The sequence below is a fragment of the Pseudarthrobacter sp. NS4 genome, assembly GCF_024758005.1.
Classification (GTDB): domain Bacteria; phylum Actinomycetota; class Actinomycetes; order Actinomycetales; family Micrococcaceae; genus Arthrobacter.
Map to the genome: position 1 here is coordinate 1769111 of NZ_CP103288.1, position 228889 is coordinate 1997999.

214 protein-coding genes, 7 tRNA genes, 9 pseudogenes and 1 riboswitch (2 of these 231 cut by a window edge) are annotated in these 228889 nt (G+C 64.7%); of the genes and pseudogenes, 111 read left to right on the plus strand and 119 right to left on the minus strand.

The annotated features are described in order from the left end of the window. Positions 1–995: the end of a bifunctional [glutamine synthetase] adenylyltransferase/[glutamine synthetase]-adenylyl-L-tyrosine phosphorylase gene (locus tag NXY83_RS08255; protein ID WP_258805600.1), read on the plus strand. The gene continues 2017 nt to the left of window position 1, outside the view; 995 of the gene's 3012 nt are visible here — the last part of the coding sequence; the start codon falls outside the window, past its left edge; it ends in the stop codon at positions 993–995. Then, positions 985–1539 carry a GNAT family N-acetyltransferase gene (locus NXY83_RS08260; protein WP_258805601.1) on the plus strand — a complete coding sequence of 185 codons (555 nt, stop codon included), beginning with the start codon at positions 985–987 and terminating at the stop codon, positions 1537–1539. The genes NXY83_RS08255 and NXY83_RS08260 overlap by 11 nt, the downstream gene beginning before the upstream one ends. A gap of 328 nt (positions 1540–1867) precedes the next feature. Here NXY83_RS08260 and NXY83_RS08265 read toward each other — a convergent pair whose 3' ends face one another. After that, positions 1868–2347, minus strand: a complete 480-nt coding sequence (locus NXY83_RS08265; RefSeq protein WP_258805602.1) for a hypothetical protein — start codon at positions 2345–2347, stop codon at positions 1868–1870. Positions 2348–2626: 279 nt separating this feature from the next. Continuing rightward, positions 2627–4051 (minus strand): type I glutamate--ammonia ligase, encoded by a 1425-nt coding sequence (gene glnA, locus NXY83_RS08270; RefSeq protein WP_258805603.1) that lies wholly within the window; start codon positions 4049–4051, stop codon positions 2627–2629. A gap of 272 nt (positions 4052–4323) precedes the next feature. On the opposite strand from glnA, the gene NXY83_RS08275 reads away from it, so the two are divergent. Further along, positions 4324–4761 (plus strand): RDD family protein, encoded by a 438-nt coding sequence (locus NXY83_RS08275; RefSeq protein WP_258805605.1) that lies wholly within the window; start codon positions 4324–4326, stop codon positions 4759–4761. A gap of 41 nt (positions 4762–4802) precedes the next feature. Here the strand turns inward: NXY83_RS08275 and NXY83_RS08280 are convergent, their stop codons facing one another. The 4 genes from NXY83_RS08280 to lipB form a co-directional block, all read right to left on the minus strand. Further along, positions 4803–5159, minus strand: coding sequence for a DUF3817 domain-containing protein (locus NXY83_RS08280; RefSeq protein WP_258805606.1), 357 nt, complete (start codon positions 5157–5159; stop codon positions 4803–4805). Between the two features lie 100 nt (positions 5160–5259). Next, complete coding sequence (locus NXY83_RS08285) at positions 5260–6012, minus strand: DUF4191 domain-containing protein (protein ID WP_258805607.1); 753 nt, start codon at positions 6010–6012, stop codon at positions 5260–5262. A 98-nt stretch (positions 6013–6110) separates the two neighbouring features. After that, the gene (gene lipA / locus NXY83_RS08290) at positions 6111–7130 is read right to left on the minus strand and encodes a lipoyl synthase (protein ID WP_258805609.1); all 1020 of its coding nucleotides are present in this window, start codon (positions 7128–7130) and stop codon (positions 6111–6113) included. After that, a complete protein-coding gene (gene lipB / locus NXY83_RS08295; protein WP_258805611.1) occupies positions 7127–7795 on the minus strand; it encodes a lipoyl(octanoyl) transferase LipB in 669 nt (222 codons plus the stop codon). The genes lipA and lipB overlap by 4 nt, the downstream gene beginning before the upstream one ends. A gap of 139 nt (positions 7796–7934) precedes the next feature. Here lipB and NXY83_RS08300 point away from each other — a divergent pair, with 139 nt between their 5' ends. Then, entirely contained in the window at positions 7935–9596 is a 1662-nt protein-coding gene (locus tag NXY83_RS08300) for a serine/threonine-protein kinase (RefSeq protein WP_258805612.1), read from the plus strand. A gap of 59 nt (positions 9597–9655) precedes the next feature. Here the strand turns inward: NXY83_RS08300 and NXY83_RS08305 are convergent, their stop codons facing one another. Continuing rightward, positions 9656–10555, minus strand: coding sequence for a TIGR01777 family oxidoreductase (locus NXY83_RS08305; RefSeq protein WP_258805613.1), 900 nt, complete (start codon positions 10553–10555; stop codon positions 9656–9658). Positions 10556–10627: 72 nt separating this feature from the next. Here NXY83_RS08305 and NXY83_RS08310 point away from each other — a divergent pair, with 72 nt between their 5' ends. Continuing rightward, on the plus strand, positions 10628–14161 hold the full coding sequence (locus tag NXY83_RS08310) for a S41 family peptidase (protein ID WP_258805614.1): 3534 nt from the start codon (positions 10628–10630) through the stop codon (positions 14159–14161). A gap of 96 nt (positions 14162–14257) precedes the next feature. Here NXY83_RS08310 and NXY83_RS08315 read toward each other — a convergent pair whose 3' ends face one another. From NXY83_RS08315 to NXY83_RS08335, 5 genes are all read right to left on the minus strand, one after another. After that, a complete protein-coding gene (locus tag NXY83_RS08315; RefSeq protein WP_258805615.1) occupies positions 14258–14686 on the minus strand; it encodes an OsmC family protein in 429 nt (142 codons plus the stop codon). A 135-nt stretch (positions 14687–14821) separates the two neighbouring features. Continuing rightward, entirely contained in the window at positions 14822–15172 is a 351-nt protein-coding gene (locus NXY83_RS08320; protein ID WP_258805617.1) for a hypothetical protein, read from the minus strand. A 147-nt stretch (positions 15173–15319) separates the two neighbouring features. Next, positions 15320–17068, minus strand: a complete 1749-nt coding sequence (sucB, locus tag NXY83_RS08325; RefSeq protein ID WP_258805619.1) for a 2-oxoglutarate dehydrogenase, E2 component, dihydrolipoamide succinyltransferase — start codon at positions 17066–17068, stop codon at positions 15320–15322. Positions 17069–17182: 114 nt separating this feature from the next. Continuing rightward, positions 17183–18565 (minus strand): dihydrolipoyl dehydrogenase, encoded by a 1383-nt coding sequence (gene lpdA / locus NXY83_RS08330; protein WP_258805620.1) that lies wholly within the window; start codon positions 18563–18565, stop codon positions 17183–17185. 256 nt (positions 18566–18821) lie between these two features. Beyond that, entirely contained in the window at positions 18822–20348 is a 1527-nt protein-coding gene (locus NXY83_RS08335) for a leucyl aminopeptidase (RefSeq protein ID WP_258805621.1), read from the minus strand. Positions 20349–20607: 259 nt separating this feature from the next. Here NXY83_RS08335 and NXY83_RS08340 point away from each other — a divergent pair, with 259 nt between their 5' ends. The 4 genes from NXY83_RS08340 (at position 20608) to NXY83_RS08355 (ending at position 25954) form a co-directional block, all read left to right on the plus strand. Further along, entirely contained in the window at positions 20608–21546 is a 939-nt protein-coding gene (locus NXY83_RS08340) for a proteasome assembly chaperone family protein (protein WP_258805622.1), read from the plus strand. A 63-nt stretch (positions 21547–21609) separates the two neighbouring features. Continuing rightward, on the plus strand, positions 21610–22965 hold the full coding sequence (locus NXY83_RS08345) for an MFS transporter (protein WP_258805623.1): 1356 nt from the start codon (positions 21610–21612) through the stop codon (positions 22963–22965). Positions 22966–23041: 76 nt separating this feature from the next. Then, complete coding sequence (locus tag NXY83_RS08350; protein WP_258805624.1) at positions 23042–24361, plus strand: DUF4192 domain-containing protein; 1320 nt, start codon at positions 23042–23044, stop codon at positions 24359–24361. Positions 24362–24640: 279 nt separating this feature from the next. After that, positions 24641–25954, plus strand: a complete 1314-nt coding sequence (locus NXY83_RS08355; protein ID WP_258805625.1) for an RNA polymerase sigma factor — start codon at positions 24641–24643, stop codon at positions 25952–25954. A 218-nt stretch (positions 25955–26172) separates the two neighbouring features. On the opposite strand, the gene NXY83_RS08360 is transcribed toward NXY83_RS08355, so the two are convergent. Beyond that, positions 26173–26394 carry a DUF7455 domain-containing protein gene (locus NXY83_RS08360; RefSeq protein WP_013600696.1) on the minus strand — a complete coding sequence of 74 codons (222 nt, stop codon included), beginning with the start codon at positions 26392–26394 and terminating at the stop codon, positions 26173–26175. 257 nt (positions 26395–26651) lie between these two features. Between NXY83_RS08360 and NXY83_RS08365 the strand changes: the two genes are divergently transcribed. Then, entirely contained in the window at positions 26652–28760 is a 2109-nt protein-coding gene (locus NXY83_RS08365; protein WP_258805627.1) for a DNA gyrase/topoisomerase IV subunit B, read from the plus strand. Between the two features lie 33 nt (positions 28761–28793). Here NXY83_RS08365 and NXY83_RS08370 read toward each other — a convergent pair whose 3' ends face one another. After that, positions 28794–29786, minus strand: coding sequence for a M56 family metallopeptidase (locus NXY83_RS08370; RefSeq protein WP_258805628.1), 993 nt, complete (start codon positions 29784–29786; stop codon positions 28794–28796). Positions 29787–29792: 6 nt separating this feature from the next. Beyond that, complete coding sequence (locus tag NXY83_RS08375) at positions 29793–30179, minus strand: BlaI/MecI/CopY family transcriptional regulator (protein WP_258805629.1); 387 nt, start codon at positions 30177–30179, stop codon at positions 29793–29795. Between the two features lie 283 nt (positions 30180–30462). On the opposite strand from NXY83_RS08375, the gene NXY83_RS08380 reads away from it, so the two are divergent. The 3 genes from NXY83_RS08380 to cydD are packed head-to-tail and all read left to right on the plus strand — an operon-like array spanning position 30463 to position 36671. Continuing rightward, entirely contained in the window at positions 30463–32067 is a 1605-nt protein-coding gene (locus tag NXY83_RS08380; RefSeq protein ID WP_258805630.1) for a cytochrome ubiquinol oxidase subunit I, read from the plus strand. Between the two features lie 34 nt (positions 32068–32101). Then, on the plus strand, positions 32102–33151 hold the full coding sequence (cydB, locus tag NXY83_RS08385; protein ID WP_258805631.1) for a cytochrome d ubiquinol oxidase subunit II: 1050 nt from the start codon (positions 32102–32104) through the stop codon (positions 33149–33151). Position 33152: 1 nt separating this feature from the next. Then, on the plus strand, positions 33153–36671 hold the full coding sequence (cydD, locus tag NXY83_RS08390; protein ID WP_258805633.1) for a thiol reductant ABC exporter subunit CydD: 3519 nt from the start codon (positions 33153–33155) through the stop codon (positions 36669–36671). Here the strand turns inward: cydD and NXY83_RS08395 are convergent. Next, positions 36668–37186 (minus strand): DinB family protein, encoded by a 519-nt coding sequence (locus NXY83_RS08395; RefSeq protein ID WP_258805634.1) that lies wholly within the window; start codon positions 37184–37186, stop codon positions 36668–36670. The genes cydD and NXY83_RS08395 overlap by 4 nt on opposite strands. A gap of 9 nt (positions 37187–37195) precedes the next feature. Beyond that, entirely contained in the window at positions 37196–39703 is a 2508-nt protein-coding gene (locus tag NXY83_RS08400; RefSeq protein ID WP_258805635.1) for a DNA gyrase/topoisomerase IV subunit A, read from the minus strand. A 76-nt stretch (positions 39704–39779) separates the two neighbouring features. Here NXY83_RS08400 and NXY83_RS08405 point away from each other — a divergent pair, with 76 nt between their 5' ends. From NXY83_RS08405 to NXY83_RS08420, 4 genes are read left to right on the plus strand one after another with little or no spacing between them, the layout of a single operon-like run. Further along, positions 39780–42464 (plus strand): GNAT family N-acetyltransferase, encoded by a 2685-nt coding sequence (locus tag NXY83_RS08405; protein ID WP_258805636.1) that lies wholly within the window; start codon positions 39780–39782, stop codon positions 42462–42464. A gap of 43 nt (positions 42465–42507) precedes the next feature. Then, a complete protein-coding gene (locus NXY83_RS08410) occupies positions 42508–43251 on the plus strand; it encodes a DUF5998 family protein (protein ID WP_258805637.1) in 744 nt (247 codons plus the stop codon). A gap of 1 nt (position 43252) precedes the next feature. Continuing rightward, positions 43253–44485, plus strand: a complete 1233-nt coding sequence (locus NXY83_RS08415) for an alkaline phosphatase family protein (RefSeq protein WP_258805638.1) — start codon at positions 43253–43255, stop codon at positions 44483–44485. Then, positions 44478–45203: a thymidine kinase gene (locus NXY83_RS08420; RefSeq protein WP_258805639.1), complete on the plus strand. Its 726-nt coding sequence runs from the start codon at positions 44478–44480 to the stop codon at positions 45201–45203. The genes NXY83_RS08415 and NXY83_RS08420 overlap by 8 nt, the downstream gene beginning before the upstream one ends. Before the next feature lie 45 nt (positions 45204–45248). Here NXY83_RS08420 and sepH read toward each other — a convergent pair whose 3' ends face one another. Both sepH and NXY83_RS08430 read right to left on the minus strand, forming a co-directional pair. Next, entirely contained in the window at positions 45249–46562 is a 1314-nt protein-coding gene (gene sepH, locus NXY83_RS08425) for a septation protein SepH (RefSeq protein WP_258805640.1), read from the minus strand. A gap of 192 nt (positions 46563–46754) precedes the next feature. Then, positions 46755–47243, minus strand: coding sequence for a DUF3093 domain-containing protein (locus NXY83_RS08430; RefSeq protein ID WP_258805641.1), 489 nt, complete (start codon positions 47241–47243; stop codon positions 46755–46757). A 138-nt stretch (positions 47244–47381) separates the two neighbouring features. On the opposite strand from NXY83_RS08430, the gene dut reads away from it, so the two are divergent. The 4 genes from dut (at position 47382) to NXY83_RS08450 (ending at position 49851) form a co-directional block, all read left to right on the plus strand. Continuing rightward, on the plus strand, positions 47382–47906 hold the full coding sequence (gene dut / locus NXY83_RS08435; RefSeq protein WP_258805642.1) for a dUTP diphosphatase: 525 nt from the start codon (positions 47382–47384) through the stop codon (positions 47904–47906). 106 nt (positions 47907–48012) lie between these two features. Beyond that, positions 48013–48726 carry a DUF3710 domain-containing protein gene (locus NXY83_RS08440; protein WP_258805643.1) on the plus strand — a complete coding sequence of 238 codons (714 nt, stop codon included), beginning with the start codon at positions 48013–48015 and terminating at the stop codon, positions 48724–48726. Further along, positions 48719–49075 (plus strand): hypothetical protein, encoded by a 357-nt coding sequence (locus tag NXY83_RS08445; RefSeq protein ID WP_258805644.1) that lies wholly within the window; start codon positions 48719–48721, stop codon positions 49073–49075. Before NXY83_RS08440 ends, NXY83_RS08445 begins: the two co-directional genes overlap by 8 nt. Beyond that, positions 49072–49851, plus strand: a complete 780-nt coding sequence (locus tag NXY83_RS08450; protein WP_258805645.1) for a DUF3159 domain-containing protein — start codon at positions 49072–49074, stop codon at positions 49849–49851. Before NXY83_RS08445 ends, NXY83_RS08450 begins: the two co-directional genes overlap by 4 nt. Before the next feature lie 4 nt (positions 49852–49855). Here the strand turns inward: NXY83_RS08450 and NXY83_RS08455 are convergent, their stop codons facing one another. Both NXY83_RS08455 and NXY83_RS08460 read right to left on the minus strand, forming a co-directional pair. Next, positions 49856–50614, minus strand: coding sequence for a potassium channel family protein (locus NXY83_RS08455; RefSeq protein WP_258805646.1), 759 nt, complete (start codon positions 50612–50614; stop codon positions 49856–49858). Next, positions 50611–51285, minus strand: a complete 675-nt coding sequence (locus NXY83_RS08460; RefSeq protein ID WP_258805647.1) for a potassium channel family protein — start codon at positions 51283–51285, stop codon at positions 50611–50613. Before NXY83_RS08460 ends, NXY83_RS08455 begins: the two co-directional genes overlap by 4 nt. 119 nt (positions 51286–51404) lie before the next feature. Between NXY83_RS08460 and NXY83_RS08465 the strand changes: the two genes are divergently transcribed. The 11 genes from NXY83_RS08465 (at position 51405) to NXY83_RS08515 (ending at position 66371) form a co-directional block, all read left to right on the plus strand. Next, positions 51405–53381: an APC family permease gene (locus NXY83_RS08465; protein ID WP_258805649.1), complete on the plus strand. Its 1977-nt coding sequence runs from the start codon at positions 51405–51407 to the stop codon at positions 53379–53381. Further along, positions 53378–54760 carry a class I SAM-dependent RNA methyltransferase gene (locus tag NXY83_RS08470; protein WP_258805650.1) on the plus strand — a complete coding sequence of 461 codons (1383 nt, stop codon included), beginning with the start codon at positions 53378–53380 and terminating at the stop codon, positions 54758–54760. Before NXY83_RS08465 ends, NXY83_RS08470 begins: the two co-directional genes overlap by 4 nt. A gap of 163 nt (positions 54761–54923) precedes the next feature. Further along, positions 54924–57749: an aconitate hydratase gene (locus tag NXY83_RS08475; RefSeq protein ID WP_258805651.1), complete on the plus strand. Its 2826-nt coding sequence runs from the start codon at positions 54924–54926 to the stop codon at positions 57747–57749. A gap of 126 nt (positions 57750–57875) precedes the next feature. Beyond that, on the plus strand, positions 57876–59849 hold the full coding sequence (gene dxs / locus NXY83_RS08480; protein WP_258805653.1) for a 1-deoxy-D-xylulose-5-phosphate synthase: 1974 nt from the start codon (positions 57876–57878) through the stop codon (positions 59847–59849). Further along, a complete protein-coding gene (locus NXY83_RS08485) occupies positions 59846–60463 on the plus strand; it encodes a YgaC family protein (RefSeq protein WP_258805654.1) in 618 nt (205 codons plus the stop codon). The genes dxs and NXY83_RS08485 overlap by 4 nt, the downstream gene beginning before the upstream one ends. Beyond that, positions 60460–61020 carry a hypothetical protein gene (locus NXY83_RS08490; protein ID WP_258805655.1) on the plus strand — a complete coding sequence of 187 codons (561 nt, stop codon included), beginning with the start codon at positions 60460–60462 and terminating at the stop codon, positions 61018–61020. Before NXY83_RS08485 ends, NXY83_RS08490 begins: the two co-directional genes overlap by 4 nt. 9 nt (positions 61021–61029) lie before the next feature. Next, positions 61030–62007 (plus strand): aldo/keto reductase, encoded by a 978-nt coding sequence (locus NXY83_RS08495; protein ID WP_258805656.1) that lies wholly within the window; start codon positions 61030–61032, stop codon positions 62005–62007. A 6-nt stretch (positions 62008–62013) separates the two neighbouring features. Further along, the gene (locus NXY83_RS08500; protein WP_258805657.1) at positions 62014–63039 is read left to right on the plus strand and encodes a nucleoside hydrolase; all 1026 of its coding nucleotides are present in this window, start codon (positions 62014–62016) and stop codon (positions 63037–63039) included. 155 nt (positions 63040–63194) lie between these two features. Further along, positions 63195–64040, plus strand: a complete 846-nt coding sequence (locus tag NXY83_RS08505; protein ID WP_258805658.1) for an ECF transporter S component — start codon at positions 63195–63197, stop codon at positions 64038–64040. Positions 64041–64071: 31 nt separating this feature from the next. Further along, entirely contained in the window at positions 64072–64815 is a 744-nt protein-coding gene (locus tag NXY83_RS08510) for an energy-coupling factor transporter transmembrane component T (RefSeq protein WP_258805659.1), read from the plus strand. A gap of 2 nt (positions 64816–64817) precedes the next feature. After that, the gene (locus tag NXY83_RS08515; RefSeq protein WP_258805660.1) at positions 64818–66371 is read left to right on the plus strand and encodes an ABC transporter ATP-binding protein; all 1554 of its coding nucleotides are present in this window, start codon (positions 64818–64820) and stop codon (positions 66369–66371) included. Between the two features lie 12 nt (positions 66372–66383). Here NXY83_RS08515 and NXY83_RS08520 read toward each other — a convergent pair whose 3' ends face one another. From NXY83_RS08520 to NXY83_RS08560, 9 genes are all read right to left on the minus strand, one after another. Further along, positions 66384–68549, minus strand: coding sequence for a 3-hydroxyacyl-CoA dehydrogenase NAD-binding domain-containing protein (locus NXY83_RS08520; RefSeq protein WP_258805662.1), 2166 nt, complete (start codon positions 68547–68549; stop codon positions 66384–66386). Next, on the minus strand, positions 68546–69868 hold the full coding sequence (locus tag NXY83_RS08525) for a thiolase family protein (RefSeq protein ID WP_258805663.1): 1323 nt from the start codon (positions 69866–69868) through the stop codon (positions 68546–68548). Before NXY83_RS08525 ends, NXY83_RS08520 begins: the two co-directional genes overlap by 4 nt. 158 nt (positions 69869–70026) lie before the next feature. Then, a complete protein-coding gene (locus NXY83_RS08530; protein WP_258805664.1) occupies positions 70027–71364 on the minus strand; it encodes an HRDC domain-containing protein in 1338 nt (445 codons plus the stop codon). 66 nt (positions 71365–71430) lie between these two features. Then, positions 71431–72081, minus strand: a complete 651-nt coding sequence (locus NXY83_RS08535; protein ID WP_258805665.1) for a DUF3000 domain-containing protein — start codon at positions 72079–72081, stop codon at positions 71431–71433. Positions 72082–72139: 58 nt separating this feature from the next. Beyond that, positions 72140–73237: a threonine aldolase family protein gene (locus NXY83_RS08540; protein WP_258805666.1), complete on the minus strand. Its 1098-nt coding sequence runs from the start codon at positions 73235–73237 to the stop codon at positions 72140–72142. A 61-nt stretch (positions 73238–73298) separates the two neighbouring features. After that, positions 73299–74048: an SDR family oxidoreductase gene (locus tag NXY83_RS08545; protein WP_258805667.1), complete on the minus strand. Its 750-nt coding sequence runs from the start codon at positions 74046–74048 to the stop codon at positions 73299–73301. Next, positions 74045–75412: a DUF6421 family protein gene (locus NXY83_RS08550; RefSeq protein WP_258805668.1), complete on the minus strand. Its 1368-nt coding sequence runs from the start codon at positions 75410–75412 to the stop codon at positions 74045–74047. The genes NXY83_RS08545 and NXY83_RS08550 overlap by 4 nt, the downstream gene beginning before the upstream one ends. 145 nt (positions 75413–75557) lie before the next feature. Continuing rightward, on the minus strand, positions 75558–76076 hold the full coding sequence (msrB, locus tag NXY83_RS08555; protein WP_258805669.1) for a peptide-methionine (R)-S-oxide reductase MsrB: 519 nt from the start codon (positions 76074–76076) through the stop codon (positions 75558–75560). A gap of 14 nt (positions 76077–76090) precedes the next feature. Beyond that, on the minus strand, positions 76091–76582 hold the full coding sequence (locus NXY83_RS08560; RefSeq protein WP_258805670.1) for a hypothetical protein: 492 nt from the start codon (positions 76580–76582) through the stop codon (positions 76091–76093). Between the two features lie 113 nt (positions 76583–76695). Between NXY83_RS08560 and NXY83_RS08565 the strand changes: the two genes are divergently transcribed. Continuing rightward, positions 76696–77979: an alpha/beta hydrolase family protein gene (locus tag NXY83_RS08565; protein ID WP_258805671.1), complete on the plus strand. Its 1284-nt coding sequence runs from the start codon at positions 76696–76698 to the stop codon at positions 77977–77979. On the opposite strand, the gene NXY83_RS08570 is transcribed toward NXY83_RS08565, so the two are convergent. From NXY83_RS08570 to NXY83_RS08585, 4 genes are read right to left on the minus strand one after another with little or no spacing between them, the layout of a single operon-like run. After that, positions 77976–78725 (minus strand): phosphotransferase, encoded by a 750-nt coding sequence (locus tag NXY83_RS08570; RefSeq protein WP_258805672.1) that lies wholly within the window; start codon positions 78723–78725, stop codon positions 77976–77978. The two genes, NXY83_RS08565 and NXY83_RS08570, sit on opposite strands and share 4 nt — an antisense overlap. Then, positions 78718–79248: a Cys-tRNA(Pro) deacylase gene (gene ybaK / locus NXY83_RS08575; protein WP_258805673.1), complete on the minus strand. Its 531-nt coding sequence runs from the start codon at positions 79246–79248 to the stop codon at positions 78718–78720. Before ybaK ends, NXY83_RS08570 begins: the two co-directional genes overlap by 8 nt. Before the next feature lie 19 nt (positions 79249–79267). Next, positions 79268–79729 (minus strand): SufE family protein, encoded by a 462-nt coding sequence (locus NXY83_RS08580; RefSeq protein ID WP_258805674.1) that lies wholly within the window; start codon positions 79727–79729, stop codon positions 79268–79270. Between the two features lie 29 nt (positions 79730–79758). Further along, positions 79759–80682 carry a sulfurtransferase gene (locus NXY83_RS08585; protein WP_258805675.1) on the minus strand — a complete coding sequence of 308 codons (924 nt, stop codon included), beginning with the start codon at positions 80680–80682 and terminating at the stop codon, positions 79759–79761. Between the two features lie 215 nt (positions 80683–80897). Here NXY83_RS08585 and zapE point away from each other — a divergent pair, with 215 nt between their 5' ends. Further along, entirely contained in the window at positions 80898–81935 is a 1038-nt protein-coding gene (gene zapE / locus NXY83_RS08590) for a cell division protein ZapE (protein WP_258805676.1), read from the plus strand. Here zapE and NXY83_RS08595 read toward each other — a convergent pair. The 7 genes from NXY83_RS08595 to NXY83_RS08625 all read right to left on the minus strand — a co-directional run bounded on the left by NXY83_RS08595 (position 81932) and on the right by NXY83_RS08625 (position 84363). Beyond that, positions 81932–83176 (minus strand): benzoate/H(+) symporter BenE family transporter, encoded by a 1245-nt coding sequence (locus NXY83_RS08595; RefSeq protein ID WP_258805677.1) that lies wholly within the window; start codon positions 83174–83176, stop codon positions 81932–81934. The two genes, zapE and NXY83_RS08595, sit on opposite strands and share 4 nt — an antisense overlap. A 153-nt stretch (positions 83177–83329) precedes the next feature. Continuing rightward, the gene (locus tag NXY83_RS08600; protein WP_258805678.1) at positions 83330–83593 is read right to left on the minus strand and encodes an antitoxin; all 264 of its coding nucleotides are present in this window, start codon (positions 83591–83593) and stop codon (positions 83330–83332) included. Positions 83594–83818: 225 nt separating this feature from the next. After that, a tRNA-Val gene (locus NXY83_RS08605) sits at positions 83819–83890 on the minus strand. 42 nt (positions 83891–83932) lie between these two features. Next, positions 83933–84005, minus strand: a tRNA-Gly gene (locus NXY83_RS08610). A gap of 56 nt (positions 84006–84061) precedes the next feature. Then, positions 84062–84133: transfer RNA gene (locus NXY83_RS08615), tRNA-Val, on the minus strand. Between the two features lie 40 nt (positions 84134–84173). Further along, positions 84174–84244, minus strand: a tRNA-Cys gene (locus NXY83_RS08620). 46 nt (positions 84245–84290) lie between these two features. Continuing rightward, a tRNA-Gly gene (locus NXY83_RS08625) sits at positions 84291–84363 on the minus strand. Positions 84364–84667: 304 nt separating this feature from the next. On the opposite strand from NXY83_RS08625, the gene NXY83_RS08630 reads away from it, so the two are divergent. The 14 genes from NXY83_RS08630 (at position 84668) to hisF (ending at position 96021) form a co-directional block, all read left to right on the plus strand. Beyond that, positions 84668–84739 (plus strand) — tRNA-Val (locus NXY83_RS08630). A gap of 106 nt (positions 84740–84845) precedes the next feature. Beyond that, on the plus strand, positions 84846–85706 hold the full coding sequence (locus NXY83_RS08635) for a cytochrome (RefSeq protein ID WP_258805679.1): 861 nt from the start codon (positions 84846–84848) through the stop codon (positions 85704–85706). Between the two features lie 64 nt (positions 85707–85770). After that, entirely contained in the window at positions 85771–86373 is a 603-nt protein-coding gene (gene def, locus NXY83_RS08640; protein ID WP_258805680.1) for a peptide deformylase, read from the plus strand. Then, positions 86370–87290, plus strand: coding sequence for a methionyl-tRNA formyltransferase (gene fmt, locus NXY83_RS08645; RefSeq protein WP_258805681.1), 921 nt, complete (start codon positions 86370–86372; stop codon positions 87288–87290). Before def ends, fmt begins: the two co-directional genes overlap by 4 nt. After that, a complete protein-coding gene (locus NXY83_RS08650; protein ID WP_258805682.1) occupies positions 87287–88891 on the plus strand; it encodes an RsmB/NOP family class I SAM-dependent RNA methyltransferase in 1605 nt (534 codons plus the stop codon). Before fmt ends, NXY83_RS08650 begins: the two co-directional genes overlap by 4 nt. A 95-nt stretch (positions 88892–88986) precedes the next feature. Continuing rightward, on the plus strand, positions 88987–89664 hold the full coding sequence (gene rpe / locus NXY83_RS08655; protein ID WP_258805683.1) for a ribulose-phosphate 3-epimerase: 678 nt from the start codon (positions 88987–88989) through the stop codon (positions 89662–89664). A gap of 39 nt (positions 89665–89703) precedes the next feature. Then, positions 89704–89853: riboswitch (FMN riboswitch) on the plus strand. A gap of 314 nt (positions 89854–90167) precedes the next feature. Then, entirely contained in the window at positions 90168–91253 is a 1086-nt protein-coding gene (ribD, locus tag NXY83_RS08660) for a bifunctional diaminohydroxyphosphoribosylaminopyrimidine deaminase/5-amino-6-(5-phosphoribosylamino)uracil reductase RibD (RefSeq protein ID WP_258806113.1), read from the plus strand. Continuing rightward, positions 91253–91894: a riboflavin synthase gene (locus NXY83_RS08665; RefSeq protein ID WP_258805684.1), complete on the plus strand. Its 642-nt coding sequence runs from the start codon at positions 91253–91255 to the stop codon at positions 91892–91894. Before ribD ends, NXY83_RS08665 begins: the two co-directional genes overlap by 1 nt. Next, the gene (gene ribB, locus NXY83_RS08670; RefSeq protein ID WP_258805686.1) at positions 91891–92643 is read left to right on the plus strand and encodes a 3,4-dihydroxy-2-butanone-4-phosphate synthase; all 753 of its coding nucleotides are present in this window, start codon (positions 91891–91893) and stop codon (positions 92641–92643) included. Before NXY83_RS08665 ends, ribB begins: the two co-directional genes overlap by 4 nt. Continuing rightward, a complete protein-coding gene (ribA, locus tag NXY83_RS08675) occupies positions 92640–93371 on the plus strand; it encodes a GTP cyclohydrolase II (protein ID WP_258805687.1) in 732 nt (243 codons plus the stop codon). Before ribB ends, ribA begins: the two co-directional genes overlap by 4 nt. Before the next feature lie 17 nt (positions 93372–93388). Continuing rightward, positions 93389–93874, plus strand: coding sequence for a 6,7-dimethyl-8-ribityllumazine synthase (gene ribH, locus NXY83_RS08680; RefSeq protein ID WP_079597073.1), 486 nt, complete (start codon positions 93389–93391; stop codon positions 93872–93874). Positions 93875–93969: 95 nt separating this feature from the next. Further along, positions 93970–94233, plus strand: coding sequence for a phosphoribosyl-ATP diphosphatase (locus NXY83_RS08685; RefSeq protein WP_258805688.1), 264 nt, complete (start codon positions 93970–93972; stop codon positions 94231–94233). Between the two features lie 88 nt (positions 94234–94321). Beyond that, the gene (gene hisG / locus NXY83_RS08690; protein ID WP_258805689.1) at positions 94322–95182 is read left to right on the plus strand and encodes an ATP phosphoribosyltransferase; all 861 of its coding nucleotides are present in this window, start codon (positions 94322–94324) and stop codon (positions 95180–95182) included. A gap of 62 nt (positions 95183–95244) precedes the next feature. Next, the gene (gene hisF / locus NXY83_RS08695) at positions 95245–96021 is read left to right on the plus strand and encodes an imidazole glycerol phosphate synthase subunit HisF (RefSeq protein ID WP_258805691.1); all 777 of its coding nucleotides are present in this window, start codon (positions 95245–95247) and stop codon (positions 96019–96021) included. A gap of 50 nt (positions 96022–96071) precedes the next feature. Here the strand turns inward: hisF and NXY83_RS08700 are convergent, their stop codons facing one another. Further along, positions 96072–96716, minus strand: a complete 645-nt coding sequence (locus tag NXY83_RS08700; protein ID WP_258805692.1) for a TIGR03085 family metal-binding protein — start codon at positions 96714–96716, stop codon at positions 96072–96074. 112 nt (positions 96717–96828) lie between these two features. Here NXY83_RS08700 and hisI point away from each other — a divergent pair, with 112 nt between their 5' ends. From hisI to pyk, 11 genes are all read left to right on the plus strand, one after another. Further along, positions 96829–97272, plus strand: a complete 444-nt coding sequence (gene hisI, locus NXY83_RS08705; protein WP_258805693.1) for a phosphoribosyl-AMP cyclohydrolase — start codon at positions 96829–96831, stop codon at positions 97270–97272. A 118-nt stretch (positions 97273–97390) separates the two neighbouring features. Beyond that, positions 97391–98953 (plus strand): anthranilate synthase component I, encoded by a 1563-nt coding sequence (locus NXY83_RS08710; RefSeq protein ID WP_258805694.1) that lies wholly within the window; start codon positions 97391–97393, stop codon positions 98951–98953. Then, positions 98953–99591, plus strand: coding sequence for a Trp biosynthesis-associated membrane protein (locus tag NXY83_RS08715; protein WP_258805695.1), 639 nt, complete (start codon positions 98953–98955; stop codon positions 99589–99591). The genes NXY83_RS08710 and NXY83_RS08715 overlap by 1 nt, the downstream gene beginning before the upstream one ends. Positions 99592–99696: 105 nt before the next feature. Continuing rightward, complete coding sequence (locus tag NXY83_RS08720; RefSeq protein WP_258805696.1) at positions 99697–99984, plus strand: HGxxPAAW family protein; 288 nt, start codon at positions 99697–99699, stop codon at positions 99982–99984. After that, complete coding sequence (gene trpC / locus NXY83_RS08725) at positions 99984–100805, plus strand: indole-3-glycerol phosphate synthase TrpC (RefSeq protein ID WP_258805697.1); 822 nt, start codon at positions 99984–99986, stop codon at positions 100803–100805. Before NXY83_RS08720 ends, trpC begins: the two co-directional genes overlap by 1 nt. 123 nt (positions 100806–100928) lie before the next feature. Continuing rightward, entirely contained in the window at positions 100929–102248 is a 1320-nt protein-coding gene (trpB, locus tag NXY83_RS08730; RefSeq protein ID WP_258805698.1) for a tryptophan synthase subunit beta, read from the plus strand. Between the two features lie 11 nt (positions 102249–102259). Continuing rightward, on the plus strand, positions 102260–103054 hold the full coding sequence (gene trpA / locus NXY83_RS08735) for a tryptophan synthase subunit alpha (RefSeq protein WP_258806114.1): 795 nt from the start codon (positions 102260–102262) through the stop codon (positions 103052–103054). Positions 103055–103057: 3 nt separating this feature from the next. Further along, complete coding sequence (lgt, locus tag NXY83_RS08740; RefSeq protein ID WP_258805699.1) at positions 103058–104212, plus strand: prolipoprotein diacylglyceryl transferase; 1155 nt, start codon at positions 103058–103060, stop codon at positions 104210–104212. A gap of 262 nt (positions 104213–104474) precedes the next feature. Beyond that, positions 104475–109088: a glutamate synthase large subunit gene (gene gltB, locus NXY83_RS08745; RefSeq protein WP_258805700.1), complete on the plus strand. Its 4614-nt coding sequence runs from the start codon at positions 104475–104477 to the stop codon at positions 109086–109088. Next, entirely contained in the window at positions 109081–110538 is a 1458-nt protein-coding gene (locus tag NXY83_RS08750; protein ID WP_258805701.1) for a glutamate synthase subunit beta, read from the plus strand. The genes gltB and NXY83_RS08750 overlap by 8 nt, the downstream gene beginning before the upstream one ends. Before the next feature lie 70 nt (positions 110539–110608). Next, complete coding sequence (pyk, locus tag NXY83_RS08755) at positions 110609–112099, plus strand: pyruvate kinase (protein WP_258805702.1); 1491 nt, start codon at positions 110609–110611, stop codon at positions 112097–112099. 63 nt (positions 112100–112162) lie between these two features. Here pyk and NXY83_RS08760 read toward each other — a convergent pair whose 3' ends face one another. Next, positions 112163–112768 (minus strand): ANTAR domain-containing response regulator, encoded by a 606-nt coding sequence (locus NXY83_RS08760; protein ID WP_009358190.1) that lies wholly within the window; start codon positions 112766–112768, stop codon positions 112163–112165. 203 nt (positions 112769–112971) lie between these two features. On the opposite strand from NXY83_RS08760, the gene NXY83_RS08765 reads away from it, so the two are divergent. Next, positions 112972–113053, plus strand: a tRNA-Leu gene (locus tag NXY83_RS08765). A gap of 409 nt (positions 113054–113462) precedes the next feature. On the opposite strand, the gene NXY83_RS08770 is transcribed toward NXY83_RS08765, so the two are convergent. Beyond that, entirely contained in the window at positions 113463–113849 is a 387-nt protein-coding gene (locus NXY83_RS08770; protein WP_258805703.1) for a VOC family protein, read from the minus strand. 487 nt (positions 113850–114336) lie between these two features. On the opposite strand from NXY83_RS08770, the pseudogene NXY83_RS21030 reads away from it, so the two are divergent. From NXY83_RS21030 to NXY83_RS08790, 5 genes and pseudogenes are all read left to right on the plus strand, one after another. After that, positions 114337–114486: pseudogene (locus NXY83_RS21030) on the plus strand (carbohydrate kinase); the annotation flags it as partial. 9 nt (positions 114487–114495) lie between these two features. After that, on the plus strand, positions 114496–115026 hold the full coding sequence (locus NXY83_RS08775) for a YbhB/YbcL family Raf kinase inhibitor-like protein (protein WP_258805704.1): 531 nt from the start codon (positions 114496–114498) through the stop codon (positions 115024–115026). Between the two features lie 42 nt (positions 115027–115068). After that, positions 115069–115337, plus strand: a pseudogene (locus NXY83_RS08780) (transposase); the annotation flags it as partial. A 60-nt stretch (positions 115338–115397) separates the two neighbouring features. Continuing rightward, the gene (locus NXY83_RS08785) at positions 115398–115604 is read left to right on the plus strand and encodes a ribbon-helix-helix protein, CopG family (RefSeq protein WP_231938419.1); all 207 of its coding nucleotides are present in this window, start codon (positions 115398–115400) and stop codon (positions 115602–115604) included. Next, the gene (locus NXY83_RS08790; RefSeq protein WP_258805706.1) at positions 115601–115969 is read left to right on the plus strand and encodes a type II toxin-antitoxin system death-on-curing family toxin; all 369 of its coding nucleotides are present in this window, start codon (positions 115601–115603) and stop codon (positions 115967–115969) included. The genes NXY83_RS08785 and NXY83_RS08790 overlap by 4 nt, the downstream gene beginning before the upstream one ends. 474 nt (positions 115970–116443) lie before the next feature. On the opposite strand, the gene NXY83_RS08795 is transcribed toward NXY83_RS08790, so the two are convergent. Together NXY83_RS08795 and NXY83_RS08800 are read right to left on the minus strand one after the other, a co-directional pair. Continuing rightward, complete coding sequence (locus NXY83_RS08795; protein ID WP_258805707.1) at positions 116444–117592, minus strand: hypothetical protein; 1149 nt, start codon at positions 117590–117592, stop codon at positions 116444–116446. A 1136-nt stretch (positions 117593–118728) separates the two neighbouring features. Next, complete coding sequence (locus tag NXY83_RS08800) at positions 118729–119421, minus strand: hypothetical protein (RefSeq protein WP_258805708.1); 693 nt, start codon at positions 119419–119421, stop codon at positions 118729–118731. A 236-nt stretch (positions 119422–119657) separates the two neighbouring features. Here NXY83_RS08800 and NXY83_RS08805 point away from each other — a divergent pair, with 236 nt between their 5' ends. Next, positions 119658–120248: a recombinase family protein gene (locus tag NXY83_RS08805; RefSeq protein WP_425327181.1), complete on the plus strand. Its 591-nt coding sequence runs from the start codon at positions 119658–119660 to the stop codon at positions 120246–120248. Between the two features lie 707 nt (positions 120249–120955). Here NXY83_RS08805 and NXY83_RS08810 read toward each other — a convergent pair. Together NXY83_RS08810 and NXY83_RS08815 are read right to left on the minus strand one after the other, a co-directional pair. Then, positions 120956–121195: a hypothetical protein gene (locus NXY83_RS08810; RefSeq protein ID WP_258805711.1), complete on the minus strand. Its 240-nt coding sequence runs from the start codon at positions 121193–121195 to the stop codon at positions 120956–120958. Positions 121196–121243: 48 nt separating this feature from the next. Further along, positions 121244–121459 (minus strand): YegP family protein, encoded by a 216-nt coding sequence (locus NXY83_RS08815; RefSeq protein ID WP_258805712.1) that lies wholly within the window; start codon positions 121457–121459, stop codon positions 121244–121246. Between the two features lie 891 nt (positions 121460–122350). Here NXY83_RS08815 and NXY83_RS08820 point away from each other — a divergent pair. After that, positions 122351–122557: a hypothetical protein gene (locus NXY83_RS08820; protein WP_258805714.1), complete on the plus strand. Its 207-nt coding sequence runs from the start codon at positions 122351–122353 to the stop codon at positions 122555–122557. Between the two features lie 327 nt (positions 122558–122884). Here the strand turns inward: NXY83_RS08820 and NXY83_RS08825 are convergent, their stop codons facing one another. Then, the gene (locus NXY83_RS08825) at positions 122885–123328 is read right to left on the minus strand and encodes a sigma-70 family RNA polymerase sigma factor (RefSeq protein ID WP_258805715.1); all 444 of its coding nucleotides are present in this window, start codon (positions 123326–123328) and stop codon (positions 122885–122887) included. 373 nt (positions 123329–123701) lie between these two features. On the opposite strand from NXY83_RS08825, the gene NXY83_RS08830 reads away from it, so the two are divergent. Beyond that, positions 123702–124970, plus strand: a complete 1269-nt coding sequence (locus NXY83_RS08830) for an IS110 family transposase (RefSeq protein WP_258802807.1) — start codon at positions 123702–123704, stop codon at positions 124968–124970. A 373-nt stretch (positions 124971–125343) separates the two neighbouring features. Here NXY83_RS08830 and NXY83_RS08835 read toward each other — a convergent pair whose 3' ends face one another. From NXY83_RS08835 to NXY83_RS08850, 5 genes and pseudogenes are all read right to left on the minus strand, one after another. Further along, on the minus strand, positions 125344–125613 hold the full coding sequence (locus NXY83_RS08835; protein ID WP_309484129.1) for a hypothetical protein: 270 nt from the start codon (positions 125611–125613) through the stop codon (positions 125344–125346). A 193-nt stretch (positions 125614–125806) separates the two neighbouring features. Then, the gene (locus NXY83_RS08840) at positions 125807–126358 is read right to left on the minus strand and encodes a TetR/AcrR family transcriptional regulator (RefSeq protein WP_258805716.1); all 552 of its coding nucleotides are present in this window, start codon (positions 126356–126358) and stop codon (positions 125807–125809) included. 271 nt (positions 126359–126629) lie between these two features. Next, positions 126630–126720, minus strand: a pseudogene (locus NXY83_RS21035) (helix-turn-helix domain-containing protein); the annotation flags it as partial. Positions 126721–126796: 76 nt separating this feature from the next. Then, positions 126797–127177 (minus strand): Hpt domain-containing protein, encoded by a 381-nt coding sequence (locus NXY83_RS08845; protein WP_309484130.1) that lies wholly within the window; start codon positions 127175–127177, stop codon positions 126797–126799. A gap of 314 nt (positions 127178–127491) precedes the next feature. After that, entirely contained in the window at positions 127492–127986 is a 495-nt protein-coding gene (locus tag NXY83_RS08850) for a hypothetical protein (protein WP_258805718.1), read from the minus strand. Between the two features lie 430 nt (positions 127987–128416). Between NXY83_RS08850 and NXY83_RS08855 the strand changes: the two genes are divergently transcribed. The 3 genes from NXY83_RS08855 to NXY83_RS08865 all read left to right on the plus strand — a co-directional run bounded on the left by NXY83_RS08855 (position 128417) and on the right by NXY83_RS08865 (position 129875). Next, a complete protein-coding gene (locus tag NXY83_RS08855; protein ID WP_258805719.1) occupies positions 128417–128707 on the plus strand; it encodes a ferritin-like domain-containing protein in 291 nt (96 codons plus the stop codon). Positions 128708–128760: 53 nt separating this feature from the next. After that, complete coding sequence (locus NXY83_RS08860; protein WP_258805720.1) at positions 128761–129342, plus strand: ferritin-like domain-containing protein; 582 nt, start codon at positions 128761–128763, stop codon at positions 129340–129342. A 263-nt stretch (positions 129343–129605) separates the two neighbouring features. Beyond that, entirely contained in the window at positions 129606–129875 is a 270-nt protein-coding gene (locus NXY83_RS08865) for a hypothetical protein (protein WP_258805721.1), read from the plus strand. Between the two features lie 95 nt (positions 129876–129970). Here NXY83_RS08865 and NXY83_RS08870 read toward each other — a convergent pair whose 3' ends face one another. Beyond that, positions 129971–130513 carry a hypothetical protein gene (locus tag NXY83_RS08870; protein WP_258805722.1) on the minus strand — a complete coding sequence of 181 codons (543 nt, stop codon included), beginning with the start codon at positions 130511–130513 and terminating at the stop codon, positions 129971–129973. A 560-nt stretch (positions 130514–131073) separates the two neighbouring features. On the opposite strand from NXY83_RS08870, the gene NXY83_RS08875 reads away from it, so the two are divergent. Then, entirely contained in the window at positions 131074–131658 is a 585-nt protein-coding gene (locus tag NXY83_RS08875) for a sigma-70 family RNA polymerase sigma factor (protein WP_258805723.1), read from the plus strand. Between the two features lie 29 nt (positions 131659–131687). Here the strand turns inward: NXY83_RS08875 and NXY83_RS08880 are convergent, their stop codons facing one another. From NXY83_RS08880 to NXY83_RS08905, 6 genes are all read right to left on the minus strand, one after another. Next, complete coding sequence (locus tag NXY83_RS08880; protein ID WP_258805724.1) at positions 131688–132131, minus strand: cupredoxin domain-containing protein; 444 nt, start codon at positions 132129–132131, stop codon at positions 131688–131690. A gap of 56 nt (positions 132132–132187) precedes the next feature. Continuing rightward, positions 132188–132826 (minus strand): hypothetical protein, encoded by a 639-nt coding sequence (locus NXY83_RS08885; protein WP_258805725.1) that lies wholly within the window; start codon positions 132824–132826, stop codon positions 132188–132190. 49 nt (positions 132827–132875) lie between these two features. Beyond that, positions 132876–133556 carry a class F sortase gene (locus NXY83_RS08890; RefSeq protein WP_258805726.1) on the minus strand — a complete coding sequence of 227 codons (681 nt, stop codon included), beginning with the start codon at positions 133554–133556 and terminating at the stop codon, positions 132876–132878. 24 nt (positions 133557–133580) lie between these two features. Next, positions 133581–134348 carry a CHRD domain-containing protein gene (locus NXY83_RS08895; RefSeq protein ID WP_258805727.1) on the minus strand — a complete coding sequence of 256 codons (768 nt, stop codon included), beginning with the start codon at positions 134346–134348 and terminating at the stop codon, positions 133581–133583. Positions 134349–134527: 179 nt separating this feature from the next. After that, on the minus strand, positions 134528–134989 hold the full coding sequence (locus tag NXY83_RS08900; RefSeq protein WP_258805728.1) for a hypothetical protein: 462 nt from the start codon (positions 134987–134989) through the stop codon (positions 134528–134530). A gap of 11 nt (positions 134990–135000) precedes the next feature. Then, entirely contained in the window at positions 135001–135393 is a 393-nt protein-coding gene (locus tag NXY83_RS08905; RefSeq protein ID WP_258805729.1) for a cupredoxin domain-containing protein, read from the minus strand. Between the two features lie 548 nt (positions 135394–135941). Between NXY83_RS08905 and NXY83_RS08910 the strand changes: the two genes are divergently transcribed. Beyond that, positions 135942–136235: a DM13 domain-containing protein gene (locus NXY83_RS08910; RefSeq protein ID WP_258805730.1), complete on the plus strand. Its 294-nt coding sequence runs from the start codon at positions 135942–135944 to the stop codon at positions 136233–136235. A gap of 197 nt (positions 136236–136432) precedes the next feature. Here NXY83_RS08910 and NXY83_RS08915 read toward each other — a convergent pair whose 3' ends face one another. Together NXY83_RS08915 and NXY83_RS08920 are read right to left on the minus strand one after the other, a co-directional pair. Next, entirely contained in the window at positions 136433–137041 is a 609-nt protein-coding gene (locus NXY83_RS08915) for a flavodoxin family protein (protein WP_258805731.1), read from the minus strand. Between the two features lie 329 nt (positions 137042–137370). Further along, positions 137371–137793 (minus strand): DUF4383 domain-containing protein, encoded by a 423-nt coding sequence (locus tag NXY83_RS08920; protein WP_258805732.1) that lies wholly within the window; start codon positions 137791–137793, stop codon positions 137371–137373. A 308-nt stretch (positions 137794–138101) separates the two neighbouring features. Between NXY83_RS08920 and NXY83_RS08925 the strand changes: the two genes are divergently transcribed. Then, positions 138102–139424 carry an ISL3 family transposase gene (locus NXY83_RS08925; protein ID WP_425327182.1) on the plus strand — a complete coding sequence of 441 codons (1323 nt, stop codon included), beginning with the start codon at positions 138102–138104 and terminating at the stop codon, positions 139422–139424. Positions 139425–140121: 697 nt separating this feature from the next. On the opposite strand, the gene NXY83_RS08930 is transcribed toward NXY83_RS08925, so the two are convergent. Continuing rightward, entirely contained in the window at positions 140122–141315 is a 1194-nt protein-coding gene (locus NXY83_RS08930) for a type III polyketide synthase (RefSeq protein WP_258805734.1), read from the minus strand. A 1157-nt stretch (positions 141316–142472) separates the two neighbouring features. Between NXY83_RS08930 and NXY83_RS08935 the strand changes: the two genes are divergently transcribed. Together NXY83_RS08935 and NXY83_RS08940 are read left to right on the plus strand one after the other, a co-directional pair. Next, positions 142473–142805, plus strand: a complete 333-nt coding sequence (locus tag NXY83_RS08935) for an NIPSNAP family protein (RefSeq protein WP_258805735.1) — start codon at positions 142473–142475, stop codon at positions 142803–142805. A gap of 183 nt (positions 142806–142988) precedes the next feature. Further along, positions 142989–143510 (plus strand): hypothetical protein, encoded by a 522-nt coding sequence (locus NXY83_RS08940; RefSeq protein ID WP_258805736.1) that lies wholly within the window; start codon positions 142989–142991, stop codon positions 143508–143510. Between the two features lie 114 nt (positions 143511–143624). Here the strand turns inward: NXY83_RS08940 and NXY83_RS08945 are convergent, their stop codons facing one another. Both NXY83_RS08945 and NXY83_RS08950 read right to left on the minus strand, forming a co-directional pair. Next, positions 143625–143804: a CsbD family protein gene (locus NXY83_RS08945; RefSeq protein WP_258805737.1), complete on the minus strand. Its 180-nt coding sequence runs from the start codon at positions 143802–143804 to the stop codon at positions 143625–143627. A gap of 426 nt (positions 143805–144230) precedes the next feature. Then, positions 144231–144440: a hypothetical protein gene (locus NXY83_RS08950; protein WP_258805738.1), complete on the minus strand. Its 210-nt coding sequence runs from the start codon at positions 144438–144440 to the stop codon at positions 144231–144233. 251 nt (positions 144441–144691) lie between these two features. Between NXY83_RS08950 and NXY83_RS08955 the strand changes: the two genes are divergently transcribed. Continuing rightward, complete coding sequence (locus NXY83_RS08955) at positions 144692–144859, plus strand: hypothetical protein (protein WP_258805739.1); 168 nt, start codon at positions 144692–144694, stop codon at positions 144857–144859. Positions 144860–144908: 49 nt separating this feature from the next. Continuing rightward, positions 144909–145451, plus strand: a complete 543-nt coding sequence (locus tag NXY83_RS21170; protein ID WP_425327184.1) for a GAF domain-containing protein — start codon at positions 144909–144911, stop codon at positions 145449–145451. A 26-nt stretch (positions 145452–145477) separates the two neighbouring features. Here NXY83_RS21170 and NXY83_RS08970 read toward each other — a convergent pair whose 3' ends face one another. Further along, positions 145478–145885 (minus strand): nuclear transport factor 2 family protein, encoded by a 408-nt coding sequence (locus NXY83_RS08970; protein WP_258805740.1) that lies wholly within the window; start codon positions 145883–145885, stop codon positions 145478–145480. Positions 145886–146140: 255 nt separating this feature from the next. Between NXY83_RS08970 and NXY83_RS08975 the strand changes: the two genes are divergently transcribed. Next, positions 146141–146590, plus strand: a complete 450-nt coding sequence (locus NXY83_RS08975; protein ID WP_309484131.1) for a MarR family winged helix-turn-helix transcriptional regulator — start codon at positions 146141–146143, stop codon at positions 146588–146590. Between the two features lie 67 nt (positions 146591–146657). Here the strand turns inward: NXY83_RS08975 and NXY83_RS08980 are convergent, their stop codons facing one another. The 5 genes from NXY83_RS08980 to NXY83_RS09000 form a co-directional block, all read right to left on the minus strand. Continuing rightward, positions 146658–146984, minus strand: a complete 327-nt coding sequence (locus tag NXY83_RS08980) for a hypothetical protein (protein ID WP_258805741.1) — start codon at positions 146982–146984, stop codon at positions 146658–146660. Positions 146985–147171: 187 nt separating this feature from the next. Then, on the minus strand, positions 147172–147924 hold the full coding sequence (locus NXY83_RS08985; RefSeq protein WP_258805742.1) for a hypothetical protein: 753 nt from the start codon (positions 147922–147924) through the stop codon (positions 147172–147174). Positions 147925–147975: 51 nt separating this feature from the next. Further along, on the minus strand, positions 147976–148413 hold the full coding sequence (locus NXY83_RS08990) for a hypothetical protein (protein WP_258805743.1): 438 nt from the start codon (positions 148411–148413) through the stop codon (positions 147976–147978). Between the two features lie 450 nt (positions 148414–148863). Continuing rightward, entirely contained in the window at positions 148864–149013 is a 150-nt protein-coding gene (locus NXY83_RS08995) for a hypothetical protein (protein ID WP_258805744.1), read from the minus strand. Between the two features lie 468 nt (positions 149014–149481). Next, positions 149482–149856 carry an STAS/SEC14 domain-containing protein gene (locus NXY83_RS09000; protein WP_258805745.1) on the minus strand — a complete coding sequence of 125 codons (375 nt, stop codon included), beginning with the start codon at positions 149854–149856 and terminating at the stop codon, positions 149482–149484. Between the two features lie 883 nt (positions 149857–150739). On the opposite strand from NXY83_RS09000, the gene NXY83_RS09005 reads away from it, so the two are divergent. After that, positions 150740–151840 (plus strand): IS110 family transposase, encoded by a 1101-nt coding sequence (locus NXY83_RS09005; protein WP_258805746.1) that lies wholly within the window; start codon positions 150740–150742, stop codon positions 151838–151840. Positions 151841–151879: 39 nt separating this feature from the next. On the opposite strand, the gene NXY83_RS09010 is transcribed toward NXY83_RS09005, so the two are convergent. Further along, positions 151880–152545, minus strand: a complete 666-nt coding sequence (locus NXY83_RS09010) for a hypothetical protein (RefSeq protein WP_258805747.1) — start codon at positions 152543–152545, stop codon at positions 151880–151882. Between the two features lie 611 nt (positions 152546–153156). On the opposite strand from NXY83_RS09010, the gene NXY83_RS09015 reads away from it, so the two are divergent. Further along, positions 153157–153612 (plus strand): hypothetical protein, encoded by a 456-nt coding sequence (locus NXY83_RS09015; protein WP_258805748.1) that lies wholly within the window; start codon positions 153157–153159, stop codon positions 153610–153612. A 359-nt stretch (positions 153613–153971) separates the two neighbouring features. Here NXY83_RS09015 and NXY83_RS09020 read toward each other — a convergent pair whose 3' ends face one another. The 4 genes from NXY83_RS09020 to NXY83_RS09035 form a co-directional block, all read right to left on the minus strand. Further along, entirely contained in the window at positions 153972–154310 is a 339-nt protein-coding gene (locus tag NXY83_RS09020; protein ID WP_258805749.1) for a hypothetical protein, read from the minus strand. Between the two features lie 190 nt (positions 154311–154500). Then, a complete protein-coding gene (locus NXY83_RS09025; protein ID WP_258805750.1) occupies positions 154501–154944 on the minus strand; it encodes an SRPBCC family protein in 444 nt (147 codons plus the stop codon). Positions 154945–155577: 633 nt separating this feature from the next. Further along, positions 155578–155877 carry a DUF4193 domain-containing protein gene (locus NXY83_RS09030; protein WP_258805751.1) on the minus strand — a complete coding sequence of 100 codons (300 nt, stop codon included), beginning with the start codon at positions 155875–155877 and terminating at the stop codon, positions 155578–155580. 147 nt (positions 155878–156024) lie between these two features. Then, positions 156025–156519 carry an Hsp20/alpha crystallin family protein gene (locus NXY83_RS09035; RefSeq protein WP_258805752.1) on the minus strand — a complete coding sequence of 165 codons (495 nt, stop codon included), beginning with the start codon at positions 156517–156519 and terminating at the stop codon, positions 156025–156027. Between the two features lie 370 nt (positions 156520–156889). On the opposite strand from NXY83_RS09035, the gene NXY83_RS09040 reads away from it, so the two are divergent. Further along, positions 156890–157084, plus strand: a complete 195-nt coding sequence (locus tag NXY83_RS09040) for a hypothetical protein (protein WP_258805753.1) — start codon at positions 156890–156892, stop codon at positions 157082–157084. Between the two features lie 190 nt (positions 157085–157274). Here the strand turns inward: NXY83_RS09040 and NXY83_RS09045 are convergent, their stop codons facing one another. The 5 genes from NXY83_RS09045 to NXY83_RS09065 form a co-directional block, all read right to left on the minus strand. Next, positions 157275–157781: a hypothetical protein gene (locus tag NXY83_RS09045; RefSeq protein WP_258805754.1), complete on the minus strand. Its 507-nt coding sequence runs from the start codon at positions 157779–157781 to the stop codon at positions 157275–157277. Positions 157782–157819: 38 nt separating this feature from the next. Next, positions 157820–158071, minus strand: a complete 252-nt coding sequence (locus NXY83_RS09050; RefSeq protein WP_258805757.1) for a hypothetical protein — start codon at positions 158069–158071, stop codon at positions 157820–157822. A 113-nt stretch (positions 158072–158184) separates the two neighbouring features. Beyond that, positions 158185–158598: a hypothetical protein gene (locus NXY83_RS09055; RefSeq protein ID WP_258805758.1), complete on the minus strand. Its 414-nt coding sequence runs from the start codon at positions 158596–158598 to the stop codon at positions 158185–158187. Further along, on the minus strand, positions 158591–159175 hold the full coding sequence (locus tag NXY83_RS09060) for an Asp23/Gls24 family envelope stress response protein (protein WP_258805759.1): 585 nt from the start codon (positions 159173–159175) through the stop codon (positions 158591–158593). Before NXY83_RS09060 ends, NXY83_RS09055 begins: the two co-directional genes overlap by 8 nt. Beyond that, positions 159166–159768, minus strand: a complete 603-nt coding sequence (locus tag NXY83_RS09065) for an RNA polymerase sigma factor (protein ID WP_258806127.1) — start codon at positions 159766–159768, stop codon at positions 159166–159168. The genes NXY83_RS09060 and NXY83_RS09065 overlap by 10 nt, the downstream gene beginning before the upstream one ends. Positions 159769–159977: 209 nt before the next feature. Here NXY83_RS09065 and NXY83_RS09070 point away from each other — a divergent pair, with 209 nt between their 5' ends. From NXY83_RS09070 to NXY83_RS09085, 4 genes are all read left to right on the plus strand, one after another. Beyond that, positions 159978–160478, plus strand: a complete 501-nt coding sequence (locus tag NXY83_RS09070) for an Asp23/Gls24 family envelope stress response protein (RefSeq protein WP_397427577.1) — start codon at positions 159978–159980, stop codon at positions 160476–160478. Positions 160479–160712: 234 nt separating this feature from the next. After that, positions 160713–161108 carry an Asp23/Gls24 family envelope stress response protein gene (locus NXY83_RS09075; RefSeq protein ID WP_258805760.1) on the plus strand — a complete coding sequence of 132 codons (396 nt, stop codon included), beginning with the start codon at positions 160713–160715 and terminating at the stop codon, positions 161106–161108. Then, positions 161105–161686: a DUF6286 domain-containing protein gene (locus tag NXY83_RS09080; RefSeq protein WP_258805762.1), complete on the plus strand. Its 582-nt coding sequence runs from the start codon at positions 161105–161107 to the stop codon at positions 161684–161686. Before NXY83_RS09075 ends, NXY83_RS09080 begins: the two co-directional genes overlap by 4 nt. Before the next feature lie 31 nt (positions 161687–161717). Continuing rightward, the gene (locus NXY83_RS09085) at positions 161718–162338 is read left to right on the plus strand and encodes an alkaline shock response membrane anchor protein AmaP (RefSeq protein ID WP_258806413.1); all 621 of its coding nucleotides are present in this window, start codon (positions 161718–161720) and stop codon (positions 162336–162338) included. An 87-nt stretch (positions 162339–162425) separates the two neighbouring features. Here the strand turns inward: NXY83_RS09085 and NXY83_RS21040 are convergent. Next, positions 162426–162536 (minus strand): annotated as a pseudogene (locus tag NXY83_RS21040) (Lsr2 dimerization domain-containing protein); the annotation flags it as partial. Positions 162537–162797: 261 nt separating this feature from the next. Here NXY83_RS21040 and NXY83_RS09095 point away from each other — a divergent pair. After that, entirely contained in the window at positions 162798–163535 is a 738-nt protein-coding gene (locus tag NXY83_RS09095; protein ID WP_258805763.1) for a GAF and ANTAR domain-containing protein, read from the plus strand. 251 nt (positions 163536–163786) lie between these two features. After that, positions 163787–164230, plus strand: a complete 444-nt coding sequence (locus NXY83_RS09100) for a MarR family winged helix-turn-helix transcriptional regulator (protein ID WP_309484132.1) — start codon at positions 163787–163789, stop codon at positions 164228–164230. Positions 164231–164477: 247 nt separating this feature from the next. On the opposite strand, the gene NXY83_RS09105 is transcribed toward NXY83_RS09100, so the two are convergent. Together NXY83_RS09105 and NXY83_RS09110 are read right to left on the minus strand one after the other, a co-directional pair. Continuing rightward, on the minus strand, positions 164478–164681 hold the full coding sequence (locus NXY83_RS09105) for a cold-shock protein (RefSeq protein WP_258805764.1): 204 nt from the start codon (positions 164679–164681) through the stop codon (positions 164478–164480). 345 nt (positions 164682–165026) lie between these two features. Further along, the gene (locus tag NXY83_RS09110; protein ID WP_258805765.1) at positions 165027–165218 is read right to left on the minus strand and encodes a hypothetical protein; all 192 of its coding nucleotides are present in this window, start codon (positions 165216–165218) and stop codon (positions 165027–165029) included. Between the two features lie 315 nt (positions 165219–165533). On the opposite strand from NXY83_RS09110, the gene NXY83_RS09115 reads away from it, so the two are divergent. Then, entirely contained in the window at positions 165534–166016 is a 483-nt protein-coding gene (locus NXY83_RS09115; protein ID WP_258805766.1) for a hypothetical protein, read from the plus strand. A 205-nt stretch (positions 166017–166221) separates the two neighbouring features. Here NXY83_RS09115 and NXY83_RS09120 read toward each other — a convergent pair whose 3' ends face one another. From NXY83_RS09120 to NXY83_RS21055, 6 genes and pseudogenes are all read right to left on the minus strand, one after another. Then, complete coding sequence (locus NXY83_RS09120; protein WP_258805767.1) at positions 166222–167493, minus strand: SLC13 family permease; 1272 nt, start codon at positions 167491–167493, stop codon at positions 166222–166224. Positions 167494–167578: 85 nt separating this feature from the next. Beyond that, a pseudogene (locus tag NXY83_RS21045) lies at positions 167579–168166 on the minus strand (GntR family transcriptional regulator); the annotation flags it as partial. A gap of 1492 nt (positions 168167–169658) precedes the next feature. Continuing rightward, positions 169659–170483 carry an alpha/beta fold hydrolase gene (locus tag NXY83_RS09130; protein WP_258806132.1) on the minus strand — a complete coding sequence of 275 codons (825 nt, stop codon included), beginning with the start codon at positions 170481–170483 and terminating at the stop codon, positions 169659–169661. A 547-nt stretch (positions 170484–171030) separates the two neighbouring features. Continuing rightward, positions 171031–172280: pseudogene (locus NXY83_RS09135) on the minus strand (IS256 family transposase). Positions 172281–172496: 216 nt separating this feature from the next. Then, complete coding sequence (locus NXY83_RS21050; RefSeq protein ID WP_397427578.1) at positions 172497–172997, minus strand: DUF4192 family protein; 501 nt, start codon at positions 172995–172997, stop codon at positions 172497–172499. A 242-nt stretch (positions 172998–173239) separates the two neighbouring features. Next, a pseudogene (locus NXY83_RS21055) lies at positions 173240–173527 on the minus strand (DUF4192 family protein); the annotation flags it as partial. A 439-nt stretch (positions 173528–173966) separates the two neighbouring features. Here NXY83_RS21055 and NXY83_RS09145 point away from each other — a divergent pair. Continuing rightward, the gene (locus NXY83_RS09145; RefSeq protein ID WP_258805769.1) at positions 173967–174716 is read left to right on the plus strand and encodes a lytic transglycosylase domain-containing protein; all 750 of its coding nucleotides are present in this window, start codon (positions 173967–173969) and stop codon (positions 174714–174716) included. 642 nt (positions 174717–175358) lie between these two features. Here the strand turns inward: NXY83_RS09145 and NXY83_RS09150 are convergent. Together NXY83_RS09150 and catA are read right to left on the minus strand one after the other, a co-directional pair. After that, positions 175359–176684: a benzoate/H(+) symporter BenE family transporter gene (locus NXY83_RS09150; RefSeq protein WP_258805770.1), complete on the minus strand. Its 1326-nt coding sequence runs from the start codon at positions 176682–176684 to the stop codon at positions 175359–175361. A 111-nt stretch (positions 176685–176795) separates the two neighbouring features. Continuing rightward, positions 176796–177680, minus strand: a complete 885-nt coding sequence (gene catA, locus NXY83_RS09155; protein ID WP_258805771.1) for a catechol 1,2-dioxygenase — start codon at positions 177678–177680, stop codon at positions 176796–176798. Positions 177681–178005: 325 nt separating this feature from the next. On the opposite strand from catA, the gene benA reads away from it, so the two are divergent. The 5 genes from benA (at position 178006) to NXY83_RS09180 (ending at position 185318) form a co-directional block, all read left to right on the plus strand. After that, positions 178006–179391, plus strand: a complete 1386-nt coding sequence (benA, locus tag NXY83_RS09160) for a benzoate 1,2-dioxygenase large subunit (protein ID WP_258805772.1) — start codon at positions 178006–178008, stop codon at positions 179389–179391. Positions 179392–179426: 35 nt separating this feature from the next. Beyond that, a complete protein-coding gene (gene benB, locus NXY83_RS09165) occupies positions 179427–179963 on the plus strand; it encodes a benzoate 1,2-dioxygenase small subunit (RefSeq protein ID WP_258805773.1) in 537 nt (178 codons plus the stop codon). 70 nt (positions 179964–180033) lie between these two features. Continuing rightward, positions 180034–181605: a benzoate 1,2-dioxygenase electron transfer component BenC gene (gene benC, locus NXY83_RS09170; RefSeq protein ID WP_258805774.1), complete on the plus strand. Its 1572-nt coding sequence runs from the start codon at positions 180034–180036 to the stop codon at positions 181603–181605. Beyond that, on the plus strand, positions 181605–182432 hold the full coding sequence (locus NXY83_RS09175) for a 1,6-dihydroxycyclohexa-2,4-diene-1-carboxylate dehydrogenase (RefSeq protein WP_258805775.1): 828 nt from the start codon (positions 181605–181607) through the stop codon (positions 182430–182432). Before benC ends, NXY83_RS09175 begins: the two co-directional genes overlap by 1 nt. Positions 182433–182486: 54 nt before the next feature. Further along, positions 182487–185318, plus strand: a complete 2832-nt coding sequence (locus NXY83_RS09180) for an AAA family ATPase (RefSeq protein WP_258805776.1) — start codon at positions 182487–182489, stop codon at positions 185316–185318. 29 nt (positions 185319–185347) lie between these two features. Here NXY83_RS09180 and catC read toward each other — a convergent pair whose 3' ends face one another. From catC to NXY83_RS09200, 4 genes are all read right to left on the minus strand, one after another. After that, on the minus strand, positions 185348–185626 hold the full coding sequence (gene catC / locus NXY83_RS09185) for a muconolactone Delta-isomerase (protein ID WP_258805777.1): 279 nt from the start codon (positions 185624–185626) through the stop codon (positions 185348–185350). A gap of 27 nt (positions 185627–185653) precedes the next feature. Then, positions 185654–186757, minus strand: coding sequence for a mandelate racemase/muconate lactonizing enzyme family protein (locus tag NXY83_RS09190; protein ID WP_258805778.1), 1104 nt, complete (start codon positions 186755–186757; stop codon positions 185654–185656). Continuing rightward, positions 186754–187674, minus strand: a complete 921-nt coding sequence (locus NXY83_RS09195; RefSeq protein ID WP_258805779.1) for a LysR substrate-binding domain-containing protein — start codon at positions 187672–187674, stop codon at positions 186754–186756. Before NXY83_RS09195 ends, NXY83_RS09190 begins: the two co-directional genes overlap by 4 nt. A 127-nt stretch (positions 187675–187801) precedes the next feature. Next, a complete protein-coding gene (locus NXY83_RS09200; RefSeq protein ID WP_258805780.1) occupies positions 187802–189187 on the minus strand; it encodes an MFS transporter in 1386 nt (461 codons plus the stop codon). A 223-nt stretch (positions 189188–189410) separates the two neighbouring features. Between NXY83_RS09200 and NXY83_RS09205 the strand changes: the two genes are divergently transcribed. Further along, complete coding sequence (locus NXY83_RS09205; RefSeq protein WP_258805781.1) at positions 189411–190109, plus strand: maleylpyruvate isomerase family mycothiol-dependent enzyme; 699 nt, start codon at positions 189411–189413, stop codon at positions 190107–190109. Between the two features lie 668 nt (positions 190110–190777). Here the strand turns inward: NXY83_RS09205 and NXY83_RS09210 are convergent. The 3 genes and pseudogenes from NXY83_RS09210 to NXY83_RS09220 all read right to left on the minus strand — a co-directional run bounded on the left by NXY83_RS09210 (position 190778) and on the right by NXY83_RS09220 (position 193241). Continuing rightward, positions 190778–191224 carry an SDR family NAD(P)-dependent oxidoreductase gene (locus NXY83_RS09210; RefSeq protein WP_258805782.1) on the minus strand — a complete coding sequence of 149 codons (447 nt, stop codon included), beginning with the start codon at positions 191222–191224 and terminating at the stop codon, positions 190778–190780. A gap of 72 nt (positions 191225–191296) precedes the next feature. Further along, entirely contained in the window at positions 191297–191992 is a 696-nt protein-coding gene (locus NXY83_RS09215) for a DUF1440 domain-containing protein (protein ID WP_258805783.1), read from the minus strand. Between the two features lie 74 nt (positions 191993–192066). Continuing rightward, a pseudogene (locus NXY83_RS09220) lies at positions 192067–193241 on the minus strand (zinc-dependent alcohol dehydrogenase). 157 nt (positions 193242–193398) lie between these two features. On the opposite strand from NXY83_RS09220, the gene NXY83_RS09225 reads away from it, so the two are divergent. Next, positions 193399–193998: a DUF1440 domain-containing protein gene (locus NXY83_RS09225; protein WP_258805784.1), complete on the plus strand. Its 600-nt coding sequence runs from the start codon at positions 193399–193401 to the stop codon at positions 193996–193998. A 157-nt stretch (positions 193999–194155) separates the two neighbouring features. Here NXY83_RS09225 and NXY83_RS09230 read toward each other — a convergent pair whose 3' ends face one another. After that, positions 194156–195112, minus strand: coding sequence for a DUF389 domain-containing protein (locus NXY83_RS09230; RefSeq protein WP_258805785.1), 957 nt, complete (start codon positions 195110–195112; stop codon positions 194156–194158). A 259-nt stretch (positions 195113–195371) separates the two neighbouring features. Between NXY83_RS09230 and NXY83_RS09235 the strand changes: the two genes are divergently transcribed. Together NXY83_RS09235 and NXY83_RS09240 are read left to right on the plus strand one after the other, a co-directional pair. Next, positions 195372–195602 carry a hypothetical protein gene (locus tag NXY83_RS09235; RefSeq protein ID WP_397427580.1) on the plus strand — a complete coding sequence of 77 codons (231 nt, stop codon included), beginning with the start codon at positions 195372–195374 and terminating at the stop codon, positions 195600–195602. An 818-nt stretch (positions 195603–196420) separates the two neighbouring features. Further along, positions 196421–197653 carry a saccharopine dehydrogenase family protein gene (locus NXY83_RS09240; protein ID WP_258805788.1) on the plus strand — a complete coding sequence of 411 codons (1233 nt, stop codon included), beginning with the start codon at positions 196421–196423 and terminating at the stop codon, positions 197651–197653. 462 nt (positions 197654–198115) lie between these two features. Here the strand turns inward: NXY83_RS09240 and NXY83_RS09245 are convergent, their stop codons facing one another. Continuing rightward, positions 198116–198331 (minus strand): helix-turn-helix domain-containing protein, encoded by a 216-nt coding sequence (locus NXY83_RS09245; protein WP_258805789.1) that lies wholly within the window; start codon positions 198329–198331, stop codon positions 198116–198118. A gap of 435 nt (positions 198332–198766) precedes the next feature. After that, positions 198767–198952 (minus strand): annotated as a pseudogene (locus NXY83_RS09250) (helix-turn-helix domain-containing protein); the annotation flags it as partial. A gap of 429 nt (positions 198953–199381) precedes the next feature. On the opposite strand from NXY83_RS09250, the gene NXY83_RS09255 reads away from it, so the two are divergent. From NXY83_RS09255 to NXY83_RS09265, 3 genes are read left to right on the plus strand one after another with little or no spacing between them, the layout of a single operon-like run. Next, entirely contained in the window at positions 199382–199657 is a 276-nt protein-coding gene (locus NXY83_RS09255) for a BatC protein (RefSeq protein WP_258805790.1), read from the plus strand. 3 nt (positions 199658–199660) lie between these two features. Continuing rightward, positions 199661–200866, plus strand: a complete 1206-nt coding sequence (locus tag NXY83_RS09260; RefSeq protein WP_258805791.1) for a cupin domain-containing protein — start codon at positions 199661–199663, stop codon at positions 200864–200866. Beyond that, entirely contained in the window at positions 200856–201782 is a 927-nt protein-coding gene (locus tag NXY83_RS09265) for a sucrase ferredoxin (RefSeq protein WP_309484133.1), read from the plus strand. The genes NXY83_RS09260 and NXY83_RS09265 overlap by 11 nt, the downstream gene beginning before the upstream one ends. Positions 201783–202148: 366 nt before the next feature. On the opposite strand, the gene fdhA is transcribed toward NXY83_RS09265, so the two are convergent. The 3 genes from fdhA to NXY83_RS09280 all read right to left on the minus strand — a co-directional run bounded on the left by fdhA (position 202149) and on the right by NXY83_RS09280 (position 206321). Next, positions 202149–203363, minus strand: coding sequence for a formaldehyde dehydrogenase, glutathione-independent (gene fdhA / locus NXY83_RS09270; protein ID WP_258805792.1), 1215 nt, complete (start codon positions 203361–203363; stop codon positions 202149–202151). Positions 203364–203604: 241 nt separating this feature from the next. Then, the gene (locus NXY83_RS09275) at positions 203605–205020 is read right to left on the minus strand and encodes a ferredoxin reductase (RefSeq protein ID WP_258805793.1); all 1416 of its coding nucleotides are present in this window, start codon (positions 205018–205020) and stop codon (positions 203605–203607) included. After that, positions 205017–206321, minus strand: a complete 1305-nt coding sequence (locus NXY83_RS09280) for an aromatic ring-hydroxylating oxygenase subunit alpha (RefSeq protein ID WP_258805794.1) — start codon at positions 206319–206321, stop codon at positions 205017–205019. Before NXY83_RS09280 ends, NXY83_RS09275 begins: the two co-directional genes overlap by 4 nt. A 159-nt stretch (positions 206322–206480) precedes the next feature. On the opposite strand from NXY83_RS09280, the gene NXY83_RS09285 reads away from it, so the two are divergent. Beyond that, positions 206481–207413: a LysR family transcriptional regulator gene (locus NXY83_RS09285; protein WP_258805795.1), complete on the plus strand. Its 933-nt coding sequence runs from the start codon at positions 206481–206483 to the stop codon at positions 207411–207413. Between the two features lie 446 nt (positions 207414–207859). On the opposite strand, the gene NXY83_RS09290 is transcribed toward NXY83_RS09285, so the two are convergent. From NXY83_RS09290 to NXY83_RS09320, 7 genes are all read right to left on the minus strand, one after another. Then, on the minus strand, positions 207860–209113 hold the full coding sequence (locus NXY83_RS09290) for an AI-2E family transporter (protein ID WP_309484134.1): 1254 nt from the start codon (positions 209111–209113) through the stop codon (positions 207860–207862). 356 nt (positions 209114–209469) lie between these two features. Next, the gene (locus tag NXY83_RS09295) at positions 209470–209700 is read right to left on the minus strand and encodes a hypothetical protein (protein ID WP_258805797.1); all 231 of its coding nucleotides are present in this window, start codon (positions 209698–209700) and stop codon (positions 209470–209472) included. After that, a complete protein-coding gene (locus NXY83_RS09300) occupies positions 209697–210137 on the minus strand; it encodes a DNA/RNA non-specific endonuclease (protein WP_258805798.1) in 441 nt (146 codons plus the stop codon). The genes NXY83_RS09295 and NXY83_RS09300 overlap by 4 nt, the downstream gene beginning before the upstream one ends. Then, positions 210097–210663, minus strand: coding sequence for a hypothetical protein (locus NXY83_RS09305; RefSeq protein WP_258805799.1), 567 nt, complete (start codon positions 210661–210663; stop codon positions 210097–210099). The genes NXY83_RS09300 and NXY83_RS09305 overlap by 41 nt, the downstream gene beginning before the upstream one ends. A 64-nt stretch (positions 210664–210727) precedes the next feature. Further along, on the minus strand, positions 210728–211243 hold the full coding sequence (locus tag NXY83_RS09310) for a hypothetical protein (RefSeq protein WP_258805800.1): 516 nt from the start codon (positions 211241–211243) through the stop codon (positions 210728–210730). A 68-nt stretch (positions 211244–211311) separates the two neighbouring features. Then, the gene (locus tag NXY83_RS09315) at positions 211312–212544 is read right to left on the minus strand and encodes a S8 family peptidase (protein ID WP_258805802.1); all 1233 of its coding nucleotides are present in this window, start codon (positions 212542–212544) and stop codon (positions 211312–211314) included. 217 nt (positions 212545–212761) lie between these two features. After that, the gene (locus tag NXY83_RS09320) at positions 212762–213358 is read right to left on the minus strand and encodes a dihydrofolate reductase family protein (RefSeq protein ID WP_258805803.1); all 597 of its coding nucleotides are present in this window, start codon (positions 213356–213358) and stop codon (positions 212762–212764) included. Between the two features lie 229 nt (positions 213359–213587). On the opposite strand from NXY83_RS09320, the gene NXY83_RS09325 reads away from it, so the two are divergent. Further along, complete coding sequence (locus NXY83_RS09325) at positions 213588–214313, plus strand: AfsR/SARP family transcriptional regulator (protein ID WP_258805804.1); 726 nt, start codon at positions 213588–213590, stop codon at positions 214311–214313. Here NXY83_RS09325 and NXY83_RS09330 read toward each other — a convergent pair. From NXY83_RS09330 to NXY83_RS09340, 3 genes are read right to left on the minus strand one after another with little or no spacing between them, the layout of a single operon-like run. Next, complete coding sequence (locus tag NXY83_RS09330) at positions 214285–215145, minus strand: MBL fold metallo-hydrolase (RefSeq protein ID WP_258805805.1); 861 nt, start codon at positions 215143–215145, stop codon at positions 214285–214287. The genes NXY83_RS09325 and NXY83_RS09330 overlap by 29 nt on opposite strands. A gap of 45 nt (positions 215146–215190) precedes the next feature. Further along, positions 215191–215892, minus strand: a complete 702-nt coding sequence (locus NXY83_RS09335; protein ID WP_258806138.1) for an SCO1664 family protein — start codon at positions 215890–215892, stop codon at positions 215191–215193. 10 nt (positions 215893–215902) lie between these two features. Beyond that, entirely contained in the window at positions 215903–216535 is a 633-nt protein-coding gene (locus NXY83_RS09340; RefSeq protein WP_258805807.1) for an MSMEG_4193 family putative phosphomutase, read from the minus strand. Between the two features lie 194 nt (positions 216536–216729). On the opposite strand from NXY83_RS09340, the gene NXY83_RS09345 reads away from it, so the two are divergent. Both NXY83_RS09345 and NXY83_RS09350 read left to right on the plus strand, forming a co-directional pair. Continuing rightward, a complete protein-coding gene (locus NXY83_RS09345) occupies positions 216730–218118 on the plus strand; it encodes a sigma 54-interacting transcriptional regulator (protein WP_258805810.1) in 1389 nt (462 codons plus the stop codon). 14 nt (positions 218119–218132) lie between these two features. After that, positions 218133–220133, plus strand: coding sequence for a vWA domain-containing protein (locus NXY83_RS09350; protein WP_258805811.1), 2001 nt, complete (start codon positions 218133–218135; stop codon positions 220131–220133). A 42-nt stretch (positions 220134–220175) separates the two neighbouring features. Here NXY83_RS09350 and NXY83_RS09355 read toward each other — a convergent pair whose 3' ends face one another. Then, the gene (locus tag NXY83_RS09355; protein WP_258805812.1) at positions 220176–222359 is read right to left on the minus strand and encodes a glycogen debranching N-terminal domain-containing protein; all 2184 of its coding nucleotides are present in this window, start codon (positions 222357–222359) and stop codon (positions 220176–220178) included. A gap of 269 nt (positions 222360–222628) precedes the next feature. Here NXY83_RS09355 and NXY83_RS09360 point away from each other — a divergent pair, with 269 nt between their 5' ends. Continuing rightward, positions 222629–223567, plus strand: a complete 939-nt coding sequence (locus tag NXY83_RS09360; protein ID WP_258805813.1) for a 5'-3' exonuclease — start codon at positions 222629–222631, stop codon at positions 223565–223567. A gap of 87 nt (positions 223568–223654) precedes the next feature. On the opposite strand, the gene NXY83_RS09365 is transcribed toward NXY83_RS09360, so the two are convergent. Next, complete coding sequence (locus tag NXY83_RS09365; protein WP_258805814.1) at positions 223655–224068, minus strand: CBS domain-containing protein; 414 nt, start codon at positions 224066–224068, stop codon at positions 223655–223657. Positions 224069–224332: 264 nt separating this feature from the next. Between NXY83_RS09365 and NXY83_RS09370 the strand changes: the two genes are divergently transcribed. The 4 genes from NXY83_RS09370 (at position 224333) to NXY83_RS09385 (ending at position 228279) form a co-directional block, all read left to right on the plus strand. Beyond that, positions 224333–224656: a hypothetical protein gene (locus NXY83_RS09370; protein ID WP_258805815.1), complete on the plus strand. Its 324-nt coding sequence runs from the start codon at positions 224333–224335 to the stop codon at positions 224654–224656. Next, positions 224646–225242, plus strand: a complete 597-nt coding sequence (locus NXY83_RS09375; RefSeq protein ID WP_258805816.1) for a hypothetical protein — start codon at positions 224646–224648, stop codon at positions 225240–225242. Before NXY83_RS09370 ends, NXY83_RS09375 begins: the two co-directional genes overlap by 11 nt. Positions 225243–225330: 88 nt before the next feature. Beyond that, positions 225331–227973 (plus strand): ATP-dependent helicase HrpB, encoded by a 2643-nt coding sequence (hrpB, locus tag NXY83_RS09380; RefSeq protein WP_258805817.1) that lies wholly within the window; start codon positions 225331–225333, stop codon positions 227971–227973. A gap of 153 nt (positions 227974–228126) precedes the next feature. After that, positions 228127–228279 carry a hypothetical protein gene (locus NXY83_RS09385; RefSeq protein WP_258805818.1) on the plus strand — a complete coding sequence of 51 codons (153 nt, stop codon included), beginning with the start codon at positions 228127–228129 and terminating at the stop codon, positions 228277–228279. A 35-nt stretch (positions 228280–228314) separates the two neighbouring features. Here the strand turns inward: NXY83_RS09385 and NXY83_RS09390 are convergent, their stop codons facing one another. Then, on the minus strand, positions 228315–228889 hold the 3' portion of the coding sequence (locus tag NXY83_RS09390; protein WP_258805819.1) for an alpha/beta family hydrolase. 103 nt of this gene lie beyond the right edge of the window; only the last 575 of its 678 coding nucleotides appear in the window; the start codon falls outside the window, past its right edge; the stop codon is at positions 228315–228317.

Below are 228889 nucleotides of genomic sequence, written 5' to 3' on the forward strand. Positions count from 1 at the left end.
ACTCTGCCGGGCTGCTGGACCAGGGCCAGGTAGGTGAAGCCCTGGCCGACACCGACCGGGCAGCCGTCCTGGGTGCCCTTCGGGTGGCGGAAGGCATCGTCTCTGGCAACGGACCGTTGAAAACCGCCGTTCTGGTGGTGGCGATGGGACGCCAGGGCGGCCGCGAGATCGGCTATGGATCGGACGCCGACGTGATGTACGTGCACCGCGCCTTCCCTGGCTTCTCCGAGGAGGAGGCGCAGGATCAGGCGTCCCGGATCGTCGCCAAGATCTCCAGCCTGCTGACCCAGCCGCTGAAGCCGGCCATCATGGCGGAGCGGGTTCTCCAGATGGACGCGGACCTGCGGCCGGAGGGCAAGAGCGGTGCCATGGTGCGGTCCCTGGACTCCTTCGCCGAGTACTACCGCCGCTGGTCGCTCATCTGGGAAGCCCAGGCGCTGCTGCGGGCACGCCCGATGGCCGGTAACGACGACCTGGCCCGGGACTTCCTGGAACTCATCGACGCCATCCGCTATCCGGAATCGGTCTCGGACCAGGATGTCCGGGAAATCCGCAGGATCAAGGCGAGGGTGGAATCCGAAAGACTGCCCCGCGGCGCGGATCCGGCCCGGCACCTCAAACTGGGCCGCGGCGGCCTGAGCGACGTCGAGTGGCTGGTCCAGCTGCTCCAGCTTCAGCACGCAGGCAGGCACCCGGAATTGCGGACCACTTCAACGGTGGCGGCGCTGGAAGCTGCAGCCCGGCTGGACCTGCTGTCGCAGGACGATGCCGAACTCCTGGTCCAGGCGTGGCGGCTGGCCAGCCGGATCAGGTCCGCCAACGTCATTTGGAACGGCAAGGCCTCCGACCTCCTGCCGTCTTCCCGGCGCGACCTCGAAGCGGTGGCCCGATGGTGCGGTTACGAACCGGGGAATGCCGCTGCGCTGGAAGAGGATTACCTCCGTGTCAGCCGGCGGGCCCGTGGCGTCTTTGAACGGGTTTTCTATGGCCAGTAATTTGCTGCGCGTTGACGGAAGCGTCTGGCTCATTTCGCTGCAGGATCTTGATGCTGACGGCCGCGCCATCCAGCTGGGCGCGGCAGCAGGGCTTCAGCTTGCGCCGGGACAGGAAAAATTCGTGGGCGACCCCCTGCGGATGGCCCTTGCCGGGCTGGAGGAGGACTCGCGGTTGCCCTACATTATCGAATCCGGCGGCCGGGCGGTGGGCATGCTGACCCTGCAGAGCGGAGCGGCGCGGCTGGCGGGTTGGCCGGATGACCACAGCGCATGGCTGCTGAGGGGCTTCCTGATCGACCGGCGGCAGCAAGGCAGGGGCCTGGGTGCCCGGGCTGCTGCAACGGCCGTGTCCACCGCCCAAAAACTGACCGCCAGGCACCAGACCGGGGAGGCCGGCGTCGTACTGTCCGTCAACGAAGCAAATCCGGCGGGACTGTCCGCCTACCGCCGCGCCGGATTTGTCGACCATGGCCAATACAACGGAGGTTCGGCAGGGCCGCAACGGACCATGTTCCGGGATTTTGCCCATGCCACGATGAGGTAACATCCGCGGGGTGCCATTGCGCTCAATAAGCGTTTGCCAGACTATGTGGGTGGCGGTGTTCTCCAACCTTGTTGGGGGGAAGGCTCGAACAGTCTTCGTCTCGGGGGGCATTTGTCAGGAGGTCCGGCTCCCGGTCTCAGCACGTCTGGAGCCGGGCCTCCACCTTTTAATGCGGGCCGGCAGTGGCGCCGCGGGGCAGCACGAAGGCGGCCACCGGATATCCGGTGGCCGCCTTCGCAGTCTCAGAAGCCGATGAGACTAGACGCCGTAGGAGCGAAGGGACCCGACAATGCGGCCCGACCCCTCCACTGCCCTCCCAAGGTATTTTCTAGGACAGACCTCCAAGCGACTGCCACCAAGCCATGAGCTCATCATCAACCGGTCCCTGCAGTTCGGCCTTGGCCTCAGCCTCCGCCTCGCGGATCGAGTTCTCTGTCGCTTGGTGAACCTCATCCTTGTTGCGTTCGCCGTTTTTGATCCAGCCGGGCATGACCTGTTCCATGTTGTTATCGGCCTGAATAATTTCCGGGTGCTGTTCAGCCCTCTGCAAGTCGCCGTAAACCTGGCGGAGTGCGGCGGGCCGCTCCAGCGCTGATACGCGCTGCCCGGAAATGGCGAGGCCTGAAGGAGTCTTGTAGCCGTGCCGCAGTGCCACCTGTACGACCGAAGCAAGATCATGGGACTCCATGACAGGTTCCCAGTCAAGCCGGTCCAGATTGACGTCGTGCTCATTGAACATCTCAAAGTCTTTTTCACTGAACTGAGGCGTCCAGGTAAGCCGACCATTCGGCTCGATACGATAAAGCATTTTGGCCCCTTCAGCTTGTCCATAAACCGGAGGATACCGGCGAGGTCCACGCTATCGGACGCGGGTCATCAACGAAGGGCAGGCCTTTGGGGTTAGGGAGCAAGCGTGTCGCACGCAGTTTGCCCGTATGTTTGCGGACCGGTCGAGTTCGCGGACTGAGCAGCTGGCCAGAAGTATTCATGCAAAGCAAATGGCCGGCCCCCGGAGGGACCGGCCTTTGCTGTAACTGATTCTTGCGGAGTGTGTGCGGACTATGCCCGCTTTAGCCGCGTGATCTGGCTAGACGCCGTAGTAGAGCTCGAACTCGTAGGGGTTCGGGCGCAGGGACAGCGGGCGGATCTCGTTCTCGTACTTGTACTCGATCCAGGTGTCGATCAGGTCCTGGGTGAACACGCCACCGGCCTGCAGGAACTCGTTGTCCTCACGGAGGGCCTCCAGGGCTTCCTCGAGGGTACCCGGAGCCTTGGGGATGTCCTTGGCTTCCTCGGCGGGGAGTTCGTAGAGGTCCTTGTCAATCGGAGCCGGCGGTTCAATGCGGTTGCGGATGCCGTCGATGCCGGCCATCAGCTGGGCAGCGAACGCCAGGTACGGGTTGGACGAGGGGTCCGGAGCGCGGAACTCGATGCGCTTGGCCTTCGGGTTGGTGCCCGTGATCGGGATACGGATACCGGCGGAGCGGTTGCCCTGGGAGTAGACCATGTTGACCGGGGCTTCGAAGCCCTTGACCAGGCGGCGGTAGGAGTTCACGGTGGGGTTCGTGAACGCCAGCACAGCGGAAGAGTGCTTCAGCAGGCCGCCGATGTACCAGCGGGCGGTGTCGGACAGGCCGGCGTAACCCTTCTCGTCGTAGAACAGCGGCTGGCCGCCGGTCCACAGCGACTGGTGGCAGTGCATGCCCGAGCCGTTGTCACCGAAGACGGGCTTCGGCATGAAGGTCACGGACTTGCCCCAGGCATCGGCGGTGTTCTTGATGACGTACTTGAACTTCTGCAGGTCATCGGCAGCGTGGGTAAGGGTGGTGAACTTGTAGTTGATTTCAGCCTGGCCGGCGGAACCGACTTCGTGGTGGCTGCGCTCTACCTCAAGGCCGGCTTCATCCAGGGCCACGCACATGGCGTCGCGCAGGTCAGCCTGCTTGTCTGTGGGGGAGACCGGGAAGTAACCGCCCTTGACGGGGGTCTTGTAACCGAGGTTTCCGCCCTCTTCCTCGCGGCCGGTGTTCCAGTGGGCTTCTTCAGAATCGATCTTGTAGAAGCTGCCCTGCGGGGAGGACTGGTACTGGACGTTGTCGAACACGAAGAACTCGGCTTCGGGAGCGAAGAACGCGGTGTCTGCGATGCCCGTGGATGCCAGGTAGGCTTCGGCCTTCTCAGCCACGCCGCGCGGGTCGCGGTGGTAGGGGTCACCCGTGCGGGGGTTGACGATGGAGAAGTTCAGCGCGAGGGTCTTCTCCATGCGGAAGGTGTCCAGGAACGCGGTGGTGACGTCCGGGATCAGCTGCATGTCGGATTCGGCAATGCCCTGGAAGCCGCGGATGGAGGAACCGTCGAAGAGTTGGCCGTTGATGAAGAAGTCGGCGTCAACACTCTTGGCGGGGACGTTGAAGTGCTGCTGGACGCCCGGAAGATCGGTGAAGCGGATATCGACGAATTTAATATCTTCGTCCTTGATGAACTTGAGGACTTCGTCCGCAGTCTTGAACATCTATGCTCCTAACGCATATGTAAATATCTGGCGTGCAGCCATCTGATCCAGCGCAATCCGAAGGCAGGGAGAACTCAAGGTTTTCCCTGCTGAAGGTATTGCTTGAAACTGCTAACAGCCTATGGACGCGGCATTTCCCGTCCGTGTCCGCATTGTTTCGGGCAGGTTACAGAATGCCCTGATAAAGCAACGCTATCCGGAGTCCACAGTGTGGTCGACCGGCATCCACGATCCGGGCGCACCGGCGCCGGGCCAGCCGGTAAACTTGGACGGTGGTAGATCGCAAAGACATCGGCTCATGGCTCAGCGGACCGGACACCTCCGGCATTTCGAAATATCCCGGCGAAAGGCTGGGCCTGCCCGAGTCCGGTCCCGGCTCCATAGCGCGGGCAGGACGGCGGATTGCGGCGATCATGATCGACTGGGCCATCGCGCTGCTCATCAGCAACTTTGCCTTCGACGGGAATTCCTGGGCCACCCTGGGCGTCTTTGCCGTCGAACAGATCCTCCTTGTCGGGACCCTTGGCTACAGCATCGGCCACCGCGCGGCAGGCATTTCCGTGGTGAGGCCCGACGGCGGAGCCCCGGGGCCGCTGGCGGCGCTGGTACGGACCGTGCTGCTTTGCCTCGTGGTGCCCGCGGTGATCTTCGATCCCGACCAGCGGGGCCTCCACGACAAGGCGATGAACACGCTGCTCGTCCGGCGATAGAAGGTCCGCTCCGGCGCTGGAGGCTGCCCCTCCTGTACTCGTCAGGCGTGGGTGGACTCCATGGCCGGCATGCCGTTCGCCGGAGCCGGAGCGGTGCTTAGGTACCCGCGCTTGCCCGCCCAGCGTTCGAACAGGATGGTGGCGAACGGGAAAACAGCGGAGGCGCCAGCGAACAGTGCCACCAGGAAAGGCCAGCGCTGCAGCCGCCACAGGGCCAGTGCCGCAATGCCATACCCAATAAACAGTGCGCCGTGAATTGGCCCGGCCACCTGGACGCCGATTTCCGTGGTGCCGGCAATCCACTTGAAGTACATGCCGGCCAGCAGTGCGGCCCAGCTGAAGGCTTCGGCGACGGCGAGGATCCGGAAAGCGCGGATTACTGCGTTCCTGAGGGGCATGGGGATTTCCTGTCCTGTGAGAGGGCGTTGGCCGGAGGTTTGGCGGGCAAAAAAACGCCCCGGCGGTCGGCTGGAAGCCGGTACCGGGGCGCCTTCAGGTCTAGCGTCCGCGGTTGGGACGGGCCTTGTAGGGGTCGATGCCCTTGGGGATTGGCAGCCGGTTTCCGAGCGAAGCGATCCGCTTGGACACGGCGTTGACCTCAAGCTTGGTCAATTCCTTCTTCAGCTTGCCCATCTTCTTGGCGACCTGGCTGAGCGGCACCTGGCCCTCGCCGCGGCCGCTCTCGATGACGTGGACGGTGACGTTGGGCAGGATCCGCGCGAGGCGCTTGCGCTCGGCGTCCAGCAGCGGCTTAACCCGGTGGCTGGGACCTTCACTGACCAGCACGACGCCGGGACGGCCGATGGCACGGAACACGGCATCCTGCGTGCGGGGGTTGACAGCGACGGGCTGCTCTTCGGTGATCCAGCCGCGGCGGAGGGTTCCCAGGGCGGCCCCGGAGGCACCGGGCTGGTTTTCGATCTGGGCGAAGGCTGCACGTTCAGCACGCCGCGAGAGGATCAGCGTGGCGCCCAGTAGGCCGAGCGGGATGCCGATGATCAGGCCGGTGATCCAGTTCTCCAGCCAGAAGCCCACGAGGAAGCTCACAGCCACGACTCCAAGGAAGACCAGCAGCATCAGCCATGGCACCATGGGGTCGTGCCGGCGGGTCATGTTGAAGACTTCGCGGATCTGCTTGAGCCGGCTGGGCTTCTTAACCTTCGCCTCTTTTGGCTTGCGCGAGAAGAGGCCGCGCTTCACTGCGCTTGAGCCCGCCGGAGTGGAGTTGCTGGAGTCAGGGGATTTCGCCATAGTGCCTCAATTCTACGTGACTAAAGCCCAAGGGCCGGACGCCGGAATCTTCCTGTGCCCGGCCCTTGGGCCCTATGTGCGGTCCCAGGGACGGCAGGTTACGAGTGTGCTGCCAGGAGGGTGCTGGCTTCCTGGCGGGTGGTGCCGGAGTCCTGGATGCCGTCGGCGATGTGGGCGAGTTCGGCGGGGATGTCGCGGCCTTTTTTGCGCATTGCGGTGGCCCAGAGCCGGCCGGCGCGGTAGGAGGAGCGGACCAGGGGCCCGGACATGACGCCGAGGAAGCCGATCTCTTCGGCTTCGTGCTGGAGGTCAACGAATTCCTGGGGTTTGACCCAGCGGTCCACGGGCAGGTGCCGTTCGGACGGGCGCAGGTACTGGGTGATGGTGATCAGGTCGCAGCCGGCGGTGTGCAGGTCGCGGAGGGCCTCGGAGATTTCCCCGCGGGTTTCGCCCATGCCCAGGATCAGGTTGGACTTGGTGACCATGCCCAGGTCCCGACCCTGGGTGATGACGTCCAGGGAGCGTTCGTAGCGGAATGCCGGACGGATGCGCTTGAAGATCCTTGGCACGGTCTCGACGTTGTGGGCGAACACCTCCGGCCTGGAGTCGCAGATCGCGGCGATGTGTTCGGATTTGCCGGAGAAGTCCGGGATGAGCAGTTCCACCCCGGTGCCGGGGTTCAGTTCGTGGATCTTGCGGACCGTTTCGGCGTAGAGCCAGACGCCTTCGTCTTCCAGGTCGTCCCGGGCCACGCCGGTGACGGTGGCGTAGCGCAGCTGCATGGCCTGGACCGAGCGGGCCACCTTGGTGGGTTCGAACCTGTCCACGGGGGAGGGTTTGCCGGTGTCGATCTGGCAGAAGTCGCAGCGGCGGGTGCATTCGGAGCCGCCGATCAGGAAGGTGGCTTCCTTGTCTTCCCAGCATTCGAAGATGTTGGGGCAGCCGGCCTCTTCACAGACGGTGTGCAGGCCTTCCTTTTTCACCAGGTTCTTCAGCCCGACGAACTCCGGGCCCATCTGGACCTTGGCTTTGATCCAGTCCGGCTTCCGCTCCACCGGGGTGGCCGCGTTGCGCTGCTCAATCCGCAGCATCTTCCGGCCTTCAGGTGCCAATGTCACAGTAGAGCTCCTTCGGGGCTTAAAACGAGTGCTTCCTGGTGCTTGCGGAATTCTTCCACAATGCGGTCAATGATGTGGGCCGGGCGGATGTCCTGTCCCGTTTCCTGCGACATGGTGGTCACCCCGGCGTCAGTGATGCCGCAGGCGATGATCTGCGCGTAGGGCGCCAGGTCGTTGCTGCAGTTGATGGCGATGCCGTGCATGGTGACGCCGTTGAGGACCCGGATCCCGATGGCGGCGATCTTCCGGTCCGGTCCCTTGGCATCGGCCCTTACCCAGACGCCGGCCCTGCCCTTGATGCGTTCAGCCCTGATGCCGTATCCATCCATGACTGCGATCATGATGGCTTCCAGGCGCTCAACGTAATCCCGGATCCCGGACCGGTTCTTCAGCTTGAGGATGGGGTAGGCAATCAACTGGCCTGGGCCGTGCCAGGTCAGCTTGCCTCCGCGGTCAACCGCCACCACGGGCGTGCCGTCGAATGGCCGCTCGTGGTCTTCGGTGAGTTTGCCGGCTGTGTAGACGGCGGCATGTTCCAGCAGCAGTACAGTGCTGGGAGCCTCGCCGGCGACTACTTTGTCATGGAGTTCGCGCTGGATGTCCCAGGCTTGCTGGTAATCGACGAAGTCGGGGGCAAGACCCAGCTGGGAAAACTCAAGAGTCATGGCATCCAGCTTAGACCCCGCAGCGCCGCGTTCCCGGTTTAGTGTTCAACCTCACCACCGTCCGAAAGACCGGCCTCCCACGCTGCAGCGCCTGTGGATAACTTCTGCACGCCGGAGCGGATTCGGCTAGACATAGTGGATGGATGATGTGCAGGCTCCAGAAGTTCCGGGCTACGTTGTGGGGCGGTTGCTCGGCCATGGCGGCAGCGCTTCGGTTTGGCTGGCTACGGAGCAGCGGACGGGGCGGGACTTTGCCCTGAAGTGCTTTCACCCGGCCCCGGGCGGAGTGCGGGGCAGGGAAGGCCTGTCCGAAGATGAAGTAAAACGGGAAATCCGGATTCTGTCCGTCCTGGACCACCAGCATCTCATCAAAGCCCACGATGCCCTTCGGCTGGAACGGGTCCCGGACGCCGGCACCGCCCTGGTCATGGACTACGCCTCCGGCGGCTCACTTGCCCAACTCCTGGCGGCCCGGGGCAGGCTCAGCGTGGGGGAAACGGTCACCGTGCTGACGCCGATAGCGCAGGCCCTGGCGTACCTGCACGGTAACGGCTTCACCCATTCAGATGTCTCGCCCGGCAACGTGCTGTTCACCGGCCAGGGCAAACCCATGCTCTCCGATGTCGGCATCGCGCGGATGCTGGGTGAACCCGCCCCGGCGGAAAGCACCGGGACCCCTGGTTTCCTGGATCCTGCGCCCGTGGATGCGGTGCGCGCCGGCCTCCAGCCCGAGCGTGACGTCTATTCCGTGGCCGCGCTCGGCTGGTACTGCCTGACGGGGGAGGCGCCTGCCAGGTCCGCGGACCGCCCGCCACTGTCACTTCTCGTCCCGGAGGTGCCACAAGAACTTGCCGCCGCCCTGGAGTCGGGGCTCCACGAGGACCGGCGGCTCCGGCCCACTGCCTCCGCGTTTGCAACCGCCATTTACCGCAGTGCCTCGCCCCGGCCCGTTGACCTCGCAGCCGCCGTCCATCCCACGGTCATTCCGGAACTGCTGACACGAAGGCACGTTCCGCCGTCGTCCTCCCCAAACCGGTTCAGGGAGAAAGCCGACAGCCTGCACAGGCGGCTGGTTACACGCAGTTGGCCAGGCGGGCGGACAACAGCGCACAGGCTGCCGTTTCCGCAGACCGGTGAGCCCCTTCCCCGCGGCGGGAAACATGCGGGCACATTGCCCGGTGCCGCATCTTTCCGCCGAAGAATGCTGCGCATCGGCCTGCCCGCCGTAGCCGTCCTCACCATTGCCGGCGCCTGGCCGCTGGCGGGGGCGGGGCTGGGTGGTTCTTTGTTGCCTCCCGCCGAAAGTCCAGCGGGAGCCGTGGATGTCCCTGCGGGCACTTCGGGGCCAACGGCGCAAAGCCCGGATCCTGCAGGGGATGCCGACCCGGCACTGGCGGCCCGGCAACAGGCCGCGGCCACTGACCCCGCCCGGGCCCTGCCGGGCCTTGCTGCACTGCGGGACTATGCCTTCAGCAGTGGCAACCTGGAGTTGTTGGACGAGGTCAACGCTGATGGTTCCCCCGCCGCGGCAGCAGACAGGCAGACCGGGGACAGGCTTCGAAGCTCGGGGCTTGTCCTGGCCGGGTTCACCAGTTCTTTGTCCGGCGTGACTGCGGAAGATGGTGCAACGGCAGCCCGGGCGGTGGTCCGCGCCATTTCGTCCACCTCGGCGTATGAGGAGAAGGATGCCAGGGGTTCCGTCCTTGCGACAGGTGCCGCCGGCGCCGGCCAGCCCCTTCGACTGGTCCTGGTATCCGTGGACGGCGCATGGCGGATCAGCGAAATCCTGCCGGGACCCTGATCCGCCCCGGCTGCAGCGGGGATAGGCCGGCCTTGGCCGAGCGGCGCCTTCTCCTCTTGCTAGCCCTTGTCTTTCCGGACGACCCACTGTGCGGCCTGCGCCAGCGCAGGATGTTGCCACTGGAAGCCGGCGGCCGACAGTACGGCCGGCTCCATCCGCTGGCTGGACAGCAACAGCTCCTCCGCAAGGTCCCGCATCACGAGCCGCAGCGCAAAGGCGGGAACGCGCAGCACGGCAGGGCGGTGCAGGGCATGTGCCAGTGCCGCCACGATGGCGTTGACGTCGGCGTCCTCGGGCGCGCACAGGTTGACGGGCCCGCTGACCGGGGTTTCCAGCAACAAGAGGAAGGCTGCAGACACGTCCGGCAGGGTGACCCAGGGCCAGAACTGCCTGCCGTTGCCGAACGGCCCGCCTACTCCGAGGCGCAGCAACGGAAGGAGCCTGCCCAGGGCACCGCCGGAACGGCTGAAGACCACCCCGGTCCGTGGCATCACTACGCGTACGCCGGCGGGAGCGGTTAACGCTGCAGCCTCCCACTCAACGCAGATCCGGGACAGGATGCCCGATCCGGGCGGTGCGGATTCGCGTAGAACCGTATTTCCGGCATCACCGTAGTACCCCGAACCGGACTGGCTGATGAAGACTGAAGGTGGGGAATCAAGCTGCCGCATCGCCTCCGTAAGGGCCTGCGTCGACCCCACCCGCGAATTGAACAGCTCGTCAACCCGCTTGCGTGTCCAGGGCCTGTCCCCGATCCCGGCACCGGACAGGTTAACGACGGCGCCAGCCCCGGCCAGTGCCCCGGGATCCAGTTGGCCGGCGGCCGGGTCCCAGCGGACTTCGGCTGCTGAAGCGGGCTCCCGCCGCACCAGGGTGACGACGTCATGTCCGGCGTTGCGGAAGGCTGCAGAGAGGGAGGTGCCGAGGAGCCCTGAGGCTCCTGCCATGACGATGCGCATGCTCCATCTCATCACGGCAACGGGCCGTGACACCTCCCGCAGGGCCGGGGGAGGGTTGACTATGATCGAACGATGACCTCTTCCAGCTACTTCCGTTTCCCGCATCTGCACGGCGATCTGGTCACTTTCGTGGCCGAGGACGACGTATGGATCGCGCCCCTGGGCGGTGGCCGTGCCTGGCGCGTTTCCGCGCTTCAGCTGCCCGCCCGCAACCCCCGTTTTACCCCGGACGGGAAAAAGCTGGTGTGGACGGTGGTGCAGGGAACGGCGCCGGAGGCAGTGTCTGCGGACGTTGACGGCGGCGGCTACCGGCAGCTGACCTACTTTGGGCACAGCACCACCCGGGTGAAGGGGTTCACCGCCGGCGGGTCAGTGGTGGTGACCAGTGCTTTCCGCCAGGCCGAGAGCCGTCACACGTACGCCTACAGCGTCCCGGTGGAGGGCGGCTGGGCCGAGGAGTTGCCGTACGGTCCTGTTGAGTCGGTGGCCTTCGGCCCGGAAGTAGGTGACGAGCGGCCGGTGGTGGTGGGCAGCGTACTGTCCCGCGAGCCGGCCTGGTGGAAGCGGTACCGGGGCGGCACTGCAGGAAAGTTGTGGATCGACGCCGACGGCAACGGGGAGTTCGAGCGCCTGGTGCCGGAACTTGACGGCAACCTCGCCGACCCCATGTGGGTTGACGGCCGCATCGCGTTCCTGTCCGACCATGAGGGCTACGGCAACCTGTATTCGGTGCTTCCCAACGGAAAGGACCTGCGCCGCCACACGGACCATGAGGACTTCTACGTCCGGCACGCCGCCACCGACGGGAAGCGAATCATCTTCGAATCCGCCGGCGAGCTGTGGGTGCTGCACGATCTTGGTTCGGATGCGGTGCGGCTGGAGATCACCCTGGGTTCAGCGTCGCAGTCCAGGCGCCCGGCCCTCCTGGCGACGTCGAAACACCTTGGCGCCGTGGTGCCGGACACCACCGGCGCGGCAAGCGCTGTGGAGGCCCATGGCACCATTCACTGGCTTCGGCACAAGGACGGGCCGTCGCGCATCATCGAGGCCACTCCGGGCGTCCGCGGCCGCCTGCCCAGACCGCTTGGCGACGGACGGATTGCCTACATCGCTGACCAGGACGGCGTGGAGGCACTCCACATCAGGGACATCGTGGCAACCGTGCCCCACACCACGGCGGGCGCCCGCGTGCCCGGAGACGTGACCATCGAAGCGCAGGGGACCGGTGCAACCGCCCCCGCACCCGGTCAGGATGAAGCCACACCATTGCCCCAGCCCGTCCCGGCGGCCGGAGCCGCGGTCCTGGCAGGAGGCAGCGCCTTTGTCCCCGCTCCGGACGATAAGCAGGCCGACGCACAGCAGGCAGACGTTGCCCCCGTGGACAGCACTTCCGGGGCCGAGGCACAGGCAGCCGCGCAGGACGGTTCGGAAGCAACGCGCATCGCCATCCCGGTGCCCTCCCGCGCCAGTTCGCTGGAGGCCAGCCCTGACGGACGCTGGCTGGCCCTGGGCACCTCCTTCGGTGAGGTGTATGTGGCTGACACCCGGACCGGCAGCTTCTCCCTGGTGGCCAGCATTGGCGAGGGCACCATTGCGGACCTGGCGTGGTCACCGGACTCACGGTGGCTGGTGTGGTCGGAGCCCGTCACGTCCTTTGGTTCGCGCAGCCGGCTACGGCTGGCCTCTATGGAGCGATCCGACGCCGCTCCCGTTGACGTTACGGACGGCCGCTTCTGCGACAAATCGCCTGCCTTCACGCCGGATGGCAAGTACCTTGCGTTCCTGTCCAACCGCAGCTTTGATCCGGTGTACGACGGCCATTCCTTTGACCTTTCATTCCCCAGCCCCATCAAGCCGTACCTGGTGGCACTCGCTGCCGGGACGCCGTCGCCATTCGGCCCGGACGTCGCCCCCGACGGGGACGAAACACCGGGTGACGGTGCTGACGAACCCACCTCCGCAGACGCGCCCAGGATACCGGAGGTCCTGGTGGACCCGGAGGGCCTGGCCCACCGCGTCATCAGCGTGCCCGTGCCGCAGGGCAACTACACCTCCCTGGAGGCCACCGACGGGGCGCTGCTGTGGCTCGACTGGGCCCTTGCCGGGGTCACCGGGGACGGCAAGGCCAGCCAGGACGACAAGGATGCCCGCCCCAGCCTGGTGCGGTTCGACCTCGGCCGGCGAAAGAAGTCCACGCTGGTGGACGCGCTGGACAGCTTCCGGCTCTCCGGGGACCGTACCAAGGTGGTGCTGATCTCGGACAAGCAGGTGCAGGCAGTTCCCTCCGATGCCAAGGCCGATGAGGAGTCCGGAAAGCTGGTCAAGGTGGACCTCGGCAGGATCCGCGTCATGATGGATCCCCTCAGTGTGTGGGGCCAGGCATTCGATGAGGCCTGGCGGCTGCAGCGGGACTTCTTCTGGGCCGAAGACATGGCAGGCCAGGACTGGGAATCGATCCACCGGCGCTACCGTCCGCTGGTGGACCGCCTGGGGTCGCACGACGACCTGGTGGACCTCCTCTGGGAGCTGCACGGCGAGCTGGGAACCTCGCACGCCTATGTCCGTCCCGCCGCCGTTACGGAAAACGGCAGCCAGGGGCAGGGCCGGCTCGGCGCAGACCTCGCCCACACCCCCTCCGGCTGGGAAATCACACGGATCCTCGCCGGCGAATCCTCCGACCCGCTGGCCACTTCACCCCTGACCAGGCCGGGTGTGGACGCCAAGGCGGGGGACATCCTGCTCGCGATCGACGGCGTCCCGCTCACCGCGTCCGTTACGCCCGCCATGCAGCTGGTGGGGGCGGCAGGCCGCGCCGTGGAGCTCACGCTTCTCAACGGTGCCGGGCACAGTGATGCCGCCGGCACCCAGCGCCGCGTCGCCGTCGTTCCCGTGAAGGACGAAGAACGCCTGCGGTACCAGGAATGGGTGGCGTCGAACCGGCGGACTGTCCGGGAAGCGTCGGCAGGAACCTTCGGCTACCTCCACATTCCGGACATGATGGCCAACGGGTGGGCTCAGCTGCACCGGGACCTGGATACGGAAACCGCATTGGACGGCCTGATCGTGGACGTCCGGCGGAACCGAGGAGGGCATACGTCCCAGCTCGTGGCCGAACTGATCGGCCGCAAGGTCACCGGCTGGAGCATGCCACGCGGGGAAAAGCCGCGCACGTACCCGCACCACGCGCCGCGCGGACCGGTTATTGTCCTGGCAGACGAATTCGCCGGTTCAGACGGCGACATCATCACCCAGGTGTCCAAGCTGCGGGGGATCGGCCCCGTCATCGGAACCCGAACCTGGGGCGGTGTGGTGGGCATCGACAACAGGTTCGCCCTGGCTGACGGTACCGGTGTGACCCAGCCCCGCTACGCCAACTGGTTCAGCGGGGGCGTGGGCTGGAGCGTCGAAAACTACGGGGTGGACCCTGACATCGAAGTGACATACCCGCCGCACGCCTACGCCGCCGGCCGGGACCCCCAGCTGGAGTACGGCATCGGCGCCCTGAAGGAAATGATCCAGGAACTGCCCACGGACCGGCCACCTGCACGCGAAGGCTACCGGCGGCTCCGCCCGGCGCCGCTGCCTGCACGCCGGCAGGGGAGCTGAAGCCCCCGCTGAGGCTTGAGGCGGCAACGCGAAAGGCCCTGCCTGACCGGAATATTCCGGCCGGGCAGGGCCTTTCGCGTTGTAGCCTGCGTCAGATCAGGACTGCAGCGTGGCGTCCAGGGTGATGTCGATGCTGGCGAGGGCGCCGGAAACAGGGCAGCCCACCTTGGCTTCGCCTGCGATCTTCTGGAATTCGTCCTCGGAAATACCGGGTACCTTGGCGGACATGGTGAGGTGGCTGCCGGTGATACCAGTGCCCGGGACAAACGTCACATCGGCCTTGGTGTTGACTTCCTCCGGCGAGTGGCCCGCTTTGGCGAGTTCGTTGCTGAAGGCCATGGAGAAACACGCGGCATGGGCAGCGGCGATGAGTTCCTCCGGGCTGGTCTTGCCGTCGGCCGCTTCAGTGCGTGCCTTCCACGTGACATCGAAGGTGCCCAGGCCTGAGGTGGCCAGGCTGGTGGTTCCGGAACCTTCCGTCAGGTTGCCGTTCCATACTGCATTTGCTGAACGCGTTGCTGCCATGTTCACTCCTCAGATTTGATGAATACCGGGGCCGGCTGGTGCCCGGACCCGCCGTTTTCCATCCTAGGGACTTAGCCCCGGGCATGCACCAGCTGTCCGCTCCCGGTGGATTATGACCATCGGGAGCGGAGCAGGTCAGTTCCAGATGGTGGCAATGGCGATGTTGAGCAGCGCGAGTCCGCCCACGCCGTGCGCGAGGCCCTTGCTGATGCCCTCGCCCTTTTTGTACTTGCGGCTGCCGATGAATGCCAGCACGCCCACGGCCAGGCCAATGGCGAACTTAATGCCGAGCTTGAAGTAGTTGGCATCCATGTCCAGCGCGGGGATGAGACCCATCAGTGCTACGCCGGTGAGGAGCTGCAGCATGGCGCCGTCAAATTGGCGCGGGTGGATGGTGGGCTTCTTCATCTGGCCGATCCAGATGCCCACGATCATGGCCGCGCCGACGATGTGCAGGAAAACCACGATGTTATAGACGATGTTCATGGGACCAGTGTAACCAGTTGTTCTACGGCTGGTAGTAAGGCTGGGTTTCCGCTGTTGCTGCTCACCGCGCCTTAAACGACGACGGCGGTGCAGGCCATGCGGTGGTCTCCCACCGCTGCCTGCACCGCCGTCGCGCGTTTTAGCCTGCTACAGCCCCAGGTCCGCTTCGAAGGCGCCTTCTTCGAGGCGGACCTTCAGGGTCTGGAGGAAACGGCCGGCGTCTGCGCCGTCCACCAAGCGGTGGTCGTATGTCAGCGACAGGTACATCATGGAGCGGATGGCGATCGAATCGTCACCGTTTTCATCAGCAACCACAACGGCGCGCTTGACGATGGCGCCCGTTCCCAGGATGCCCACCTGGGGCTGGTTGATGATCGGGGTGTCGAACAGTGCGCCCACTGAGCCGATGTTGGTGATGCTGAACGTGCCGCCGGACAGCTCATCCGGGCCGATCTTGCCGTCGCGGGTGCGTCCTGCAACATCAGCAATCTTGCCGGCGAGTCCTGCAAGGTTCAGGTTGCCGGCGTCGTTGATGACCGGAACCAGCAGGCCCTTGTCAGTATCGACGGCGATCGCCAGGTGCTCGGCATTGTGGTAGGTGATCTCCTGCTTGTCCTCGTCGTACGCAGCGTTGAGCTTGGGGTGCTGCTTGAGGGCCTCGGCAACAGCCTTGGCGATGAACGGCAGGAAGGTCAGCTTGACGCCGTTCTGCGCCTGGAACGAGTTCTTGGCACGGGCGCGGAGCTTGGCGACCTTTGTCATATCCACTTCGTGGACCTGCGTCAGCTGCGTGGAGATCTCCAGCGATTCGCGCATGCGGCGGGCGATGACCTGGCGGATGCGCGGGGCCTTCTGGGTGGTGCCGCGCAGTGAGGAAACCGCGGCGTTGGATGCTGCGGGAGCGCCGGATGCTGCCGGTGCGGCCGGAGTTGCCGAAACAGGTGCGGCCTTGGCCTCGGCTGCGGCGATCACGTCCTGCTTACGGATGCGGCCGCCGACGCCGGTGCCGGAGAGGGATGCAATGTCCACGCCGTGCTGGTTGGCCAGCTTGCGGACCAGCGGGGTTACGTAGCCGGATTCGGATCCGCCGTTCGCCGGTGCGGCCTCGGCTGCTGCCGGGGCAGGTGCGGGAGCGGGGGCAGCCTCGGGTGCTGCCTGCTTCGGGGCTTCGGCCTTCGGTGCTTCCTGGGCGGGAGCAGCCTGCGGTGCCTCTGCTTTCGGTGCTTCCGGTGCGGGTGCTTCCTTGGGTGCCTCGGCGGGAGCGGCGGCAGCGCCGGAACCAATAACGGCCAGGACGGAGCCGACCTCTGCGGTCTCGTCCTCGCTGACGCGGATTTCCTGGAGCGTGCCGGCTACGGGTGAGGGAATCTCTGTGTCCACCTTGTCGGTGGATACTTCCAGCAGGGGTTCGTCAACTTCAACGGTGTCGCCCACTGCCTTGAGCCAGCGGGTGACGGTGCCTTCCGTGACGCTCTCGCCCAGGGCGGGGAGCGTAACTTCGTGGCCTTCGCCGCCGCCGGCCGCGGGGGCATCCTGGGCGGGTGCTTCCTGGGCAGGTGCCTCTTCAGCCGGTGCTGCAGGGGCTTCCTGTGCCGGTGCTTCTTCAGCGGGAGCCGCGGCGGGGGCTTCTTCGGCCGGGGCAGCGGAGCCATTGGCGGAGCCGTCACCGATGCGGACCAAGGGGGCGCCCACCTCGGCCGTCTCGTCTTCAGCGACCAGGATTTCCTCAATCACGCCAGCTACAGGAGAGGGGATTTCAGTGTCTACTTTGTCGGTGGAGACTTCGAGCAGCGGCTCGTCCACCTCTACCCGGTCACCTACCTGCTTGAGCCAGCGGGTGACGGTTCCTTCGGTGACGCTCTCACCGAGGGCGGGCAAGTTAACGGATTCAGACATGTCGTCCCCGTTCTCCTTATTGATCTTTAATGCGAATGAATGCTGCCTAATTGTGAGCCTAGTGCACCCGCTCTCTCGCGCCGGGTGCACCAGGCTCGGTGGTGCTGGGGAAAACTAGCCGTGAAGCGGCTTGCCCGCGAGCGCCAGATGGGCTTCGCCCAGGGACTCGTTCTGCGTGGGGTGGGCGTGCAGCAGCTGGGCCACATCCTCCGGGTAGGCCTCCCAGTTCACGATCAGCTGGGCCTCGCCCACCTGCTCGCCCATGCGGGCGCCGATCATGTGGACGCCCACCACGGGGCCGTCCTTCTGGCGGACCAGCTTGACCAGGCCGGACGTGCCCAGGATGGAGCTCTTGCCGTTCCCGGCGAGGTTGTATTCCTGAGTCTGCACCTGGTCCTCGCCGAACTTCTCCTTGGCGGCCTTTTCGGTGTAGCCCACGGTGGCTATTTCGGGTTCCGAGTAGGTGACCTTGGGGATGTTGATGTCCTCGACGATCACCGGCTTCAGGCCGGCGATTTCCTCGGCCACGAAGATGCCCTGCTGGTAGCCGCGGTGCGCCAGCTGCACACCGGGAACGATGTCGCCCACTGCGTAGATGTTGCCGACGCCGGTGTGCAGGCGCTCATTGGTGATCACGAAGCCGCGGTCGATGGTGATGCCGGCTTCCTCGTAGCCCAGGTTGGCAGTGACGGGGCCACGGCCCACGGCGACCAGGAGGAGGTCCGCCTCGAACGTCTTGCCGTCCACCAGGGTGACCTTCACGCCGTCGTTGTTCTGCTCAACGCCCTGGAAGAAGACACCGGTGGAGAACTTGATGCCGCGCTTCTTGAACGCACGCTCGAAGTTCTTGACGATGGTGGCGTCCTCATTGGGAACCAGTGAGGGCAGGCCCTCCACGATGGTGACGTCCACGCCGAACGACTTCCAGACGGATGCGAACTCGACGCCGATCACGCCGCCGCCCAGGATGATGGCGCTCTTGGGGATGTAGTCCATGGTCAGGGCCTGGTCCGAGGTGATGACCTTGCCGCCGATTTCCAGGCCCGGAAGGGAGCGGGAGTAGGACCCCGTGGCCAGGAGGATGTTCTTGCCCTTGTAGGCGGTGCCGTTCACCACGACGGTGTCAGTGCCCTGGAGCTTGCCTTCACCCTCGATGACGGTGATGCCCTTGGACTTGATGAGTCCCTGCAGGCCCTTGTACTTGCCGGCAACAATGCCGTCCTTGTACGCATTGACGGCGTTGATGTCGATGCTGTCCAGGGTGACGTTCACGCCGTACTTGGCGGAGTCACGTGCATGGTCGGCGAGCTCTGCAGAGTGCAGCAGCGCCTTGGTGGGGATACAGCCGTTGTGGAGGCAGGTGCCGCCCAGTTTTGCCTTCTCCACGAGGCCGACGGTAAGGCCAAGCTGTACGGCCCGCAGTGCGGCGGCGTATCCGCCGCTGCCGCCACCGAGTACCAGGATGTCGAATTCTTGCGCAGTTGCCTGATCGGCCACTTAAACGCTCCCTCGCGTGAACGATGACGCGATCCTGCGCATCATCTGGTCTTGGAACTTGCACTGCCGTGATTATGTCAGCAGGGCAACTCTCTTGCATTTGTGACTACCGTGGTTCACCTTAGCGAACCACTTATCCATGCTCCACCTTGGCACAGTGTTTGTGGAGCGCTTTGTGTCGAGTGTCACGCGGCTTTGTGGCGGAGGAATCACCCTTCTGCCACAAAGCCGCGCGGCACCCGGGCCGGGGCAGGCCTCAGGCCGCAGCAGCCAGGATGTCCTCCACATACGCCACCAGGGTGCGGACGGTGCAGCCTGTTCCCTGCTTATGGGTGTAGCCGTAGGGGCTTCCGTTGTTAAAGGACGGCCCGGCGATGTCGATGTGGGCCCAAGGGATCTGCTCGCCGTCCTTGTCCTTGCCGACGAACTCCTGCAGGAAGACAGCGGCAGTCATCATGCCGCCGTGGCGTTCGCCAATGTTGGCCAGGTCCGCCACCTGGGAGTCGAGGCTGGGTCGCAGTTCCTCTGGCAACGGCATGGGCCACACCAGTTCGCCGGCACGGTCGGCCGCGGTTTTCAGGGCAGCCGTGACACTCTCCGAGCCCATGACGCCTGCGGTCCGATTGCCCAGGGCAATCAGCTGCGCGCCGGTGAGAGTTGCGACGTCGATGATGGCGTCCGGGTACTCGCGGCTTGCCGCGACAATGCCGTCGGCCATCACCAGGCGGCCTTCAGCGTCGGTGTTCAGGACCTCAACGGTCTTGCCGCCGAACATGGTGAGGACATCCGCCGGCCGGGATGCAGCGCCCGACGGCATGTTTTCCGCGATGCAGAGCCAGGCGGTGGCCTTGACCGGCAGCCCCAGGCCGGCGAGGGCCAGGACACTGTTAAGGACGACGGCGGCGCCCGCCATGTCGCTCTTCATGTCACCCATGCCAAGGGCCGGCTTGATGGAAATTCCGCCGGTGTCAAAGGTGATTCCTTTACCGACCAGGGCGATCTTCGACGCCGCCTTGGCGGGGGAGTATTCCACCTTGACCAGGCGGGGCTGGCGGGCCGAGCCCTTGCCGACGCCCATGATGCCGCCGAACCCTTCCTTTTCCAGCCGCTTCTCGTCCCAGACAGTCACCTTGACCGGCAGGCCCTTCGCCAGTTCCTTTGCCGCCTCCGCGAACGTTTCGGGGTAGAGGTGGCTGGGCGGCTGGTTAACGAGTGACCGGGTGGCGTTGACGGCCTTGCCGATCAGCGCGGCACGCTTCAGGGCGGCGCCGAGTTCCTTCTGGTCGGCAACTTCGGTGACGATCACGGCGTTGCGGACCGGATCCTTCAGCCCGTCCCGGGAGGACCGGAACTCGGTGAAGGAATAGGCTCCCAGGGCGGCACCTTCGGCCACTGCGGCCACGTCGGCTGCGGACGCCGTCGGAAATGCCAGGGCAACGGTGGCGAGGCCGGCCAACTGGCGGACGGCGGAGCCTGCAGCACGGCGGAGCGATTCACCGGTGAGCGGAGCGCCGGCTGCTACCTTGCCAACGCCGGCAAGGACCAGGATCCCCGCGCCGGTTTCGGGCAGGCCGGGCAGCCGGACGATCTGGTCTGCCGCACCTGTCACGCCGAGTGACTTGAGGGAATCGGTGATGGCTTCTGCGGACTTTGCGGTGAGCGGGTTCTCCAGGAGGAACGGCCCGTCAGTTCCCTGTCCCACGCCGATGACCACTGCGTCGCTGGGGCTCTTCTTCAGGTCGCGGGAGAGGGTACTAAGGTTGATTTCAGTATTCTTGACCACAGGGATGAGTCCTCAATTCTCGAAAGATGGTACGGGCAGGGATGCATGTTCGGCGCTCTGCCATGGATGCCCGGATGCCGCCGTTTGGGGTGCCGTCCGGGGATGTGCAAGCCCGTCTGGCAGGCCAGTTCCGATCGTAGCCCTTCGGCGCCCCGGTGGCAGAATCTTCTGAGACGTGCGCCACAGGCGCCGCCGGAATGTCCCGCTGCCCGCCTGCGTTGTAATTGATGTCCACCCGCACCTACGAAAGGAACATGCCGTGCTTGAACGGATCTCCGGCTCCCTGCTGGACCCTGACGCGCTCTATGCGAGCAACATTGAGCTGTTCCATAGCCCCGAACTCCGCGGGCTGAATCTGGTGATGGGCTTTACCGGGTTCGCCGACGCCGGGCACGTGGTGAAGCAGATCAATGCCGAACTACTGGACTCGCTCGATGCCCAGCCCGTCGCAGTGTTTGATGCGGACCAGCTGATCGATTACCGGTCGCGCCGGCCGCATCTCACCTTCGTCGAGGACCACCTGCAGGATTACCAGGAGCCGCGGCTGGCGCTCTACCGGCTGGTTGACGGCCTGGGTAAACCCTTCCTCCTGCTGGCAGGGTTTGAACCGGACCTCCAGTGGGAGCGGTTCGCCCGCGCCGTGGTGGGCATCGTGGAGAAACTCGACGTCAACCTGGTCGCCTGGATCCACTCCATTCCGATGCCGGTTCCGCACACCCGTCCCGTGGGGGTCACGGTGCACGGCAACAGGCCGGAGCTGATTGAAGGCATTTCGGTGTGGAAGCCCACCGTTGAGGTCCCCGCGGCTGTGGGGCACATCCTGGAACTCCGCCTGGTGGAGGCCGGGCGCAATGTAGCCGGTTATGTCATCCACGTCCCCCACTACCTGGCGGAAGCGGAGTACCCCACCGCCGCCGTCGCCGGCCTGGAATACCTGGGTGCGGCAGCGTCCCTCATGCTGCCCACGGACAGGCTGCGGGAAGCAGGGCGGGAAGTCAGCCGACAGATCGCCGAGCAGGTCGATGCCTCCGAGGATGTGCAGCAGGTGGTGTCCCGCCTGGAGACCCGCTACGACGAAAAGGCTGATGGCATGGTGAGGCGTTCACTCCTGGCCGACGAAAATGACGAGCTTCCCAACGCCGATGTGCTCGGAGCGGCGGTGGAGGCGTACCTCGCCCGGGAGAACCCCACGCAGTAGGCCCTGCAGCAGCCGGCTTGGAGCTGCAGGGGGTGCTCCCGGCGATGCGGGCATAATGAAGACGTGACTGCACCCCGCGCATGGCTGATCTGGACCGTTGGAATCTTCGGGTACCTGGTGGCCGTGTCGCAGCGCACGTCGTTTGGCGTCGTGGGTCTCGAGGCCACGGAGCGGTTCAACGCCAGCGCGTCGGCCATCTCGTTCTTCACGGTCCTGCAGCTCCTGGTGTACGCGGGGCTCCAGATTCCCGTGGGTCTCCTGGTGGACAGGTTCGGCTCGCGCGCCATGATCGCCGGCGGCGCCGTCCTGATGGGGCTGGGACAGCTCCAGCTCGCCTTCGCGGACAGCATCCCCGGCGGAATCCTGGGCCGGGTGCTGGTGGGTGCGGGGGACGCCATGACGTTCATCTCGGTCATCCGCCTGATTCCATTGTGGTTCGCCCCGGGGCGCGTGCCCCTGGTAACCCAGCTGACGGGCATGACCGGCCAGTTGGGCCAGCTGGTCAGCGTCATTCCATTCGCCTTCGTCCTTCACACGGTCGGCTGGACCCCGGCGTTCCTGATGCTGGCCGGGATGTCGGCACTCGCCACTGTCCTGGTGGTAATCCTCCTGAAGGACGTCCCGCCTGGCACCGGGCGGCCGCAGGCCCACCAGGGGCTGAAGGCCACGGGAGTTTCACTGGCCCGCGCCTGGCGCCAGCCGGGAACGCGGCTGGGCATGTGGAGCCACTTCACGATCCAGTTCAGCGGCACGGTGTTCGCCATGACCTGGGGCTACCCCTTCCTGATCTCCGGCCAGGGCTTGGCCGCCGGTACTGTTGCCGGCCTGATGGGGCTGTACGTGGCCGCCGGCATAGCGGTGGGGCCGTTCATCGGGCGTTTTGTCTCGCGGCACCCGCTGCGGCGTTCCACCATGGTCCTGCTGATTGCCGGCGCCACGGCCACGGCGTGGGCCGCCGTCCTGCTGACCCCGGGACCGGCACCACTGTGGCTCCTGGCAGGTTTGGTGGTGGCGCTTGCCATCGGCGGACCTGGTTCCATGATCGGCTTTGATTTCGCCCGGACGTTCAACCCGGCGCACCGGATCGGCACTGCAACCGGCATCGTGAACGTCGGCGGATTCATCGCCGCCCTCATTGCGATCTTCCTGATTGGGCTGGTGCTGGACGTCCTGTACGCCAGCGGATTCTCCAACGGAAACCTCTATGGGCTGGACGCGTTCCGGATAGCCCTGAGCGTCCAGTTCCTGCTGCTCGGCTCGGGGGCTGCCGCCATGCTGGTGTGCCGGCGGAAGGTGCGTCGCCAGATGGCCGCGCAGGGCGTTGTGGTCCCGCCCCTCCGGGCCGCACTGGCGCGGCAACGCCGTGAAAACCTCGCCCGGCGCCGGCAGACCTCGCCCAACGACAGCGACCGCGACTAGTCCTCCACCGGACGTGGATCCGCACATAGCCAAAGTTCCTGCGGACCCGGGGCGCACGACGGCGAATGCTGGATCCATGACAGCTCCAGAGAAACTGATAATTTCCGGACCGGCAGACATCCTCGGGTTCATTCCCCACTCGCTGGGGTATTGGCCGGCCGACAGCCTTGTTGCCATGACACTCCACGGTAAAAGGGCCGGTGCAACGCTTCGGCTGGACCTCCCGGGGCGGGAGGTCCTGGCCGCACCCGGAAAATTCCTGCGGGCCGTCCAGCGCTATCTCCAGGCAGACAAGGACGCCGACGGAACCTTGCTGGCGTTTTTCACCAGCAACGGCGGCGCCACGGCGACGTCCACGTACGACGGTTTGCTGGCCGGTCTGGACTCCATGCTTTCAAGGGCGGGGATGCCGGTCCGGGACGCCTGGTATGTCGGGGATGATTACTGGCGGGATGCCTGGTGCACGGATGTTTCCTGCTGCCCCCTGCCCGGCCGGTCCGTCCAGGAAATCAGGGACAGCGCCCTGAATGCCGAGATGGTGTACCGGGGCAGCAGCGTGGGCCCGGCCCCGGAACGGCAACCCGCCGCTGTCCGGCCTGTTCCAAGCCTCCACCGGGCTGCTGTCCTCGAGGCCCAAGCAGGATGGGCCGGGGAACTGGACCTTCGGTGGGGGAGCAGGGCCCAGCTCCGGGCCGTTCTTGACCTGTGGGAGGCCATCTTGAGCCGGCCGGAGGGGGAGCCATGGCTCCCTGAGGCGGAGCGCGACGGATTTCTGCGCGCATCCCTGATGGTGCCGGCCTGGCGCGACGCGGTCATGGTTATGGCGGTGGCAGGAAAAGCTGCCGCCGAGGCCGGTGCTGACCGGTTTGGAATCCTGGACGACGGGAACCAGCTTGAGCCTGTGTGCCCGCCAACAGAGTGGCCCGATAGCGACTCCAGGCCCGGTGCAGACAGGGACGGCCAGCTGGCAGGGGCAAGGCCGGCGAACAACCGCGCTGTTGATGCCACAGGTGCTGGTGGCGACAATTCCGGACGTACCAGTTCCGGTTACGCCGAAGTGCTGATGGGACTCAACCCCGCGGTGCCGGATTGGGCCCGCCTCGACTCACTGGACCGGCTCCTCGAGCAGCTCGCGGCGTTGGGAGGCCCTGCGGCGGCGGCAGCCCTGACAATCCGCGGCTGGATCGCATGGTGCCGCGGCCGCGGCTCCTACGCGGCCTCGTACCTGGGGGAAGCCCTGGAAACCGAACCGGGATACCGCCTTGCAGAACTCCTGCTGGAGGTGGTGGGCCGGGGAGCCATCTGCGGCTGGGCCGCGCGGAAAGAAGCCGCCTGGCAAAAGTTTGGCCCGGAGACGGCCGCCGCCGCCGGGAAGGAGCCCGGCGGCAGGGCTTAGGCAGCCCGGGGGTCCGATGGAGAAGGCCCATGGCGGTGCGTGAATGACGGGGAGGCCCGATTTGACGAAAACATGAGACAATGGATGCCGAGACCCGGTTGGGTCCGTGTATCGAGTGCTTGTAGTAGTGCCCCTTGGGGAACATTACAGCCGCTCCGGCAGTTGTCTTAACAGACTCTGCCGGCCGTGGTGGCGCTTGGTTTTCATCACGGACTTGACAGGGTCATAGTGGTGTTGCCCGTATGGTGATTCCACAGACCACCGCTAGAAAGGTTTTCTGTGACCCCGTCTTCCACGAAGAAGGACCCCGCCGCCCAGGACGACTTGTCCGCTGAGGAGAAGCAGGCTGCGACCAACGCCAAGCGGGCAGCTACGCGGGCAGCCAACAAGGCTTCTGCCGGTGAGGCTGCAGCGGACGGCAAACGCGAGCCGAAGAAGCGCGGGCCCAAGCCTGGCGCCAAGGCAGCTGCCGAGGCCGCCAACAAGGCGTCCGGTGACGTTGACCCCGACGAAGCAGACGACGTCGAGGAAGAACCCGACGACATCATCCTCGAAGGACCCGACGTGGTCGAGGATCCCGAGGCCGACCCCGCCAAGGCAGTGGCCGGCAGCGGTAAGGGTTTCGTGTACTCCGACGCCGACGACGATGACGCCCCGGTGCAGCAGGTCATGTCTGCCGGTGCTACAGCCGACCCCGTCAAGGACTACCTGAAGCAGATCGGAAAGGTTGCACTGCTCAACGCCGAGCAGGAAGTGGACCTTGCGCTCCGGATCGAAGCCGGGCTGTTCGCCGAGGAAAAGATCAACGCTGACGACGGCTCCATGGATCCGAAGTACAAGCGTGAACTCGAATTCATCATCCACGACGGCAAGCGCGCCAAGAACCACCTGCTGGAGGCCAACCTCCGCCTGGTGGTCTCGCTGGCAAAGCGTTACACCGGCCGCGGCATGCTGTTCCTGGACCTCATCCAGGAAGGCAACCTGGGCCTCATCCGCGCCGTGGAGAAGTTCGACTACACCAAGGGCTTCAAGTTCTCCACGTATGCCACCTGGTGGATCCGCCAGGCGATCACCCGTGCCATGGCTGACCAGGCGCGCACCATCCGTATTCCCGTGCACATGGTGGAGGTCATCAACAAGCTGGCCCGTGTCCAGCGCCAGATGCTCCAGGACCTCGGCCGTGAACCCACGCCCGAAGAGCTGGCGCTGGAACTGGACATGACCCCCGAAAAGGTCGTCGAGGTCCAGAAGTACGGACGTGAGCCCATTTCGCTCCACACACCGCTTGGCGAGGACGGCGACTCCGAATTCGGCGACCTGATCGAGGACTCCGAAGCCGTAGTGCCGGCAGACGCCGTGAGCTTCACGCTCCTGCAGGAGCAACTGCACTCGGTACTGGACACCCTGTCCGAACGCGAGGCCGGCGTAGTGGCCATGCGCTTCGGCCTGACCGACGGACAGCCGAAGACTTTAGACGAAATCGGCAAGGTCTACGGCGTCACGCGTGAGCGTATCCGCCAGATCGAATCCAAGACAATGTCCAAGCTCCGCCACCCCTCGCGGTCGCAGGTTCTGCGGGACTACCTGGACTAAGTCCCGGCGTACCGGCAACGCGGTGTCATCGCCCGCCCAACAACTTTGTTTGGGTGGGGGATGGCACCGCGTTGGCGCGTTAAAGACTCCCTTCCAGGGCGGGGCGCTGGCTGAACCAGGACCGGCGCTAATCAGGCGTTGGACAGTAGCAAGGCGTTAAACAAAGGATGGGACCCCTCCCTGCGGAGGAATCCCATCCCTTAGTGGTCCTGGTGCAACTAGTCGATTTCTACGGCAGCCTTCTCGTGAAGCTTTCCCGTCTCATCGTGCCAGTCGGAGCTCAACGGCTTGAGCGTTGCCTCGACTGCACGCGCATGGTGGCCGCAGAACAGCAGCTCACCGCCGGAGGACTCGAGTACAACCCGGACATATGCCTGAGCTCCGCAACGATCGCACCGGTCGAGTGCATTGAGTGTGCGGTCTGCCACTGCTGTTGTCATGTCGGCCTCCTTAGTAGATCAGTACATCTATATAACCAGCATTCGTAACAAAACCATCGCAAGGATGGGGCAAGTTCGCTGTGCGCGTATCCACAAGGTTGGGTCAAGATTCCCCCACCCGGCCAGGGGAAAGCGCGAGTGGCGCGGTGCACATCTGCCGCCAGGTGTGGCAGGCGGCTGTCCGCGCCGGGGCCGACTACCCTAGAGGAAGGGCCTTGAGCGCCCGCTTTATCCGTCCCTGAAGGAGTTCAACACCAGTGGCACCAAGTTCTGATTACACTGCCCGGCACCTGTCAGTGCTGGAGGGCCTTGAAGCCGTCCGCAAGCGCCCGGGCATGTACATCGGTTCCACCGACTCCCGCGGCCTGATGCACTGCCTCTGGGAAATCATCGACAACTCAGTGGACGAGGCGCTGGCCGGGTTCGGCCACGACATCAAGATCATCCTCCACGCGGACAACTCCGTGGAAATCCACGACGACGGCCGCGGCATCCCCATCGACAAGGAACCGAAGACCGGGCTCACCGGCGTTGAAGTGGTTTTCACCAAGCTTCACGCGGGCGGCAAGTTCGGCGGCGGCTCGTACACCGCATCCGGCGGCCTGCACGGCGTGGGCGCATCGGTGGTCAATGCCCTGTCATCGCGCCTGGACGTGGAGGTTGACCGGGGAGGTAAGACCTACAAGATGTCCTTCCGGCGCGGCGAGCCCGGTCGGTTCCAGGACGCCGGTGCCAGGATCGATCCCGCCGCACCTTTCACCCCGTTTGTGGACGATTCGGTGCTCGACGTCGTGGGAAAGGCCAAGCGGGGGGTCACCGGAACCCGCATCCGCTACTGGGCGGACCGGCAGATCTTCACCCCGGACGCAAAGTTTTCCTATGAAGAGCTCGCGGCCCGTGCCCGGCAGACTTCCTTCCTGGTTCCTGGGCTTAAGCTCACGGTCCGGGACGAGCGCAGGATTGCCGGGACCCCCGGCGAGGCCGGCCCGCACGAAGAGGTTTTCCACCACGACGGCGGCATCTCTGAGTTCGTCGAGTTCCTGGCGGTCGATCCCGCGGTCACCGATGTATGGCGGCTGCATGGCTCGGGAAAGTTTAAGGAGACCGTCCCCGTCCTTGACGAGCGGGGCCACAGCCAGCTTGCCGAAGTTGAACGTGACTGCGAAGTGGACGTGGCACTGCGCTGGGGGATCGGCTACGAAAGTACGGTCCGCAGTTTCGTGAACATCATCTCCACCCCGAAGGGCGGAACGCACCAGTCCGGTTTCGAGCAGGCCCTGGTGAAGACCTTCCGCAAAGCGGTGGAAACCAATGCCCGGAAGCTCAAGGCGGGCAATGACAAGATCGATAAAGACGACATCTTCGCCGGCCTGACGGCAGTCCTGACCGTCCGCCTCGCCGAGCCGCAGTTCGAAGGCCAGACCAAGGAAATCCTGGGCACCTCGGCTGTGCGTGCCATCGTTGCCAGGGTGGTGGAGCGCGAGATCGCGGCAAAGCTCACTTCCTCAAACAAGAACGACAAGGCACAGTCCGCGCTGCTGCTTGAAAAGATCGTCAGCGAGATGAAGTCGCGCATCTCGGCCCGCGTGCACAAGGAAACGCAGCGGCGCAAGAATGCGCTGGAAACCTCGTCGATGCCCACCAAGCTGGCTGACTGCCGCACGGACGACGTCGGCCGTTCCGAACTCTTCATCGTGGAAGGCGACTCGGCGCTGGGAACGGCCAAACTCGCACGCTCCTCGGACTTCCAGGCACTGCTGCCCATCCGCGGCAAGATCCTTAATGTCCAGAAAGCCTCGGTGGGGGACATGCTCTCCAACACCGAATGCGCTGCGCTGATCCAGGTGGTGGGCGCCGGCTCGGGCCGCAGCTTCGACCTTGCCGCCGCACGCTACGGCAAAGTTATCCTCATGACCGACGCCGATGTGGACGGGGCCCACATCCGTACGCTTTTGTTGACGCTGTTCTTCCGCTACATGCGCCCCATGATCGAAGAGGGACGGGTTTTTGCCGCCGTGCCCCCGCTGCACCGGGTGGAAGTGATCAATGCCGGCCAAAAGGCCAACGAGATGATCTACACCTATTCGGAGGCGGAGCTGCACGAGCTGCTGGCGCGGCTGGTCAAGGAAGGCAAGCGGTACAAGGAGCCCATCCAGCGCTACAAGGGCCTGGGGGAGATGGACGCCGAACAGCTGGCTGAGACCACCATGGATCCGCGCCACCGCACCCTGCGCAAGGTGGGCATCGAGAATGCCAAGCAGGCGGAGGAGATCTTTGACCTGCTGATGGGCTCCGACGTGTCCCCGCGCAAGGACTTCATCATCGCGGGTGCCTCCAGCCTGGACCGGGAACGTATCGACGCCTGAGGGCCCGCGCGACGTACGGCTCGGCAGGCGGGTTCAGCCCAGCAGGCCGGGAACCACCAGCAGCGCCGTGGGCAGGGCCAGCAGCAGCACACACCCGGCCAGGACGAGGTTGCGCACGGCGCCCGGAAGCGGGGGCTGCGGCGACAGCAGCCGGCTGACACGTGAAGCGGTGGTGCGGGCCGAGTCTGAGCCGGAGGCACCCGTTCCGGCGTCGAGGCCGGACAGCGCGAGGCTGGAAGCAGCCGGCTGAAGGTCCGCGGCCTCGGCACCCGGCGCCGACCCGCTGGCAACAATGGCGATGGCCTTGATAAGGGTGGCTTTGCTCTCGGTCTTGAGCGCGACGTCGTCGGCCAGCATCTCTATCAGCGAGTTGACGGATTCCTGGGCAAGCCGGGTGGTGGGAAGCCAGGGCAGCGCCTGCCGCCAGGCCGCGAAGGCCCACAGGAGCAGGTGGTGGCGCTGGCTCAGGTGGGCGTTCTCGTGGATCAGGACGGCCCGCAGTTCAGCCGGTTCGAGGGCAGCCATCAGGCCGTCCGACAGAACAGTTACGGAGCGGGCGCCGCCGGGCAGGCAGTATGCGACCGGAGAATCGTGGCTGATGACCAAGGTTGCGGCATCCTGCCCTGAAGGCGATGCCAGCAGGGCAAGCAGCTCGCGGTGGCGCCGCCGCTGCCGTTCAATCTTGTAGTAGGTCAGCAGCAGGGTGAACACGAGGTGGGCTGTGAGCAGCGCGGCTGCCGACAGCGCGAAGATGTGCCAGAACCCCAGCGCCGTGGTGGGAGCATTGAACAGCACCATCCCAGCGAGTGCGCGGAGCCCGGCAATGAGGTTGTCGCCGATCGGTTCCAGTCCGTAGACCAGCATGGCGCCGATCATGGACAGCCCGCCGGCCAGTGCGATGGCCTGCCAGAGGAGCATGGCGGTGAACGGTGAGCGCGCGGGCCACCGGGCGCGCGAAAGGAGGATGGGCACTGGCCACGCCAGGATTACCGCCAGGACCGCCAGCAGGTATGAGGCCCAGAACATGGTTTGTTAGAGATGGCCAAGCAGTTTGCGCAGCGTTTCGGCTTCACCTTCGGAGACGGAGCCAATGAAGCGTGCCAGGACGGCTTCACGGTCCGGCGCGGACCCCAGGACTTCATGCATGAGTTCCGCCGTGTGGTCTTCACGGCTCGACACAGCCTGGTAGCGGTGCGGACGGGTGCCGCGTTCGCGCTCCACCAGTCCCTTCTTCTCCAGCCGGGACAGCACCGTGAGCACGGTGGTGACCGCGAGTTCCTTGCCTTCGTGGCCTGCCGCCCCGCCCTGGCCGGCCGAGGTTTGCGCGAGCCGGTCCCGCAGGGTGTTGGCCGTGGCCGCTTCCTGGCCCGCCCAGAGCAGGTCCATTACTGCCCGTTCAAGTTCACCAAGAGTAGCCATTGCACTTTTCCTTTGTTTCCCCGCACCGCGCGCCGTTTGGCGCCGGTGACTCCACACAGTTATTCAACTACACAATCAAATTTACCCTGAATCCGCCGTACTTTCTACGTTGGGTAGAACTAAGGGTGGCCGCGCCCGCCGATACCTGGTCCGGGGGCCTGCTGATACGCCTTCGAATGGTCCGGAGGTGGGTTTTACACTGCCGACGGCGTTGTTCTACACTTTGTAGAAGTTAGGGTTTCTACAGAACGTAGAAAACCCCCGGCTCACAGTAGGGACCGCCATGGACGCTCTGGAAATCGCACGCTGGCAATTCGGTATCACCACCGTCTACCACTTCATGATGGTGCCGCTGACCATCGGCCTGGGCCTCGTGGTGGCCGTCATCCAGACCGCCTGGCACCGCACGGGCAAGCCTGAATACCTCCGGATGACCAAGTTCTGGGGAAAGCTGTTCCTCATCAACTTCATCATGGGCGTTGCCACCGGCATCGTGCAGGAGTTCCAGTTCGGGATGGCCTGGAGCGAGTACAGCCGCTTCGTCGGAGATGTCTTCGGCGCCCCGCTGGCCCTTGAAGCCCTCCTGGCCTTCTTCGTGGAGTCCACCTTCCTGGGCCTCTGGATTTTCGGCTGGAAGCAGCTGAAGCCCGGCATCCACCTGGCCTGCCTGTGGATTGCCGTCATTGGATCCGTGTTTTCCGCCTACTTCATCATCGTTGCCAACAGCTGGATGCAGCACCCGGTGGGGGTGGAGATGGTGGACGGCAGGCCTGTCATGACCGACGCCTGGGCCGTCTTCACGAACAACACCGCGCTGGTCGCGGTGCCCCACACCCTGTTCGGCGCGCTGGCCGTAGCGGGCGGCTTCCTCCTGGGCATCGCCTGGTACCACCTCTGGAGCAGGCGCCGCGACGGCGTCGACACCCTGGGCGCCGACGGCAAGGTGGTCCCGGGCGAGTCGGCAACCATCCCCGGCCGCGACCGCGCAGACCACACCGTCTGGATCCGGTCCCTGCGGATCGGCGCCGTAGTGGCCATGATCTCCTTCGCCGGCACCGCCCTCACCGGTGACCTGCAGGGCAAACTGATGTTCGAGCAGCAGCCCATGAAGATGGCAGCAGCCGAGGCAGCCTGCCACGACGGCACCGGATTCTCCGTCCTGAGCATCGGCAACCTCGGCTCACAGAACTGCGACGACATCGTGGCCCTGATCGAAGTTCCCGGTATTCTGTCCTACCTGGCGAAGGGTGACTTCACCACCGAGGTCAAGGGTGTGAACACCCTGCTGCCCGAATACCAGGAAAACTACGGGACGCACCTGCCGGACAACCCGATCTACGGCGATCGGGCCGGCCAGGAAATCGACTACCTGCCGGTCATGGAGGTCACTTACTGGGGCTTCCGCATGATGATCGGTTTCGGCGGGTTCGCGGCGCTGGCCGCACTTGTTGCGCTGTGGCTCACCCGGAGCGGCACCGTTCCCCGGTCCCCGTGGCTCATGCGGCTGGCCGTCCTGGGCATCATGGCCCCCTTTGGCGCCAACGCGGCCGGCTGGATCTTCACCGAGATGGGCCGCCAGCCGTTTGTGGTGGCCCCCAACCCGGACCCCAACGGCATTGACCAGGTGTTTATGTTCACGGCAGCAGCCGTCTCTCCGGGGGTCTCGGCCGGGGAACTGCTCGCATCCCTCATTACCCTGACAGCGGTGTACGCCGTCCTGCTGGTGGTCGAGGTGAAGCTCCTGGTCAAATACATCCGCGGCGGCGTTGTCTCCGCCATGCCGGAGCTCGCCCACGTCCCCGCGGATGAAAACGAGGACGCCACTCCCGGACCCGATGGACCGGGCGGCGCCAGGCCGGCGGACGACGTCCTGGCCTTCGCCTACTGATTCCGCCCAACAGAAGAGCAAGAGGAAACGAAGAATGGAACTGCTGCCAACTATCTGGTTCATCGCCATTGCGGTGCTGTGGACCGGGTACCTCTTCCTTGAAGGCTTCGACCTGGGCGTCGGAATGCTGATGAAGATGTTCGCCCGCAACAACACCGAGCGGCGCGTGCTGCTCAACACCATCGGCCCCGTCTGGGACGGCAACGAAGTGTGGCTCCTCACGGCCGCCGGCGCCACCTTCGCTGCCTTTCCGCTCTGGTACGCCTCCTTGTTCTCCGCCCTCTACCTGCCCTTGCTGGTGGTCCTGGTCGCCCTGATCTTCCGCGCGGTGGCCTTCGAGTACCGCGGCAAAGTGGATACCGACCGCTGGCGGGCACGCTGGGACTGGGCCATCGCCCTGGGGTCGTTCTTCGCGGCCTTCGGCGTGGGAGCTGCCCTGGCCCTCACCACCACCGGCCTGCCCCTGAATGCAAACGGCGACCGCGAAGGCGGTCCCCTCGCCTGGTTCAGTGGTTACGCAGTACTGGGCGGGCTGGCCGTGGTTGGCTTCTCGCTGGTCCACGCGTTGGCGTTCCTGGCACTGAAGACCGACGGCGACATCCGGCACCGGGCACGCCGCTGGTTCATCCGGCTGCTCCCTGTCCTGCTCCTGCCCATCGCAGCCTGGGCGCTCAGCATCCAGGTGATGGAGGGAAAGCCGTGGACCTGGGCTGCAGTCCTGCTCGCCGTCGCCGCGGCCGCCCGTGCCTGGGCACTTGCCCGGTCAGGCGCCGAAGGCAAAGCGTTCCTGGCGCTGGGCGCATTCCTGGTGCTCGGCACGGCGTCCATCTTTGGTGCGGTATTCCCCGTGGTGCTGCCGTCCACCCTGGACGGGGCTTTTGACCTCACCATTTCCAACGCTTCATCGTCGGACTACACTCTGGGCCTTATGAGCATTGTCGCAGCGTTCGGCCTGCCCCTGGTGATCGCCTACCAGGCCTGGACCTACTGGGTGTTCCGCCGCCGGGTCAGCGCTGCCTCCATCCCCGAGGCCCACAGCTTCCTGCCCGCAATCGCCGCCAAGGCATTCACCACCAAGGGCTGACGTGCGGCCCACCTTCCCAACCGGCCCGGCCACCCGATCCGCCATCTACTGCCTTGGCCTCCTGGCGGCGCTCAAGGCGTTGTCGCTGGTCCTCATGGGCCAGGCCGTGGCCGCCGTCCTGGCCGGACTGGCCGCGGGGACCCCCGACCCGGCCGGCCAGATCGTAGCCGGGCAGATTGTCCCTGGGCTGGTGGGCGTCGTCCTGCGGTCACTCACCGTGTGGGGACAGGCCGTTGCTGCCCGCCGCGCTGCCCTGGGCATCAAGGAGGAGCTGCGCTCAGGACTGCTGGAACGAGCGCTGCGCAACGGCGCCAGGGGAAGCGGCCCGGCAGACGGCGGCCTCGCCGTGCTGGCCACCCGGGGTCTGGATGCCCTGGACAGCTACTACACACAATTCCTGCCTGCCCTGGTGAACTGCGCCGCCATCCCGCTGCTGCTCGGGGCACGGATCCTTTTCGCCGACTGGGTCAGTGCCGTCGTGATTGTCCTGACCGTGCCATTGGTGCCGCTGTTCATGGTGCTGATCGGCCGGTACACGGAGGACAAGGTGCGCGAGGCGCAGTCCTCGCTCGCCCGGCTCTCCGCCCACATGCTGGAACTCGCCAAGGGCCTGCCGGTCCTGGTGGGCCTCGGCCGTGCCACCGCCCAGCGCAAGGCCCTGGAGGAGATCTCCGAGGAATACCGCTCCCGCACCATGGGCACCCTGCGTACGGCGTTCATGTCGGCGCTGGCGCTGGAACTTATCGCCACCATTTCCGTCGCAGTGGTGGCGGTGTTTATCGGCGTGCGGCTGGTGCACGGTGACATGCCGCTCGAAGCCGGCCTGCTGGCACTCATCCTCGCCCCGGACTGCTACCTGCCCCTGCGCGAGCTGGGGACCGCCCACCATGCCAGCGACGACGGCCGCGTGGCCCTCGCCGAGGTTACCGCGGTGACCGACGCACCCGAGGCCCAGCCGCTCCCGGCCGTCCCGGCGGGCGGGCCGGGTGCCCCCATCACTGTCAGCGGACTCAAGGTCAGCTACAACGGAAGGTCCAGGGCCGCCGTCGGCCCCCTCAGCTTCGAAGCGCCGCAAAGCAGCATCACTGCCCTCGACGGACCCAGCGGCGCGGGAAAGAGCACTGTCCTGGGCGTCCTGGCCGGAACTGTCGGGGACGGCGGCGGGACCGTCATCACGGGCTCCATCCGGGGCCTGGACCGCGGCGCCCTGGCGTGGGTCCCACAGCACCCGGTAATGGTGGCCGAAACCGTGTTGGACGAGGTGGTGCTCTACCTTTCGGCAAATGCCCGCACCGCCCGGGACCGTGCCCGCACGGAAGACACCGCCCGGTCCTGCCTGGCCCGGGCCGCGGCCGGGCACCTGGCCGCCAAGCATCCGGCAGAGCTGAGTCCCGGTGAGCTGCGCCGGGTGGCACTCGCCCGTGGGCTGGCCAGGATCGAGGCGGGGGCCACTGTCCTGCTGCTTGACGAACCCACGGCCCATCTGGACGACGTGTCGGCGATTCTGGTCGAAGACGCCATCCGCCGGCTGCGGGGCCAGGTCACGGTGATCCTGGTGGCGCACGGGGAACGCACCAGGAACCTCGCCGACCAACTTGTGCCGGTGTTGCCGGCTGACCCGGCCATGGACCGGGAACCCGGCGCGGAACCGGCTGCACAACGCGCGGCCCTGCCGGTTTCAGGTGCTCCCGCCGCCGCAGTTTCCGGCAGCGGAGTTACCCGCGCCATCCCAACCGATGGGCCCGCCCCTGCCGCCTCCCGTACCCCCGGATCCGCTGGCGGCAGCGGCACCAAGAACCCCGCCCGGCTCCTGGCATCACTCCTGGCACCGGTGCAGGGAAAGTTCGCCGCCGCAGCCGCCGTCGGAACCCTGGCGGCGGTCTTCGCCGTCGCCCTGTCCGGCCTGTCCGGCTGGCTCATCATCCGTGCCAGCGAACAGCCGCCCATCCTGTACCTGCTCTCGGCCATTGTGGGGGTCCGGTTCTTCGGCATCGGGCGGGCCGTGTTCCGGTATTGGGAACGGCTGCTGCTCCATGACGCCGTGTTCGCTGCCCTCACGCGGCTGCGTGGCCGGCTCTGGGAGACCCTCAGCCGCCGTGCCCTTGCACTCCGGCGCCTGCTCCAGGGCGGCAGCGTGCTGGGCACGGTGATTGACGACGTCGATACCGTCCGCGACCTGCTGCCCCGCGTGGTCCTGCCGCCGGTCACCGCGGCGGCAGTCTCGGTCCTGGCCCTGGTCACCACCGCGCTGCTGGTGCCGCCAGCGCTGCCCGCCGTTATTGCTGCAGGCGCTGCCAGCCTGCTGCTCGCACCGGCGGTTGCACTCTGGGGCGACCGGAAGTCGGCCACCGCGGAGCAGGTGCTCCGTTCGGGCGTCCTGCGGCGGATCTCTGCAGCCCTTGACGCGCGCGCCGAACTCCACGCCAACGGCGTGGCACCCCTCGTGCTCGACGGGCTCCGCGCCGAGGACCGCAACGCCACCCGGGCCTCCCGGCGCTCCGCCTGGGCGGACGGGCTGGGCCACGCAATCACCACCGCCAGCTGCGGCGCCGCGGCACTCGGGGCCGCCTGGCTGGCAGCCCCGGCGGTACTCGACGGCGGGGTTGCTCCGGCGACAGCGGCGGTGGTGGTCCTGCTGCTCCTCGCCCTCGTGGAACCGTACGCAGCCATGACGACGGCGGTACGCCAGTTCCCGGCGCTCCGGACAGTTCTCCAGCGGGTGGGGGAGTCCGGGGCACTGGAAACGGCTGGCCCGGCAGGCGCCGGCAGTGCGGACGGGCTGCAGGCGGTACCCGCCCGCAGCGGCAACCGGCCCGGCGTCGAACTGAAGAACCTGGCAGCGGCCTGGCCTGGCGGCGCCCCCGTGTTTACCGGGCTGGACGCCGTGGCGGAACCGGGACGCTGGCTGGCCGTGACGGGCCCGTCAGGTTCGGGCAAATCGACGCTGCTCTCGGTCCTGCTGGGGTTCCTTCCCGCCGCGGCGGGGCAGGCAAGCGTTACCGGCCAGGCGGCCTGGTGCCCCCAGGAAGCCCACCTCTTCGACTCCACCATCCGCGGCAACCTGCTGCTGGGACGCCCCGCCGGACCGGAAGGCGGGCGGTCAAATGGACGTGGGCGCGGGGAGGCGGACATGGAAGCGGTCATGGCTGCCGTAGGCCTCACCGGACTGATGGCGCGGCTGCCCGACGGGCTGGACACCCGGATCGGCCCTGGTGGAGCGTTCCTGAGCGGCGGAGAGCGCCAGCGCCTCGCCGTTGCCCGCACGCTTATGACAGGGGCGGAGGTGATCCTCCTGGACGAACCAACAGCACATTTGGATGCGGAATCGGCCCGGGCCATGCTGGCGGACCTCCGGGCCGGACTGCGCAACCGCACCCTGGTGCTGGTGACGCACAACCCCGCAGATATCCACCCGGAGGACACCCGGCTGGTTTTGCCGGGCCGTGGCGTCGTGCCGGCCGCTTCCGAAGCGGAAGGCGGCCTGGTGGGGTCACGGGCGGGAACCGTCGGGGAAGCTTAGCCGTCCACGTCGTGAAGGTGATGGACGACGTCGTGCAGGAAGTACTGGGCAAGCGTCAGGACGGTGAATTCGGAGCCGTTGCTGCGGAGCCCTTTGCGGCCCCATTCCGCTTCGCGGACACCTGCAAAGGACTCCGCCGCCTGCTTTCCCTCGGCCGTGAGCTCGGCGCTGACAACAGCGGGGTCGGCGTTGGCGTAGTCCCTGTCGATCGCCGTCTGGTCCTGGTCCCAGTTCTCGAACCGGGCGTCCTCCGAATCGAGCATGAGGTTGAGCCGCTGGTCAAAAAGGCTGAAAACGTCCCGGACATGGCAGGCATACTCCAGTGCAGACCAGGTGTTGTCATTCGGGCGTTCCGCCACATCCGACCGGCGAAGCACCGCCCGCCACCGGGGCAGGATGTTTTCGATGTTCCCGGGCACCGTGGACGGTGTGACTGTGGTGGCATCGAACGAGCATTCCGGGCAGGGACGCGACAGGACCCAGGTCCAGTCCTTCTCATCAGGAACGATAGGCATGGAAGCAGTCTAAGCGGGATCAGGCCAGGCCATCGCAGGACCCACCGCTTCCACGGGCTGGGACAGCGGGACGCCCGAGCCGTCACGCCGGCCGTGCTCCTGCGGCAGGGACCTGGCCACACCGGCAGCGGAGGAGGCCTTGGCCGGGCCATGCCCTGCCCAGGCCAGCAGCAGCGTATCTTCGCCCCGCAGGAACCGGTGTGCCCGAACGCCCGCGGTGGCGCGCCCCTTGGCGGGGTACTCGGAGAATGCGGTGACCTTGGCCGTGCCGGGGGCGGTGCCGGGAAGGGCGCCGACGGTGCCTGCTATGGTCACCACGACGGCGGCCTCGTCCTTGGGCTGCACCGCGCCGAAGAACAGCACACGGTCGCCCGCCGCCAGCTTGATGCCCGCCATGCCACCGGCCGTGCGGCCCTGCGGACGCACGCCGGCCGCTCCGAACTTGAGCAGCTGCGCCTGGCTGGTGAGGAACACGAGTTCCGCGTCATCCGCTCCGGCCGGCGCAACGCCCACCACAAAATCCTTGTCCTTGAGGGCAATGACTTCCCAGTCCTCGCGGTTCAGCGGGTAGTCCGGCTGGACCCGCTTGACCACGCCCTGGGCGGTGCCAATGGCCAGCACCTCATCCAGCGGCACGAATGCCACCAGGGTCTCGCCCTTCAGCAGGGTGATGAAGTCCTTGACGGGAACGCCGCCGGCGAGGTTGGGCAGCCCCGTCATGGGCGGAAGGACGGGCATATCCATCACCTGGAGCCGGAGCATGCGTCCCTGTGAGGTGACGGCGGCGACCTCCCCGCGGGCCGATGTCTTCACCACCGAGGTGAACACATCGTGCTTGCTCCGCGGGCCGGCTTCGGCCAGCGGTTCATGGTTGCTGGTCCGCGCCACCTGGCCGGAGGCAGTCAGGATCGCCCAGCAGGGGTCGTCGGCGATTTCCAGGGCCAGCGGGACCGCCTTGCCCTTCTTTCCGGCCACTGCGGCAAGCTCGGCGGCGATGGTGGGGGATACTGCTTCCGATTCCAGGAGCACGGTCCGGCGCGGGGTGCCATGCTGCTCCGCGATCCCGCCGAGCTCATCGGAGACCAAAGTTCGGAGGCGTTCCTCCGAGCCCAGGATGGCTTCCAGTTCCGCGATCTCGCGGCGCAGCTCATCCTGCTCCTTCTCCAGTTCGATCCGGGAGTATTTGGTGAGCTGGCGCAGGCGCAGCTCCAGGATGTAGTTCGCCTGGATCTCGGAAAGGTCGTAGATGGACATCAGGCGGGCGCGGGCAGCGGCGGCCTCGTCCGACGACCGGATGATCTGGATGACCTCGTCGATGTCCACGATGGCGATGAGGAGGCCCTCCACCAGGTGCAGCCGGTCCTTCTTTTTGCCCAGCCGGAAGGCGGTCCGGCGGCGCACCACGTTGATCCGGTGGTTGACGTAGACGGACAGCAGCTCCACCAGGCCGAGCGTCTGGGGCTGGCCGTCCACCAGGGTGACGTTGTTGATGCCGAAGGAATCCTCCATCGGCGAGTAGCGGTACAGCTGCTGGAGGACGGCGTTGGGGTTGAAGCCGTTCTTGAGCTCGATGACCAGGCGCAGGCCGTGCTTGCGGTCCGTCAGGTCGACGATGTCGCTGATGCCCATCAGCTTCTTGGCGTTGACGGCGTCCTTGATCTTTTCGATCACTTTTTCCGGGCCCACCATGTACGGGAGCTCGGTGACCACCAGGCCGGTGCGGCGGGCGGTGAGCTGCTCGACCTCCACCTTGGCCCGGGTCTTGAAGGAGCCGCGGCCCGTGGCGTAGGCATCCCGGATTCCGTCGAGGCCGACGATGCGCCCTCCGCTGGGCAGGTCCGGGCCCGGGACGAACCGCATGATGTCATCCAGCGTGGCATCGGGGTGCGCGATCAGGTGCCGGGCAGCGGAGATCACCTCCACCAGGTTGTGCGGGGCCATGTTGGTGGCCATGCCGACGGCGATTCCGGTGGCGCCGTTGACCAGGAGGTTGGGGAAGGCGGCGGGCAGGACATCCGGCTGGGTCAGCTGGTTGTCGTAGTTGGGGACGAAGTCCACCACGTCTTCGTCAAGGTGGTCAGTGAGCGTGAGGGCGGCGGCGGCCAGCCTGGCCTCGGTGTACCGCGGAGCCGCGGGGCCGTCGTCGAGCGAGCCGAAGTTGCCGTGCCCGTCAATCAGCGGCAGCCGCAGCGAGAAGTCCTGCGCCATGCGCACCATGGCGTCGTAGATGGCGGTGTCACCGTGGGGGTGCAGCTTGCCCATGACTTCGCCCACCACGCGCGCGCTTTTAACGTGCCCGCGGTCCGGCCGCAGGCCCATGTCGCTCATCATGTAGAGGATGCGGCGCTGCACCGGCTTCAGCCCGTCCCGGGCGTCCGGAAGGGCCCGGGAGTAGATCACGGAATAGGCATACTCCAGGAACGATCCCTCCATTTCGGAGGTGACATCGATATCCACGATGTTCTCCGTGTAGGGGGAAGTGTCCACAACGGGGGCTGAACTCTGGCGGCGGGCCATGGGGTGGGTAGATCCTTCTGGGGGTTACTGTGCAGCTTTCGGGGGTGCTGCCGAAGTTTTTGGCTAGGCTAAGCCTATGGTGGATCAGCCCGGGGACGGCGAATATCCGGAACATTGGGAAGCCGATGTCGTCCTGCGCGACGGCGGAACAGCGCATTTGCGCCCCATTCATCCCTCGGATGCCGATGCCGTCCAGGCCTTCCACATGCGGCAGTCGCAGGATTCAATTTACATGCGGTTCTTCGCCTTCAAAGCCAGGTTGTCCAGCAAGGAGCTCAAACGCTTCACGGAGGTGGACTACAAAGACCGGGTGGCATTCGTCATCACCAGCCGGGGGGAAATCATCGGGATCGGCCGCTATGACCGGCTGGATGATCCGGCCGAGGCTGAGGTTGCCTTCAATATTGCCGATGCCCACCAAGGGAGGGGACTCGGGTCAATCCTGCTCGAACACCTTGCTGCTGCGGCCCACGAAAACGGGATCCGCCGGTTCAGCGCCGAGGTGCTGCCGGAGAACCGCAAGATGCTGATGGTGTTTTCCGACGCCGGCTACGACGTCAAGCGCCATTTCGACGACGGCGTCGTCAGCCTCGAATTCAACATCGACCCCACCGAAAAATCCCGTGCCGTCATGGAGTCCCGCGAGCACCGCGCGGAGGCGAGGAGCGTCCGGGACCTGCTGACGCCGTCGTCCATTGCCGTCATCGGCGCCAGCCGCAAGTGGGGGACCGTTGGCTACCAGCTCCTCGAACACATCGTCGAGGGCGGGTTTCCCGGTCCGGTTTACGCGATCAACCCCGAGGCGCTGGAACTGGCGGGCATGATGTCCTTCGGCAGCCTGTCCGAAGTGCCGGATCCCGTGCAGCTCGCCGTGATCGCGGTTCCCTACGAGGAGGTCACGCCTGTGGTGGCCCAGTGCGCCGCGGCAGGCGTCAAGGGCCTGGTGGTCGCCTCCGCAGGCTTCGCGGACGACGGCGAACGCGGCCTCCTGCGGCAGCGGGACCTGGTGCGGCAGGCCAGGGCAAACGGCATGCGCGTCATCGGTCCTGCCTCCCTGGGCATCGTGAACACGCACCCGGACGTCTCGCTCAACGCGTCGATGGCGCCCACACTGCCCCTGCGGGGAGGCCTGGGCCTGTTCAGCCAGTCGGCAGCCATCGGCGTCTCGCTTTATGCAGCCTCAAGCCGGCGGCGGCTGGGGCTGTCCACGTTCCTCTCCGCCGGGAACAGGGCGGACGTCTCGGGCAATGACATGATGCAGTACTGGGAGGACGACTCCGACACCTCCGCCGTTGGCCTTTACCTGGAGTCGATCGGCAACCCCCGCAAGTTCTCCCGCCTGGCCCGCCGGCTGGCGCGTACCAAACCGGTGATCGTGGCCAAGTCCGACTCCATGGGCCTGCGGCTGCCCCCGGGCCATGCCGTCCGTACCACCCAGGCCCCCGCCGGGGCACTGGACGCCATGCTGCGCCAGTCCGGTGTGATCCGCGTGGAGACCATCGAACAGCTCGTGGATGTGGCGCAGGTTGTTTCCGGCCAGCCCATTCCTGCCGGACCCGGACTGGCCATCTTCAGCAACTCCCGGGCACTGGGCAAAGTCGTGGCCGACAGCGCCGCCGACCAGGGCCTGAACGTCGTGGAGCTGGTGACCGAAGTGGACCTCGACGCCGGACGGTCGGTAGCCCTGCCGGCCTTGCGGTCGGCGTTGCTCAAGACCCTGCAATCAGACACCGTGCATTCCGTCATCGCCGCACTTCTGCCGGCCCGCGGCCTCACCGTGGACAGCATTGCCGAGGTGCTAGCCGAGTGCTCAGCGGCCGCCGGGAAACCCGTCGTGGCCGCGTTCACCGGGATCCTGGATCCTTCGGTCTACGTCGAAGGGATGGTGGGATCCCTGGACGCTGCCGTTCCCTGTTTCTCCAATCCCGGTGCCGCGGTGGCCGCGCTCGCGGCCGTGGTGCGGTACTCGGAGTGGGTGTCCCGAGACCAGGGGCATTTCGTCGAACCTGCCGGCTGCGATCCCCGGCAGGCGCGGGCTGAGCTCGAGGTCCTGCTCCGGGACGTCAGGGGGGAGCAGCTCCGGCAGTTGGAGCCGGCAGCGGCTGCTTCCCTGCTGGGCCACTATGGCATTGCGGTGCTCCCGTCCGTCGGCTTCGACACTCCGGACCAGGCCGTTGAGGCGGCGGATACCCTGGGCTGGCCGGTGGCGCTGAAGACCACCGATCCCGCCCTGCGGCACCGGCTTGACCTCGGCGGAGTCCGCCTGGACATCCAGGATCCGGAGTCACTGCGCCGGAATGTCCTCCAGATGCGCCGGGCACTTTCCGCCTACGGGGATCCGTCGCTGGAGGTGCAGTCCATGGCGCCCGTGGGCCAGGCCTGCACCTTCCGGGCCATAGAAGACCCGCTGCTGGGTCCGGTGATTTCGTTCGGCCTCGCCGGCGACGCCGTCAACCTGCTGGATGACTGGTCCCACCGGGTGCCGCCACTGTCCGCAGCGGATGTGCATGACTTCATCCGCGGTCCCCGGGCCGCCAGGAAACTCTTCGCGTACCAGGGCCTGCCGGCCGTTGACGTGCAGGCCCTCGAGGACCTTGCGGGCCGGTTGGCCTGGATGAAGGACAACCATCCCGAAATTGCCCTGGTGGAATTCAACCCGGTGCTGTGCGGGACGACGGGGGCCACCATCCTGGCTGCTGACGTCCGGATCGGCAACCCCGCCCAGCGCACGGACAGCGCCCGGCGGGCCATGCTGGGTTGAGGCGGTTAGCAAAGTGACCTGCCCATCTGTGAAAATGGGGTATATGAGCTCACAGCCTCCCGCGTCGGCGCCCGAAACGCCCGGCAATGACAACCAGGCAGTCCGCCACCACAGCTCACACAGCCACAGTTCCCAGGGCCAGAGCCTGGACGGCGCCCTGCAGAAGGCCGGTTTCTACCCCCGCCTGGTGGCAGACGTCGTGGACGATGCCCTGGACGGCCGCGAATGCGTTGCCCACCTGGTCCACCTGGAAACCCACTTCGACCGCGCCGAGGTCCGCCGCCACATCACGGTGCTGGTGCTGACCGCGGACATGCTGGTGATCACGCACGTTGACGACCAGCAGCTGGACGAGGCAGGCGAACAGATCGTCGCGCAGATCTCCACCGAATCCGTACCGGTCTCCCAGATCCGTTCGGTGGTGCTCAGCTACATGTACGCCCAGCCGCAGAACTACAAGCCCTCCGATCCGGTGCGCGAACTGACGCTCTCCATCGCCTGGTCCGGCGGCCAGCGGCTGGATATGGGGCCTGCCAGCTGCGGCGACCCCCAGTGCGAAGCGGACCACGGGTACACCGGCACCATCGCCCAGGAGGACATTGTCCTCCGGATCAGCGCTGAAGCGGACGGACTGCAGGCAGTCCAGGACGCCAAACTCTTTGCCCGCGCGCTCCGCGCGGTGAACACCGGCTCCAGCTCCCCGGTTCCGCACGTCCAGTCCCTGCCGCCAAGGCCCCGCGCCGGCGTATTCGGCACCCGCCTGAGCCGCGGCCACCAGCAGCGCTGAGATGCCGGAAGAACGCCACCCCGCCCTCAGCGTCTCCTCTGCTCCAACCGGCCAGGCACCTGACCTGCCCCCTGCACCCGCGTACGGGCGGCGGTCAGTCGCCGAAGTACTCACCAGCGCTGCGGCCAGCCTCGGCGTGGACGGTTTTGCCAACACCCTCGGGCTTCCCGCCGCCTCACGGGTGTGCGTGGTCCTCGCCGATGGCCTGGGCCGGAACCTGCTGAAACAGAAATCGGCGCACACCCCGTTCCTGCGCTCGCTTATCCAGGCCGGGCAGGGTGACGTTCCTGTCTGGCTCGACTCGGCATTCCCTTCCACCACGGCAGCCGCCCTGTCGAGCTTCGGCACCGGCCTGCCGCCTGGCCAGCACGGCATGGTGGGCTACGACGTGCTCGATCCGGAGCAGGACAAGGTAGTCAACCTGCTGGGAAACTGGGATCCCGGCGTCGACCCGGAGCTGTGGCAGCCTTTTCCCACAGTCTTTGAGCGCGCTGCCGGGCAGGTGGACGTCACCACCATCAGCCTGCCCCAGTTCGCCGACTCTCCGATGACCCGGGCTGCCCTCCGCGGCGGCCGGTTCATCTCTGCCACCACAGCCCACGCCCGGACGGCTGCCGCCGCTGAAACCATGGCTGCATCCGGCCCCTCCCTGATGTACTTCTACCTGAACGAACTCGACAAAGCCGGACACCGCTACGGCTGCCAGTCGGAACAATGGGAGCACCAGCTCGAGGAACTCGATGCCACCATGAAGCGGCTCAACGCTTCCCTCCCGGCCGGCACAAGCATCCTGCTCACTGCGGACCACGGCATGCTGGACGTGCCCGAACAGCACCGAGTCGACTTCTCCGCGGACCCCGCCCTGGTGGACGGTGTCCGGCATACCGCCGGCGAGCCCAGAATGGTGCACCTGTACCTGGAAGACACCGCCAACGGGACCAGCCGTGACCGCCTGCTTACAGCGTGGCGTGCGCGGTTCGGCGGCAGGATCTGGGCGTTCACCCGCGAAGAAGCCCTGGCCGCGGGGCTGTTCGGCCAACTCCGTCCCGCCGTCGAAGGCAGGATCGGTGACATCATGATCGCGGCCCGGGACAGCCTTGCCCTCTACGACACACGGCGGAGCCGCCCCACCGCCATGGAGGTGGTAGGCCAGCACGGGTCGCTGACGAAAGCCGAGCGGGAGGTCCCGCTGCTGTATTTCCCGGCCGGCGGCAAGGGCACGCGCCGTGGCTGAGCTCGTGTTTTTCTCCGGCACCATGGACTGCGGCAAATCCACCCTGGCGCTGCAGATGGACCATAACCACAGGGCGAGGGGGCGGGGCGGGGTGCGGTTCAGCCGGAACGACCGCGCCGGCGAATCCCGTATCTCCAGCCGGCTTGGCCTGGAAACTGACGCCGTGGAAGTGGCCGACGGTACCGACTTCTGGGAGGAGGTCATGCGCCGCCGCACCCAGGGGCAGCGTGTGGACTACCTGATCTGCGACGAAGCCCAGTTCTACTCTCCCGAGCAGGTGGAACAGCTCGCAAAAGTGGTTGACGAGATTGACGTGGACGTTTTCGCCTTCGGCATCACGGCCGACTTCCGCACCCGGCTGTTTCCGGGGTCGCAGCGGCTCATCGAGCTGGCGGACCGGGTGCAGGTGCTGCAGGTGGAGGCGCTGTGCTGGTGCGGACGCCGCGCCACGCACAATGCCCGGACGGTCGACGGCGTCATGGTCACCGAGGGTGCGCAGGTGGTGGTGGGCGACGTGGAGATGGCGATGGATACCGTGGCTTCAGCGGGAAGCGGGCATGTTTCCTTGGTGGGCTATGAGACCCTGTGCCGCCGGCATTACATGAGGCGCGTTACTGCGCACGGCGCCAACCTGATGGCGGAACAGGACCAGTTGCTGCCCTTCGAGGTTGATGCCTGCCTGTGGCGCGGCGCCGGCGGAACGGTGACAGGGGAGTAACGCCAGGGCCGGCAACCGTTCAGGAGCGTTGGGAGCTGCCCGCTGTCAGTCGCCGCGGGTGCCGAAGACGATCTCGTCCCAGGACGGGACACTGGAACGCTTGGGCCTTGCAGGCTGCCGCTCCGGAACCTCGGCATCAGGCGCGGGGCCGGCCGGCAGGGCATCCTCGTGCCTCGGGGCGGGGCGGCGCTGATTGCCGCCAAGGAGCTCGTTCAGGCCGGCATTCGCGGAAGGGCTACCGGTTGCTCCCGCGTCCGATCGACGCTGCGGAGACGCCACGATGGTAATTTCCCGCGTCTCGGTGCTCACGCCGTCGTGCAGCCGCAAAGCGTCATCGGCAGGATCCCCGTGCGGCGGGATCAGGCTGAGGCGGGACAGCATGGAGGGGCGGGCATCACGCCGCCGGACAAAGGAGTCCCCCTTGGCCGCGGGCGCCTCGTCAACGTCAACCTGGGGTTCGGGTTCCTGGTCTTCCTCTTCCGCAACAACCTCGGACGGGCGCGGGTGGGCGGCCGGTACGCCGTGGGTCAGCAGCAGGGCCAGGGCGTCGTCGGAATCCTCGTCCACACCCAGCCGCTGTCCCCGCCGCGAGCGGAGCATGTCCAGGAGGCCGTCCGATTCCTTGCCCGCCTGGGCGGATCCTGCCTGGCCGCCAGGAGCGGAGCGGGCAGTGTCGGCGTCAGTCTCAAAATCGAAGGGGCGGTCCGATACTGCCGAGAGGCGGCGGGCGGGAACGGGGCCATCGAGTGGTTCAAGTTCGCTGAGCTGCTGCGCCCAGCGGTTGGCATTCTGCAGGGATTTGCGGGCCGGACTGAAGGTCCACAGCGCCGGCGGCTCCTCGCCGATGCCGGCAGCGCCGTCTATCTTCGGCTCAAAACTTGCCGAAACAGTCCAGGTGCCGTCCTGCCGGCGCCAGGAATCCCACTCCACTGTTGACGGGTCAATGCCGTGAGCGGAAAGCCGGTGCGACACCATGTCGGCCAGGGTGGCAGGGCTGTCGCCGAAGGCCGACCGGTAGGCGTCATGACCCGGGGAAGGGGTGGCAACCTCAACCTTGCGGGCCTGCTGCGCCACGTACTCCCGTTCCGCCAGGACTGGACCCTCGTAGCGTTCAACCTTCGCGAGCGGCAAGCCGGACAGTTCCGCAACGTCGGCTGCTGTGGCCCCGGCGCGGATACGTGCCTGGATATCCCTTGGGGACATGGGAATGGCAGCCCTGTCGGCCTTCGGCTTTGCCGTTGACCTGCTTGCCATCCTCAGCGCTTCATCGATCGGCAGCTGGAACATCTCGCCGCCGGCACCGCTCAACAGGAGATGCGTCCCGTCGTCGTGCACGCCTACAAGCCGTAGATCCTGCATACAAATCCTCCACCCGAGCATTACTATCAATCGAAACTCTGCCACCCGCCGCACCTGTTTTGGCTCAAGGGGCAGGGCGCGCCGCGAATTTCCGCTGGATACCGGCGGTGCGGGAAACGAAGGACTAACAACCGGGACGGCAGGTACTGCTGCGAAGAGTCCTGCAGCCAGGTCCGGGAAGGAAGCCCGCTGCTACCTGCGGGACAGGGCGGCCGTGAGTTGGTCCGGACGCCGGGTGGAGGTCAGCCAGTACGGTGTCCGGTCAGCCGGGTCCGTGATGCCGATCTTCACGACGGGATCGATCCAGCCGCGGATGCAGAGGTACGCCAGGCCGTTGAGCCTGGTTCCGCGTTCCGCCGTAGCTTCCTCGCCGCGGAACTGCTCAACGGTCCCCACGAATTTGCGCTCGATGCTGGCGCGGCCCACCGTCAGAGCGTCTTCGGTCACCAGGATGGTGGGCGTGGACAGGACCAGGAGGACGGCGATGATGATAAACAGCACCGCCGCCGCCGTGTATCCGGCGGCCGCGCTGATGGGAGCGAAGACCAGGATCCCGGCCCCCGAGACACCGGCCGCGATGACCCACATCCAGGCGTTGGGCCAGAGCTTCTCCTTGTAGAGCACGGACCCTCCCGTGGACGGTGAATCGGGAACGGGCGCTGGAGAGCTGGATTCGGGCATGCGCCAAGCTTTCCACCTTTGCCCGGCTATTTCATCTTGGCGCCGCAGGCCCGGGCTGCGCGTCCGCCACCCCCGCCCGGCTGTGCCGGAGGGGGCGTCCTAGGTCTGATGTGGGCGCGCGGGTTAGAGTGAGTGACTGTGACTGATCATCCCGCCACACTCGACACTGTCCCCGGCGAAGTGCGCGCAGGCCTGGCCGCCGGCGCTCCGGCTGCCACCCTCCAGGTCCAGCTGAAGATGCTGGACCCCGGCCTGGAAGCTCCCTCCTACGCCCACCCCGGCGACGCCGGCGCAGACCTTCGCGCCCGGGAGGACGTCATTCTGCAGCCGGGGGAGCGCAGGCTGGTTCCGACCGGTGTGGCCATCGCGCTTCCGGACGGCTTCGTGGCCCTGATCCATCCGCGCTCCGGCCTGGCCACCAAACACGGCCTCACCATCGTTAACGCCCCTGGAACGGTAGACGCCGGTTATCGCGGCGAAATATCAGTAACCCTTTTGAACACCGACAGCAGCCAGGCCATCGAACTGCGGCGCGGCGATAGAATTGCGCAAATGGTCATCCAGCGCGTTGAGCATGCGCAGTTCATTCCCGTCAGCGAATTGAGCGACTCCGTGCGCGGCACGGGAGGGTTCGGGTCCACCGGCGGATTCACTCTTCCCTGAGCCTGATTCCTTTCGCCGGCAGCTGGCTGCCGGCGGGCAGCACAGCACGACGGCGGGGCCCTCCTCGGGCCGGACCGGAACTTTTACAACTAAGGAGACACCCCTCATGGTCTTTGGGCTCGGCAGGAAAGCCAAGAAGGAACAGGCAGCCGAACCGGACGAACCGCTGACGGCCGCAGATCCAGCGGAGGCCGTCGCAGACGGCACCGGACGCCGCGTCAACGGTCCGTTTGATGAATCCGAAATCAGCAGCCGTGACGGCTATGTTGACCTCGGAGCGCTCCTGATTACGCCCAGCGAGGGGCTCCAGCTGCGCCTCGAGGTGGAAGAGGCCACCCAGCGCGTGGTCGCAGTCACCCTTGACCTCAACGGATCCAGCCTCCAGTTGCAGGCGTTCGCAGCGCCCAAGACCGAGGAGCTGTGGGACGAGATCCGCGCCCAGATTGGCCAGTCGGTGGGGTCCCAGGGCGGCCAGGTCGAGGAAGTCGAAGGCACGTTCGGAACCGAGCTCGTGGCCAAGCTCCCCGCCGGCCTCCCCGACGGCAGCCAGGGCTACCGCGTGGCCCGCTTCATCGGCGTCGACGGTCCCCGCTGGTTCCTCCGAGGTGTCCTTGGCGGTGCCGCCGCCTTGGAACGGGAGGCCGCAGAACCGCTTGAAGCCCTGTTCCGGCAGGTAGTGGTGATCCGCGGCGACAGCCCCATGCCGCCCCGCGACCTCCTCCAGCTGCGGCTGCCCAAGGACGCAACCACCACGCCTCCACCGGCTACTCCCAATCTGCAGGAACCAGAGCGTGGGCCCGAAACCACACAGATTGGCTGACACTGTGCCAGGGGAAGGACCGAGGGGCGACGCCCACACCATCCCCCTCAGCCAGCTGCCGCCCAAGGGCCGGGTGCTTTGCCAGGGACGCATCGAATCCGTCACCTACGTTCCGGCCGACCGGACTGCCGCCTTCAGCGCCATCGTTTCCGATTCGGAACCGGGCCGGACCGGCGCCACTCCGGGCCGCCGTGCCAGGCTGCGCGTGGTGTGGCTCGGCCGGCGCCGGGTACCGGGTATCGAGGCAGGTACCGAACTCCGGCTCGAAGGGATGCTGTCCCGGAGCGAGGGCCTCCCCACCATGTTCAACCCCCGCTACGAGATACTTCCCCGTCAGGAGAACGAATGACCGCGCCCCAGCCCGACCCGTCCGCCGGACCGTCCCGCCCGGACGGCGCAGGACGGGAAAAGGAGCCGCGGGGTGCCGAGGAGCCCTCGCCCGTTGCCGGCCTCGCCGCCGGGTACGCTGCCAAGGCAGGACTGCACAGGACGCACGACGGCCGGGTGGACGTCCTGCGGAGCGCCGGCGGCGTCCAAGGCATTGCCGAAAGCATCCTGCCCGGCCTGGTGTTCCTGGTTTCCTTCACCATCAGCCGGGAACTCACAGTGTCCCTGATTGCCGCGCTGGCCGCAGCAGCAGCTTTCACTGTCGTCCGACTCATCCAGCGGCGGCCCCTGACCCAGGCGCTTGCCGGTGTTGTCGGCGTCGGAATTTCCGCCTGGTTGGCCAACACCACAGGGAAGGCCGAGGACTTCTACCTCCCTGGCTTCTTCACCAACGCCGCCTACATCCTCGCGATGGTGGTTTCCATCCTGGTCAAGTGGCCGATTGCCGGCCTGCTGTTCGGTTTCATCCGCAACGAAGGCCTGGACTGGCGCAAGGACCGGGCCAGGCTCAAGGCCTACCGGCTGGGCACGTGGATCATCGTGGCTGTCCTGGCGCTGCGGCTCATCGTGCAGGTTCCCCTGTACCTGATGGGCCCGGAAGGCCTTGCCGCACTGGCCACCACCCGCCTGCTGATGGGCGCACCGCTGTACATCCTGGGCGTCTGGATCGCCTGGCTGGTGACACGGCCGGCGCCGGCGGATGATCTGACCGGGGAGGAACCGGCCGCAAAAGCCTGACCGCTTAGCCGTCGAAGCCGTCGTCCTCGGGCACCTGCTGTTCCACCCGCCCCGCATCTGCCGGCACTTCGCCCGCCGGGCGCACGGCACCCGCAGTTTCCACTGCGTCGGCAGAGAGCAGGGCCCGGAGTTCGTCTTCGGCCGCGATGGTGGTCACGAAGAACAGTTCGTCTCCGCCATCGATGACGTCGTCCCGGCTGGGAGTGATGGGGGCGTGGTCCCGCAGGATCGCCACGAGGGTGGAGTCCTCCGGCCACCGGATTTCCCCCACAGTCCGGCCGATGACGTGCGAGTCGTGGGGAACGGTGAATTCCACGATGGCGGATACTCCGGTCTGGAGGGTCAGGAGCCTGACCAGGTCGCCGATCTCCACGGCTTCCTCCACCAGCGCGGTCATAAGCTGCGGCGTGTTGACGGCAACGTCCACGCCCCAGGAATCGTTGAACATCCAGTCGTTCTTGGGGTTGTTGACGCGGCCAACCGTGCGTCCGACGCCGAATTCTGTCTTGGCCAGCAGGGACACCACCAGGTTGACCTTGTCATCCCCGGTGGCGGACACCACCACGTCCGCTTCTTCCACCTTCGCGCCCTGGAGGGTGCTCAGCTCGCAGGCGTCGCCCACGAGCCAGTGGGCGCCCCGGAGCCCGCTCCGCCCGATCACCTCGGGTTTGAGGTCGATCAGCAGAATCTCGTGCTTGTGGGCCAGAAGTTCCCTGGCGATGGACGATCCGACGCTGCCGGCGCCGACAATAACCACTTTCACTGCAACTCCTTGGCGGGGGCTTTGGCCAGGATCTGGGCGACCTGGGAGCTGCGGTCAACCTGCAGCATGGCATGTACCGTGTCACCGTCCTGGTAGGCGGTTCCGTCATCGGGCAGCAATCCTTCACCGAAGCGGGTGAGGTAGGCCACGCGGACGTCGGCTGCCTTCTCGATGCTGCTGATCCGGTGCCCGATCCAGCCGGCGTCCAGGTCCAGTTCTGCCAGGACCAGGCGTCCGGAGGGCTCACGGAAATCACCCGCAAGGTGCTGCTCCGGAAGGATGCGGCGCAGCACCTGGTCCGCGCTCCAACGGACTGCCGCGACGGTGGGAATGCCCAGGCGCTGGTAGATCTCGGCACGGCCCGGATCATAGATGCGGGCAACGACGTGGGGGACGTGGAACGTTTCGCGCGCCACCCGGGTGGCCAGGATGTTGGAGTTGTCACCGCTGGACACCGCCGCGAACGCATACGCTTCAGCCACGCCGGCCTGCTTAAGCGTGTCGCGGTCGAAGCCGACGCCGGTCACCTTGCGGCCCGTGAACCCCTGGCGGAGCCGGCGGAAAGCGCGGTCGTCCTGGTCAATGATGGCTACCGAATGCCCGGCGTCCTCCAGCGTATGCGCCAGCGTCGCCCCCACCCGGCCACATCCCATGATCACGAAATGCGCCACCGTATCTCCTCTGTATAGCCGTCCAGGTTGTGCAGCTAGAACTCTACCGGCAGCCCCGCGGCTTCCGGCCGTCCAACTGCCGTCATGACATCACCCGGGAATCCGACTAGCTTTGTGGAGTGCTGACAATATTGAACGCCGTCAAACGCGTGCTGGTAGGCAGGCCAGTCCGGAACGACCGCCTGGGCCGTACCCTGCTTCCCAAAAAGATCGCACTGCCGGTTTTCGCGTCCGATGCGCTCTCATCAGTAGCCTACGCGCCCGATGAAATCCTGCTCACCCTCGCGTTGGCCGGCGTCAGCGCGGTGGCGTTCTCGCCCTGGGTGGGGCTGGCCGTCATGGTGGTGCTCCTGACGGTGGTGGCCTCTTACCGGCAGAACGTCCACGCCTACCCGTCGGGCGGCGGGGACTACGAGATCGCCGGCGAAAACCTGGGAAAATACGCCGGCGTCACGGTGGCGTCGGCCCTGCTGGTGGACTACGTCCTGACCGTTGCCGTATCCATGTCGTCCGCCGCGACGTACCTCACCACAGCCGTCCCGGCACTGCACGGACAGCAGGCTCTGATCGCGGCCATCGGCGTCGTAATCCTTGCCCTGGTCAACCTGAGGGGCGTCAAGGAGGCCAGGACTCTGTTCGCCGTCCCCACCTACATCTTTGTGGCCTCGATCCTGGGCATGACGGGGGTGGGCATCTTCCAGGCGGCCACCGGCCAGCTTGGCGAGGCCCCCTCGGCGGACTTCACCATCGTGCCCGCCCCCGGCTTCGACGAGGGGCTGGTGGGCCTGGCCGGCGCGTTCCTCCTCCTCCGGGCCTTCTCCTCCGGCGCCGCGGCGCTCACCGGCATTGAAGCAATCAGCAACGGCGTGCCCAACTTCCGCCCGCCAAAAAGCAAGAACGCGGCCACCACGCTGCTCCTGCTGGGCGTCATCGGCGCTGCGATGCTGGCCGGCATCATGTACCTGGCCAACGCCACCAAAGTGCACATCGTCATGGATCCGGCCACTGAGTTCCTGCTGAACGGCAACACGCTCCCTGAGGGCTACATCCAGACACCTGCCATCAGCCAGATCGCCCACGCCATCTTCGGCCCCGGATCCATTCCGTTCTACCTCGTCGTGGCTGCCACCGGCGTCATCCTGGTGTTTGCCGCCAATACCGCCTTCAACGGTTTCCCTGTCCTTGGCTCCATCCTCGCCCAGGACGGCTACCTGCCCCGCCAGCTGCGGACCCGGGGGGACCGGCTCGCTTTCAGCAACGGCGTCCTGGCCCTCGCGGCAGGCGCACTGGTCCTGATCACAGCCTTCAACGCGGATGTGACCAAGCTCATCCAGCTCTATATCGTGGGCGTCTTCATTTCGTTTACGGCCAGCCAGTTCGGCATGATCCGGCATTGGGGCCGGCAGCTCAAACTCGCCAGGGACAAGACGTTGAGGCGGCGCATCATCAAGTCCCGCACCATCAACAGCATCGGCTTCGGGATGACTGCCGTGGTGCTGGTGATCGTGCTGGTCACCAAGTTCGAGCAGGGTGCCTGGATCGCGTTGCTCGCCATGTTCATCCTTTTCCTGATCATGTGGAGCATCCGGGGGCACTACGACAATGTGGCCAAGGAGCTGGCTGTGGACGAAGATTCGTCACCGCGCGCCCTGCCCACCAGGGTCCACGCCGTCCTGCTTGTCTCCCACGTACGCAAGCCCGTCCTCCGGGCCCTGGCCTACGCCCGGGCGTCCCGGCCCTCCCGGCTGGACGCCATCACCGTGGACATCGACGCCGAGGAGACCGCCCAGACCGTCGCCGACTGGGAAAAGCTCGAGATCCCGGTGCCGCTGACGGTACTGGCAAGCCCGTACAGGGAAACGGTCACCCCCATCATGGATTACATCAAGCAGATGCGGCTTGATTCCCCGCGCGACCTTATCGTGGTCTACATCCCCGAATACGTCGTGGGCAAGTGGTGGGAGCAACTGGTGCACAACCAGACTGCACTGCGCATCAAGACCCGGCTGCACTTCGAACCCGGGGTCATGGTGGCCAGCGTTCCCTGGCAGCTCAAATCATCCGAAGAAGCAAAGAACCTCCAGGACATCCAATGATTGCCAGAACCTCCACCACGCCCAACCAGACGACCGGCACGGGAGGGCATGCCGGTGAAGAAGCCGTCGTCGACGTCGGCCCGGTTGCCCACGGCGGCCACTGCGTTGCCCGGCACGAGGGGCGCGTCATCTTCGTCAGGCACGGCATTCCGGGAGAAAAAGTCCGGGTGCGGCTGACGGACGCGGAGGACAAAGCCAAGTTCTGGCGTGCCGACGTTGTCGAAGTGCTCGAAGCGTCACCGGACCGCGTGGAGCACTTTTGGCGTCCGGCTGATTCCGGCAGGGCGTGGGGCCACGGGCATCCACCCGTCGGTGGGGCGGAATTCGGGCACATTGCCCTCACGCGGCAGCGGAGCCTCAAGTCCGAAGTACTGGCTGAGCAGCTCCGCCGGCTGGCCGGCGTCGAGCACCTTCCGTCCGGCGGGGCGGTGGAGGCAGTGGGGGAAGCGTCCGACGGCGGCGACGGCCTTGGGTGGCGGACGCGGGCAAGCTTTTCGGTCACCCCGGGGGGCAAGCTGGGCATGCACGCCCACCGGTCGGGGCATATCGTTCCGGTGCGGGAGATGCCGCTGGCCACCGGCGCAATCAACGGCCTGCGGCTGTGGGACATCGACCTCCAGGGCATTGAGCGGGTGGAGGTCGCTGCGCCGGGCAACGGCTCACGGCCGCTGGTGCTGCTCGCCCCGGCTCCCGGGACGAAAGCCAAGCGGCTCAGCGCCATCGCGGCCGGGCTGCCGGACGACGTATCTGTTGCCGCCTTCGACCCCACCACCGAGGATGTGCAGCAGGTGCGCGGCCGTACCTGGGTGCAGGAATCGGCGGCCGGCCACGACTACCGGGTGACGGGCGCCGGGTTCTGGCAGATCCACCGCGACGCGCCCGGGACACTTGTGGGGACTGTCACAGAATTTCTGCAGACCGGCGGTTTCCTGCACGCCGGCGCCGTGGTCGCGGACCTGTATGCAGGGGCCGGGCTTTTCACGGCCGTGCTGGCCGATGCGGTGGGGGAGACCGGGTCCGTCCTGTCAGTGGAAGGTGCTCCCGGAACCAGCCGGGACGCGCGCAAGAACCTGCACGGAGCCCCGCAGGTGGAGATTGTCCAGGGCAGGGTAGAGCGGATCCTGCGCCAGAAACCGCGGAATTTCGACGCCCTCATCCTGGATCCGCCCAGGGCCGGCGCCGGCAAGGCCGTAGTTGGCCAACTCATCGCGGCGCAACCCCGCGCCATTGCCTACGTATCCTGCGATCCGGCGTCGTTCGCCCGTGACGTGGGTTACTTCCGCCAGGCCGGCTGGGACCTGGCGGAGCTGAGGGCTTTCGACCTCTACCCCCACACCCATCACCTGGAGACGGTGGCACTGCTGACTCCAGGTCAGTGATGCCACTGATGTTTTCGACTACGATGACCGTAGTAGTCCCACGTCGCGCCCGTATTCACGGCCGGCCGTGTGCAATTTTCGGGCCCGAGCTAATTAGGGCCTCCTAACTAGCAGGCGGTCAACCGCGCGACAAAGATGAAACTGTTGCGAGAGGAGTCCTGCGATGAGCACTGTGGACAGCTTCGGTTCAAAAGGCAAACTTAATGTAGCCGGAACCGAATATGAAATTTTCCGGTTGAACTCCGTTGAAGGTGCAGAAAACCTTCCGTTCAGCCTCAAGGTATTGCTTGAAAACCTGCTGAGGACCGAGGACGGCGCGAACATCACTGCCGATCACGTTCGCGCCTTGGCAGGCTGGGATCCAAATGCCCAGCCCGATACAGAAATCCAGTTCACGCCCGCACGCGTGATCATGCAGGACTTCACCGGCGTTCCCTGCGTGGTTGACCTGGCGACGATGCGTGAAGCCGTCAAGGAACTGGGCGGCGACCCCAAGCGGGTCAATCCGCTGGCGCCGGCCGAGATGGTCATCGACCACTCCGTCCAGATCGATGCATTCGGCAACTCCGGTGCGCTGGAGCGCAACATGGAGATCGAATACCAGCGCAATGGTGAGCGTTACCAGTTCCTGCGCTGGGGCCAGACCGCCTTCGACGACTTCAAAGTGGTTCCCCCGGGAACCGGCATCGTGCACCAGGTCAACATCGAATACCTGGCCCGCACCGTGATGACCCGCGAAGTTGACGGCGCCCTCCGCGCCTACCCGGACACCTGCGTCGGCACCGACTCGCACACCACCATGGTCAACGGCATGGGCGTGCTCGGCTGGGGCGTCGGCGGCATCGAAGCCGAAGCAGCCATGCTCGGCCAGCCCGTCTCCATGCTCATCCCGCGCGTGGTCGGCTTCAAGCTGAGTGGCAACATCCCCGCCGGCGCCACCGCCACCGACGTGGTGCTTACCATCACCGAGCAGCTCCGCAAGCACGGCGTTGTGGGCAAGTTCGTGGAGTTCTACGGTGAAGGCGTGGCCGCTGTGCCGCTGGCCAACCGCGCCACCATCGGCAACATGAGCCCCGAATTCGGCTCCACGGCCGCGATGTTCCCGATCGACGACGTCACCCTGGACTACCTGCGCCTCACCGGGCGTTCGGACCAGAACGTGGCACTCGTGGAGGCCTACGCCAAGGAACAGGGCCTCTGGCACGATCCGTCCCGCGAGATCAAGTTCTCCGAGTACCTGGAACTGGATCTGTCCACGGTTGTTCCGTCCATCGCAGGCCCCAAGCGCCCGCAGGACCGGATCGAGCTGACAGAAGCCAAGGACGAGTTCCGCCACGACCTGAAGAACTACGTCTCCCACGACGCAAACGCCGGCACCCTCGACGAATCGCTTGAAGAGACCTTCCCGGCCTCGGACGCCCCCTCGTTCACCGCCGGGTCAACGCACGTTTCCGACACTGACCGCGAGCCGCCGAAGTACTCGGCCGGCCACGGGGGAGCGGGACGCATTTCGCAGCCGGTTCCGGTCAAGATGGCTGACGGACGCGAGTTCGAGCTGGACCACGGCGCGGTCACCATTGCATCGATCACGTCCTGCACCAACACGTCCAACCCCTCCGTCATGCTGGCCGCCGCCGTCCTGGCGCGCAACGCCGTCGAAAAGGGCCTCACCTCCAAGCCGTGGGTCAAGACCTCCGTCGCCCCCGGCTCGAAGGTTGTCACGGACTACTACGAGAAGTCCGGCCTGACCCCCTACCTGGAGAAGCTGGGCTTCTACATCGTGGGCTACGGCTGCGCCACCTGCATTGGCAACTCCGGTCCGCTGGAAGCTGAAGTTTCCGAAGCCATCCAGGCCAACGACCTCGCCGTTGCTGCTGTCCTCTCGGGCAACCGCAACTTCGAAGGCCGCATCAACCCGGACGTCAAGATGAACTACCTGGCTTCCCCGCCGCTGGTCATCGCCTACGCCCTGGCCGGATCCATGGACTTCGATTTCGAAACCGATGCCCTCGGCAAGGACGAGGCCGGCAACGACGTCTTCCTGAAGGACATCTGGCCGAACCCGGTCGAGGTCCAGCAGGTCATCGACTCCTCGATCGACAAGGAGATGTTCGCCAAGGGTTACGAAGGCGTTTTCGACGGCGACGAGCGCTGGAAGGCACTCGACACCCCCGCCGGTGACACCTTCGCCTGGGATCCGAACTCCACCTACGTCCGGAAGCCCCCGTACTTCGAGGGCATGCAGGCGAAGCCGGAGCCGGTCAAGGACATCACCGATGCCCGCGTACTCCTGAAGCTGGGCGACTCGGTCACCACGGACCACATCTCCCCGGCCGGTTCGTTCAAGTCCGACACCCCCGCCGGCCAGTACCTGCTGGCCAACGGCGTGGAGCGCAAGGACTTCAACTCGTACGGTTCCCGCCGTGGCAACCACGAGGTGATGATCCGCGGAACGTTCGCGAACATCCGCATCAAGAACCAGATCCTGGACGGCGTCGAAGGTGGCTTCACCCGCGACTTCACCCAGGAAGGCGGCCCGCAGGCCTTCGTTTACGATGCCGCGCAGAACTACCAGGCCGCCGGCACCCCGCTGGTGGTCCTGGCCGGCAAGGAATACGGTTCCGGTTCCTCCCGTGACTGGGCCGCCAAGGGCACCGCGCTGCTGGGCGTGAAGGCCGTCATCGCCGAGAGCTACGAGCGTATCCACCGCTCCAACCTCATCGGCATGGGCGTCCTGCCGCTGCAGTTCCCGGCCGGCGAATCGGCTGCGACCCTGGGCCTGTCCGGCACGGAAACGTTCTCCGTTGAGGGCGTCACCGCCCTGAACGAAGGCACCACGCCGAAGACCCTCAAGGTCACCGCAACCGCCGAAGACGGATCCTCGAAGTCCTTCGACGCGGTCCTGCGCATCGACACCCCGGGTGAAGCGGACTACTACCGCAACGGCGGCATCCTGCAGTACGTGCTGCGCCAGATTTCCGTGAACTAGCGGTTCTGCCAGCAGTACCACCCTTCCGAAGCCCCGGCCGGTTACCGACCAGCCGGGGCTTCGGCTTTGCATTTGTGACAAGGCGTTAGAGTTAAACGGCACGTCTACCACCCGAAGGAGGGGTCATTGGGAATCTTGGACACCATCCGGAATCCGCAGGACCTGAACGAGTTAACCGAAGAGCAGCTCACCCAGCTGGCTTCGGAGATCAGGAACTTCCTGATCACCAACGTCTCCCAGACAGGCGGACACCTCGGTCCGAACCTTGGCGTGGTGGAGCTGACGCTCGCCGTACACCGCATCTTCGACTCGCCGCGGGACAGCATTGTCTTTGATACCGGCCACCAGTCGTACGTCCACAAGCTGCTGACGGGCCGCCAGGATTTCAGCACCCTCCGCCAGGAAGGCGGCCTCTCCGGTTACCCGTCCAGGGCGGAGTCCGAGCATGACATCGTGGAAAGCTCGCACGCTTCTTCCTCATTGTCCTGGGCTGACGGCATCTCCCGCGCACGGCAGCTGACGGGCCAGGGCGACCGGCACGTGGTCGCCGTCGTGGGTGACGGCGCACTTACGGGCGGCATGGCCTGGGAAGCCATCAACAACATCGCAGCGGACAAACGGCGCCGCGTCGTTATTGTCGTCAACGACAACGGCAGGTCCTACGCGCCCACCGTGGGCGGTTTTGCCGACTACCTTGCATCCCTGCGCCCCACCATCGACTCCTTCCGTGCAGCCCCGGCGTACGAGGTGGCGCTGGACTGGTGGAAGAAGAAGCTCCAGAATGGCGGCCCCGCAGGCCAGTTCACCTACAAGAGCCTGCATGCCATGAAGAAGGGCATCAAGGACTGGTGGGCTCCCCAGGGCATGTTCGAGGACCTGGGCATGAAGTACATCGGACCGGTGGACGGGCACAACCTCCAGGCCATGGAGCATGCACTCGCCACGGCCAGGAACTACAACGGGCCCGTCATCGTGCACGCCATGACCGAGAAGGGGCACGGCTATGCCCCCGCACGTGCCCACGAGGCCGACCAGTTCCACGCTGTTGGAATCATCGATCCTGAAACGGGCGAACCGACCGGCTCGGCCGGTGCCCAGTCCTGGACCTCCGTCTTCGCGAATGAAATCGCGGCCATCGCCGACGAGCGTGACGACGTCGTAGGCATCACGGGCGCCATGCTGATCCCCGTGGGCCTGCACAAGTTCGCCGCCAGGCACCCGGACAGGGTCATCGACGTCGGCATTGCCGAGCAGCATGCCCTGACCACCGCCGCCGGCATGGCTTTCGGTGGCCTGCACCCGGTGGTGGCCGTCTACGCCACGTTCCTCAACCGCGCCTTCGACCAACTGCTCATGGACGTTGCCCTGCACAAGGCGGGTGTCACCATCGTCCTGGACCGTGCAGGCGTCACCGGCCCCGACGGTGCCAGCCACCACGGGATGTGGGACATGTCCATGGTCCAGATTGTTCCGGGGCTCCACCTGGCCGCACCCCGCGACGCCACCCGGCTGCGCGAGGAGCTCCGCGAGGCCGTCGCCATCAGCGACGCGCCCAGCGTAGTCCGGTTCTCAAAGGGATCCGTCGGCGCCGAGATTGAAGCGCTGGAACGGCTGAGCGACGGCGTTGACGTCCTCTCCCGCCGGCCCTCCGGATCCACCGAAAACGATGTCCTGATCATCAGCGTCGGCGCCATGTCCGAGCTCGCCCTGGACGTCGCCAACAGGCTCGGCGCGCAGGGCATCAGCACCACCGTGGTGGACCCGCGCTGGGTGCTTCCCGTCCGCCAGTCCATCATCGCCCTGGCCTCGCACCACAGGCTGGTCATCTGCATCGAGGACGGCGTCCGGGCCGGTGGCGTCGGCTCGCGCATCCGCCAGGAAATGCGGGCGGCCGGCGTGGACACCGCCCTGAACGAGGTGGGCCTGCCTGTCGAGTTCCTGGACCATGGCACCCGCAACCAGGTCCTGGAACGGGTTGGGCTGACGGCCCAGCAGATCACGCACGACGTCGTCGCGCAGGTTTTGGGGACAAAGGTTCCGTTTGCGCGTCCATTGCCGGGCCAGCAGCACCCCACCACCGGCAGCCTCCCGATCCTGTGAGGGGAGAGGCCGAGCTCAAGTATCCGGGCGTTTTGGGGGAACCTGCAGGGGAGGAGCACCCAGGCGCAACCCGCGTACCTGAAGGCCTTGAGCCCGGGCAGTTGGTGGTAGCGCGCAACCGCAAGTGGAACGGCAAGGCACACTGGGTGGTGCCGGGCCGCTACCTTGGCGAGGACCGGCACGGCTGGTGGATTTTCCAGGGCACCAACGAATTCTGCTCACGGCCCGGCGCAGCTTTCTACACCAGGTCCGACGCCGTGCTCCTGGTACCCCGCGACGGTGACTGGGTCGCCACGTTCTATGACGACGCCCACCCCGGAGGAGTACGGATCTACATCGACCTGGCCGTGGCGCACGAGTGGAACCCGATCCGTCCAAAGGTCACCGAGTTCCACGTCATCGACATGGATCTGGACGTGGTCCGGACGGACACGCGCGGCGTCTTCATCGATGACGAGGACGAATTCGCTGAACACCGGGTGGCCATGGACTACCCGCCAGCGCTGGCGGAGGCCCTTCAGGCTTCTGCCGGCGAGCTCTACCAGGCCGTTAAGGCACAGCAGGCACCATTCGACGGCACAGACGCCGAATGGTTCACAAAGGGACGTAAATGAGCGGAATAGTCAGGGTCTACAAGCGCGACGACGAGGGTACCCTCCACTTCCGGGAGGCCTGGTTTGATGAGGAATACGGCCAGCTCGTGATGAACTTTGGCGTCGTGGGCCACCAGAGCAGGACGGAAGAAACGGACGTTGCCGATTCCGCTGCCGCCGAAGGACTCCTGGACGCCTTCGCGGTGCAGTGCGCCGAGGACGGCTACGCGGAGATCCCCGAGGAGGAGCAGTTCTGGGTGGTGGCCCAGTTCGCCCTGAAAACCAGGGAAGGCACCGAACGCGACCGTTACCTGGAGGAAAAGGCCACTGATGCCCTCATCAGCCACCTCGCCTGGCGCGGACTCGGCACCGTGGAGCGCTCCGAATTCACCGGCTTCAAGCTGAACATCTTCTGCCTCTGCCCGGACGTGAACAAAGCCGTCAACGCCATCAAGGTGTGCGCCCGCGGCGAGGACCTGGACTTTACCAAGCTCAGCATCGGCGCGGCTCCCTTCACCGAGCCGGGCAACTTCAAACTCAAGCACTCCGCAAAGCCCGCCACCAGTTTCAGCCTCTAGGAGCCGTCCGTGACCACGTACCGCCGCGTTGGAAACTCCGGGCTGACCGTCTCCACGGTCGGCCTGGGCTGCAATAACCTGGGCCGCGCCAACACGGCCACGGAGTCCCAGGAAGCCACGAATGGCGTGGTCTCCGCTGCCCTCGACGCCGGGATCACCCTGTTCGATGTCGCAGACAACTACGGCCGCGAGCCAGGGCTCAGCGAGATCATGCTGGGCAAGGCCCTGGGCAACAGGCGCCCCGATGTCGTCCTGGCCACAAAATTCGGGATGGACATGAAGGGTGCCAGCGGCCCGGACTTCGGCGCGCGCGGATCACGGCGGTACATCCTCCGGGCCGTGGAATCCTCGCTGCGGCGGCTGGGCACGGACTGGATCGACCTGTACCAGTTCCACACGCCGGACCCGTTGACACCCATCGATGAGACCCTGGCCGCGCTGGACACTCTCGTCAGCAGCGGCAAGGTCCGCTATATCGGCCACTCCAACCGGGCCGGCTGGCAGATTGCCCAGGCCGAGTATGTTGCGCGGGAAATGGGTACGGCCCGCTTCATCTCCAGCCAGAACCATTACAACCTCCTGGACCGCCGGGCGGAACTCGAGGTGACGCCGGCCGCGGAGGAGTTCGGCCTGGGAGTCCTTCCCTACTTCCCGCTGGCCAACGGGCTGCTGACGGGCAAGTACTCGCCGGGCCATGCCCCTGAAGGATCACGGCTGAGCCATACCCGGAAGAACCTTGTACATGACGCAGACTGGGAGCAGCTGGGGAAGTTCAGTCTGTTCGCCAAGCAGCGCGGCCTGACTGAAACCGAGGTTGCCTTTTCGTGGCTCGCGGCCCAACCGTCAGTGGCCAGCGTCATTGCGGGCGCCACCCGGCCGGAACAGGTCCTGGAAAACGCGGCAGCCGCTGACTGGCTGCCGTCGGACGCGGACCTTGCCGAGCTGGACAGCATCTTTCCCGCTGTACCCAAGGTCGCACTCTTCTAGGCCGTCGTGACCGGATACCTCCTCGACGTTGATACCGGCATCGACGATGCCCTGGCACTGGCCTACCTCGCCGCCCTTCCGGACACGGAGTTCGTCTCGGTCACGGCAACTCCGGGAAACGTCGACGTGGACCAGGTGGCCCGCAACACCCTTGCCCTCCTGGAGTTGTGCGGCCGGCCGGGAGTCGAAGTGGCCATCGGTGCCCGCCAACCGCTGTCCGTACCGCTGCTGACCACCCCTGAAACCCACGGGCCCCAGGGGATAGGCCACGCTGTCCTGCCGGAACCCTCAGGACAGGTATCCGGACGGAACGCAGTGGACCTCTGGATCGAGCACGCACGGTCCAGGCCCGGGGAGCTGACGGCACTGATCACAGCGCCGCTGACCAACTTCGCCCTGGCACTCCGCCAGGAGCCGGACCTGCCTGACCTGCTGGCCAAAGTGGTCATCATGGGCGGCGGTTTCTACCACCAGGGCAACACCACTCCCACCGCGGAATGGAATACACACGTTGACCCGCACGCCGCCAAAGAGGTCTACGCCGCCTACCGCGGCCGGCCCTTCGGGAAGCTGCCCATCGTTTGTTCGCTGGACACCACCGAGCGGATGGAGATGCACCCTGCGCATCTCCGGCAATTGGCAGAAGCGGCGGGGGCGGTGGTCCCCGAACTGGTGCTGCCGGACCAGCCGGAGGGGCAGCGCAGCACCTCGGACAAGGTGCTGGTCAGGCACCTGTCCGACGCCCTGCGGTTCTATTTCGAGTTCCACCGGCTCTATGACCAGGGCTACCTGGCCCATGTCCACGATTTCTTCGCCGCCGGGGTGGCCGCCGGAACCCTGGAATACAGCGCCAGGCCTGCCACTGTGGACGTCGAAACGGAGTCGCCGCTGCTGGCGGGAACCACCGTCGCCGACTTCCGGGGGCTCTGGGGCGTCCCGCCCAACGCCAGGGTGGTGTCGGACAACAACCCTGCGCAGGCCTTCCGCGAACTCGTGTCCACTGTGGGGAGCCTCGCGGCCAGGCTCGGCTGACCGAAACCTTTCGCGGGGCCGCCCCAACAGCAACGGTAGAATGGTCCGCGGCCCCCGGTTGCAGAACCCGGCGGCTGCCGCCGAGGTGACATAGGTGGCGTTCCCGCACGGCCCGGAGTTCCCGGCTTCCCGTGCCCGCACCCTGAAGGAACTTCATGTCATCGCCCTCCCTGACGTTGCCGTCCCCGACGCCCGCTGCTGCCCGCAAACGCCGCCTGCTGGAAATCCTTGGTGCCCTGGCCATCGCCGGGACCTACATCTACCTGGTGCTCAACCAACCTGCCGACATCACCGGGGGGCCCGGCAGCGCCGCGGCCCTGATCGCACTTTCGGGCTTCCTGGCAGGGGCCATCCTGCTCATTGTCGCGGTCCTGCCCACCTTGCCGGCGTCCACCCTTGTGCTGATCCCGGTGGCACTGGTCCTGAACATCGTGCTCGGCCAGTTCGTGGGCAGCACCCTCGTCCCCTTCTACCTTGATGCGATCGGCACCGTCCTGATCGCTGTCCTGGCAGGACCCGCAGCGGGTGCCGCCACCGGAGCGCTGAGCAGCATCGTCTGGTCCTTCTTCAACCCCACCGTGTTGCCTTTCGCCGCCGGCGCCGCACTGATCGGCTGCCTCGCCGGGCTGGCCGCCCGCCACGGCTTCTTCCGCCGCTTCTACCTCGCCCCCGTTGCCGGGTTCGTTACCGGCATCATCGCCGGCGTGGTGTCCGCTCCGGTGGCGGCCTTCGTCTTCGGCGGAACGTCCGGCGTGGCCACGGGTGCGATTGTCAGCGCCTTCCGGTCCATGGGCGACACCCTCCTGGCAGCGATCACCAAGCAGGCGCTTATCTCCGACCCCATGGACAAGGCCATCGTCTTCACCGTGGTGGCCGTCCTGGTCTACGCGCTGCCGCGCCGTGCCCGGCTGCAGTTCCCGTTCCTCCGCAGGCACCGCGTCCTGGCCGGAGAGGCGCCGCAGCAGCAGGAATCAGTGCAGGGCCCTGCAAAGACCTCCTGAAACCACCAAATAAAGGCAGGAAGCCCCAGCCATGCGCTTTCATCCGCTGACCGCCCTTGCCTTCGCGGGCAGTACGGCGGTCGTCACGACGGCGGCGGCCTCCCTGCCCGTGTCCCTCGCCGTGGTCGCGGGTGCCCTCGGACTGTCGGCTGCCGGCGGTACAGCCCGGCGGGTGCTGCCTGCGGCTGCCGTGGTGCTGGCGCCTTTGGGTCTGTCCCTGCTGATCGTGCATGGGCTGACCTTCCCCGAGGGCATGACGGTGCTGGCCCAGTGGGGTCCCGCACGGGTTACGGCCGAAGGACTGGTCTTTGCCCTGGAGCGGGCAGCCCAACTGTCCGCCGTCGTCCTGGCTTTCCTGGTCTTTTCCTTCAGCGTCAGCGTTCCGGACCTGGTGGCAGCCTTGTCTTCGCGCGGCATCCAGGGCAGGTTCAGCTTCGTGCTCGCGTCCACCCTGACCCTGCTTCCGGCCATTACGGGCCGCGTGGAGCGGATCCGGCAGGCCCAGGAGTCCCGTGGGCTGGTGGTACGCCGCGGCCTGCTGCACAGGGCGGCAGCTTTCCGGCTGCAGGCCATCCCATTGGTCCTGTCCCTGGTGGAGGACTCCGGAACCCGGGCCGCAGCGCTGGAAGCCCGTGGTTTCAGCAGCGCCGGACCCCGCACCAGCTACCGCCAGGTTCCGGACTCCGGCTTCCAGCGCCTCCTGCGTCTACTCCTGGCCGTGGGGGCTGCAGCCGCCGTTGCCGCACGGCTGTGGCCGGCCGGGACGGGAGCCTAGGCATGCGGCGTACCGCAGATCCCGTTCTCGCGGCCGGCATCCGGAATTTCAGCTTCCGTGACGGCGATACACCGGTCCTTCACGGGCTGGACATGGCCTTCGCCCCGGGGACGTTGACGGCGATCCTCGGTGCCTCCGGAAGCGGCAAAACGACCCTGGGTAGGCTCCTCGCGGGATGGCTTCCGCCGGGCGGTGCCGGACACCTGACCGGGTTCCTGGAGCTCGCCGGCACGCGCCTCCAGTTCAACGGCAGCGCCGCGGATCCCCGGATCGATCCTGCCCAGTGGGGCCGGCAGGTGGGCTTCGTTCCCCAGGACGCGGCCGCCGTCCTGTCCACGGTACGGGCGACGGTGGCAGAGGAACTGGCCTTCGGCCTGGAAAATGCCGGTGTTGGCCGGGCAGCCATGAAGGCCGCCGTCCATCACACGGCCGGCCTCGTCGGACTCAGCAACCTGCTGGAGCGCGACCCCGCCCGGCTTTCCGGCGGCCAGCTGCGGCGCCTCGCCATCGGCTGCGCCATCATTACCCGCCCGCCCGTGCTCATCATGGACGAGCCCTTCGCCTCCCTCGACGCCGCCGGTGCCTGCGAACTGGGGGACCTGGTGCGTGGCCTGGTGAAGGAGGGCACCGCCGTCGTGATTCTCAGCCAGGTCATTGACGCGCCGCTCCAGGAAGCCGCGAACTGGATTGTCCTGGCGGACGGCGCGGTCAAGGCCAGCGGGACTCCGGCCGGGATAGAGGCCGGGCTACCAGCGGTATTGGCCGGTCTTCGACGCCCACATGGCCGGTCCGTAGCCCGCCCCAACGATGCCCCGGTTGCCCAGTGCGCCGGTCATTCCGCCCCGGCCCTCGAGCTCCGCGGCGTTTCCTTCGGCTACCGGCAAAAGGCACGCGCCGATCGGAAGGCCTTTGGCAGGGCGCGAAGTGGCTCCGGGACCCATAACAGTCACCCAGCGGTGCTGCAGGAGATCCACCTCGCCGTCCGTCCCGGTGAAATCCTCGCCGTCACCGGACCCAACGGGGCAGGGAAATCGACGCTTCTGCGGCACTTCAACGGCCTGCTCAGGCCCGGTACCGGAACCGTCCTGGTGAACGGCAGGGACATCTCAGGAACACCCGTGGGTTCCACGGCAGCACAGGTGGGCCTGCTGTTCCAGCACCCGCGCGACCAGCTCTTCGAGCGTACGGCCCTCCGGGAGGTCCGGTTCGGACTGGACCGGCTGGTCGGCGAAGGTGAGGCGGCGGAACGGGCGGCGGCAGCTCTGGCAGCCGTCGGCCTGGCGGGGTCAGCCCAGGCACACCCTGCGGAGCTGCCCGCATCCCGCCAACGGCTCCTGGCGCTGGCAACGGTGCTGGCCCGCAAACCCTCGGTCCTCGCACTGGACGAACCTACCGTCGCCCTCGACTGCCACGGTCTTGAACTGCTGGACGCGGCAGTCAGGTCCGCCGCGGCAGGAGGCACCGCCGTCGTGCTGGTCACCCATGACCTGGACTACGCACGATCGGCGGCGCACCGCACCGTAATGCTCGACCGCGGCCGGCTGGCGGCGGACTGAACTGCTGTTTGGCTAGGCCCCGGCAGGGCGGGAAGCCACTCCCGGCGGCAGGAACCGTTTGCCGTTGACGCGCTCCGAGGCTCCCACCCGGTCCAGGTAGGGCGTAATGCCGCCCAGGAACATGGGCCAGCCCGCGCCGAGGATCATGCACAGGTCGATGTCTTCCGGCCCGGCCACCACGCCCTCGTCCAGCATGAGGCCGATCTCCCCGGCCAGTGCGTCCTGGGTGCGGCGCAGGACTTCGTCGGCGGTTGAGGGATGGTTACCGAAGGACAGCAGTGACAGGGTGGATTCGGGAATCAGCCTGGAGCCGTCCGGGGCATTTTCCCAGAGGCCCTTCACCCCGTTGTCGATGAGCTTCTGCAGGTTGGCGGACACCGGGAAGCGGTCACCAAAAGCGGTGTGGAGCGATTCCTGGACATGCTGGGCGACGGGCAGCCCCACCATGGCAAGCAGCGTGAAGGGGGTCATCGGCAGGCCCATGGGGCGCAGGGCGTTGTCCGCCACGTCTGGCGGAGTCCCCTCGTCGAAGGCCGCCGTCACCTCGCCCATCAGCCGCAGCAGGATGCGGTTGACCACGAACGCGGCGGCGTCCTTGACCAGCACCCCGGTCTTCTTCAGACCCTTGGACAGTTCAAACGCGGTGGCGAGGACGGCGTCATCGGTCCTTGGTGCCCTGACGATTTCCAGCAGCGGCATCACTGCCACCGGATTGAAGAAGTGGAAGCCCACCAGCCGTTCGGGATGCTGCAGGTCCTCCGCCATGGCCGTCACCGAGAGCGAGGAGGTGTTGGTGGCAAGGATGCAGTCCGGTGTGACGATGGCTTCCAACTCGGCGAAGACCTGCTTCTTGACCCGAAGTTCCTCGAAGACGGCTTCGATGACGAAGTCGGCATCCGCGAAGACGTCCTTGGACACGGAACCCGTCACCAGCGCCTTGGTACGGTTGGAGGCGTCCTGGCTGATCCGCTTTTTGCCCAGGAGCTTGTCCACCTCGGCGTGGACGTAACCGACGCCCTTGTCCACGCGTGCCTGGTCGATGTCCGTCATCACCACGGGCACCTTCAACTGGCGGGCGAAGAGCAGGGCGAGTTGGCTTGCCATCAGGCCGGCGCCCACCACGCCCACCTTGGTGACGGGACGTGCCAGTGCGCGGTCGGGGGCACCTGCCGGACGTTTTGACCGCTTCTGCACCAAGTCGAGGAATGCGTAGACCGTGGCGCGGAACTCGTCGGTCTGCATGAGGTCGGCAAGGGTCCCGCATTCCAGGGCGGCCGATTCGGCCCGGGTCATGGTGCGGTTGGCCTCGAGGATGTCCAGGACCTTGCCCGGCGCGGGCGCAGCGTTGGAGGTCTTCGCCTCCACGAACCTGCGTCCTGCTGCCACTGCCGCAGCCCACCGTTCCGCCACGTCCGGTGCGGCGGGGTCGACGGCGTTGGCGCGTTCCGGGACAACGTCCCCGGAGATGACTCCCGCGGCCCATGCCAGGGACTGCTCCAGGAAGTCCGCCGGCTCAAAGACCGCATCCGCGATGCCAAGCTCGAAGGCCTGGGGTCCGGTCAGTGTCCGGTTGTTGCTGAGCGGGTTTTCGATCATGACTTTGACCGCGTTTTCCGGGCCGACCAGCCGCGGCAGGAGGTAGACGCCGCCCCAACCTGGCACAAGGCCGATAAACGCCTCCGGAAGTGCCAGTGCACCCGCGCCGGTGGACACGGTGCGGTAGGTGGACTGCAGGGCAACTTCCAGTCCACCGCCCAGCGCTGCACCGTTGATGAAGGCAAAGCTGGGAACGCCCAAATTGGCGAGGGTTCCGTACACGTCGTGGCCCAGTTGTGCCATCCACAGGCCATGCTCGCGTTTCTCCAGTGACTTCACTGCCGAAAGGTCGGCACCTGCCACCAGGTAGTACGGCTTGCCCGTCACGCCCACGCCAACAATCCCGCCACGGGCGGCACGGTCCCGGAGGCCTTCGAGCACCGTGCCGAGCTCCACCAGGGTGTTGGGCCCAAGCGTGGTGGGTTTGGAGTGGTCCAGGCCGTTGTCCAGGGTGATGAGGGCGAATGTTCCCGGGCTTGCCTTTCCGGGGACGGCCGGCAGCTCGATGTCCTGCACGTAGGAGTGGGTGACTGTCTCGTCGGGGAACAGGCCGGCGAACTCGGTGAAATCTGCGGCGCTCATGCCGTGGCTCCTTCAGCTGGGAATGCGGCGGCGGACTGGGTGACTGCGGGGGAGGGGCTGTTCGAGGCGGCTGCCGGCTCCACCTGCCGGGCTCCGCTGTAGTCGGGGTGGTGGGGGTTCTCCCAGATTACGGTGCCGCCCATGCCCAGGCCCACGCACATGGCGGTGATGCCGTAGCGGACGGAGGGATCCTCCTCGAACTGCCGGGCGAGCTGGGTCATCAGCCGGACGCCCGAGGACGCGAGCGGGTGCCCGACGGCGATCGCGCCGCCGTAGCGGTTGACCCGCGGGTCGTCGTCGGCAATGCCGAAGTGGTCCAGGAAGCTGAGGACCTGCACGGCAAAGGCTTCATTGATTTCGAACAGGCCGATGTCCCCGATGGCCAGTCCGGCGTTTTTCAGGGCCTTTTCAGTGGCCGGGACGGGGCCGATGCCCATGACCTCGGGCTCGACACCGGCGTAGGCATAGCTGACCAGGCGCATCTTCACCGGCAGCCCGAGTTCCGCGGCGGCTTCGGCGGAGGCCAGCACCGCGGCCGTCGCGCCGTCGTTCAGTCCAGCCGCATTTCCGGCGGTGACCCGGCCATGCGGGCGGAAGGGGGTTCGCAGGGCGTCCAGGCCCGCCAGGGTGGTTCCTGGCCGCGGCGGCTCGTCCACGCTGTGAAGAGTCCATCCCTGGCCCGGCTTCCGTGCGGCAACCGGCACCAGGTCCGGCTGGATGCGCCCTTTTCCGTAGGCGGCGGCCAGCTTGTCCTGGGAGGCCACGGCGTAGGCGTCGGAGCGTTGTTTGGTGATGGCGGGGAAACGGTCGTGCAGGTTCTCTGCCGTGTTGCCCATGTTCAGGGCTGCCGGATCCACGAGCCGCTCGGACATAAACCGGGGGTTGGGATCGGTGCCCGAGCCCATCGGATGGTTACCCATGTGCTCCACGCCGCCGGCGATGACCACATCATAGGCGCCGAAGCCGATTCCACTGGCGGTGGAGGTCACGGCGGTCATGGCTCCTGCGCACATCCGGTCGATGGCAAATCCCGGGACGGTGCGCGGCAGCCCTGCCAGCAGGGCTGCGGTCCTGCCCAGGGTCAGGCCTTGGTCGCCGGTCTGGGTGGTGGCTGCGATGGCCACTTCGTCCACCCGCTCCGGCGGCAGCGAAGGGTTCCGGCGAAGCAGTTCGCGGATGCATTTCACGATCAGGTCGTCGGCGCGGGTTCCGGCGTGGATCCCTTTCTCACCGGCCCGGCCGAATGGTGTGCGGAGGCCGTCGACAAAGACGACGTCGCGGACTGTGCGCTGGGATGCGCCCCTTCCGTGGTGGCTCACGTGTAACTCCTCATCGAGACGTAGGCGCCGGGGTGCATGCCGAAGGACGGCAGCAATATGACGGCAGTAATCCTGATGTTACTCGTGAGTAACTTAGCCTGCAAGGGGAGGCCGGCACCGCCTGAGGAACGACAGGCGCAAGGGCCGAAGCGGAGGGGCTACACTTCCGGCGCTGCTGCCACAGCTGCCCTTGGCTCTTTCGGCGGCAACGGCTGCGGGTTGAGGAAAGCGTGGGTGATCAGGGGTGCGGCAAGTTGGATCTGCCACTCGCGGGCGCCCAGGCTCCGCAGTTCAGCGGCCACTGACGCTTCGCTGATGTCGGCTGGAGGCCGCCACGCAACCCGCCGCAGGAAATCGGGGGTCAGGAGGTTTTCCAGGGGCAGGTTCTGCTGGTCTGCTTTCTCCTGCAGCAGGGGCCGGGCCGTTGCCAGCCGCGCGGCGGCCTCGGGGTCACGGTCCGCCCAGACACGTGGTGGTGGTGGTGCGTTGGTGGCCAGGTGCAGCGGGGGAAGATCTTCCAGGTCCCGGGCGGTTGCGATGCAGCGCAGCCACCGCGGGGCTTCGCGCTGGGCCGCCCTCCCGTGGAATCCCTTGGTGCCCAGCAGCTGCGGCACTGTGCCGGGCATAGCCTTGGCCGCAGCCACCAGGGCGGAATCCGGTATCAGCCTGCCCGGCGCCACGTCCCTTTTCTGAGCCAGAGAATCGCGCTCCAGCCACAGCTCCCGGACGGCGGCAAGCTGCCGGCGGTCCCTGATCTGGTGCAGGCCGGAGGTCTTCCGCCACGGGTCAACCCGCGGCGGGGCCACTCCGGCTGCAAGGATGGCAGCAAACTCCTGCTCGGCGTATCCGAGTTTTCCGTCGGCCTCCAGCAGTTCCACAAGTTCCTCGCGGAGTTCGGTGAGGACTTCGACATCGAGCGCCGCGTAGCGCAGCCACGGCTCAGGCAGCGGCCGGGTGGACCAGTCGGCAGCGGAGTGCTCCTTGGCGAGCCCGAACCCGAGCAGCTGTTCGATGACTGCGGCCAGGCCAACCCGGGGCAGGCCGGCCAGGCGCGCTGCCAGTTCGGTGTCAAAGAGTTTGTCCGGCCACATGCCGAGCTCAGAGAGGCAAGGGAGGTCCTGGCTGGCCGCGTGCAGGATCCATTCGACACCGCGGAGGGCATCGTTAATGATGTCCAGGTTTTCGAAGGGTTCGGGGTCGATCAGCCAGGTGCCGGCGCCTTCGCGGCGGATCTGGACCAGGAAGGCCCGCTGCCCGTAACGGAATCCGGAGGCACGTTCCGCGTCGACTCCTGCCGGGCCGGTTCCGGCGGCGATAGCTGCGGCGCAACGCTCCAGCCCGGCCTGCGTTTCGATGACCAGCGGCACGCCGTCCCGGGGCGCTGCGAGTTCAATGATTTCGGGGATGGGGCTGTCGAAGCCTTCCACCGTGATGTGGGGCGCGGTATCAGCAGCCGGAGCGCCGGCCGTGGTGTTTTCCGGAATGTGAGGGGTCATGATGCCCCTAGTTTACCGGTCGGCACGCAGCGAAAGGCTGACGGCATCCCGCCAGGTGGGGCATCCCTAGTTCCGCCGGCGCTGCGGCAGGGGCGTCACGCCGTCGGGAAGGGGAGGCAGGCCCGCGAAAGTGCACACCATGTCGGACCACGCTTCAAGGTGGGCCGTGACGTCCGGGGATGCCGGGGTCCAGGAGGCGCGGAGCTCGATGTCGATGGAACCGGGCCTCCCGGCGAGGGTGCCGAAGCTCTCGGAGAGGACGCGCGTGGCAGTGCCGCCGGCGGCGCGGTACGGAGCCTTATGGTTCTCCAGCGCTTCCACCAGCCAGGTCCAGGCCACGGTTCCCAGCATCTCATCGTTGCCCATTTCCGGCTCCAGCTCAGCCCGGATGTACGTGACAATCCGGAATTCACCGTCCCAGACAGCAGAACCGTCCGGGTCATGCAGGAGGATGAAACGGCCTGTTGCCAGCTCCGTTTCGCTGTCGTCCGCGGTGCCCGTCGCGGCGGCAAGGGCCATCGCGGCGGGGCCGTGCAGGGGCGTGGTGGGGGTTCCGGCGCCGGGTGCCATGACTTCTGCACCCAACGCCACGGCGAAGGGTGCCAGGCGTGCCGGCGCAGGGATCTCCGCGAGGCGGAGTTCCCTGCGGCACTGGGCTTTCCTGAGGGTTCCCAAGGCGTGGAGAAATTCCGGGGGAACCTGGTCAAGTGCGTTCACCTTCGCAGATTACGCAACTGTGCGGGGGAGGGTGGGAAGGCTCGCCGTCGCCGGCAGCCTACGTGGCCCGACCGTTGCGGTAATCGCGGAGTTCATGGCGGATCGCTGCAACGAAGGCATCGATATCCTCCTCGGTGGTGTCGAAGGAACACATCCAGCGCACCTCGCCGGCTGCCTCGTTCCAGTCATAGAAACGGAAGGAAGCGCGCAGCCTGTCCGCCACGCCTTCGGGCAGGATGGCGAAGACGCCGTTGGATTCGGTTTTTTGCGTGGGCTCCACGCCGTCAATGGCGTCAACGGCGGAGCGGAGCCGGGCGGCCATGGCGTTGGCGTGCGAGGCGGACCGCAGCCAGAGGTCTCCTTCGAGGAGGGCGATGAACTGGGCCGACATGAAGCGCATCTTGGAGGCCAGCTGCATGTTCATTTTCCGCAGGTAGACCAGCCCGTGCGCGGCCTCGGGGTTCAGTGCCACCACCACTTCACCGAACAGCAGGCCGTTCTTGGTGCCGCCGAAGGAAAGGATGTCCACGCCGGCGTCGCGGGTGAAGGCCCGCAGCGGCACCTGAAGGTGGGCTGCGGCGTTGGCCAGCCGTGCGCCGTCCATGTGCAGCTTCATGCCCCTGGCATGCACGTGGTCGGCGATGGAACGCACTTCCTCCGGTGTGTAGCAGGTGCCGAGCTCGGTGGTCTGCGTAATGGACACTGCCAGCGGCTGGGCACGGTGCTCGTCGCCCCAGCCCCAGGCCTCCCGGTCGATCAGCTCAGGGGTGAGCTTGCCGTCGGTGGTGGGGACGTGCAGCAGCTTGATGCCGCCGATGCGTTCCGGGGCGCCGTTTTCATCCATGTTGATGTGGGCGGTGGAGGCGCATACCACGGCACCCCAGCGGGGCAGCAGCGACTGCAGGGAAAGCACGTTGGCACCGGTCCCGTTGAAAACGGGGAAGCATTCGATGCCCGGTCCAAACTGCTCTTCCATCAGTTCCTGCAGGCGTGCGGTGTAGTCATCCTCGCCATAGGAGACCTGATGGCCGTCGTTCGCCGCCGCCAGTGCGGCCAGGACCTCGGGGTGGACGCCGGAGTAGTTGTCCGACGCGAAGCCGCGCACGTTGGGATCGTGCAGCCGCACTCCGGCGCTTGTTTCTGCTGTTGTAGTCATGCCTTTGCTCACGCTTTCAGTCTAAGTTCAGTCATGCGCCGTTCAGTCATGCGCCGTGGAGTCACGGGGCTGCCTGGTTCGCCAGCCGGAGCCGGGTGCCGTTCAATTCGTCCCCCGGCTTCTTGAAGAGATCCACGACGGCGCCTGCCAGCTCCTCAACGTCCGTCGCCCCCGGGAATGACCGTTCCGGGTGGCTGCGGCGCAGGGCGTCGTCCACCAGAGCCTTCACGACCAGCACGACGGCGGCAGCCTGCCCGCCGCCGTCGGCCGTTGAAGCCTTGCGGAAGCCGTCCGCCATGGCCATGGTCCATGCTTCAGCGGCCGCCTTGGCGGCCACGTAGCTGGCCACGGAGGCTGCCGGCTTGTCCAGGGACGTGGAGGACACCATGGCGAACCTGCCGTGGCTGGAGGCGGCGATGTCGTCGAAGAAGACCCGTGAGACGTTGCGCAGCGTGGTGACGGCACCCTGGTGAAGGAAATCCCAGTCTTCGTCCGACTGGTCGGGGATCCCCTTCGCTCCGCGCCAGCCGCCCACCAGGTGGATGACGCCGTCGACGCGCCCGGTAACAGCCGTCACGTCGTCCCGCAGCTGCCGGACGTCGTCGAGCCCGGCAAGGTTGCACGTGAGGGGGGTGACGCCCTCGCCCGCCTGTTGTGCCGCGGCTTCAATCCGTGCCTGGTCGGACCCCACGGTGACCACGCGGTGCCCGGCGTTGCGGAGCGCGCGGGCCACCGCCACGCCGGAGGCTCCGCTGCCGCCCGTCACCAGGACGGTGAGTTCCGGCGGTTCCGTTCCCTGCTGCTCAGTCACAGGGCGGAACTGCCGGTAATTCCGGCCGTGGATTCGATGACGGGGCGCATCTTCTTCTCCAACGCCTCGAAGAACATGGACAGCGGGAATTCATCATCAAGCACCTGGTCTGTCAGGCCTCGCGGGGCGCCGGACAGGGGAAGCGCATCCGGTCCCTTCGCCCAGACTGACGCCGGGTGGGGCGTGACGGTCTGGGAGATCAGTTGGTAGGCGGCGAGCCAGTGCGCCGTCTTGGGCCGGTCGATGGAACGCCAGTACAGGTCATCAATCCTTGCTCCCAGCGCAATGACGGCGTCCGCCACCTCATCCCAGTCGATGGTGAGGCGGGTGTCGGTCCAGTGCAGGACATGCTGCTGGTGCAGCCAGGCAAAGAGAAGCTGGCCGCCCAGGCCGTCGTAGTTGCGGACGCGGCTGCCGGTGATGGCGAAGCGGAAGATCCGGTCGAAGATGATGGCGTACTGCACCAGCTTGGCGTGGCGGCGTGCCTCGGGGTCTGCATCATCGTCCTTCTCAATGCGGACAGACTCACGGAAAGCGGTCAGGTCGCAGCGCAGTTCCTCGAGGGAATACAGGAAGAACGGCATGCGCTGCTTGATCATGAACGGATCAAACGGCAGGTCCCCGCGCATGTGCGTGCGGTCGTGGATCAGGTCCCACATAACAAAGGTGGCCTCTGTGAGGTCCTGGTCGGCGAGCAGTTCGGCGGCGCCTTCGGGCAGTTCCAGGCAGGTCGTTTCGGCGGCGGCCTTAAGGACACGGCGGAAACGGGCGGCTTCCCGGTCCGCAAAAATGGCCCCCCAGGTGAACGTGGGCGTTTCACCCACTGCGACGGTTTCGGGGAAGAGCACGGCTGAGTTCGTGTCGTAGCCGGCAGTGAAGTCCAGGAAGCGGATGGGGACGAACAGCTTGTTCGAGTAGTCGCCTGCCTCCAGGCCCGCGATGAACTCGGGCCAGATGACCTCGATCAGGACTGCTTCCACCAGGCGGCTGCTGCTGCCGTTCTGGGTGTACATGGGAAAAACCACCAGGTGCTGCAGGCCGTCCCGGCGCTGCTCCTGCGGCTGGAACGCGAGCAGGGAGGACAGGAAGTCGGGGATGGCGAATCCGCCGGCGGCCCAGGTGGAAAAGTCTGCGCAGGCGGCTTCCAGGTATGCGGAGTCATGCGGGAAGGCGGGGGCAATGGAGCGGATGGCCCCGATGATTTCCTCGACGCAGGTGGCGGCCTCGCCATGGGCTGCAGTTTCCGGAATGGAGCCGTCCTGGGCCTGGAGGGCCTGGAGTGCCGTGGCTGCGGCCTTGAGCCGAAGCCAGTCCTCGTTTTCTGCGGAAATCCCGGTGACGGCGGCGGTCAGGGTTTCGGTCATCGTCGGCTGCCTTTCTGGTTGCTTGCTAACTATTGGCGAGCCTAGCAAGCAACCAGAAGGACTAATCTGAAAAGGGCCTTAGCCCAAGAAATGCTGGGGCTAAAGGCCGTTAATGAGAGTGCGAGACGTGTTCACCACTGGGGGATCAGGCCTCCGCGTTCCCCCCGCTGACCTGCGGCTTTTCCTGGGGCACCAGCTTCAGGGACACCGAGTTGATGCAGAAGCGTTGGTCGGTAGGGGTGCCGTAGCCCTCACCCTCGAACACGTGGCCCAGGTGCGAGCCACAGGTGGCGCAGCGGACCTCCACCCGGTCCATGCCCAGCGTGCGGTCATGGATGTAGCGGACGGTGCCCTCGGCCAGTGGAGCCCAGAACGACGGCCAGCCGCAGTGTGAATCGAACTTCTCGTTGCTGGTGAACAGTTCCGTCCCGCAGGCGCGGCACTGGTAGACGCCAGCCGTGTGGGTATCCCAGTACTCTCCCGTAAAGGGGCGTTCCGTACCCGCCTGCCGGAGGACGTGGTACTCCTCGGGGGTGAGTTCCTCCCGCCACTCCTCATCGCTCTTCTCGATGGCCGGTCCGGCCGCCATGTCAGGCTCCGCTGCCGGGGAAGCGGCAGTCCCCGCGTCCTTGTTACCGAAAATGCTGTTTCCGAAGATGCTCATAGGAATGTCAACGCTCAGGAGTCGCCGATAAATCCCGAACCCGCGTACAGGTGCAGCACAGGCAGTCCCAGTTGGTCCTGGGCCTTGTTGGCCCAGTCGGTGTGGAAGGTATCGGCCACCGCGTGCGGCCGCGTGATCACCACTGCCTGCGAGGCACCGGTTTCACGGACTTTGGATACCAGGCCTTCGACGGCTCCGCCGTCCACGACTTCACCGGTCACACCACTGCCCAGCCCGTCCAGCGCAGCCAGGGACACGGTAAGGGTCTCCGCTGCCTGCGCACGCTCGGTGGTGGGATCCGGGGTATGGGAAGTAAGTTCCCGAAAGGCCTTGGCGATGTCCAGCATGGAAAGGTTCTCAAGGAAGTCCACCAGCAGGTGCCGTTCCGTATTTGCCGGCACCAGCACCAGCAGGGGGATATCTGATCCGTCCACAAGCCGTTCAATGTTCAGGCGGTCGTCCGCCCCCAGGGGTTCTTCGGTCAGGATAACGATGGGATCACTCATGGCCTTAGCCTAGCCTTGTGAATGGGGAGCTGCACTGAATCTCCGGCTTCTCCGCGGGCCGCCTCCGCGCTGCGGAATGCGGGCATCCGTTTCAGGACGGTAAGAATAGTTCCATGGCTTCTTTCCAGCGCACCCGCCCAGCCCACATTGAACGTACCCCGGACGCCGGCGGAATGTCCCTGCGGAGCAAGTGGGCAATCGGCGGGGCCATTGGCGGAGGCGCCCTCGCCGGGCTCCTCGCCACCGGTTCATCAGCGCTCGCTGTCTACTTTGCACGGCGGGTCATCACTCCGGCCCGGCACAGGACAGCCGACCAGGAGGTCCTGGCCGTCATACGGGATGGCCAGGAGCAGCAGGTGATCCTGGCCGCCACTGACGACACCACGGTTGAAGGGGTGTACGGGTTCTTTTTCGACGGCGGCAAGGGGCACGCGCGCATCGGCCGCATCGTGTCCTATTCGCCGGCCGAACGGACGGTCCTGCGTGAGGTGGAGGCCGTCTATTCCGGCGACCTCTCCGCCGCGCGCTGGGGCTGGTGGAGCGGCGCCATCTACCCGGACCCGGCCGCCGCCGGAATTCCTGCGGAGGACGTGGTGATTCCGGTGGACCGCGGCGAAGCGCCGGCCTGGCTGGTGCGGGCCGGAGGTACTGCCCGCACGTGGGCGGTGATGGTGCACGGACGCGGTGCCAGCCGGCAGGAGGCACTCCGCGCGGTGGGGCCCGCACTGGAACTGGGACTTACCAGCCTTCTGGTGTCCTACCGCAACGATGGCCTGGCGCCATCTGCGGACGACGGCCGGTATGGCCTGGGTTCCACTGAATGGCGGGACATCGAGGCCGCCATCGAGTACGCGCTCGCCAACGGGGCCGAGGAGGTGGTGCTGTTCGGCTGGTCGATGGGAGGTGCCATCTGCCTGCAGGCCGCTGACCTTTCCCGGTACCGCCACCTCATCCGTGCCATGGTTCTCGATGCGCCGGTGATCGACTGGGTGAACGTCCTGGCCCACCACGCGCAGCTGAACCGCATCCCGTCACTGGTGGGCCGCTATGGGCAGCTGATGCTGGGGCATCCGCTCGGCCGGCGGCTTACCGGGCTGGCCGCGCCGGTGGATCTCAAAATGATGGACTGGGTGGCTCGTGCCGTGGAGTTGCGCACGCCCACGCTGATCCTGCACAGCGTGGACGATGAGTACGTGCCGTACAAACCGTCCGCACTGCTGGCGGAGCGGAATCCTGAAATGGTGACGTTCGAGACGTTCAACCGGGCGCGGCACACCAAAGAGTGGAATGTCGATCCCGAACGGTGGGAGCGGCTGGTGAAGGCGTGGCTGCGGCAACAGCTGGCTCCGCGGTTGAACCCAGGTGCTGCAAACGCCGGATCACACCTGTCCGGCTAGCCGCTGAGCGCGCTGTGCCATACGTCGACATGCCGTGCGGCGTACTCCGCTGTCGCTTTCCAGTGGGGCCCGTGCCCGTCGTCGTACATGCGCGCCCACGGCTGGTGCCCGGTGGCCCTGGCCGCCCGCAGCAGCTCGTACATCGCCCGTACACGGCTGACGAGGGTTTCAGGCAACGCCTGCCGTAGCGCTGCGTCAGCGCCGTAACCGTCAACGACGGCGCGAAGCCGGACACCCGCATCATGCGGTTCTGCACCTTCCCACAGCCCGGCGAAGGAGTGGGCAGCATAGGCAAGGTCCCAAAGGCGCGAACTGGGGCCTGCACCATCCCAGTCAATGAACACCCAGCGATCGCCTGTTACAAGGTTCCACGGAGCAAGGTCGTTGTGGCAGATCAACCCGGGTTCAGGGGCCGGTATGAGGACCTTCCATCGACTGACGTCCTCCCGCGTGCACAACGGGCTGTTGTCGTGGATTGCCCGGACCATCGCACCGACTTTATTCAGTTCCCGGACGTTCAGCGGTTCCCGGTCCATGGCCAGGGTCCCGTCAACGTACTCGAGCACCTGGCGGCCGTCACCGTCCCGTCCGAAAGTCCGCGGAACATCCATGCCGGCGGAATCGAGGCGGGAAAGAAAACGGTGCACGTCGTCGGTGGAAGCAGTCCACGGCTTCCTCACGGTATCGCCGACCCGCACGACGACACCCGAGGCGTTTCCGCCGGCCAGTACTTCCTCCTCATCCACCAGTGCCCTGGCTTTGCGGCAAGGAACTGTGTGCCAAGGAGCTGATGGGCGCAGTGACGGCTTCGGTCAGGCGGACCAGGTCCCCGGGCGCGAGTTCGATGTCCAGGCCGCGTTTGCCTCCCGAGACCAGCAACGTCTCCAGCGCCAGGGCACTGGAGTCCAGTACGGTAGGGGAGGGAAGCCGCTGGCCCAAAGGGGAGATGCCGCCCAGGACATAACCAGTGCGCCGCTGGGCAGCTGCGGGATCGGCCATCGCGGCCTTCTTGGAACCCATCGCGGCGGCGAAGGCCTTAAGGTCAAGGGTTCCGCTGACGGGCACGATGCCCACCGCCAGCCTTCCCTCAACCTCCACCATCAGGGTCTTGAAGACCCGGGCCGGATCGATGCCGAGAACCTCTGCAGCCTCGGCGCCGTAACTAGCCGCGGATGGATCATGGCTATAGGGGTGCAGCACAAAGGGAACCCCGGCCGCGGTCAGCGCCGCTGTGGCCGGAGTTCCCTGTTGAGCGTTCTTGCGTGCCATGGAACGGGTTGATGCCCGTCTAGGCGCGGACGCCGGCCGTGGCGGCCACCTTGCGTTTGATCCGTCCCAGCATCGCCGTCATGCCGCGCATCCGCAGCGGCGTGATTGCCCTGGTAAGCCCGAGCAGCTCGGGCATGTCGTCCGGCACCGACAGGATCTCCCCGGCGGACAGTCCATCCAGGCCCTCATGCAGCACACCGGCAAAACCGCGCGTGGTGGGGGCTTCGGCCGGGGCCTTGAAGAAGAGGCGCACGGCAGCGTCCTGGCCGCCGTCATTCTTCTCCGTCTCGATGGTGAGGAACAGCGGGGACTGGCACTCCACAACCTGCTCCAGCAGCTCGGGGTGGTCCTTGAGCCGGTCCGGAAGCTCGGGCAGTCCCTCTGAGAATTCCAGCAGCAACTGAAGCCTCTCGGGTTCACTGAGGGCCTGGAAGTCGTCCACGATCGCCGCCAGGGCGGAAGGCAAGGCTTGAGTAGTCATCAGTCCAATTCTACGCGGGAGGAATCCCGTCAGACTCCTGCCGCAACGGGAAAGGAGCCGCGCTCGGCGCCCTTGACAATGGGTACGCGGACGGCGTTGCCCCACTCGGTCCAGGAACCGTCATAGTTGCGGACTGAATCGAAGCCCAGGAGGTACTTGAGGGCGAACCAGGTGTGGCTGGAACGCTCGCCGATCCGGCAATAGGCTACGACGTCGTCACCTTCACTCAAGCCGGCTTCGCCGAGGTAGAGGGCCTCGAGTTCCTCGCGGCTGCGGTAGGTGCCGTCGGCCGCGGCGGCGCGTGCCCACGGGATGGAAGCGGCAGTGGGGATGTGGCCGCCGCGCAGTGCGCCTTCTTCCGGGTAGGCCGGCATGTGCGTGCGCTGGCCCGTGTATTCCTCAGGGGAGCGGACATCGATGAGGGGCTTGCCGAGGTGCGCCAGGACGTCGTCCTTGAACGCGCGGATAGGAGCGTCATCGCGCTCCACCACCGGGTAGTTGCCGCGGGCAGGTGCGGGCTTTTCCTTGGTCAGTTCCCGGCCTTCGGCAATCCACTTGTCCCGGCCGCCGTCGAGCAGGCGTACGTCCTGGTGGCCGAAAAGGGTGAAGACCCAGAGGGCGTAGGCGGCCCACCAGTTGGACTTGTCGCCGTAGATGACCACGGTGGTGTCCCGCGAGATGCCCTTCGAGGCCGCGAGCCCGGCGAACGCGACCCCATCCACATAGTCCCGGGTGACCTCATCATTCAGGTCGGTGTGCCAGTCGATTTTCACGGCGCCCGGAATGTGGCCGGTGTCGTACAGCAGAACATCTTCATCGGATTCGACCACTACCAGCTCACCATTGGCCACGGCGCCGCTTTCGATGGCGGCAGCAAGCCATTCGGTGGAGACCAGACGCTCCGGGTGGGCGTAGGCAGCGAATTTCTCGTTTTGTTCAACGGGGTAGGGCATGTTTTGGCCTTTCATTGAGAACACGGGAGACCCGCGGGACCTGCGTTGGGACCTGCTCCCACACTAGCCAGCGCCCCAGGCGATGTCCGTATTCCGTTAACAGGACGAAATGTTGGCTTCATCACGCAGCTGCCTGGAGGGCCCGCGGAAGCCTGGAACCGCGGCGTGTTGCCGGTATCCTTTCTGGGGACCACCTACCAGCAGAACGGACCACCTTGGTACAGATCGAACAGCTTGCCGCCCGCACTCCGGCAGTTTCGGTGGATGAACTCCTCAAGGGATTCTATCCATCGCCGCGGTTCGGCCAGGTTTCCTTTGCCAGTTACCGTCCGGACCCCAGGCAGCCCAGCCAGGCCGCAGCAGTCCGCGCACTTCAGGGCTTTGCCGACGGCGTGGGGTCGGGTGACGGAGGCGGCCTGTTCAAGAAGCTGTTCGGCAAGAAGGACGACTCGCGCGCCGGGATTTACCTGGACGGCGGTTTCGGCGTGGGCAAGACCCACCTGCTTGCGTCCCTGTGGCATGCGTCGCCCGGTCCGAAGGCCTTCGGAACCTTCGTGGAATACACCAACCTGGTGGGTGCCCTGTCCTTCCGCAAAACCGTGGACGCACTGAGCAGCTACAAACTTGTCTGCATTGACGAATTCGAACTTGACGATCCGGGCGACACCGTTCTTATGTCGCGGCTGATGCGCGAACTGGCCGACGCCGGGGTCAAGCTTGCCGCCACGTCCAACACCCTGCCGGGTTCACTCGGCGACGGCCGCTTCGCCGCCGTTGACTTCCAGCGCGAAATTCAGGTCCTGGCAGACCAGTTCGACGTGATCCGGATCGACGGCGAGGACTTCCGCCACCGCGGACTGCCCGCCGCCCCGGCGCCGTTGAAGAACAGCGAACTCTCGTCCCACATGAAGGCGGAGTTTGACGGCAAGACGGTGGCCCAGGACGAATTTGCCACGCTCATCCACCACCTCGCCGGCGTGCACCCCAGCCGCTACCGCCAAATGATCGACGGGATCGACGGCGTGGTGTGGCGCAACGTGGAGACCATCACCGAGCAGGCAGTGGCGCTCCGGTTCGTGGTCCTGGCTGACCGCCTTTACGACAAGGACGTCCCTATCCTTGCCAGCGGCGTCCCGTTCGACCGGCTCTTTACCGAAGAGATGATGACGGGCGGCTACATGAAGAAGTATTTCCGGGCCGTCTCCCGCCTCACCGCACTGGCCCGTGAGGGCCAGAACCACGAACCGTCCTAGCCGTCCTGCCTGCCCGGGCGCTCCCGGTCAGCCGTGTTCCGCCGGACGAGCAGGGACCGTACTGCAAGGCCCGCCAGAAGGGCCCAAAAGGCTGAACCGATTCCCGCGAAGGCAAGCCCCGAGGCCGCCATCAGGAAAGTGACGGAGGGGGCGATCCGGTCCTCCGCATCCGCAAGTGCGGAGGAGACCGCCGCTGCCAGGGTCCCCAGCAGCGCCAGTCCCGCCACCGCTTCCAGCATTCCTGCGGGTGCTGCACTGACGACGGTGACGAGGGCTGCGGAGAATGCGGCCAGCACGAGGTAGGCCAGGCCTGAGGTGAAGCCGGCTATCCAGCGCCTGCTTCGGATGCTGCCGGCTTCCTCTCCGGCGGCAAGGGCGGCACTGAGCGCAGCAAGATTAATCGCATGACCGCCGAACGGCGCCCCGAGAACGGTGCCGGCGCCCGTCACCAGCATGGAGGGGCGCCACGGAGTTTCGTATCCGAAGGACCGGAGGACAGCCACCCCGGGCACGTTCTGCGATGCCATGGTCACCACGAACAGCGGAAGGGCGATGCCCGCCATGGCCTGCAGGCTGAACGCGGGTGTGGTCCAGACGAGCTCGGGCAGCACGTTTCCTTCTCCCAGCCCGGTTCCGCCGGCCGCCAGCGAGATGCCAATCACGGCAAGGGCCACCAGGAGGGCAGCCGGCACCGCCCACCTCGGGGCGAACTTCATCATCAGCAGCCAGCAGATGATGACGGGGGCCACAAACAACGGGACGCTGCCGAGGGCTTTGAACGGGGCCAGGCAGAGCTGCAGGAGGACCCCCGCAAGCATCGCCTGGGCCAGGGTGGTGGGAATTTTGGCCATCAGCCGGCCAAGGGCGGGGACCAGACCCGTGAGTGCTATCAGGATTCCGGTGGCAAGGAAGGCACCGACGGCGGCCGGCCACCCGCCGTCGGCCGCTCCGGATGAGGCCAGGAGCGCAGCGCCTGGAGTGGACCACGCCAGTGTCACCGGCACTTTGGAGCGCCATGCCAGCAGAAGTACGCCGACGCCGACTGCCAGCGTCAGCGCCAGCAGGCCGGACGCCGCCTGGGAAGGGTCGGCGCCCACCGCCTTGAGTCCCGCCAGCACGACGGCGAAGGATGAGGTGAAGCCCACCAGGGCGGTAACGATGCCTGCCACAACGGGCCGTGAATCGAATCCGGGCGGCCTGCCGGCCTGGTGCGTCGTGGAGGGTGCGGGGGACTTCGCCATACCGGCAGGTTACCGGCGCTCCGGGGCGAACAGGCAATCGGGCCTTGCGCAGGGGTGGGCCGCCTGCCGCTTAAACGCCAAAGGCGCGGGTGCCGCCTCCCGGCGGGACCCGCGCCCCCTTGACGTGCTGGGGCAAGACCCTGGCCAAATCCTTTACGGAGTCCTGTCAACCGGCGGAACCGGGTTGACGGGAGTCACCGGGGGAACCTGCTCGGCGGCAGGTGCCTGGCCCGGGGTTCCGTTCTTGTCAATGAGCTTGGAAGCGCCATGCTGGATCTTGTTGACCTGGCCGGAGTACTTGCCTCCGGTCTTGGTGTCGACGAAATCACCGGCCTTGTTGAGGCCGTTCTTGATGGCCTGCTCGTTGCCGCGGATGAGACCCTGAGCCTTGCCCTTAAGATCGTCAATCAGTCCCACGAGCACCTCCCTTCAATCACGGAGCCAGGTCGCTCCTCCGCATAAGATCCTAGCCCTGCGTGGGAGGCCTGCCAAGGAAATTTGGGGCTTTCGACGTTCGCCCGGAGCGGATGCCGCGGCGTTGCCCTGTCGGTTTTGGTCATTTTGCCCCCCCCGTTGGGCGACTGGAGCGGATAGGGCATCAGGGGGTAACAAAAAAGCAGCTCCGGAGAGCTGCTGAAAGTGTGGGCGATACTGGGATCGAACCAGTGACCTCTTCCGTGTCAGGGAAGCGCGCTACCGCTGCGCCAATCGCCCGGAACCGGAAGTCCGGCGTATGGGTTGTGCAAGAAGTAAGAGAGCGGACGACGAGATTCGAACTCGCGACATCCACCTTGGCAAGGTGGTGCTCTACCAGCTGAGCTACGTCCGCGTGTGCAGTGACTTCCGGCCGGGGCCGGACTGCGTGGGGCAAGTTTCCTTGCCGAGTGGGCGATACTGGGATCGAACCAGTGACCTCTTCCGTGTCAGGGAAGCGCGCTACCGCTGCGCCAATCGCCCATTGCATCCGGATGTTCTCCGGAAACCATGGTTTTCACCGAGGTGGGTACGGGATTCGAACCCGTGTATACGGCTTTGCAGGCCGCTGCCTCGCCTCTCGGCCAACCCACCGTGTTAGCGTCCATTCCGGGGAATTTTGCTGTGACAGTGTCCTGCGAGCGGACGACGAGATTCGAACTCGCGACATCCACCTTGGCAAGGTGGTGCTCTACCAGCTGAGCTACGTCCGCATTTTGGAGAGGTGATTCGCTGCCGTTCCCGGCATTTCCTCGCTTTCCAACGAGTAAAAACAATATAGGAGGTTCCGGAATTCTCCAAATCGGGGGTGGAGCAGGGGTCGCTGATGCGCCTGCTTCCCTGTAATGGCGCGGTTGAACGCGAGTTACAGGCATGTAATTATGCGACGGCGGCTTTCCGCCTGGCTGCCCGATGGGGAGCCTTCTGCTCCGATTGGGGCCAGCCGGGCGTGGGCGCGGCTGGAGTGGGGCCGATTTTTGAAATGACCGGATCGTCGGCTAGCATTCAAATGCATCAGGGCGATTGGCGCAGTGGTAGCGCGCTTCGTTCACACCGAAGAGGTCACTGGTTCGAACCCAGTATCGCCCACAGATGATTGGTCCGTTTCCGCACGTTCAGCAGCGGAAACGGACCTTTTTTGTGCCCGGACCAGTGTCCGGAGATTTTGTCGGCCCCCTGTGAAAGAGTCTTTTCCATGACTGATCCACTTCTCGCCCACGCCACCGAATACGGCCGGATGTACGCGCGGTCCACATCCGAACAGTTTTCGGTGCCGTCCATCACCACGGTGATAGGCCAGCAGCCGCACGGGCTTGACGGCTGGTTCGGGTACATGGGAGCCAGCAGCCTGGCCAAGGATCCCCTGCTGGCGGACTGCCTGGGGAGCCCGGCCAAAATCAAGCAGGCTGTTAACCGCGCCGCCAAGGCTGCCGAAACCTACCGGGATGAGGCCGCCAAGCGCGGGGACCGCGTGCATAACTACTGCGAGCAGGTGGCGCTCCGGGCGCTTGGCCGTCCGCATTCGATGAAGGAAGCCCGGGAAGCCCTTGCGGCCAATGGGGAGGAAGCCTTCGCCGTCCGGTTCGACGAATGGTGGGAGCTTTTCGGGGTGGAGCCCATCGCTCCGGAAATCACGGTGTGGAACAGCTCCGTTGGGTACGCGGGAACGCTGGACCTGGTGGCGCGGATCAATGGCCGTGTTTGCCTGATCGACTACAAGACCAAGGGCACCACGCGCGACGGGCTGGTCAAGCCCCTTGATGACAAGGTGGTGATGCAGCTGGTGGCCGGCATGAAAGCCGAAGAGAGCCTGGTGGATCCGGTAGCGGGAACCTGGGAACCGTGGAAGTACGGTGAAAACCCGGTGTTGCTGGCAGTGGCCATCGGCGAAACCGAAGTCCGGCCGGTCCGCGCCAACCCGGAGGTCCTCAAGCATCACTGGTGGAAATTCTGTGCGCTGCGGCGGGTCTGGGAGCTGTCCTCCGACACCATCAGTGCGGGCACCGCGCTGCTGCCCATTGCCCCGCCGCCCCTGGCACAGATGCGCACCGCCTAGGAACGGTGACTGCACCTAAACTGGATGGGTTCCCTTTTGCCGCAACCGTAAGGAAAAACAGCGCATGGCTATTCTGAATATCCGCATCATTGGCGATCCTGTGCTGCGCACAGTCGCCGATCCCGTGACGGAATTCGGGCCTGAGCTTGCCAAACTGGTCGCGGACATGACCGAAACCATGGAGGACGTGGAGGGCGCCGGCCTGGCCGCGCCCCAGGTGGGCGTCAGCCAGCGCGTGTTCACGTACCGCATCAACGGCGTTGAAGGACACATCATTAACCCGGTGCTGGAAAACAGCGAAGACTATCAGCCGGACGTGGTGGAAGGCTGCCTCTCCATTCCGGGCCTTGGCTTCCCCGTGCGCCGCTTCCGCTCCACCCGTGTCACTGGAGTGGATGTTAACGGAAACCCGGTGGCCGTCGAGGGCGAGGGGATGCTGGCACGCTGCTTCCAGCACGAGAATGACCACCTGGACGGCATCCTCTATACCGACCGGCTGGAGGGGGAGGACCGGAAGGCCGCCCTGCGTTCCATCCGGAACGCCAACTATGACGCCGTCACAGAACGCACCGCGGCGAAGCGCGCCAAAACAGTGGGTTCAAGTTTCGGCGGATCCAGCTTTGGCGGATCCAGCTTCGGTGCCGGCGCGGCGGGTACCGCCGGGTGAGGGTCCTCTTCGCGGGGACTCCCGCCGTCGCCGTCCCGTCCCTTAACGCCCTCGTCGCCGCCGGCTTCGATGTTGTTGCGGTCCTGACCCGCCCCGATGCCCCCATTGGCCGCAAACGCGTGCTCACGCCGTCGACCGTTGCCGCCCGGGCCGCCGAGCTCGGGATCGAAGTGATCCATGCAGCCCGTGTGGATGCCGGGGCCACCGCCCGTATTTCAGCGGTCAATCCTGATGTAGCAGCCATTGTGGCCTACGGCGGGCTGGTTCCGCCCGCTGCCCTGGCCATACCCCGCCACGGCTGGGTCAATCTTCACTTCTCCCTGCTGCCTGCGTGGCGCGGAGCGGCTCCCGTACAACGTTCGGTCATGTCGGGAGACGACGTCACCGGTGCCGTCACCTTTCAGCTTGAGGAAGGCCTGGACACCGGTCCGGTCTTCGGCACCCTCACCGAGTCCGTGGGCCCGGAAGATACCGCCGGGGATCTGCTGGAAAGACTCTCCCACAGCGGCGCGGTCCTCCTGGCGCAGACCCTCTCGGCAATCGAAGCCGGGAAGGCCTTCCCCCAGCCGCAGGCCGGTGAGGTTTCGCTCGCGCCGAAACTCACGCTTGAGGACGGCCACCTCAACTGGGCCCACCCCGCCCTTGCCATCGGACGGCAGGCCCGCGGCGTCACCCCGGAACCCGGTGCCTGGACAACCCTCCACGGGCAGCGCGTCAAACTGGAACCGGTCCGGCTCCGCCCCGATGTTTCCGGTTTGGCGCCCGGTTCTGTGGCAGTAGACGGCAAAAGTGTCCTGGTGGGGACCGGTTCCCATGCAGTGGAACTGACCCGGATCCAGCCCGCCGGCAAGAAAATGATGTCCGCTGCCGATTGGGCACGCGGGTTGGCTTCACTGGAAAGCGTGGTGTTCGAATGAGCGGGTCCGGCAGCAACTCAGGGGGGCCGGGAAATGCCGGAGGCCGTGGCAGCGCGGGGCAGGGCGGCCGTGGCGACGGAGGCCAGCGCGGCGGTGGCCGGGGCAAGGGCGGTCCCCGGGACGACAGCCGGCGCAACGCCCAGGGCCGTGAACGGAACCGGGGACCCCAGCGGAGCTTCACCGACAACGCCCCCTCGCAGCGAACCCGCCGCGCAGATCCGGCACGCCTGGTGGCGTTCGAAGTCCTGCGAGCCGTGGCGGCCGAAGACGCCTACGCAAACCTGGTCCTGCCGGCCCGGATCCGGCACCACGGCCTGGACAAGCGCGATGCCGGCTTCGCCACCGAGCTCAGCTATGGCGCCCTCCGCGGCCAGGGCACCTATGACGCGATCCTGGCACGGTGCGTGGACCGGCCGCTGGACCAGCTCGACCCCGCCATCCTGGACGCCCTGCGCATCGGAACCCACCAGCTGCTGGCCATGCGGGTCCCGGCGCATGCCGCCCTGGACCAGACGGTGGGCCTTGCCCGGGCAGTCATTGGTGCGGGACCCTCAACGCTGATCAACGCCGTGCTCCGAAAGGTGGCAGCCCGCAGCCTGGACGAATGGCTGGAACAGCTGGTGGACGGCGAAACCGACGAAACCAGGATCGCCTCGCTCCGGCATGCGCACCCGGAATGGATTGTCCGGGCCATGCGCCAGTCCCTCGTGGTGCACGGCCGTTCCGCAGCCGAGATCAACGAGCTCCTGGAAGCCGACAATGCCGCCCCCGTGGTCAACCTGGTGGCCCTCCCCGGACTTGGAAGCCTGGACGAGGCGCTGGAAAACGGCGCCACCCCGGGGGAACTCGTGGAAGGGTCAGCCCTCTCCAGCGGCGGTGACCTGGGTCGGCTTTCCTCAGTCCGCGAAGGCACCACCCGCGTACAGGACGTCGGATCGCAGCTCGTGGCCCGCGCCATGGCAGCTGTGGACCTCGGCCCCGGCGGCACCGGCGACGGAAACGCGGAAGCCTGGCTTGACCTCTGCGCCGGCCCCGGCGGAAAGGCTGCGCTGCTCGGTGCCCTTGCCCGGGAACGGGGAGCCACATTGCTGGCCAACGAACCCGCGCCGCACCGTGCCAAGCTCGTCAGCCAGGCGCTCTCTGCCGTTCCGCGCGACACCTGGCAGGTCCGCACCGGTGACGGCCGCGAAGTGGGCAGTGAACAGCCGGAGTCATACCACCGCGTGCTGGTGGACGTTCCCTGCAGCGGGCTGGGTGCCCTCCGCCGGCGGCCGGAATCCCGGTGGCGCCGCTCGCCGAAGGACCTGACGGACCTCGGCCCCCTCCAGCGGGAGCTCCTCGCGTCGGCGCTGGCAGCTGTTCGTCCCGGGGGAGTGGTGGCCTATGTGACCTGTTCGCCGCACCCGGCCGAAACCAAGGCTGTGGTGGCTGACGCCCTCCGCAAACGCGACGACCTCGAACTCCTCGACGCCGGAGCGGCACTGGACGCCGTCAGCCTCACCGGGAGCCTGGGCGCCGGCCACGAGTCCACGGCGCAACTCTGGCCGCACATCCACAGCACCGACGCAATGTTCCTCGCCCTCATCCGGAAAAAGGCCTGAACCAGGACGGCCCGGCAGCCGGCCTGGGCACGCGGAATCGCAGAGATTTCACGTACTTCCCGATGACACCTCCAGCAAACACTGAAAGGCACCCCGTGACGCAATGCTGCATCAACCCGAGCATCCTCTCCGCCGACTTCGTCAACCTCGAGGCTGAACTGCAGCGCATCAGCAATGCCGACGCCGTGCACGTGGATGTGATGGACAACCACTTCGTGCCCAACCTGACCATCGGGCTGCCGGTGGTGCAGCGGATCCAGGCAGTGAGCCCCGTCCCGCTCGACGCGCACCTGATGATTGCTGACGCCGACCGTTGGGCGCCCGGGTTCGCCGAAGCCGGCGTGGCGTCGGTGACCTTCCATGCCGAAGCGTCCATCGCCCCGGTGAAACTCGCCCGTGAACTCCGCAGCAGGGGCTCGAAAGCCGGAATGGCCCTGCGGCCCGCCACGCCGGTGGAGCCCTACCTGGACATGCTGTCGGAACTGGACATGCTGCTCATCATGACCGTCGAACCCGGGTTCGGCGGCCAGGCGTTCCTGGACGTGACCCTGCCCAAGATCCGCCGGGCCAGGGCAGCGATCGACGGCTCCGGGATCGGCGTGGCCATCCAGGTGGACGGTGGAATCACCGAAGAGACCATCACGCGTGCGGCGGAAGCCGGCGCGAACGTCTTCGTGGCAGGTTCCGCGGTCTACGGCGCCGACGATCCTGCCGCTGCCATCGACCGGCTTCGGCAGCAAGGTGCGCGGACGTTACGCGCAGTAACGGAATAACCGGGTGCAGGCGCCGGTTATGGCACAATAACAACACACATACGTGCTCCGGGGTCGGTGTAAGTCCGAACCGGCGGTGACAGTCCGCGACCCGCGAGCCGGTGGTTCTCCCAGGAGAATCCCGGCGGACGGTTGAACCGGTGAAATTCCGGTACCGACAGTTAAAGTCTGGATGAGAGAAGCACGTACAGCTGTACCTGCGGGGCCATAGGGCTCCGCAGCCTTCTGCTGTCGTATACCCCCGGAGCCATCGCGGTTCGAAAGGGAAGGAACGACACAGGAATGAACCCCAAGCGATGGCTCTTTGATGCCGATACCGCTGCCGCTTCCACGGCAGCCGCCACCACCGCTGTGACTGCCGCATGACCGCCAGCAACCCTCCGGCTGCGGCGCCAAGCAGGAATGCCGGGCCGGACTCAACAGTACATACGCTGCGTGAAGGGGCAGGTCTTCGTCCCGCCGCAGGCATTGTCACCGCCTTCAGGGATGCTGAAACCGCCGCCATGGAGGCAGCCCTGGAGGCGGCCCTGCAGGGGCCCCGCGGCGCCAACCCGCTGGTGGGGGCCGTCGTCGTCGATCCTGAAGGCCGCACGCTCATCACCGGATACCATCGCGGCGCCGGAACCGCCCACGCGGAGGCTGATGCGATCACGCAGGCCAACGCGGTGGGAATAGACCTGACGGGCTGCACCATGGTGGTCACGCTGGAGCCCTGCAACCATGTGGGCCGCACCGGACCGTGTACCGAGGCGATCATCGCCGCCGGAATTACCGACGTGGTGTACGCGGTGGATGATCCCCACGACCCGGCAGCCGGCGGAGCAGCGACGCTGCGTGCCGCAGGCATCAGTGTCCGGAGTGGACTTGGCGCAGCCGAATCCCTGGACCTGAACCGGCAATGGTTCGAAGCCGTGGCCGCAAGACGTCCCTTTGTCACCCTCCACATAGCCCAGACGCTCGATGGCCGCATCGCCGCCGAGGATGGGACCAGCCAATGGATCTCCAGCCCGGAATCCCTGGCCGACAACCATGGGATCCGCAGCCGCATCGACGCAATCCTGGTGGGCACCCAGACCGTGCTGGTGGACAACCCCCGGCTTACCGCCCGTGACGGGCAGGGGGCACCGGCATCCAAGCAGCCCGTGCGTGCAGTGATGGGGCTCCGCGACATCCCTGTGGATGCAGCCATTCGTGGGGATGACGGCCTGTCCGTGCACCTTTCCACCCGGGAACCCCTCGAGGCGCTGTCCATGCTCTATGCGTCCGGGACCCGCCACGTCATGGTGGAGGGAGGCTCGCGCATCCTTAGCGCTTTCCTCACCGCCGGGCTCGTCGATGAACTCATCGTGTACCTGGCCCCCACCCTGCTTGGTTCGGGAACCCCCGCCCTGAACGGCCTGGGAATCACCACCCTTCCGGACGCCCAGCAATGGGAATGGGACGCGTCCGACGGCGGTGCAGTGCGCACGCTGGGACGGGACCTGAGACTTCACTTGAGGCCGCAACGAAGAGTTGCCCTCGATCCACAACCAACACTTGACCCACAACTGTCCCGCAGCAGCGCGGAGCAAGCCCAGGGAGGCTACTGATGTTTACCGGAATTATTGCCGAACAGGGGCATGTCCTTTCCGTGGACCGGGACGGCGACACCAGCGCCACCGTCCGGCTCCATGCGCCGGGTACCACCGAGGGCCTGGCCCTGGGTGGTTCGATCGCCGTCAACGGCGTCTGCCTCACCGCCACAGCTATTGATGGCAAGGAGTTCAGCGTGGACGTGATGGGGGAGACCCTGGTCCGCAGCACCATCGGCGGGCTGGCCCCGGGCGACTCCGTCAACCTGGAACGCTGCGTCCCCGCCGGCGGAAGGCTGGACGGCCACGTGGTCCAGGGCCACGTGGACGGCGTGGGTGTCCTGCTGGAGCGGGAGCCCCTCGGCAACTGGGAACGGCTCCGCTTCGGCGTGCCCGCCAACCTTGCCCGCTACATTGCGGAAAAGGGATCCATCGCCATCGACGGCGTATCCCTCACCGTCACGGCGGTCAGCGACGCCGGCGAACCGGAGCCATGGTTCGAAGTGGGGCTGATTCCCACCACGCTGGCAGAGACCGGCCTGGGCGCCAAAACCACCGGCAGCCGGGTGAACCTGGAAGTGGATGTCCTGGCCAAGTACACCGAACGCCTGCTTGCATTCAGCACCCCGTCTGCCGCTGCCGAAGGAGGCACGCGATGAACTCCGCCCTCCGGCTCGACCCCGGCGTAGCCCACGTTGCGGCCGGCAATTCCCAGGCCGAAAACGCACGGGCTGACCGCGCCCTTGGACTTGATTCCATCGAAGAGGCGGTACAGGCGATGGCCGCAGGGAAACCGGTCCTGGTGGTGGACAACGAGGACCGGGAAAACGAGGGCGACATCATCTTCGCCGCCCAGCACGCCACACCCGCGCTCATGGGCTGGACCATCCGCCACAGCTCCGGCGTCATCTGCGTCCCGCTCTCCGGTGAACGCGCAGACGCCCTTGCACTGCCCCCCATGGTGGTCATCAATGAGGATGCCAAGGGAACTGCGTACACGGTCTCTTGCGACGCGGCAATGGGTGTCAGCACCGGGATTTCCGCCACGGACCGGGCCCTCACAGCCAGGGTGCTGGCGGATCCACAGGCCGTGCCGGCGTCCCTGACCCGGCCGGGGCATATATTTCCGCTCCGGGCAGTTGACGGAGGCGTGCGGGAACGGCCGGGCCACACCGAGGCGGCAGTCGACCTCTGTCGCCTGGCCGGCCTTGAGCCAGTAGGTGTGATTGCAGAAGTTGTCTACGACGACGGTGAGATGATGCGCCTGGACGGCCTCCGTGCCTTTGCGGCAGAGCACGGCTGTCCCCTGGTAACCATTGAGGATCTGGCGGCCTACCTTGGCACGGGGGCCGGGGAGCCCAGCAACAGTACCCGGGAGGTTCCGGGCGGGAAGAAGGAGACAGCATGATGGGTTCGGCAGCCAGCGACGGCATGCACCAGGATGGCCACCGGGCGGGACGCACCGGCAGCGGTGTTGTGCCCCATCCGGTCAGCGGTGGCCCTGTGGTGCAGCTGCCCACCGCCTTCGGTGACTTGGTGGCGCAGGCATGGACCGACCTGGTCACCGGCGTTGAACACCTGGCTGTCAGTTCGCCCAACCCGCCCCGGGACGGCAAGGCGCCGCTGGTCCGGCTGCACTCCGAATGCCTGACGGGTGACGTCTTTGGCTCCTACCGCTGTGACTGCGGCGAACAGCTCGCCTACGCGCTCGAAGTGATCCACGAATACGGCGGCACGCTGCTGTACCTGCGCGGCCAGGAAGGCCGCGGCATAGGCCTGGCGAACAAGATCAAGGCCTACGCGCTGCAGGAGGCCGGCTTTGACACGGTGGAAGCCAATGAGCAGCTGGGGCTTCCCGTCGACGCGCGTTCCTACAACGCCGCCGCCCAGATCCTCGCCGAGATGGGCCTGCATGAGGTGCGGCTCCTGAGCAACAATCCGGACAAGCAGAACAGGCTGGCACGTGCCGGCGTGAAGGTCGTGGAGATGGTTCCCACCGAGGTTCCTTCCCGCGACCAGAACATCCGCTACCTGCAAACCAAGAAGGACCGGATGGAACACCGCCTGCTGCTGGACACCCACGTGGCTGCACTGCCCGTGACCACCCCCGACACTTTTATCCACGAACAAGACTGAACGGAACAAACGAACCAATGAGCGGACACGGCGCCCCCGATATCGACCTCAGCACCCTCAACCCTGCCGAAACCTCGCAGCTGCGGCTGGCGATCGTGGCGGCAAGCTGGCACACCCAGATCATGGACGGGCTCCTTGATGGAGCCCTGCGCGCGGCGAAGGACGCCGGCATCGCCGAGCCCACCGTCCTGCGTGTCCCGGGCAGCTTCGAGCTGCCCGTTGCTGCCGCGCGGCTGGCACCGCACTTCGACGCCGTCGTGGCCCTCGGCGTCGTCATCCGGGGCGGCACGCCGCACTTTGACTATGTTTGCCAGGCCGCGACGTCGGGACTCACCGATGTCAGCGTGGCAACCGGCGTGCCGGTGGGCTTCGGCGTCCTTACCTGCGACACCGAACAGCAGGGCCTGGACCGGGCAGGCCTCCCCGGCTCCAAGGAAGACAAGGGCCACGAGGCCGTCACCGCGGCGCTGGCCACCGCCGTCGTCCTGAAGCAGTACTCGTAGCAGATGACGGGCGCGGTGTGTGTTCGCTCACATCGTGCCCGTCATGCAAGCGGCCGGGAAGCGCCCTGCGCGCCGCAGCAAGTAGGCTGGAGGGCGTGAAGAATTTCGAGACGCTGTTCGCTGAGCTCAGCGAGAAGGCAGCCACCCGCCCGGAAGGCTCCCGCACCGTCGCTGAATTGGAGTCCGGTGTTCACGGCATCGGCAAAAAAGTCGTTGAGGAAGCAGCCGAGGTATGGATGGCTGCCGAATATGAATCCGATGAAGCCGCGGCCGAGGAAATCTCCCAGCTGCTGTACCACCTGCAGGTTCTGATGCTCGCCAAAGGCCTGACCCTGGAAGACGTCTACAGGCATCTGTAGCCACCGGTCCGGCGCGCCTCCTGCCGCCGTGCCCGCTGTGGCCTGCATTGCCTAACACTTAGACCTCCACAATCCAGAAAGATTTCCCATGCTGCGAGTAGCCGTTCCCAATAAGGGATCCCTGTCCGAAGCCGCCTCCGCCATGTTGTCCGAAGCCGGATACCGCCAGCGCCGCGACACCCGCGAGCTGGTCATGGTGGACCCGGACAATGAGATCGAGTTCTTCTTCCTCCGCCCGCGCGACATCGCCGTGTACGTCGGCCAGGGAACGCTCGACGTCGGCATCACCGGACGCGACCTCCTGCTGGATGCCGAGGTGGAAGCAGAAGAACTGCTTCCGTTGGGGTTCGCTGCCTCCACGTTCCGCTTTGCCGGTCCCGTGGGCCACTTCGCCGCTGCCGAGGAGCTTGAAGGCAAGCGCCTGGCCACCAGCTATGACGGCCTGCTCCGCGGTTACCTTGCCGAAAGGGGCATCGACGCCAGGGTTGTCCGTCTTGACGGCGCCGTGGAATCCTCGGTCCGCCTTGGAGTGGCAGACGCCATCGCCGATGTGGTGGAGACCGGCAACACGCTCAAGGCCGCCGGAATGGAAATCTTCGGTGAACCGATCCTGAGGTCCGAGGCAGTGCTGATTCGCCGCACGGGCGAAGGCGGCGCAGCCAACGGCACCGCCAAGGAAATCGACGTCCTCATCCGTCGCCTGCAGGGCGTCCTGGTGGCGCGGCAGTACGTCCTCATGGACTACGACATCCGCAAGGAACTCGTGGAAAAGGCAGCCGCCCTGACCCCCGGCCTGGAGTCACCCACCGTTTCTCCGCTGCGCGACTCGGACTGGGTTGCCGTCCGGTCCATGGTGCCGAAGAAGGAAACCAACCGGATCATGGATGAGCTGTACGACCTTGGCGCCCGTGCCATCCTGGTCAGCAGCATCCACGCCTGCCGCATCTGAGCCGGCCGCGCAGCATCAACAACCAGCGCAGCAGCGCCAACCGTAGAATTCCAGGAGTACCCATGGCAGTAGCAGTACGCGTCATTCCCTGCCTTGACGTGGACGCCGGGCGCGTCGTCAAAGGCGTCAACTTCGAAGGCCTCCGCGACGCCGGCGACCCCGTGGAGCTGGCCCACCGGTACGACAACGCTGGAGCTGACGAACTGACGTTCCTTGACGTCACGGCCTCATCCGGCAACCGCGAGACCACCTTCGACGTCGTCCGCCGCACCGCGGAGGAAGTATTCATTCCGCTGTGCGTGGGCGGCGGCGTCCGCGGTGTTGCCGAAGTGGACAAGCTGCTGCGCTTCGGCGCAGACAAGGCGGCCATCAACACGGCCGCCGTGGCACGCCCGGACGTCATCGACGAAATCACCCGGCACTTCGGTTCCCAGGTCCTCGTCCTGTCCCTCGACGCCCGCCGCACCCGCCCCGGCTCCCGGCCCACGCCGTCGGGCTTTGAAGTGACCACCCACGGCGGACGCACCGGCACCGGAATCGATGCGATCGAATGGGCAAAGGAAGCCGCTGACCGCGGCGTGGGGGAGATCCTGCTCAACTCCATCGACGCGGACGGGACCAAGGACGGCTTCGACCTGGAAATGATCCGCATGGTCCGCGCTGCCGTGAAGGTACCGCTGATCGCTTCCGGCGGCGCCGGGGAACCGGACCACTTCCCGCCTGCGGTAGCTGCCGGCGCTGATGCCGTGCTGGCGGCCTCAATTTTCCACTGGGGCCCGAACGACATGATGCTCCAGGTCAAGGACGCCATCCGGGCAGCCGGGTTCGAAGTCCGCTGACTGGTTGGTGGGTGGGCCCGCCGCCGGTGGTTGAGCCTGTCGCAACCTGGTTAGAGCCCTACTTCGGCTGACTGGAGGAGCGCGACGGCGTCCGGCTGGCCTTCGAAGGTCACCAGGGCGTGGCGGGTGCGGCCGTGTGCGTGCATCAGCAGTTCGCCAGGCTCACCGACAATGGCCACGGAGACGGGTGCACGCTTGGCGACATGGCGGGGACCCGACGGGCACACCAGGACGATGCCAAGGTCAACGCCGCGGTACAGGATGGCGGCACGCTTCACGAGTTCGTCCCAGAGGGCGTCGGAGTAGGCCTCGTCCAGCGCCCTCGGCGCCCAGCGGTCCACCGCCCGGCGGACATCCTCGGTGTGCACGAAGTACTCAATGAGGTTGGAGCTTTCGTCAAGTGCCTTGATGTTCATCGGGGAGAGGCGTGGATGGCCGGCGCGGAAGGTGTTCACCAGCCCGGCATAGTCCTCCGCCGTCGTCAGCTTGGCCGCCAGCCTGGCCGTGGCCTGGTCCGAAGCCTTCGCCAGCCGTTTGATGATCAGGCCCAGCCCTACGGCGGCCTTACGCTCACGCAGGTAAAGGTGCGCGGCAAGATCCCTGGTGCGCCAGCCCCTGCAAAGGGTGGGCGCATCAGGACCGGCCGCAAGCAGGGTCTCGGCCAGGACTTCTCGGGACGGTTCGACGAAATGCATCACTTGTGAAACTAGCACGAGAGGCTAGAAGTTGGGCAGCACATCAACGGCCCCTGGCGTGCCATTGTTCACATCCGGTCCGGGGTCCCCTGAAGGCACTAGACTTGATCTGATGTCTGAGCAGCCCGCCCCCGTCCAAACCCCCGGTTCCGCCGTGCCCGGAGTTCCCACGACTGCGCCCGGAACGTCCTCGCCTGCAAGCCCGCTCGCTTCGGAGCTGGCTGCCGCGCTCAAGCGGGACAACGCAGGCCTCGTGGCCGCCGTGGTGCAGCAGTACGACACGAACGAGGTCCTGATGCTGGGCTGGATGGACGACGAAGCCCTCCACCGCACCATGACCACCGGCCGCGTGACGTTCTACTCGCGGTCCCGGCAGGAGTACTGGCGCAAGGGGGACACCTCCGGGCACGTCCAATGGGTCAAATCGGTCGCCATGGATTGCGACGGCGACGCCCTTCTGGTGCGCGTCGACCAAGTGGGTGCCGCCTGCCACACCGGCACCCGTACCTGCTTCGACGGCAGGGAACTGAACGTCACCACGGCCCAGGCGGGCTGAACCTGGCAGGGGCCGCACGGGCTGCTGCTGCCGGAACAGCAGCACCTGCCCCCTGCAAGCACATTCAAGGCGTCCGGCCCTTCCGGACCCCCACGAGAACAGGCGGAAAAGCATAGCCATGCAGGACCTTGGAATCATCAGCCCGAGCCTGGAGGAATTCCGGGACCTGGCCGGCCACAGCCGTGTCATTCCCGTCAGGCTCAAGGTGCTCGCGGATGCCGAAACGCCCATCGGCCTGTACCGCAAGCTGGCCCAGGGCCAGCCCGGTACGTTCCTTATGGAGTCCGCAGCAGTGGGCGGTGCCTGGTCCCGCTACTCCTTTATCGGTGCGAAGTCCCGGGCCACGCTGACCACCAGGGACGGCGCTGCACACTGGCTGGGTGAACCACCCGCTGGCGTGCCCGTGGATGGCAGCCCCGTGGACGCCATCCGCGACACCATCGAGGCCCTGCGCACGGACAGGTTCGACGGACTGCCGCCCTTCACCTCCGGCCTGGTGGGATTCCTGGGCTGGGAAACCGTCCGGCACTGGGAGCGGCTGGTCAGCCCTCCCGAGGATGACCTGCAGTTGCCGGAGATGGCACTGAACCTGGTCACCGACATGGCGGTCCACGACAATGTGGACGGCACGGTGCTGCTCATCGCCAACGCCATCAATTTCGACAACAGCTCCGAGCGCGTGGACGAGGCCTGGCACGATGCCGTGGCCCGGGTCAAGGCACTCCTGGCCCAGGTCAGCACCCCTGTGGCGCAGCCGGTCTCGGTGTTGGCTCCCGCCGCCCTGGACTTTGCCTCCAGCGTCCAGGAACGCTGGGACGAGGCCGAGTACCTGGCTGCCCTGGACCGCGGCAAGGAAGCCATCGTGGACGGCGAGGTTTTCCAGGTGGTCATTTCACGCCGCTTCGAAATGGACTGCAACGCGTCCGCACTGGACGTGTACCGGGTCCTGCGGAACACCAATCCCAGTCCGTACATGTACATCTTCAGCCTCGAGGACGCCGACGGCCGCGAGTACTCCATTGTTGGGTCCTCGCCCGAGGCCCTGGTCACCGTCACCGGTGAAGAGGTCATCACGCACCCCATCGCAGGGTCCCGTCCCCGCGGGAAAACCGTCGAAGCGGACAAAGCCCTGGCCGAGGAACTCCTGGCGGACCAAAAGGAGCGTGCCGAGCACCTCATGCTGGTTGACCTCTCGCGCAACGATCTGTCGAAGGTCTGCGTGGCGGGAACCGTGGACGTCACCCAGTTCATGGAAGTGGAGCGCTTCAGCCACATCATGCACCTGGTGTCCACCGTGGTGGGACAGCTCGCGCCGCGTGCCAAGGCCTACGACGTTCTGAAGGCAACGTTCCCGGCAGGCACCCTGTCCGGCGCGCCCAAGCCACGGGCCCTGCGCCTGCTTGATGAGCTGGAGCCGCACCGCCGCGGCATATACGGCGGCGTGGTGGGCTACCTCGATTTCGCCGGCGACATGGACATGGCCATCGCCATCCGCTCCGCCCTGCTCCGCGACGGACGTGCCTACGTCCAGGCCGGGGGCGGCATCGTGGCCGACTCCGTGAACCCCACCGAAGCACTCGAAACAGTGAACAAGGCGGCCGCTCCGCTCCGCGCGGTCCACACCGCCGGTTCGCTGCAGAACATCTCGGCGGAATCCCTTCCCGGCGGGGCGGACGCCTGATGCCCGGTTCGGGACGGGCTGTGGGGCAGGCTGACGAAGCGAAAAGGGCGGCGCCCGCCTGGGCCCGGAGGTCCACGCTTGTGCTGCTCATCGCCGTGCTGGCCCTGGCCGTCTTCGGAACCACCACGCAAACCTGGATGTCCGTGACCGTGGACCCGAACCAGGTGGGACAGGCCGGGGCTGCGCAGGAGGCAATCGAGGTCCAGGGCAGCAAAGCAGCCACAGCCGTGACCGCCCTTGCACTGGTGGCCCTCGCCGGCGGACTGGCAGCTGCCATCGCCGGCAGGATCGCGCGGTGGATCATCGCCGCCATCATCGTCCTTGCCTCGGCCGGCATCGTCGCCGCGGCGGCCACTGTCCTCGCTGACCCGCTCGCGGCCGCCCAGGGATCCATCGCCGCCGCGACGGGCGTCACCGGCAGCCAGGCGCAAGTGGCCGTTACCGCCTTCCCCACGCTCGCCGTCGTCGCCGCCTGCCTGCTCGCCCTTGCCGCCCTGCTCATCATTCCCGCGGGCCGGCACTGGAAGACCAGGACCAAATATGACGCGCCGGGGGCCGCCGGCAGCACCCCAGCGACAGGACCCGTCGACGAAATCGACAGCTGGGACCGGCTGTCCCGCGGTGACGATCCCACCTGACCCGTCAGTGGCCCGGACCCGGCAGGGGCCGTCGGCCGGCCGATGACCGGTCACGGGCCAAAAAATGGCAGAATGTAAGCAGTATTCGTCCTGAGGAGATTTTCCATGAGCAAAGCACCTGCATCCGTTTCCAAGTCCGGCACCCGCACGGTGGCCCCCGGCGCCATCGACCACAGCCAGGAACTTGGCCACGGCAACAGCCCCGCAGCGTGGACCTGCGTCATCGTCATGCTGGTCGGCGCACTCATCATGTCAATCGCTTTTGTCATCGCCAACACTCCCATCTTCATCGCCGGTGCGGGCGTCATGGTGCTGGGCCTGATCCTCGGTTACATCATGCGCAAGGCAGGCTACGGCGTCGAAGGCAGCAAGCTGAAGAACTCCGGCCACTGATGGCAACTGTTCTCGACGACATCAATGCAGGTGTCCGGGAGGATATGGAGGCCAGGAAGCGGCTTGTTTCCTTGGCAGAACTGAAGGACCTCGCCCAGGGTGCGGCACCCGCCCGCGATGCCTGGGCAGCACTCGGTGGCCCCGCCGCATCACGTGATGAGCTCAAGGTCATTGCGGAAATCAAGCGGCGCAGCCCCTCCAAGGGCGACCTCGCCAGCATCGGGGACCCCGCCTCGCTCGCCAGGCAGTACGCCGACGGCGGTGCTTCCGTCATCAGCGTCCTCACCGAGCAGCGCCGGTTCAACGGGTCCCTGGCGGACCTTGATGCCGTCCGCGCCGCCGTCGACGTCCCGCTGCTGCGCAAGGACTTCACCCTCGACGAGTACCAGATCTGGGAAGCCCGCGCCCACGGCGCGGACCTGATCCTGCTCATCGTTGCTGCCCTGTCCGACGCCCAGCTCGCCGAATTCAGTGCCCTCAGCTCCGAACTCGGCATGAACGTCCTCGTGGAAACCCACACCGAAGAGGAGATTGCACGGGCCGCCGAAGCCAACGCGCGGATCATTGGCGTCAACGTGCGGAACCTGAAGACGCTCGACGTCGACCGTTCCGTGTTCGCGACGCTGGCCGGGCAGATTCCCGCCGGCGCAGTGGTGGTTGCGGAATCAGGCGTACGGGACGTGGAAGACGTGAGGCACTATGCCGAAAACGGCGCCAACGCCGTGCTCGTGGGTGAAGCCCTGGTGAGCCACTCCACGCCGCGGGAGCGGATCGCGGAGTTCACTGCTGCCGGAGCCGCTGCCATCGCCGCACGCGGCTGACCGGCTGCCCTGCATGCAGCGCGGACGAAGGGCTGCCGCGCGGAGAGCAGGAGTGCCCGGGGACAACTCCCGGCTGAGGCCGGGCCATACTTTTGACCGATCAACTGGAACAGGACGGGACTGATGGCCGAAGCACTTTCAGGAAACGCTGACAACAACGCCGCGGAAGCATTCCTGCAGGGCGGCTCCCTCCGGCACGCCCCGGGGCCGTACTTCGGAAGCTACGGTGGACGCTGGATGCCGGAGTCCCTCATTGCCGCCCTGGACGAACTCGAGGAAACCTTCGACAAGGCCAAGGACGATCCCGAGTTCCGGGCGCAGGTCGCAGACCTGAACAGGAACTACTCCGGCCGTCCCTCGCTGCTGACAGAGGCCAAGCGGTTCTCCCTTCATGCCGGGGGAGTCCGCGTGTTCCTCAAGCGCGAGGACCTCAACCACACCGGTTCGCACAAGATCAACAACGTGCTGGGCCAGGCGCTGCTCGCCAAGCGCATGGGCAAGACCCGTGTGATCGCCGAGACCGGTGCCGGCCAGCACGGCGTGGCCAGTGCCACCGCCGCGGCCCTCATGGGCCTTGAGTGCGTGGTCTACATGGGTGCCGAGGACTGCCGCCGCCAGGCGCTGAACGTCGCCCGCATGGAACTTCTTGGCGCCACCGTTATTCCCGTCACCAGCGGTTCGCAGACCCTCAAGGACGCCATCAATGACGCCCTCCGGGACTGGGTGGCCAACGTCGACAGCACCCACTACCTGCTGGGCACGGCCGCCGGCGCGCACCCGTTCCCCGCGATGGTCCGCTACTTCCACGAAGTCATCGGCGAGGAAGCCCGCGCCCAGATCCTGGAGCAGGAAGGGCGCCTCCCGGACGCCGTCTGCGCCTGCATCGGCGGCGGTTCCAACGCCATCGGAATCTTCCACGGTTTCCTTGACGATCCCTCAGTGAAGATCTACGGCTTTGAGGCCGGCGGGGACGGCGTGGACACCGGACGCCACGCCGCCACCATCACGCTGGGCAAGCCGGGCGTCCTGCACGGCGCCCGTTCCTACCTCATGCAGGACGACGACGGACAGACCATCGAGTCCCACTCCATCTCCGCAGGACTCGACTACCCCGGCGTGGGACCCGAGCACTCCTACCTCTCCGACATCGGCAGGGTCAGCTACGAGCCGATCACGGACAGCGAAGCCATGGAGGCCTTCCGGCTGCTGTGCCGCACAGAGGGCATCATTCCCGCCATCGAGTCCGCGCACGCCCTGGCAGGAGCCATCAAGGTGGGCCAGCGGCTCGCCGCCGAAGATGCCTCCGCCGCGGCGGACAAGATCATCATCGTGAACCTCTCCGGACGCGGTGACAAGGACGTGGCCACCGCGGCCGAATGGTTTGACCTGTTGGACAAGGACTCCGCGGAGTCGGAAATCGGCAAAGAGGGGGAGCAACTGTGAGCACCGCACAGATGACCAGCAAGTCGGCAGCAGCGATCGACAAGGCGCGCGCTGAAGGCCGGGCCGCCCTCATCGGGTACCTTCCCGCCGGCTACCCCAGCGTGGAGCAGACCATTGCCGCCGGCATTGCACTGGCCGAGAACGGTGCAGACCTGATCGAGATCGGCATCCCGTATTCCGATCCCGTCATGGACGGCCAGGTCATCCAGGCCGCAACCACCGAGGCGCTGGCCAAAGGCTTCTCGGTCCGCCAGGTGTTCGACGTGGTTGCCGGCATCACCAGCAAGACCGACGCCGCCGTCCTGATCATGACCTACTGGAACCCCGTGATCCGGATGGGCGTGGACGAGTTCTCCCGCCGTCTCTCCGAGGCCGGGGGAGCAGGGCTCATCACTCCCGACCTCATCCCGGACGAGGCTGCTGAATGGATGGCGGCCTCGGACAAGTACGGCCTGGACCGGGTTTTCCTTGTGGCACCGTCGTCCACTGCGGAGCGCATGCAGCGGACCGTCGACGCAAGCCGCGGTTTCGTCTACGCCGTGTCCATCATGGGTGTTACCGGAGCCCGGACCTCCGTGAGCACCGCAGCCAAGGACGTTGTGGCTGCGGCACGCGCCGCCGGCGCACAACGCGTGTGCGTCGGACTGGGTGTTTCCAGCGCCGGCCAGGTCCGTGAAATCGCTGCCTATGCGGACGGCGTCATCGTAGGAACCGCCCTGGTGGCAGCAATCCGCGACGGCGGCGTGGAAGCGGTCGCTTCCCTCACCAAGGATTTGAGCTCCGGCCTGACCAGGGAAGAAGCCTAATCCATGCAGACCCTCCTTCAGGCAGCCGCCATGGTGCCCGCCGGCATCCCCAGCCCGGACTGGTCCGGGTTCGACATCCCCCTGCCGTGGGGGACGCTGCGCATCCACGCCTATGCACTGTGCATCCTGGCCGGCATCGTGGTGGGCCTCTGGCTGACCTCCGTCCGCTGGGCCAAGCGCGGAGCGCCTGAAGGAAGCGTCTGGGACATCGTCGTCTGGGCCATCCCGTTCGGCATCATCGGTGGTCGGCTCTACCACGTGGTCTCGTCCCCGGACGCCTACTTCGGCCCCGGCTTCGACGGCACCGGCGACCTCTCGCTTATCCCGCAGATCCAGCGCGGCGGCCTCGGAATCTGGGGTGCCGTGCTGCTCGGCGCCGTTGGCGCATGGATCGGCTGCCGCCGCAGCGGGGTCAAGCTCACCGCCTTCGTTGACGCCGCTGCACCCGGCCTCCTTCTGGCCCAGGCTGTGGGCCGCTGGGGCAACTACTTCAACCAGGAACTCTTCGGGAGCCCCACCACTCTGCCGTGGGGCCTGGAGATCGACGCCGACAATGCAAACTTCCCGGCCGGCGTGCCCGCGGACACCCTGTTCCACCCGACCTTCCTGTACGAGTCCCTGTGGAACCTGGTTGGCGTCGTCATCCTGCTTGCACTGGACCGGAAATTCAACTTCCGCCGCAGCAGGCTGTTCTGGCTCTACGCCATGTATTACACGCTGGGCCGGGTCTGGATCGAGGCGATGCGGATTGACGATGCTGAGCAGATTTCCCTCTTCGGCATCACCACGCGCCTGAACGTCTGGACCAGCATCCTTGTCTTTACCGTCGCATTGGTTGCCTTTATCCTGTTGGGAATGAAGGGCCGTCCCGAGCCCGACAGCGTGTACCTGAGTGGCCATGAACCGGCGGAAACGACCATCGCAACCGCTGGCGGGGATAAGGGCGACGAGGTCCGTGATCCGGACTCCGTTGTCTCAGATAGTGAATCGCGTGATAATCTCCCTCATAACCAAAGCGGTTCCCGGCATGCTTCCGCCCCCACGGAAGACGCCGCGGCGGCATCGTCCGGCTCAAAGCCGGGAACGGATGCAACGGCTGCCGGACACTCCGGCAGCACGGCCACAGGATCCGCACCAGAGGCCGGCACCAGCAAGTAGACCGCCGGCCGGACAGGGCAGCAGAGCCACCGCTCGGAGCTCCCGAAAACCACAGTGTCGTGGCATGGGGCCAGTCCGGACAGCATAGAGCTGCTGTCGGATGAAGCCCTGGGCAGGGGCCTGCGTAACCGTTAGTTGAGCAGGCCGGGCTGACCTACAATTTCCAGTAAGTAACACTTTGTTGTGCCATCACCGCGGCGCCGACTGAGTGGGGCCAATGGTGTCCCTTCCATACGCACGATCAGGAGGAAGGACGTCTCCCATGACCCAAACTCTTCACACTCCCAGCTGGTCCGAACCGGATCAGCCTGAGGCCGCCATGTCGCCGTTCAAGCGTTTCGCAGCCCTGCCGGAGGCCGCCGGGCTGTACAACCCCGAGCAGGAGAAGGACGCCTGCGGTCTTGCGATTATCGCGACGCTCCGAGGCGAACCCGGGTACGACATCGTCGACGCCGCCCTCACTGCCCTGCGCAACCTCGAGCACCGTGGTGCCGTAGGCGCAGACGAGGGCACCGGTGACGGCGCAGGCCTCCTGATGCAGATCCCGGACGAGTTCTTCCGGGCTGTCACAGAGTTCGAACTTGCCGGGCCAGGCCAGTACGTGGCCGGCACGGCGTTCCTGCCCGCTGAACAGCGCGAAGCTGACGCAGCGAAGGCCGGCATCGAGGGCCTTGCCGCCGATGAAGGCCTGAAGGTCCTCGGCTGGCGCGAGGTGCCGGTGGTGGCCGATCTGGTGGGCGCCATGGCCCGCGCCTGCATGCCCTACTTCTCCCAGCCCTTCATGGCCTCCGCCACGGGCGAGGAACTGGACCGCAACGAACTCGACTCCCGTGCCTGGCGCATCCGCAAGCGCGCCCAGAACAAGTTCGGCGTGTACTTCCCGTCGCTGTCCTCGCGCACCATCGTCTACAAGGGCATGCTAACCACCGCCCAGCTCGAGCCGTTCTACCCGGATCTTTCGGACAAGCGGTTCAAGACCAAGCTGGCCATTGTCCACTCACGTTTCTCCACCAACACGTTCCCGTCCTGGCCGCTCGCGCAGCCGTTCCGGACCATTGCGCACAACGGTGAGATCAACACGGTCAAGGGCAACCGCAACTGGATGCGGGCACGCCAGTCCCAGCTCGCCAACCCGCTGCTGGGCGACTCGCCGGAAGAGCTGTACCCCATCTGCACGCCCGGCGCCTCCGACTCCGCCTCCTTCGACGAGGTAGCCGAACTCCTGTGGCTGTCCGGCCGGCCCATCACGCACTCGATAATGATGATGATCCCCGAGGCCTGGGAAAACCACGCCACCATGGATCCGGCCCGCCGCGCCTTCTATGAGTACCACTCGCTGCTGATGGAACCGTGGGACGGCCCCGCCGCCGTTTCCTTCACCGACGGCAACCTGGTGGGCGCAACCCTGGACCGCAACGGCCTGCGCCCCGGCCGTTTCTGGATCACCGAAGACGGCCTGATCGTCTTCGCCTCCGAGGTCGGCGTCATCGACGTCGAACCCTCCAAGGTGGTCAAGAAGGGCCGCGTCTCCCCGGGCAAGATGTTCCTGGTGGACACCGAGGCCGGACGCATCATCGACGACGAAGAGGTCAAGGCAGAGGTTGCCGCCGCCAATCCGTGGGCGGAGTGGGTCAAGGACAACCTGATCGACCTGAACGAGCTTCCCGAGCGTGAGCACGTGGTGCACACGGCTGCCTCGGTTAACATCCGCCAGCGCACCTTCGGCTACACCACCGAGGAGCTGAAGATCCTGCTGGGCCCGATGGCCCGCACCGGCGCCGAACCGCTGGGCGCCATGGGATCGGACACCCCGGTGGCCGTACTGTCCAAGCGTCCGCGCCTGCTCTTCGATTACTTCGTGCAGTCCTTCGCGCAGGTCACCAACCCGCCGCTGGACGCCATCCGCGAAGAACTGGTGACGTCCCTGACCTGCGCCATCGGCCCTACCGGCAACCTGCTGGATACCAAGCAGGTCCGCCAGACGCAGGTCCAGCTGCCCTTCCCGGTGATCAACAACGACCAGCTCGCCAAGATCGCCAACATCGAGGACGCCGACGGCAACCGCGTGGCCATGAAGGTGCGCGGCCTGTACCGCCCCGAAGGCGGCGAGAACGCCCTGCGTTCCCGGCTCACCGAGATCTGCGAGCAGGTCTCCGGTGCCATCAACCGCGGCGTGCAGTACATCGTCCTCTCGGACCGTGACTCCAATGCGCAGTGGGCCCCCATCCCGTCCCTGCTGCTGGTCAGCGCCGTACACCATCACCTGCTCCGCAGCGCCAACCGGACCAAGACCGCGCTGGTGGTCGAAGCAGGCGATGTCCGCGAGACGCACCACGTCGCTGTGCTTGTGGGCTACGGCGCGTCCGCCGTCAACCCGTACCTGGCCATGGAATCCGTGGAGCAGCTGATCGCAGCCGGCGACGTCACCGGCGTCACTCCGCAGGACGGTGTCTACAACCTCATCAAGGGCCTCGGCAAGGGCGTCCTGAAGATCATGTCCAAGATGGGCATCTCCACGGTCGCCTCCTACACCGGCGCCCAGACCTTCGAGGCACTGGGACTGGGACAGGAACTGGTGGACGAATTCTTCGCCGGCACCCACTCCCAGCTCGGTGGCGTCGGCCTGGACGTCATTGCGGCCGAGGTCTCGGCACGCCACCAGATGGCGTACCCCGAGGGCGGCATCGAGCAGCCCCACCGCCCGCTGCTCGGCGGCGGTGAATACCAGTGGCGCCGCGACGGCGAGCCCCACCTGTTCAACCCGGAGACCGTCTTCCGGCTCCAGCACGCCACGCGTGAGCGCCGCTACGACATCTTCAAGGCCTACACCAGGGGAGTGGACGACCAGTCCACCAACCTGATGACGCTGCGCGGCCTGCTCAAGTTCAAGAACGAGCGCCCCGCTGTTCCGCTGGAGGAAGTGGAGCCGGTCTCCAGCATCGTCAAGCGGTTCTCCACCGGCGCCATGAGCTACGGCTCCATCTCGCAGGAGGCCCACGAGACGCTGGCCATCGCCATGAACCAGCTGGGCGGCAAGTCCAACACCGGTGAAGGCGGCGAGGACGTGGACCGCCTCCTTGACCCGAAGCGGCGTTCCGCAGTCAAGCAGATCGCGTCCGGACGTTTCGGCGTGACCAGCCTGTACCTGACCAACGCAGACGACATCCAGATCAAGATGGCGCAGGGTGCAAAGCCCGGCGAGGGCGGCCAGCTGATGGCGCAGAAGGTCTACCCCTGGGTGGCCCGTACCCGGCACTCGACGCCCGGCGTCGGACTGATCTCCCCGCCCCCGCACCACGACATCTACTCCATCGAGGACCTCGCGCAGCTCATCTACGATGCGAAGCGCGCCAACCCCTCGGCCCGCGTGCACGTCAAGCTGGTGTCGGAAGTCGGGATCGGCACCGTGGCGTCCGGCGTGACCAAGGCGAAGGCCGACGTCGTACTCGTCTCCGGCCATGACGGCGGAACCGGCGCCTCGCCGCTGAACTCGCTCAAGCACGCCGGTGTCCCGTGGGAACTCGGCCTTGCCGAGACGCAGCAGACCCTGATGCTCAACGGCTTGCGCGACCGCGTGGTGGTCCAGGTTGACGGCCAGCTCAAGACCGGCCGCGACGTTGTGATCGCTGCACTGCTGGGCGGTGAGGAGTTCGGCTTCGCCACCGCTCCGCTGGTGGTGGAAGGCTGCATCATGATGCGCGTTTGCCACCTGGACACCTGCCCGGTGGGCGTCGCCACCCAGAACCCTGAGCTGCGGGCCCGGTTCACCGGCAAGCCCGAGTTCGTGGTCAACTTCTTCGAGTTCCTTGCCGAGGAAGTCCGCGAGATCCTGGCCGAGCTGGGTTTCCGCAGCCTGGAGGAGGCCATCGGCCATGCCGAGGTCCTCGACGCCCGGGACGCGGTTAACCACTGGAAGGCGGACGGGCTGGACCTGGACCCGATCCTGCACGGCCTTGAGTTCGACGACGACGCACCGCTGCGCAACATGACCGGCCAGAACCACGAGCTGGACAAGCACTTCGACCAGCGCCTCATCACCATGGCCACGGAAGCGCTGACGGACCGCAGCCCGGTGAAAATTGCCGTGGATGTCATCAACACGGACCGTTCCGTGGGCACCATGCTGGGCCACGTCGTCACCAAGACGTTTGGCACCGACGTGCTGGCCACAGACACGATCGACGTCACCCTCACTGGCACCGCCGGCCAGTCGCTGGGCGCCTTCCTGCCCGCCGGCATCACGCTGCGGCTGTACGGCGACTCGAACGACTACGTGGGCAAGGGCCTGTCCGGCGGCCGGATCATCGTCCGCCCGGACCGCACCAACGTCTTCAAGGCGGAGACCAACGTCATTGCCGGCAACGTGATCGGCTATGGCGCCACGAGCGGTGAGTTGTTCCTGCGCGGCCAGGTGGGCGAACGCTTCCTTGTGCGCAACTCCGGTGCCACCGCCGTCGTCGAAGGCATCGGCGACCATGGCTGCGAGTACATGACCGGCGGCCAGACGCTGATCATTGGGCGCACCGGGCGCAACTTCGGCGCCGGTATGTCCGGCGGTACCGCCTACGTCCTTGACCTGGACACTGCCCGGGTGAACAAGGATGCACTGCAGTCCGGTGAACTCCAGCTCCGGGAGTTGGACGCCGAGGACCGCGACATCGTGCACGGCCTCCTGGTCAAGCACGTTGAAGAAACTGACTCCCAGCTGGCCGCGCGCCTCCTCGAGAACTTCGATGACACCGCCGCCCGCATTACCAAGGTGCTGCCGCGCGACTATGCGGCCGTGCTGCAAACCCGTCTCGACGCCATCGAAGAGGGCCTGGACCCCGACGGCGAAGAAGTGTGGGCTCGAATCCTGGAGGTAACCGGTGGCTGATCCACGCGGATTTTTGAAAGTACGCCAGCGTGAAACGCAGCCACGGCGTCCCGTTCCCGTCCGCATCATGGACTGGAAGGAAGTGTACGAGGCGCAGGAGAAGGGCACCCTGAAGGCCCAGGCTGGCCGCTGCATGGACTGCGGCGTGCCCTTCTGCCACCAGGGCTGCCCGCTGGGCAACCTCATTCCCGAGTGGAACGACCTCATGTGGCGGGACAAGGGCGAGGAAGCCATTGAGCGCCTCCACGCCACCAACAACTTCCCCGAATTCACCGGCCGGCTGTGCCCCGCCCCGTGCGAGGCGTCCTGCGTGTTGGGAATCAACCAGCCTGCCGTCACCATCAAACAGGTGGAAGTCTCCATCATCGACGAAGCCTGGGACAACGGCTGGGTCAGCCCGCTGCCTCCCGCACGCCTGACCGGAAAGACGGTTGCCGTCGTCGGCTCCGGCCCTGCCGGCCTGGCCGTCGCGCAGCAGCTGACACGTGTGGGCCACACCGTCGCCGTGTACGAGCGCGACGACAAGATCGGCGGCCTGCTCCGCTACGGCATCCCCGACTTCAAGATGGAAAAGGAGCAGGTGGACCGCCGCGTCGAGCAGATGAAGGCGGAAGGCACCCGTTTCCGGACCGGCGTGGCCGTCGGCACCGACGTGACCTGGGAGCAGCTGCGCCGCCGCTACGACGCCGTGGTGGTCTGCACCGGCGCAACGGTTCCGCGCGACCTGCCCATCCCGGGTCGCGACCTTGAAGGCATCCACTTCGCCATGGACTACCTGGTACCGGCCAACCGCGCAGTAGCGGGGGAGACCGTTGAAAACCAGATCCACGCCCAGGGCAAGCACGTTGTGATCCTTGGCGGCGGCGACACCGGGGCGGACTGCCTCGGGACCGCGCACCGGCACGGCGCCGCATCCGTGACCACCCTGGCCATCGGCAAGCAGCCGCCGGCAGAGCGTGCCAGCCACCAGCCGTGGCCCACGTTCCCCACCCTCTTCGAGATGGCCAGCGCCCACGAGGAAGGCGGTGAGCGGACGTACCTCGCCTCCACCGTGGAATTCGTTGGCGAGAACGGCAAGCTGACCGGCGTCAAGGTGGCCGAGACGGAGTTCGTTGACGGCAGGCGCCTGCCCAAGGCCGGTACCGAGCGGATCATCCCTGCGGACCTGGTGTTCCTGTCCCTGGGCTTCACCGGCGCCGAGCCGGCAGGCATCACAGAACAGGTGCACGCCGAATTCGACGGCCGCGGCAATGTTTCCCGCGACGGCTACTACATGACCAACACCGAGGGCGTCTTCGTGGCCGGTGACGCCGGGCGCGGGCAGTCCCTGATCGTGTGGGCCATCGCCGAAGGACGTGCCGCCGCGGCAGCAGTGGACAAGTACCTGATGGGGAGCACCATTCTTCCCGCCCCCGTGGCGCCGACGGACCGTGCCATCGCCGTCCTCTAATGCAGCATCGGGGGCTTTTGTTCACCCCCGCGACAACTTAACCAATGCAAGAGACCAATAGGGTAGGTATATGAGACGCGCAAAAATTGTGGCTACGTTCGGCCCGGCAATTGCCAGCTACGAAAACACTCTCGCGGTGCTGGAAGCCGGTGTTGACGTCGCCCGGATGAACATGAGCCACGGCGACTACTCCGTGCACGACAACACCTACGAGAACGTCCGCAAGGCGGCGGCCGACCTGGGCAAGGCCGTGGCCATCATGGCTGACCTGCAGGGGCCCAAGATCCGCCTGGGCCGGTTCGTTGACGGCCCGCACGCCCTCGCTGTTGGTGACACCTTCACCATCACCACGCAGGACGTTCCCGGCACCAAGGACATCTGCTCCACCACGCTGAAGAGCCTCACCGAAGACGTCAACGTGGGCGACGCCCTGCTGATCGACGATGGCAAGGTTGCCCTGCGCGCTACTGCTGTTGACGACGTCAAGGTGGTCGCCGAGGTGACCGTGGGCGGCATGGTGTCCAACAACAAGGGCATTAACCTTCCCGGCGTGGCCGTAAACGTTCCGGCGCTGAGTGAAAAGGATGAGGACGACCTCCGCTGGGCCATGCGCCGCGGCGTTGACCTGGTGGCGCTTTCCTTCGTCCGGGACGCGTCCGACATCGCCCGCGTGCACGAGATCATGGACGAGGAAGGCCGCCGCGTGCCGGTCATCGCCAAGATCGAAAAGCCGCAGGCCGTGGACCAGCTTCCCGAGATCATCGACGCGTTCGATGCCATCATGGTGGCCCGTGGCGACCTGGGCGTGGAGCTTCCGCTGGAGGAAGTGCCCATCGTCCAGAAGCGCGCCATTGAGCTGGCCCGCCGCTGGGCCAAGCCGGTCATCGTGGCCACCCAGGTCCTGGAATCCATGATCGACAACCCTCGTCCCACCCGTGCAGAGGCATCGGACTGCGCCAACGCCGTACTGGACGGTGCAGACGCGGTGATGCTCTCCGGTGAGACCAGCGTGGGCAAGTACCCCATTGAGACAGTCAAGGTCATGGGCCGGATCATCGAATCCACCGAGGTCCACGGCCTGGAGCGCGTCCCCCCGCTGGGCACCAAGCCCAAGACCCGTGGCGGCGCCATCACCCGCGCCGCCGTCGAAATTGCCGACCAGCTGGACGCCAAGTACATTTGTGCGTTCACCCAGTCCGGCGATTCCGCACGCCGCCTCTCGCGCCTGCGCCCCATCAAGCCGGTCTTCGCCTTCACCCCGGTGGAGCAGGTCTGGAACCAGCTGGCCCTGACCTGGGGCATCCAGCCGGTGCTGGTCCAGATGGTGGACCACACCGATGAGATGACCGCCCAGGTTGACCGCAGCCTCCTGGAAATGCAGCTCGTTGAGGACGGCGACCTTGTGGTCATCGCCGCCGGTTCCCCTCCCGGAAAGGCCGGCTCCACCAACTCGCTGAAGGTGCACAAGGTGGGCGACCTCGCCGACTCCACCCGTGTTGGCGAAGCAGTCAGCAACAAGGAAAAGCTCGGCCCCTGGCCGGAAAAGAAGAAGAAGGCCTAGCCTTTACCAAGAAAAGGACCCCTGCCGCTTGGCAGGGGTCCTTTCTCTTGTCTATGGCAGCAGTTAGTTGACCTGGTTGATGATGGTCTCTGCCACTTCGCGCATGCTGAGGCGGCGGTCCATGGAGGTCTTCTGGATCCAGCGGAAAGCTTCCGGCTCCGTCAGGCCCATCTTGGTGGTCAGCAGGCTCTTGGCACGCTCCACGAGCTTGCGGGTGGCGAACTGTTCCTGGAGGTCGGAGACCTCGCTTTCGAGGGCCTTGATCTCCTCGTGGCGGGAGAGGGCAATCTCCAGCGCGGGAATGAGGTCGGCGGGGGTGAAGGGCTTGACCACGTAGGCCATGGCGCCGGCGTCGCGGGCGCGCTCCACGAGTTCCTTCTGGCTGAACGCGGTCAGCAGTACTACGGGGGCGATGCGGGCCTTGACGATCTTTTCCGCCGCCGAGATGCCGTCCATGACGGGCATCTTGACGTCCATGAGGACCAGGTCCGGTTTCAATTCCTCGGCGAGCTGGACGGCCTTCTCGCCGTTGTCCGCCTCACCCACAACGTCATAGCCTTCGCCGCGCAGGATCTCGATGATGTCGAGGCGGATGAGGGTTTCATCCTCGGCCACAATGACGCGGCGCGCCGGCTGGGACGTGGGTTTTGACTCCGTCTGTTCAGTCACGGGATCTCCTTGGAAAGGTACGGCGGGGACATTACTATCTTAGGTGCGCCCGGTCCTGTACTTGATCTGCATGGTCGGTTGCGGCGTCGGCGGCGCGATTCTGGAATTCAGCCTATCTGCATGTAGAGTAATTCCGCGTACGTGAAGCAATCGCGTTGCTCACAGTCAGCTGTGGGCGTAGCCTTTTGCTCCATGTATTCCGCGCCCGAGTGGCGGAATTGGCAGACGCGCCGCACTCAAAATGCGGTATCGAAAGGTGTGTGGGTTCGAGTCCCACCTCGGGCACAGTGTTTCCGCAGGTCAGCAGCTTTTTCTCTTCTGACTGTTGACAAAGCTTGACTTTTTGCCATCCAAGGTGTTGTTACGGTGCACCATCACGAGGGCTGGTACGGGCACCGTAATGAGGGACATAAGGCCGCGGACTGCGCTCACGGCCCGTCTTTGCAAATATCAGGGCACAATTTTCATCGGCACATAGCTGAACAGAGTGTCGTTGAGCGCTGCAATCTTCTACGTATCGGGGCTTCCAGACAGAGCGGCCGCAGGGCGTGCCTGCCAGCCGGCAGCTGCGTCGGACACGACATACGTGTATCTTCAGGCCGTTCTAATCGAGCAGATCTGGCAGCAACTGCGGCGCTCCGCTCCCAGAAGGACGGGCGAGCTGCAAAAGGGGACCGTTAGGGTATCAAGGACTTCATGCAGCACCCGATCCGTATGGACGCGTGATCGCCTCGAGGAAATGCCCGTCAGGATCCGCGAAGTAGACGCCACGTCCGCCGTCGTTGTGGTTGATTTGCTGCGGGCGGGACCGTCCCGGGTCAGCCCAGTAGGGGATGCCCTGGGCCTGGATCCTTGCGAAGATTCCGTCGAAGTCCTCCTCGCTGACGAGAAAGGCGTAGTGCTGCGGGGAGATGGGCCGGTCCGCGGTGGCGAAATCGAGGGCCACTCCGTGGTCGAGGGGCACGGTCATGAATGACCACATGGCTTGGGGTTTCGGCAGTCCGAGCACGTTCGCCAGGAAGTCCGCCGAACGGCGCTTGTCCGTTGCGTAGACGATGGTGTGGTTGAAAGTGACCGTCATGGCGTCTCCTCAGCTGTTTTGTCCAGCAGTCGGGGAAGCTCTCACTGCTGATGGCAACCACTCGGTGAGTACCTACAACGGGTGCTACCCCAACATAACCGTAGCGCTCGGGGCGGTCGGCCGATCGGCCACGTGCCCCTCCCGGTTGGGGCCCTGGTTGCGCGGAGGCCCCAGCGACGATGAAGCATCAGAATGACAGGCAGCGATGATTCGTCTGATCACTCGGGACAGTTGGATCAAGGCAGTGTGTCGCGCGGTGTAGATTTTTGCAGTGAGAAAGCCATGTGTTAAACGGGAGCCAGCCCAGAATGAACCCCTGATGCTCGTATGAGGCTCGCGGAGTTCTTGAGTCCAGTTGTGGGTTATCGTCGACTTTCTTGATGCGAAATGGGCTCGATCGCCCGAATTCTGTGCTACCAAGCCAAAATTCCACCCCTTAGATAGGCTGTCCCAGTGACAGACGAGATAGAGTGGCCCGCCTTGCCGGCTCCTCACGCACGCGGCCAGGGCTGCGGCCGTGACCGTCTCACGCGCTGGCGCTAATCCGCCCACGCGTGCCGAACTCAACTGCATTGAAACCGCCGCAGAGGACGCTCCTGCTGTCGTACTGACGGGTGCGGAGCTTGACAGCAAGTGAAAGGAAGCCATGAAAACGCATGATCCATTTGCACCAACATCTGGGATCGAATCCTTCGAAGTCATCAGCGAATCCTTCGAGGATGGCCAGGTTCTTCCGGAAGCTCAACGCAGCGCCGTCCTGGGATCCGGCGGGCGGGACGAATCGCCCCAGCTCACCTGGTGGGGCGCGCCCGAGGGAACCAGGAGCTACGCAGTCACCGTCTTCGACCCCGATGCCCCAGGCGGGGGCTACTGGCATTGGGCTGTGGTGAACATCCCGGCAGACGTCACCTCCCTCCCGGCCGGTGCAGGTTCCCGGGACAACTCCCGGTTACCGTCTGGTGCAGTGCAATTGAAGAACGATGCCGGATTTGTCGGTTTCGTGGGAGCTGCCCCGCCTCCCGGGCACGGTCAGCACCGGTATTTGCTGGTGGTCCACGCCATGGATGTTGAACGGCTGGACCTTCGCACTGATGACACCCCGGCCGCCCTGCAATCCGCGCTCTCCAACCACACCTTGGGCCGGGCGAGGCTGACGGGAACCTTCGAACGCCGCTAGGGCGTGTCTCCCAAGCACTGAGGCGGTTGTCCGGAATGCGTGATGGGTGTCTCGTATTTCTATGTTTTGACTGATGGGCAGTGGGCCCTTATTTAGCCGTTGCTGCCGTCTTCCATTGGTCGCCGGGGTCGCCCCTTCCGGGACGACCGGCGGGTGGTCGAGGGCATTATTTACCGATACCGCTGCGGGATCGCTTGGCGGGATGTGCCGGCCGAGTTGGTCGGTGGCAGATGCTTTGGAAGGGGCACCGCCGCTACAGCGGTGACGGAACTTGGGACAGTATTCTGGCCGCGCTGTTGACGGTCGCGGATCGGCGTTGCCAACTTAACTGAGACAGACCCTTGCTGGTACTGTTTTGGTACCATTGGTGGATGGCTATGAATCTGCGTGTTCCCGAAGATCTTGATCGGCGTTTGGACCAGCTGGCTGCCGAGGAACATACGTCGAAGTCTGCGTTGTTGCTCCAGGGTGCAGAGCTGGTCCTGCAGCGTCACCGTCGGACCCGTGATATAGGCGAGGGTCTGGATTTCGTGTTGAGCCATGATGCCGAGCTTTTGACGCGCCTTGAGGATGCGTGACCGAGTACCTCGAGATTGAGGACGCTTTGCAGGTCGGTGACCGGTTTGGATTCCATGTCCGTGATATCGGGCTTCTGGCCTCGGCACTGGCGAGGCCTGCGACCACTGTGATGGGGGTGGAAGCCTATCCGCAGTTAGCGACGAAGGCGGCGGCGCTCATGGAGTCGGTGGCGCGGTTTCACCCCCTGATCGACGGTAATAAACGCACGGCCTGGACGCTGATGGTTCTGATGCTCTGGATCAACGGCTCCCGGCATGACTTCAGCACTGACGAGGCCTTCAATCTCGTCGTGGGTGTGGCAGCCGGCGACATCACACTGCAGGACAGCGCGGGGACGATTGCGACCCACCTCGTCAGACGGTAGCCGTGCGTTCACCTGCGGTTCGGAGATGCTTCGAAGTGGCAAAAAGAGAGTGTTGACACTGTCAACACACTCGGCGTCGGACTGGACCATATATCGGCCGGACTGCCTCGGATTGCTTATGTTTTCTGGAGTTCCCAGTATTTGCATGGGTTGGAATGCGGTTCGAGTCAAACCTCGGGCACAGTGTTTCCGCAGGTCAGAAGGCTTTTGGTGCTTTGCTGCTGACAAAGCTTGACAAGCTGTTCCGGAGGTGGGTGGCTTGACCCTCAATTCGAAGGGTAGCGTCTAGCCGCCAGCCATGCGCAATGTCCCTGGCATAGCTGTCTGGTCCGTACAGAACGCGTCCGGGTTAGTTGCATGGCTTCAGTTGTTCTTTCAGCAGTGCGACGAACGGGCGACGGCTCCACTAGCGTCCACACGGGAGCCCGCGTTGGCCCAGTTGCCGGCTCCGCCCAGGGGGCGCGGAGATGATATCTAACTCTGCGGTTCAACTTCGGAGCATACCGGAGCATACAGTTCGTCTAGATGGATTTCGAAAGCCTTCAATGGGCCCACTCCGTGTGAGTATCGCGTGGTGTACTGCCATCCCCTGACTTGCAGTACATCCGAAGTCGCTGAATGACCGCCGGACTCCATTAAGCGCTGGTAACGCATTGTCGCGAGAAGCGCTGCCAGCCCAATGGGCTTCGGACCGAATCCCCCGAGTAAGTACGTAGGCATACCTTCGCCCCCCGCTGCTCGGTATTCGCCATGTCGCACAAGCGCGAGTTCGGTCCGCTCGAAAATCTGACGTACTACGTCCTCGAGTTCGAACGCATACAGCAAGTCAGTACCGGTCTCGCGTCCTCGATTCAGGACCCAGGCAGCATGCGCCAGCCGTTGATAGGAATAGATGAAATTTTCGCGGTTTATGAACGCAAGGGAGCTGACGGTAGTTCGTGCAGAAAGTCCGTGCTCCCACAGAGCGTCCAGAGTCTGAGCGCTATCGTGGCTTGTCCCGGCCAAGGACACGACGGCATCCAGAATGCCTGCGGTCGATATAAGATCGTGAATATTCCGCTTCGTAAAGTAGCCCGCAATCCCGCCGATAACATCACTATCGGCCCCAACGGGGTAGTCACCTGCTGCGGTGTAAAGACAAATGATGCGGGAGTACCGGGACGGCGTTGGCTCTCCGAGTTGTTCTCGCACAATCCCGTCGAGCAAATGGCGGACAACGGTGCGCGGCAAACTGGATATATCGAGGAGGAGTGACGCTCGTCCACCCAATTTGTTTACCAAATCTCGATTCCTGTTGAGCACCAAGTTCGCGTCCATGGCCGGAAGGTCGACCCGCGTAGTCACGAACTTGGAACCGAGGATGCTGAATCGGCGCGCAACAGCGTCGCGATTGTCGGCCTTAATCCTGTCGAAGACATCATCAACGCCCGGGGTTTGTAGCCACAGCACTTGCACCGCCACGCCCTCGCGACGTCCACCGAGCACATCGAGCATCCATGCCGCCGACCTAACGGAGCGGTCCTCGAAGTTCGGAGCGCTGAGGAACACGATCGGGTCCTTTCCGATCGCGATATCCTCACCGAGCGATGCGATACTGACCTCGTCGAGGATCTTGCCGTTCATTGGCCTAGCCGTTCCAGGATGTCGATACGTGAGGCGGCGGATAGAACGTCCTGCCATGCCTCGCTCTCACTCCACCGGGGGTCCTCTTCTCCTCTTCGCGAGTGGATACGAGGGAAAGGACCAACATACTTCGGACGGGGCTTCCCTGACGCGTATCGCGCGGCTGGATCATTCGAGTTGAACCACAGGAGCGGCAACGAGTTCGTCGGGGCGTTCTGGTAATCCACGAGAGTGATTCCAGTTTGCTTGTAGCCAAGGGCGAGAGAGCCACCGCTCCTTTTGCGGAACCTTCACCGGGCAGTTTCTCGGAGTTTCTCGGGCGGCGTGTCACTGGGAAGCATCCGCAGCCGGAATGACAGGGGCTACCGGGCCCAACGATTCCCCCGCTGCCCCCGATGGGACTGAACGGCGGCCGGTCGAGGAGCGGGTTACGAGCTACTCCCGTGCCTGACTAACTGGACGAAGAGCCGAAGTTCGTCGAGCTAGAAGCAATGCGTCAGCCAGAACGTGAAAAGCACTATGCCGCTGGCTCACCTGCTAGAACGACGCCGGTCGCACCGGATTGAGTCGTCGAATACCTCAGCCTCAAGTCAGCGCCTGCAGTTGCCACGGGTTACCCAGTCGCATACGAGCTGTCCGGGGTCCTCGATAGTTCCATTTGCTTCAAGCAAGGCGACGCCAACCCCGACCCCGACTAGCAGGGCTATAAAAGCTACTGCGAATACGGCCGAGCGTATCCGGTTGCTCCTCCGGTTTCCCATACGTTGAGCTTCGCATGTCACCGGGTAAGAGGCGGATAACTAACTTGACCATGGTTCTGCTTCGCGGCACGATCACGAGAGTTATGGATCGACACATTTACACTTCGAATATGAGAACAAGTTTCAAGATCGCGCTCGGGTTCGCGGCTAGCATCGCACTATTCTTGCTTTTATCAACTCTGTTTCCGGATCAGCCAGGAATAGCTTCAATACCCGGAGCGCTCTTCGTCGGTTACGTAGCAAAGCTCACCTACGAGCACAATAAAAAGGGCGGAACCAACACGCGTTGAGGGATCCTCTACGCAGACAACCCGGAGCGTTTCCGCGGGCATCAGCAGGATCGAGATCCCGCCGGTCGATAGGGACCATCGCGTGCTAACGGTACGGCGTGTAGTGGAGGTCCTGAGTGCGCCGGGTGCGCACGCCGTCGCTATGCGGTCCGCTGACAACGTCACCTTCAGGGGTTAGAAGTTGCGTAAAGCGACGTGTGCTGTGAACAATGCCGCCGCGAACGACTAACTGCTCGATCACTTTCCACGCTTCCGCGACGCCGTCGGATATGTAATCACCCCCGAAAGTCCACCACCCCAGGTGGTCACTGTCGATGACGATGAGGTAACCGCTGATGATGTGGACCTCGAACGCCATTGCCCCGGAACGCCGTGGCAACACTGTGAGGCTCCGGTCAAACTCAGGCTGATCCGTTGTCACATACACCTCGCCGTCGCTGCCGACCAGTGCGATGAGTCTGGCGGCAAAAATATCCCCAGCACTGGGAGCTAGCAAGAACCGTTCGTGATAACTCTCGAGTACAGCAATCGCCTTATCGAGATCGGAGTCCCAGTCGAATTCCCACCGCCGAGCGTAAACGAACGGATAGGAGCTAGGTGAGATTGCGACTACAAGCCACTGCTCACCGATTACCCACAGGTCGCCGATCCGGAAGCTGGGCAGTCGATGTGTATCCGGGGCGATCAGTTCTTCCGTAACGGCATCACCGAAGAGTTGCCGTGCCCGGAGCATCATGCGATTGAATGCTGCAAGGTGGGCATCAGGAATGGGAGGCACACGCCCATTCTTACCTACGCCCTGAGTATCTACATCGGAGCGCTCTCCTCGTTCGGGCCGCTATGCCCGTAAGCCGATCCCCTTGCTGGCTGCGCCACGCGACAAATAGCGCCGCGAAAAAGCCGCCATTTACCGCCGAAAGTCACAGAAAAATATCGAAAAAGCACTCATATCGTGGGTCAGAACTGGTTTCCGAAATGAAAGCTGGTCAAAACCTAAAGAGGAGGCTTTTTGACGTGTCTGGCAACGTAATTGGGTACGCGAGGGTTAGCACCCGGGGGCAGTCCCTGGATTCTCAAGTGGATGCACTCGTCGCGGTAGGGGCAGTGCGCGTGTTTCAGGAGTACGCCTCTGGCGCCACCCAAGCGAGGACGCGATGGAAGGAATGCCTGGACTACCTGCAACCAGGTAATGTTCTGACAGTTGCCGATTTGACCAGGCTGGGCCGCAGTACCGCGGACTTGGCGGACATCGTGACGGTGCTGGGACAGCGGGGGATAGGGTTCCGTTCTCTCGCTGAACCCTGGCTCGACACCACCAGCGCACACGGCAAGCTCATTTTCGACATGTTCGCTTCCCTTGCAGAGTACGAACGGTCCCGGCTGTCCGAACGAACGAAGGCCGGCCTGGCGGCGGCGAAAGCACGAGGGCGGCTCGGCGGCCGCCCTAGAACGATGACTTCGTCAAAGACAGAAGCCGCCCGGCAGTTGCGCAGCCAGGGAAAAACTTTGAAGGAGACGGCCCAGATACTCAGCGTCAGCGTCTCATCACTGACTCGAGCCCTTAGCCGTAATGACGTCCCGGAAGCCGCAACTGCAGCCGCATAGAGCGCCTCAAGTTTTGAAGTAACTTCGGGGACGCCGAGATTACGGGCGAGCCGGCATGTGCGGCGGAGAGTCGGCCGCAGGCGGTTGAGCGACCGCAGATGCCGGTGAGCAGCGAGTAATCAGAAGCACTACCAGCCAGCATAAATACCGGCAGGGCACGTTATTCAGAGGCCCTGGCTGGGTATCTTGTTTGTACTCGTGGTTGAGCAGTCAGCCGGCACTGGCACTAAGAGAGCCCAACTATGGAACCGCATGCCGGCAGCTCCCATCGCGAACACACGCAGCTTGGATCTACTGTCAGGGGCAGGATTTTCCATTCCTTCCGCCGCTGGCCGGCCGTGCCAACGGCAGACCTCCTCCGGCTGCAGCGCGCCCTTGAAACCCGCATCGGCTCGAGCGGGTCACGCTCAGCGCATGAGCTGCTCCCCCTGGTGACCGCGGAACTCTCACGCAGGGCGGAGCAGTCCACCTCGCAACATCAGGACGGCGGCGCGCCTCCGACCGGTCCGTCAGTCAATCAGGAGGATCAGCGCCCGGATCCGGGTTGAGACCACCTGTTGCCTCAAGGATGCGGCGGCAGGTGAAGGTGGCCCAGGTTGGGCGGGCCACCGCCGTGGGCCGGTGACAACGTGGCGGGGGGGGGGGGGGGGGGGGGGCCGGCCCACGGCTTCCATATGGGGACATACGGGAACGGCGGTTCAGCAGTGTCACTCGGGGCCTGGGACTTTCCGGGCCTTCAGTCCGCGGTGGCGTTCAGGCATGTGGCCGATGCGAACACCCACGGGTCTGATGCGGCGGTAGCTCACGGTCGCCCCGGAGGGTCCTGCAGATCGGACCAGTGACGATCCTCTCCTTCGCCGCCGGAGCCGGAGGATAAGGACTACCGCCAGGCCCAGCCATGCGATGCCCGCGCCGATGACGAGGACTGCAGCTGGAATCTTGTCCACCACCAAGCTCCCTCATCGTGGACGTACCGTTCTTGCCGCTCCCGCGGACTAATTCCGGTTTTGGTTGCTGTGGTCCTGGGCGCTGGAGGTGCGGTCCTTGACCACAGCGGTTGCGGCAATGTCCCGGAATGCGTTTATCCCTTGCACCGCAGCCTGGCTGTCAGTGAAGGGAGTCGAGACGGCAAGTTCCCTGCCCCGGCCGTCGATCAGTTTCACCCTGCAGCTGCCGTCCGGGTCGGATACAAGCTCAAAGTGCCCGGCCATCGGAGTCTCCTTGTCGGTTCTCGGAAAGGACAGGGGTCGTGACGGTTTCCCGCCGCCGGCTTAGTTCTGCTGTCACAAGGTCCAGCAGCGTGAGGGCCGGTTCGGGTAGCTGGTGGGGTCTTCCCTGGCGGGCTGAGTGCTGGATCTGAAGGAGTGCGGCCCGGATGCGCACGAGCTCACGGGTGGGCACGGACGGCCATCGGCGAGGCAACTCCTGGGCAGTCCCGGGGTCTGAGAAGTCGATGGGCGGCCGCACATGATCATCGCCGCCATGCTGTGGTCGGGAAGGGTTGCTGGGGAAAGTAGGAGTCACGGCGGGCCCCCTCTAAGCCGGTAAGGGAAGCCTGCTGCTTGACTTATGTGCAGGTATAGCGCGGGAAGCGCGTCAGGTCAATGACCTGCAGGGGTGCTGGTCCTTGAAGTGCAGGGCTGCAGGCACCCCTGCCGGATCAGTGCGGGCACGCCAGTCTCAAGGACCACAAAGCCGGCAACAAACGCACGGTTATCGGAAGTCACTGATGACGTGGCCAAGGTGCCACAAACAAGTGCCGGTGAGGTTGACGAAGAGATCCATTCAGCAGCTCCCGGCGCAGGAAAGGTAAAGGCGCTGCTCTTGAAGCTGACGGAGCTCGCAGCAACTGGAAGCGTTCAAGGCGGCGTTGATGCTCTGAATGCCATGACGCGACAGGGCATCAACGGCAGGGGCTAACAGCAGCGGGGACTCAAAGGACGGCCGTTTATGGCCAGCGCATCGCTCATTGTCGTCCTGGGCGTAAGTGGCTGACTTGTGAGGCGGGGTCTGGGATCATGAGAAGGCTCCTCCGATTTGGAGGTTATTAATTACTGTCCTTGCCTTGCGTTGGGTGCCGGCGGCAGTGGCTAGGTTTTGTCATGCTAGATCCACGAATGCTGGCCCAGGTTTTGGTCCGCGACGACAATGTCTCACTTCGACTCCTGTGGGCGTGGTACCGGGGGAACGGCGGGAACGCAGGGTTGATGGAGTTTGAGGCCTACCTCTATGAACTCACTTCCCTCGACGCTTTTGACCTGAAAATCCTGGCCTGGGCGCTGGAGGACAACGCCCTGGAGTGGTCGTGAGATTCGTGCGCTGTCCTGGGACACAGCCTGCGGACGTGGAACCGTCTCGTTCCTTCTAAGGGTGTGAGAAGCCTGCAAGGAGGGGGGTGGGGCCGGGTCTTTATTCCGGGAACGGGCATAGGACTTGGAGTCCGTCGACGTGGCGGGCCGCGGTCTTTCATGATGCCCTTGATGGTCATTGTTTAGGGCACTCCAACTCGACGGGAAATGCCCAAGTGCGCCGAAAGGACCATAGCGGCTCGGTTCGAACGTGGCCCTGGAAGTAATGCACGTGCACGGCCTGGCCGGGGAATCTACATGGGCTTGTTCGTTCCATGTGTCGCCTGGCTATGGAGTTTCGATTTGCGTCCGGAGCTTTTGGATGCCATCCCTGATTCTGGATTTGATCGTGGGCAGCGGTACTGAGAGCTTCACGGAGATTTCCTGGTAGGTCAACGAGCCGAAATAGGCGAGGACTATGGATTCGCGCTGCAGGGCCGAGAGGCATGCCAATGAAGCGATGAGGATTTGGGCGTCCATCTTGTCTGTCACGTCATCGAGTACGCCGTCGTAGGCGCTTGGCGCGGTCGTCGCCCATCGATGGTCACGGTTGCGGCTGCTTTGGGTTGCCCGGACTTTGTCGACTGCCCTTCGGTGGGCGATGGTCATCAGCCAAGCCATAGGAGTGCCGGTGGCCGGCTGGTATTTCGCGGCGTCCTGCCAGACGATGATGAATATTTCCTGGACCACTTCCTCGCTGAGTTCCCGGTTGATAACGACGTGCTGGACCAATCCGGTGACCTGTCGGGATGTGCGGCGGTAGAACTCACTGAATGCTGGCTGATCGCCCTGTGCCGTGTGCAGCAGCAGACCGGCAAGACAGTCCGGGGCATGGTCGGTCGGAGGTGGAACATTTTGCTCAGCTAGCCTTTGTGTCCCTTGCGGGACGCCCGTTCCGGGCTGAAAATGTCCTTGTGGTCGCCTGCCGACGCCGTGGTTCTATGGTTCATTCAGGCCGTCAGCTAGCCGGGCGCTGGGGATCACGCTGTGGGCCCTTCACTGTTTCGTTAGCCGAGAACGAGGACTAGATTCCGATTTTCCCGGTGATCCCACGGGCGGCCGCTTATCCATTCAGCGGGGCGTCGGGTGAGGAGATGAGTAGGCCATGCTGGCCGAATCCCAGGATGAGGAGCAGATCATTGCCAGGGTCGCGGCCCTGGATATAGGCAAAGCCGAACTCGTGTGTTGTGTCCGGGTCCCGGCGGTCGGGAACCCGCAGAAGCGGTTACAGGAGGTGTCCACGCATTCGACCATGAGCCGATCCCTGGGGGAACTGGCCAACCATCTGGTCGATCTCCGGATCGAGCGGGTGGTGATGGAGGCAACCTCCGATTACTGGAAGCCGGTGTTCTATCTCCTCGAGGCTCACGGGCTCGAACCGTGGCTGGTCAACGCGCGCGACGTTAGGCATCTGCCGGGACGTCCCAAAACCGACGTGCTCGACTCGGTCTGGCTGTGCAAAGTCGCCGAACGGCAGATGCTGCGGCCCAGTTTTGTCCCGCCCGCCCCGATCCGGCGGCTGCGGGACCTGACCCGGTACCGGATTGACCTCGTCGGGGCGCGGACGGCAGAAAAGAACCGGGTCGAAAAACTCCTTGAGGACGCGTGCATCAAACTCTCCGTCGTGGCTTCGGATATTTTCGGGGTGTCCGGCCGGGAGATGATGGCGGCGCTCATCGCCGGCGAACGGAATCCGAAAGTGCTCGCCCAGTTGGCGCGGGCAAGCATGCGGAAGAAGATCAGCGAACTCGAGGAGGCGTTCAGCGGCCACTTTGATGACCACCACCGCTTCCTGCTGGCACGGATGCTGGCCAGGATCGACGGGATCGATGCCGATATCACGGCGGTCGATGAACAGATCGAGGTGCAACTGGCCCCTTTCGCGGGGGCGGCGGAGCATCTGGATGAGATCCCGGGCATCGGCCCCGTCGCCGCCGCCATTATCCTGGCCGAAATCGGGGCCGACATGACCCGGTTCCCAACCGCGGGGCACCTCTGTTCCTGGTCGAAGTTCTCTCCAGGCATCAATTCCTCCGCCGGGAAGACTAAGGGCAACGGCTCGACCGGGCATGGCAACCGCTATCTCGCCCGGGTCCTGGGAGAGGCAGCCGTCGTGGCCGGAAAGACAGATACGTTCCTGGGCGAACGCTACCGAAGGATCGCCCGGCGACGAGGCAGGAAACGCGCCATAGTCGCCATCGGACGTTCCATCCTCGTCATCGTCTGGCACCTGCTGCAGGATCCCAATGTACGTTTCCGCGACCTCGGCGCCGATCACTTCAGCCGCCACACCAACCCCGATACCAGCAAACGCAACCACGTCCGCCAACTCGAAGCCCTCGGCTACACCGTCACCCTGACCCGGGCAGCCTAAGTTCCAATCTTCAGGACTCGCCGACGGCTCTACTTTGCCCCGGACACCCACACCCGCGCCAACCACAGGCGCCGCATCTCATTTTCGGACTAGACGGTTCACGGGGCCGTCAGATGTGGGATCCGACAACCACGGGTTGGCTGCGCGGACAGGGCGGCCAGATGCTCCGCTGTAGTGTCCAGCACCCGGGACCTGCGGCAATTGGAGCAGAGGACGGCCACCACGAGAGCGCCTGCCTGTCGCCCAGGAACGGTCGGCGATGCAACCTCGAGGTGCAGGTCGGTGTCACATGTTGGGCACCAGGGGCGTTTTCCCCGTGGCTGATGCGTGTCCCGTGGAAAGTAACTGCTTGACGTTGTGGTCATGTTGAGGTTCATACCAAGGCCGGGTTGCTGGTCAGGATGTAGTTTGCGGCCGCCGGCCCCTTCATGCGCAGGCCATGTCCGGAACCGACGCGATGTCTCATTGCGGCCCAGAAGGTGTGCTCTGTCCGTGGGGTGTTATGGGACACGCTGCACCAGCTGGTGTAGAGGCCGTAGAAGGAGTCCCCGTCCAGAGTCGAGTCTGACTCCTGTTCACGGTAGGTGGCTTCCTGGAGGAACTGGTCGAACTGTGAGTACGCGATGATGGCTCTTTTCAACAAGGTGCGGTGGTCCGTTTGGCTATAGCGGTCTCAAAACTTAGCGCCCTGCACAAGGACGCTAAGCGGAACTGCGGGATCATCGTTCGCCGGAGAAACACAAGGTGGGGCAGAGTCAGCTGCTTCCCGGCACGGGGGGAAGAGCGTGTGTCAGGCGTGGTTGTTATGGATTCGGTTGCCGGCCATTGCCAGGCCGCTACCGGCCATTAGTGGCGAGGCCCCCGTGGTCGGAAATGAGGGAAACGGCCATACGTTTGGCCAAGATGGCTGCCTCCCTGTCTCCTTCGACCGCTGAGATAATGGAGCCCTTCGTCAGGATGTGGCAGGACCGGGCGAAAACGTCCGGTTGGTCGAAACCCGCCTCCTCGGCGAGAGTTTGCATGAAGGCTCTTACTTGGGCCAGATAGCTGATGGATGCCTCTCCCAGGGGATGGGTGGGGCCCATTTCCAGCATGGTGCTCACGAACGCGCAGGCCTGAAAGTCATCCCGGCGGAACCACCCGTCCAGAACATCGAAGATGGCCAGTAACTGGGCTGTTGGGTCCTCGGACCTTTTTCTGCATTCAGCGATGATCTGCTCAACAGTGAGGTTCTGATGGCAGCGTTCCAGGAAAGCGAGGACCAGCTCATCCTTGGAGGCGAAGTGTCCATAGAACGTGGCCTTGGCAACCCCTGCGCGCAAAATCAGGTCATTTATCCCGACAGCGCGGATGCCCCGCTGCCCGAACAATTCGAAAGCGGCCACCATGATGCGCTCCCGCGCGCCAACTGGAGACGGCCGTGAAGGGGCAGAAGTGTCAAGCGGGTCAGCTAAAGGGCTTCGAGAATGTTCCATCACTGCAGACACTACACTCAATCAGACAGACCGGTCAGTACGCTTTGAGGTAGGGGCAGGAAAACCAGCCTGCATCCGCAACCTAATCGCCGTCGCCGGCCTCTCCATCCTGTGGATTTGATCGTTTTTTGACGGCAGTCTGTGATGCTTGTCGCCTCAGGGTGGGTGCCATTGGGGTAATCCTTTAGCGGTCGTGACGTCTATAAAACGTTGCTCGGGACATTCCGAGATCGCGTGCAACCTGCGCAGCGGGTTTCGTCGCCTTCTACCAGGCGCACTCCCCACCCCGTCTGGGTGCGGTCTTGAAAGGGGGGAGCTTCTGGGCGCCGCAGTTCCAACGGTGAAGTAGACCTACCGCTTGAAATCTTCTGATCCGTAGGGGCTGAGGCTGTCGATGGTCTGCCTGCTGCATTTGATGGCTGGCTTCAAAAATGTCACTGCCAGCCGTGGCAGCACAGCCGTCACGTCGGAGCGGGTGGCTTCGCTACGCAGTTCGGCTTCCAAATCCATGGCCAGAGCGGCCAGCCGCTCGGCACCCACCATCTGGGCGGATGTTTTCAAGCTCAGCGCCGCATCGACCGCTCCTTGAAGGTCTCCGGTGGTTAGCGCCAGCCGCAGCCGCTCGTGTCTGTGTGGCAGGAAGTTGAGGAAGTTTGCAACAAAGATCCGGGTGTATCCGTCCCCGTCGTGGTTTAGTTCTTCTTTAAGCCGGTCGAGCACGGACTGGTCCACCAACGGCTGCGTTGCATCGCCAGGGTGAGTCACGGCCGTCCTTTCCCGCTGGGCCGTCCGCTCACTGAGTTGGGCGTTGGTGCGGTTATGCGTCCTTCCCTAACTTAGGTGGGAGTTATTTGGTCCAGGCTTATTGGAAAAAGAATTGGAGAATTCTTGAGCAAGCGGGGCTCTTTTGCCTTGGGGGCCATGAAGGTTGGCCATCATCAGGGTCAAGCGATCTCCGAAGCTGGCGATCCAGGCCCCGCGGCGTTGGGAACTGCCGCTGCTTCTCCATTGCAACCCGACTGAACGCATTATCTGAAGGTCGGCGCTCACTCCGACCTTCTCATGTGTGGACCGGACCGTTCCTGCGAGTTGGTCAACCGATTCCAGTGATGCAGCAGCTCTGGTCGTGGTTTCTGGGCGATCAGCATGTCCGCTTCCGTCCGTGCCTTAGAAAGGGCATCGGCCCATTCGCGCCTAATCTCCCGCTCCCCGCGTGCCTCGATCGCTGCCCGCTGTGTGGATCTGATGTCGACGGCGACCCTTCCCTCAGCCGTCGTGGCCTGTCGCAGTTGCAGATAGAAATCCTGCAGTTTTCGGGCTCTGTCAACGGAAACATAAACTTCCGCAGGAACGATAATTCCCGTCGAGCAAGTTGTACCGTGCGCCAGCGCCAACGGAAGCGTGTTGCCATCCCAGCGCCGCGTTGAGGGGAGCCAGGACAACCCGGCGAGATCTAAACCCATTTCCACAGCCTCGAAGCACACCACTGCGGCAAGGTCGATCCACCGGATCGGCCTTTCAGGGCAGACGAGATAGGTCATAGGCTGGGCCTTCCTCTAACCGTTATCAGGCTAGAACTCTCCGGGTTTTTGGGCCAGCACTCGGTGAGCATCGCCTTTTGTAGCGGTGTGGAGACACTCACTCCTCGGGTTCAGGAACGTCTAAGGCGTTTTGGACCGAAAGCCACGGTTGCTGTACCGGAACCTGCTCCGGTACAGACTGGGCGGCCTGCGGTAAGGAAAGTGGTGGTGGATTGGCGGGCTGCGGGTCAGGCATCGGATGGGGGAATAGTGGACTGCAGTTCTTTTTCGGGAGTTCGGCTTGGGCTCTTTCCTCGTCGTGGTCCGGGCGGGTACTGTGACGGTTATCATGGCCGGCCTGGCCGTGGCGACGAGGGTGTCGCAGCGCTGGGGTGCGCTAAAGGATTAGGTCCTGCCCCCGCCATTTCATTTGAATGGCAGGAAAACAAGAATGTTTGAGCAGAAATTCATTACCAATGCAATGGCCCGGAGCGCGGAAGACGGCGTTGACCGCCGCCGGCTGTTTCGAGCCGCCGGTGCAGCAGGGATCGGCGGCACGGTGGCGTTGCTATCGGCCACGTCGGCAACCGCTGATGACGATGATGATGGGCCCAGCGATTCAGCGATCCTGAACTTCGCGCTGAACCTGGAATACCTTGAGGCCGAGTTTTACCTGCGGGCAGTGACGGGCGCAGGTCTGGCCGACAGCCTCACGGACGGCAGGGCAAGAAAGGCGGAGTAACCGGCGGCAGTAAGGTCCCGTTTTCACCCGGCAGCCTGATCCAAAAGTACGCGGTGGAGATCGCCGCCGATGAAGAGGCCCATGTCCGGTTCCTCCGCAGTGCCCTGGGCAAGGCCGCGGTGGCACGACCGAAGATCGACCTTGAGGCCAGTTTCACCGCCGCCGCCGTCGCCGCCGGACTCATCAAGGCGGGCCAGACGTTCAATCCGTTCGCGGACGAAACCAGTTTCCTGCTTGGGGCATTCATTTTTGAAGACGTCGGCGTCACCGCCTATAAGGGTGCCGCCCCGTTTATCGACAACAAGACCTATCTCGAGGCGGCCGCCGGCATCCTTGCCGTGGAGGCTTACCATGCGGGCATCATCAGAACCACCATGTACGCCCGGGACCTGCAGGCACCGGCGCAGGCCATCTCGGACGCCCGCGACAGCCTGGACGGCAAAACAGACCTCGACCAGGGCATCGGAACAGCCGAGGCAGCCAACCTGGTGCCGGCCGACACCAACGCTCTCGCGTTCAGCCGTACCCCGGCGCAGGTCCTGAACATCGTCTACCTGACCGCGGAATCAGACAGGTTCGGCGGGTTCTTCCCTAAAGGCGTCAACGGAAAGATCTACAGGAGCAGCGGCAAATAAAAGGGGGGGGGCAGCCACCCCGACTGGGACAAGAGAAGGACGCCGCGTGCGGTAGGCGCCGTTTCCCTCCTCTGCTGCCCGCTGGGCAGAGGAGGGAATCCTTCCGCCTGTCCACTCACGTTCGCCGTCAAGCTAGGCCGCATGCCCGAACGGTCCGGGCGTTCTCCATATGGGAGACACTGTTCTTCTTTTGACCTGCGTCGTACTCTTAGCGGGATCCTCAGGCCTTGTATTTGGGTAACGGGAAGGGTGGAACTAAAGGGATGACACTCGCAGAAGAGTGGGACCGGCTTGATTCAGAGACGCGGCAGTGGCTTTTGGATAATCCGGGATGCGTGATGGTGCCGCGTACTGTCAGTGCCAGGATCAAGCAAAGTGCTGCAGGGCATATTGACGTTGATGCGCACGGCCAGATGCTGCTTTCCCGTGAGGATCTGGATTTCCTCCGCGAGAAAGGCACGGGTCTCGGTACACGCGACATCAGCGGGGAAGTGCAGTTCTTTGATGCAACGCAGCCCCGAAAGCGCGAATAAGCCGCAGCTTTGCGGGACAGTGCTGTGGTCGTCCTGGTCACTTGCCGGATGCGAGGGTATCGCCTTTTTTCGGCTGGCCCGGGGTGAGCGACGTTCTAGCGGTTGCTCAGGCATTTTTCTGTGAGCAGCCTCAGGCTTGCGGAAGAAGCTGCCAACATTATGGTCCCTTTATCGGTACTGATCGTTATGACCCGACGCCCTGGGAAGGTAAACCAGTTGGCCTTTACCGGCTGGCCGATCAGTCGCAGCCCTGAGTAGCTTTCGATGTGTCCAAGTCCGTTCGGCTCGGTCATGGCTTGAAAGAGGAGCCGGCCGGGTTCTGCTTTCACGTATCCTCTTGCCCACTGCCGCTTGAGCGTTGATTCACTTCCTCGAAGGGCGCATTGGAAAAGACCCTGTTCGGTGTCCCGGGCGACGCGTCGTCTTTGCATGGAAATGACCGGCAGCGAGATCAGCGCCGTCAGGGCGATGGTGGCCGGAATAAGAATGGCCAGCGCCGGCCAATGTCCCACGATGGCACTCAAGGGAGGAAACGCGAACAGCAGGATTACCGCCGCCGGAAGGACATGCAGGCTACCCAAGTCGTAGACCTTTTCCACCCAGCTTCGGGGCGCCGGCTTCAGGTTCACTTCTCTCATCGGCAGTCTTTGACCTTCCTGCACATATGCCTACGCTACGCCCTTACCGCGGCGCGCTCTTGAAACGAGAAGGTGCGGCTTCTGTTACCGCTATCCCTGTCAGGAATGACACGGGAAGGAGCAGGACGCTGCACGCGGTAGTCATCCTCATCTCCTCTCCAGCCCCTCAGATACAGACGCTCAGGCATCCTTTCTATGGCGTTCGTAACCGCGGGCCTTGCGGATGTTCCCGCTCGGCACGAGGGGCCTCAGAAGGCAAGCTCGTGCAGGAGTTGGACGAAGATGTCCGGGCATTGTTCCAAGGCGTTGGGAGCAGGACAAAAAAGGGATTTTTCTTGCTTCGACTGTGACAACTTCCCATGTTCTTTGTCATTTGCTGAAGACTTCATTGACGTTTCTGTGGTTTTCGGCTGGTTCCCGGGATACGTTCGGGGGGATGTGAAGTGCTTTCCCCTTTTTGAACAGTACGGAGCTAAAAACGTGAATACCCCCAAAACTGAAATAGATTCCGTTATTGGTCTGGTGGGCCTGCGGGCTCAACCTTGCAGGTAAACGCGGCAATGGCCGCAATTGGGGGCAGCATTGTGGCTGGCCCGGATCCGCTGCTGGGGCTTCTGAACAGGGTCGACAAGGGTGACGTGGACGCTTTCAGGGACTTGTATTCGCGCGCCGCCCGACGTTTGTTCGGCCTTGCGATGAAGGTGGTCCAAAGGCCGGAGCTGGCCGAGGAGGTCGTGCAGGAAGTCTTCGTCCAGGTGTGGTCATCGGCGGGCCGGTTTGATCCTTCCCGGGGTGAGCCGCTGGTGTGGCTGTTCACGATGACCCACCGCCGTGCGGTCGAGGTTGTCCGGCGGGAGCAGGCCTGTCTTGAGCGTGATTCCCGGCATCACCGCGAGACAACGGCGCTGGGCCAGTATTCTGTCGAAGAGCTGATTCTGCGCAGGGTGGAGGATGAGAAAATTCGCGCCAGCCTGTCCACGCTAAGTCGCGCCCAGTCCGAAGCGATCACCCTCGCATATTTGGACGGGCAGACGTACGCGGAGGTGGCAGGCACCCTGAACCTGAGTCTGCCGGCGGTCAAGTCCCGCATCCGTGACGGCTTCCGCAACATGCGCCAGTGCCTGGGCCGGGAAGGTGCCGGATAAGAGTAACCGTGCTGGGCATCCCCAGGGCGTTATTTCACCGTGAGGGTGCCTTTCATGTTGCCGTGGAAGTTGCAGTGGTAGGGGTACGTCCCGGGCTCGGTGGGGGCGGTGAAGGTGCCGGTGCCGACTTGGATGTTGGCGTCGAACGCGTTGCCGGTGTCAGCGGTGATGGTGTGCGCCTCAGCGTCTTCGTTGATGACGGTGATCTCTGCTCCGGGGCTCGCCGTTTCCGCTCCCTGGTATTTGAAGCCCTTGATCAGAATTTCCGCCGCGGCCGCCGCAGATGTTGAGCCCGTACCGGAAGCTGTAGGAGCAGGTTCTGTGGTGGCGGCAGGAGCTGAGGGGAATTGTTCGGTCAGTGTGGGGGCCGCTGTGGTGCCGGACCCGGACATGCCCCCGCAGCCGGACAGGGCCAGCACCACTGCTGCTGCCGCTAGTCCAAGCGCGCTGCCGGTTCTTTTGCTTGCCTTCATGAGTAAACCTTTCAGTGGGATCCGCCAGGGCGGTTCCTTGGTTGTGCAGAAACTGCTCAGGGGTGTTCGATCCAGCAGGCGAGGATGGTGGTGGAGAGCTGGTAGGCCAGGGCGTTCCTGGTGATGTTGTCCGGTCCCAAAGTGGCAGGCAGGTCTGTGGCGTCCACGTGGAGGATGAAGCTGTCCTTTTGGAACACCGCTGATCCGTCGGTGGTTTCGTAGGCGGGGAAGCCGAGGTTCGCGAGGCCTTCGATGGGTGTGGCGTCTTTTGCGAGGGCCTGCATCGCATCGAAGTAGGTCAGTGCCGTGGCCTTGTCCTTGGCTTCCTTGACGGAGATGACCAGGTCCCCTTCGTCCAGGTGGTACGTGCAGGTGAACGTGCTGTCCGCCCAGTCGTTGATGGTGTGCGGGTCCTGCTCAAGGTCCAGGATTGACGTGAGGCGGTCCTTGGGCTGGTCACCGCAGACCATCTTGGCAGCCTCGCTGGGCCCATTGGTCTTGGCGGCAGGGGATGATGATCCGCCGTGGTGCCCGCCCCCGTGACTGTCCGTGGGCCCGGCCTCGGGTGAAGCAGCTGAAGGTGCCCGTGTCGGGAGATTCGATGGTGCGGTGACGGATCCGGCCGCTGTGGCGCAGCCGGAGAGCAGTAGGGCGGCCATGGCCAGTGAGGCCATTACGGGCTTGTGCTGTTTCATCGCTCTTTCCATCCTGACCGCCCCCATTTCCAGGGGTTCGCGGCCGTTGTCAGGCTTTGAGGGTGGCGTAGATGACGTAGTTGTCATCAAACTCCCCGGTGGCGGCGTCATAGCCGTCACAGGTGATCAGCCGCAGCTCGGACCCGGGGGTGTTGCCGTAGACCTCAATAGTGGGGAACTTATCTTTGGGGTAGAGCGCGCCGCGGTCAACGATGAACACGGCGGTGCTGCCGTCTGCCCGGGAGACGGTCATTTCAGCGCCGGGGGTGAGTTTGCGCAGGTCCGCGAAAACGCCGCCACGGCCGTTGGGTGAATTGACGTGGCCCAGCAGCACTGAAGGTCCGCGTTCCCCGGGTGTGGGGGAGCCGTCGTACCAGCTGGCAGGTGCGCCGTTGCCGTCGTCCTGGGGCACCTGAAGGGAGCCGTTCTCCTCCAGTCCCAGGTGGATCAGGTCCGTGCGGACCGAGATCGAGGGAATGGTCAGGGTGACGGGAGCCGAAGCGGCCATGACCGACGGAAGCTGTTGTGCCCCCGCGGCGGGGGCGGCCGCAGGCGGGGGAGCGCTGGGGGTGCCAGGCGCAACAGGAGCTGAGACCGAGGCCGAAGGTGCCGATCCGGCATCCGGGGTGGTGGAGGGTCCGGCGCAGCCGGCCAGGGTGAGCAGGAGCAGAACCCCGGCCGCCGTGGAGGCCAGGGGGCCCCCACGGCGGCTGGCGTTCTTGGGTGTCACTGTATTGATCCGATCAGCTCGTGCTTAGGCTGCTGCGGAGGTGCGGCGGCGGACGACGTAGGCTCCGCCGACGAGGGCGACAAGTGCCAGGCCGGAACCGATGGCGAGGGCTCCGGTGTCGGTGCCGGTTTCGGTGGGGATACCGGTTGCTGCGCCGCCTGCGGGCATTTTCATCTGCCCGGCCGTCAAGGTCCCGCACAGGGCGGGGGAGGTGGCGGCAAGCGGAAGGCTCGGAACGATATCGCTCTTCGCCGCCTGCGCGGCAGGGCTCAACGTGGCCGGGTCAAGGCCGTGGACAACCACCACTGCGGTGCCTGCTTCCAGGGAAGCCTTGGTCTCGGCATTCAGTTCGAACGTCCGGTCAACGGTGTAGGCAGCACCCTGGCCGGCGAGCTTGAGGTCCGTACCGGCTGCCGGGCTGGTGTCCCCGCTCGTGGAGAGCGTGGTGAGGATGGGGCCGTAGGCCGGATCACCCTCGGTGGTGTTGATGACGCCGTCACCGTCCTTGTCAGCGGACGGGTCCGGGCAGGTGCCCTGCTTGCCGCCGTGGATGTGCTGGACGTGCGGGTACGGGGCGTCCATGAACGTTGCCGGCAGGCCGGAAACATTCAGGACGACGTGGGCCTGGTTGCCCGTGACGTCAACGGTGACGGTGCCAGAGGCTGAGCTGCCGTTCAGCTGGCCCAGGGTGGTCTGGTAGGACTGGTCGGCGGCCATGGCCGGGGAACCGGAAAGGGCAAGGACGCCCAAAGCGAGAGTGGGAACAGCCATAAAGCGGAGTGTCTTATTCATTGGAAAAATCTCCTCATACACGCGCGTGTGATGTTGATGCCCCCAAGAGGGGACAACAGTACTTCGCAACCGCTCCGGAAAAGGATGGGTGCGGATGTGGCCGGTTTCACATATTTCTGCAGGCCACAGCCGTGGGGGTGCCTGGACGCGCCTTTTCCGGGCGGTCACCGGACGAAAGGTCAGGCAGCCGGGGCGCCGCGGCGCCGGCCCCACACACCAACTCGCCCCGATCCAGCCCGGCTCTTGTGCAGCAGGGCGTACCCGGCCACCGCCAGTGCCCCGGCGGCCGCTTCCGCAACGGCAGTGATGACCTTGGCCGTGTACCAGACCGGTTCATACATCGAAGGCAACGGCCCGATAGCGGGAACCTGGACATACCGGTAAAGGATGACCGCAGCCAGGGACGACAACGCCACCACGGCAGCGGCAGCGAAAGCCGTACGGGAGCCTTTGAGCAGCACGAACACGGCTGCCAGGGCAGCGGCTCCGGCCTGGACCAGAAACAGCGTGCCCTGGCCGATACCGCCCGGGGCTGCCTGCTGGTAGCCCGGGGCGAGCTGGACATGGACCACGGCACTGACCACCAGACCCGCCGCAGCACCGGCACGCAACACCCACAGGGACCGGTCATGCTCTTTCACTCCAGGGTGGTTCATTTCACGACCAGCGTCCCGGTCATCTGCGGATGGAAGGTGCAAATAGTCTCGTACTCACCCGGGGCATCAGGCGCCTGGACGACCGCCGTTCCGCCTCCCGGGACCTCCACATCAAACCCGCCCTCACCCTTGGCAGTGACGGTGTGCGGAGCGCTGTCAGCGTTCGTCACCGTCACCATCGACCCCGGCTTCACCGACGCCGGAACCTCATACTTGAAATCCTTGATAGTGATGACCGCTGCGCCGGCCTGGGCCGATCCATTCGCTGACGGGGCAGCGGAACCGGCCGCAGGCGGGGCGGAATAGTCCCCGCCCTGTCCGGCGCACCCGGTGATGGCCACCATCGACACGGCGGCAGCTACGGTCAGAACACGGTTGATCGTTCTCATGACAACCCCTTCAAGGGATCTTGTCCTGCACACACCGGACGGCGCGCCCATCAGGAAACTACCCCATACCTCCTATTCGTCGCCCCTGCACTCACGGACTGCCCTGACTCCTGGGTCAACCTACGAAGAGATCAATCTGGATCCTTCTGTCCAATCGTCAGTAACAGGCATTGATCGGTACGCTGCACGGGCGGATGATGGCCCCATGGGGCATGGTTGTCCGGCCTGCGCCAGTTTGTTGACTGTTCGAGGTGTCCATGGTTGCCGCGAGGACCGCCCGCCGCAGGCTTCTGTGGCGCGTCGTGTTGGGTGTCGGCGTTCTTGGTGTGCTTATCGGGCTGGTGGTTTTCAAGCCGTGGCTCTTGTTCGTTGATGTCCGGGTCGATGAACAGCTCCCGTCGGCGGCTGCCCCGGCAAGTCAGGCGCAGCCGAGTCCCTCACTTTCTGCTCCCGGAACGTCTGGTCCTGCCGCACCTGAGGTTCCTGTCAGCCCGGTGCAGTAGGCGTCTGGGTCACTGATCAGCCACGAACACGCGACCACAGGAACCGTGCGGATCATTCTGCAGCCAGACGGTACCCGTGTGCTGACCTTGGAAGATCTGGATACATCGAACGGCCCGGACGTCCACGTCTGGTTGAGCGCCGCTGACGAGGTCGAAGGAACCGCCGGCTGGTTCACGGCCGGATCCGCCGAGCACTACGACCTCGGGCTGATCAAGGGGAACCAAGGCAATCAGCTCTACAACATCCCCCAGGAGGTGGACCTGTCCAAATACAGGTCAGTTGACCTGTGGTGCGTCCAATTCAGTGTCTCCTTCGGGGCAGCCCAACTAAGCCCCTGACCACCCGCAGGACCCAACTGCATGCTTCGAAAAGGAGACGCCTACCCCTGAGCTCCGGGAAGCACCCGGGTCCACGCGCCTCCGCACACGGCCAGGGTGGACCAAGCTTCCAGACCGGCCTGGGCCGCCTGGCGTTGTGTCTGGGCCACTCGAGGCGTGTTCTTAGCGCCCAGCTGTGCCGGGCACTGGGTGTTTGCTCATTCGGCGGGGTACGGGGCGGCGGTGAGGGAGCGGGCGAGGTGTGCTGCGTTGCGGGCTGCGCTGGCGGTCGTGGCGGCGGTTTTTTCGGGGATGCTGTTCAGGTCCTGGTAATCCACTGTGTGCATGGCTTCCCCTACCCAGTAGGTGCCGCCCTGGGCGGGGACGGTGAAACCGACGTCGTTCAGGGCCTGCTGGGTGTCGGCAATGACTTTGTGTGCGCCGTCTTCGTTGCCGACCACGGCGATGATCGCGACTTTTCCGTACATGATGGGCCGGCCTGCGTCGTCTGTTTCGGAAAGCTCGGCGTCGAGACGTTCGATGACCCGTTGGGCGATGCTGCAGGGGTGACCCATCCAGATGGGGGTGGCCAGGACCAGGATGTCGGCTGCCAGGATCCGGTCCCGGATTCCGGGCCAGTCGTCCCCTGCGCCCATGTCGGTCTGCACCCCGGGCATCACGTTGTAATCGACGACCCGCAGGGACGCGGTGTTCACGCCGTGGCCTTCAAGTTCATCGAGCACGTGCCGGGCGAGCAGTTCGCTGCTCGACGGTGCCGGTGAGGGCGTAAGGGAACAGGTAAGGGCAAGTGCGGTGAGCTCGGCCATGGTTCATCCTTCTCGATCATTTGGGGGTGCGCGACCAACTACAGAAGCGCTGAGGGGCTGCAGCAGCTGCCCCACCCTGTGATTCGGCACGCACCTCCAAAAGGACTGCTCCTGCGCACCCTTCAGTGCCGGTTCCGGACCCCGTCTTGCCGAGGTAGCGGCGGACCCATTGGTTCACTCCCAGAACCAGGGCAGGCAGGGGTCCACGTCCGTCCTGTTCAGTTCTGGGTAGTGCTGGCCGATGATGCCCACACGTCCTGCACGCGAGGATGGACGTTCTACTCCCCCGGCGCCGGTACCCGAAAGCACCAGCGATCAGCGGAGGCCCGCTAGCGGCGCGCCGCTGCGCCTCGGGAAAGAAGGAATCCGACGCCGATCATGCCGATGGCCAGGAACAGATGCAGCCAGTTGTCGGCATTGTTGAACGGGACGAAGTTGGCAGGGGTGTCGTGACCGATGATCAGGCCGTAGATCCACAGGACCACGTAGACCGCACCGCCACCGATCAGGTAGTTCCGCGCCCCTGATGCGGTCTTGGCCATCAGGACACCGGCAACACCGAAGAGAAAATGCACGATGTTATGCAGGATCGAAACCTGGAACAGGCCCAGCAGCAAGGCCTCCGAACCGGGCCCGGCGAAACCCAACTGGCCGAAGTTCGTCGTCACGCCAGGGATAAAGCCTAAAACACCGACCAGTAAAAAGACCGCACCGGTCACCAGCGCGGCTTTTTGGATATTGGTCCGGCTCATGTCTTTGCCACCTGTAGTCATTGCGCACTCCATATCTCGCTGGCCGCCGCTTGGATAACGGCTGTCCCACCAGAAATCCGCTAAGCAATTAACGACATACTAAGTTCACTGAGGATCATTTGAACATAGGCCGGTTTGACTGAATGTCTTTAAGCGGTTGGATACGTGGCTCTTCGCAGATGAGCATGGGTAGGGCGGTCTGAAGCTGGCGCTCGTACGTTGGCTGCGGCGTGGTGCAGGGGGAATGAGGTCAGGGCCTCTTTGAATTGGTAGCGACCAAGCAAACCAATACGCAAAGAGACCCTGACATGAATAACTCTATGTCTTGTTCCGGCGGGCGCTGGTGCATGCGGGCAGATGCCTTGCTCGATGTCGAGGGCGTCCACATCAGTGCCGTCACTGCAACCGTGACGGGCTTGCTTCTGCACGTCGAGACCGGCGAGGACCTCACCGGGTGCCCTGACTGCGGCGTCGTCGCTGTGGGGCACGGCCGCCGCCAGGTCCGCCTCCATGACATTCCGTGTTTCGGCCGGCCAGTGCAGCTGCTATGGGCCAAGCGCGTCTGGCGATGCCCCGACAATGACTGTCCGCGAACGACGTTCACCGAGGAGCATCAGTTGGCCGGACCTAGGGCGAAGCTCACGGCCAGGGCCGCCAGATGGGCAACCGATGGGCTGCAGCGTTTCGATACGTCTGTCTCTGCCCTGGCCCATCAGCTCGGCGTTTCGTGGCATACAGCGTGGGACGCCATCAGGGCAGAAGCCACACGGCGCATCGCTATCACCGAGCGGCTGTCCGGGGTGAACGCGCTTGGTGTTGACGAACATGTCTGGTCCCACACAGGTCCGCCGGGGTCCGGCATGGTCACCGGGATCGTGGACCACACCCGTGACGCCCACGGTCGAGTTCATGCCCGGTTGCTGGACCTCGTTCCGGGCAGGTCGGGGAAGGCCTACGCTGACTGGCTAAAGGACCGAGGCGCCGGGTTCACCGCCGGCATCAAGACCGCGGCGCTGGACCCGTTCCGCGGCTACGCCAACGCCATCCGCGACGAGCTGCCCGAAGCGATCACCGTCCTGGACGCCTTCCACGTCGTGAAACTGGGATCGGCCATGGTCGACGAGGTCCGCCGCAGGGTCCAGCAGGAGACCCTGGGCCACCGGGGCCGCAAGGGAGATCCGCTCTACGGTATCCGGCGGACTCTGCAGACCGGCGCGGAACATCTGACCGAGAAGCAGGCCGCCAGGCTCGATGCGAAACTCACCGCCGGGGACCACGGCCACGAAGTCACCCTGGCCTGGCAGTGCTATCAGAAGCTACGGAACATCTACCACTCCCGCCCGGAACGCGGCAGGGGGCTCGTCAACGAGGTCATCGCATCGTTCCCGTCCTGTCCGATCCCGGAAGTCGCCCGGCTCGGTCGAACACTCAAACAATGGAAGGCCGCGATCCTGGCCTACTTCGACACCCGCGGCGCCTCCAACGGCCCCACAGAAGCAATCAACGGCGTCATCGAAACCACCCGCCGTATCGCCCGTGGGTTCCGTAATTTCCCCAACTACAGACTCAGATGCCTACTTGCCGCCGGCGGCCACCGACCCTACCGAATCAAACAGACGAACCATGCCTAAATGCGAAGACCCGGATACGTTCCCCTGAGTTGAACTGTGCGGAAGGGCATGGTTGGTGGCGGAATCGGCGGCAATTGCAGGCTGTGCACGTTTTAATCGAACCAACGCGGTCCCAGTGACAAGCTCTATGACCAGAAATACGCCCGCCGACATCGAGTGACGCCCAGGCAGAAGGGGCCAGCGGCGCGCCTTGCCGTCACGGCCACCGCGTGACGCAGCCACACTTTCCCCGCTTTACTGCAATAGCCCGAAAATACCTTTGGCGGGAGAAACAAAAGTGCCCACACATTACAGGTGCCGGCACTTTTGTTGTCTATGGTCAGACTCCACGAGTTTACCAACCAAAGGCGCCTGGAACTCCGGCGGAGACGATAAGTAGAAGCACGTTGGTTCCGCTTGACCCCCGGCTCATTCCAATCGCCCGTTTTGGGCTGCGCCCAGACACGCCGGGGTCCGCGCCACCCTTCCCGGACGCGGTTCCCGGAAGCACCACCGGCACCACAACTGCCAGGCAAGGGGACGTAGTCGTCCCAGGCCGCCTCTACTCAATTCCCAAAGGCGTTACCTACTTACACTCCATAAAGTAAGTAACGCCCCTGCAGACCCTAACGTGAGAGGACAGTCCAGGGAATAGCCGCAACATACCGTTGCACGCACCGGCACTTTCAACCCGGTGCTAACCGAATGGTTCGCGGGATCAGGGGACCGGTACCTCGGTGGCCAGGCTGTCGTACATGTGGCCGGAAAACACTGCGCCGGGCGCCTGCCGGAGTTTGGTGAACAGCGCGGTTTCCACCGTCAGTCCCGGCCCGAAGGCCATGGAGCAAATCCGTTCGTCCCCTTCCTCGGGCGCCTGTTCCAGGATGTGCTTGAGGACAAAAAGGACTGTGGCGCTGCTCATGTTGCCGTAGTTGCGCAGCGTCTCACGCGCGGGGACCAGTTGCTCATCGGTGAGGCCGAGCCGGGCCTGGACTTTGTCCAGAATGCTTCTGCCGCCGGGATGGATGGCCCAGTGCCGGATGGAGGGGTAGGGGAGTGCCTCCAGCTCTGGATCCCTCGCCAGAAGGGGCTTCAGGGCGCCCACGATATGGTCATCGATGATGTGCGGCACATAATTCCCCAGCACCATTTCAAATCCGTGGTCACCAATGTTCCAGGCCATCGAATCCTCACCAACCGGTGTGAGGACAGTTTCAAAGTGGTCCAGCTGGAGCAGGGCCTTCTTCTCGGAGCCACTCCGTGCTGTTACGATCGCGGCGGCGGCACCGTTGGCGAACAGGGCTGATCCCATGATGGTGTCCGGGTCATTGGAGGCACGGACATGCAGTGAACAAAGCTCCGCGCAGACCACCAGGACCACGGCATCCGGGTCGGCCTCGCAGAAGAGCTTTGCGGCACGCAGAGCTGGAAACGCGGCATAGCAGCCCATGAACCCAAGATGGTAGCGCTGGACAGCGGGGTTCAGGCCAAGCTCCCTGACGATTTTGTAGTCCGGTCCGGGGTTGAAGAATCCGGTGCAGGAAACTGTCACCAGATGAGTGATGTCAAGGGCATCAAGTTCCTGGCAGGCATCCACTGCAGAGCGGGCCGCCTCTACGAACAGCTTGGTTGCCTCCCGGGCGAAAATGTGATTGCGGACCTTGGTGCCGGGGTTCAGCAGCAAACCGATGGACGGATCGAAGGACTGCGGATCATCCGAGGGGTAATTCCTGGTAAATTCCTCGACGGCTGTGAAGCGGGTGTCGATGGCAGCAGAGTTAAAACAGGTGCTGACAAGCCGTGAGCCAAGCCTGGACAATCCTGGTTGGGCTGCAAACACGTCACGGGCTTCTGTTTGGATCAGCATGGTTTTCGGGACTGCAGTTTCAAGTGATCGCACGTAAACCGTCATTGACTCATACTTAGCGAGTACCTGGGATAAGACAAGCTGCCTGCATATTGGTGGGACTCAGCTCGGGTTTGGCCCGCTGAGGCCCTCGCGTTTGTCGGCTCCTTCCCGGAGCAATTTCCTGCAAGAGCTTTCAGTTATAACCAACGGGTGACCGGACCCCCCACCAACCGGTGACGGTTCAGATACCGGCGCATGTCCTGCCCAGCGCCCGTGGAGTACATGGGCTGATGACCGGGCAGAGGTCGTGTTCAGTTCCGAGCGACGGGCTACCGTGGCGAACCATCCCGGCCGGAATTTGCGTCAAACGGCAGTCACTGGTTCGGGAAGTTTGTCCGGCGGCCGTGAGCAGGATGGGACCCCAGCGTTTGGGGGTTTGAGCGCCAGGAGGGTAAAGCTCCCTGTGGCCCGGCTCCTTTGACGTCCGTAAGCCTATCTGCTAAAAATGAATGGCATTCATTTTGTGAGGTCCCTCTCACTCGCACGGGTATTTCTACCCAGTGAGAGCGCGGGGCACTTGGCCGGGTGCCTGTCCCTGACAGGCGCCAGGCGCGACCTAGGAACCGCAGACCGTCTGTTTAACGTGAAGGGCAACCTTGCGGGCAGTGGACTTACACAGAATTGGGCTGATCTGGTTGGGCGGCAGGTCCAGGTATGGAAGGACGGGAACTTGGTCCGGTGCGGTTACGTTGATGACGTGGCACCTGCGATCGACGTGCTCTGGCTCCGGGGCGAAGGAGTAGAGCGGCGAGCCCTATACGAAAAAGCAGACGGTTACTCTGCTGTGGCGGCATGGGAGGCCCACGATCATGAATAAGGCTGACCACCGCCGGCACATCATTGCCTACAGTCGTGCCGCACTGGATCAAGGCATCACGCTGGCGGTTCAGGAGATCATGGACAGCTCTCCGTCCGCGACTCAAGGCCTCTGATTTCTCGACTCGAGGATACAGTCGCCCGGGTTGAACTGGTTGACTCAGGTGCCGTTCGGCTACATTGAACAACGCGATTGTCGACCTTGGCCACGGGAAACACTGACAGGATTCTGACTATGTCATCAGGAAGCCACTGCGATGACTCCCGTGAGAAAAGCCCGATTCATGATGGTACCGAGTCCAAGTGCTGCTCTCGCACTCCTCACCTTGGCCCAGAATGGTTCGATGATTACCTGCGTCGTGCACTACACGATTGATCCTGCCAAGATCACCGAGTTCGAAGCCTTCGCCGCAGCCTGGATACGGCTGGTTGACCGTCATGGCGGGGAGCATCATGGCTATTTCCTGCCGGGCGAAGGTGCCAGCGATCAGGCGCTTGCCTTGTTTACCTTCCCGTCGCTGGATGCTTACGAGCAGTACCGCCAGCTCTTTGGTGTGGACCCTGACTTCATCGCAGCCGACCGCATCCGTGACACTTCCGGCTGTGTGATCCGCCACGACCGGACCCTCATGCGTCCGCTCCTGCCGGGCGACCTGCCCCCTGCAGGGACCCACTAGGAAAAGGGCTCCCCGCGATGCCCGCCCCGACAGCTGCCGACCCCTTTCACGCCGCATCAAAAGCGGTGGCTTTTGATCCGACTTACCCTGTTCCCGGACAGGTCCAGGGTCGTAGGCTTGGCTGACATTTCATCGACTTCTCGGGAGGCAGCCGTGCACACGTCAAAGCGCACACCGAAGCGCATGGACCGTTTAACCAGGGCCCGCCATCTTCAGGAAAACCTGGCACCCAAGGCGGCACGGGGGAAGGAATGGGCCACCCCCGGACTCGTGGCCGCGTTGCAACGGGCGGTGTCCGGTCTGGACACCGGCCGGGAAGCAGCCTCGCCCCGGGCCCAGACCAAGTTGCGCCGGTTGGCAGAGGACCTGGGCGCAGGGGTGGAACGGGTGAGGCCCCGGCTCCAGGAAGGACCGGGCCGGGTCCCACCCAAAACACCGCGCAAGACCCGTGCCGCTGTTGTCCCGCCGTTGAAGCAGGCAAGCCAGGGACAACGGAGAATGTTGTTGCTGCTGTGCGCGGTGGCCGCCCTCGCCACCGCCGCTGTCGCACTCCGGGAACTCCTTAGGGGCACCGGCGAAGAAGCGGCCCAGACAACCGAACCGGAGGCAGGGGACAGTGCCGAAGAGCGCGCTCCAAGGGGCGACGGCGTTACTGCCCAGAGCACGCCCGTATCCGGGGCCTCGGCACAGGATGCCTACCTCTGACCCCGTGCGCTTCATGCCCGGCCATTTCCGGGGAGGCAGGTTCGGCGACCGTGCCTCCGCTGCGGGGGACGGGTCCGCTCCGCCTTGTGGTTCCGGAAGCCGGCGTCCTGGTTCCTAGTCCTTCTTCTTGAAGGCGTCCTTGATTTTCTCGCCGGCCTGCTTCAGGTCCGACTTCGCCTGATCGCCCTTGCCTTCGGCCTTCAGGCGGTCATCGCCGCTGGTTTCACCAGCAGCTTCCTTGCCCTTGCCGCCCAGCTTTTCAGCCGCATGACGGGCCTTATCTCCCAAGCCCATGGTCTTATCCCTTCGGTCGGAACCCCGGCAGGGACACCCCGCGGGGCTGGCACTTCCATCGTAACCACCCACCTCCAGCAGCGGATCAGTGCCACCGCAGTAATTTCGTGCCGGTGAGTCACCAAGGGCCGCTACCGCCGCCACCCTATAGAGGGGTTTGTTGGCTGCATAGGGTCATTAGCTTGAGGTGCGCCCCGGCCGGCGGGGGCAGGAACGCAGCTGGTTTGGCGTGAGTGGATAGTTCACGAATGGATTGGTCCTGGTCCAGGTCCAGGGCGAGACCCGCTAAACGTTCCGCGTCCATCATTTGACCGGAAGTCTTGATGCTGAGGACAGTATCGATCGCACCGTTCAGGTCTCCGGCGGTGAGGGGTCAGACGCAGTACTTCAACGGGCTCTCCGTCCGTGCCGGGCAACGGGTCGGGCTCAGTGCGGGGAGTCCGCTTCCAGGTCCTCCATAACCCAGGCGAGGACGGCGAGTTCGTATGGGGGAGGTTCGCGGATCCCGTACTGGAAGGCATCGAAGTCAAAGGCACTGGCACTGCCGCCGTTGCCCCAGTATCTGAGCCAGAGCCCTTCGAGGCTGATGATTTTCAGTTCTATGAGGCATCGCGCTGTCCGCCGTGGGTCACTCATCGCTGCACCTGATCACTGTTGGCGGCTTGACCGCCCGCCGATTTAGTCAGCTTACTTACTACATTCAGGGTAGGGGACAACGAGGCGGCAGCCAACCGGGGGAGCGGAAATTTCGGCGGGGGCCTGTGTCCTGGCTTTCCGACGCGTCCGTTAGGGGGTCTCGGGAGGTGACTCGGGGCGGGGGAGTTCCTACGATTAGCTCATGGAATCGCCGGGGCACGCCGAGCACATCATCAGCCTGCACCAGCTTGGTGGCAGACAGTGCTGACCTTCAAACGGTCTTGAACGGCCTGACCGGTTTCGCTGCAGATGCGATCAGCAAGGCAGCCGGCCAAATGATCGACTGCGCGCTGACCTTGCGCCGGCGCAAACGGACCGCCACCGTGGCGGGCAGCAGCGACAAGGCCGTCATGCTTTGACCACATCGAACAAAGCCTTGCCCAGGGTCCCTGCCTGGACGCCTTGAACGTGGGCCGCCCGGTCCTGCTGGATGATGTAGCAACAGACAAGAACTGGCCCAGGTACAGCCGGGCCTTGGCGGCAGAGGGGTGCCGCAGCGCCCTTGGCGTGCCCATGGACCTGGGGAAAACAGCTGAGGCGGTGCTGAATTTTTTCGCTCCCACCGCCGGCGTGTTCACTGACACTGTCATCAAGGAAGCCGAAGGGTTCGCGCACGTGGCCGGCAGTACCCTGCGCCTGGCGATCCGGATCGAGACCGGTGAACAGCTTAACGCGGACCTGAAAACCGCCATGGCCACCAGGACCATCATCGATGCCGCCTGCGGCGTCATCATGGCACAGAACCGTTGCGCCACGACGACGCATTCAGACTGCTTGCCAAAGCCTCCAGCAACCGGAACCAAAAACTCCACCACGTCGCAGCAGACATCATCGCCCGCCTCGGAGTCACCCCCGACCAGCCCCTGCGCTTTGACGACTGACACCCGCGTAGCCGCTCCCGGTCCTGCCATATTCTTCGGGAGTGGGTGGCCTTCGTCGTCTGTGAGGTAGTGCCTAACGTGAGGAGGGATGCTGAGCTAGGGAGGTGGCGGGGGCGGGTCTGGAAGACTTTGTGACCGCCAGGGGCTGCGCCATTGCGGGGCATCCCAGCCATCCATAATGTAAATCCGCTCGTGCGCAACCCGGTCGCCCCGAAACTCCATCAGGCTCACGGTGAACATCCATGGCGCACCCTCATAACTGATCAGATTCTCCACAACAACCAAGTCCGCACGGTGAGTGATTCTACGCGTGTGGAACTTTATGTTTGCTGGATACTGTCTCCGCCATTCGCGGAAGTTTTCCACGCCTTCGAACCGCTCCCCGGACTGGGGGAACTCAAGCACCGCGTCGTCGTGATAGATCTCGTGGGCGATGTCCTCGTCCTTACCGGAGTACTCCCAGTGACGCTGCAGAGCCTGCAGGAGGTCCGTGTCTTCGAGCATTACTCACCTCGTCAGTCCAGGACCAATGTAACTTCAGGATCCTTTGACGACAATGCTTGAGGCCGGGCAGATCGCGGCCAGCTATAACTGAGCTGTATGGCCACGCAGATGGCATTGCGACCAGGTCAGAAAGAAGGCACCAACGATTTACGCGCACTTCCTGAGCATTGGAGAAGCTATTCCTTCCTGTATGACCTGTGGCGAGCCAGCCCGTCCACGGCGTAGGTGGGTCCGCCCAAGCTTTATGATTCACTAATGGCTGACATGGATTCCTGGCCCACCGGCCGCCTGTTATCGACAGCGGCCAGACTGGTCGAACATTCCTGGAACGAGAAGCTGGCCGATGCCGGCCTCACCCATGCCGGGGTGATAGCCCTTGATGTCCTCTCGGCAGCCGAGGAGCCCATGAGCCAGGCGATGATTGCCCAAAAGGTCCGTGTGCAGAACCAGACAATGGGTAAAACCTTGTCCCGCCTGGAGGCCTGGGGCTACATCCGCCGCCAGCCCAGCCCTTCTGACCGCAGAAGCCAGGTTGTCTCCATCACCGACGTCGGCGCCCGGGTGATCAACGAGGCCCGTGAAGTGGACCGCACGGTATTGACACGCGTGGCAGTGGATGGGGACAAGCTACGCAAGGAACTGCAAACCATCGTGCTCCTACTGGCCTCTGGAGCCAAGGAATCAAGCCGGGCGACCGGTAACTGACTCGCCGTCCTGCAGCGGAGCGGTGGCACGTTAGTGGTGCACACGGCGCAGACATGAGAACCGTGGCTTACGCGCCCGCGCACGCATCTGCCTGCAGCGTCGTTACTGGATAGCGGGCTTTAGATGAGGTCGGGCACTGGCAGCACTGCGCCCTGGCCGGCTGCTTCAACAACTGCACCAACGCTTTGCTGATGGCTTCCAGAGTTAGTTCATCCAGCGCGAGAGCGAGTGCTTCCATTTCCGACCAGGCAAGGGGCACTAATTCATTGATGAAGGCGTCGAATTCAAAGGGATGACAGCGCCCGCCGTGATTCCAGTACGTGATCCATAGATCGATTGAAGCGACATTTTCCCGCTGCAGCAGGATCCTGGCTTCGTGCCGCAGGTCTCTCATAACCAATCCTTGCTTCTGCTACCGGCACCCCGCAAGAACCCCAAAAATTAAGAACTAGCGGCCATGAGGTCAGCACTGGTACTGGAGATCGGCCAGGCGCCTAACGGAACCTTGAGGCAATGTCCAGAGATGGTGCGGACGACTACGGTCATCTCAGCGGCTTCGCAACTAGGTGAAGGTGTAGCCGTCAGAAACGGACTGGGGCGTAGCCGATGACCAGCGTGCCGAACCGTGCGGCGGTCTCGAGGTCGATTCTGGTGTCGGTGATGACCAGGTTGTCCCCGGCGATAATCAGGACGCTGCCGTTGCTTGCTGCATCCAGCCACTCAGCATCATCCGGGTTCTTGGAATTCAGTTGCTCCACGTAGAAGGTTTCCTCACCAACGGTGATGGTGACAAGACCGGTGCCGGTGATTGTCATGGCACAGCTTTCTTCCACCTCGGGAGCCTGTGCCAGGATCCGGCTGTACCCCGGACTCATGGCCAGCTCGAAACCGTGGAAGAGCAGAACCGATACCAGCACAGAGGTCAGTTCCCCTCCTGCCTCACGGCAGGTCAGGACCGGGACCAGCGTGTATGCCAGCGCCGCCACGATGGTTTCGGGACTGCCGGGACCACTGGCTTCCTGGGTGAGGATCACCCGGGCGGCGAGGGGCGTCAGGGCTGTCGGCCTCCAGGCAGCCCTGCGGACGGTCAGCTCCGGTTCTTTGCATTTCCGGTGGGAGACATAGTTACTGAATGCGAGGTACTCCGTCCCGTCCGATGCGGTGCTTTCGGTGATGTCCACGCTCAAGGAGAGCAATTGGCCGGGCCGCAGCGGCCGGCCGCAGAACGTGCATTGTGCCGCGGTCGCCGCCGCCGTGGTCACATAGTACGGCGTGTCCCTGCCCTTAAAGGACTCCAGACGCCCATCCCAGGCGACATTGTCAGTGACCGGCATGCCAGCGAGTCTATCCACCGGTCCCTGCCTCAGCAGCCTCAGCGCTGATGGTTACAGGTCCTCAATGCCGGCCGGGGCTTGATTAGGGTGCGCTTGAGCCGCCTCGCTGCAGTCGGCAGGGTCGTGCTCCTGGAGCCATACCCTTGCATCGCTTAAGGAAAAGAAGAACTGCGTCGGGTAAACGCGGTGGTGGCGTGCCATGTAAAAGGTGGCAATGATTTCATCAACCGGTGAGGACCCAACAATCGCTGTCCGCGTGAAGGACCATTCGGCGGCGAAAATAGCCCCTGCACGGTGGTCCAACCCCTTCAGCCCGGCCATTTCCACGAGTAGGGGCAGCCTTCGTCCGGCGCAGAACTCGCTGGCTTGGATCATCATGGCCCGTGCCGCATCTTCGTCAATCCAGGCACCGGGACTCCAGCACAGATGCACAAAGCCTTCGCGTAGCTCAACCTTGCCGATCCGGTCTTCCTGAGGTACCTCTGGCATGGCGCTGCCTCTCCTGACTGGGACGTTTTAGTGGCAGTACCCCGTGGATGAATCAGGCAAAGCCGGCAGGGAACGGAAAAGCCCGCCAATGGGGGATGGGCGGGCTTCCGCTCCACACCGTAGATGGAAATAAGAAGAACAACGAGTGGATTAACACAGCGCAAAGTTCGTGTCGCAGGCATTGTCAGAGGAGGCATCTACGCTTCGCGCATGACGACAGAATCTTTGGTCACCTTTTTTGTTCACTCCGTACCCATGGTCGGTGCCGGAGTGCTCACCGTCCTTGCTATATGGCGAACGGCGAACTGGTCTAACGAGGACGTCCCTGCACTCCACCAATTAGGTGCGTCGGCTACGGGATGGGACATCCGCAGGGGGTGGACCCGCTGGGCCTCGGCAAGAGCAAAGCCGCATGGCGGAAGGTTGTTCTCCAGTTTGAGCGAAGGCTAGTCAGGCTCCGTCCAGGGCGGGATACTCGCCGTCTGTGGTGGCGAGGGTTTCCATCCAGGTCGTCGCAGCGATGGCTGCGTCCAGTCCCGCCAGTGCTGAGGCTGTGGCCAGCCTTGAGTCTTTGACCGGCACGAGGTCATCCGTGGCCATGACGATCCTTGCCCTGGTCGGCAAGCTGCGCGAGCTGGGGCCGGAGCGTCTTGAGCTGCTCGTAGATGTGGGCAACAGTGCGTGTTTCCATGGGTCCGATCCTCTCAGAACAGGAGGGTGGTGGTCGTGGTTCGGTAGCGCTGATGCCGTTGTGGAGGGACGCGCAGATGTCACTGATTTTCTTATGTTCCCAGAGGCTGGAGTGGGACACCACTACGGACCTAAAGACGCACCACCGATACCGGGTGACTTCCTTGTCGCAGAATTTATGATGACTATCGATATCGCAGTCCGAGTTGCGGTACATAGTTGCGAGAATCGCCGGGGGTTTGGAAGCGGAACGTGCCCGAGCGCCTGATCGACCTCGTCACAGCAACTCTTCGGACTCAACCAAGCTATGGCCTAAGCCCAACAGCACCGACGTTTGCCATAAGTACGCGGACGGTCCACCGTCGTGGCCGGGTCAGGTCAGGCAGCAGCGCTTTTCATTAGCCACTCCATGGCTTCTGTCCGGGAAGTGAAAAAGCGTTTGGGACGGGCTGTCTTGTTCATGGCCAAAACGAAGTTGGCAATGACTTTGTCTACGGGCGAGGCGCCCGGCAGCGCCACGTGTGATGCCTGGCAAGGCTGGGCGAAGACAGCCCGGGCCCCGCGGCTGACCTCGGACGTCGTGGCCATGTCCACCAGCAATGGGCGTTCCGTTTGTCCGCGCAGCTCGTTGACCATCTGCACGGCCCCCTCAGCATCACTTGAGTGGATGATGGCCTGGCGCGACCACTTCAGCTGAAGGATCCCGTGTTCGTCCAAAAACACTTCAGCTTTGCCTGATCCAACAGACACCATTATCTGTAACCCCCAAGCCTTCTTCATTCATTCAACCAAATGTAAACCGAATGGATAAAGAATGGCACCTATTGGGGGCCGGTTTCAGTGGGGCGGTCCGCCGCCAGTGGCTGGCTTGGGCTGGTGGTTGCCGGCGGACCTCGTTCCCGCAGGGGACCCACGCTGCTTACCTGGTGTCGGCGGCAAGCCCAGGGGAGTGGCTGGCCGGGGTGAATCCGTGGCCGGGGGACGGGCATGCTCGCAGGGCTCGCCCTGGTCTGCGCTGCGCTGCCACCAGTGTTTGGGCGTCCACTCCACTTCGCTCCGTGGCCGGCTGTTGGGTACTGCCGGTCCGTCGCAGAGCTCCTGCCCGTCATCACCTGTTCCACGTCTTCGACCTTTTTGTGGCTGTCCTTCGGATCATACGGTTCCGCTCCGGCTCAAGCTCCTGACCCCTTCGTTCCTCAGGGGCCCTGCGGCACTGGAATTCTTCGACGGCGCTCCTACGTCGCTTATTTCCTTTCGAAGATTTCCAGCACCTTGCCCTGGCGGGAGGAGTCGCCTCCGTCGGCCCCGTAGAGCACTACGTGCCAGCAACAAAAAACAACTGTGAGTCTTGCAGTGGCTGGTCTGGGACTAGCTGGCAGCGTTGATGCCGGTCGTTCTGCCTGGCGCGTGACTCGAAAAAACAATTGCCCCTTGAGGGTGCATTCCCCCCGACTTGTCCGCGCTGGGTGGAGCGGCCGGCGCTGACCTGTCCCACGACGGTGGCTTGATTAGAAGCTTGCCCAGCCCCTGCGGTTGTGGCTCATCACAGTATTGCCTCGAAGTGACACCTCCCAGGTCCAGCGCCGGTCGTGATGCGACCAGTCTTGCCCGTTCGAAAGGAAGGAGGGTAGCCGCGTTGACCATCGTTGCGCAGACCCGCCCATTCGTAATCGGCGTGGACTGTCACGCCCGCACACACACCTACGCCATCATCGAAGCCAGCACCAAGCGACAGATCGCGTGTGAGCAGTTCCCGACCACCCCGGCAGGGATTTCCCGCGCACTTGCCTGGGTAGGCCGACGGACAGACGGCGATATGGCCTGTCTATGGGCCGTTGAGGGCATCGGCTCTTACGGGGCACGTCTCGCCAGGACAGCAGCCGACGCCGGCTACGACGTCGCCGAAGCTCCACGGATGAACGCCCGAGGGCGCCGGGCGATCGGCAAATCCGACCCGCTGGACGCCGCAGCCATCGGAACCGCTGTCATCGGCTTAGAGGAGTCCCAGCTCCGAGCCCCGCGCCGGGATGAAGGAACCCGTGCCGGACTCAGGATCCTGAGCGCAGCCCGGGATCAGTTGACCCGGGAACGAACAATGACTGTCAATGCACTCATCGCCTTACTCCGGGCACATGATCTGGGAATCGACGCTCGTAAACCATTGGTTCCCGCCCAGATCGCCACGATCACCAGATGGCGGGAACGACAGGAGCAGATCGAACTATCGATCGCGCGCCAGGAAGCAGTTCGGTTGGCGCGCCGCGTTCTCGAAGTTACCACTCAGCTGACTGCGAACCAGAAGCGCATGACAGAGCTGGTCCAGCAAAGCCCCGCGGCGCCGCTGTTGGAGATGGTGGGTGCCGGGGCTGTCACGGTCGCTACCGTCCTGACAGCTTGGTCGCATCCAGGAAGGGTCCGCAGCGAAGCTGCCTTCGCCTCGCTGGCAGGGGTGAATCCCTTGCCAGCCTCAAGCGGTAACACTGTCCGGCACAGGCTCAACCGGGGTGGTGATAGACGCCTCAACCGAGCCTTGCACACCATCACCATGACCCGGATGGTCCACGATCCCGGAACCCGGGACTACGTCGCCAAACGCACTCAAGAAGGCCGTAGCTACCGCGAAATCCGGAGATCCCTCAAGCGCTACATCGCCCGAATCCTCTACCGCCAACTCAACTCCCTTTACGCCACCGCGGAACCATCCCACTTTGTCGGGGCAGACCCTTACCCGGAATAGGAGCACACGAAGGTGCGGCTGAGCATGCCGGGCTTCGGGTTAGTGGCTGTGCGACGTGTGGGTGTCGGGTGCGGGCGCTGCGGGGGCGTCCGTCGGCTTGTCGCGGGTGCGGTCTTCGCTGGTCGGAGCCTCCGCGGGTGCCTGCGACGGTGCCGGCGTGGAGTCGTGGCTGTGGCTCTCGGAGTCGAGGGTGCTTGCGAGGGCGGACATGCCGAACCACGTCAGCACGGCGACCAACACGACACCTGCGGCAAATGGGCTGACCAGGTGGCGCAGGCCGCCCTTGGCGTCCTTGGCGATGAACGCGACGTACGACATCAGCAGGCCGATCGGAGTCATCCAGGCGCTGCGCTCGGGGAACTGTTCGAAGTGCTGGATGCCGCCGCCGACCAGGCCGACGCCGAAGGAGAGCAGGAGCGAGAACGCGACGAGCGAGATGGCCCGGCTCAGCAGCGGGCGCTCATCGACAAGCACGAACTCGTTGACGATGGTGCCGAGGAGGAACACGAACGCACCGACGACGCAGATGATCGTGTACAGGCCCGGGTTGACCGGATAGTGCACGACGGCGCCGGCAATAAGGGCCGCGCCCATGAAGTAGAGCATCGCGCCGATGTAGCGCGAGTAGAGCGAGGGAGTCCGTTTCGCGAGCTCTGCCTCATAGGAGGCAACGTCTTCGCGGCTGAGGTCGTTCTGAACGGTCATGTCTGGTCAGTCTTTCGTTTTCGGGCAGCAGGCAGCCGTAGCGCCGATACCGGAGGTTGGTGCGGCGGGAGGCACCCGGCCGCGTCAGGCACAAAAGTGCACCAGGCACGGCTTCACCCCAAGACCTGCCAGAAGCAGGCCAATAATGGGTTCCCCGTCTCTGCCGGACGAAAAGCGAACTGATCCCGGGCAGCGGCAGAATTAGGCAATCTGTTCGGGAGTGCCGCCTCAAGGAGAAACCGGCACCACTTAGACCGTACTTCAGACCAGCAAAGTTTGTCACATTCCGGTAACGGCGTGTCCGCCGTGGCACGGGATGCGCACTTGCTCTTTATACCCGACGGGGTATCCGGATGCGTTTTCTTGCGTTGTCAGTGACATGGAAGTCCGGGCTGGTGTTGCCGTACCCGCTTGCATGGCCGTTCACCCCCAGCACACCCTCGATTCTTCCTCAAAATGATTGCTTCGTGATCTGATAATCCACTGGAGCCCTCCATAAGACCCGCCCGAAAACTGCCCGGTGGGGGACCCTAAAGCTACAGTCAAAAACGACCGTAAAATCGGTGGTTTGAGGGGCCGAGAGGCCAGAGAATGCTTGATGTCGGGGGAATATGGCAGTCAACGGCCACCAGGAACACGATGATGCAGTGCGTACCGAGCATGAAGCGGCTCTTGCCCGCGGGGAGCAACGGGTTTTGTACCTAACCAAGGACGGGATGCTGCACAGCTACACCAAAAAAGAGTTGGGAGGTCCACCTAACGGAAGTACACGGTGGTGGCAGAACCTGCCCGCGCTGCTGTTCCTGCTGCCCATGCTGTCCCTCGGCATATACGTATTCATCACAAATCCGGTTGGAAAGGCGAGTGCCCAATGGGCAACCTTGTTCGGTGCAGTGCTGATGGCCCTGGCAGCCGTTTACCTCATCTGGGAAATGGTGGTTGTGTATCGCAGTCGGGAGGAACGCCTCCGGCGGGGATCGCCTGATCCACTTCGCATCTCCGGGGCCAAGACCAAGCTTCCCGAGTCCTATACGCAATCACAACCAATTAGGAAGAGCCGATGGTGAACGATCCCTGATCCTTTAGTAAGACGGGGACGCGCTAATCGAGAATTTTTGATGTGAATCGCTGCCATAAGTGGCGGCGTACTTGAGGCGGTAACCGACACTGGTCCCCAGGTGTGAAGAGTAACCAGCCTCCGCATGGATGCACTGGGTTGGCTCCAGATTCAGCACATCAGCTACCGTACGCCAGGCTGAACCCGGCGAAGGAAGCCGAACTGTGAATGCTGTTATTCCATGCTGCAGGCAGGGCCCTTCCTCAGCTTGAGAACCGGTGACAGCCTCTAGATGCGAAGGAGGGCCGCCCCGGGTCGGGGCGGCCCTCCTTGTGGCAGCAGGAACCTGCCTGCATGATGGTGCCGGTGCTAGAGGACGTCAACGACGACGACGAGCACGTTGTCCACGACGGTGACATCCACGACGTCCTGGACGTCGATGTCGTTGTCGTTCAGGGCGTTGACCGTAATGCCGTTGAGCACGTTGTTCACGGGAACGTCCACGTCGATGTTGCTCAGGATGTCACCGTTGACGGTGACGAGCTGGATCTGGTCGATGTCTACTGTGCGGTCCGCGTTCACTGCCGCGGCGACAAGGCCGCCGACGGCTCCTGCGTTCTGGTTGGTGGCTGCCTGGGCCATTCCGGCGCCGCCGAATGCCAGCGAAGAGGTGAGGGCTGCTGTGGCAAGTGTCTTGGTGATCTGCATGGGTCGTACTCCTTCGTTGAGCGAAAGGGGGTTCTAATCCCGGTGCGTGCCTCACGTTACGCATGGGGCTGATGTTCAGCAAATCGGTCGTAAGGTTACTTACTATTGTCCGTGTCCGGGCATCATCCGGACGTTTGCGCGCCGAGTACCAGTCCTATATATGCGCCCAAAACGAGGATCAATCAACGGTTCAGGGGTTTTCCATCAGGACCTTGAGGTTGGCTAGGGCCTTCTCGTCGTCTCGCTTGAAGATCAGCTTTAGAAGGGGGAGGGCGAACCGGGCCAGCCCGGTTACTTGGAAATCCACTTTGCTGATGAGTCGACAGGTGTTGGCACCGGTGGGCTCGACCAGGTATGAGGCGACTCCGGTCATCTTGCCCGAGGGTAGCTCGAAGGCGACGAAGCGGCCAGGTTCGTAGGCGATGAAGCGATTACGGGTGACGATCTTCATCCCTGCGAATCGCCGCGTTAGTTCATGCTCGGTGCCAACGCCGAGAGGACCCGGCGTGATGCGCCGTATCTCGTCGATGCCGCTTTGCCATCTGGGCGCGTTCGTGTGGTCTGCGACGAAATCGAAGACCTTTGAAGCCGGAGCCTGCAGCTCGGTGATCGTTTCCAGTTGGAGCCTTCTCATGAGGCTTCCTTTCTCTGCTTCACCGTTTCCCCCGGTAGCGGGAAATTCGCTCCAGGTGTTCCAGCCCCTCCGGTGCTAAGGCCCCAGCGTAGCTTTTCAATCCTCTGGGGCAGTTGTGCGATGAAGTTTTGAACGAATACTTTCCAGACTCCGTCGTCATCAAGATCGGTGCGCCGCCACTTGAGTACGGATTCGTCCAGATGGGGCAGGAACCTGCGTCAGGTGTGGCCATGGTTGCCGTCAAGTTTGTGCATTCTCAAGATTAGCTCAATTAGTAACGTCGTTGTATAAACACTCTTCCTTTGACTTGCCCCTGCCCCTAGTGTGGATTTCCCCAAGCTCGTCCAAGGGGTCAATGAAAATGCCAGTGGCGCAGACAGGGGAAGTTGGGCCGGAGGATTTGCAAGAGCCCGGCATTCCGGAATCATCCGAGGCGGGTCGGCGATCATCTGATGAGTGGATGAGCAACTCGACGCTGCTGCTTCGAGGACCCGGGCAATTCAGGCGTGCAGACTGGCCATGAGCCAGAGTTGAGCAGAAACAGTCCTGAAGGTGTGGTTATTAAGTTTATGGGCGTTTGCCATTGCTGCTAAAGGTCCTTCCGCTGACTTGATCACGGTGACCCGGGCTGGTTCAGCTTTCGCACTCGGTGCAGCACTTGTTTCCGTCGCTTTCCCTGGCGAGTTGGCTGCGGTGGTGAACCAGGAAGCAGGACACGCAGGTGAACTCGTCGGGTTGGACCGGCACAATGTGGACCAGCAGTTCTGCACTTGAAAGGTCAGCGCCGGGAAGTTCGAAAGTATCGGCAAGGTCGCCGTCGTCCACGTCGATGACAGCCGCCGCGGGTGAGGCCTTGTCTGTCTTGAGCTCATCGGGTGGCTCCGCCGTCTCGTCATCGGCCCTTGTGCGGGGTGCGTCGTAGTCGATGGACACTGGTTCTCCTTTATGTCTTGCCCAGGAGGTATGTCGGGATCACCCTCGGCAGTGCCGGTGCGGGTCTGTCCGGTGCGCGACGCCGGAATGGACCTTTCCGGTGTCAGCAGCAGGACAGGCCCGCAGTCCCCGGTGGCTTCTTGTGGTTTAGGTTTGGGTTCCGGCATATGTTCCACTGCCAGCGGTGTCACTTTCGCTGGTGCTGGTTCCGCGGTTTGCTCCGGTTGCTTCGCCGCTGTGGGTGATCGGTATCTTCCGTGACGGTCTTTCCTGCTGCTCGGATACCGGGATCCGGACTTCGAGGATCCCGTCGGTGTAGGAAGCGCGGATGTCTTCTTCCTTGACAGCCCCTGGCAGGGCTACTGTCCGGGAGAAGGTGCCGTACCGGAATTCTGAGCGGTACCCGCTCTTGTCTTTGTGCTCCGATTTCTCCTCATGGCGTACGTCGATGCGAAGCTCGTCCCCGGTCAGCGTGATGTCAACGTCCTTGCCAGGATCAATCCCTGGCACCTCAGCTTTGACCACCATCGAATCGCCCTCGCGGTACTCCTCAACCCGGAGCCAGGACCTTGCTTCGCCTTCCAGGAACCGACGGACAGGATCGGCAATGTCCACGCCGGACCACCGCAGAAGATTGTTCATCGTGCTGCCTCCTATTTGCTGCCCAGCCCCCGCAACCGACACGGCCGGGGCCGGGATCGGATTTGAACAGCATTAAAATACGCCTGCATGGCCCTGTTGTTAAGCCCGAAGAAATGCCCACCGACGGGGGACTGGCGGGCTTTCGTAGACGCGCTGCAGGCAGCAGGTTTTGACCATCAGCTGAATGATCCCGGAGACGAAAAGCTCGAAACTGATCTTCTCTTGGCGTGCGATGTACCCTTAGCGGGATCCTCAGACCCTGGTTTTGGGAAACTGGAAAGGTGGAACAAAAGAGATGACACTCCAAAACGAGTGGGACCGACTTGACTCAGAGACGCGCCAGTGGCTCTTGGATAATCCAGGATGCGTAATGGTGCCGCACACCGTCAGTGCCAGGATCAAGGAAATTGCTGCAGGGCACATCGAAGTTGATGAACACGGCCAAATGCTGCTTTCCCGAGAGGACCTCGATTTCATCCGCGAGAAGGGCACGGGTGTCGGAACACGCGAAATCAGCGAGGAATTGCAGTTCTTTGATGCAACGCAGCCCCGAAAGCGCGAATAAGCCGCAGCCGCGCAGGACAGTGCAGTCTGCTGTGTCGTTCCTGCTCAATATGTGGGGCATCGCCTTTTTTCGGCCAGGCGCGGAGTTAGGGGCCTAGCGACCGCTCAAGAAACTGTTTGTGAGCAGTCTCAGGCTTGCGGGAGTAGCTGCCAACTCTATGGTCCCTTTATCGGTACTGACCGTTAGGACTTCATTCCGCGGAAAGGTTGACCACTTGGGCCTTGCCGGCTGGCCAACCAGGCGCAGCTCTGGAGCTTGCGATGAGTCCGCTGCCAGTCGCGGGGATCGTTGTCTGAAACAGGAACCGGCCCGGTTCAATTTTCGCGTATCCTGCTGCCCACTTCCCCTTGAGTGTTGATCCACTTTTCCGAAGGGCGCATTGGAAAAGACCTTGTTCGGCGTCCCGTGCAACACGTCGTCTTTGCATGGAAATGATCGGCGACGAGACCAGCGCAGTTAGGGCAATGGTGGCCGGAATGAGAATGGCCAGCGCCGGCCAGTGTCCCACGATGGCGCTTAAGGGAGGGAACGCGAACAGCAGGATTACCGCCGCCGGAAGGACATGCAGGCTACCCAAGTCGTAGACCTTTTCCACCCAGCTTCGGGGCGCCGGCTCCAGGTTCACTTCCCTCATCGGCAGTCTTTGACCTTCCTGCACACATGCGTACGCTACGCCCTTACCCTCGGGTTGGCTCATAGAGAGGTTCCTGTGCCGAGACGGTTGAATTTGGACTTTTAGGGCGGGCCATGTTTGGGGAGGCGGCTGCGCCGGCGGTTGGCTGCGAAGTAGGTCAGAGAGGCCATGGCGGCGAAGAAGAACACGATGGCGAGAAAGTAGTTGGAAATCAGCAGCATCCAGATGCAGCACAGCAGCAGTGCCGGCGGGAGGAGGATGGCCGTTGCCCAGAATGTCTTGCCTTGGTGCCGGCTGGTTCCGTCCTTGTTTCCTTGGGCCGGATTTTCCTGGTTGTTGGGTTCAGAGTTCATGCCGTTTCCATGCCGATGGGGTAGCGCTCGGGAGTCCGGTGCGGTGCCGGTTCGGAATCGTCGGGCGGATCCGTAACGATGATCGTGGGTGGACGTGATGCTGGTGTTCTGATTCAGAGGTGCCCGGGAGGGTGGGCCGCTGTGGCGGTGGATGGGTGCTCTATGGCCAGGACCGAGATATCGATGCGCCCGGGGATGAGGCCGGTGTGGCTGATGGTCCGGGCGAGCTGCTCCCGGACGGCCTGGGCGACGTTCAGCGCTGAGAAGGCGATATCGGTGGCGATGTCGAGTTGGACGTCGGCGATGCCGTTGTGGACGCTGACGAAGACGCCGTCGCGCCGGGCGAAAGTGGCACGGGTGTCTGTCCTGCGGAGATTTTTGATTGTTCCTGTTCCCAGGTGGGTGAGAAGGCTTGTCAGGGTCGGTTCGAGTCGGAGGACACCTGGTGTATCCAGGGCGGTGCGGGCAGCAAGGTCGGCTATGAGGCGGTGGCTGATCAGCCGGGCTTCGAGGGGATGGTCAGACATCGTAGAAATCCTCCACCGTGATGTTGATGGTCCCGGCGTTCAGCCCGACGTGGGCTGTGATCACGCTGATGATCCGCTGACGCAGCAGCTCGGCGGTTCCGGGAATGTCAGTGCCGGAGGCAACGGCGATTCGAAGGTTAACCGAGATGTCGGCGGTCCCGGCCGGGCGCGGGCCGTCCGCGATATCCGGGACAGGGTGGACGCGGCAGCGACGGGCACGTACTCCCGGAAGGGCATCGGCGCCGAACCAGATGACTGAGATGATGGCTTGTTCGCTCATCGCGATGCCCCCCTGGTCACCCCGGTAGACGGGGAGCAGGTTGCCCCTTCGGACTTCGGCGCGGGCCAGGTTCATGACGGCGTCCTTGACGACGTGATGCGGCTGCAGGGAGGTGTCTTCTGCATCATTATCCCGAAGCCTGCGGGTGGCTTCCGCTAGGTTTGCCAGACTGGCCCGTGCCGTCCGGCACTGGACGCAGCCGTTTTCATGGGCGGTGGGGGGCTCTTTGATGGCTGCCCAGGCCTCATCGATGCTGCGGCCACAGCCCAGGCGGGGGATTGTTTGATCTATTGCCATTGACTCATCTTTTCCGCGAGTTGAGCGCGTGCCCTAGCGAGGCGGCCTCTGACCGTCTGTTCACTGACCTTCAGCGTTGCCGCTATTTCAGCGTAGCTGCGTTCGTGGATTTCCCGCAGGAGCCAGCAGGCGCGCTGCTCGGGCGGGAGACTTAGCAGCGCTGTTGCCAGGCCGTCCATCTCACAGGAGATTTCCGCTTCCCGGGCGGGATCGCCTCCGGCTCCCGGCCCCGTGGAGGACCCCGCAGTTGCTTGCAGAGTCGCCGATTCCTGCACGACCTCCGCCTGACTGGAACGTCGCCGCAGACTGTCCAGGCAGCGGTTGATGGCCATCTGGTAAAGCCACCCGCTGAAAGCCTGCACGTTTTTCAGCAGCGGCAGCTTTCTCCAGCAGGCCACCAGGGTGTCCTGCACGACGTCTTCGGCGTCGCCCCGGTCATGCAGCATCCGGAAAGCGAGACGGAAAAGTCTGCCCTGATACGCCTCGACGAGGTATTCGAAAGCTTCCAGGTTGCCGTCCTGGGCCCGAGCGACGACGGTCGCTTCGTCCAGATCCTCGGGCCGTGTCAGGACAACGGGTTCACGTTCATCCATCGTCAACGCCGTCCCCTTTGCCCCCCGAACCGCGCCACCCAGGGTCCGGGGCTTATGAACAATGTTTTCAGACGGCGCCGGTAATGGGAATGCCCCGGTGCGGGGAAGCAGGGACAAAACAGTCTGCCTATCCGCGTGACATTTGGCGGGGACGTGCGTCTTTAACCATGTAGGCAACATCGCATCGGTTGATTGAGGAGATGGTTCCCGTGACAGAAACCCAGCAGAGCCGCGAACAGTCCGGTGGCACGGTGGCGACCGAGGAGGGGCAGAAACGGGACGCCCCCGTTGAGAAGCGCCGCACGACCGACCTGCTGCACACGGACCGGGGGGATACCACCATTGAGGAAACGGTGGTCCAGAAGCTGGCCGGCATGGCTACCCGTGAGGTTCCCGGTGTGTATGCGATGGGAAGCGCTGCCCGGCGAGCGTTCGGCGCGATGACCGAGCGGATTCCCGGTTCCCAGACGAATGTCAGCGGTGGGGTGAGCGTGGAGAAGGGCGAACGCCAGGCCGCCATCGATTTGAGCATCGTCGTCGAGTACGGAATGTCCATCGTCGAGGTGAGCCAGGATATCCGGCGCAATGTCATCCAGTCGGTGGAGCGCGCGACCGGTCTGGAGGTGCTGGAAGTGAACGTTCACGTCACCGATGTTCATCTGCCCGAAGAAGAGCAGGCCGAAGAGGACACCAAGAAGCCTTTGGAGTAACCACGTCCCCCGCTCTGCCTCGTTTTCGGGAGGTAACCGATTTTGGAAGGAGTGCCGCATGTCCACTACACGATGGTGTCTGGGAGTCGGCCTGGTACTAGGAATCGTCTTGGCCTTCGGAGGTTTTACTGCCTTGGTGATAGTGGTCCTGTTTGGCCTGGTTGGGCTGATCGTGGGCCGTGTTGCGGAAGGGAAACTGGATCTGCAGGCATTGTTCGGTAAAGCATCCAGCCGATGAATGCCACTGCAGCGCAGGCAGGCTCCCGGGACCTGGCTTCGCGGGGGCGCACTGTCCTTGACCGTAAGGTGCTGGAGAAGATCGCCGGTCAGGTCGCCAGCGAAGAGTCTTTCGCCGGCGGGTCCTCAGGAGGGTTTCTGGGCATCGGAGCACGTTCGGACTTTTCTGCCCGGCCCAAAGTAACGGTGGAGCTTGCGGGCAATATCGCCGTGCTCAGGGTGGAAATAGGGCTGCTCTACCCGGTACCGCTGCGCCAGGCAACCGAACAGCTGCGACGCCGGATCAGCGGACGTGTCAGCGCCCTGACCGGGGTGGAGGTGCGCCAGATCGACATCACAGTGTCCTGGCTGAAACCAGCCGATGAATCCACCGGCCGCCGGAGGCTGTTATGAGCCGGCGCGATGGGAAAGCCACGCCCCTGCGGCACCGTCCCAGCCGGGCTGTTCCTGCTCTGATCCTGGGAACGCTGCTGTTGGCCGCCGGCGTGGCAATGGTATGGGCGGCGCTGGCCCGACTGTCCACGGGTTCGTGGCCGGTGTTTCTGGCCGGACCCCGGAACTGGCTGACCGGCTTGACCTGGAACGATCCGGAAGTCTGGGCCGTCGGCGCTGCGTCGGCGGTCGTGGGACTGGTCCTGCTGGCGGCAGCACTGGTTCCGGGCCGCTTTAACGCCTTGCGGCTGCGGGTGCCCGGGGACGAGGGACAAGTCCCGGTGGCAGGTACCCAGGAGATTGTCATGACGCGGCGGGCCGTTGCGCGGTACGCGGCTACCCATTGTGAAGACGTCGACGGCGTCCGTTCGGCGTCGGCCACGGCCTCGGCACGCGCGGTCCATCTGAACGTGACCACGGCTCTGCAGCAAACACGGGAGCTGCGCGGCCGTGTCATTGCCCAGGTCAGGGCTCAACTGGCCGGTGCCGGGCTCAACCCGGTCCCAAAGATCACGGTGTCCGTCCGGTCCAAGGAATGACCGCGGCCGCATCCCGGAAAGAAGGCACCCCATGCGACAACACGCCGGAGCCCTGAACCGCACCTGTCTGGTCATCCTTGGCATTCTCGCCCTGGCCGCCGGAGTCCTGATACTGCTGATCGCCAACGGAACGCTGCACACCATGAACCCCGCAACGGTGACTGCAGAGAGTCCCGTCGTGACAGGGAACCTGCACACCATCTTCAGCTCTGCCTTTGCTCAAGCCAGTGTCTTGGTGGCCGGGGTTGTCATGGGCGCCCTGGGGTTGTCGTGGATCCTGGCACAAATTCCACGAAGGAATCCCGCCGAGAGGTACCGGCTGCATCAGGACCCCGCCGCCGGAACCACGCTCTGTGATACCTCGGTGCTGGGCTCCGCGGTGGAAAACCAGATCAATACCCTGCCCGGGGTTGTCGGTTCCTCAGCACTGCTACGCGGCACCGCCATGGAACCGGATCTAACGATAAAAGTCACGGTCAACAACCGCGCCGACATCCAAGACGTCCTCCACAACATCAACACCAGGGTCATTCCGGACCTCTCCACGGCCTTGGAAACACCACTGCGGAGGACAGGAATCCAGCTCGAGGTCAGTGGCCGCAACGCCATTTCCGGCACCACCGTACAGACCACCGGCACCGTCATCTACTAGGAACAAGCCGCGCGGGCGGGGACGGAGGATTTTCCGGCCGGCATCCATGTATGGGCGGAGGACCGACCGGAGTTCTTCGGCATGGGCGCTGTTGAGATCAATTTCGGAGGAGCTGTCATCAAGGGCGAAGTTCAACGTCTCTTCGGCTTCGCTGCCGTCAAGGTCATCTTCAACAACCGTGATTGTCTTGGTTGCCACAAGACACTATCAGCGACCCTGGGGCCCAGGACCTTATTAGCAGTTGATACCGAGAGAAGGTCCCTCGCGGTCCTCGCCACGGGCGGCGCCGAAATAGTTCGCCGACATAGTTATAGGGCAGTGGTGGCCAAGTCGGGAATGTCCCGGTTCCAAGGAAGTGGGACACTGTCATTCGTCTGGCCTGGCGGCTGTTGGGGGGCCTTCACCGTGCAATAAATCGTTCGAGGTGACGCGGGGCGGGGGAGTTCCTACGATTAGCTCATGGAATCGCCGGGGCACGCCGAGCACATCATCAGCCTGCACCAGCTGGTGGCAGACAGTGCTGATATTCAAACGGTCTTGAAGGGCCTGACCGGTTTCGCTGCAGATGCGATCAGCAAGGCAGCCGGCGAAAGGATCGACTGTGCGCTGACCTTGCGCCGGCGCAAACGGACCGCCACCGTGGCGGGTAGCAGCGACAAGGCCGTCATGCTTGACCACGTCGAACAAAGCCTTGCCCAGGGTCCCTGCCTGGACGCCTTGAACGTGGGCCGCCCGGTCCTGCTGGATGATGTAGCAACAGACAAGAACTGGCCCAGGTACAGCCGGGCCTTGGCGGCAGAGGGGTGCCGCAGCGCCCTTGGCGTGCCCATGGACCTGGGGAAAACAGCTGAGGCGGTGCTGAATTTTTTCGCTCCCACCGCCGGCGTGTTCACTGACACTGTCATCAAGGAAGCCGAAGGGTTCGCGCACGTGGCCGGCAGTACCCTGCGCCTGGCGATCCGGATCGAGACCGCTGAACAGCTCAACGCGGACCTGAAAACCGCCATGGCCACCAGGACCATCATCGATGCCGCATGCGGCGTCATCATGGCACAGAACCGTTGCAGCCATGACGATGCATTCAAACTGCTTGCCAAAGCCTCCAGCCACCGGAACCAAAAACTCCACCACGTCGCAGCAGATATCATCGCCCGCCTCGGAGTCACCCCCGACCAGCCCCTGCGCTTTGATGACTGACAACCGCGTCTCCATTCCCGGTCCTGCCGTATTCTAAGGGTCCGCCGCATGGACTAGTTCAGGGTGATGTCATGGCTGTCCAGCCGGCGCCGGGCGGTTTGGGGGACCAACCGGTGCCGGCCGGACGGCAAAAGAGTAGCCACAGCATGGTGCGCCTTATCTGCACGAGGGACAGGTTCCCGGTTCGGTCGGGGCCGTGAAAGCTCCATGTGCCGTAGGTGGGTTATTAGCCTAGGTCTTATGATTCACTAATGCCTGACATGGATTCATGGCCGACCGGCCGCCTGTTATCAACAGCGGCCAGACTGGTCGAACATTCCTGGAACGAGAAGCTGGCCGGTGCCGGCCTCACCCATGCCGGGGTGATAGCCCTTGATGTCCTCTCGGCAGCCGAGGAGCCCATGAGCCAGGCGATGATTGCCCAAAAGGTCCGTGTGCAGAACCAGACAATGGGTAAAACCTTGTCCCGCCTGGAGGCCTGGGGCTACATCCGCCGCCAGCCCAGCCCTTCTGACCGCAGAAGCCAGGTTGTCTCCATCACCGACGTCGGCGCCCGGGTGATCAACGAGGCCCGTGAAGTGGACCGCACGGTATTGACACGCGTGCCAGTGGATGGGGAAAAGCTACGCAAGGAACTGCAAACCATCGTGCTCCTACTCGCCTCTGGAGCCAAGGAACCGCCGGGTGACCGGTAGATGATGCGCGACTACCTTTCTTCTGCTGGTCACGGGGACGGAGTAGGCGTACCTGTCGGTAGGTATGAGCGGTAGGCATCAAGAGCGCGGCCGAGTACGGGTATGTCAACTTTGGTACTGGCGGTCCCGGCCTTGACCCGCCCTGAGCTGCATGTTGTCGAACCCGAGACCGCCCCCGGCCTTGTCCGTCAATCTTTCCGGTGCCCATTCACGCGTTCGGCATGTCGCTCCCCGCCGTTAGCTTAATTCAGAGGGGGCGGATGTTTTCCGCCTGAGGACCCTTCTGGCCTTGGACGAGGTCGTACTCGACTTTTTGGTTCTCCTCCAGTGAACGGTAGCCGCCGGAAGAGATCGCGGAGTAATGGGCAAACACATCCCCGGAACCATCGTCAGGGGCGATAAAACCGAAGCCCTTTTCCGCGTTAAACCACTTCACTGTGCCTGTTGCCATGCGTGCCACCCTATCCGACTTCTTCTAACCGCAAGCACGGGTGTACCAGCGGGCGGACATCCATATCCGCTGGTCTCCAACGTAGAGCCGCCTCTTTGCTGGGACAAGAGACACAGCAATGAATGTCACCAGCGAAACGTGATGCTGTGGGCGAGTGCGGACGGCAGTTCCTTTTCTAGCTTTTCAAGGCGCCTGCGTTCTTCATCTGACAACGCCCTGGGGAACCTTCATGCGCACGAATGGACGAGCCTATGGCTGCTGATGGATAGGTGTGGTAGCCGGGTGCAGCCTTGCCAGCCGCTCATAGTGGCTGGCGACTCCGTCGCCGGGACCCTGCCCGGTGGACTATGAGTGGAGCGAGTTCGCACCGTTGGAACAACACACTGCCAGGGCCCGGGTAATGGAGTCACCCAAGGCTGCCATGGACGTGGGCGGCGGCGATAAGGTTGGCTGCGGCGCGGTCGGTGCAGGCTGCGCGGCCGTGAACGCCGCGAGCATGACCAACGGCAGGAGCAGGAAGCGCGCAATTCTCGGCACGGCCACCTCCCTTTTGTGGGCCAGCGGTCCACATCGACAACTCGCTTTGTCAGCCTTGCCGACCCGTACAAGCCGACGCTATGTCCCCGTTCCTGCCCATGTCCAGCTTCACGGGACCTGCTTGGCATAGCGGTTGCCTGTTTGCCGGGAAAACCGAGCGCGGCACGGTCACGGCCGGCAGCGGTGGGATGCGTCCCTCTTTGTCCCACCGGGAGTGTCCCGCTTCTGAGGTCATGGAACGGTTTCGAGAGGGCCTGTTTCTGCTGCGCTGCCCGCCGTAGGCTATGGGCATCCATCACAGCCCAGGAGGTATTCATGCGCACGGCAAAAGCTATGACCGAAACCGAGCAGGTCCATCGTCTTTCTGAGAACCTCATGACCCACCTGGCTAAGGGCAGGGAATGGGCAACCCCTGGGGCGCAGGCTGCACTGCAAAGAGCGGTGGCCGGGCTTGATACAGGGATTGAAACGGCATCTCCGCGCGTGCAGGAGCTTTTGCGGCACCTCGCTGATGAGCTGGCGGGCGGGGTGGAAACACTGACTCCGCGGGTCCAGGAACGTCTGAAGCGGGTCGCACCGCAAGCCGCTGTTGTCATCGTGGATCCCGGTCCGGCTGAGACTGGACGGCCGGCGTCGCGGAAGGTGTGGTGGATCGCCGGTCTGCTGGCAATCGTCGGGTTGGGGGCGTGGCGCTCCTTGCGGACGCCTGCTGTAGAGCCCATGCCCACGGCACCTGCACAGGAACCCGTCGCCACGGAAGTCGATGCTGATCCGGACCTTGCCGCGGGCCGTATATAAAGGAAAAACATCTACTTGATCGCCACGTCGTAGTTTCGTCCAGTTGGGGACCGGTTCTCCTTGGTGAATTGGCATGGCCATCCTTTATTGTGCTGACCGGACGGTGCAGCGGACTGGTTCTTACGTCGCGGTTGGGAGCTTTCCGGGACAAGCGAGAAGGCGGGTTGAGAGTTCAACCCGCCCTCTTCACGTGTCATCGAGGAGGTTAGATTACGACGAACAGGAGCCAGGCCAGCAGGGGTGCTGCGACGATCATGGACATTCCCCAGATCATCATGCCGCGGAAGGTTTTTTCGCGTTTTTCTTCTTCAGTGTTGGCAACGACCAGTGCGCCGCCCGTAGAGAAGGGGCTGGAATCAACGGCCGAGGCGGCGATGCAGAGCGCGATCACGAAGCCCAGAACGCCTACGGAACCGGTGATGAGCAGTGGGGCTGCCAGAGGGACGAGCACGACGAACATCGCGTTGGTGGAGGCGAAGGCCGATACCACGCCTGCCACGACCAGCATCATGAGCGCGGCGAGGAGGGGTGTGCCGATGCCGGCGACGGAGTTGGCGAGTTCTTTGATGACGCCGGCGCTTTCCAGCATGCTGATGTAGGTGACGATGCCGCCGATCAGGAGGATGACGTTCCAGCCGATGTGCCCGAGGGCTTCCTTGGAGTGCTGGGGGTACAGTGCCGAAAGGGTCACGGCGGCGGCGAGGGCGAGGAATCCGACGTCGAGCTTGAAGCCAAGGGCGCCCACGAGGATGCTGACCATCAGAACCAGGGTGACGATTTTCTGGCCGGTCCACGTTGCGGTTTTCACGATGGTTGCGGTGCCGCCCCCAAGGTATGAGGTGGTGGGATCAGCGGTCTCCTCTTCGCGTCCGCGGCGCATCAGCTCGGGTCCTCCCAGCAGAATGAACGCCACGGCGTTGATGACTACGTTGGCGATGAAGGTCCAGAGGAAGAGCTGGCCGGCATCTACCGAGATCCCGATTTTCTCGAGAACGCCGTCGACGATGTTGTAGTAGACGGCGATGGGGGAGAATCCGCCGGCGTTGGTGCCGTTGATGATGCACAGGCCCACGAGCAGCGGGCTGATCCTGTAGCGCTGGGCGAAGGCAAGACCCACGGGGATGAGGATGGCGTTGGTGGCTGCGGAGAGCGCGCCGGATCCGGTGATGATGGCGGCGAGGATGAAGAACACCCACGGGACAAGGGCGACGCGTCCCCGAACAGCTCCCACAGCTCTTCCAACGATTTGGTCGATGGTGCCGTTGGCCCGGGCCACGCCGAAGAGGTAGGTCACGCCCAACAGTGTGATCAGCAGGCTGCCCGGGAAGCCGGAGGCGATTCCGGAGGCTGTCTGGCCGAAGTACAGTACGCCGAGGAGGAAGGCGACAACGAGGGCGACGGCGCCCATGTTGATTTTGCGCCACATTGAGAGGCCGAAGATGAGGACAAGGCCGGAAACGGCCACGAGTTCTTGCATGGCTTAGTTGATCTCCACTTGGTAATCGGAATGATGATGCCAGCCCATAGGACTCGCGGTACTCGGCGACGTCGCCGGTATGAGTGCGTGCGGTGCGGTTGATTCTGACGAGGGGATCCCCGCCTTCGCAGTTCAAAAGTGCGGCCTGGTCGTCGGTGGCCTGGGTGACCGAAAGTTCCTTGGTTGCCGAGCCGATGATGAGCCCGATCCGGTTTTCGTATTCCGGATACAGCAGGTTGCCGAGTTCATTGAGGTTAATGTCAGCGATCGGCTGAAACTGCGGCAGCGGGAGCCAGATGTCTTCGACCAGGAAAGGGGTGTCCTGCCACAAACGAAGACGGTGCAGGTGCAAGATCGGGGAATGTTTCGGGATGTTCAGGGCTGCTGCGACGTGGGTGGGCGCGTCCTGCGTGTTCCGTTCGAGGATGCGGCTGCCGGGGGTTTGTCCGGTTCCTCCCTGCATTCGGAAGAAACGGAACAGGGAGTGCTGGAATGTAGCCCGACGAACATACGTGCCGCGTCCCTGGTGGCGTTCCAGGATTCCGTCAGCGGCGAGCTCCGCAAGGACTTGCCGGAGCGTTCCCACTGAGATGCCGTACTCCTCAGCCAAGGCAGACTCGGGCGGCAGCGGTGTTGTGCTGGGCCATTCGTTTGCCCGGACGCGCCGGATCAGGTCGTCTTTGACCCAGTATCTGCAGGACTTCTGGGCGCGGGGGAGGAGCTCGTCGAGTGTGGAGTCTTATGCGCGGGACCTTCTGCGATGGTTCCGTTTTCTGTGGGGTTCTGGCAGGGAATGGGAAGGGTCCTGGCCACCTCTTCTAGACAGCCCTTGCGCTGCAGCCGGGGACCGCGACAGTCCTGCCCTGCGGGCGCCTGAAACTCGCTTCACTCAGATTCGGAGGGAGAGGGGCGAACGGCAGAATGCGAGTCATGCGTTGCTGCTAATACCGCGAGGTCCTGAATGAGCTGTTGTATCTCACGGTCACGGTCACGGTCACGGTCTCGAGGCGGGCTTTGTGAAAGCTGGACGAATTTCCCGGGGTGAAGGAGAACAAGAGGCCGGCCTGGGGACGGCACTGCAGCCTCCTCGGGCCCAATTGGGTCCGAAAACTCTGGTTGTCCCACACAGCCTCCCTTAACGCGTTTCTGCCGATGCTGTTCCGAGTGCGGCGGGAGGGTTTTCCTGAATCGTCATTGATAGATCCCTTACGTCTGGAGGGATATTCCCTGCAGCAGACTTTAGTAAGGCCTTGGCTACTCTAATTTGGAGGGCTCCAACAAAAATATGCCTGTCATTTCGGTGCAGATGCACCGGATCGCCCTATGCTGCGAGAGGCGAGAGGTCATCTGGTTCGGTTCCTTCACCGCCATGACCGCCATGACCGCCGCAACCGGAACTGTCCTGCTCATCACCGCCGCGCCGCATGTGAGAGGCCTCTATTGGGAAAGGACGGTCGGAAAGTCGATCGTTCACCGTTCCCTGAGCAGATGCCGGCCCTATCGGGTGAGACCTTTCTGTGTTTGCTTGGTGGCGCCAATTGCTGCGCGGTTTTGCGGGCGGTGGGGGCTTTGCTGTGCGTGGAGAGCGCTGCGACCGGCGGAGTTGCCTGGTTGCGGTCTGCGATAAGTCTTGCCTCCACCGCTTCCCTGTCTCCGATGTGGTCAAGGCTCCTTGCGAGGGCTTCCCTGCGTTCTGCCGAATCGTAAGTCGTCACGGCTTCGTCCGTCAGCTGTTCGGGCTGGGCGTTGTCGGCATCGACGCTTTGGCGTTGGGCTTTGTCGGCCCGTTCGGCTTCGGCGAGAAGCTGTCCGGCTTGGGCGTTGTCCCCTGCCTCATCCAGAGCTAATGGAGGGCCTCTCAAGCCGCACACTGGCCAATTTAGATAGCCGATAACGGATATTCCGTCAGCCTGCCTCGGCCGGCAAACCCGTGCTTGCTAATCACGGGGCCGGAACTGGTGGCGGCTTTGGTCCGTCCGTGGCTGGGGGTCAATTCGGGTTATCCACGGCTGGAAGTAGGAGCCGTTGGGGTAGCTCCCTGACAGCTGACGAAGGCGTCGCTAACCGCGGTGATGCTGCCATCTTTCATCTGTTATCAGGCACCTGCAGGGTGCTTGATTACGGAAGGCTTCAAAGTCGGGCGGGGGAGGGGCCGGCGGCGCCTGTCACGATCGGGTGTCGAGGTAGTGCAGAATCGCCCGGGCCGTTTCCTCCGGGGCGCTGAGGTGGGGGCAGTGCCCGGTGGCCTGAAGCTGCACCAGGGTGCTGTGTTCCAGATTCTTGTGCAGGTAGGCGCCCACTTCCGGCGGGGCAAGCCGATCGTTGGAGCACTGCAGAATCAGGCAGCTGGTGCGCACCTTTTTCAGTTCAGGGCGGGTGTCGGAAAAAAAGGTTACCCCGGCGAAGTGCCGTGCGATGGACGGATTTGTCCGGCAGAAGCTGACACGCAGGTCCTCCGCTAATTCCGGCTCCTGCGGGTTGCCCATGACCATGGGCGCCAAGGCCGCGGCCCAGGCGAAATAGTTGCTATCCAGAGATGCCAGCAGGCCCTCGATGTCTTCCCGCGAAAACCCGCCCACGTAGCCATCGTACGGGTCATCCGTATGACGGGGTGAAGGAGCAAGCAGGACCAGGTGGGAGAAACGGTTGGGGTCCTGCACTGCGGCGATCACGGCGATCATCGTGCTGACACTGTGGCCCACCAGGATGACGTCCTCAAGTTCAAGGGCAGCGCAAACCTCCAGCAAGTCCGACGCGTACCCATCCAGGGACCCGTACTTCTCCCAGTCATAGACGCTGATGTCGGAGTGTCCTGCACCAACATGATCAAAAAGCACCAGCCGGTAATCATCAATGAAATAGGGCAGCAGCTTCCGCCACATAGCCTGATCGCAGCCAAAACCGTGAGCAAACATCAACACAGGCCCATCATCCCGGCCGAATATGGTGACATTGTTCCGGCCGATTACCGCAGCAGCTGCTTCGATCACGTTCTCACTGACCCTCACGTAGGGTGGCGTCCTGTCCCAGACTATCCACGGGAAATAGAGAATCCTAGGGATCCTCCCACATAACCTTCAAGGTGACGTCGATTCAGCCCGTTACATGCGACGCGGCTTACGCGACTCCTCCGACAGGGACCATGATCGCGATCAGAGCGTTGTCGGCCAGGGTATGGGCGAACCAAATTGGAGCCCGTCCAAAGTGCGACTCGCGGCCGAACCGCTCGGGGTCGACGTCGGGATGGGCGAGGCCGTTGTCCTAGTGGATGCGTAGCAGCTTGGCAGCATAGGCCGAGGACAGGCGGCCAAGCTGAAAGCGTAGATGGATCTAGCTACGCTGGAGCTTGCAAGCTTTCGCGGCCGAATAATCAATTTCGCATTGTTGGAGCACCTTAATGGGACGGCAGCTATACGCTCGACGCCTCGTCTCAGGCGTCCCACATTCAGTCAGCACTTAAACCTGGGTGACATAGCAACCCCATTCAGAAACGCGGGACTGTCCGATAAACGGTGTGTGGAGTCCGGCCGGTTTTCATTATTGAGTGGTTCTTTCGAACCGGCCGGCGAAGGTAATCGCGAACGCGTTTAGTGCAGGCTTCCACCTCATCACCCAGCGTGCCCGACCGCCGCCGGTGGGTCAAGAGATCTGGTGACCAGATACAGGCATTTCAGGGCCGCGGTCTCGTTCGGAAAATGCCCGCGGGCCCTCACTGCCCTTCGGTAGCGTGCGTTGATCGACTCGATCGCGTTCGTCGTGCAGATCACCCGCCGGATCTCCACGTCGTACTCCAGGAACGGCACGAATTCAGCCCAGGAGGATTCCCAGAGCCGCACGATCGCCGGATATCGCTGGCCCCACTCGGCCGTGAACTCAGCGAACCGGTCCTTCGCCGCTTGCTCGGACGGGGCCGTGTAGACCGGCTTGAGCGCCTTGACGATGCCGTCGCGGTGCTGCCGTCCGGCATAGCGGAAGCTGTTGCGGATCAAGTGCACGATGCACTGCTGCACAACCGTTCGCTCCCACGTCGTCGTGATCGCCTCCGGCAAGCCCTTGAGCCCATCGCAGACGGTGATCAACACATCCTCCACACCCCGGTTCTTCAGCTCGGAGAATACCTGCAGCCAGAACCGGGCACCCTCGCCACCGTCGCCGGCCCAGATGCCCAAGATCTCCCGCTCCCCGTTTGTGGTGACCCCCATGACGACGTAGAACGGGGTGTTGCGCACCTGCCCGTCACGGACCTTGACCACGACTGCGTCAACGAAGAGCACCGGGTAGATCGGGTCCAAAGGCCGGGCCGACCATTCGGCCAGTTCCCCGGCGACTTTCTCCGTGATGCGGCTGATGGTGTCTTTGGAGACTCTGGCCCCGTAGACCTCCTCGAAGTGCGCCGCGATTTCCCCGGTGGTCAGCCCCCGGGCAGAGAGCGAGAGCACGATCTGGTCGATCCCGTCCAGACGCCGTTTCCGTTTGGGCACGATCACCGGGTCGAACGAGCCGTCCCGATCCCGGGGCACCTCAATCTCGACCGGGCCGATCTCGGTCAGCACGGTCTTTGACCTGGTGCCGTTGCGCATGTTGGCTGCGATCGGTGTCTGGCCATGCTCGTGCCCGAGGTGCTCGGTCAACTCGGCTTCCAGCGCGGTCTCGAGCACGTTCCTCGTGAGCTGGTTCAGCAGCCCGCCGGGGCCGACCAGGCTCACGCCCTGTTCCTTGGCCTGCGCGAGCAGCCGCTCCGCAAGCTCCTTCTGATCGATGATCTCTCCCGTCACAGGATCGATCATCACCCCTGTCATCTCGGTCGTGGACTCTGACACGGCCGTCTCCTCTCGGATTGGGCCGGACCCCACACACCGTTATTCAGACAGTCCCTGGGTTAGTCCCGGCTACTATCAGGAGCCAGTGGAGTGGCTGCTTAGCGGTAATGGTTGTTGGCGGTGGCGGTGTTCGCCGTTGACTTGGGGCCAAGCCTTGCTCTGGCAGTTCGAGCTTTGGGTTCCTCAGGGCAGGTCGAAGGGCAGTGTTTTGTAGGCGGTGTTTTTGTTCATGTTCCAGCCGGCGATGAGGCCGGAGCCGATCATTTGGTCGCTGAGGCGGGCGAGGCGGTAGGCGGGGTCGGTGTCGAGTGCTAGTTGGAGGAATTGGTGGGCTTTGCTGCCTTTGCCTTCCCACCAGTTGATGTAGCCGATGGCCGTGAGGACCGGTGCGGAGTGTTCGGGGCTGGTGCGGGTGTAGGCGTGCAGGAGCAGTTGCTGTGCCCACTCGATGCGTGACCACCTCGGGGCGGCTTCAGTTTGGGCGAACAGGATCTGCTGCATAGGTTCGTCCACTCCGGGGATGTCTGCGATGAGCCGGTCGCGGATTGCCGGGAATTGCAGGTTGGCGACCAGGGCATGGCAGTCGTCGTCGTTCGGGAAGGTTCTGGAGTCGAGCATGTTTGACCAGAGTTTCCTGCCCTGCTGCAGAGCGGAGTCGATGGGCTGGGTCCTGATGGTTTCCATGTGATGTTCGACGGCGGCCGCTTTCGTTTTTCCTGGCTGGTGGTTGGGAGGGTGATCCGATCGGTTGGTTCGATGGAGCTGCCCCGGTAGATGAATTCGGCGTTGATCGCACTGGTCTCGGTTGAGCTGACGGGCAGGGCGAGGCTGGTGCCGGGGTCGCCGTCGTAGGGGGAGGTTTCGTCTCCGACGAAGAGTCCGTCCCGGATGGTGATGCCCTGTTCGGCGAGGACCCCGGTGAGCGCGGCGATGGTGCCGGCGTGCGGCCTGGCCTGTCCGGGGTGGGCGGTTTCGCTGGTGTAGACGGCGAAGAGGATGGATGTGGCGTTGGTGTCGCTGGTGAGATAGTGGGCGACGGTGCGTGCGTAGGGGAGTTCCTGCCCGGGTTGGCGGGGGAGATCGATGCGCAGGGTCGCGCCGATGCTGTTCTCGTTCAGGGTGATGCAGACCAGGCTTTCCTGCGGCCAGAAGCCCAGGGTGTGGCCGATGAAGCTGAGTACATCTGATGGTGTTTTGATCGTGAGCTTTTCCAAGATCCCGTGGTTCCCTTCACCCTGGTTCTTCCGTGTTGTTGTGCGGTTGTTGGTTGTGGGCGTCGTTCTGGTAGGGGACCACCCGCTGGGTTGAGGGGCCGGAGTGCAACTTGGGGAACCGGCGCCGGGGCGAAAACTTCAGCTGGAGGCAAGGCATCACTGTTCTGGTGATGAAGTTTCCGGTTCCGGGGTCGGCGCGGTAGCGCCCTGGTTGCGTGGAGGACCCGCCCAGCGATCATGGGGCATATCAGAATGACAAGCAGTCATAAAGCTTTTGCTCATTCATCGGGGTACTGGGATCAGGCAGCATGACTTCTGCGGAGGATGAGATGTCACGCCGCAGGGGAGTCCGTTCCCTGAGTCGCCGGGTAGGAGTAACCGAAGTGCCCGCCTAAGTCGGGTATCAACGGTAGGGGGCTTTGGATGGTTTGATTAGTCGATGCTTCGTCTCAGACGCCTCGTGGTCCTTATCCTGTTTGCGGTTTGTGTCACCACCGCGTCATTGTTCTGGGCGCTTGGGCAACCTGGCGTGGACGTCCGTCGTGCCTTTTCTCCACCGCCGCGTGCGGAGGCGGAGCTCGAAATGCTGTCCTCCGGTATGACCGCCGCCGTGAACGTCACCAGAAACCCGGACGCCCAGTGGGTTGTTTGGACTGCAGGGCAGACCGGAATCCCTGAACGCGCGCTGCGGGCGTATGTTGCCGCGGCTGTGACCGTGAATGCTACTGCTCCGGCGTGCGGGATCGGTTGGAACACTGTGGCGGCCGTTGGTTTCGTCGAAACAGCACACGGGACATACGGCGGCGGCAGCCTGACAGCCGCGGGGCAGGTGAGCCGCCCGGTTGTGGGCCCGGTCCTGAACGGTGCCGGATTCGCCGCTATCGCCGACACGGACGCGGGCGCCCTGGACGGGGATACCCGCTGGGACCGTGCTGTGGGACCGATGCAGTTCATTCCTTCCACGTGGCAGCTCGTAGGGCGGGACGGGAACGGGGATGGAACGGCGGATCCGTTCAATGTCGATGATGCCGCCCTTAGTGCGGCGACTTATCTGTGTGCCGGCGGCCGTGACCTCACAACCGCGGGCGGGTGGACCGACGCGATCTACGCCTACAACCAGTCCGATGCCTATATCCGGCAAGTGCGTGACCAGGCCACGGCCTACGCAGCAAAGGCTGGCACCAGGTAAGCAGTCAGCGGTCGGGCTGTTGCGGGTGTGTCCCCGCCCAAGTGTTAATCCAGCGCCTTCGCGGTAGGCCAAAAAGAGTGTGGACAGTGTCCACACTTCCGACCTCGGACTGGGCTTTACAGCCGCCGGACTGCTCAGGATTCCGCATGTTTTCGCGGGTCCCCAGTGTTTTTCAAGGGCTGGAATGCAGTTCGAGTCCCACCTCGGGCACAGTGTTTCCGCAGGTCAGACGGTTTTTGTTCGCTGCGTGTTGACAAAGCTTGACGCCGTCCTGCTCTTGTGATTAAAGGCTCATTCAGCTGCTTGTGAAGTTGCATCAGTGACGTTCGGGCAGAAGCACGCGGGCTCGCTTGGAGGCACCGGCGTCCGCTACCGAGTTGCTACGAGAATTGCCAGCCAGGCAGGAACTCGCACGACTCAACGAAAATTTAGGCGATACCGTCATCGCGCTCGTTCAGCCGGCGAGACGCCTCATATCGCAAGGCTTCGAGACGACTTCTGGGGTGAAGCCCTTGAGCTGCCTTCACCGGGCAGTTTCGGGAGAGCCTGCAAAAGGCGCGCAGGAATCCTGCTCCGGGACGGGCCAGTTGTGGTGCCGCTGGGGCGATTATCTGGCTTCGTAAAAACTCACCGGTCCGCTTTTTACGATCCTGCATGGTCCGGACGCTCCAGCAGCTGCGAGGCGGCGTAACCGATGACCAGGCCGCAGAAGGCTGCGTGGATGCTGAACAGGTCCAGGCCGGAGATGGTCACCACGAAGGTCACCAGCGCGCCCAGCGTAAAGGTGGAGGAGAAGGCGGTCACGAATGCCTGCTGGAGTGCGCGCAGCATCGCAATTCCGCCCAGGACCAGGACGAATTCCCTGGGCGTGGCAAGCATCAGCCGGGTCAGGGTGGGGGCCAGGGCTGCGAAGAGCAGGGCGAGGCAACCATAGGTCACCGCTGCTGTGTACTGCCGTTCTTTAACTCCCGACGACGTCAACAGGGCGTTCGTAGGGCCCGTCACGCAAGCCGATACCGCGCCGAAGCCGGCGTTCAGCAAGGAGAACGCGCCGGAAACGATGGCGAAAACGTTCACGGGCGGCCGGTGTCCGGCCGTCCGAAGCACGGCGATGCCCTGGCCATTCTGGACGAACAGCACCGTCAAGGCCAGGGGAACCACCAGCTCCAGCTGCGACGCCCACGTGAACACCGGAGGGGTGAAGACCGGGGCGGCCAGGAGGGGTCCCGGCTCCGCGGGAACAAACTGCCCGCTGACCGCCACCGCCAGGCAACCGGCCACCAGCGTCCCCAGAACGGGGGGAAGGAATTTCCCCAGGGCCGGCAGGGCGGTCAGGAGCAGGAACGCGCCCACCATCGGGGCCGCGACGGCCGGGTTGGCTTGGCTTGAGGAGACGATGTCCGTGCCGAAGCGGAGGAACACGGCGGCGACCATGGCCATGACGATCGGCAGGGGGATCGTCGCCATGATCCGACGGACCACTCCGGTGGCGCCCAGTGCCAGGATGAGCAGGCCGGCAGTGAAGAACGTGCCCACCACCTCCGCAAAGGAAAGGTGCTGCAGCGACGGCCCGAGCAGTACCGTGCCGGGAATCGACCAGGCGAACGCCAATGGCTGCCGGTACAGCAGCGACATAATCAGTGTCGCGGCACCGCCGGAGAACATGATCCCGAAAACCCACGAGGCGAGCTGGTCCTGGCTCAGCCCGCCCGCTGCCCCGACGGCGAGGGTGACGGCGATGGGCCCGGAAGCCGTGAAGACCAGGCCAATGGCGCCGTTGGAAAGGTAGGTCGGGGCTACGTCCCGGAGGAAACGGCGTGGTCCGGCTGGACGGGCTCCGGGCCGTTCCAGGAGCGGTTGCTGCGCAGGCGGCATCTCAGCGGCCGCCAGCCCGGGCGCCGGCTCATGGGGGACGGGCGCTGCTGCGGTCTCGGGTTGGGTGGCTGGGTCCTGGCGGAAAGTGGGCATCCGGGCTCCTGGCTGCGTGGTCAGAAAAGGCAGGCACCCCGGAGATGCAGCTCCGGGGCGCCTGGGTTGCCGGGACCTGGCACCGGCCTCAGGCAAGCAGGGGCAAAAGTCCTACTTGGTCTCGCCTTCCTTGGCGAGGACGTAGTTGTACACAGCGTCCTCGCCGGCTCCACCATCCGTGCGGGGTTTGGGGTCCAGCATCAGTTCAGGCTTGACGGCCGAGGCGATGTCGTCTGCGTTGTGCGGGTCACCCGGGAAGTAGAGCTGCTGGGTGACGGGCTGGTAGCCGGGTGCCGACACCTTGATGTGGATGTGGGCCGGACGCCAGGCGTGCCAGCCGGCCGCCTCAATGAGCTGACCGCAGGCGCCGTCCGTGGGGATCTGGTACGGCGCCGGGCGCATGGTGTTGATTTCGAAACGGCCTTCGTCGTCGGCCTTGACCGTGGCCCGGAAGAGCCACTCCGGCAGGCCCGGGGCGTACTGCGAGTAGAAGCCGGCGGCGTCCGCGTGCCAGATCTCCACCTGCGCACCCTGGAGGGCATTGCCGTTGGTGTCCGTGAACTGGCCGGTGAAGCGCAGGGGGGTGCCCTCTTCCCCGTCGCGCATGAGGACAGTGGCCGGCGTCGCAAGCTCCGGAGAGCCGGGTACGTAGTACGGGCCCTCGATGGTGCCCCTCGTGCCGGGACGGTCCTGGGAGTTGACGTCTTCCACCGTGTGCTCCAGCCACACGTCCAGGAACAGCGGCCACTCGCCGTCGGTGCCTACCTTGATCAGCCACGCCTTCAGCGCGTTGTATTCCTCGTAGGTGACCTGGTGCTCAACGACGATGTCATTGGCGGCCTTGATGAGCGCCCCGGCCAGCAGGCTCACGCGCTCCTTGGGCACCGTCAGTTCCGAGAGCTTACCGGAAGCGGCGAAGCGCTCGGTGGCCTTCGATCCGGCTTCAACGGCAGTGCCCTCTTTCTCGTTCCGGGTATCCAGCTGGGTCTCAGTCATGGCGGTCTCCACCTTCGTCGTTGAAATTGGGGCCAGGAAGGTCTCCTGTACCCGCCGCGGGACGCTGGCACAGGAGAACCTGCCGTCCGTGGCGTCGCGTGATGTCTGTCTCATCGTAGGTCCGAAGATAATGACGAAACAAATATTGATAAGGCTGGTTTCTAGTCATTATTGGGACATAAAAGCACCCTTGGTCGACCCTAGGTGTTTGCCGGATGTGAGACCAGTCACGAGGGGGAAGAATTGCCTCTAACGTCCACCGCCGGCATCGCCAGCCAGGACCTCCCGCCCTTCCGTCCAGCAATCTCCAATGAGGGAGCACGCCATGACCGAGAACCTGATCCATGCCCGCGAGGTCCTTGCCGACGCCGTGATAGACGACCGTGAGAACGGCATCATCCGGGCCAAGCGCGAAATCTTCACCGACCAGGAGATCTTCGAGCTCGAGATGAAGCACATCTTCGAAGGCAACTGGGTGTACCTGGCCCATGAGTCCCAGATCCCCAACGTGGGTGACTACTTCACCACTTACATCGGCCGCACCCCGGTGATGATCACCCGGGACAAGGACGAGAAGCTCAACTGCATCGTCAACGCCTGTTCGCACCGCGGCGCCATGCTGTGCCGCCGCAAGACGGACAACCGCACCACCTTCACCTGCCCGTTCCACGGCTGGACGTTCAAGAACTCCGGCGAGCTGCTGAAGGTCAAGGACTCCCGGAACGCCGGCTACCCCGAGACCTTCAACAAGGAAGGCTCGCACGACCTCACCAAGGTGGCCCGCTTCGAGTCCTACCGCGGCTTCCTGTTCGGCTCGCTGAAGGCTGACGTGCTTCCGCTCGAGGAGCACCTGGGCGACGCCACCAAGGTGATCGACTCGATCGTTGACCAGTCACCCGACGGCCTGGAGGTGCTGCGCGGTTCCTCCACCTACACCTACGACGGCAACTGGAAAGTCCAGGCGGAGAACGGCGCCGACGGCTACCACGTCACGGCCGTGCACTGGAACTACGCCGCCACCACCGCCCGCCGCAGCGCCGGTGACTCCGCCAACACGACCAAGGCCATGGACGCCGGCAAATGGGGCAAGGTCAAGGGGGGCTTCTACTCCTACGACCACGGGCACCTGCTGCTGTGGCAGGAATGGACCAACCCCGAGGACCGCCCGCTCTGGGACCGCCGCGAGGAACTGGTCCAGAAGTACGGCGAGGAGATGGCCAACTTCATGATCAACATCTCGCGCAACCTGTGCCTGTACCCGAACGTGTACATCATGGACCAGTTCTCCTCGCAGATCCGCCACTTCCGGCCGATTTCCGCGGACCAGACCGAGGTGACGATCTACTGCATCGCTCCCAAGGGCGAGTCCCAGGAGAACCGCTCCAAGCGCATCCGGCAGTACGAGGACTTCTTCAACGCCACCGGCATGGCCACGCCGGACGATTTGGAGGAATTCCGCTCCTGCAACAAGACCTACTGGGCCACCAGCGCCCCGTGGAACGACATGACCCGCGGCTCCACCCACGAGATCGCCGGTCCGGACGAGCAGGCCCAGGCCCTGGGCATGACCAGGGTCATCGCCTCCGGCGTGCGCACCGAAGACGAAGGGCTCTACCCCATCCAGCACGGGTACTGGAAGGAAGTCATGGACCGTGCCCTGGCGGAGGAAGAGGAGCGTTCCGCGCCGGACTGTGTCCCCGTCTCCGCCTGACAGAGCCCACCGGAACCAGAGAGAGCGCAGAACCCATGACCAACCTGACCCAAACCGCCCCGGTCCTCAAGGCCGCGGAGGAGATTGCAACCCTCGAAACCGTCCGGGCGTTCCTTTACCGGGAAGCCCGTCTGCTGGACGACCGCCAGTTCGATGAGTGGCTCGAGTGCTACCACCCCGACTCCGAATTCTGGATGCCGGCCTGGGACGTGGATGACCAGCTGACGCAGGACCCGCAGAACGAGATCTCCCTTATCTACTACGACAACCGCGGCGGCATCGAGGACCGGGTGTTCCGGATCAAGACCGACCGGTCTTCGGCCACCTCCCTCCCCGAGCCGCGCACGGGGCACAACATCACGGACGTTGAGGTTTTGGCGAACGACTGCGGCCGGGTCGAGGTGCGCTTCAACTGGTTCACGCTCTACTTCCGCTACAACACGACGGACACGTACTTCGGCACCAGCTACTACACGATCGACCTTTCCGGCCCGGAGCCGGTGATCCTGAAGAAGAAGGTAGTCCTGAAGAACGACTACATCCACCACGTGGTGGACGTCTACATGATCTGACCTGCCCGCAGGGCATGCCACAACTTTTCCCCGGGACGCGACGACGCGCCCGCCCAGTCAGGAGGACCCCATGGGCCACAAAGTAGCCCTCAGCTTCGAAGACGGCGTCACCAAAGTCATCAAGGTCGGCGACTATGAGACCGTCATGGACGCGGCCTACAAGGCGCGCATCAACATTCCGTCAGACTGCCGCGACGGCGCCTGCGGCACCTGCAAGGCGTTCTGCGATTCCGGTTCCTTCGACCCGGGCGACTACATCGACGACGCCATGACCGAAGAGGAGCTCGAAAAGGGCTACCTGCTGACCTGCCAGGCCGTCCCGGAATCGGACCTGGCCATCCAGATCCCGGCCACGTCGGAGTCGGCCAAGACGGCGGCGGCCACCTTCAGCTCCACCATCAAGGAGCTCAACCGGCACACGGACTCCACGGTGTCCTTCACCCTTGAGGTGGACAACCGGGACGCACTGGCGTTCCTTCCCGGCCAGTACGTCAACCTCAAGGTCCCCGGGACCGACGCCGAGCGCTCCTACTCCTTCAGCAGCGGCCCCGAGGTGCAGGACACGTCCTTCATGGTCCGTGTCACCCCGCAGGGCGCCATGTCCGAGTACCTGCGCGACCGCGCCGCAGTAGGCGACTCGATCGACTTCACCGGCCCCTACGGATCGTTCTTCCTGCGGGAGCCCAAGCGGCCCCTGCTGCTTCTGGCCGGCGGCACCGGCCTGGCCCCGCTCCTGTCCATCCTGGAAAAGCTCTCCGAAAACCCGCCGTCCACCCCGGTCCACCTCATTTACGGCCTCACCCGCGAGGCGGACATCGTGGGCCTGGACTGGCTGCGTGCCTACGAGGCTAAGCTGCCCGGCTTCACCTGGGATTACATCGCCTCCGAGCCCGGTACCTCCGCCCCGCACACCGGCTACGTCACCCAGATCATCGAACCGAAGCACCTTAGCGAAGGCGACGTGGACATCTACCTTTGCGGCCCGCCCCCCATGGTCAATGCCGTCTCCAAGTGGCTGGACACCGAAGGCATCCAGCCTGCCAACTTCTACTTCGAGCGGTTCGCGCCGAAGGAGACCACCGGAGGCGACGCCGAGACCGGAGTCCCGGCGCCGGCCGAGAAGATCCAGGCCGAAGGCGACACGATGAGCCGCGGCGAGGCAGTGTCCTCGCTGGAGACCGGCCGGCTGGATTTCCGCAAGGAGGACAGCTTCGTCCAGCTCGACGCCCGCATGGGCCTGGAGTTGGCGGTCAGTGAACTGCTGCTGGGCCGGCTCAGCGAGGAGCAGCTGCGCCAGTTCCGCCGGCTCGCCGAAGCTACTACGGCGTCAGTGGACGGCGGGAGCATCAGGGATCCCGAGGAGTTCGCGCGCACCAACGAGGAATTCCACGAGTACCTCTTCATGGTCTGCGACAACCCCATGCTGCTGGAGTCCTACCGCCGCCTGGATGTGCACGCCCAGATGGCCGCGGTCCTCGAAGCCGGAACGCCGATCTTCGCGCGGGTCACCCAGGACCACCTGGACATCGTGGACGCCTTCGAACGAGGTGACAAGGACAGCCTCCGCGCCGTTATCACCGCGCACGCTCACGACGCGAAGGACACCATGGCCGGCGCCATCGACGCCAAGGCCGCCCTCTGATGGCAGCGCCGTACGCCGGGCAATTCGTGACCCCCGGCAGGTTCGGCGGCAAGGTCGCCGTCGTCACCGGTGCAGCCCAGGGGATCGGCCGGAAAGTGGCCGAACGCATCGGCGCTGAAGGCGGGGCAGTGGTCCTGGTGGACCGCGCGGAACTGGTCCACGACGTGGCCCGCGCCATCGAAGAAGCCGCCAAGGCCTCCGGTTCCGGGGGCTCGGCCACGTCCGTCGCTGCGGACCTGGAGACCTTCGCCGGTGCTACACAGGCCGTCAAGGCAGCGCTGGCCGCCCACGCACGCGTGGATGTCCTGGTCAACAATGTGGGCGGCACCATCTGGGCACGCCCCTACGAGGAATACGACGAGGACAAGATCGAGAAGGAGATCCGCCGCTCGCTATTCCCTACCCTCTGGAGCTGCCGGGCGGTGCTGCCGGCGATGCTGGAACAGGAGTCGGGGACCATCGTCAACGTGTCCTCGGTGGCCACCCGCGGCATGCACCGCGTCCCGTACGCCGCGGCAAAGGGCGGCGTCAACGCCCTGACCCAGGCCTTGGCCATGGAGGTGGCTGGCCGGGGCATCCGCGTAGTCGCCACCGCGCCGGGCGGCACCGAGGCGCCGCCGCGGAAGGTCAAGCGCGGGCCGGAAGCCCAATCCGCCACCGAGAAGGCCTGGTACCAGGTGATCGTGGACCAGACCGTGGAATCGTCCTTCATGAAGCGCTACGGCACCCTTGACGAGCAGGCCGCGCCCATCGTCTTCCTCGCCTCCGACGAAGCGTCCTACCTCACCGGCAGCATCCTCCCGGTGGCCGGCGGGGACCTGGGGTAGCCCGTGGACCCCCGCCGGAAGGGGCGGGCAGGCAGCTCCGGTAGACTTGCGGCCATGACTGCGAGGTCCGCCCAGGGCGATATCGGTGCGGATTCGCCGCTGGTAGGCCGCGATGCGGTGTTCGGGGAGCTCCTGGAAATCGTCCGCACGGTCCGCAAGGGCAAGGTGGCCACCGTGGTCCTCACCGGCCCCTCGGGTTGCGGAAAAACCGCCGTGCTGGAGTCCTTCCTGGAGCATTGCCGCACGGGCGCGCGCGGCGTCGGCGTCCTCTCTGCCATGGGCGATGAGTGGGAAGCGCAGTTCGCGCTCGCCGGATACTCCCAGCTCATGCTCACCTCGCCGCTGCGTTCGGCAAAGGCGTACGACGGCGGTCCGCACCTTCCGGCGACGCCCGTCGCCGCCCTGAGTGCGGACCAGGTGGTCAATTACGCGTCGACGCTGAGCACCCACCTCGAAGGGCTGCAGTCACACGGAAGCGTGGTGGTCGCCGTCGACGACGTCCACAAGCTGGACGTGGAAAGCCTGCGCATCCTCACGTTCGTCATGCGCCGGCTGCATGGCAAGCGGATCCTTTTCCTGCTCACGCTGAACCCCGCGGATGCGCCACGCATCCCCGCCGGCGTCCTGGATTTCCTGACCGGGCACCAGGTGGTCCGGATCCCGATGGAGCCGTTCACCGCGCAGCAGGTCCAGGAAGTGGCCCGGCGCCTGCACGGCATCGACCTCAGCGTCACCGCGGCGCACGGGCTGGTCCGGCACACGGGCGGCCTGCCGCAGCCCGTGGTAGAGCTGCTGCGCGAGCTGCCCGCGGAAACCTGGCTGGCCTGGTTCCCGTCGCTGCCGCCCACCTCCCGGCTGCGCGCCAGGGTGCACAGCGTCCTGGATGCCGCCTCGCCCGGACTCGTCGCCGTCGCCGAAGCCGCGTCCGTGCTGGGCCGCAGTGCGGGGCTGTCGGAAGTAGCCTCCGTCAGCGGAGTGGAGTCCGTCCTCGAAGCCCTGGACGAAGGACACCGCGCCGGCCTCCTGCGGCTGTCCGTGGACCAGGCGCGCTCCGCCGTCGTGTTCGTTGAACCCGGCACCGCCGAAGCGATTTACGAGCAGATCGTTCCCAGCCGCCGCATCGCGCTGCACCGCCTGGCCGCGGAGGCCGTGGAGCCGGAGGGCGAAAAGCTGGGGCACTGGGTCTCGGCAACGCCCGCCGCGGACCAGGCGCTCGCCGAAGAACTCGAGGATTTTGCCAACCGCCAAGCGGCCGTGGGGGCATGGCAGGACGTGGCGACGGCATTGTTTTCCGCGTCCCGCCTGTCGTTGGACATCCGGTCGCGCAACGACCGGCTCCTGCGCGCAGTCGACGCCCTGGTGGGGGCCGGCAATGTTGCCGAGGCGCAGACCTGGTCCGCCGCCGTCGACGCCCTGCCTCCCTCGCCGCTGCGCTCCTCCGTGCTGGGCTACCTGTCCACCGTGTCCGGCCAGAACGACAGCGCCCAAAGCCAGCTGGAAATGGCGTGGCGCACCAGCAACCCGGAGCGCGAACCCAAGGCGGCAGCCCAGGTGGCGCAGCGTTTTGTCCTGCACGGGGTGGCATCCTGGGACGGGCCGATGATCACCGGCTGGGCGGAACGTGCCATGTCGCTGACCGAGCCCGGAACGCCCGCCCATGTCGAGTCGGAAGCCATCTATGGCCTGGGTCTGTATGCCAGGGGCCGTCTGGGGGAGGCAGAGGCCTCGTACCAGCGCGCGTTCGGCCACGCCGCCGAGAATGCGCAGAAACAGCGCGTGCAGATGGGTGCCGGCTGGCTGGCGCTGAGGATGGACAACGTCGAATCGGCCCTGGCGAACTTTGAGTCGGCGGCCCCCACCGAGTACCGGGGCGGGTCGTTGCGGATTTCCCTGTGGGCCGAGGCATGGCTGGCCCGCACGCACCTGGTCCTCGGAAACTGGGACGCCGCTGCGGCCACCATAGCCCGTTCCAGTGTCCGCCTGGAAACTTCCCGGATGCCCCTGATCCGGCCTCTGCTGTACTGGACCGCGGCCGAGCTCTGGTCCATGCGAGGGGACTGGGACCGTGCCCGCTACTACGTTTCGCAGGCCGCGGTCCAGCCGGGCACCTACCGGGCAATGCAGGTGCCGGCCAGCCTGGCGCGGGCCCGGTTCCACGAGGCGCGCGCTGACTATGAGAGCGCCCTGGCCGTGCTGCAGCCACTGACCGAGCTGGACCCGTGGACCGAGGACCGCGTGTCCTTTTGGCCGTGGCAGGACACGTACGTCAACGCCTTGGTAATGACGGATCAGCTGGATACCGCTGAAGCATTCCTGACGTCCTTCGAGGGGCTGCGGCGCGAGCGCGAAATCCCGTCGGACATGGCACGGATGGCGTGGGCGCGGGGCCGGCTGCTCGCGGCCCAGGGGGACCCCGACGCGGCCCGGGCGCATTTCGAGGCCGCCCTGGGCCACCTCCGCGGGCTCAACCGGCCCTACCTGCGGGCCCGGATCAGTTTTGCCTTCGGGCAGAGCATGCGCCGCGCCGGGAAGCGGCGGCTGGCGTCTTCGGTGCTGCGTGCGGCGAGGGACCTCTACGACTCATTGGGCGCGGCCACCTATGTGGAGCGCTGCGACAGGGAACTCAAGGCGACCGGTCTCGACGTCGGAAATTTCCCCGACCCTTCCGACACGGTGCTCACCGCCGCCCGGGACCATCACATCCAGCTCACGGCGCAGGAGCAGGCGGTGGCCGAGCTCGTGGCCGGGGGTGCCACCAACAAGGAGGCCGCCCGCGCCCTGTTCCTCGCGGAGAAGACCGTGCAGTACCACCTCACGCGGCTCTACCGGAAGATGGGCATCCGCTCCCGCAGCGAACTAGCCGCCGCGTTCCGGGCCAAGGACTGACCGGAACGCGGCGTTTTTGGTTCGGGTCCCTACTTGACGTCGGAGGGATGCTTGGCCAGCGGCACCACCGAGATCTCCATGTACGGGAACAATGGAAGGTTCTGCAGGATGTCGTGGAGTTCGTCGTTGGAGTCAACGTCGAAGATCGAATAGTTGGCGTATTCACCCACCACGCGCCAGATTTCCGGCCACTTCCCCGAGCACTGCAGTTCCTGCGAGTAGGCCTTCTCCTTCGCCTTGATCCCGGCCGCCTCGGAGGCGGGCAGGTCTGCCGGCAGTTTCACGTCCATGTGGACCAGGTACTTCACTGGGTTTCCTTTCGTGGAAGGGGTGGCTTAGCGGTCGCGGCGGTAGCGCTCGAGCTTTTCGTCGTTCACCCCGGTGCCCACGCCGGGGCCTTCGGGGACGCGGATGCGCCCGTCGATGATCTGCAGCGGTTCGGCCAGCAGGTCGTCCGTCATGTCCAGGTAGTTGGACAGTTCCGCGGCGCGCTTGGCGGTGTGGGCGAAGGCGGCGCCAAACACCACGGAAGCCACGGTGCCCACCTGGGTGTCGATCTGGTTGCCGATGTAGACGTCGATGCCCATCCCCTCGGCCATTCCCACGATCTTGGCGGCCTCGGTGAACCCGGAGCGGGCCGTCTTGACCGCCAGCAGGTTGGCCCCGCCGTTGAGGATTTCCTTGGCGGCTTCGCCGAGGTTGGGGGCGGATTCATCCGCTGCGATGGGGATGGGGGAGTTGGCCACCAGCCGGCGGCGGCCCAGGATTTCGCGGGCGTCATCCGGTTCCTCAAGGAACTGCAGGCCCAGGTCCGCGGTGCGGCGGAGCACTTCGGCGGCCTCGTTCGCGGACCAGCCCCGGTTGGCGTCCATGTACAGTTCGGCGTTCTGGCCGAGGCCCTCGCGCAGCACGCGTGCCGCGTCTATGTCCAGGTGGATGGGGCGGCGGCCGGTCTTCAGCTTGAACGTGTTGATGCCGTAGGTTTCGCGGAACTCCAGGGCCAGGGCGAGCAGTTCCTGCGCTGGCTTGAAGCCGAGCATGTGGGAGACCCGCAGTGAGTCGGTGTAGCCGCCCAGCAGTTTGGTGACGGGCTGTCCCAGCGTCTTGCCGATGACGTCCCACACAGCGATATCCACGGCGCCCTTGGCGGTCTGGTTGTGGATGGTCCGGTAGAGGATCTCCTGGATCTTCTCCCGGTCAAAGATGTCGACGCCGATCAGTTGCGGAGCGAACACGTCCTGCACCACCGCGACGATGGACTTTTGCGTCTCACCGTAGGTGTACGGACGCGGCGGGGTGTCCGCGATGCCCACCACGCCGTCGTCCGTGCGGAGGCGGACCAGCACATGGTCGGCTTCGTGGACGGACCCGGAGGCGAAATGCAGCGGGTGGCGGTAGGGGATCGAGTAGGGAATCGCCTCAATGGCTGCGATTTTCATGAAGGGGAAAACCTTTCGTCAGTGGGAAGCGGTTCATGCCCTGGCGCGGTGGCCGCCACGACGACGTCCAGGAAGTTGTGCAGCAGGGCGGAGCGGTGGCCGCGGAGCCAGGCCACGGCGAGTTCCACGGGAGGTGCGTTTTCGATCTCCCGGTAAGCGACGCCGTCGAGCTGGAAAGCCCGGACCCGGGACGGCATGACTGCCACCCCGCCCCCGGCGGCCACGAAGGCGAGCATGGTGGAGGTTTCACCTACCACCTGGGTGATGCGCGGCTGGAAGCCGGCCTGGCGGCAGAGGTCCGAGGTGATGCGGTACAGGACGGATTCGGGTGCATAGCTGATGAAGTCCTGGTCCTGGAGTTCGTGCATCGCCACCGGCTTGTCCTCGGCCAGGGCGCTGAACGAGGGGACTGCGACGACGAGCGGTTCCTGGTCGACGACGCGGTAGTCGATCTCCTGGGAGGCGACGGGCGGGCGGAGGAGCGCGGCATCCAGCGTACCGTCCCGGAGCCCGGCTTCCATGGACGGGGTAAGCATCTCGCCATTCAATGCCAGCGACAGACCCGGCAGCATCTGCTTGGCCAGGCGCGCGATCTGCGGCATCACGCCGTAGGTGGCCGATCCCGAGAAGCCGACCCGAAGGACGCCCGTGGCTCCCTTGCCCACCTGGTACACGTCCGCCTTCAGGGTTTCCATGTCATTGACGATCTGCCGCCCGCGGTCCAGCAGGAGTTCGCCGGCCGCGGTGAGGTCCACGCGGCGGGTGGTGCGGTTAAGCAGCCGGACCCCCAGCTGTTCCTCGAGCTGGCGGATCTGCTGGGAGAGGGGCGGCTGGGCCATGTGGAGGCGTTTGGCCGCCCTGCCGAAGTGCCGTTCTTCCGCCACCGCAATGAAATAGTTCAGCTGCCGGATGTCCACTGTGCTGCCCTCCCACGCGCCCTGCCAAGGGTCGGCCCTGGACGACTATTGATTCAAAGAATAACCCTAAAAGTACTTACTAGTGCATTTCTTCGACTCAATGACGTTCAGGGCAGACCGCTGTGCGCTACTGGGGCTGCTTGGCCGCCACGTTCGCTTCGGTGCGGTGCCCGGCGATCTCTTCGACCTGGTGTTCGGCTTCCTCGAGCTTGCGCTGGTGCGGGACCAGGACGGTCACCAGGCCGCCCAGGAGCGCCACGCCGCCGTAGATGTAGAAGGCCGTGGAGCCGCCGATCCCCGCAGCCGCCAGCCAGCCGCCGATGATCGGACCAAGCACGCCGCCCAGCCGGCCCACGCTGGCGCACCAGGCCACGCCGGCCGCGCGGGCATTGGTGGTGAAGTAGTTGGACTGGAATCCGTAGATCAGCACCTGGGTCCCCAGCGTTCCCACGCCGGCCACGGCGATGAAGGTGAAGAGGACGGGCAGCGGGAAGTTGAAGGTCATGAGTACCAGCGAGACCGTGGCAAGACCGAATGTCGTGGCGATAACCCGTTGCGGGCCGCTCTTGTCAGCCAGCCGGGAGGCGATCAGGCCTCCCGCCACTGCGCCGAGGTTCAGTGCCAGCGGGAAGAACAGGGAGTAGGTCCGGCCGTAGCCGTAGCCCTCCATGATTCTGGGCAGCCAGGTGTTGAGGCCGTAGGTAAGGAGCAGGCCGCAGAAGGACATGAGCCCCAGCAGGACCGAAGCCAGCGCGAACTGCCTCGAGAAGACGGCGGCGAACCCGGACTTCTGCGGCGCCGCGCCCGTTTCCAGGATGACGCGCTCTTCGAGGAGCGGCACGCCCGTGCGCTCCGCAGCGGCGAGGGCTTCCTCTTCCCGGCCGCGGGACAGCAGCCAGCGGGGAGACTCGGGGAGTTTCCGCCACGCGATGGGGAGCAGGATGACCAGCGGAAGCGCGCCGATGATGAAGAGGCCGCGCCAGCCGAGGCTGTCGTGGAACATGATGCCCATGATGGAGGCGAGCACGCCGCCGGCCGGAACGCCGGAGTACACGATGGCGTTGTAGAACTGGCGGCGCCCGGCCGGAGCGAACTCGGCCATGGTGGCGCCGGCGCTGGCGATGACCACGCCCAGGCCCAGGCCGGTGATGAAGCGCATGGCGCCGAAGGCCGGCAAGGTGGTGGTTAACGCCGTGACGAACATGCCCACCGAGAACCAGGCGATGCCCAGCAGCATCAGCCGGCGACGGCCGAAGAAGTCGCCCACGGCGCCGCAGATCAGTGATCCCACCAGCACGCCGATAAGGGCCCAGGAGCCCAGGAGCCCGGCGGTGGCCAGGTCGAACTTTCCGATCTGGCCGGGATCGGCGAGGAGGCCCGGCAGGACGGTGCCGTAGATGACCAGGTCGTAACCGTCAAAGAGCAGGGCCGTGCAGATGATGAAGGCCACCCAGTTGGCGGTGCGGGCCTCCTTTTGTGGATTTTCAGCGATAACCGCGTGCGGTTGTGTCATGTCCGGGTCCTCTCAGGGGTGATTGCATGCGCTGGCACGACTCTGGGCCAGCGGCCGTTTCCGGGTTCCTTTCAGCCTGACAGGTGTGTGACACGGGACATATGAGGTAACTACCCAGGGTTCCGCCCGGGGGTCTCTGTGTACTTATTTCGAATGAATAAGACGTTTAGATGGAAGAGTAAATATAGATGACACCTCACCGGCCTGCCGCTAGGCTGGCGCAATGACCACTCCCGCACGCCTTCATTCCGACCTGTCCCGCCTGGGCCGGGAAACCGACATGTTCCTTGCCACCGTCGCGTCCTTGTCGGACGACGAAATGGCCGGCCCGTCGCTGTGCGACAGATGGTCCAGGGCGCACGTGATTGCCCACGTCGCCGCCAATTGCCGTGCGCTGGTCGAACTCATCGACTGGGCCGCCACGGGAGAAGAGCGCCGGCTTTACGCCTCGCCCGAAGCCCGCGCCGGTGCCATCTCCGCCTTGGCAGCGCTGCCTCGGGAGGAATTGCTGGAGGAGTTGCGTGCCTCGGCCAAACACTTCGCCGAGCAGGCGCAGCGGCTGGCCGGCACACTCGTTGCTCCGGAAGTCAAGGTTAACGGCGGTCCACTTCCGGCAACGTCCATCGTGGCGCTCCGGATCGCGGAAGTGGTGGTGCACCACCATGACCTGGACACGGCCTGGACCATCGAGGAAGCCGATCCGGACTCGTTGCTGGATTCCCTCGAGGCCGTAGTTCGTTCGCTGGGTGCCTGGGATGTGCCAGGCATGACCCTGGTCACCGAGGAACGCGACCAGTGGGTTATCGGCAACGGCGCGCTGCGCGTTGAGTCCGACCGTGAGGGCCTGCTCCAGTGGCTGGCGCGCGGTGATGCCGCGCATATCGAGGCGGAGGGCTCGGTGCCGGCACTGCCGCGCTGGTGAGCCGGCCGGCACGAACGGCTCCAGCGGCATCCCGTCGAGGGACCTGCATAGTCCGGCGGGAGTATTTTCCTTGCTCCACCGCTTCTGCGATTCCTTCGGCCGCCCGCACCACCCGGTCGTCAAAGTCCTGGTCCGATGACTCAACCAACCTGGCAAGGGGCATGACACGGCGTTGTCGAGCAAGGGAAAGCCCATATGGTTGTGAAAAGCGTTCGTGTCCGCTTCCGGAAGCGCGGTCGTTGTCTCAAGGGGTTGAATCGGTGAGGTGGGCCTGTTGACAGTGTCAACTCCAGGGATTCGGGGTGAAGACTATGCCGTTTGAAGGTGCTGTCATGCCTTTACGTAGTGCGAGGGTGTTCATGACTGGGTTGATGCATTGGTCATAGAGCCGTGGAAAGAGGCTGTGTATCGGGATGAAGGTTCCCTGGATTTGACCGACCACTGTTACCGGCCGTGGCCGTTTCGAAATCCGTAGTATCGCCTTGGCGACTCTGTGTGGGAGACAACGGGGGGTAGCGGGTGGACGGGCTTGCGGGTGTAGTTCGCGGCGTGCTGGTAGATGGGCGTGTCGATTGTTGTCGGCAGGACCAGGCAGGTGTGGATGTCCTTGGCCGTTCATAACTCCTGGCGCAGTACTTCCGTGAAACCGAGCAGCCCGAATTTGCTGGTCACGTAGGGGGAGACGTATGGCGAGGTGATTTTGGAGTAGACCGATCCGTAATGATCAGCGTTCCCTGGCGCTGATTGTGGAAGTGCGGCAGCACCGCGCGGGCGGTGTGGACGGGTCCGAAAAGGTTTGTTTCGATGATCTGGCGGAACACCTGGGGCGGTGTGGTTTCGAAGGTTCCGTAACTGTAGACGGAGGCATTGGCGACACAGACGTCGATGCGGCCGAACGCTTCGACTGCTGCGCGCACGAGGTCTTCTACCTCGGACTCCTGACTGACATCGGTCGGCACGGTGATGACCTGCGCCCCGTCCTCGGCGCATTCGGTGGCTACTTCTTGCAGGGTTTCTGTGCTGCGGGCGGCGAGAACGAGCCGGGCACCGTCCTTCGCGAACGCATGAGCGCTGGCCCGGCCAATGCCGCTGGAGGCACCGGTGATCACCACCACGGCTCCGGGTGCAGCGCGTTTTCCCGGTTTCACCGGCTTTGCCGAAGGTGGGCAGCCCCTGCGGGGTGATAGTTAGCGGACACGGTCGAACAACCGCAGCAGGCTTTCGGTGACCACCCCGAGGACCACGTGGGTTACCGCGCCCCTTGCGTGTGCCTGCCAGGGGTATTCCGTTGGCCCTGAGGCCAGCCCCAGTGCAGGGGCGACCACTTCATCGTTGATCACAAACAGGCCAAAACCGTACAGGGCACCTCCGCCCGCCTGCATGACCGGTACTTTCCTTCGGACAACGGCGTGCAGCGCTCCGGGCAGAATGCCCAGCGCGTAGTGCAGGGCAACGCCCGAAGGGTTTGGTTGGCCGGTGTGAACGTTGATGCCGCTGAGAGCGGCTAGTTTCTCGACTCCGACGTGGGCGACGTCCTTTCCTGCCGGCTGCGCCTGTCGCTGCCGGTCCAGTGCCTCCTTCTCAGCATCGGTGTACTCGACATCGGTCCCGCCCTTGCGGGCCTGCAGTTCGCGCACAACCGCGTCCGGGTCTTCATGGTTGTACAGAAACCATCCGACGCGGTCCATCGCCCACACACCGGCCGCGCCGGCTACTGCGCCGAGCAGCATATCCAGAGCAACGCTGGGCTGTGGTTGGTGTATCTGCTGGGCGGGAGCAGTGCTGACCGGGACGGGAGAGTCGTCCAGGTGCCCGTTCCCGGAGGACTGCGGGGAGGCTGTGCGGCCCTCTGGCAGGTTTTCGGCTGTCGTGGGATGTGTCATCGAGGGATCCTTTCAATGGTTCGGGCAAACTTCCGTCACACCGGAAGGAACCCAGGTGCCGGGGTGGGGGTGTGTCAGGGTTTGAGAACGACCTTGATGCAGTTGTCCTGCTTTTTTTGGAAGACTTCGTAGGCTGCGGGTGCTTCATCCAAAGGGATCTCATGGGTCGCCAGGTCGGTAACCCCGAGCGGGTCGGAAGGATCCTCGACCAGCGGCAGGAGGTCATCGATCCACGCTTTGACGTTGCACTGGCCCATGCGCATCTGGATCTGTCTATCGAACAAAGTCAGCATCGGCATCGGATCTGCCATGCCGCCGTAAACACCGCTGATGGAGACAGTCCCACCGCGGCGCACAGCGTCAATACAAGCGTGCAGAACGTTCAACCGGTCCACACCGGCCTTCTCGATGGCTTTTTGCGCGAGCGGATCCGGCAAAAGCCCCGCTGCCTGCTGGGCGAAAGCCCCTACCGGGGATCCATGTGCTTCCATCCCGACGGCGTCCAGAACGGAGTCCGGGCCCCGGCCGCCGGTCATGTCCCGCAACTCATCACCTATGGTGTCGCTGTAATCCATGGCTTCCACGCCGTGCCGTTCGGCCATGGAGCGCCGCTCGGGCACCCGCTCGATGCCGATGACCCGGTAACCCAGATGGACGCCGGCGCGGGCCGCGAACTGCCCGACCGGACCCAGCCCGAAAACCGCCAGCGTGCCACCGTCAGGTACGTCCGCGTACTGCACGCCCTGCCAGGCAGTGGGCACAATGTCCGAAAGGTAGAGGTACCGCACATCGGGCAGGTCCTGACCCACCTTTATCGGGCCGTAATCGGCGAAGGGGACCCGCAGGTATTCCGCCTGCCCGCCGGGAACCGAACCATACAGCTCCGAGTAACCAAAGATCCGCCCACCGAGCCCCTTTTCCCTGACCTGCGTGGTCTCACACTGCGACTGCAGGTTCAGGCTGCACATCAGGCAGGTCCCGCAGGCGATGTTGAAGGGAATCACCACCGGGTCCCCGACCGCCAGGTTCGACACATCACTGCCGACCTCTTCGACAATCCCCATGGGCTCATGACCCAGGACATCACCCTTGCTCATGTAGGGCCCCGCACCTCATACAGGTGCAGGTCCGACCCACAGATCGCCGTGGAGGTAATCCTGATGATCGCGTCGGTCGGCTCCTGGATGACCGGGTCCGGCACCTGTTCAACGCTGACCGACCGCTTTCCCTGCCAGGTAAGTGCCCTCATGACCACAAGCTCCCCGTCATTGGTAAGTATGCTTAGCAGTCCCAGTATGTTCACGTTTACTACCGAAAGGAAGGGGACCTCGTGGATTGGATCCAATCCCACGACAGAAGTAAGCGCTCATCGATCGGCAATTTACTGCCAGGACGAAGGTGATCGGGTGAATAACCAGCAGGCTACCCGGAGATGGGCTCCGGTGGCAGGCCTCCGCTCTTCAGGCCTTGATGCGGTTTTAGGTGCAGCCGCAGGTGCCGCCGGCGTCTGGGCCATGGACCAGATCGGGTGGTTCATGCTCGGGCACGAAAACCCGCAAACCCTTACCCGGGACCTGGCAGCGCGCGACAAAGATGCGGCTGGGAAAACCGGGATGGGAAAGCAGGTCCGCGCGGTGCAGGCCGCCGCCCCAGGCAGTGCTGCCACTGCCGGCGCGTTCAAAAAGGCCACGCAGGTCAGCGGGGTGAGCCCGACCGATCAGCAGCCGGGAACGGGCGCGGCCCTGTTTCACTATGCGCTGGGAATGCTGCCCGGCGCCCTCTATGCAGCAGCACGCCGGAAACGACCATCGGTGGGCACCGGATCCGGCGCCCTGTACGGGTTGGCATTGTTCGTGGTCATGGACGAAACACTCGCGCCGCTGACCGGGATAGCCGCTCCACCAGGCCGATATCCCTGGCAAGCACACACGCGCGGCCTGGCCGCCCATCTCGTGCTCGGCATGACCACCGAAACCCTCCTGCGCGCAACCGACCGCCTCCAATGAACACACTCTAGCCTCAGCCCTCGGACAGACCCTTCGGTGACCCCACAGTCGGGCCTCCCTGGCCGTTATGCCAGTTGCCCCTGGTTCATACGCTCGCGTTGCTGCGCCGAGGATGAGTACCTTCGACCAGCCGCAAATCTTTCTTCAGCACAACCGTTCACGCACGGCCACCCGTCCGCTCCGTCAGGGCGTGACCACGACCGCGGCGCAGGCGTATGGCCACGATGACCATGAGAGCTGTGCCCACGACGATGCTGGCGTCGTGGAGCCACCGAAGGAAGGACAGCCAGGCGAGGTCTATCTGCCAGGTGGCGAGCCCGGCGCCTACCAATGTGGCCGACGGGACCAGAGCCAGAGCGATCATGACGCCCGTCGTGAGCACCGATCTGCTTGCGGCGATGAGTATTGCACCAGCCAGTCCTGCAGCGATGGTCACAACCGTGCTGCTCCAACTGAAGGTGGTCCAATATTCGACGAGCACGCCAGAGGAAAGATAGCCGGTCGTGTCCCCGAGGGGCCTGGTGCCGAGACTGCGCAGTAGCAGCGTGCCCGCCGCAGCCCCGAGGACGAGGACACCGTAGCCCTTCACCGTATCGAGCAACCCCCATTTCCAAGCCCTGTTCCCACCGACGGCGCCGAGACTGACTCTCACAAGCGGCTCGAACCCCGGAGCGATTAACATGGCCCCAATGACCAGATGCACTGCGTTGGTACCAATCCCGGCGGCGGCCACGAAACCGGCGATGGCCATCACGACCAACTTGAAGAGGTCCATGTTGCTCTCCCGCCCGATCACGAAGTCCATTTCCTCGAAGGAAGAAGACGACGAAACATCTCTGGCGATCGCGGTCGCTGAAGACGCCGAGATCATCCCCACCGGCTCACCGATCGAGACGGAGACGTCCTGCTCGGTGCCGGACCCGTGCCCTTCCAAGACGTGCATCAGCTGTGGCAGTGCCCGGTCGGTGAGCTCGAGGTTGACGACGTCACCCGGGGGCTGGAGGGAGATGCCCCTCTGCACCGAAAGTGTGATGAGTCCTGGCAACCGACGGATCTCCTCGAGCAAGGAGTCGGTCCGATGTGAGGGCAGGGACACGGTGACTGTGCGGGGCATGCTCGGGCTCCTTCGTCGGGTCATCGAGGCGTGCCCATGGAGGCGGCCCGCCCTAACGGGTCCGGACGGCAATCGGACTGGCCCGTTGTCGATCATCCAATCACGTCGCCCAGTCGGACGTCGTGACGCCACAAGCCGACACCGAAGATCCAGTGTGGAGGAACAGGGAGTGGCCGAGCCAAAAACCTCCCTACACCGAGGAGCCCGCATCGTTTCCCAAGCGCTCAGAGCGCAGCTTTTCCCTCAACAAGGGAGGTCTTTGCTGTTTGGTGCCGAGGTCGACGCCGAGATGGAGCGCGGCCGGGAGCTCCAGGCAGGCATCAAGGCCGAGGAAACCATCCAGTTGCCCCCGCGCGGCACGAAGAAGAGCAAAAAAGTCCAAAAGCAGGAGGAGGAAGAAATCCGGCGCGGGCGTGAACTCCGAGAGCAGCAGCAAAGCCGGGACCCCGAACCGGGCCAGGACTCGGGGCAGAGGCGGGACAAGGACTAGCCCCCGCAAGAAACCCGGGACGCTGAGTGCCGAATGTCCGCCGCATCGGGGCAGGTGATGCCCGGTTATGGCGGCCAGTTCACTTGCCACACGCCCGGTTCCACAAGGTGGCCCCGCAAGGCCACTCACCGAAATCAGAAACACCGGATGCGATCAAGCAAGGAGAAACCAGCCATCTTCAGCAGGGAAACCGTTGCAGCGTCTCTCCCGCGCTAACCGAGGCCGACCATCATCGGGTAGTGCATCCTGCCGGTACAGTAAACGGGGCCTTTCAGCGGTTGCAGCAACCCGCAGCACACGCCCTGCAGCAGTCCCGGAAGGGACCATCCCCAGATTCCCCGAGGAGGGCTTCGATCATGACCATGGTGGATAACGCCGTTTACGTTCCAAAAAACTAGAGGCGCGCTACGCTGCTGCAGATGGTTGCCCTGTTGAACACATCCTTTCTGCTGCATCCGATGTCGTCTAGAAACGGAGCGCTGGCCTGAAATCCAGACATTTTTCGGCACGGTCCCTGTGGTCGCTAGCCCTTAACCTCGGTGGGGCAAACGCGTGTTTGCTGATCACGCGGCCGGAACTGGTGGCGACTTCATTCCGTCCCTGGCTGGGGTCAATTCAGGTTATCCACGGCTGGAGTAGAGAGCCGTTGGGGTAGCTCCCTGGCAGCAGTAGCGGTGGATAACCTACGAAAATTGTTCCCGGCTGTGGGCCGGCCGGCCGGACTTCTCGTTCGAACCTAGATCAGTTCCGGTTGTTCCGAGGACCAAGGCAAGGCGCCGTGTGTCAGCTTGGAGTTGCCGCTGTGAAAGGCTGCAGTTATGGACAACTCACCTCGGGAACACGACCTCGTTCTCTACGGAGCGACGGGTTTCGTTGGCCGACTGATCGCCGGCTACGTCGCGGAGCATGCACCGGCCGGTATGCGAGTCGGACTCGCCGGCCGGTCCAGGTCCAGACTCGGGGCGGTTCGATCGCAGTTGCCGGTCGCGGCGCACCGATGGGCCCTCATCGAAGCCGACTCGGAGGACGCGGACTCGATCGCCGCCCTGGCCGCGGGCACACGCGTGCTCTTCACAACCGTCGGCCCGTACGCGAAACACGGACTACCTGTCGTCGACGCATGCGCACGGGCCGGTACCCACTACGCCGACCTCGCCGGTGAGGTGTCCTTCGTCCGGGAGGCAATCGATCGCTACGACGCTCTGGCCAGGACGAGCGGGGCCAGGATCGTGCACTCCTGCGGCTACGACTCCGTTCCGTCCGACCTCGCCGTACTGCTGCTTCATCAGGCGGCAGAAGCCGATGGCGCTGGTGGTTTGGTCGAGGTCCAACTCATTGCTACGGCCAAGGGTGGCATCAGCGGAGGCACGCTCGAATCGATGCGCGGGCAGCTCGACGCGATGCGATCGAGCACCGCCCTGAGGTCATTAGCCGCGGACCCCTACGCGCTGAGCCCCGACCGCACAAGGGAGCCGACGACACAACAGCCTCCTGACACCGGTCCTGTGCGGCGTTCCGACGACGGCACCTGGACCGCGCCTTTCATCATGGCCGCGATCAACACCCGGATAGTGCGCCGCAGCAACGCATTGCAGGGCTGGGCCTACGGCCGCTCCCTTCAGTACGGCGAGGTGATGGGGGTGGCCCCCGGACCGGCAGGAGCGGTCATCGCCAGGGCAATGGCACTCGGGCTCCGGGCATTCACGGGCGCGATGGCGTTCCCGCCGACCCGGAGGGTGCTCGACCGCTGTCTTCCGGCACCAGGTGCGGGCCCGAGCACCAACACGCAGCGCGCGGGCTGGTTCCACTCCCAAGTAACCGTCCGCACCGAGAAGGGCCACCGATACCAGGCGATTGCTGCTGGCCCCGGGGATCCCGGCTATGCCGCCACCGCCGTGATGGCAGGCGAGACTGCACTCGCTCTTGCCCTCGACGGTGACAGGCTGCCGACCGCGAAAGGATCGCTGACACCGGCCACTGCACTCGGCAACGTGCTCATGCAGCGACTCCGTGCGGCCGGCCACACTTACGACGTAACCAAACTCGTCTGAACCAGGTCCTGCAGGTCAGCTGATAACCGGGCAATCATTGACTGGACCAGTCCGACCAGCGGTCCAATGGGATTTCCCCGAGGGAGTATGCCAGGTCATCTAGTGATCGCGACCAGCGATGCGTTCCAAATCCGGCTTCTAAAGGGGCGGGTTCACGGTCCAGGGTGTGTTCGCCGGGTCGCGGATCCTGTCGATACTGGAGTCCGCAGCCAGTGGTGCGAACCAGCCGTTCCAATCGGTGGTTTCCGGGCCGGCAGTGGAAAATAGCTCGAAGGTCTCGCCACGGCTTATCTCTTAAAAGTGGCTCCAGCCTTCACGCCGGAGTCCAGGCCAGCACTCTGCTCCAGTCGGGGAAGCCCAATACGCAGCCCTCTCCCCTGCCCATTTTCAAACGCCCATAACGGATCTTTTGTTAACCTGCCCAGGACTGAACAAGCCCCTGCTTCCTGCCGCACGGGAGCTCTATTGCTGTACATCGCCGTCGAGGCGGCGGAGGGTTTCAAGTCGTTGCTTCGTCAGTTCAATGTCGGTGGAATTGACCATATCGGCCGTGCCGGGTCGGCTCGGGGAGCGCCGCAGCTGACCGCTGTTGAGCATTGCCAGTACTTGGTTGACGTCGATGTTCAGCGCCCTGGCTGCCTGTTCGATGGTGAGGTATTGGTGGTAGCGGCGAGTCACATCGCACTCCCGGTGGGGTTGTAGCTTGAATGGGGGGATTGAAGCGGGTCGGCGCGGGGATGTGGTGGCAGGGCCTGGGCAATCAATGAAGTTTCAGCCGCCGCCCGGCGCCGAGTTGGGGGCTAACGTGGGGGAGTCTGCGTCCAGATCTTCCATTCGGCACTCCCGCCATTTCCCAGTACCTCAACCAAAGGCCTTCAATGCTGGTGATGTTGAGTTCTATCAAGCCCGATGCGGTCTGCCGTGCACTCACACTGCTACCTGATCATCCTGGCGGGCAGCGCCTGCCTATTGATCAGTATACTTACTAATTAGAGGGTACGGGTTTGCGGTGCGTCAGCCAACAGGGAGTGCAGAATTTTTGGCCGGGGAGCGCCTCTGCCCTGTTTGCCGACAAGTTCGGTTAGGGGGTGCGGGGAGATGACGTGAAGTGCTTCACTCAAGCTTGGCGTGGCGCAGGTACTGATAGACGGTCTCCCTGCTGATGCCGTAGTCACGGGCAAGGGCGGCTTTCGGCACACCGTTGCCGGCGCGCTGAACCAGCTCGGCCGCCGGTTCCGGTGTGAGGGTCTTTTTCCGCCCTTGGTAGGCGCCGCGCTGCTTGGCCAAGGCGATGCCCTCTGGGCGACAACGCCAAGCGAGTCGGATCTCTGGAATCGGCACCGCTAGTGATCGATCTGTCCGGCGCCGGCGGGCCCAGTGCATCCAGCCACTAATCCCCACGGGGAAGTTTGGGTCACCGAACACGAGGTATCGCGCCCATAGCAGAAATGACGCCTCTGAAGCTGCTCAATCTTGCAGACAGCAGTGTTTCCCGGGCGCCGATGCGCACTGGAGCCAATCTCATAAAGGGGACGGGATGGCCCGCCGGCCGGCCGAATAGGACTGTCCCAATTCTGAATCTACCTGAGTTGTAAAAAGAAGGTTGTTCCCAGGGCTGGCCCGTGCCGTTAGGGTGATCACGGGCGGTGTCGATGAAGAATCGCCCGGTTGGGTGATCAGGTGCCGGTAACGGAGCTGATCCTAGCGATTCGATTCTCGGGAGGAAGCATGACCAGTCCAGAGCAGGATCCAAGCCAGCAGGAAGGCCCCGCGGACGGCGGCGCGGACGGCGTCCCCGGCATGCATGATGGAGGTGCCGACGGTGGGGCTGACAGCGGTGCCGACGGAGGAGCTGACAGCGGTGCCGACGGAGGAGCTGACAGCGGTGCCGACGGAGGAGCTGACAGCGGTGCCGACGGAGGAGCTGACAGCGGTGCCGACGGAGGAGCTGACAGCGGTGCCGACGGCGGAGCCGATGGGGGAGCCGCAGAACGGGGCATCTAAATTTTGAGCACCACCCGCACGGACTTTCAGGACCCCGGCGCACTGGAAAGCGGCGGGGTCCTGGAGACACGCCTGATTAACATTGGCCGTGAGAGGTTCGCCGGCGACGTCTGGGGGCGCACGGCGCTGCTCACGCGTGGCGCCGGTGACTTCTCCGATCTGTTCTCTGCCGAGGCTGTCGACGAACTGATCTCGCGCCGTGGACTGCGCACACCTTTTCTCCGCGTTGCCAAGGGCGGTTCTACATTTCCCGACTCGTCATTCACCTCTCCCGCCGGCGTCGGCGCCACCATCTCTGACCAGCTCGACGACACAGCGCTTTGGCGCAAATTCGCGGACGGTGCCACGCTGGTGCTGCAGGCTCTGCACCGCACATGGGAGCCGGTCTCGGACTTCAGCAGCAGGCTGAGCACAGAGCTGGGACATCCGGTGCAGGCCAATGCCTACATCACGCCGCCTCAGAACCGTGGATTCGACGATCACTATGACGTGCACGACGTCTTCGTCCTGCAGATCGAAGGGACCAAGCGCTGGATCATCCACGAGCCGGTTCACCGCGACCCCTTGCGTAATCAGCCCTGGACTGACCGCCGCTCCGCCGTGGCCGAGGCCGCGAAAGGCGATGCCCATATTGACACCGTGCTTGAGCCAGGGGATGTCCTCTACCTGCCGCGTGGCTGGTTGCACGCCGCCCAGGCGCAGGGCGAGGTCTCCATCCACCTCACGCTCGGAATCCACAGTTGGACCCGCTACGCGTTGGCCGAACAGCTCGCGCAGGCCGCGCTTGCAGCGCTGTGCGATGATCCCGAGATGCGCCGTACGTTGCCGTTGGGTGTCGACGGGCCGGGTGCGGAGCTCGACGTCGTCCGTGAGCGCCTCGCCGCTGCTGTCGGTGAGGCTGAAACCAGTTCTTTGTTCCACTGCATCCGGCGAGGTCAGGGCCGGCCGGCACCGCTGGGACCGTTGGCCCAGCTCGCGGCTGTCGACGGCCTGGGCCCCGAGTCCGTGGTCCGGCTTCGCGATGCACTGGAAGCACGGCTGGAGGGATTGCGCCTGACCACGCGCGTGGGTTGGCACGACTTCCCAGCGACCGATCTGCCGTCTGTAACGCGCCTGCTCGACGGGGAGCTTCACATCGCGGGTGATCTCGGCGTCGAACTCGTTGAAAGACTGCTGCGCGCGGGGGTCCTCGTTCCCGTTGAACAGTAATCTAGACAGTGACGCCACAGTGGCGGCCACGGAGCGCTTCTTCTGCTCTGAAGGCGCCCGGTTGCGCGGAGACCCGATTGCAGGCACAGCGTCGCACGGCGTCGTCTGGGTCCTCATCGAGTACCGGGGCGGCTGGCCTCTAAATGGCTTCGAAGGGCTTGATCTCGAGCCTGAGACCAAAGCACTCGTGCTCTCCGCCGCGAAGGCGGCGCGGGCGCGGGTGCTGCTGGTGAGACGGCCCGGCCCCCGCCGCCGTGAGGGTCAGAGCCATTGGGCAGTACTGCACCATGAGGATTCGGGCGAATATCGTCAACAATGGGGAACGTGGGGCAAGGATGAGGATCTGGCGGAGATTGCCAGAGCCCTCAGCCTCCCCGGAACGCCCGGCTATCCGCCCGTCATCCTGGTCTGCACTCACAGTCAACATGACCAATGCTGTGCAGTGTGGGGACGGCCGGTGGGACGTGCGCTGAGTGAGCGGTGGCCGGAGCTTGTGTGGGAATGTTCGCATGTAGGAGGTGACAGGTTCGCAGCCAACGTCGTGGTTGCACCCGACGGTGTCTACTACGGAAATCTGGACGTGGAGTCGTCCGTAGCCACGATCGAAGAACACCTCGCGGGCCGTATCCACGCAAAGCATTTGCGCGGATACACGGATCTCTTCCCAGCACAGCAGACCGCTATCGGGGCCACGATCAGGCGTTTCGGCCCGGCCGGCCGGAATGACTACAGGGTTGTCGAGACCTCCCGCGACGGTGATCATTGGCGGATCCACATCACCGGCTGCCCGCCTCACCCGGCGCGTATCGACGTCGAACTGCATGCTCACCGCGGCCCGCCGTGCCGGTTGACCTGCCGCGGACCGGCAATGAGTTCGGCCATGGTCTACGAGCTCATTTCGATCCGCGCAGTCTAAAGGACGGGTTTACCGAAGGCAGTTCGTTTGTCGGTGAGTCGACGAAGGTTCCAATCGACCCGGCGACCCAGGCCTCGAGCACCGCAGCGGCTGGCAGCGCTGACCGAAAAGCGCGTTCGGCACAACTGAGAACTGCCGCGCCCCCTGAAGTGAGGGCACGGCAGTCGCTTGGAGTCGCTTAGAATCTGCAAAAAGGCGGCGTGTGCAATGCGCACACGTTGGTCGTTGAACTCGGTCGTACATTGGCCGAACGGGCTCGGATTCCGCGTGTTTCCACGGGTGCCCGGTGTTAGCCAGGGCTGGAATGCAGTTCGAGTCCCACCTCGAACACGGATGCCTGTTGGGGACCCCCTCCTTTACCTCGGACTAGTTGCTGAGGTAGCCGTTCGGGTCCAGGACATACTTCGTGGCGGCTCCGGCATCGAATTCCGCGTAGCCCCGCGGGGCATCCTGGAGCGAAATGGCCGTGGCGTTGACCGCCTTGGCGATCTGGATCCTGTCATGCAGGATCGCCATCATCAGCTGCCGGTTGTACTTCATCACCGGGCACTGGCCGGTCGCGAAGGAGAGGGACTTCGCCCAGCCCGTGCCCAGGGACAGGGACAGGCTGCCCTTCTGGGCCGCCTCGTCCGCGGCACCCGGATCCCCGGTGACATAAAGGCCAGGAATGCCCAGGGACCCGCCGGCGGCGGTGAGGTCCATCAGCGAGTTGAGTACGGTGGCCGGTGCCTCCTGGGCCCCGGCGCCGTGTCCGCGTGCCTCGAAACCTACCGCGTCGATACCGGCATCGACCTCCCGGACGCCGAGAAGCTGCTCGATCTGGTCAGCAGGGTCGCCGTTAGCGACATTGACGGTTCCGCAGCCAAAGGACCGGGCCTGGGCCAAGCGATCCTCATTGAGATCCCCAACGATGACGACCGCGGCCCCGAGCAGTTGGGCGCTGGCCGCTGCGGCAAGCCCCACCGGACCGGCCCCTGCGACATAGACGGTGGACCCAACACCGACGCCTGCCGTGACAGCCCCGTGGAAACCGGTCGGGAGGATGTCCGAGAGCATGGTCAGGTCCATGATCTTCTCCAGAGCCTGGTCCCGATCGGGGAAGCGCAACAGGTTCCAGTCCGCGTAGGGGACCAGGACGAACTCCGCCTGCCCGCCGACCCATCCGCCCATGTCGACATAGCCGTAGGCGGACCCGGGACGGTCCGGGTTCACGTTCAGGCAGATCCCGGTCTTGCGCTCCTTGCAGTTCCGGCAGCGCCCGCAGGAGATGTTGAAGGGGACCGAGACGATGTCCCCGACCTTGATGAACTCAACGTCGGGCCCGGTCTCGATGACTTCCCCGGTGATCTCGTGCCCCAGGACGAGACCGGCCGGGGCGGTCGTGCGACCACGAACCATGTGCTGGTCCGAGCCGCAGATGTTGGTGCTCACCGTGCGCAGGATGACCCCGTGCGGGACCTTCCGGCCGACATTGATGGGATTGACGCCGGGGCCGGCCTGCAGTTCAAAGCTGGGATACGGGGTATCGATGATTTCCACGATCCCCGGCGCCTTGTATGCAACGGCTTTGTTACCTGACATTGAATGGCTCCTGTGGGTTGTCGGTCGGACCCTCACGGTGATTTTGGCCGCATCAGACTGTCGGAGGCAGTCGTTGTCAGCTTTCGTGAAGGAAGTTGGGTCGGTTGATACGTGCAGCGCGTACCGTTTTGGGCAAGGAAGCGTTCAGGCGGACCGTCACAATGGATGGGGGTTTGTGGCCGGCATCTTCTGCCGTGAAAACAATCCCTAATGCTGTCCGGCCTGGAGCAGCTGGAAGCCGCTAGGCATCAATCACCAAATCGGTCCGCGCGGTGGAGCAGCAGGGCAGGAACTTGCCTGCATCGATTTCCCGTGCCCGGATCCCGCCCTGGTGGTTCATCTCCACCTCTCCGGAAAGCTTGACTACCTTGCAGGAGCCGCACATGCCTTCCTTGCAGTTCGCGCCGATCCTGACGCCCGCACGCTGGGCCGCCTCGAGGATGTGTTCGGCGGGGTCGACGCGCACATTGATGCCGGTGCGCATGAAGGACATGGTGAGGCTTCCCGTTCCGACCGTGTCGAAGCTCGAGGCATCAGGGGACACGGCCTCCGGCCCCACGTCCCGACTGCCGCCGGAGGCTTCGGAATAGGACGCGTCCGAGTCGACGGTTTCCAGCGGCAGCCCCGTGGCCTTCAGGGTTCCCTCGGTGTCGTAGCCGGGTTCGTAGAGCCCGAACGCGGTGGGCTGGCTTTCATAGTAGTCCTCGGCGGACTCGGCGATTTCCTCGGCGATTTCCTCCGCGATGTCCGCTGCAAGGGCAACTTCAGCCTGGTATTCAAGGAGCGTCTGGCGGTCGCCAGAGAAGAATTCCATGTAGATGGAGGTGTCATCGACGCCGACCTTCTTGAGGAGCTCGGTGGCGGTGTTCAGGTAACCCTCGGGGCCGCAGGCATAGACCTGGCGGCCGTTGGCATCCGGGGCAACCTCGTCGAGCATGGCCGCCGTCAGCCTTCCGCTGAGCCATTCCCACCCCTCGGGTTTGTTGCGGTCGCCCAGGGAGTAGAAGACCTTGACTCGCGAGTCCACGGAGGCGATGTAGGCCAGCTCCTCGTGGAAGGCATAGCCTCCGGCCTCCGCTCCGTGGTAAAGCACCACAACATCGGCCTGTCCGGGCAGGGAGTGGATGGTCCGCACCATCGACATGATGGGGGTGATGCCTGCACCGGCGGCCAGCAATAGGTACCGTGCCCGGCGGTCGGCATCGGGCAGGTGGAATGCCCCGACCGGTCCGAGCATCTCGAGGACGGTGCCAGGTTTGACGTTCTCGTGCACCCACGGTGAGACCAGTCCCGTGGCGTCGCGTTTGACTGTGATGTTGAAGGTCCACGGCTGGGTGGGTGAACTGGACAGCGAGTAGCTGCGGTCCACCGGATCCTGGTCCTCGCCGTTCACGGGAAAGGCGACGTTCACGTACTGGCCCGCACGGAACGCCAGGGGTGCACCGTCGCAGCGGCGGAACACGAAGGTCATCATGCCGCCCACCTCGGGAATGGTCTCGACACATTCCGCCATGAACTCCTGCGGGTGCCACGGGCCCAATGCGTGGGCGGCCCGGGCGGGTGCCTCGTTGCTGCCCATCACCCTGTTCCACGGCATCTCAAGACCGCGAATGCGCTGCGGCTCCTGGATTGCCGTCTCAGTGCGGAGTTCAATCATGCCAAGTGCTCCTGCACGCGCTGAACGTACCAGTTGATGAACGCCTCGACCTGGTATTCGCTCTTCATGTAAGGGCCGGGCTCGTAGGCGGGGCTGCTGGCGCCCTTCTGGCACAGCTCCACGAACGCCTTGTCCTGCAGATTTGTCTGCTTCCAGGTGTAGGTGAGTTTCTCAAGATCGTAATCGACGCCTTCCTCGGCGTCGTCAGCCACCAGCCACGTGGTGCGTACCAGGGTTTGGTGTTCGTTGACGGGGAAGACGGCGAACGTGATGACGTGGTCCCCCTGGAAATGGAACCAGCTGTTGGGCTGCAGGTGCATCGAGCAGCGGCCAAGGCGGAAGTCCCGCAAGTCACCGAGCAGCTTCTTGGAGAGCCTGCGCCCATCGGGGGAGAACGATTCGCCTTCACCGTCGAGCGATTCCCGTGAGATGCGGATTCCCGCTACGCGCGTGTCAAGCTCCTCGACGACCTCGTAGGGAAGGCCATAGCGGCGGCAACGCTCCTCGAGCGAGGCCTGCGCTTCCTTGTTGCGGTCCCACACTTCCTCGAGGTGGGCCGGGATCAGCCCCTCCGTCAGGCCCCAGGTGGGAAAGAGGGAACAGGCGAGCTCCGGGTGGCCGTCGCAGTGGTAGCACTCACGGTTGTTCTCCATGACGAGCTTCCAGTTGCCCTCTTCGATGATGTTCTGCTGGTAGGCGATTTTCGTCTTCGACAGATCGTGGGGTGCGAGGTAAGGCTCAAAGATCTTAGAGGTTTCGTCGAAATCCGCCGGCGGTTCATCCGCAATGCAGACGAAGATGAGTCCGGCGACCATGCGGCTGTGGGCCCGCTTGAGGCCGAAGCAGCCCTTGTCGAACTTCGTTTCCCCAGGTGCCGAGGCGTGGATCAGATTGCCGTCGGGCGAGTAGGTCCAGGAGTGGTAGCCGCAGACCAGGTTGCCTGTTGACCCCGAGGGTTCGGTCAGGACGCGGGCGCCGCGGTGGCGGCACACGTTGTGCAGGACGTTCACGCCGCCGTCGTCGTTATGCAGCACGATCAGGGAGTAGGGCCCGTAGTCGACGGTGACGTAGTCGCCCGGCTCCGGGAGCTCGGCGATGCTGGCGGCAAAGATCCAGTGCTGGCCAAAAATGGCCTGCATGTCGACGTTGAAAATCGTCGGATCAGTGTAAAAGGGTGCATCGAGGGAATATCCCGCACGCCGGAGATGGAACAACTCGGAGATCTCCGCCAGCTGCTCTGCAGGCAATGATGAAGCGAGTTTTCCGCGGGCGTTGAGGGACAAGTTCACTGGAACAGACATAATTTTCCTCCCGGGGGGCCTGGGTAGTGTGCAATTCGTTGGGACCACGGGTGGTGGGTGCAACTGGAGTAGCCAAAAAAGTTTGTAGTCATGAGATTAGACACAATTGACCTGCAACAAAAGCGCAAGATTCAGAAGATAACCATGCATAATAGGTGCATGATCGATGCAAGACTCGTAACTCTTCGGGTGTTTGCCCAGTGCGGCACCATAGGCGCGACCGCGGAGCTCACGGGTTATTCTCCCTCCGCCGTCTCCGCGCAATTGCGGGAGCTTCAGCGGGTGCTTGGAATGCAGCTGCTGACGAAGGACGGCCGGGGTGTGCGGCTGACCGCCACGGGCCGCTTTCTCGTGGCGGGCTCGGACACCCTCATTGCCGAGTGGGAGAGCCTGCGCGCCGCAGCCATGGAGGCCGGCGACCAGGTCCAGTCCCATTTTGGCCTCGGCGGATTCTCCACTGCGGCCGCCCAGTTGCTCGCGCCGCTGGCCGCCACCCTGCGTTCAACACGCCCCCTGCTGGAGGTGCAGGTACTCGAGGCCAACCCGGCCCGCTGCTTCGATTTGTTGGTTGCCGAGCGAATCGACCTCGCAGTCGTCGTCGCGATGCAGTCCGACACCTACGTTGAGGACGACCCGCGCTTCGAGCAGACCGTTCTGCTCGACGATCCCTTGGACGTGATCATTCCCTCCAACCATCCGTTTGCGTCGCGGGAAACGGTAACGCTCGAAGAGCTGGCGTCGGAACCCTGGATCACCGAGTCCGCCGGTTCCACCTACCATTCCCTATTCACCGCGGCGTTCACGGCAGTCGGTGTGACGCCGCGGATTGCCCATGAGGCCGTTGAATGGGAAACCCAGATCGCCTTCGTTGGTGCGGGGCTGGGCGTGGGCCTGCTGCCGCGACTGGCGCCCCTGCGTAGTGCCGAAAATGTGGTTCGACTGCGCATTACTGGCAAGGGGAAGCCCGCGCGCCGGATTGTCGCTGCGGTGCGCAGGGGCAGCATCGCGTCGCCCCTGATCCAGGAGTCGCTCGGCATCCTGCAGGTCAGCGCCAATCGGATTCTCGCCGCCCGACCCGAAGACGATCTCTGAAATCGCATGGTCGCGATTCGTTGCCGACGGGCCAGCAGTTCCAGAAAGTGGCGACACGTCCGCGCGGCCACCTTTCTTCGCCGCACTGGACGGGCCGCCCGCTGTGGACTCACCCACGGCGTGGCCCTGAGTGCCTCGGAATAGCAGCGTCCGGTTGTGGAGCCGGGCCAGATGGCCACCCAACTCATTTGGCTTCGTCATGTGAGTGTCTGCCGGGCAGCCCATGAGACGGGAGAAGGAGGTGTCGCCAGAGCGAATCACTCAGGGCCTGTACCTGATCCCAGGAGTCTTTCCTTGGCCCCGTAGTGGATGGTTCCACTGCGGTCCGGCGAGTCCCGCCTCGAGGGGTATCCCGGCCCGAGGCTCCATCGTACGCTGGGTGAGGAGGCACGTCGGCGAAGTCAGAACAGTCAGGACCTTTCGTCTCCCGCTCTGGAATGCGAAGTCTAGTGACTGTTCTGCCTGGGAATCACGACTTTATGAACAATGATCACGGCAGATGCGGCCAGCGGCACAGCTACCAGCGCCCCTAAAATCCCGCCCAGCGTTCCTCCCGCGACGACGGCGACCAAGACGAGCGAGCCCGGTATTTCCACGGCCTTATCCATGATCCGCGGTGTGAGGATATAAGCCTCGACCTGCATGTACAGCAGGTAGTAGATTCCCACCACTAGCGCTATCTCTGGCGAAGCCGTAAGACAAACGGCGGTAATGATTACTGAAGAGACCAGCGTGCCCACCATGGGCACGAAAGACCCGAAAGCGGCTACAACTGCCAAAAGCAGCGGTCCAGGCGCCCGGATCAGGGTCAGGAACAGTACGGACAACAGGCCGTTAGTCAAGGCAAGAACAAAATTGCCGACCAGGTATCGGCTGATCGATTCTGCGGTGCTTTCTGCGATATCGATAATGGCTGCCCGCTGGCTTGCGGGCACCAGACGGTAGGCCGCCCTCTTCGTCCTGGCCAGGGTCGCTGTGAAGTATACGGTGAGGATGAACACGAAGATCGCTCCGGTGATGCCACCCACGAGTCCCGCGCCGATGGAAAGGAGCCCGCCTCCGAGGGTAGTGAGGTTTTCAGGGTTGCTTAGGAACCCTGTCATAGCCGCAGCCAGTTCATCCAGGTTTAGGTAACCGGAGAGAGTGGCTGCCATGTTTTCTACCCAGTCCAAACGCAGGATTCGTTCGACCAGCACCGGCAGGTAAGCGATCAGGGCGCGGATCTCAGCGACCAGCCGGGGAATGATCCAGTACAGCAAACCGGCGCCGGAAAGCCCCATGGCTGCGATCACGAGGACGACCGCCAATGGCCTGGGCACTTTCCTGCCCTCAAGCCCTTTGACCACGGGGTCGAGCCCGAGGGCGACAAAAGCGGCCAGGCCGACATAAACAATCAGCGTTGCCAGGGAGGAAACCGCAGCCCAAACGACCAGCCCAACCCCGACGCCGAGGGTGCCGGCAAGGCCGACCCGGAAAGCGTGGAACTGCCCCGGCCGCGTACCGGATGATCCGGCAGGCGCTCCGGCAGCAGACCCGAACGGCCAACCGGCCCGGCGCTGCTTCCTCACCGGAGTACCCCGTTTCCTGACTGGCCCCATCGTTGGCTCAGTTAGTCCGGCAGAAGAATAAGCCGGGCGCTGCAGCAGGGAACCATGCAGCTGCCGCAACGCAGTTGAGCAGGGCAACCGGCCGTGATGCATCCGCCATCACAGCCAGGGACTCTCTGCCAGGCCGCCCCGGTTTTCCGCTCTCCATGTCCGTCACGGTACAGAGAATCGACAGCGGCTGCCAGAGCACCGGCCGAAGCTACCGTTGACCTACTCAGAAGCCTGCGGCATCAACATCTGACCGGATAGTTCAAGGCGTAAGGGCAAAGCCATGATGGCCATAGTGAGCCGTTAGCAAAATGCTCGTCCGCTGGCGCGGCCGGGTGCCGTTCTTGGGGGTGCTTTTGCAGAGCTCCATGACTTTTCGACTTTTACCCTGCGGCAGATGGGCCTCAGCCGGCCACAGCTCCGCAAGCTTCGCCAGCCGCACACTGCGACCACCCGACCCGCTATAGCTGCAGATCATCGAACATATGGAGTTCCCGGGCCGGGGTTGGCGTGGCCAGTGCTTCCTGGGCCTGGGGGAGAGGCTCGTATTCGTTGTCCATGGGGTCCCAGTCGAAGAGATGGACGAAGTCCAGTCCGGTAAGTTCGCTGATCCTGCGCACCGGGACCTGGAACGTGGCCGGGGTGAAAGCTTCCCTGAGCATGCCTTCCACCAGTTCGTACTGGCTGATCATGTAGGCGCTTGCTGAGCTGCTGCCGTCCGGCCGCCGGAATACCGGATTTTCCAGAACGCCAGCGGGATGCGCGTTCCCCGGACATCCGGATCGTCGGCTGCGAAGACCGGGCCGGTGAACACCGTGAGCCGGCGTTTTTCGGCCTTCGCGGTGTCCAGCAGGTAGTCTTCAAGGCCTGCCCACAGCGATGCTCCCTGGTTGAACTTTTTGTGCTGGGGGGAGCAGTTGGTGAAGTGGAACGTATCGTCATTGGCGGCGCGTGCAACGATGTCCGGACCCCAAGCCGGATCGAGGCGCCGGACCAGGTGCCCGCGGTCAAAGTCATTGTCCGCATAGAGGTCCTCACCGGTCTGCTCGGACCGGTTCAGGCGGGGGTCGAAGTACCACTTGTCCCGGTCACGCCTGGGTGATCGGCTGAGTTGTACGTCGATGTTCACGGCGGTGTAAAGCGCCAGGCGCCTGCTGCGTTGCATAACGAGAGTGGTGGTAGTTCAGTACCGTTGGATCCTGCCCGTTGGCCGGGCGGCGGTTCTGTGCCGCATCCGTACGCTGTTCCGCCGTCAGGACCGGCAAAGGTACGGGGGTGCCCAGGAAGTCAGGGTCGTATCCCCTTCTCCCCGAGTAATCGGGGTCTATCGCCACGGCCTCTTCGACCGCAGCGCTGCCTGGAAGCGCTATCGGGTTCTGGCCGGCAGGCACCTGGCCTTGTTGCTGTGCTGCCTGCACCGCGCCGACCCGGACTGTGATCTGCAGGGGGATCGTGAGGGAAACGGCCCCGTCCGAGGGGGCGGCGGCCTGTTCCGGTACGGGCTGTGTCAGCAGCCGGGCCTCGACCGGATTCCGGGACGAAAGTGGCAGGGAGGGCGGGCTGCGTGCATCCTTGACCAGTGCGCGTTCGTCCACGGTCATATCGTCGGCGCCCAGCGGCAACGAGGGGGCGGTTCCGCCGGGCCGTGATTTCACAGCGACCGCCACCACCGTCACATCAAGGCCGGCATCGGTCCGGAAAAAGGTGTCCGGTTCCAGGTCAAACTGCGACGTGGCGAGGGGAAGGCCGTTGACTCCGTTTTGGAAGTTGAATTCCAGTCGCGAGAAACGGGCGGACGCTGCGTCGGGCAGGACATGGTTGTTTGTCAGGGCCCAACCGCGGCGAGATCATGAATCCGGTGCCGAAGGAGCGGATCTGGAACCGGTCCCGGACGATCACCCTGCCGACACTGCGTGAAACCGTCATATCCAGTTCCAGGAACGCGATGCCAAGCAAGTTGTTTCCGCTGATGATCCGCTCCGGCACTGGATCATCCAGGTCCTTGCCCCGTATTGCCGGGGAGGTGTCCTCGGTCGCCCTGAGTGCATCTACAACCACCGGCTGACGCAGGACCCGCCGGGTGCGCAGTTCCAGCCGTTCCGGCGCATCCACGTTGAGGATGCTTCCTTGCGCGGTATGTGCTTCAGCGATCTTTTCTTCCGTGCCCGCACGTGGACCCCGCCGCGCCTGGAACCGTGACTGGGTGGCGGTGAGCACATCTTCCGGTATTACCATTGGTCCCGTCCTCGGGTTTCACTTCGCAAGGGAGCCACTGCCCGCTTCGGCAAGAGCGCCGGATCAAACTAGCTTGCGTTCGTGGGTGCCTGGACCAAACCCGCGCCGACGTCCACCGGATCCGTACCGGCTTTAAGCGGCTTGAACGTTCCGGAAGCGATCAGTTTGGACTGCAGGAGCACCGGACTCAGCGGTCCCTGCGCAAGAAGACGTTCCGCCCAAAGCGCCGCCACGCCCGCAACATGCGGGGTGGCCATGCTGGTTCCGCTGATGGTTTTGGTGCCGCCGTTGAGCCAGGCGCTGAAAACCCCGACGCCGGGACCCGCCACGGTCGCCATCGTATTCGAGAAGGGTGCAACAGTGAGTCCTCCGCCCCCGTCTGCCAGGGCGGCAACGGAAGTAATGCCAAAGGCCGCAGCCGGCGGGGCAACATTGATCTCGTAGGCTGGATTGCCGGTGCGTTCACTTTCGTTGCCGGCGGCTGCGACGACGATCGTCGTCTGGGCGACTGAGGCCCGGGCGTTGAGGAGGTTGGCAAGCTGTTCAAAGAGCCTGACGTTGGCGCGGTAGCCTTCGAGGGCTATGGATGTGGCGGCGGGGATGGACAGGCCGTTCACGTTGACCAGCTCATCCACCCAGCCGGGGAAGTCCATTCCCAACGACATGGAGATGACGTGGGCGCCGTTGTCGGCTGCCCACAGCATTGCGGTGGCAAGGATGTCGCTGCTGCCGCCGTTCGGGCCTCCGAGGACTTTGCCGATCACCGCCTTCTGTACGCCACGTGCGACGCCGATCCGCTGGCCGGTGAGGTCCCGGCCGAAGATCGTCCCCGCGCAGTGCGTGCCGTGGCCGTTGTCGTCGTCGGCGCTGCCGGCACCCGTGAAGTCTTTCGTGACCAGGTTGACACCGGTGAACGCCGGATGGGTGGCGTCGATGCCGGTGTCCAGGACCGACACTGTAACCCCGGCGCCCGTGAAGGGCGAAGTATCTGCGCCCACAGCCTTGACGCCCCATGTCACAGCAGCAGCGGCCGCTGCAGCATCGGCTTCGAGGGGTTCGATGAGCTTCATCGGCATCGCGGGGGCGAAGCCGAGGACTGTCGGGTCATTCCGCAACGCGTTGAGGGTGGCACTCGAAGGGTTCTCGTCACTCTCGACCGTCATACCCACGGCGCGTTCAGCGATGTTCTGAACGGCGCTTTCCAGCCCAGGGGCTGCTCCCGGTCCATCGAAAGGATCGCGGGTGGCGCCCAGGGAAGGGGCTCGCAGAATGACGATTTTTTGGTTGAGCAGCTCGGGCATCTTGGGCTCCTTGGCCTCTACACGGAAGGGTTTGCGTCTCGGACGCAACGGCTGTCTTCAAAGGTGGACGTCTGGTTCCACATGATGCCAGTCCTACGTCCGGCGGCGTTACACCGGCGTTACCGGTCGGGTCCTATTCTTCTTCACCGGGCCGGCAACTTGCAGGGCCGCCGGCTATAACGACCGCGGCAACCGGCCCTGGGTCCAGCTGAACTTCTCATCGGACAACCCGGTAGCGCACATGCGTCACCAAACTTGTACCGCTCACGTCCAGCGGCTCCAGCCTGAGATTTCCGACGCTGTCCAGGAGACGCTCGCCCCCTCCGAGGATGAGCGGCGCGGTGTGGAGGCGCAACTCGTCGATCAGCCCGGCGGAAAGGTATTGCTGCACGGTTTTCGCTCCTCCGGCTACGGCGATGTCCTTGCCCGCCGCAGCTTCCCGCGCCTGGGCAAGTGCGGACTCGATCCCGTCGGACACGAAGTTGAAAGTAGTGCCGCCTTTCATCTTCAACGGAGGGCGTGGGTGATGAGTCAGGACAAACACGGGGGCGTGATAAGGCGGTTCGTCACCCCACCAGCCACGCCAGTCCTCATTCCATGGTCCTGGTCCGGGTCCTGCGTACATGTTGCGGCCCATGATGAAGGCGCCTGCCAGGAGAATGCCCTCAATCGCCGCCGCATTCGCTTCGGGTTCTTCGAACATCCAGCGGTGGAGGTCCTCTCCGCCCTCGCCCAACGGCTCGGACATGCTCTGGTTCGGCCCGGCGATGTATCCGTCGAGCGACATGGTGAGGTCACATGTAACGCTGTTCATGGCTTCCTTGCGGGCTGGGCAGAAACAATAAGAACGCGGGACGATACCGGCAATGCTAATGGGGCTCCGCTGTGGCTGGAAGGTGTGTGGGGTTTTGCCCCGTCGGCTGTCTGAGAGACGTCTCTCCCTAAGGAAACGGGGGGCAATTGTCCGTTGACTTTCCAGTTGAACGTGAGGATCCTCGATCTTACATATTCGGTGTAGTAAACCCTGCTGAAATCGGGCTGCCATGGGCAATGATGACGGTGGAATTTTGGAATTGGACCTCATGGGCTCCTGGCAAATTCGCCGGGAGGGGCGAGTCGTCCACGTTGCTGCACGGCAACAGCGCCTTATCGCGGCACTGGCAGTCCACGGTGCCAGCCTCCGGAATTACCTTGCCGGCATGCTTTGGCCTGACTATCCGGATGCCAAGGCCCTGGAAAGTCTCCGGGTAGCGGTCCACCTGATGACCAGGCAGGTACCAGGCCTGCTGGTGAAGGATGGGGCCCTGCTGTCCCTGGACAACCGGGTTGCTGTGGACCTGCACAGGGTCCGCGCCCTGCTGAAGGATGCCGCCGTCGCGAACACTGGCACCACGTGGACCCTGCTGCGGGACTTGCGCGACCTGGATTTCCTGCCTGGCTGGTACGAGGACTGGGTATTGTTCGAGCAGAGCCGGCTACGGCACGACCTGCTTCGAGCTTTTACGCTGGTCTCACGGCAGTTCGCTGCCGGCGGGGATCACGAGGCCGCCGCGGAAGCGGCTGTGGCCGCCCTGGAAATAGAACCCCTCTACGAGAGCGCGGTACGGGTCCTTGTCACGTCAGAACTGGCGCAGGGTAACCTTGCCGCCGCTCTTCTCGCCTACGACAAATACCAGGAACGGCTGCTGGAGGACATGGGTGTTCGACCTTCCGAAGGTTTGCGGCAGCTGATCAACGGGATCATAAGGTCCCCTGCCCCGGCCGCTTGAGGGCGGAAGGGCGGCGCCGACGTCGCGGCACGCGCTGAGGATGTGGCTGTGGTGCAGAGGCCAGCTTCCAGGAGTTCAGCATCGTCAGGGCTTCTGCCAATGGCATGTGCAGCGCGGGACCGTGCCCGGGGAGTATGACTGTGGTGCCTACGCCGTACAAGCGGTGGAGTACAGCAAGAGCAGCGGTCGGGTCGGCGTGGTACATGGGATGGAGCATTTGCGGTCCGACGGCTCGGCTAAGCGGGTGGCCGCCAACAAATGAATCCCCGACGGCGATCGCGCCGGCCCGAGGCAAGAAAATTGCGGCGCTGCCTGGCGTGTGGCCGGGCAGCAGAATCGCTTCAGGTGAGCCTGGCAGGGTCTGGAGTTTCCCAGGGTCCCATGCCCGGGCTTGGGCTGCCGGCTTTGCCGTAAGCGCTCCTGCCTGTATGACGTGGACCATCCAGCGGAAGACACGTGGGCGCCACGCCCGGACGACGACCTGGCTGAACCTCACCTGGTGCTTTTCCTTCCCCTGGACGTGGGCCAGCTCTTCGGGGGCGCACAGGATGGGTGTTCCATATGACGTGGAGAAGAACGCCGCTGAGCCGGTATGGTCCACATGGCCGTGGGTAATCAGGACGGCCCTGGCGCCGGCAGGATTCAGGCCCAGATGGCGGATCGACTCCAGGACCAGAGGCCGGTCTGCGGGGTAGCCGCTGTCAATGAGGATGAAGCCGGTCTGGTCGCGGGCCACGATCCAGTTGGAAGCTGGTCCTTCGACGAAATACACGCCGGGCGCCTGCTCGGAAACACTGCCAGCAGGGCTCCATCCATGGGGTGAGTGCGGCACGGGTTCATCCTAGCGGGCCATGCCGGCGGCATTTCAGGGCTCCGTTTACACAAGCGGCCATGGGTAGCGCATGCCGGTGTGGTCAACCGGCAGCACGCCTTCGCGCAGCACGCGCCGCACCCTGCGCTGCAGGGCGGCGACTTCCAATTCGTCGAGGACGGCAGCCATGGCGGACGGCACGGCCTGTGCCAAAGGCGTGACGTCCGCGAGCAGGGAACCGGGGACGGGATCACCGGCGAACTCCCAGATGACCGTGCGCAGCTTGAACCCGGCTGAGAAGCACAGCCCGTGGTCGATGCTCCACACCCGTCCGTCATGGCCGCGCAAAACGTGTCCGCTCTTGCGGTCGGTGTTGTTGGCGATGTAGTCGAAAAGCGCGATTTGCATAAGGCAGGGGTGGGTCTCCGGCGCATGGGAGTAGAGCGTGAAGTAATGCTCACGGAAGTCGCACTCGACGAACCACTGCAAAGAACCAATCCCCATTGGGGCTTCCGGACGGATCACCGTTGGCGGCACCAGGCCCCACCCCAGGTACTCACTGAGCAGGTACGCCGCGTATTCCCGCTTGTACAGTCCCGGCTCGAAGTCGGACAGCGGCCGTTCCCCGGCCTCCGGCTTGTAGATGGCGCAGGCAGAATCCTCCCCGCTGGAGACGCGGACCAGGAAAGTCCCGTTGCTGCTGCGCGGCATGCGCCCAAGCAGCTCGACGCGGCCCCCGCCGAGGAGTGTCAGCTCCCGTCCCGACATCTGGTCCATGTCATGGCACCCGCAGCCCGCTCAGGGGCTCCGACGTCGAATTCACCGTCAGCACGGCAGGTGCCTGGCCCTCCACGTAAGAAATGGCCGACACCGAACCGGGGCTGATGACGATCCGCTGGAACAGGTCCAGGTGCATCCCCAGGGCATGGGCCACAGCCGCCTTGATGGGGTCGGCATGGGAGAAACATACGACGACGGCCCCTGGGAATGCGGCACGCAGCACCTCGAGTGCTCCCACAATCCGGGACTGCATCTCCAGGAAGCTCTCCCCGTCGGGGAAACGGAACGTCGAAGGACTGTGCTGGACCGCCTGCCACTGGGGCAGGCCGGCCAGGTCGGCGAGCGCAGCGCCGGTCCACCCGCCGAAGTCGCATTCGGTCAGTCCTGCGTCCTCGTCCACCACCAGCCCGGTGCGGACCGCCGAAGGCTCGGCAGTCTCCCGGGCACGCTCCAGCGGCGAGGAGTACAGCGCGTCAACCGGAACCGCAGCCAGCCGTTCGGCCACCCCCTCCGCCTGTGCCCGGCCCCGGTCCGAAAGATGCAGCCCAGGTGCCCGCCCGGGCAACACCATGCCCGTGGTCGGCGTCTCCCCGTGGCGCACCAGCAGGAGAAGGGTGCTCTTAGCAGTCATCAGGCTAAGCGTAGCGGCAGGGGCCCCACCCGAGCTTGCGAGGGAAGGGGGAGCAGCGGAGCGGTAGCGGCAGGGGCCCCGCCCGAGCTTGCGAGGGAAGGGGGAGCCGCGAAGTGGTAAGCCGTCCAACGGTGTCCGCGGGATAATCCCGGAAATCCTCGATTCCCTGCAGGTGCGGGGATTACGGTATAGGGGTGAGTGATCGTCCAGATATCTTCACAGTTGGCGAACTGCGTGCCGCCGGCCATGTCCAGAAGGACCTGCGCCATGAAATCCGCGACAACCTCCTCGCGGCGCTCGCCGCCGGCCGCGATCCGTGGCCCGGGCTGTACGGTTTCAGCCGGACGGTCCTTCCGCAGCTCGAGCGTGCCCTGATTGCCGGCCACGACGTTGTCCTGCTCGGCGAACGCGGACAGGGGAAGACGCGCCTGCTCCGCACCCTCGGGGGGCTGCTGGATGAATGGTCGCCGGTGATCGAGGATTCGGAGCTGAACGAACACCCGTACCTGCCGATCACTGAACAGTCGCGGGCGCGGGCGCTCACCGAGGGGGACCGGCTCCGCGTGGCGTGGCGCCACCGCTCGGAGCGCTACGTCGAGAAGCTCGCGACACCGGACACCTCCGTCGCCGACCTCATTGGCGACGTGGACCCGATGCGCGTCGCCGAGGGCCGCCGCCTGGGGGACCCGGAGACCATCCACTACGGCCTGGTCCCGCGCTCGAACCGGGGGATCATCGCGATCAACGAGCTGCCGGACCTCGCCGAGCGGATCCAGGTGGCGATGCTCAACGTGATGGAGGAGCGCGATATCCAGATCCGCGGCTACGTCCTGCGGCTTCCGCTTGACGTGCTGGTGGTCGCGTCGGCCAATCCTGAGGACTACACCAACCGCGGCCGGATCATCACGCCCCTGAAGGACCGTTTCGGCGCCGAGATCCGGACGCATTACCCCATTGAGCTCGATGACGAGGTAGCCGTTATCCGGCAGGAGGGGCGGCTCGTGGCCGATGTCCCGCCGGTCATCCTTGAAATCCTGGCGCGGTACACGCGGGCGTTGCGCCAATCCCCGGCCATCAACCAGACCTCCGGAGTGTCAGCACGGTTCGCCATTGCGGGTGCTGAGACTGTTGCCGCGGGGGCGCTGCGCCGGGCCAGCATGCGCGGCGAGGACCAGGCCGTTGCGCGGATCATCGACCTGGAACCCGCGGCTGAAGTCCTGACAGGAAAGATTGAGTTTGAATCGGGCGAGGAAGGGCGCGAGCAGGGTGTCCTGGACCACCTGCTGCGCACAGCCACCGCGGAAGCCGTGCGCGCGCATTTCCAGGGCCTCGACATGGGTCCGCTCGTGGCCGCGCTGGACGGCCACACCACCGTGACCACCGGTGAGCAGGTCACCGCGCGGGAGTTCCTCCAGAACCTCCCGTCCCTCAACGGCTCAGGCCTCTATGACGAGATCAGTGAGCGGCTGGGTGCGAAAAATGACGGGCAGCGCGCGGCCGCCGTCGAGCTTGCTTTGGAAGGCCTCTACCTTGCCAGGCGGATCTCCAAGGAGTCCGACGACGAGGCGACGGTCTACGGCTAGGTACAGGAGGCATCATGGCCGTCCACAAACGGTCCGCCAGGTACGGCCGGTACTCCGGGGGACCGGATCCGCTCGCACCGCCGGTGGACCTGGCCGAGGCACTCGACGCCGTCGCCGAGGATGTGATGGCAGGGTATTCCCCGCGGCACGCCCTACAGGAGTTCCTGCGGCGGGGCGGCCGGAGCCGGGAAGGGCTCGACGACCTGGCCCGGCGGGTTCAACAGCGCAGGAGCGAGCTGCTGGGACGCCACCGGCTGGACGGCACCCTTGGCGAAGTGCGAAAGCTGCTCGAGACCGCTGTACTGGAGGAACGCAAGCAGCTGGCCCGCGACGCCATGATGGACAACACAGACCGTGCATTCCGGGAGATGCAGCTGCAGAACCTCCCCGCATCCACGGCAGCCGCGGTCAACGGGCTCGCCTCTTACGACTGGCAGTCAACTACCGCCCGGGAAGCCTACGAAAAGATCAAGGACCTCCTGGGACGGGAAGTCCTGGACCAGCGTTTCGCCGGCATGAAACAGGCGCTCGAGAACGCGACCGATGAGGACCTCGAGGCCGTGCGCGGGATGCTGCAGGACCTCAACGAACTGCTGGACAAACACCGGCGCGGCGAAGACACCGACGCCGACTTCCAGGAATTCATGGCCAGGCACGGACACTTCTTTCCCGAGAATCCGCAGTCCGTTGAAGAGCTGATCGACGCGCTCGCCAACCGCGCCGCGGCAGCGCAGCGGCTCCTGCAGTCCATGTCCCCGGAGCAGCGGGAGGAGCTGATGCGGCTCTCCGCCCAGGCCTTCGGCTCGCCCGGACTGATGGCCCAGCTCGAGCAACTCGATGCATCCCTGCAGGCACTGCGGCCAGGTGAGGACTGGTCCGGATCCGAACGCTTTGAGGGCCAGGAAGGGCTCGGACTGGGCGACGGCACCGGCGTCCTGCAGGACATCGCCGAACTCGACGAGTTGGGCGAACAGCTCTCCCAGTCCTACAACGGCTCACGCCTCGACGATCTCGACCTGGATGCGCTGGCCCGCCAGCTGGGGCAGGATGCCGCGGTCACCGCCCGCACCCTCGCGGAGATCGAACGGGCCATGCAGGACGGCGGCTACCTGCGGCGCGGCGCAGACGGAGACCTCCGGCTGTCCCCGCAGGCCATGCGGCGGCTTGGGAAGTCGCTCCTCCGGGACACGGCCAGGCAGCTGTCCGGCAGGCAGGGGCACCGGGACACCCGCGCAGCAGGCGCCGCCGGTGAACAGACCGGTTCCAGCCGCCAGTGGGAGTTCGGGGACGCCGAGCCGTGGGATGTCACCCGCACCATGACTAACGCGATCCGCCGCACCGTAGCTGACGGCGGGAATCCCGGCCGCGGGTTCCGCCTCGGCGTGGGGGACATCGAGGTGACGGAAACAGAGGCACGGACCCAGGCCGCCGTCGTCCTGCTTGTCGACGTGTCATTCTCCATGGCGGCCGAGGGCCGTTGGGTACCGATGAAACGCACCGCGCTCGCCCTGCACCATTTGGTCTCAACCCGGTTCCGCGGAGACCGGCTGCAGCTGGTCACGTTCGGCCGTTACGCACAGTCCATGGACATCGCCGAACTCACGGCCCTGCCGGCCCTGCGGGAGCAGGGGACCAACCTGCATCACGGATTGCTTCTGGCCGGCCGGTTCTTCCGCCGGCACCCGTCCATGCAGCCGGTACTCCTGGTGGTGACCGACGGCGAACCCACCGCGCACCTGCTGGCCGACGGCGAGTCGTGGTTTTGTTGGCCACCGGACCCGGAGACAGTCCGGGTCACGGTGGCCGAACTTGACCGCCTTGCGCGTGCCGGCACGCATGCGACGTTCTTCCGGCTCGGTTCCGAGCCAAGCCTTGAGCGGTTCGTGCAGCGGCTGGCACGGCGGATCGATGGCCGGGTGGTTGCGCCCGACGTCGGTGACCTTGGCGCCGCAGTGGTGGGCGAGTACCTCCGTGCGCACTTCCGCAGCTCCTTCAACGGCGCCGACTGGATTTGACGGACGCCATTTGACGGACGCCCGCGCCTGGAACTCCAACAATCAGTCTTTGGGAACAGGTCCACCCCCATGCGCAGTTCCCAGTCCGGCCTCCGCCACGAGTTCGGTCAGCCACGGCCGGTGGGCACGATGGAAACGGATGTCCTCGGGCAACCCCTCCACGGAGGGTTCGGAACCGCTGATGTTGATGGTGATCCGGCCTCCGGCCATGGGCGCGTTGGTAATATGCAGGTTGCCAAAGGACTCAGGCAGAACGGGGTCCATCCAGAACCCGCCCCGTGACAGATGGGCGTCATACCGCATCAGGCTGGTAATCAACATAATCGGGGTGGTGGCCGCCCAGGCCTGCGGGGAGCAGGCGGTGGGATACGGCACCGGTTCTGCGACCTGTTCCCGGCTGAACCCGCAGAAGAGTTCCGGGAGCCGGCCGTTGGAGTATTCGGCCGCTTCCAGCAGCGCCGTGGCGATCCGCTGGGCCTCTTCGATGAAGCCATAACGCATCAGGCCCGCTGCGATGATCGCGTTGTCATGGGGCCAGACTGAGCCGTTGTGGTAGCTGGCGGGGTTGTAGGCACCCATATCGGTGGCAAGGGTGCGGACGCCCCAGCCGCTGAACATCTCTGGTGACATCAGTCGTTCTGCCACCAGCGGGACCTTGTCGTCGTCGACGATGCCGTGCCACAGGCATTGCCCCATGTTCGAGGCGCAGGCGTCCACCGGCCTCTTCCTGCCGTCCAGGGCGACGGCGAACCAGCCCCGGTCAGGCAGCCAGAACTCGTCATTGAACTTTCTCTTCAGCCGGGCCGCCTCCTCCGTGAGCTGCGCTGCCATTGGTGCGTCACCGGCGTCGTAGGCCATCCATGCCCTGGACAGCAGGGCGCTGTAGACCAAAGCCTGCACTTCGCAGAGCGCAATGGGCGGCTCGGCCATCGTCCCGTCAGCGAAATTGATGCCGTCCCAGGAGTCCTTCCAGCCCTGGTTGAGAAGGCCCTGTTCATTGAGGCGGGAGTACTCGACGAAGCCGTCGCCGTCCTTGTCACCGTAATTCCGTACCCAGTCCAGCGCCCGGTCCGCATGGGGCAGCAGGTCGGCGATGATGTCTTTGGCAAAGCCCCAGCGGCTGACCGACCCCAGGGTCATCACGAACTGGGGAGTGGCGTCCACGCTGCCGTAATAGATGGACTTGCCGCCCAACGCCAGACCGCTGGAGACGCCCAGCCTTACCTCGTGCAGGATTTTTCCGGGTTCCTCCTCGCTCTTTGGATCCACCACTTTGCCCTGGCGGTCCGCCAACGTCTGCAAGGTACCAAGGGCCAGGGAGGGGTCCACGGGGAGGGCCATTTCCGAAGCCCACAGGGAGTCCCGCCCAAAGAGCGTCATGAACCAGGGTGCACCTGCGGCCACCACGATCCGCTCCGAGTGGGCGGGATCCTCAATCCGGAGCGCACCCAGGTCGTCATAGCTGCGCCGCAGGGTCCGTTCAATGGAACGGTTCCCCATGTGCAGCTTGGGGATCTTCGTTACCCACTCCCGGCGCCTGCGGTCGCTCGCAGATTCCTGACGATCGTCCTGGTGGACGGGCCGGGCAGCAGGAGCCCCAGCGCCGTCAGGAGAAGGCGCCACACTCAGCTGGGTGCTCCACTGCCCGTGCGGCGGGACGACCACCCGATAGGTGAGGGCGTCGGGGGTGGCGACGGCGCCCCCTCCCTTGATGACCACCCGCTTCAGGACGTCGTGCCAGACGGCCTCGATGGTGAGCGAATCGCCGTCCGGGCGCCGGGACTCCTCCCAGTGCCGCTGGACACGCGCCTCCTTCACTTCGAAGAGATCAGCGAAATCTGATGCAACGCTGACGGAAACACTGCATTCGACCGCCTCCGAAGAGTAGTTCCGGATGGTGATCTCCTCGGCGACCCCGGCTCCTACTTCCCGAAGGCGCTCCACAATCAGCGGGCTGTCGGCATATCCGTCGGAACGTGGAACGCGGCCGATGAACAAGGCACGGTACGGTTCCTTTGTCTCTGCAGTCAGCGGTTCCAGTGGCTGGCCGTTAACCGTCAGGTTCCAGCGCGACAGGATGCGCGTGTCCTCATGGAAGACCCCGTGCGGATGTTCCGGGTGCATGTCTCCATTAGCCAGCGAAATGCAGAAGGACGAGCCCTCCACCAAGGTATTTGTTCCGGCTCCCACAGGTCCGGCAGCTGTATCAGCGTTCCATCCGGCCATGTCCGCTCCTTCGACGGCTGAAGGCGGAGACGGCTTCCGGTAATCCGGCCTGAACGACCTGTGCCGCCGCCCGCGGAATAGACGCTACGCCTATCGCCGTCCCGATAAAAGGTGTTCATTCCATCTCCGCGGTTCAACTCCTGAGCATGGATCCCGTCCTGGAGCAGGCGGGCCGGGGGCTGCTGGGGCTGGGTTCAAAGTCAGCCCGTTCCGGCGGCGACCGGCGCCGGGTTGCTGACCTGCGGCACTGATCCGTGTCAGGATCAGGTATGCCCCAACGCCTGATGCTGCTGGACACTGCCTCCCTGTACTTCCGGGCCTTTTACGGTCTGCCCGATACCATCCGCCGCGCTGACGGGACACCTGTCAACGCCGTGCGCGGCCTGCTGGACATGATCGCGCGGCTTGCCACGGACTACCGCGCCACGCACCTGGTCGCATGCTGGGACGATGACTGGCGCCCGCAATGGCGGGTTGACCTTCTCCCCACGTACAAGTCGCACCGCGTGGCCGAGGCAGTCACGGATGCTCCCGACATCGAGGTCGTTCCGGATGCTCTGGAGGCGCAGCTGCCCATGATTCGCCGGGTGCTGGAGCTGGCCGGCATCGCGGTTGTGGGCGCGGCCGAACACGAGGCCGACGACGTTGTGGGCACCTATGCCAGCCACGCGGCCTTCCCGGTCGACGTCGTCACGGGGGACCGGGACCTATTCCAGGTGTGCGACGACGGCAGGCAGGTCCGGGTGATCTACACCGCGCGCGGCATGCGGAACCTCGAGGTCATCACCGAAGGGACCATCGTTGGAAAGTACCGGGTGCTGCCCCGGCAGTATGCCGATTACGCCACGCTGCGGGGTGATGCTTCGGACGGGCTGCCGGGGGTCGCGGGAATTGGGGAGAAGACGGCGGCGTCCCTGCTCCTGAAGTACGGCACCCTGGAAGGGCTGCTCGAAGCGGCCGAAGATGACGGCAGCGGGTTGGCCGGTCCAGTGCGGGCCAAGCTCGCCGCCGCCGCAGATTACCTGAAAGCAGCCCCCGCCGTCGTCCGTCTGGTGCGGAACCTGGAGCTGCCCACCCTGGAGGAGGCAGGCGCCCAACTGCGCCCGGTGGGCGGTGAACCGCGCGCCGAGCTGGAGCGGCTGGCGATTGAATGGAACCTGGGCGGTTCCGTCAGGCGGCTGCTCGACGCACTGGACAAAACAGCGTAAAACGGCGACGTTTTGCCGCTCAGCCCGTAAAGGAGGCTGCCACTTCCCGGAAGGGACCTGGCAGCCTCCTTTAGTGACCTGCCCGTTTCAGTATGAAATGAATGCCACGAGTTCGCCCACGCGGTCCTCGGGGTAATTCTTCGCAATGTCCGCCTGGCTGAGGACGCCCACCAGGTCGTGCCCGTCAATGACGGGGAGCCTGCGGACCTGATGGTCCTGCATGGTCCTGATTGCTTCCTCGATGGAATCGTCCGCGCCAATGGTGACCGGTTTGCCTTCACCCAGTTCGCCTGCCTTGACTGACCGCGGATCACCGCCCTCGGCCAGGCACTTCACCACGATGTCACGGTCCGTCACCATGCCCTTGAGCCGGTTATCCTCGCCGCAGATGGGAAGCGAACCGACGTCAAGATCCTTCATTTTGCGGGCTGCTGCTTCCAGGGTCTCGTTCTCGCCGATGCATTCCGCTCCGCCGGTCATGATTTCCCGTGCCGTTGTCATGGTGGTCTCCTTCGTGATGCCGTGCCGTGTCCCTGTGGGCTTGTTCGGGTGGCCATAGGAGTCGGTGCTGGTTGACGGCTCCGGAGCCAACCGATGAAAAAATGCTAAGCCTACTGATTATGTCTGTCCAGAGTCTGCTCATAGGGCGCTTGTTGCGGCGGCTCCTGATCCTCCGGCTGTTCTTGCGTCCGGGCCGTCAAGTAGTAAGCTTGCTGAGCATTACTAGTAAGCTTGCTGATTAATTGGATGAGGGAAGCAGGGGTAATGGGCACAGTACTTGGTGTCGCATGGTCGCTGATGATGACCACCGGCGGAGCCGCAGTGGCTGCAGGCGCTCCCTTCGGCGCTGCCGGCATGGGCGGGCAGTACCTTGCAGGCCACGTGCTCCTTGGGTTGGGCCTGGGCCAGCTGCTGGCCATGGTGCTGCGGTCTGCCGCCCGCCGGATCCTGAGGAATGCCCGCCCCCGTCCTGTTGGAACTTACGGAGATGGCGCCGTCCAGGCGCCGGAACCCCATTTGGCCACCGTGACCGTCCTGCCTGTCCGGCAAGCATCAGTCCCGCCGCTCAGGGGCCGGCATGCCGCCTGACCCAGCACAATCCCCACGGCCCGGCGAGACACGCTCCAGAGCGGGGCGCCGTATCCCGGCAACCGCTGCAGCGCTGGCGGCCGCGCTTGCCGTGGCGGTCGGCGTCACCGCTTTTGGCGGCCTTCGAGTCCCGGACTCCGACGAAGGCACCCTCCGCGGCTTCCAGATCCGGGTCCTGAGCATCACCCAGGCGGCAGCGGAAAACAGGATGGACGGAGCGCTGGCCGCGCTTCAGGCGCTGGAGACGGACCTGGATTCGGCAGCGCGCGATGGCCGGATCTCAGCGCCCCGGCTGCGCGGCATCGAAACGGCACTGGAAGCGGTGCGGGCAAACATTGCGGGCCAGATGGCTTCCCAGGCGCCGGCCGCCGGAACAGCCCCAGTCGAGGACACACCTGCAGCGGCGGGAACTTCGGGGGCCGCCCCCGCCGAGGCGACCGTGCCGCAGTCCCAGCCCATCCAACCGGTAGCCGAGGAGCCCGCCCCGTTACCCCAGCCGGTACCGGTCCCTGTGCAGCAGGAGGAGCAGCTTCCGGATGCAGCGAAGGAAGCCAGGGGGAAAGGCAAGGGCCAGGGCAAGCCCTGACCGGATCCCCTCCGGCGGCCTGCCTGGCCGCACGCCTCCCGAAGATCCCGAACGCCTCCCGAAGAGAAGGGACCGGCAGAATGGACTGGTGACTTCTTCAAACGGCCGGGACCGGCTCCATGCCGGGAAATCTTTTGACCTTGGTGCCATCGGCGCCGGCCTGGCGTTCGCAGGCTCGCTTCCGGGCCTGAGGGAGGCACTGGCAAACGGTCCCGCGGCCGGCGCGGCAGTGGTGCAGGCGCCGCCGGGTACCGGCAAGACCACTCTCGTTCCGCCGTTGGTCGCGAATCTCGTTGCCGGCGCGGGCCGGGTAGTGGTCACCCAGCCACGTCGGGTGGCTGCCCGTGCCGCTGCCCGGCGCCTCTCCGCCCTGGATTCCGGCGCGGCTGGCGGCCGGCTCGGCGGCCGCGTCGGGTACACCGTGCGCGGTGAACACCAGGCAGGGCCGGGAACCCTCGTTGAATTCGTGACGCCGGGCATCCTCCTGCGCCGGCTGCTGGCAGACCCCGGCCTTGAGGACGTTGCGGCCGTCGTCCTGGATGAGGTCCACGAGCGGGGACTCGAGACGGACCTGCTGATGGGCATGCTGGCCGAAGTCCGCGAGCTCCGCGGCGACCTGGCCGTCGTCGCGATGTCCGCGACACTGGACGCGCCCCGCTTCGCCGCCCTGCTGGGGAATCCCGACGGCGGTCCCGCGGCTCCCGTCATCGACTGCCCTTCGGTGCTCCATCCCTTGGAGGTGGAATGGGCGCCAGCGCCAGGCCCACGGCTGCACAACAGGGGAGTGTCGCGCGCCTTCCTGGACCACCTCGTAACAACGGCAGCGGGCGCCCACACCCGGGCGCTGGCGGAGGACACTTCCGTGGATGCCCTGGTCTTCGTCCCCGGCGCGAGGGAAGTGTCGCAGGTGGCAGCAGGGCTTCGCGGCCGCCTGGGAAGGGACATCGATGTGCTGGAGCTCCACGGCCAGGTGGCCGCCGCCGACCAGGACCGGGCAGTGTCCGGACGACGGCCGGGGGAGAAGCCCCGGATCATCGTCTCCACCGACCTTGCCGAATCCTCCCTCACTGTGCCGGGCGTCCGGCTGGTCATCGATTCCGGCCTTACCCGCGAACCCCGCCGGGACGTTGGCCGCGGAATGAACGGCCTGGTGACAGTGTCCTGTTCCCGGGCCTCCGCGGACCAACGGGCAGGCCGGGCCGCCCGGCAGGGCCCGGGCACAGTGGTCCGCTGCTACACCCAGCAGGCTTTCGGCGCGGCCCCGGCCCACGTCACTCCGGAAATCAAAGTCGCAGACCTGACCGGAACCGCGTTGACGCTGGCCTGCTGGGGATCGCCGGGTGGAGAAGGACTGCCCTTGCCGGACATGCCGCCCCGGCAGGCGCTGGACGATGCCATCGAGGTCCTGAGGGAACTCGGGGCCCTGTCGCCCGACGGCCACGCCACCCCCACCGGCCGGATCCTGGCCGGAATCCCTGCCGACCCCCGGCTGGCGCGTGCCTTGCTGGACGGCGCAGCAGCCACCGGTGTCCGGGAAGCCGCGGAGGTAGTGGCCGCTGTTGCAGGCGACCAACGCGCTCCCGGCGCTGACCTCCCGCGCCTTCTTGCCCAGCTCCGGGGCGACCCCGGGCCCGCCGGGCGTCGCTGGGCGGAGGAGACCAGGCGGCTGCAGGCCCTTGCCCGGGACGCTGGAACCCCCGCCTCCGCTCCCGGCCTCTCCGCCGGTGCAGCCGGCACCGAGGTGGTTGGCGCCGTCGTCGCCCTGGCATTCCCTGACCGGGTGGCCCGCCTCGTGCCTGGCGGGGGACCTGCACGCTACCTGCTGTCATCCGGGACACGGGCCGGCCTGCCGGCGGGAAGCACCTTGTCCGGGTACGAATGGCTGGCCGTGGCCGAAGTCTCGCGGGCGGAGGGCCGGGATTCTGCGGGGACGGGCGCCGTCATCCGTGCGGCGGCACCGCTCAACCCCGAACTTGCCGAAGCAGCCGCCTCCCGCCTTGTTACGGACACCGTGGAGGCGCACTTCGTCCAGGGGCGGGTCACCGCCCGGAAAGTCAGGCGCCTGGGCGCCATCATCCTTGCCGATACTCCTGTCCGTCCCTCGCCCGCGGAGGGCAGGACCGCAGTGGCCCGCGCCCTGCAGAAAGAGGGCCTTTCCGCGCTGGAATGGTCGACGGCGGCCGCGGCCTTGCGTCGCCGCCTTGCCTTCCTGAACCGGGAGCTGGGGGCACCATGGCCGGACGTCTCGGACGATGCCCTCATGCTGCGCATTGATGACTGGCTGGGCCCCGAACTCGAATCGCTGGCGGCGGGAGGCAGCATCGCAGCACTGGACCTCATCCAGCCGCTGCGCCGCCTCCTGCCCTGGCCTGAGGCCGGAAGGATGGACGAGCTTGCTCCGGAGTGGCTGGAGGTGCCCAGCGGCTCACGGATCCGGATCGACTACCCACAGCCGGACGAAGAAAATGCACCGCCGGTGGTGGCTGTCAAACTGCAGGAGTGCTTCGGCCTTGCAGCTTCGCCGCGGCTGGTCAGCGGCAGGGTTCCGGTCCTCTTCCACCTGCTGTCACCGGCCCGCCGGCCATTGGCCGTGACCGATGACCTGACGTCCTTCTGGTCCGGGCCCTATGCGCAGGTCCGCGCGGAGATGAGGGGCCGCTATCCCCGGCACCCGTGGCCGGAGGATCCCTGGACCGCCCCCGCCACAGCACGGACCAAGCAGCGAAAGTAGCGTCCCTCCGGGCTCTTTTCATCCCCGCCCGTCGGTTGGGTGAGAACAACGATACACATCCGAAACGTCGCGTCGACGTGCTGAAACATGCTGTGGCTACGCTCGGTGGTACGTGGACAGCGTGGTCCATACCCCACATGGAAGGACATAAAGATGTTTCTCTTGAACAGCCTGAACCTTTTGCTCGACGGCCGGCGCAGCGATGACAACCGGTCCTACAACGGAGGCAGCGGAAAGACCGATTCTCCCGAAGGCCAGCTCACGTCCACAGCCTGGGAGGGCTGGTGGCACGAGGAAGCAGCTTAGCTGTACTTAGCCGGCCGGAACCGGACTGGCTTGCTTTAGCCGGCGGCCCGGATAAACTCAGCCACCGGTGCCGCCAGCGAGGCCCCGACCTCGCCGGCCTGGCGTTTGACGCCTGCGACGCCGAAGGAATGATCGCCGCCCTCCACCCACCGCAGCTCGGCGGACGGCCCGAGGCGTGACACCACATCCTCCAGGATGTCCGGCGTGGCGAAGGTGTCACGGGTGCCCTGCAGGAACAGCATGGGCGTGGTCATCCCGTACAGGTGCTCGTCCCGCAGCTTTTCCGGTTTTCCCGGCGGGTGCAGGGGGTACCCGAGGTAGATGAGTCCGGCAGCCGCCATGCCTTCCGACACGGCCATGGATGCCATCCGGCCGCCGAAGGATTTGCCCGCAGCCCACAGGGGGCCGGAGTCCCCATGGTGTGCTGCCCGCTCCCCGGCAGCGGCCATCGCCGCGCGCCAGGCAGCGATGGCAGCCGGGGGACGGTCCGGGAATTTGCGTCCGGCTTCGCGGTAGGGGAAGTTGAACCGCAGGGTTGCGACGTCCAGGGAGTTCAGGGCGTTCGTGAACCCGGACAGGAAGGGATGTTCCATTCCGGCCCCGGCACCAT

Coding starts and splice junctions, on each gene's coding strand:
- NXY83_RS08260 (WP_258805601.1), top strand. CDS start 985: ATGGCCAGTAATTTGCTGCGCGTTGACGGAAGCGTCTGGCTCATTTCG.
- NXY83_RS08265 (WP_258805602.1), bottom strand. CDS start 2,347: ATGCTTTATCGTATCGAGCCGAATGGTCGGCTTACCTGGACGCCTCAG.
- glnA (WP_258805603.1), bottom strand. CDS start 4,051: ATGTTCAAGACTGCGGACGAAGTCCTCAAGTTCATCAAGGACGAAGAT.
- NXY83_RS08280 (WP_258805606.1), bottom strand. CDS start 5,159: ATGCCCCTCAGGAACGCAGTAATCCGCGCTTTCCGGATCCTCGCCGTC.
- NXY83_RS08285 (WP_258805607.1), bottom strand. CDS start 6,012: ATGGCGAAATCCCCTGACTCCAGCAACTCCACTCCGGCGGGCTCAAGC.
- lipB (WP_258805611.1), bottom strand. CDS start 7,795: ATGACTCTTGAGTTTTCCCAGCTGGGTCTTGCCCCCGACTTCGTCGAT.
- NXY83_RS08300 (WP_258805612.1), top strand. CDS start 7,935: ATGGATGATGTGCAGGCTCCAGAAGTTCCGGGCTACGTTGTGGGGCGG.
- NXY83_RS08305 (WP_258805613.1), bottom strand. CDS start 10,555: ATGCGCATCGTCATGGCAGGAGCCTCAGGGCTCCTCGGCACCTCCCTC.
- NXY83_RS08310 (WP_258805614.1), top strand. CDS start 10,628: ATGACCTCTTCCAGCTACTTCCGTTTCCCGCATCTGCACGGCGATCTG.
- NXY83_RS08315 (WP_258805615.1), bottom strand. CDS start 14,686: ATGGCAGCAACGCGTTCAGCAAATGCAGTATGGAACGGCAACCTGACG.
- NXY83_RS08320 (WP_258805617.1), bottom strand. CDS start 15,172: ATGAACATCGTCTATAACATCGTGGTTTTCCTGCACATCGTCGGCGCG.
- sucB (WP_258805619.1), bottom strand. CDS start 17,068: ATGTCTGAATCCGTTAACTTGCCCGCCCTCGGTGAGAGCGTCACCGAA.
- NXY83_RS08350 (WP_258805624.1), top strand. CDS start 23,042: ATGACAGCTCCAGAGAAACTGATAATTTCCGGACCGGCAGACATCCTC.
- NXY83_RS08360 (WP_013600696.1), bottom strand. CDS start 26,394: ATGACAACAGCAGTGGCAGACCGCACACTCAATGCACTCGACCGGTGC.
- NXY83_RS08370 (WP_258805628.1), bottom strand. CDS start 29,786: ATGTTCTGGGCCTCATACCTGCTGGCGGTCCTGGCGGTAATCCTGGCG.
- NXY83_RS08375 (WP_258805629.1), bottom strand. CDS start 30,179: ATGGCTACTCTTGGTGAACTTGAACGGGCAGTAATGGACCTGCTCTGG.
- NXY83_RS08380 (WP_258805630.1), top strand. CDS start 30,463: ATGGACGCTCTGGAAATCGCACGCTGGCAATTCGGTATCACCACCGTC.
- cydB (WP_258805631.1), top strand. CDS start 32,102: ATGGAACTGCTGCCAACTATCTGGTTCATCGCCATTGCGGTGCTGTGG.
- NXY83_RS08395 (WP_258805634.1), bottom strand. CDS start 37,186: ATGCCTATCGTTCCTGATGAGAAGGACTGGACCTGGGTCCTGTCGCGT.
- NXY83_RS08400 (WP_258805635.1), bottom strand. CDS start 39,703: ATGGCCCGCCGCCAGAGTTCAGCCCCCGTTGTGGACACTTCCCCCTAC.
- NXY83_RS08405 (WP_258805636.1), top strand. CDS start 39,780: ATGGTGGATCAGCCCGGGGACGGCGAATATCCGGAACATTGGGAAGCC.
- NXY83_RS08410 (WP_258805637.1), top strand. CDS start 42,508: ATGAGCTCACAGCCTCCCGCGTCGGCGCCCGAAACGCCCGGCAATGAC.
- NXY83_RS08415 (WP_258805638.1), top strand. CDS start 43,253: ATGCCGGAAGAACGCCACCCCGCCCTCAGCGTCTCCTCTGCTCCAACC.
- sepH (WP_258805640.1), bottom strand. CDS start 46,562: ATGCAGGATCTACGGCTTGTAGGCGTGCACGACGACGGGACGCATCTC.
- NXY83_RS08430 (WP_258805641.1), bottom strand. CDS start 47,243: ATGCCCGAATCCAGCTCTCCAGCGCCCGTTCCCGATTCACCGTCCACG.
- NXY83_RS08440 (WP_258805643.1), top strand. CDS start 48,013: ATGGTCTTTGGGCTCGGCAGGAAAGCCAAGAAGGAACAGGCAGCCGAA.
- NXY83_RS08450 (WP_258805645.1), top strand. CDS start 49,072: ATGACCGCGCCCCAGCCCGACCCGTCCGCCGGACCGTCCCGCCCGGAC.
- NXY83_RS08470 (WP_258805650.1), top strand. CDS start 53,378: ATGATTGCCAGAACCTCCACCACGCCCAACCAGACGACCGGCACGGGA.
- NXY83_RS08475 (WP_258805651.1), top strand. CDS start 54,924: ATGAGCACTGTGGACAGCTTCGGTTCAAAAGGCAAACTTAATGTAGCC.
- NXY83_RS08490 (WP_258805655.1), top strand. CDS start 60,460: ATGAGCGGAATAGTCAGGGTCTACAAGCGCGACGACGAGGGTACCCTC.
- NXY83_RS08505 (WP_258805658.1), top strand. CDS start 63,195: ATGTCATCGCCCTCCCTGACGTTGCCGTCCCCGACGCCCGCTGCTGCC.
- NXY83_RS08510 (WP_258805659.1), top strand. CDS start 64,072: ATGCGCTTTCATCCGCTGACCGCCCTTGCCTTCGCGGGCAGTACGGCG.
- NXY83_RS08515 (WP_258805660.1), top strand. CDS start 64,818: ATGCGGCGTACCGCAGATCCCGTTCTCGCGGCCGGCATCCGGAATTTC.
- NXY83_RS08520 (WP_258805662.1), bottom strand. CDS start 68,549: ATGAGCGCCGCAGATTTCACCGAGTTCGCCGGCCTGTTCCCCGACGAG.
- NXY83_RS08530 (WP_258805664.1), bottom strand. CDS start 71,364: ATGACCCCTCACATTCCGGAAAACACCACGGCCGGCGCTCCGGCTGCT.
- NXY83_RS08540 (WP_258805666.1), bottom strand. CDS start 73,237: ATGACTACAACAGCAGAAACAAGCGCCGGAGTGCGGCTGCACGATCCC.
- NXY83_RS08550 (WP_258805668.1), bottom strand. CDS start 75,412: ATGACCGAAACCCTGACCGCCGCCGTCACCGGGATTTCCGCAGAAAAC.
- msrB (WP_258805669.1), bottom strand. CDS start 76,076: ATGAGCATCTTCGGAAACAGCATTTTCGGTAACAAGGACGCGGGGACT.
- NXY83_RS08560 (WP_258805670.1), bottom strand. CDS start 76,582: ATGAGTGATCCCATCGTTATCCTGACCGAAGAACCCCTGGGGGCGGAC.
- NXY83_RS08565 (WP_258805671.1), top strand. CDS start 76,696: ATGGCTTCTTTCCAGCGCACCCGCCCAGCCCACATTGAACGTACCCCG.
- ybaK (WP_258805673.1), bottom strand. CDS start 79,248: ATGGCACGCAAGAACGCTCAACAGGGAACTCCGGCCACAGCGGCGCTG.
- NXY83_RS08580 (WP_258805674.1), bottom strand. CDS start 79,729: ATGACTACTCAAGCCTTGCCTTCCGCCCTGGCGGCGATCGTGGACGAC.
- NXY83_RS08585 (WP_258805675.1), bottom strand. CDS start 80,682: ATGCCCTACCCCGTTGAACAAAACGAGAAATTCGCTGCCTACGCCCAC.
- NXY83_RS08595 (WP_258805677.1), bottom strand. CDS start 83,176: ATGGCGAAGTCCCCCGCACCCTCCACGACGCACCAGGCCGGCAGGCCG.
- NXY83_RS08635 (WP_258805679.1), top strand. CDS start 84,846: ATGACTGATCCACTTCTCGCCCACGCCACCGAATACGGCCGGATGTAC.
- def (WP_258805680.1), top strand. CDS start 85,771: ATGGCTATTCTGAATATCCGCATCATTGGCGATCCTGTGCTGCGCACA.
- NXY83_RS08650 (WP_258805682.1), top strand. CDS start 87,287: ATGAGCGGGTCCGGCAGCAACTCAGGGGGGCCGGGAAATGCCGGAGGC.
- ribD (WP_258806113.1), top strand. CDS start 90,168: ATGGAGGCAGCCCTGGAGGCGGCCCTGCAGGGGCCCCGCGGCGCCAAC.
- NXY83_RS08665 (WP_258805684.1), top strand. CDS start 91,253: ATGTTTACCGGAATTATTGCCGAACAGGGGCATGTCCTTTCCGTGGAC.
- ribB (WP_258805686.1), top strand. CDS start 91,891: ATGAACTCCGCCCTCCGGCTCGACCCCGGCGTAGCCCACGTTGCGGCC.
- ribA (WP_258805687.1), top strand. CDS start 92,640: ATGATGGGTTCGGCAGCCAGCGACGGCATGCACCAGGATGGCCACCGG.
- ribH (WP_079597073.1), top strand. CDS start 93,389: ATGAGCGGACACGGCGCCCCCGATATCGACCTCAGCACCCTCAACCCT.
- hisG (WP_258805689.1), top strand. CDS start 94,322: ATGCTGCGAGTAGCCGTTCCCAATAAGGGATCCCTGTCCGAAGCCGCC.
- hisF (WP_258805691.1), top strand. CDS start 95,245: ATGGCAGTAGCAGTACGCGTCATTCCCTGCCTTGACGTGGACGCCGGG.
- NXY83_RS08700 (WP_258805692.1), bottom strand. CDS start 96,716: ATGCATTTCGTCGAACCGTCCCGAGAAGTCCTGGCCGAGACCCTGCTT.
- hisI (WP_258805693.1), top strand. CDS start 96,829: ATGTCTGAGCAGCCCGCCCCCGTCCAAACCCCCGGTTCCGCCGTGCCC.
- NXY83_RS08710 (WP_258805694.1), top strand. CDS start 97,391: ATGCAGGACCTTGGAATCATCAGCCCGAGCCTGGAGGAATTCCGGGAC.
- NXY83_RS08715 (WP_258805695.1), top strand. CDS start 98,953: ATGCCCGGTTCGGGACGGGCTGTGGGGCAGGCTGACGAAGCGAAAAGG.
- NXY83_RS08720 (WP_258805696.1), top strand. CDS start 99,697: ATGAGCAAAGCACCTGCATCCGTTTCCAAGTCCGGCACCCGCACGGTG.
- trpC (WP_258805697.1), top strand. CDS start 99,984: ATGGCAACTGTTCTCGACGACATCAATGCAGGTGTCCGGGAGGATATG.
- trpB (WP_258805698.1), top strand. CDS start 100,929: ATGGCCGAAGCACTTTCAGGAAACGCTGACAACAACGCCGCGGAAGCA.
- trpA (WP_258806114.1), top strand. CDS start 102,260: ATGACCAGCAAGTCGGCAGCAGCGATCGACAAGGCGCGCGCTGAAGGC.
- lgt (WP_258805699.1), top strand. CDS start 103,058: ATGCAGACCCTCCTTCAGGCAGCCGCCATGGTGCCCGCCGGCATCCCC.
- gltB (WP_258805700.1), top strand. CDS start 104,475: ATGACCCAAACTCTTCACACTCCCAGCTGGTCCGAACCGGATCAGCCT.
- pyk (WP_258805702.1), top strand. CDS start 110,609: ATGAGACGCGCAAAAATTGTGGCTACGTTCGGCCCGGCAATTGCCAGC.
- NXY83_RS08770 (WP_258805703.1), bottom strand. CDS start 113,849: ATGACGGTCACTTTCAACCACACCATCGTCTACGCAACGGACAAGCGC.
- NXY83_RS08775 (WP_258805704.1), top strand. CDS start 114,496: ATGAAAACGCATGATCCATTTGCACCAACATCTGGGATCGAATCCTTC.
- NXY83_RS08785 (WP_231938419.1), top strand. CDS start 115,398: ATGGCTATGAATCTGCGTGTTCCCGAAGATCTTGATCGGCGTTTGGAC.
- NXY83_RS08795 (WP_258805707.1), bottom strand. CDS start 117,592: ATGAACGGCAAGATCCTCGACGAGGTCAGTATCGCATCGCTCGGTGAG.
- NXY83_RS08815 (WP_258805712.1), bottom strand. CDS start 121,459: ATGGCCGGGCACTTTGAGCTTGTATCCGACCCGGACGGCAGCTGCAGG.
- NXY83_RS08820 (WP_258805714.1), top strand. CDS start 122,351: ATGCTAGATCCACGAATGCTGGCCCAGGTTTTGGTCCGCGACGACAAT.
- NXY83_RS08830 (WP_258802807.1), top strand. CDS start 123,702: ATGCTGGCCGAATCCCAGGATGAGGAGCAGATCATTGCCAGGGTCGCG.
- NXY83_RS08840 (WP_258805716.1), bottom strand. CDS start 126,358: ATGGTGGCCGCTTTCGAATTGTTCGGGCAGCGGGGCATCCGCGCTGTC.
- NXY83_RS08850 (WP_258805718.1), bottom strand. CDS start 127,986: ATGACCTATCTCGTCTGCCCTGAAAGGCCGATCCGGTGGATCGACCTT.
- NXY83_RS08855 (WP_258805719.1), top strand. CDS start 128,417: ATGTTTGAGCAGAAATTCATTACCAATGCAATGGCCCGGAGCGCGGAA.
- NXY83_RS08865 (WP_258805721.1), top strand. CDS start 129,606: ATGACACTCGCAGAAGAGTGGGACCGGCTTGATTCAGAGACGCGGCAG.
- NXY83_RS08870 (WP_258805722.1), bottom strand. CDS start 130,513: ATGAGAGAAGTGAACCTGAAGCCGGCGCCCCGAAGCTGGGTGGAAAAG.
- NXY83_RS08875 (WP_258805723.1), top strand. CDS start 131,074: ATGGCCGCAATTGGGGGCAGCATTGTGGCTGGCCCGGATCCGCTGCTG.
- NXY83_RS08880 (WP_258805724.1), bottom strand. CDS start 132,131: ATGAAGGCAAGCAAAAGAACCGGCAGCGCGCTTGGACTAGCGGCAGCA.
- NXY83_RS08885 (WP_258805725.1), bottom strand. CDS start 132,826: ATGAAACAGCACAAGCCCGTAATGGCCTCACTGGCCATGGCCGCCCTA.
- NXY83_RS08895 (WP_258805727.1), bottom strand. CDS start 134,348: ATGAATAAGACACTCCGCTTTATGGCTGTTCCCACTCTCGCTTTGGGC.
- NXY83_RS08905 (WP_258805729.1), bottom strand. CDS start 135,393: ATGAGAACGATCAACCGTGTTCTGACCGTAGCTGCCGCCGTGTCGATG.
- NXY83_RS08915 (WP_258805731.1), bottom strand. CDS start 137,041: ATGGCCGAGCTCACCGCACTTGCCCTTACCTGTTCCCTTACGCCCTCA.
- NXY83_RS08920 (WP_258805732.1), bottom strand. CDS start 137,793: ATGAGCCGGACCAATATCCAAAAAGCCGCGCTGGTGACCGGTGCGGTC.
- NXY83_RS08925 (WP_425327182.1), top strand. CDS start 138,102: ATGAATAACTCTATGTCTTGTTCCGGCGGGCGCTGGTGCATGCGGGCA.
- NXY83_RS08930 (WP_258805734.1), bottom strand. CDS start 141,315: ATGACGGTTTACGTGCGATCACTTGAAACTGCAGTCCCGAAAACCATG.
- NXY83_RS08935 (WP_258805735.1), top strand. CDS start 142,473: ATGATTACCTGCGTCGTGCACTACACGATTGATCCTGCCAAGATCACC.
- NXY83_RS08940 (WP_258805736.1), top strand. CDS start 142,989: ATGGACCGTTTAACCAGGGCCCGCCATCTTCAGGAAAACCTGGCACCC.
- NXY83_RS08945 (WP_258805737.1), bottom strand. CDS start 143,804: ATGGGCTTGGGAGATAAGGCCCGTCATGCGGCTGAAAAGCTGGGCGGC.
- NXY83_RS08950 (WP_258805738.1), bottom strand. CDS start 144,440: ATGAGTGACCCACGGCGGACAGCGCGATGCCTCATAGAACTGAAAATC.
- NXY83_RS08970 (WP_258805740.1), bottom strand. CDS start 145,885: ATGCTCGAAGACACGGACCTCCTGCAGGCTCTGCAGCGTCACTGGGAG.
- NXY83_RS08975 (WP_309484131.1), top strand. CDS start 146,141: ATGGCTGACATGGATTCCTGGCCCACCGGCCGCCTGTTATCGACAGCG.
- NXY83_RS08980 (WP_258805741.1), bottom strand. CDS start 146,984: ATGAGAGACCTGCGGCACGAAGCCAGGATCCTGCTGCAGCGGGAAAAT.
- NXY83_RS08985 (WP_258805742.1), bottom strand. CDS start 147,924: ATGCCGGTCACTGACAATGTCGCCTGGGATGGGCGTCTGGAGTCCTTT.
- NXY83_RS08990 (WP_258805743.1), bottom strand. CDS start 148,413: ATGCCAGAGGTACCTCAGGAAGACCGGATCGGCAAGGTTGAGCTACGC.
- NXY83_RS08995 (WP_258805744.1), bottom strand. CDS start 149,013: ATGGCCACGGATGACCTCGTGCCGGTCAAAGACTCAAGGCTGGCCACA.
- NXY83_RS09000 (WP_258805745.1), bottom strand. CDS start 149,856: ATGGTGTCTGTTGGATCAGGCAAAGCTGAAGTGTTTTTGGACGAACAC.
- NXY83_RS09010 (WP_258805747.1), bottom strand. CDS start 152,545: ATGACCGTTCAGAACGACCTCAGCCGCGAAGACGTTGCCTCCTATGAG.
- NXY83_RS09015 (WP_258805748.1), top strand. CDS start 153,157: ATGGCAGTCAACGGCCACCAGGAACACGATGATGCAGTGCGTACCGAG.
- NXY83_RS09020 (WP_258805749.1), bottom strand. CDS start 154,310: ATGCAGATCACCAAGACACTTGCCACAGCAGCCCTCACCTCTTCGCTG.
- NXY83_RS09025 (WP_258805750.1), bottom strand. CDS start 154,944: ATGAGAAGGCTCCAACTGGAAACGATCACCGAGCTGCAGGCTCCGGCT.
- NXY83_RS09035 (WP_258805752.1), bottom strand. CDS start 156,519: ATGAACAATCTTCTGCGGTGGTCCGGCGTGGACATTGCCGATCCTGTC.
- NXY83_RS09040 (WP_258805753.1), top strand. CDS start 156,890: ATGGTGCCGCACACCGTCAGTGCCAGGATCAAGGAAATTGCTGCAGGG.
- NXY83_RS09045 (WP_258805754.1), bottom strand. CDS start 157,781: ATGAGCCAACCCGAGGGTAAGGGCGTAGCGTACGCATGTGTGCAGGAA.
- NXY83_RS09050 (WP_258805757.1), bottom strand. CDS start 158,071: ATGAACTCTGAACCCAACAACCAGGAAAATCCGGCCCAAGGAAACAAG.
- NXY83_RS09055 (WP_258805758.1), bottom strand. CDS start 158,598: ATGTCTGACCATCCCCTCGAAGCCCGGCTGATCAGCCACCGCCTCATA.
- NXY83_RS09060 (WP_258805759.1), bottom strand. CDS start 159,175: ATGGCAATAGATCAAACAATCCCCCGCCTGGGCTGTGGCCGCAGCATC.
- NXY83_RS09065 (WP_258806127.1), bottom strand. CDS start 159,768: ATGGATGAACGTGAACCCGTTGTCCTGACACGGCCCGAGGATCTGGAC.
- NXY83_RS09075 (WP_258805760.1), top strand. CDS start 160,713: ATGAATGCCACTGCAGCGCAGGCAGGCTCCCGGGACCTGGCTTCGCGG.
- NXY83_RS09080 (WP_258805762.1), top strand. CDS start 161,105: ATGAGCCGGCGCGATGGGAAAGCCACGCCCCTGCGGCACCGTCCCAGC.
- NXY83_RS09085 (WP_258806413.1), top strand. CDS start 161,718: ATGCGACAACACGCCGGAGCCCTGAACCGCACCTGTCTGGTCATCCTT.
- NXY83_RS09095 (WP_258805763.1), top strand. CDS start 162,798: ATGGAATCGCCGGGGCACGCCGAGCACATCATCAGCCTGCACCAGCTG.
- NXY83_RS09100 (WP_309484132.1), top strand. CDS start 163,787: ATGCCTGACATGGATTCATGGCCGACCGGCCGCCTGTTATCAACAGCG.
- NXY83_RS09105 (WP_258805764.1), bottom strand. CDS start 164,681: ATGGCAACAGGCACAGTGAAGTGGTTTAACGCGGAAAAGGGCTTCGGT.
- NXY83_RS09115 (WP_258805766.1), top strand. CDS start 165,534: ATGCGCACGGCAAAAGCTATGACCGAAACCGAGCAGGTCCATCGTCTT.
- NXY83_RS09120 (WP_258805767.1), bottom strand. CDS start 167,493: ATGCAAGAACTCGTGGCCGTTTCCGGCCTTGTCCTCATCTTCGGCCTC.
- NXY83_RS21050 (WP_397427578.1), bottom strand. CDS start 172,997: ATGGAAACCATCAGGACCCAGCCCATCGACTCCGCTCTGCAGCAGGGC.
- NXY83_RS09145 (WP_258805769.1), top strand. CDS start 173,967: ATGCTTCGTCTCAGACGCCTCGTGGTCCTTATCCTGTTTGCGGTTTGT.
- NXY83_RS09150 (WP_258805770.1), bottom strand. CDS start 176,684: ATGCCCACTTTCCGCCAGGACCCAGCCACCCAACCCGAGACCGCAGCA.
- catA (WP_258805771.1), bottom strand. CDS start 177,680: ATGACTGAGACCCAGCTGGATACCCGGAACGAGAAAGAGGGCACTGCC.
- benA (WP_258805772.1), top strand. CDS start 178,006: ATGACCGAGAACCTGATCCATGCCCGCGAGGTCCTTGCCGACGCCGTG.
- benB (WP_258805773.1), top strand. CDS start 179,427: ATGACCAACCTGACCCAAACCGCCCCGGTCCTCAAGGCCGCGGAGGAG.
- benC (WP_258805774.1), top strand. CDS start 180,034: ATGGGCCACAAAGTAGCCCTCAGCTTCGAAGACGGCGTCACCAAAGTC.
- NXY83_RS09175 (WP_258805775.1), top strand. CDS start 181,605: ATGGCAGCGCCGTACGCCGGGCAATTCGTGACCCCCGGCAGGTTCGGC.
- NXY83_RS09180 (WP_258805776.1), top strand. CDS start 182,487: ATGACTGCGAGGTCCGCCCAGGGCGATATCGGTGCGGATTCGCCGCTG.
- NXY83_RS09190 (WP_258805778.1), bottom strand. CDS start 186,757: ATGAAAATCGCAGCCATTGAGGCGATTCCCTACTCGATCCCCTACCGC.
- NXY83_RS09200 (WP_258805780.1), bottom strand. CDS start 189,187: ATGACACAACCGCACGCGGTTATCGCTGAAAATCCACAAAAGGAGGCC.
- NXY83_RS09205 (WP_258805781.1), top strand. CDS start 189,411: ATGACCACTCCCGCACGCCTTCATTCCGACCTGTCCCGCCTGGGCCGG.
- NXY83_RS09215 (WP_258805783.1), bottom strand. CDS start 191,992: ATGACACATCCCACGACAGCCGAAAACCTGCCAGAGGGCCGCACAGCC.
- NXY83_RS09230 (WP_258805785.1), bottom strand. CDS start 195,112: ATGCCCCGCACAGTCACCGTGTCCCTGCCCTCACATCGGACCGACTCC.
- NXY83_RS09240 (WP_258805788.1), top strand. CDS start 196,421: ATGGACAACTCACCTCGGGAACACGACCTCGTTCTCTACGGAGCGACG.
- NXY83_RS09255 (WP_258805790.1), top strand. CDS start 199,382: ATGACCAGTCCAGAGCAGGATCCAAGCCAGCAGGAAGGCCCCGCGGAC.
- fdhA (WP_258805792.1), bottom strand. CDS start 203,363: ATGTCAGGTAACAAAGCCGTTGCATACAAGGCGCCGGGGATCGTGGAA.
- NXY83_RS09275 (WP_258805793.1), bottom strand. CDS start 205,020: ATGATTGAACTCCGCACTGAGACGGCAATCCAGGAGCCGCAGCGCATT.
- NXY83_RS09280 (WP_258805794.1), bottom strand. CDS start 206,321: ATGTCTGTTCCAGTGAACTTGTCCCTCAACGCCCGCGGAAAACTCGCT.
- NXY83_RS09285 (WP_258805795.1), top strand. CDS start 206,481: ATGATCGATGCAAGACTCGTAACTCTTCGGGTGTTTGCCCAGTGCGGC.
- NXY83_RS09290 (WP_309484134.1), bottom strand. CDS start 209,113: ATGCATCACGGCCGGTTGCCCTGCTCAACTGCGTTGCGGCAGCTGCAT.
- NXY83_RS09295 (WP_258805797.1), bottom strand. CDS start 209,700: ATGATCAGCCAGTACGAACTGGTGGAAGGCATGCTCAGGGAAGCTTTC.
- NXY83_RS09310 (WP_258805800.1), bottom strand. CDS start 211,243: ATGGTAATACCGGAAGATGTGCTCACCGCCACCCAGTCACGGTTCCAG.
- NXY83_RS09315 (WP_258805802.1), bottom strand. CDS start 212,544: ATGCCCGAGCTGCTCAACCAAAAAATCGTCATTCTGCGAGCCCCTTCC.
- NXY83_RS09320 (WP_258805803.1), bottom strand. CDS start 213,358: ATGAACAGCGTTACATGTGACCTCACCATGTCGCTCGACGGATACATC.
- NXY83_RS09325 (WP_258805804.1), top strand. CDS start 213,588: ATGGGCAATGATGACGGTGGAATTTTGGAATTGGACCTCATGGGCTCC.
- NXY83_RS09335 (WP_258806138.1), bottom strand. CDS start 215,892: ATGTCGGGACGGGAGCTGACACTCCTCGGCGGGGGCCGCGTCGAGCTG.
- NXY83_RS09340 (WP_258805807.1), bottom strand. CDS start 216,535: ATGACTGCTAAGAGCACCCTTCTCCTGCTGGTGCGCCACGGGGAGACG.
- NXY83_RS09350 (WP_258805811.1), top strand. CDS start 218,133: ATGGCCGTCCACAAACGGTCCGCCAGGTACGGCCGGTACTCCGGGGGA.
- NXY83_RS09355 (WP_258805812.1), bottom strand. CDS start 222,359: ATGGCCGGATGGAACGCTGATACAGCTGCCGGACCTGTGGGAGCCGGA.
- NXY83_RS09360 (WP_258805813.1), top strand. CDS start 222,629: ATGCCCCAACGCCTGATGCTGCTGGACACTGCCTCCCTGTACTTCCGG.
- NXY83_RS09365 (WP_258805814.1), bottom strand. CDS start 224,068: ATGACAACGGCACGGGAAATCATGACCGGCGGAGCGGAATGCATCGGC.
- NXY83_RS09370 (WP_258805815.1), top strand. CDS start 224,333: ATGGGCACAGTACTTGGTGTCGCATGGTCGCTGATGATGACCACCGGC.
- NXY83_RS09375 (WP_258805816.1), top strand. CDS start 224,646: ATGCCGCCTGACCCAGCACAATCCCCACGGCCCGGCGAGACACGCTCC.
- NXY83_RS09385 (WP_258805818.1), top strand. CDS start 228,127: ATGTTTCTCTTGAACAGCCTGAACCTTTTGCTCGACGGCCGGCGCAGC.